The organism is Streptomyces sp. NPDC039480, assembly GCF_055597165.1.
Genome location: NZ_JBVITX010000012.1, coordinates 1 through 225,548 on the forward strand (window position 1 = coordinate 1; position 225,548 = coordinate 225,548).

Below are 225,548 nucleotides of genomic sequence, written 5' to 3' on the forward strand. Positions count from 1 at the left end.
CATGACCCGCCGCCTCACCGGCGAAAGCACCCTGAACTGGCGCGGAACCTAACCCGGGATCAAACACACCTCACAGGGCGAAACACTCAGTCAGGAGGCGGCGGCCACGACGCGGGTGATCTCCGCCGTCATCCGCCGGATGCCGGGCGACCGCACCGGGCACGGCCGGGACCTGGCCGTGGTCGGCGCCAGGCAGAAGTGCAGGAAGTCGTCGCCGCGGTGCATGGCCGCACGGCCGCTGCCCGGCTCCGTGCAGTACGCCGGGTGCCGCGTCTCGTACGCCGTGCAGGGCAGCTTCTCGACCCACGTGTAGCGACCGGAGGCCGGGCTGACCGTCCGCCCCGCGTCGGCGACGAGCCCGCCCGACGCCTTCGCCTGCGCCCGGTAGATGGCGTTGACGCGCCGCACGCGGTCGGGCGTCATCGCGTCGGGCCCCTGCAGCACCCACACGACGCGGGTCCGTCCGGCACCGGCGGCGGTGTCGATCTGCGCGGCGAGCCGGCGCGCGTCGGCGGCGTACCGGTCGAAGTACTTCGCGCGCTGTTTGTCGTACGTGATGCCGTCCATGCACGGCGTGTAGCCCCACGCGTTGCCCCAGAACTGGAGGACGACATAGTCCGGCCGCTCGGCCCGCACCAGCGCGGCCGCCTTGTCCTTGTCCGGTACGAGGGAGTCCTTGCCGGTCCCTTCGAGGTAGTCGCAGAGGGTGGTGCCGGAGTACGGGGCGCTGCGGTAGCGGGCGCGGAGGCCGTCGCGGAGCTGCGCGCCGAGGACGTCCTGGTTCTCCATGGCGAGGGAGTCACCCAGGTACAGGACTCTCGGGGCCTTCGGGGCCTCTGGCGCCTTCGACCGCGGCTTCTCCGCGGCACGCTGCCGCGTGGTGGAGGACGGCGAGGGCTCCCGGGGCGCCGCGGCGCCGGGTGGCGCGTCGGGCACATCGGCCGGTGCCGCGCCCCCGGAACCCGATCCGGGATCGCCGCACGCACCCAACAGCAGCACGCCGGCCAGCACCCCCGCGCTCCACAGCTTCCGCATGCGGCAACTCCCGCCCCAGTCGGCCGAAACGGCCACCAGGCAAGCACACACGGGAGGCGGAGGAAAGACATCCGCATGCCAACCACAGCCGTGGGGCCGGACGGGGCCGTTTCAGTAGCGGAGAGCCGTGGTGACGTCGGCCTTCACGCCGTCGCCGTCGAGTTTGTGAGTGCTGCGGGCCGTGGCGTCCTTGGACGTACCTGCGGGGACACCGGAAATCTTGGTCACGACCGTGTCCAGAAGCTTGCCGTCGGCATTCTTGAAGGTGACCTGGACGGCGAAGGACTTGGCGGAGTCGGCGGTGTTGTCGGCCGTGACCTTCACGGTGGTGCGGCCGTCCTTGTCGGTCGACGGATCGCCGAGCCGTACGTCGCCCTTGGCGTCGACGCCGCCCTTGATCTCGTGGATCTTCTCGCCCGCCCGCGCGGTCGCGGAGGCCACCGCCGATGCCGCCCGGCTGGCCGCGTCCGAGGCGGTGCCGCCGTCGTCGGAGCAGCCCGCCGTCAGGAGGGCGAGGGCCGCGGCGCACACCGCCGCGGCCGCCGGACCACGTGTCCTGCGCCCGGCCCTGAAACCGGGCCCGACCCCGGACGCGTATCTGTACTCGTACCTGGCCATGCCGCCTCCGTAGCTCGCTCCACCTGGTCCCCCCAGTGAAGATCAGCGAAGCGGAGGCCGCATGCCGGAAAGGTCCGAATCGCTCAGCGCGCGACGTACTGCGTCAGGATCGCCTGCACCTCATAGATGTCGACGCCCTTCGTGAACGTCTTCTGCATCGGCGCCGGGTTGCCGGAGATCCAGATCTTCAGCTCGGCGTCGAGGTCGAAGTGCCCCGCAGTCTCCACCGCGAAGTGCGTGATGCTGCGGTACGGCACCGAGTGGTACTCGACCTTCTTGCCGGTGATCCCCTGCTTGTCGACCATGATCAGCCGACGGTCGGTGAACAGCATGGTGTCGCGTATCAGCGTGTACGCGGCGTGCACCTGCTCGCCGTGCCCCAGCAGCCGCGCGTAATCGCTCTGCGCCTTCGCCGGGTCGACGGTGTGCGCGTTTCCGAACAGTGCCATGTCAGGCCCCCCACTCACTCAACTTCGATGAACCGTCACTGTATAGGTGACGCTTTTCTGCTCACCCGGCTCAGGTGCCGGTCAGTCAGTCTGGGGCGGTGAACCCCGTGCAGTCGATGCTGGAGTAGTCGTCGGGCGCCCGGACCACATGGAACTCGACCGCCCAGTCGCCCGGGTCGTTGGCCGTCGGGATCGCCTTCTTCGTGCCCACCTGAGGAATCCGGGTCGCGAAGTCGTCCGGGTAGGTGGCGGTCTTCCAGTCGTCGGGTTCCTTGCCGCCGTACAGGTCGACGGGCTTGCTCGCGTATCCCATGGCCCGGTTCTCGGTGGGGAGGCCCGCGACGGGGCGGCCGGTGTCGGGATCGATGTCGTGCGGGGGTTTGACGGTCACGGCGACGTAATACTTCTTGGCTTCTCCGGCCTTGTCGCGGGAGGAGCTGAAGGCGTACTTGTCGCGGAAAGCGATCTTCACGGTGCCGTCCCGTCCGGGCACGACGGAACGCTGGAAGCCGGAGGGGCCGCGCACTTCGGAGGGCACGTTGCAGGCGGCTTCTTCGGAGTTCCAGAAGACGCGGCTGATGCGGTCGGCGTTGATGTGGGAGGGGGCGCCGCCCTTGGACGCCTGATCGCCCGCCCCGGATCCGGACCCGGACCCGGAGTCGGACCCGGAGTCGGACCCGGAGCCGGAGCCGGAGCCGGTCCCGGATCCAGATCCCGACTCCCGCCCCGACTCCGGCTCTTTGCTCCCGCTCTCGGCTCGGCCTCCGTCGCCCGGCAGCAACTGGGTGACGACCAGTGTGAGTGCGACGGCCGTAGCGGCGGCGGCTGTCGTGATCGCGGCGAGCTTGAACCAGTGCGGCTTCCGGCGCGGGGGTGGGGGCGGGGACGCGGGCTGCGTAGGGAAGCGGGCGAACGCTTCCGGGGAGGGGGAGGGGGAGGGAGCTGGTGATGGCGAGGGAGAAGTGGAGGGGGCGTCGGCGAGGGCCGCGTACGCCGGGTCGTCCACGAGCGCGGACCGTACGGCACACCGCTCGATCACCTCGGCCGAAGTCGGCCGCTCGCCGGGCGACTTGGCGACGCACGCCTCGATCAGGGCCGCGAGACCCGGCTCGACGCCGGCCAGGTCGACCGGCTCGTGCACGGCCCGGTAGCTCACCCCGGCCGCCGCGCCCGCACCGAACGGCGGCCGCCCCGTGGCCGCGTACGCCAGCGTCGCGCCCAGCGCGAACACATCGGCAGCCGGGCCGACTTCATTGCGCATCAGCACTTCCGGCGCGGTGAACCCGGGTGTGCCCGGAGCGAGACCGGTGTCGGTCAGCGCCGTGTGTCCGTCCCCGCGCGCGATGCCGAAGTCGATGAGCTGCGGGCCCTGACCGCCGAGGATGACGTTCTGCGGTTTCAGGTCGCGGTGGGTGATGCCGTACGCGTGCACTGCGGCGAGCCCCTCGGCCAGCGCGGCGAACAGCTTGCGGCAGGTGTCGGCGGGCAACGGCCCGCGCTCGGCGACGGCGGAGCCGAGGGTCGGCCCCTTCACATACTCGGTGGCGAGCCAGTAAGGGGCCGCGTCGAGCGAGGCGTCGATCAACTGGGCGGTGTAGGCGCTGCGGACGACCCGTACGGTCTCGACCTCGCGCCGGAACCGCGCGAGGGCCTCGGGATGATCGGTGATCTCGTCCTTGATCACCTTGATGGCCACGAGCCGCCCACCGGGCGACCGCCCGAGGTAGACCTGCCCCATGCCGCCCGCGCCGAGGCGCGCGACAAGGGTGTGCCGACCGATCGACTGCGGGTCCTGAGGCCTGAGCGCATCCACGGCACAAGGGTGCCGTACGAGCCGGATGATCTCTACGGGCGGGCGGTCGGGCCCGAGTTGCCCGGGTCGACCGGCAACCGAGCCGGGTCGCGCTGAGCGCCGCGCGTGAACGCGACACCGAAGGCGGCCTCTCCCAGGGCAGCCTTCGCCGAGGCTGCGATCCGGTCGACATCGCCGCGTTCGGCGGGTGGGAGGGGTGCCCCCACGCTCCTGCGGGCCGCGTCCGCCGCACCCAGCAGCAGGGCGGCGCGCTCCGCCGCGCCGGATACGGCCGCCGCACCCGCAAGCCCCTCCAGGGAGAGGGCGATGGCGCGCGGCTCGGCGAGCAGACGGGCGGTGCGGAGGCCGCGCAGGTGGTGGGCCTCGGCGCCGGCCCCGTCCCCGCGCAGCTCGGCGATGAAGCCCAGCTCGGCGTGGTGCAGGTGATCGCCGGCCGGTGAGGATACGTCGGCGTGGCGGTCGCGGATGCGCTGCAGATACGTCTCGGCTGTGGCGAGGTCGCCGACGCGGCGCGCCCCGAGTGCGAGTCCCATCTCGGCGTGGATCTCCCCGTACCGGTAACCGTACTCGACGGCCAACAGCCGCGCCTCCTCGTGGAGTTCGCGCGCCCGCTCCCAGTCGCGCGTGAGCAGGGCCAGCCGGCCGAGCCCGGAGAGCCGCGCGGCGACCTCGGCCCGGAGCCCGAGCTCCCGGGCGATGCCGAGGCCCTCCTGCTGGCGGCGGGCGGCTTCGTCGTAGTCGCCCCGGATCTCGGCGAGGGTGGCGAGAGGTGTGACGGCCTGCAAGGCGCCCCACCGGTCGCCGAGCTCACCGAACAACTGGGCCGCACGGCCCCCGTCGCCGCCGACGGTGTCGAGCTCCCCCCGGATCAGCGCGTGCATCGCGCGCAGGGCGAGCGCGGCGGCCGTGCTCCACCGGTCGCCGGCGGCGTCGGCGAGGACGAGCACCCGAGCGTTGACCTCCTCGCTCGCGAGGGGCTCACCCGCGCTGAAGAGGCCGTAGGCGTAGAGCCAGAGGGTGCGGAGGTCGACGTTGGGGTGGTCGACGTCGGGGCGGTCGAGGTCGTGGTGGTCGACGCCGTGGAGGACGTGGTCTGGTGGAAGCCGGTGGCTGTTCGCCCGCTCCCCGGTCAACAGGGCGAACGCGTTCCGAAGAAGCCGAAGTGGACCCGTACCGTGGGTGCCGGGCACGGCCTCGAGCACCGCGGAAAGCGAACGCCGGGCCTCGGCCAGCCGCCCCCGCAACAACCACCACCAGCCGAGCGCGCCACCAAGCCGCACGGCTTCTCCCACGTGCCGCCCGGAATCCCGCCGTACCGCCTCCTCCAACGCCCCGCGAAGGTTCGCCGCCTCGGCGTCGAGGAGGTCGAGCCACACGCGCTGCTCGCCCCCGCGAAGGTGCGGCTCGGCGCGTTCGGCGAGGTCCAGGTAGTGGCGAAGATGGCGTTCACGTACGCCACCGAGATCCTCCATCTCGCGCAGCCGCTCCATGGCGTACGCGGAGACGGACTCCAGGAGCCGGTAGCGCGGACCGGTCCCGGCGGGTCCCGGCGCCATGACGACCAGCGAACGGTCGACGAGGCGGGTCACCAGATCCAGGACCTCGTCGCGAGTCACCCCGTCACCCGCGCACACCGCCTCCGCCGCGTCCAGCGTGCAGCCGTCGCGGTGGACGGCCAGGCGGCGCAGGACGATGCGTTCGGGCGCGCTGAGCAGCTCCCAGCTCCAGTCGATCATCGCCCGCAGGGTCTGCTGGCGGGCCGGGGCACCACGCTGCCCCGAGGTGAGCAGCCGGAAGCGGTCACCGAGCCGATCGGCCAACTCACGCACTCCAAGGGCACGTACGCGCGTCGCCGCAAGCTCGAGGGCGAGCGGGATGCCGTCGAGACGACGGCAGATCTCCGCGACGGCCGCCTCGTCGGCGCCACCGGGGGCGAGCGAGAAACCGGGCGCCGCAGCACGGGCACGTGCCACGAACAGGCTGACCGCGTCCGCGGCAGGCAGCGGCTCCACCAGGAACACGGCCTCACCGGTGAGCCCCAACGGCTCCTGACTGGTGACCAGCACGCGCACCCCCGGCGCGGCACGCAGCAAGGTGTCCGTGAGCTCGGCGGCCTCCTCGACGACCTGCTCACAGTTGTCGAGAACGAGCAGCATTCGGCGGTCGCGCAGCGCGGAGACGAGGCGTTGGGTGGGGGCGGGGGGTCGGGCTGGGAGGCCACCCCCGGTGGAGCCGGAGCCCGGCGGCCCCGACGGCATGTCGTCCCGGAGGCCGAGGACACCGGCCACGGCCTGAGCGAGGTCGGCGACGCCACTCCCGCCCCGCAGCCCGGCAAACTCGACGAGCCAGACGCCATCGGGGAAGGCGGTGCGCCCCTCGACCTCACCCGCCTGCCGCCCCGCGACCTCTACCGCGAGCCGCGTCTTACCGACACCCCCGGACCCGGTGAGCGTCACGAGCCGCCCGGCGGCGAGAAGCGATCCGGTCTCCGCCACGGCCCGCTCCCGCCCGACGAGCGCGGTGAGGGGGGCGGGGAGGTTGGTGCGGACGCCGACGGGTTCGACGGGAGGCTCGACTACGGGCGAGGGAGCTGGAGCGGTACCCAGGCTCGAACCGAGACCGGGGCCCGGGCCTGAGCCCGGGCCGGAACCGAGGCTGGAGCCCGCGCCGGAATCCAGACCGGACTCCAGACCGGACTCCAGACCGGAAGCCGAGCCCGAACCGATACTGAAACCCGGGCCGAAACCGGGGCCGGCACCCGATTCCGAACCGAGCCCGGAGCCGAGGCCCGAACCCGGCGCCCCACCGGGCCCCGCCCTCAACCAGCCAGCGCCGCCAGCAGCACCACTACCACCGCCACCACCCGCCCCCAACCCCGGCTCCTGGCGGAGTATCGCCTCGTGCAGGGACACCAACTCCGGGCCAGGGTCGAGACCAAGCTCCTCCGACAACTGCTGTCGTAGCGACGCGTACGAGGCGAGGGCCTCACTCTGGCGCCCCGCCAGGTACAGCGCACGCATCTGCACGCCCCGCAGCCGTTCCCGAAGCGGATGCCGCGTGACGAGGTCGGCCAACTCACCCGTGAGCAAGGTGTGCTCGCCCGCTGCGAGCCGTGCCTCCGCCTGTTCCTCCACCACGGCGAGGCGCTGCTCGGCGAGCCGGTCGGCTGTCGCCCGTACGAACGGCTCATCGGCGAGATCGGCGTACGCGGGCCCGCGCCACAACGCAAGCGCCCGAGTCAGCACATCAGCCCGCCCACGCGCATCCGCCACGCCACGCGCCTCCTCGACGAGAGAACGGAAACGGTCCGCGTCCACCTCGTCACCGGCCGCCACATCAACACGCAACCGATAACCGGGCGCCTGGTACTCCACACGATCACGGCCGAGGGCGCGGCGCAGCTGGGAGACCTTGGACTGCAAGGCGTTGGCGGGATTGCGCGGCGGCGCATCGCCCCACAGGTCGTCGATGAGCCGGTCGGCGGAGACCGGCCGCCCCTCGTGCACGAGAAGGTCGGCGAGCAGCGCCCTGACCTTCGCCTCGGGGACCTTGACCGGCTCCCCCTCGCCGTCCCACACCGCCAGTGCCCCCAGCACCCCGAACCGCATGTGGATCACCGTACACACCGGCGACCGCCCCACAACGCCCGTCAGCGGATCATCAGCGGCCCCGAAGCGCCCGCGAGCACAGTCGTCACATGAACGGCGCAGCACCGCCGCACGGCAGGAGAAGAAGGGGGACACATGCCCAAGTACGCAGGCAGGAAGGCGGTAGTCATCGGTGGCGCCACAGGCCTCGGCCTGGCCATCGCGAAGCGGCTGGTCGAGGGCGGCGCCGAGGTCCTGGTGACCGGCGGCCCCCAGGCGGACCTAGCCGCGGCCGCCGCAGAGGTGGGCTCCTGCGCCCACGTCATCCGCGCCGCGCCGACACCCTCGTCGTCCTCGGCGTTTTCCACAGCCCTCACCTCCACCATCCAGGAACGCCTGGGCGGCATCGACCTCCTCTTCATCCACGCCGACGACGGCCTCCCCGAACCGCCCGCCCCCGAACTGCTCCATCTCCTACGGGAAGGAGGCTCGGTCGTCCTCACCGGCGGCTCGACCGACGACCCGGCGGCCAACTCCCTGGCACCCCTGACCCGTTGTCGCGCCCCGGCCGACGAGACAGCAGGCCTAGCACTCCACCTGGCAACGAAACCCCACACCGCCACCCCCCACGGCTGAGCCCGACGCCCCCGAACTCATCCGCGTACGCGCACCGAACCCCACACACGCACTGAAAGGCCCCACACCCACCATGCGCACAACAGAAGCAACACCCACTCCGACCCCCGCATCCACCCCAACACACCCCCAGGAGGGGCAAAGAGAATTCCCCCTCCTGGCCCTCCTGGCCCTGGCCACCGCCGTCTTCATCACCAGCCTCACCGAGACGCTGCCGGCGGGCCTGTTGCCGGCGATGAGCGCCGATCTCGGCGTAAGCGAGTCGGCGACCGGCCAGACCGTCACCGTCTACGCGATCGGCACCGCACTCACCGCGATACCGCTGACCGCCGCCACCGCGGGCTGGCGCCGCAAGCGCCTGCTGCTGACCGCGATGGCGGGCTTCGCCGCCGCCAACACCGTCACCGCACTCTCGACGAACTACCCCCTCACGATGACGGCCCGTTTCGTCGCCGGTGTCGCCGCGGGGCTGGCCTGGGCGCTGCTCGCCGGTTACGCCCGCCGCATGGCGCCGCCCCACCTCCAGGGCAAGGCGATCGCCATCGCCATGGCGGGCATCCCGGTCGCGCTGTCACTGGGCGTGCCGGCCGGAACGTTCCTGGGCAAGGCGCTCAGCTGGCAGGTCGCGTTCCTCGCCATGACGGGCCTGACGGTGCTCTTGCTGGCCTGGATAGCGACACTCGTCCCCGACTACCCCGGGCAGCCGCAGCAGACGCACACTGGGCGAAAGACTCGCGGCGACATCACCAAGCCCTCAATGCTGCACACCTTGCGCGTGCCCGGCGTGACGCCGGTCCTCTTCGTCACCCTGGTCTTCGTCCTGGCGCACACGGTCCTCTACACGTACATCGCCGCGTTCCTGGACGAACTGGGCATGGCCGGTTCGACCGACGTCGTCCTTCTCGTCTTCGGCGCCGCGTCTCTCCTCAGCATCTGGATCGTGGGCGCACTGATCCACCGCAGGCTGCGCGCACTGACGCTGGCGAGCGTGGTCCTGGTCGGCGTAGCGGCGGCCGTACTGGCCGTCTTCTCCGACACCCCGGCACTCGTATACGTCGCCGTGACGCTGTGGGGCCTGGGCTGGGGCGGCGCCCCGACTCTGCTCCAGACCGCCGCGGGCGACGCGGCCGGCGACGCGGCGGACGCGGCCCAGGCCATGCTCGTCACCCTCTGGAACGTGGCCATGGCGGGCGGCGGCGTCTTCGGCGGCATCCTGCTCGGCCTGGTCGGCACCGCGTCCTTCCCCTGGACGATCCTGCTGCTCCTGGCCCCGGTCCTGCTGGTGGTGACGGCGGCCCGCAGGCACGGATTCCCCGGCAGGCCCTGATTCCGGCTGGGCGGCCCGCGGCGGCCCCCGCTGGGTCCACGGCGTGGCAAGGGCGACGACGGCCTCAGCGGAACTGGTCACCGCGGCGGTAAAGCGAAGCGCCCGAAGCAACAACACCGCGTCCGGCGCGACCAGCTCGTCCGACTAGAGAACACCCGGCGAGACAGACCTGGTGGGTCACATCTTCGGTGCGGGGGAAGGCACCGAAGAGGCGACTGTCCTCGCCCGCCTCGCCGGGAGACTGTAGGACCCGCGAGGGCCCGGACGACTCCCTCAGAAGTCGTCGGCGCCGTTGCGCAGCTCGTACGTCCAGAAGCCGGTCAGCGCCTTCGCCGGGTCGACGGCGATGCCCCCGCTGCCCGGCGCGGTGACGGCGGCCATGCCACCCCCGCCCTGCAGCGTCACGGAGAACCCGGAGACGGGCTCGTTGCTCTCGTCGACACCACCGTCCGACACCTTGACCAGGGCGTACGCGGGGGCGCCGGCCTTCAGGACCACGAGGCTGGCGGGCTTGCTCTTGGCAACGGCAGGCACGTTCTGCTTGTGACTCTCCAGGAACTGGATCTCAGGGAAGCCGGTCATCTTGCAGCTGTGCCCCGAGGTGTTCTTCGCGGTCAGCACGATGTGGGTGTAGGGAGGACCACCGTGACGGGCGGCGCTGATGCTGACGTCTTTGGTGGTGCAGACGGGTGCAGCACCGGCCCCTCCATCGCCACGACCGGCGGCGACGGTGGCCTTGGCCCCGACCCCACCCTTCGCGGCCTGCCCCGACTCTCCGTCGGAGTCAGCCGCCGCCCCATCCCCCTCGGACCCACCGACGGAGACGGTGCTTTCACTACCCGTCGACCCAGCGGACTTCGTGTCGGAGCCACCCCCGCCACAGGCGGTGAGGGAGAGAGCAAAGACGGCCGCACCGGCAGCGGCAAGAACGGTGGTGCTACGAAACGTACGCATGGGATGTCCCCCGAAATGAAACGCGAATGCTGACACGCCAACAGCCCGGCCAACGAAACCCACCGCCTGACCTGCTGACATCCCCCACTCTGCCGACCCCCGCTAACGTCCCACTGCCGCCCCACTGACGCCCGACTGCCGCACCCTCGTGGCGAACCAAGGGCATGCGTACGCAGCGCGTCAAGACGACGTCGTTGGACTCCGCCGCCAACTGCCCTAGCGTGAGGGCGCCCGGGGAAGGCTCAGAGGTGAGGCCGACGGAGGACAAAGCATGACCATTGCCGCTACCGATCCGTCCGGCATCCCTCCCATGCCGGATAGAACCCCCAAGGCACTTCGACAGGCAATCGCTCGGCACGCTCCGCAGCTGCTCGCTGACTTTGACGCGCATTGGAATCGGGCGATCGCTGCCACGTTCGACCTCGATCCCGTACCGGCGTTCATGGCTCGCTGGTGGGGCGAGTACGCCATCGCCCGCGACCCGTACCTCGACGCCCACCTGGCCGACCTCGAAGCGCGTGCCACCGAAACCACCGACCTCGCCGAAGCCAGAAAGCTCCTGGAGGAAGCGTCCAACATCCGGCACCTGGCTGCCCGCACGGCGCCCGCCCGCTGAGCGACGGCACGTCCATGGGCCAGCCTGGCAAGGCCTGCCCCGTCCAAGCCCAAGCCGTACGCGACGCCTTGCCCGAGCAAGCACCACAAGTTGCCGTGGCGCAGGTGGCGTCATCGCTGCCTGCCAACTCACGGTGGTACCGACAGCGACGATTGTGAACATCGCTCTCCCGCATTCATGCCACCCCAACCCACCCCTCTCCCCAACTCTCATCCCGGCCGCCGTCGACTCACACGGCTGTGGAGCGGGCACTATTCATGGCGTCCAGGTGGAGCGCGCCGCTTTACGAACGGCCTCGATGCCATGGGCCGCGTTGTCGGGTGCTCGCCTCATGTGCCCTGGGGCTATCCACAATGGGCGGGCGGCGGCGCAGCCAGGAGGCCCACCTGGCGGAGCGTCCAGGTGAGGTCCGGCCCGCCCCGGGCGCTTGCGGTTCGGCGGACCACAGCTGACTCTTGCGACCTCATGGGGCAGTCGGCGGGCTATTTGGTAACCATCGCGCCCCCAAAACCCGCAGTGCTCCGCCCCGTTGGGGCGCGGCGTACCTTGACTGCGTGGGAGACGATGACTTGGGGCGGAATTTGCGGCGGCTGCGGCGGTTGGCGTCGTTGACGCAGGAGGAGTTGGCTGAGCGTTCCGGCGTGTGTGTGGACGTGATTCGGCAGCTTGAGCAGCGGCGGAAGCATTCGGCACGGTTGCCCACGTTGCACGCGCTGGCGAACGGGCTCGGTGTGGAGCTGACGACGCTTCTCGGGGATCCCCCTGCCGTCTCCTCCACGGGGGAGAACGACGGGCCCCGCTTCGTGGCGGTGCGGCGCGCCATCATGCCGGCGCTCGGGGGGCCGGAGCCCGAGCCGCCTGGGCCCGGCTTCTCGCTCGACGTCCTGCGCGAGCAGATCGCGGAGGGGTGGACGCAGTACCACGCGGCCGAGTTCGACACCGTGATGAAGGCGCTGCCCGACATGATCGCGGATGCGCGGGCTGCCTGTTTATTGGGTGATGGGGGTGGGGTGGGGGGTGGCCGGAGCGGTGGGTTTGCGGCGTTGGGGAAGGTTCTTCAGCTTGCTGGGCACGTTGCCGTGCGGATGGGGAAGACCGACCTCGCGCTCATCAGTCTGGAGCGGGCCATCGACGCGGCGGACCGCTCCGCCGATCCCTTGCTGCGGCCCATAATCGTCAACTCCGTCGCGTGGACGTATCAGCGGCAAGGCCGACTCGGTGATGCCCTGAGCGTTGCCCTGCGGGCTGCGGACGCCATCACTGCTGGTGGTTATACGGAGACTGCCGATGGGTTGAAGGTCTGGGGCGCGTTGACCATGTCTGCGGCCACATCCGCCGCGCGCAGCAACGACTACCAGCGAGCGGCTGAGTTGATGGAGCACGCCGAGAAGGAGGCCAAGAGGGTGGCCAAGTTGCCGCCGGGCAGCGACAGCCGGATGGTCAGCGTGTTCAGTCCGTCGTCGGTTCGTATCGAGCGCGTGCGGCTGGCCGTTCAGTACGGCCATCCGCAAGAAGCCCTGGTGCTGGCCAAGGGCATGCGTCTTGGCAAGGACGTTCCCGCGTCCTGGCGGACGTGGCTGTTGTTGGATGTGGCCCGGGCCCACACCGACCTCGGCGATGCGGCCGGCGCGGTGAAGGCTCTGGAGTCGCTGCACCGCGTGGCGCCCTCTTGGATGCAGCACCACACTCTGGCCGTGGCCATCGTGCGTGATCTGTGGGCGCTCCCTCATCACCCGCCGGGTCTCCGGCAGTTGGCAGAGCTCCTGGGCGTCGCCGAATAGCGTTGCGAAAGTAGGGCGTCACGTCCCTGTCACGCTGTGTCGCGGGCCGATTCCATGAGTGGGTCAGCGCTCGGGCGGTCGCGTGAACGGTCCCCGGGCACGGCCGACCTGTAAGGAGTCGACGTGGCCGACAAGACCAGCCGAGCCCCGATCATCGAAAGCGCAGCCCCGGCCCCGGCCGCGACCCTGAGCGCATGGTTCGCGCACAGCCGGCTCGCCCCCGAGCGGGCCTGCCGGGAGTGGGCGGAATCCGGTGTGGCGCTGTTGCCGCTCGGCGGCCGGTTCGATGCGGTCCGCCTTCCCGAGGCGCTTGTGCAGGCGGCCGTCGGTGTCACCGCTCCGCAGGCGGTCGCCACTCGCCTCGCCTGGCTCATCGCAGGGCCTGTCGTCTACGACGGCCGCACGTTGGGCGGCAGCTACTACGCATTGATGAAGCCGTGCCGCGGCCGGGTGTGGAAGCACCAGGACTACGCACCGCGGCTGAGCCGCGGAACCTACCTCGGCGTGCCGAGGCTCGACCGCACGGAGCCGCCCGGCCCGTACTGGATCGTGCGACCGCGCTTCGAGGGCGACCTGTGCGAGCCCGCCACCGTGGCGGCCGTCATCGGCCTCGGGCAGAGCGCGGACGACGGAGACCCGGTGACGAGCGGGCCGCCCTCGGCCCCAACAGCTCGCCGCCGTGTGGAGCTCGTCTACCAGAGCTACCTGGCACATCTGGATCACTGTCCCGCATGCCAGACAGAGACAGGCGCATGCGCTGACGGGGAACGGATGAGGCGTGCACTGCGGGCCGTACGAAGGGCCGGCCCACCCGCGTAGACAACAAAGAACCCCCGGGTCCATGACCTGGGGGTTCGGCAGAGCGGGTGACGAGAATCGAACTCGCACTCTCAGCTTGGGAAGCTCGGGTTTTCTAGGGGGAGTTGGGCGTCTGACTGCGGGGGAGTGGCCTGACGACCCTCGACGCCGACGGTCCGTTGCCCCGCCGTTCCCCGCCCAACCTGGCACGGATCTGGCACGGTCTCGTGCAACCGGCTTCGACGGTACCTCTTCTTGCCCTGGGTCTTGCCGGGGATCTTGATGACCTGCGTTTTCTCTGCTCAGGGGCGGTGGGATCGTCCGCTTGGTGGTCGTCGTCGGTCGTCATTGGCTGCTGTTGAGCGACCTCGGACGGCCCACGGACGGCCCAGCATCCCCGCGCTCAGGTGACGGCCGACGGCCTCAACAAGCCTCGACTGGACGTCAGTCCACGACAGTTAGCACCGGCCATGCCTACAGCCCTATGGATCATGTCTGAGGGCATCGGTCACAGGGGCTCGGCGTTCGCCCAGCGCTTCAGGAATGCGGCGCCATCCTTCGTCAAGGCGAGTGCCACTGTTTCTGACTGCCTCAGCCCTGGCCACAGCTCTGTAGTCTCTATCAGCCCATCTTCAAGCAGGTTCGCAATCATCCACCACATGGCTTGGTGTATCTGAATGCCGCCGAATTGGGTAAATTGCGGTCTTATTCCCGCATGTGAAATGAATTCATGCTGCCGATTGCTCCCCTCGCCCGCCTCGGTCAACATCTGCCACTTTCGCAGGAATGTCTTCAAAAGTTGACGCTCGGTTTCGGTATACCGTTGATTCAGGATTTCCAGGTTTGCCTTATATTGCCGCATTGACAATCGGTCGATATCGCCACTGTCGTATCGCGTGTGACAAGTCGGGCAGAGTGGGATCAAGTTGCCGAATGTATGTTCCTTGACCTTTGCCCAGGGCGTGATGTGCGCTAGTTCAACGGGAGTCTGCCGACATGTGGGGATGGCGCATCGGTGGCCAGCCTCAACAAGCACGGCCCGCTTCAGAGCGGCTGGGATATCTGGTCGGTCCTGAGCCATGCCTGAGACCATACGCAAGTGCCGGTTCTGGAGCGCTTGCATGGGAGTCTGTGCAGATCTGGATCTGGGTTGAACCGCCACTTGAGGCGCAATTGTGGAGCGGTCGGTGAGGACCAGCGAGAGGGCATCACATGTCAGCCGACCACCGCATTAGGAGTTCGATCTTCCCTCGACGTGAGCGGGGCGTTCTTCGCGCTCCGGTGCCGCAAGAATCTGGTGCGTGTTGCCACTGTGCGGGGCCGTGGATGTCAACCGAACAGCTCCGGCACGGGGCAGACGGTGGCCGGCTCATCCGGCCTGGTCGGCCCAGCGCCACCAGACGTGGTCGCCAGCACACCTCCAGAGTGCCCGACAGACCCGCCGACCGTCATCCTCGCACCGCGAGAGCATCAGGCCGCAGGACTTCATCGTCTCGCCGCAGTTGGGGGAGGCTGGCGAGTCGTTGGCCATGCAGTGCACTTTAGTGGGCGACTGCTTCGTCCCGATGCGACTTGGGTGGCCGTCTGGCCTTGGGGTTGGTGTGCGTCTCACCTGTGTGGAGGGGACAAGCCCGTTCGAGCCGGGCCAGGTGAGCTGACACCTACCACGCGGTCCGGTGCGGGGTTCGTCAGGCACAGCCCTTCTTGATGGCCAGGATTGACTGAAAGCCTACCTTTGCGCCTTCCAGCCCGTACGGTTGGCTCATGGGAGAGGTTGATGACATCTTCGCAGGCACCCCGTACTTGATTTCCGCCGATGAGACTGCGATTTCTCGTTTCAGAATCGTCGAAGAAAAGGCAACCCGCTCACGGGAGAAGTCGATTGCCGTGCAGGAGCGCATCGCGCTCGAAGGGCAAGAGATGTTCGAGCCCTATGTCCGCGCAATCAGGACTCGAATCGTCGCGGAGAGTAATCGCATCGAAGGCTATGACTGGACTTACGGACAGGTCAACGAAGTAGCTCTCACGTACAGGGAACTTCTGCAGGGGCCTGTGGGTTCCTTGATGCAGGCGGTTAGGCAAGATCCGAAAGTCTACGAGGCGCTCGGGCTTTATAAGGCACACGAAATCGCAGATGAATGGGCGCGCGGCTCTGTGAGGCCGCGTGAGTTTGAGATGCGCTCGCTGCATGAGCTAATCGCTAGCGGGGAATCGTATGCCGGCCGGTATAAGGAGGTAGAAAATGAAATCGGCGGCACCAAACATCGCACCTCTGCTCCCTGGGAAGTTCCCATTCATATGCGTCAGCTCTCCGACTGGTGGCAGCAATGCGACGTGAATCCGGCCTTGGAGGCTACAGTTGTTCACGCCTGGCTCACACATATTCATCCATTCGAGGATGGAAACGGCCGAATGGCTCGCCTACTTGCGAATATGTCCTTGGCGCGGAACGGATTCCCGCCTCTTTTGGTGCGTTCGGGAGTAGACCGCGGACAGTATTATGACGCTCTGGCGCGAAGCGACGAGGGTGACATGTTGCCGCTCTACGACTTGTTTGTTCTCGTGCTGAATCGCACGGTTCGGCTCATGTCGCGCCCGGACTACGTCCGGGAAATCGTTAAGGACCGCCTGTTGTCCACCGTGAGAGACAGGTTTGATCTCTGGAAGATCCTTCCAGATCAGTTTTTCAAGGCGCTGTCGGATGCATTCAGGGCCCGAGGATGGTCCATACTGCTGCAAGGGAACCCGGACTTGAGCTCGTATGCCTTGCTGGAGGATCTTGACTCTGAGGGTAATTCTTGGTTTGGGAAGGTGCTAGATGGAGACCGGGCGCCAAAGTGGCTCCTTTGGTACGGATTTAAGAGCGAGGTCCTGCGTGACCTTGATGGTTCGGCGAAACGGTATCCGTCAATTTTTCTTTCTGTGCGAGACGACAATCCCGAGGCTGTTCACCCATATCGCCCGCTGCGATTTAATGAAGGGCCCGTGGAAGAGATTGTCTTGCGGCCTATGGAGGCTGATACAGTTTTGCTTCGTCGAGGCTACGACATAGAGGAAAAAAGCATTTCGGAAGCAGCGAGAATCTTGACAGGTGAGCTCGCGTCTTAAGATTCGCTTGGCGACCCAGGGAATCCATCACTTGACGGGTCGGCTACTCAGGCAGAGGTGCTGGGGTCATCAGTTTGGGAAGCTCGGGTGATCTAGCGGGAGATGGGCTGCCTGGACCTGGCCCGACGGCCCGTTGCCCTGCGGTTCCCCGCTCAACCTGGCACGGTTCTGGTACCGCCCTGCGCCGTTAGGCAACCGACCCTAAGGGGACGGAAGAGGCCGGAGCGCTCGGACTACTGTCACGGCGTGTTCTCTAGCGGCGGTTGCCTCTTGCAGGGTTGGTGTGTGGCCCGCGTGTGCCGCACGGTTCCTGACATTAGCGAGTTCCTGCGAGATCCTACTCTTGGAAACTCCTGGGTCTCCGCCAAGTTTGGTGCATAGCGCGTGCAAGTTCGTTACTCCGTTAACATCCTTGATCATTTCGTCAATGAAACCCTGCCCTAGGCCATTGGCGGAGAGGCTGTCAGCGATGTAGGAAGCCAGAGCCACTTCCGCTGCTGTTGCGGCATCGATAACCGCTCGGCGCAAATTCTTTCCGAGTTGCGCGTCGACGGCAGACAGTAGGAGTTGGTGCTCGGTGGGAAGACGGTCTCCGCGAGATGCGCGACGTAGAATGTTGGCCAACTGTGTTCGAGTGAGTGGATTTTTTTCGATAAAGACGGTTCTCATTAGTGTGCCGCCGCCCGTCAGGTAATTCTCACCCATGGCGATGTGAACCGCCGAGTTATGCGAGTCGTCGAAATTCCCTAGAGGAACCGCGCACCAGGCTGCCGCCCACTCTTGGACTGTCGTGAACCAGGCCCAAAAGGATTCATTGAGGGATTGAAACTCCTCTGAGTCGTGCATTTTCTCGTGCGGGTGCAGGAGAAGCGAAATAGAGACCGTCGAAATATGGCAAGATCGTCCAGAGGTTTTGTATCCCCATCGACCTTTGAATGCCCGCAAGAGTTGGGAGGGGGGCGGCCTTCCGTTGCCATCCGTCGTCGGGTGCAACATTCCATCGTCTCCAAGGACTGGGAACGTCATGGTCACCTTGTGACCGCCGATTGTTACGGGCACAATCAGGCCCAACGCATCCATAGCTACAGGCAAGGCCCAGGGGAAGGAAGCGGTCCCCCAGTATCTACGGCGTCGCGACATGTGCCCCATCATCCTCGCGGTTTGGCGTTCACGCGAGAACTTCCCCAGTGTCCAGAGGATCCGGACAGGGCTCCCTCAACCCACTGCTCTCCCCTGCTCCCATCCCGTCCGCCGTCGACCCACACACCGTGGAGCGACCATGACCCGGTGCGCGAGTGCGCTGACCATCCCCAGTCCCCACCCGTGTACGGCGTCGTCGTCCGTATGCTCGACCTTGCCTGCGCGGAGGTCTACCGCCGCGACACCTTCCACCTGATCACGTCCGGCCTGCGCGGCGGCAAGGGCGTCCCCGAACGCGTCGCCGCTCACCCCCGCGTGTTCGCCACCTTCACCGCCCCCGGCTTCGGCCCCGTCCACAACCGCCCCACCGGCCCGGCCCGCACGGTCCGCCCCTGCCGCTGCGGCATCCTCCACGGCCAGGACGACCCCGCCCTCGGCACACCCCTCGACCCCGACACCTACGACTACGAGGCAGCAGTCCTCTGGAACGCTCACGCGGGCCTGCTCTGGCGGCGCTTCTCGATCTACCTCCGCCGCGAGGTCGCCAAGCGCGCCGGCCTCACCCAACGCGCCCTCCGCGTCTACGCCCGCGTGTCCTTCGCCAAGGTCGCCGAGTACCAGAAACGCGGTGCGGTCCACTTCCACGCGGTCATCCGCATCGACGGCCCGGCGGCGGCGACACCCCGCCCCGGCCTGGGCAACCCCTGAGCTGCTGACCGACGCCATCGGAGCCGCCGCGACCGCCGCCCGCGTGGATGGCCCGGTCATCGACAACCGCGCGCACGCCTTTACCTTCGGCCGCCAACTCGACGTACGCACCATCCGATCCGCCGACTTCGAGGGCGGCCAGGAGCTCACTGAGCGGGCCGTCGCAGCGTACATCGCCAAGTACGCGACCAAGGGCGCGGAGACTGCCACGGGCGCGCTGGACCGGCCCCTCAAGTTTCTCGCCGAACTCGCCCAGCTCGACATCAGCGACCACGCCCGCCGCATGATCCGTACCGCGTGGACCCTAGGTGCACGCAAGGAACTGGAAGAACTCCGGCTCCGGTCCTGGGCCCACATGCTCGGCTTCCGCGGCCACTTCTCCACCAAGTCCCGCCGCTACTCCGTGACTCTTGGCGCACTCCGCGACGCCCGAGCCGAATGGCGCCGAGCCCAAGCCGTCACCGACGACCAGGCGGCCCCGGACTCGACCCTCGTCCTCGCCCACTGGGTCTACGCCGGAACCGGCCTCACCGACGCCGAAGCCTGGCTTGCCGAAACCCTCGAACCCGCCCCCGGAACCGAAGGGGAGCCCACCTATGGCTGAGCGTCATCTCTCCGTCGTCCAGGTCGCCGAGTTGCTCGGCACGACGGCTCGCTTCCCGCGTCGGCTCATCGAGGAGCGGTGCATCCAGTAGGTTAAGGTCGGCCGCCACGTGCGCATCCCGGAAAGCCTGGTCGAGGAGTTCATCACCTCCCACACCGTCGAGCCGATCAAGCGCTCCCGTGCTCGCTACGGGAGGGCTGCCTGATGGCGAACAGCAGGGGGAGGCGTCGCCGCTTCGGCGCGATTCGGCGGCTGCCGTCCGGCCGCTACCAGGCGCGGTACCCGGGGCCGGACGGCGTAATGCGCCCGGCGCCGTTCACCTTCGGGACGACCGCCGACGCTGACGACTGGCTGGCCGAGAAGCAGACCGAGATCCGCAGAGGTGACTGGCGGGACCCGGAGGCCGGAGCAGTCAATCTCCGCGCGTACGCCGACAAGTGAGGAACGCGAACTCAGCGTGCTCACACGCGACCTGTACCGGTACCTCTTGGACCACCACATCCTGCCGACCTTCGGTGATGACGACCTCGACGAGATCACCGCGCCCCGCGTCCGCACCTGGCGCACCGAGCGTCTCCGCACCGGCGCCAAGACGGCGACCGCCAAGGCGTACCGCCTCCTCAAGGCCATCATGGAGACCGCCGTCGGTGACGACCTGATCCGTCGCAACCCGTGCCGCATCAAGGGTGCGGGTGCCGAGAAGGCACAGGAACGGCCCACGGCCACCGTCGCGCAGGTCGATGCCCTCGCCGAAGCGGTCGGGATGCGGTGGCGTCTCATGGTCTACCTCGGGGCCTACGGCCCGACCCGGCCCGAAGAATGACCGGGCTCCGGTGCCGGGACGTCGACCTCGACGCTCTGCGCATCACGGTGCGGACCGCCGAGCCGGAGAGGACGAACGGGCGACGTGCTCCCGGCGACACCAAGTCGGACGCCGGTACCCGCACGATCTACCTGCCCACGTTCCTGGAGCGTGAGGTTCGCTGGCACATGGAGTCGTTCGCCGAGGAAGGACCGAACGGGCTCGTCGTCGTCGGTGATCGGGGAGCGCCCTTCCGCCGGAGCACCTTCGGCAAGTACTGGCGCAGGGTGCGCACGGTCGCCGGTCTGCCAGGCAACTTTCGGTTCTACGATCTCCGCCACACCGGGCACACCCTGTCCACCCGATCCGGTGCGACCCTGAAGGACACGATGGTCCGCGCCGGCCAGTCGTCCGAGAAGGCCGCGATGATCTACCAGCACTCCGAGGAGGAGCGTCAGCAAGAGGTCGCGGGCATGCTCGACCGGACCGTCCGGGAGGCCCGCCGCTCCATGGCACGGAAGTCGGATGATCAAGCATCTGGCACGGAAGTGGCACGCGACGAGTGAGAGAAGGCGGACAGCAGAAAGGCCCGGGTCTATGACCTGGGCCTTCTTCGTGGAGCGGGTGACGAGAATCGAACTCGCACTCTCAGCTTGGGAAGCTGATGTTCTACCACTAAACTACACCCGCGAAAGACGCCGTCCCGAAGATGCTTCGAAGCGGTGTCGTACCGTCGCACACTGTACCTCATCCCGGGCTCCCGGCGCTCTCGCCGTGGGGCCCGAGTGGTGTTCGGGAGGGGGATGCGCCGTGCGACGGGAGGGAGTTGGGGCGTACCGTGGAATGTGGTCGCGCCGCCTGGAGGGCCGTCCCTTTCATACCGTAATGTGGGCGTTCGTCGTCGGCTCGGAGGCGAGCGAGAGACGAGTGAGTACGGGTACGTACGAGCTCACCTACGACTGGGGAAGGGACTCTCAGACTTGATGGAGCGCACCGTCGTCCGATGTGCCGAAGGGCACGTGTTCAGCACCGCTTCGTTCCCGATGCAGCAGGCGGACCGGCTCGGTCCCGGCCGGCTCATCCGGTGCCCGCGCTGTGCCCGGCTCCGGCACGCCGTGCCGGTGACCCTGCAGAAGCAGTAGTGGGTAGTGGAGCGCGTGGGTCCTGTCCGATTGGGGAGGGCCCGCGCGCTCTGCGTATCCTCGGTGCGTGCTTCTCTCAGACAAGGACATCCGGGCCGAGATCGACTCCGGACGGGTACGGATCGACCCGTACGACGAATCCATGGTGCAGCCCTCGAGCATCGATGTGCGGCTGGACCGCTACTTCCGGGTGTTCGAGAATCACCGCTACCCCCACATCGACCCCTCCGTCGAGCAGGCCGATCTGACGCGGCTCGTGGAGCCCGAGGGCGACGAGCCGTTCATCCTGCACCCGGGTGAGTTCGTGCTCGCGTCGACGTATGAGGTCGTCAGCCTCCCTGATGATCTCGCCAGTCGTCTCGAGGGCAAGTCCAGCCTCGGGCGGCTCGGGCTCGTCACGCACTCCACCGCCGGGTTCATCGACCCCGGGTTCAGCGGGCACGTGACCCTGGAGCTGTCGAATCTGGCGACCCTGCCGATCAAGCTGTGGCCGGGGATGAAGATCGGGCAGCTCTGTCTTTTCCGGCTGACCTCGTCCGCCGAGGAGCCCTACGGCTCGGCGCGGTACGGGTCGCGTTATCAGGGGCAGCGCGGGCCCACCGCCTCCCGTTCCTTCCTCAACTTCCATCGGACCCAGGTGTGAGCAGCGGTATGAGTGACGTGCGTGACGAGCGCGAGAACCTTACGTACGACAAGTTCGGCGGTGCTGTGCGGGAGCTCGCGCAGACCATCGCCGACGACGGGTACCAGCCCGACATCATCATCTCCATCGCCCGCGGTGGCGTCTTCGTCGCGGGCGGGCTCGCGTACGCGCTCGACTGCAAGAACATCCACCTCGTGAACGTGGAGTTCTACACCGGGGTCGGGACGACCCTGGAAATGCCCGTCATGCTTGCGCCCGTTCCCAACGTCATCGACTTCACCGACAAGAAGGTGCTCATCGCCGATGACGTCGCCGACACCGGGAAGACGCTGAAGCTCGTCCACGACTTCTGCCTCGACCACGTGGCCGAGGTGCGGTCCGCCGTCATCTATGAGAAGTCGCACTCCCTCGTGAAGTGCGAGTACGTGTGGAAGCGGACCGACGAGTGGATCAACTTCCCGTGGAGCGTCGAGCCGCCCGTCGTGCAGCGCGCCGGGCAGGTTCTTGACGCCTGACGGGCGGCTCCTGCCTGGTGTGCATGGCGTTAGTGAGTGAGTAGGGCCCGGGGACTTGTCGTCCCCGGGCCCTTTTCGCTTACGTACGGCTCATACGGCACGTACGTACTAGAACGTGCCCAGCTTGATGATCGACAGGATCGCCAGCAGCTGGATCGTGGACGCGCCCAGCGCCTTCGGCCACGGCAGGTCGTGGGACTTGCTGACCATCGTCGTGAGCAGCGCGCCCGCCGCGAGCCAGGTCGCCCAGCCGAGCAGCTGGACGAAGGGCTGGCCGCCGCCGAGGAACATCGCCACGATCACGCGCGGCGCGTCCGTCAGCGACATGATCAGCATGGAGAGGCCGACCGTCGGCTGCCAAGCGCCGTCGCCGCCGAGCTGGCGGGCGAGCGTGTGCGTGACCACGCCCAGGATGAAGGCGCTGATGGTGATCGCGATGCCGGTGGTGAGGACGAAGGGCACCGCGGACGACAGCGTGGCGTTGATCGCGTCGTCGCGGGCGTCGTCGAAGCCGAAGATCGCGAGCAGGCCGTAGAGGAACGTGACGACGAGGGCGGGGCCCCACATCGCGTAGTCCCGCATGTGGAGGAAGGTGGGGCCGGGGCGCAGCACGATGCCGCGCAGCAGCTCCTTCCAGTGCAGGCGCGGGCCGAGGACCGGGGCGGGCGCCTGGCCGGCGCGGTAGGTGTCGCCCTGGGTGTAGGGGTCCTCGCCGATGGAGAAGGCCTGGGTGTGTCCGGGGTTGTTGGCCGCGTACGGGTCGTATCCACCCGGCTGAGCGCCGTGGCCGCCGCCCTGAGGGGCGTAACCGCCGGGCTGGGGGCCGCGGCCGTGGCCGGGTCCGTGTCCCTGGCCGTGGTCGTCGGGGCCACCGAAGTACTCCGGCTCGCCGTGGTTGCCGCTGCCGGCCCCGGCGTGGGGCCACTGCTGGCCGCCACCGCCGTACGGCCTGCCGCCCCCGCCGTACTGCTGCGGGGGTTGCGAGGGCTGCGGGCGCTGCGGGGTCGACGGCGCGGGTGGGTAGCCGTACGGCTGTTGGCCGCCCTGGGGGGCCTGCTGTCCGTACGGCTGCTGCCGCGGTTGTTGTTGCGGTCGCGCGGCGCGGTTGTCCCGGCCGCGTCCGATCCTGAATCCAGCCACGAATCGAACGTACCTGGTCTTCGGGGGTCGGGTCGTCCCTCCCCGGGAGGAGACGGGCTTTGCGGCCGACCTGTGACAACCCTTAGGGGAACCCTGAAGGGTCAGGGTTCCCCTAGGTCAGAGTTTCCCTACGGTCAGGGTCCGTCAGCGGCCGAGCACCGCTCCGTACGCGTAAGGGTGCGAAGACGCGGGCAGCCCGATGGAGTTGGGCGTGATGGCCCTGCTGCCCTCGGTGCCGCCGCCGGGCAGCTCCCAGACGCCGCCCGCGGAGGCGTTCTCGCCGGGGGCCGCCACGGACAGGTCGGGGCGGCCGTCGCCGTCGTGGTCGGCGGCGGCGAGGTTCGCGCCGAAGGTGTCGCCCTTCTCGGCCGCGCCCGGGATGCCGGGGGTGTTCTGCTGGTACGCGACCGCGCCGGCCGCCGAGCCGTCCGCGTTCAGGATGCCCTTCGCGCCGCCCTTCAGGACGGTGACGCTGCCCGCGCGGGCAGCGCTGCCGATGGCCTCGCCGGGGGCGCCCGCGATCAGGTCGTCCTTGCCGTCGCCGTCGAGGTCCGTGGCGACGAGGGCGTTGCCGAAGTCGTCACCCGTTTCGGCGACGCCGGGGACGCCGGGGGTGTCCTGGTTGAGGGTCTGGCCCTTCCAGACGAGGCCGGTGCCGTCCCCGTAGTGGATGTGGATGCCGCCGCCCTTGGCGATCTCCTCGGGGCCGCACGGGTCGTCGATGTTCTCGTCGGCGATCTCACGGCAGTTGCCGAGGGCGAGGTCGTCGCGGCCGTCGCCGTTGAAGTCCCCGGTGGCGAGGGCGTTCGCTGCGCTGTTGTCGCTGCTCCACGTCAGGAAGAACGCGTACTCGCCCGGGCTGTAGTCGTACAGCTGGACGTGGGACTGGGTGTGGGGCTGGTTCTGCGTGTAGTACGCGACGGCCAGCTCGGGGCGGCCGTCGGAGTTGAAGTCGCCGGTCGTCATGACGGGGGCGCGGCCGCCCATGGGCCTGGACATGAGGGGCTGGGTGTGGTCGGTGAGCGGGTGGGCGTTGTAGACCACCTGGTCCTTGCCGCCGATCGCCAGGTCGACGTCCGTGTCGCCGGTGAAGTCGGCGGTCGTCAGGGATTTCCCGTAGGCGTCGCCGGCTTTCGCGCCGCGGGCGGCGGTGTTGGCCTCGGAGAAGCCGTCGCCGGCGCCGTACAGGACGGTGGCGGAGCCCGCGTCCGATTTGGCGTCGATGTCCTCGCCGGGGGCGCCGATGACGAGGTCGGCGTACGGGTCGTCGTCTATGTACGCGGTGGTGACCGCGCCGCCGAAGCGGTCACCGGCCTCCGGGGTGCCGGGCACCTCGACGGTGGCCTGCGTGATGCGGCGTACGCCGTTCGTGCCCGGGCCGTCCTCGCCGCCGAAGACGACGCTCACGTAGCCGGCCTTCGCCTTGCCGCCGACGGTGCCGCTGGGCACGCCGACGGCGAGGTCGGCGAATCCGTCGCCGTTGAAGTCGCCGGCAAGGGGGGTGGGTTCGGCGTGCGCGGCCGTCGTGAGGGGGAGGGTGAGGCCGGTGGCGGCGAGGGCGGTGGCCGCGGCCAGGGCGAGGGTGCGTGTGCGCACGGGGGCTCCAACTGTTGGTTCGTCAGGGCGGCTTGGCCGCTATGGAGGGAGGGGTGGGGCCGGGCCCGCGGAGGGAGGTGGTGCGGGCCCGGCGAAGAGGAGATGGGCTGGTCCGTCAGTCGGCGAAGTTTGCGCCGAGGCGTGGCGTGCCGGTCGCCGAGATGCCGACCGTCGATGTGTAGACGCCCGCAGAGCCGGTGAGGGAGCCGTCGCTCTTGCTGGTCAGGGGGTAGAACGCGCCGTTCGCCCCGTTCTCGCCGTACGCGCCGACCATGACGTCGCCCCGTCCGTCGCCGTTCAGGTCGTCGACGTGGATGTCCGCGCCGAAGTAGTCCCTCTCCTCATTGGAGTTGGGGACGCCCGGCGTGTTCTGGTCGAGGAAGACCGCGCCCTCCGTGGAGAGGCCCGAGCCGTCCTTCTTGCCGTAGATGACGGTGGCCGAGCCCGCGTCCACGACGCCGTCGAGGTTCTCGCCCGGCGCTCCCACGACCAGGTCGAGGTTGCCGTCGCCGTTGATGTCGCCGAGGTCGAGCTCGCCGCCGAAGACGTCGCCCTTCTCGCCGGTGCCCGGTACGCCCGCCGTGTCCTGGGTGAAGATCTGAGTGTCGCCGTACGGGCCGTTGGCGGCGCCGTGCACCACGTACACCGAGCCACCCTTGTGCGAGCCGGCGATCTCGTCGTCCCACTCCAGGCCGATGACGATGTCGCCGTAGCCGTCGCCGTCCGTGTCGCCGACGTCGGTGATGATGCCGCCGGGCAGCCGCTGCTGGCCGGTGGTCTTGAGGCCGTCGGCGGTGCCGGGCACCCACAGGTTGGCGTTGTAGCCGTCGGCGGTGGAGTAGCCGTCGACGATGAGGTCTTCCCGGTCGTCGCCGTTCACGTCGCCGGAGTGCAGGTTGAAGGGGCCCGCGCCCTCGCCGCTGTGGATGGCGGGCTTGACCGTGTAGCGGCCGTCGCCGGTGCCGCTCCTGCGGGAGATGTCGCCGTTGATGACGTCGATGGTGGCGGCGCCCGACCGGGCGCCGATGGCGAGGTCGGTGGCGCCGTCGCCGTCGAAGTCACCGGCCTCGATGGGCCCGCCGAAGTAGTCGTGGCCGCCCGGGCGGGGGTCCTTCACCGTCGTACCGCCGGAGAGGCCGTGCGCGGAGCCCCACAGGATCTGTGCGGTGCCGCCGTCCTTGTCGCTGCCGACGTCCTCGCCGGGGGCGCCGACCGCGAGGTCGTCGTAGCCGTCGCGGTCGAAGTCGCCGTACGCGGTGTCGTAGCCGAAGGTGTCGCCCGTCTCGGCGGAGCCGGGGACGCCCGCGCTGTTCTGGCTGAAGGTCTTGTGGCGCAGCGTGCTTCCGCCGTACGTGACGGTGACCTGGCCGGCGCTGTTCTTCCCGCCGACGCTGGCGCCGGGCGCGGAGGTGGCGAGGTCCGCGACGCCGTCGCCGTTGAAGTCCGCCTCGTGCGAGGGCAGCGGGTCCGCGGGCGCGGCCGACGCGGTGGTGGCCGTGACGGCGAGCAGCCCGCCCGTCAGCGCGGCCGCGGTGGCCGTCGCTGCGGCGAGGCGCGTGCGTCTGGAATGGGCGGTGGTGGAGGTGCGCTTGTGCTTGGCCATGCGGTACTCCTGCGGCAGGCGGGGATGCCTGGCGGGCATCCGCGGTCGATGGGGGCCGGGGCGGGCGTGTTCACCGGGCGTTGGCCCTGGCGTCATGCCGTGATCGGCTAAGGGGAGACCTGCGGTGGGGCACAAGGGTTGTATGGGGGGCGGGAGTTGGGGGTGTATGGCGGGGTTCGGGGGAGTTGGGCCCGGGACGGGCTGGACCTCCGGGATCCAGCCCGTCCGCGTCCGGGTTACCGCCCGAGAACCATCCCGTACTCCCGCGCCCCCGCGAGCCCCAGCTTGCCCGGCGTCACCGACGTGACCGCCGGGTTCGGGCCGTCCTTGGGGGTCGGGGCGTACCAGACGCCGCCCTTCTGCCCGTCCTCGCCGGGCGCGCCGACCGCGACGTCCGGGTAGGAGTCGCCGTTGTAGTCGCCGGCCGCGACGGCCGCGCCGAGGTGGTCGTCGGCCTCCGCCGTGCCCGCCACGCCGGCGGAGTTCTGGCTGAAGGCGGGGCCGGAGAGGTCACCGCCGGTGCCGGCCGAGGCGAGGACCCAGTACGTACCGGCGTTCTTCGCCGTGCCGACGGCCTCTGCGTCGGCGCCGACGATCAGCTCGTCGATGCCGTCCCGGTCGAGGTTGCCGACCGCGAGCTGCGCGCCGAAGTTGTCGCCGGTCTCGGCGGTGCCGCCGACCTGCGGGCTGTTCTGGGAGGTGCAGGAGGAGCCGCCGTCGCCGAGCTTGCCGCCCTGCTTGCCGTAGATGACGGCTATGGAGCCGCCGAGGATGTCCTCGCAGTAGGTGCCCTCGGCCTCGGGGTTCGGCCGCATGTTGCCGACGGCGAGGTCCGCGGAGCCGTCCCCGTCGAAGTCGCCGGTGGCGAGTGCGGTGTCGGAGCTGTCGGCCGTGTGCCAGGTCTCCTTCCACTCGCCGGAGGCGCGGCTCTGCACGGTCGTGCCGCTGACCTCCATGCCGTGGTACGAGATGGCGAGGTCGTCGCCGCCGTCGCCGTCGAAGTCACCGGCGGCCAGGGCGGACGGGCCCGCGAAGTGCCAGCCCGTGACCCGGGAGACCTCGGCGGGCGAGCCCGTGGTGAAGGGGCCCGGCCGCGTCACGACGGCGTCGGACTCGTCGAAGTGCGAGTTGAGGGCGATGTCCTTGTCGCCGTCCTTGTCGAAGTCGCCGGTGGCGAGGATCGAGCCGTATCTGGCGCTGTCGATGCCGCCGTTGGCGGCGGTGAAGCCGCCCTTGAAGCCGCTCGCGGAGCCCCAGACGACCGCGACGGTGCCGGCGGCCGCGCCGGCGGTGGTCGCCTCTCCGGGCGCGCCGACGACCAGGTCGCTGTAGCCGTCGCCGTTCATGTCGTTCGAGTCGACGGCGTAGCCGAACTTGTCGCCGGCCTCGGCGGTGCCGGGCACACCGGTCGTGGCCTGGCTGACGGTGGCCGAGCCGTGCTTGCCGAGGCCGGAGGCGCCGCCCCAGACGACGTTGACGTACCCGGCCTTGGCCTGGCCGCCGACGGTCGCGCTCGGCACGCCGACGGCGAGGTCGACGTAGCCGTCGCCGTTGTAGTCGGCGCGGATCTTGGAGGGGGCGGTGGGCGCGGCGGGGGCGGCGGCGAGGGCGTTGCCCGCGGTCAGGCCGGTGACGCCGAGGGCGGTGGCGGCGCAGAGGGCGCCGGCCGCGAGGAGCTTGTTGCGCGTGTTCTTGCGCGCGGTCTTTCGCACGTACGAGGACATGGAGAGGTCTCTCATCAGTTGAGGGTGTGCATGAGTGGAGGCCGGGCGGGAGCCCAGGGGGTGGCCTGGCGGGAGGGGGGTCAGCGCACGGTGCGGCTGAGGCCGGCTCCGGTGCGGCCGACCCCGACCCCGACCCCGACCCCGAAGCCGGTGCCGATGTCCTCGCCGGTGGTGCCGGCCAGGCTTCTTACGCGCACGTGGGACTCCCGGAGCCTCTGGAAACCTTTGGGTATTGCTTGCGGGAGTGTGACTTCTGAGGGGTACGAAGGGTTGTGCGAAGGGAGTGGTGGGGTGGCTGTCGGATGACCTCCCGGCGGCTCGGCACCTTCGGTGGGCCGGTGACGTTGATACGCGCCGGGGCCGTCCGGTGTTTTCCGGAGTGTGGCGCCTCCGGGCCGGCAGTAAAGGGCGCTCCCTGCGGTCGCGTCGGCTACGCCGATTCCGCTCCGCTCCACCCTTGACTCCCGCCCCTCCACCGCACGTTGACCTTGACCCGGACGGCCAGGGGTGGGGCCGACGGAAACTCGGGGTGGGTTCATCGGCTTCGCTGCCGGGTGCAGACCGGCCCAGCGTATGTAGCCGTCACCGTCAGGGGGCGGCCATGCCCGGCTTCGCCGGCGGGGTCACCACCTTTCACCGCCGGGTGCGGACCGGCCCAACGTGGGCGCGGGCCACGGTCACACCTCGGCCGCCCGCACGGCCAGGCTGGTCGGGTCATCGACTTTCGCTGCCGGGTGCGGACCGGTCCAACGTGTGTGGCTGTCACTGGCGGAGCTCTGCCGGGCACGCGGCGGCCGGTCGGGGACCTACTTTGGAAAAGTTGTGAATGGGCGGGCCGCGCGCCCCCCTGCCGCACCCCGCGCGCCGTCGTGGAGGGTTGTTTAGTGCGGGGTGTGGAGGGTTCGGGAAGCGGCGGGACGGCCCAGCAGGGGCGCATTTGCCATTCGAGGGGGGCGTGCGGTGCACGCATTCGCAACTTGGCGAAAGTAGGTCCCCGGGTGGGGCCTCTCCCTCCCGGCTTGGGGGCGCATTGCTCGTCAAGGAGGGGGCGCGCGGTCTCCGTATTCACAACTTTGTGGAAGTAGGTCCCCAGGGAGCGGGTTGTCTCTCCCGGCCTGGGGGCGCGTTGCCTGGGTAGAGGGCGTGCGGCGCAGGCATTCGCAACTTGGCGAAAGTAGGTGCCGGGTGGGGGCCTCTCCTTCCCGGGGACGGGGCGCGTTGCCCGCGAAGGGGGGGGCGCGGCCTAACCATTCGCAACTTCGTGAGAGTAGGTCCCCGGGTCCTGTCCCTCCTCGTCTAAGGCGGCGCATTGCCTATGAAGGAGGGGCGCGCGGGCCCTCCATTCGCAACTTCTTGAAAGTAGGTGACCGGCTGCCCCGGCTGGCCGGGTGGCGGGCCCTGGGTCTCGGGGCTGGCAGTGCATCGACCGGGACGGGCGCCCACGATGAGCCGGTCCGCACCCGGCCGGGCGAGCCGATGATCCGAGCAGCGAGGCCGAGGTCGAGGCCGGGTGTGTGGGCGTTGAGGGCGGCGCGCGGGGTGTGGCAGGGGGCGCGCGGGCTGCCCATTCACAACTTTGCGAAAGTAGGTGCCCGACCGGGCGGCCCGTTCGTCCCGCGCGACGCTCCCACCATGACGAGCCCACCATGTTGGGCTGGTCCGCACTCGGTGGTGAGAGCCGATGACCCGAGCGGCGAAGCCGGGGGCAGGCAGCCGTGCTGCGACCGTGACGGCCACACGCGTTGGACCGGTCCGCACCCGGCAGCGAGAGTTGATGACCCGACCAGCCTGGCCGTGCGGGCGGCCGAGGTGTGACCGTGGCCCGCGCCCACGTTGGGCCGGTCCGCACCCGGCGGTGAAAGGTGGTGACCCCGCCGGCGAAGCCGGGCATGGCCGCCCCCTGACGGTGACGGCTACATACGCTGGGCCGGTCTGCACCCGGCAGCGAAGCCGATGAACCCACCCCGAGTTTCCGTCGGCCCCACCCCTGGCCGTCCGGGTCAAGGTCAACGTGCGGTGGAGGGGCGGGAGTCAAGGGTGGAGCGGAGCGGAATCGGCGTAGCCGACGCGACCGCAGGGAGCGCCCTTTACTGCCGGCCCGGAGGCGCCACACTCCGGAAAACACCGGGCGGCCCCGGTGACCGTCAACGTCACCGGCCCACCGAAGCCTCCGGCTTCGCAGAGAGAATCTCCCGCGCCTGCTCCGCCGCCCGGACGATGCTCTCGGAGACGAAGTCCACGAAACGGGCGACGTTTTCGAGGCGGGCGCCCGCCGGGGTGTCGGGGCCGAGGACGGTGACACCCTGCCGCGCCGTCTCGACGAGCTGGGCGTGGGCCCGCGCGCTGGCGATCATCGACTGGTACCAGACGTCGTTGTCGACGACATAGCGCTCGCGGCGGCGTTCGTCCCGCTCCCGGCGAATGAGGCCCTGGCTGTCGAGGAACGCCACCGCCTTCGAGATCGACGCCGGACTGACCTGCAGGTGCTGGACGAGTTCGGACGCGGTGAGGCTGCCCGCGTCGCTGACGGAGACGGCGACCAGTACCCGAGCCGTCATCTTCGGCAGGCCCGACTGCATGAAGACGGTGGCCAGCAACTCCTCGTACTCACGCACCGCCTCACCATCACGCCCATCGGCCTGCGGAGCGGCCTGCCGAGACGCCTGCGGCCCCCGGGGCGCGGCCTGCCTGCGCCGGTGGGCGCGGTGTTCGGTGGCGCGGTGGGCCAGGTCGGCGCGGTAGCCGGTGGGGCCGCCATTGCGCATGACCTCGCGCGTGATCGTCGACGTGGGGCGGTCCAGGCGCCTGGCGATCTCCGCGTAGGCGAGCTCGTCGGCCAGTCCCGACGCGATCTGGCGGCGTTCCTGCTGGGTGAGTCTGCCTCCCGGCATCACGGTCTCCTCGCGCTCGCACTCATCTCAGGTGTTGCCATCTTAGCGTTCAATTCCACCTCATTGCAACGAGTCGGTGTGCCTCCGTTGCCTTGAATTCCCGGCCGTTGCAACGAAATGGTGGTTGTGACCTGTGCAAAGAGGAGTCGAGTGCAATGAAAGTGTTGCTGCATCTCGAAACGCAACGTAGCTTTTCCCTCATCGGAAACACCGCGCCCCACCCACCAACCGGGGCCCAACCCCAGGAGCACACCATGCAGAAGTTCGCCACCCCCGCCCCCATCTCCGCCGTCCTCGACATCCCCGCCGGCCGCATCCAGTTCATCGCCGCCGACCGCGCCGACACCGCGGTCGAGGTCCGGCCCGCCGACGCCTCGAACGGCAAGGACGTCAAGGCGGCGGAGCGGATCGTCGTCGAGTACGGCGACGGCGACGGCGTCCTGCGGATCGCGGCCGCCGAGCCGAAGAACCGCCTCCTCGGCAACGGCTCCGGAGCCGTCGAGATCACCGTCAAGCTGCCCGCCGGGTCCAAGGTCGAGGCCAAGGCGGCCGCCGGTGAGCTGCGCGGTGTCGGGCGGCTCGGTGACGTCGTCTTCGAGGCCGCACAGGGCTCGGTCAAGCTCGACGAGGCCGCGGACGCCGTCCTCTCCCTGATGGCCGGGGACGTCTCGGTCGGCCGTCTCACCGGGTCCGCGAAGGTCGGCGTCCAGAAGGGCGCGATCCGCGTCGCCGAAGCGGTGCGCGGCACCGTCGACCTCCGTACCGAAGCCGGGGACATCTCGGTCGGCGTCGCCCGCGGCGTCTCCGCCTCCCTGGACGCCGGCACCACCTACGGCCGGATCCACAACGCGCTGATGAACGCCGAGGGCCCCGACGCCGGCCTGTCCATCCGCGCGACCACCTCCTACGGCGACATCACCGCCCGCAGCCTCTGAACAGCAACACGCGCCACCCAAAGCCGGCACCCAAAGCCCCTGAAGGAGCAGCCACCATGACGGACGACCTGGCCATCGCGGCGTACGGGTTGCGCAAGGCGTACGGGGACAAGACCGTCCTCGACGGCATCGACCTGACCGTGCCGACAGGCAGTGTCTTCTCCCTGCTCGGCCCCAACGGCGCCGGCAAGACCACCGCCGTCAAGATCCTGTCCACCCTCATCACCGCCGACAGCGGCCAGGTCCACATCGCCGGACACGACATCGCCACCGACCCCCAGGCCGTACGCGCCGCCATCGGCGTCACCGGGCAGTTCTCCGCCGTCGACGGCCTCATCACCGGCGAGGAGAACATGCTCCTCATGGCCGACCTGCACCACCTCCCCAAGCAGCAAGGGCGGCAGATTGCCGCCGAACTGCTGGAGCGCTTCGATCTCGTCGAAGCCGCCCGCAAGCCCGCCGCCAGCTACTCCGGCGGCATGAAGCGCCGCCTCGACATCGCCATGACCCTGGTCGGCAGCCCGCGCATCATCTTCCTCGACGAACCCACCACCGGCCTCGACCCGCGCTCCCGGCACACCATGTGGCAGATCATCCGCGGCCTCGTCGCCGACGGCGTCACCGTCTTCCTCACCACCCAGTACCTGGAAGAAGCCGACCAACTCGCCGACCGCATCGCCGTCCTGAACAACGGCACCCTCGCCGCCCAAGGCAGCGCCGAGGAACTCAAGCAGCTCGTCCCCGGCGGACACGTCCGGCTGCGCTTCAGCGACCCCGCCGCCCACCGAGCCGCCGCCCACACCCTGCACGACGCCACCCGCGACGACGAAGCACTCGCCCTGCACCTCCCCAGCGACGGCAGTCAACGCGCCCTGCGCACCCTCCTCGATCGCCTCGACTCCGCCGGCATCGAAGCCGATCACCTCACCATCCACACCCCCGACCTCGACGACGTCTTCTTCGCCCTCACCGGCAACCCCGCACTCGCCGACCAGAACCTGGAGGGCACACGATGACTTCCTTCTCCCTCGCCCTGCGCGACTCGTCCACGATGCTGCGCCGCAACCTCCTGCACGCCCGCCGCTACCCCTCCCTCACCCTGAACCTGCTCCTCACCCCGGTCATGCTGTTGCTGCTCTTCGTCTACATATTCGGCGACGCGATGAGTTCGGGCATCGCAGAGGGCGTCGGCGGCATCGGCGGCCCGGACCGCTCCGCGTACATCGCGTACGTCGTCCCCGGTCTGCTCCTGATGACCATCGGCAGCACCGTCATCGGAACGGCGGTCTCCGTCTGCAACGACATGACCGAGGGCATCATCGCCCGCTTCCGCACGATGGCCATCCACCGCCCGTCGGTGCTCATCGGGCATGTCGTCGGCAGCGTGCTGCAGGCGATCGCGAGCGTGGTCCTCGTCGGCGCCATCGGCGTGGCGATCGGCTTCCGGTCCACCGACGCGTCCGCTCTCGAATGGCTGGCCGCGTTCGGGCTGATCGTGCTCTTCGCGACCGCTCTCACCTGGATCGCGGTCGGCATGGGCCTGGTCAGCCCGAACGCCGAGGCCGCCGGCAACAACGCGATGCCGCTGATCCTGCTGCCGCTCCTCTCCAGCGCCTTCACCCCGGTCGACTCGATGCCCGGCTGGTTCCAGCCGATCGCCGAGTACCAGCCGTTCACCCCCGCCATCGAGACCCTGCGCGGCCTGCTGCTCGGCAGCGAGATCGGCCACAACGGATGGCTCGCCGTCGGCTGGTGCCTGGGGCTCGCGGTGCTCGGCTACTTCTGGTCGACGTCGAAGTTCAACCGTGACCCGAAGTAGGTCGTACGTAACGCGAACAGGCGCTAACGCGAACAGGCCGGTCCCGCCCGAAGGCGGAACCGGCCTGCACCACTTCCCCGTGGCCGTTACTTCACCGGCTCGGGCTCCGGCTCGTCCACCGACTCGGCGTCGCCCGCCGGGTCGACCGGCGTCTTCACGGAGTCGAGCAGCAGCTGCGCGACATCCACGACCTGGAGGGACTCCTTGGCCTGGCCGTCGTTCTTCTTGCCGTTCACGGAGTCCGTGAGCATGACGAGGCAGAACGGGCAGGCGGTGGAGACGATGTCGGGGTTGAGCGACAGCGCCTCGTCGACCCGCTCGGTGTTGATGCGCTTGCCGATGCGCTCCTCCATCCACATGCGCGCACCACCGGCGCCACAGCAGAAGCCGCGCTCCTTGTGGCGGTGCATCTCCTGCTGACGCAGGCCGGGGACGGACGACATGATCTCGCGCGGGGGCGTGTAGACCTTGTTGTGGCGGCCCAGGTAGCACGGGTCGTGGTACGTGATCAGACCCTCGACCGGTGTCACCGGGATCAGCTTGCCCTCGTCGATGAGGTGCTGGAGCAGCTGCGTGTGGTGGATGACCTCGTAGTCACCGCCGAGCTGCGGATACTCGTTGGCGATGGTGTTGAAGCAGTGCGGGCAGGTCGAGACGATCTTCTTGGCCGTCTTCGGCTTGCGCGACTCCTCGGTCACCTTGCCGTCGTCGTCGAACTCCTCGCCGAACGCCGCGTTCAGCGTCATGACGTTCTCCTGGCCGAGCTGCTGGAACAGCGGCTCGTTGCCCAGGCGCCGCGCCGAGTCACCGGTGCACTTCTCGTCGCCGCCCATGATGGCGAACTTGACGCCCGCGATGTGGAGCAGCTCCGCGAAGGCCTTCGTGGTCTTCTTCGCGCGGTCCTCCAGGGCGCCGGCGCAGCCGACCCAGTAGAGGTACTCGACCTCGGTGAGGTCCTCCACGTCCTTGCCGACGACCGGCACCTCGAAGTCGACTTCCTTCGTCCACTCCAGGCGCTGCTTCTTGGCGAGGCCCCAGGGGTTGCCCTTCTTCTCCAGGTTCTTGAGCATCGTGCCCGCCTCGGACGGGAACGCGGACTCGATCATTACCTGGTAGCGGCGCATGTCGACGATGTGGTCGATGTGCTCGATGTCGACCGGGCACTGCTCGACGCAGGCGCCGCAGGTGGTGCAGGACCACAGGACGTCCGGGTCGATGACGCCGTTCTCTTCGTGGGTGCCGATGAGGGGGCGCTCGGCCTCCGCGAGGGCGGCGGCGGGCACGTCCTTCAGCTGCTCCTCGGTCGCCTTCTCCTCGCCCTCCATCGTCTTGCCGCCGCCCGCGAGCAGGTACGGGGCCTTGGCGTGCGCGTGGTCGCGCAGCGACATGATGAGGAGCTTGGGGGAGAGCGGCTTGCCGGTGTTCCAGGCGGGGCACTGCGACTGGCAGCGGCCGCACTCGGTGCAGGTGGAGAAGTCGAGGATGCCCTTCCAGCTGAACTGCTCGACCTGGGAGACACCGAAGACGGCGTCCTCGGCCGGGTCCTCCCAGTCGATCGGCTTGCCGCCGGACGTCATGGGCTGCAGCTCGCCGAGCGTCGTGGCGCCGTTCGCCTCGCGCTTGAACCAGATGTTCGGGAAGGCGAGGAAGCGGTGCCAGGCCACACCCATGTTGGTGTTCAGGGAGACGACGATCATCCAGATGAAGGACGTCGCGATCTTCAGCCCGGCGAAGAAGTACGTGAGGTTCTGGAGGGTGGAGAGGTCCATCCCCGCGAACCACTGGACCACCGGGTACGAGATGAAGAACGACGCCTCGTAGCTGTCGACGTGGTGCTGGGCGCCCTCCAGGGCGTGCAGCGTGAAGATGCAGACGCCGACGATGAGGATGACGGACTCGACGAAGTACGCCTGGCCGGTCTTGGAGCCCGCGAAGCGGGACTTGCGGCCCGGCTTGCCGGGCTTGTTCAGCTGCCGGATGACGATCAGCGTGAGGATGCCGAGCACGGTCATCGTGCCGATGAACTCGACGAAGACGTTGTACGGCGCCCAGTCACCGATGATCGGCAGGATCCAGTCGGCCTGGAAGAGCTGGCCGAAGGCGTTGACGATCGTCAGCAGCAGCGAGAAGAAGCCCACCGCCACGAACCAGTGCGCGAAGCCGACGATGCCCCACCGGTTCATACGCGTGTGGCCGAGGAACTCCTTGACCACGGTGAGGGTGCGCTGGACCGGGTTGTCGGTCCTGAGGCCGGCGGGCACGGGCTGACCGAGTCGTACGAACTTGTAGATCTGCACGATGGCACGGCCGAACAGCGCGACGCCGACCGCGATTAGGACCAGCGACACGATGATCGCGGCGAGTTGCATTTGGGGGCTCCTCGGGCCTGCGAGGCGAACTATTACTAAGCGGTAACTTATGCAGTCCGTCTGAGACTACCCACTTACTCCGCCGCACTGTAGCCAGCAACCCGGTGATCTGCGTCGCTCAGGCAACCCTGAGCGAGTGACGTCGCCGGGTACTCATAGGGGCGCGGGGAACTGCGCGACCAGCCACGACGTGCCCGCAGTCAAGGCGCCACCCCCGGGAGGGGCCTCTACCTGCGCGTAAGTGCAGGATAAGAGTTGAGTGGCCCAGACTCACATCTGTTGACGCCAGCGCAGCGCTGATGCATGCTTGAGCCAGATCCACTCAAGAAGTACATCTGGAGGAACCGAAATGGCACGTGCGGTCGGCATCGACCTGGGCACGACTAACTCCGTCGTCAGCGTTCTCGAAGGCGGCGAGCCCACCGTCATCACCAACGCCGAAGGCGCCAGGACCACGCCGTCCGTCGTCGCCTTCGCGAAGAACGGCGAGGTGCTGGTCGGCGAGGTCGCCAAGCGCCAGGCGGTCACGAACGTCGACAGGACCATCCGGTCGGTCAAGCGCCACATGGGCACCGACTGGAAGGTGGACATCGACGACAAGGGGTTCAACCCCCAGCAGATCTCCGCGTTCATCCTGCAGAAGCTGAAGCGCGACGCCGAGTCGTACCTGGGCGAGAAGGTGGCCGACGCGGTCATCACCGTCCCGGCGTACTTCAACGACTCCGAGCGCCAGGCCACCAAGGAGGCCGGCGAGATCGCGGGCCTGAACGTCCTGCGCATCGTCAACGAGCCCACCGCCGCCGCCCTTGCCTACGGCCTCGACAAGGACGACCAGACCATCCTGGTCTTCGACCTCGGTGGCGGCACCTTCGACGTCTCGCTCCTCGAGATCGGCGACGGCGTCGTCGAGGTGAAGGCCACGAACGGCGACAACCACCTCGGTGGTGACGACTGGGACCAGCGCGTCGTCGACTACCTGGTCAAGCAGTTCAACAACGGCCACGGCGTGGACCTCTCCAAGGACAAGATGGCGCTCCAGCGCCTGCGCGAGGCGGCCGAGAAGGCCAAGATCGAGCTGTCCTCCTCCACGGAGACCACGATCAACCTGCCCTACATCACGGCCTCCGCCGAGGGCCCGCTGCACCTGGACGAGAAGCTCACGCGCGCCCAGTTCCAGCAGCTCACGTCCGACCTCCTGGAGCGCTGCAAGACCCCGTTCCACAACGTCATCAAGGACGCGGGCATCCAGCTCTCCGAGATCGACCACGTCGTTCTCGTCGGTGGCTCCACCCGCATGCCCGCCGTCGCCGAGCTCGTCAAGGAGCTCACCGGCGGCAAGGACGCCAACAAGGGTGTGAACCCGGACGAGGTCGTCGCCATCGGCGCCTCGCTCCAGGCCGGTGTCCTCAAGGGTGAGGTCAAGGACGTCCTGCTCCTCGACGTGACCCCGCTGTCCCTCGGCATCGAGACCAAGGGCGGCATCATGACGAAGCTCATCGAGCGGAACACGACCATCCCGACCAAGCGGTCGGAGATCTTCACGACGGCCGAGGACAACCAGCCGTCCGTGCAGATCCAGGTCTACCAGGGCGAGCGCGAGATCGCGGCGTACAACAAGAAGCTCGGCATGTTCGAGCTCACGGGCCTGCCGCCGGCCCCGCGCGGCGTCCCGCAGATCGAGGTCTCCTTCGACATCGACGCCAACGGCATCATGCACGTGACCGCGAAGGACCTCGGCACGGGCAAGGAGCAGAAGATGACCGTCACCGGTGGCTCCTCGCTGCCGAAGGACGAGGTCAACCGCATGCGCGAAGAGGCCGAGAAGTACGCGGACGAGGACCACGCCCGCCGCGAGGCCGCCGAGTCGCGCAACCAGGGCGAGCAGCTCGTCTACCAGACCGAGAAGTTCCTCAAGGACAACGAGGAAAAGGTCCCCGGTGACGTGAAGACCGAGGTCGAGGAAGCCGTCAATGAGCTGAAGGAGAAGCTCAAGGGCGAGGACACGGCCGAGATCCGCACCGCCACCGAGAAGGTCGCCGCCGTCTCGCAGAAGCTGGGCCAGGCGATGTACGCCGACGCCCAGGGCGCGCAGGCCGCGGGCGGCCCCGAGGGCGCTGCCCCGGGTGCCGACCAGGCCAAGGAGGACGACGGAGTCGTCGACGCCGAGATCGTCGACGACGAGAAGGACCAGAAGGGCGGCGCCGCCTGATGACCGAGGAGACCCCGGGCTTCGGCGAGGACGCCGAGAAGCCTGACGTCCCCTCCGGCGCCACCCCTGATGACGCGGCGCCGAAGGCCGCCGAGCCCTCCACCGAGGAGGGCCCGGCGGCCCCGGCCGGGGACGCAGCAGCGAGCAAGACGTCCGCTCAGGACGTCGGCCTGACCGCCCAGCTGGACCAGGTCCGCACCGCGCTCAACGAGCGCACCGGCGACCTCCAGCGGCTGCAGGCCGAGTATCAGAACTACCGCCGTCGGGTGGAGCGGGACAAGGTGACGGTGAAGGAGATCGCCTCGGCGAACCTCCTCTCCGAGCTCCTCCCCACCCTCGACGACATCGGCCGCGCCCGTGAGCACGGCGAACTGGTCGGCGGCTTCAAGTCGGTGGCCGAGTCTCTCGAGACCGTCGTCGCCAAGCTGGGCCTGCAGCAGTTCGGCAAGGAGGGCGAGCCCTTCGACCCGACGATCCACGAAGCCCTGATGCACAGCTACGCACCGGACGTCACCGAGACGACCTGCGTCGCGATCCTGCAGCCGGGGTACCGGATCGGTGAGCGCACCATCCGCCCCGCGCGGGTGGCGGTCGCCGAGCCGCAGCCCGGCGCGCAGACGGTCAAGGGCGAGGAATCCGATGGCTCCGCGGCCTCCGCCGACTCCGCATCCGCGGAGAAGTCGGACGAGAAGGAGACCGGTGGCCCGGACGAGGGCTGACGGCAGCGACATGAGTGAGGAGGGACGTCGGGGATGAGCACCAAGGACTTCATCGAGAAGGACTACTACAAGGTCCTCGGCGTCCCCAAGGACGCCACCGAAGCCGAGATCAAGAAGGCGTACCGGAAGCTCGCCCGCGAGAACCACCCGGACGCCAACAAGGGCAACACCAAGGCGGAGGAGCGCTTCAAGGAGATCTCCGAGGCGAACGACATCCTCGGGGACCCCAAGAAGCGCAAGGAGTACGACGAAGCGCGTGCCCTCTTCGGAAACGGTGGGTTCCGGCAGGGCCCCGGAGCCGGCGGCGGCTCGTTCAACTTCGACCTGGGCGACCTCTTCGGAGGTGGCGGCCCGGGTGGCGGTGGAGCGGCCGGCGGCTTCGGCGGCGGTCTCGGTGACGTCTTCGGGGGCCTGTTCAACCGCGGCGGCGCGGGTGCCGGAGCCGGCACGCGTACGCAGCCGAGGCGCGGCCAGGACATCGAGTCCGAGGTCACGCTCAGCTTCACGGAGGCGGTGGACGGTGCGACCGTGCCGCTCCGCATGTCCTCCCAGGCCGCCTGCAAGGCGTGTTCCGGCACCGGCGACAAGAACGGCACACCGCGCGTGTGCCCGACCTGCGTCGGCACGGGCCAGGTCTCGCGGGGCGGCGGCGGAGGGTTCTCCCTCACCGACCCGTGCGTGGACTGCAAGGGCCGCGGGCTGATCGCCCAGGACCCCTGCGAGGTCTGCGGCGGCAGCGGCCGCGCCAAGTCGTCGCGCACCATGCAGGTGCGCATCCCGGCCGGTGTCTCGGACGGGCAGCGCATCCGCCTGCGCGGCAAGGGCGCGCCCGGCGAGCGGGGCGGTCCGGCGGGCGACCTGTATGTGGTCGTGCACGTCGACAGTCACCCCGTCTTCGGCCGCAAGGGCGACAACCTCACGGTCACGGTTCCGGTGACGTACCCGGAGGCGACGCTGGGCGGCGAGGTGAAGGTGCCCACCCTGGGTGGGCCGCCCGTCACCCTGAAGCTCCCCGCCGGCACGCCGAACGGTCGTACGATGCGGGCCCGCGGAAAGGGCGCGGTCCGCAAGGACGGCACCCGGGGCGACCTGCTGGTGACGGTGGAGGTGTCGGTCCCGACATCCCTGTCGGACTCGGCGAAGGAAGCCCTGGAGTCCTACCGCAAGGCGACTGCGGGCGACGACCCGCGGGCAGAACTGTTCCAGGCCGCGAAGGGAGCGTGACCCCATGGATAGGGTCGGCCGTCGTCATAATCCGTACCAACTCACCGACGAGACACCCGTGTACGTCATCTCGGTGGCCGCCCAGCTGAGCGGTCTGCACCCGCAGACCCTGCGGCAGTACGACCGCCTGGGTCTGGTCTCCCCGGACCGTACGGCGGGCCGCGGCCGACGCTATTCCGCCCGCGACATCGAGCTGCTCCGTACGGTGCAGCAGCTGTCGCAGGAAGAGGGCATCAACCTCGCGGGCATCAAGCGCATCATCGAGCTGGAGAACCAGGTCGCGGCGCTCCAGTCGCGGGTCGCGGAGCTCTCCGCGGCCGTGGACGGCGCCGCGGCGGCGATGCAGCAGCGCGAAGCGGCGGTGCACGCCTCGTACCGCCGTGACCTGGTCCCGTACCAGGACGTGCAGCAGGCGAGCGCGCTGGTGGTGTGGCGCCCGAAACGGACAACGGAACAGTAGCCCTCACGGCCTTCCTATGGCCTGAGGACGTCTGAGTACCCTGAAGCGGGGCCGGGAGGTGGTGACCTCCCGGCCCCGCTTCGCTGTGTACGGGTACGGGGAGTTGAGCTGACGATGGCCATGGTGGGCCTGTTCTGGATCGCCGAGGGCGATGTGTACGTGGGGGCGAAGCCGGCCGGGCTCGCGCCCGGGGTGCGGCTGACGCCGGAGGGCGTACTGGCCCTCGGCGACCGGCAGACCGGCATGTGGCCGTGGGAGGACGTGCGCGCGCTGACCGTCGACGACGTCCCCGTGAAGTCCCTGAAGCGGCACGTGGGCGCGGTGGTCGACCTGGCGCTCACGGTCGGCCTCGGCGGCAGCGACGAGGCCCCGACGATGACGGTACGTGTCACTGACGCGGAGGGCGAGGAGACGGAGCTGACGGCGTACACGGCGGCGGCGGTCGGCTACTCCCGCACGGAGTACGACCTCTCCCGCGACCTCCTGACCCACCTCACCGAAGGCGCGGGCACCCTCCTCACCACCCTGACGGCGATGTCCGACTGGGGCCGCCGCCATGAGGGCGGGTCGCCGCGGGCGGCGGAGCGGGTGGAGCTGTTGCGGGAGTGGGCCAGCCCCTTGTCGTGACGTGAGAGCGCCCCGGTCGGCTACGGGGGAGCAGCTGGCCGGGGCGCTCGGGGGAAGCGGGAGAGGGCCGATCAGATGCCCCCACCGCTGTCCTCAGCTTGCCGGGCGGGGAGGGGCGGCGGTAGCGCCATCTTGTTGCGGTGCAGCGACCTGAGGAGGGAACAAGAGGCGCGAAGCCCCTGTACCGGGATGAGTCACCCCCGTTCGAGGATCCCTGACCGCGCGATCAGGAACCCGAGCTGGGCGCGGCTGTTGCTGCCGAGAGTGGCAGCCAGCTTGGCGATGTGAACGCGGGCGGTCCGGACGTTCATCCCCAGCCGGTCGGCGATCTCGGCGTCGGTGAGGCCTTCGACGAGGAGGCCGGCGATGGCGTGCTGGCGGGCGGTGATGCCGTTCTCGGACGGCTGGGGAGCCGCTTGCGGCCACATGGGGGTGGCCATGCGCCACAGCCGCCAGAAGGTGGTGGCGAAGTACTCGACGAGGGCGGGGTGGCGGAGTTCGAGGGCGACGCTGCGGTCCTTGCTGGCCGGGATGAAGGCGACGGTCCTGTCGAAGACGAAGAGCCGGTCGGTGACCTCGTCGAGCGTGCGTGCCTCGGTGTCGCCGTCGAGCTGTTCGAAGTAGGCGAGCACGGGCAGAGAATGGCGCGTTGTGTGCTGGTAGAGGGTCCGCATCCGGCATCCCCGGGTGAGGATCGCCTGGTCCCGCGGGAAGACTTCGGCCAAGGTCTCGGGGGGCCGCATACCACCGGGCTGGACGGCGAGGAACTCCTCGGTGACCTCGTTCATGGCCCGGTCGATGGCCGAGTTGATGCGGTCGAGCCCGTCGAGCACGGTGACGGTGGTGCTGGTGGGGTGCAGCCACTGCAGGTCGTCGAGGCCGGGCTGCAGGAGGCCGAGACGGACGAGGCACGGGGCCGGTTCGGCGGCACTGCGACGGATCCGGCCTTCACGCAGGGCACGGGCGTAGACGGACAGCCCCGCTTCGCAGATTTCCTCGAGCGGGTGCGGTAAGTGCTTCGTGGCCATGCGAGCCCCCTCCTGCCTGGTTGAAGCGTCGCGATTCTATGCAGGCGGGGCGAACAGGGGCCGGATGCCGTAGTTGAAGTGTCTGCTTCTGGACGGCTGTTTCCGGGTGTCCGGTTCTGGGCGTGCGGCATTGCTGACACCGGTGTCACCGACGTCACCGATCCTGCTGGAGGATCCCTGACTGCCCGATGAGATACCCGAGCTGTGCGCGGCTGTTGCTGCCGAGGGTGGCGGCGAGTTTGGCGATGTGGACGCGGGCGGTACGGATGTTCATGCCTAGGCGGGTGGCTATTTCGGCGTCGGTGAGGCCTTCTATGAGGAGGCCGGCGATGGCGTGCTGGCGGGTGGTGATGCCGTTCTCAGCGGGTTGGGGGGCGGTCTGGGGCCACATGGGGGTGGCCAGGCGCCACAGCCGCCAGAAGGTGGTGGCGAAGTAGTCGACGAGGGCGGGGTGGCGGAGCTCCAGGGCCAGGGTGCGGTCTTTGCTGGCCGGGATGAACGCCACGGTCCGGTCGAAGACGAAGAGCCGCTCGGTGACCTCGTCGAGGGTGCGCGCCTCGACGTCGCCGACGAGTTGTTCGTAGTGGGCGAGCACGGGGAGCGCGTGACGCGTCGTGTGCTGGTAAAGCGTCCGCATACGGGCGCCGCGGGACAGGATCCCCTGTTCGCGCGGACGAGTTCGCTCGAGGGATTCGGGGGGACGAACTCCGCCGGGCTGGACGATGAGTACTTCCTGGGTGGCGTCGCTGATGGCCCGATCCAATGCCGCGTCGATGCGTGACATTCCCTTGAGGGCGGTGATGGCGGGGGTCGTGCTGCCGGCCATGGGTGGAGCGTCGAGCTTGAGTAACGACTCGAACAACGTGGTGAGTTTGTCTTCGCGGTGGCGGTGGAGGGCCACCTGGTCCTCGATGGTGCGGAGGAGACGGGGCAGGGCGACGGCCGGTGCGGTGGGATGCAGCCACCGCATGTCATCGAGGGCCGGGTGGAGGAGGCCGAAGTCGACGAGACAAGGGGCCTGCGCGGCGACCTCATCGGGTACGCGCCCCTCACGCAAGGCGCGGGTGTAGACGCTGAGCCCTGCCTCACACAGCTCTTCGACGGGGTGCGGTACGTGGTTCGCGGCCATGTGTGCTCCCTACTGCTGGTTGAAGCGTCGCGATTCTATGCAGGGAGCTGCGACAGCGGCACGCATGGGCGGGAAGTGTCTGGGCGGCCGTGGAATGCGCTGGTCACTTCACACGGTCCTGGTCGAGGATCCCTGACTGCCCGATGAGATACCCGAGCTGTGCGCGGCTGTTGCTGCCGAGGGTGGCGGCGAGTTTGGCGATGTGGACGCGGGCGGTACGGATGTTCATGCCTAGGCGGGTGGCTATTTCGGCGTCGGTGAGGCCTTCTATGAGGAGGCCGGCGATGGCGTGCTGCCGAGCGGTGATGCCCTTGCCCGACGGGAGGGGCTCGGTTCGCGGGTGCATGGGGGCGGCCAGGGCCCAAAGGCGCTCGAATGCGGTGATCAGGTGGCTGACAACAGCGGGATGACGCACTTCCAACGCCGCGCTGCCGTCCGCGCCCGCCGGGATGAAGGCCAGGGCCCTGTCCAGGATGAACAGCCGTTGGGGCAGTTCGTCGAGTGTGCGGACTTCCGTGTCACCGACGAGCTTCTCGTAGTGGAGCAGAGTGGGCAGCGAGTGCCGGGTGGTGTGCTGGTAAAGCGTCCGCATCCGGACGCCACGGGAAAGAATGCTTTGGGTTCTCGGCAGCGCCTTGTCCAGTAGGTCGGGAGGGCGGGTGCCGCCCGGCTGGATGATGAGCAACTCATCGAGGACGCGGTCCAGCGCCTGATTGAGGACTTCGCGGATGTACGGCTTTCCCACCAGCTTCTTGATGGTTGGGGTCCCTGCGGGAGGGGCCGACTTGGCGGCGACCTTCATGAGCGGCCGGAAACGGGAGGCCAACTCGGCGCCGTGCCGCCGCTCCCGAGCGATGTTCTCCTGGATGGTGTGGAGGAGCTGGGGCAGGGCGATGGCAGGAGGCGTCGGCAGCAGCCACTGGGTGTCGTCGAGCTCAGGGGACAGCAGGCCGTGGTCTACCAGGCAAGGAGCCTGTTCGGCGTCCTGGGCCGGCACGCGTCCGTCGCTCAGGGCGCGGGAGTACAGGGCTGATCCCGCCGCGCACAGTTCTTCCGGGCCATGAGGGGGGCGGCACCCGACGGTCACTTCGGGCTGTCTTGGTTGAGGATTCCGGACTGGGCTATCAGGTAGCCGAGTTGGGCGCGGCTGCCGCTGCCGAGGGCGGCGGCGATCTTGGCTATGTGGGCGCGGCAGGTGCGGACGTTCATGCCGAGGCGGCGGGCGATCGCCTCGTCGACGTGGCCCTCGATGAGGAGTTTGGCGATGGCTCGCTGGACGCCGGTGATCCCGCCGTGCGCCGGGCTGTACGGGGCTTCCTCGCTCAGCGGGGTCGCCTGTTGCCAGAATTGCTCGAACACCGAGGCGAGGTACTCGACCAGTCCGGGATGGCGGAGTTCCAACGCCACTTGCCGGTCGCGGCGCGCGGGTATGACGGCGATCGATCTGTCGAAGATGATCATGCGCTCGATGAGCTCTTCCAGGGTGCGTACCTGTATCTGGCGGGGGTCGAGCTGTTCCAAGTAGGCGAAGACACCGGGGCCGTGGCGCACGGTGTGCTGGTAAAGGGTGCGCATGCGAACGCCGCGGTCGAGTGGTTCGCGTACTCGTGCCAGTGACTGGGAAAGCATGTCGCCGCCCCGGACGCCGCCCGGCTGGATGGTCAGAATCTCGTCGGTGCAGGCGGCCGTGGCCGCGTCCAGGGTGGCGTTGATGCTCTGGAGGCCCTCCAGGACGGTGATCGCGTGGGTGGCCACCGACGGCTGAGCGCTGATGTTCATGAACGGCTCAAACGCGTCCGTCAGCTCAACGGTGAGCTTTCTCCGGTCCCTGATCTCCCGCTCGATGGGGTGGAGACGCTGCGCGAGAATGGCGGACGGGGGAACGGGGCGAAGCCAATTCGCGTCATCCGGGTCGGTGTGCAACAGAGCGAATTCCACCAAGCATGGAGCGGATTCGATCTCGTCACGTGCGATGCGGCCCGTGCTGAGGGCGCTGGCGTACAACCTGGCTCCGTCATCGCACAGGGCGGTGATGGGGTGGGGATGTGTCGGTTTTGTGCCATTCATAAGCAATTATCCACCCCCCAGGGTCCTGTACGTACAGGAACATGATGCACCGACCCTGTGGCCTCGACGTGCTGGTTTGAGACATCGTCTTTGGAGCCGGGGGAGAGGAACCTATCGAGTGAGGACGAAGCTGACGATGTTCATGAAAATGCTTCGCTCGGCGCTGGTCGTTGCCTTCGGCGCTGCGGCGTTCGCTGTCGCAACGGCAGAAGATGTCTCATGGGGGTCCCCGGGGAGCCGGGCAGGGCAGGACGTCTCCGCAGCGGTCACGGCGGCCGATGTGTCCTGGAACTCCCAGCAGGCTACTGGGGTTGAGGCGTCATGAGTACTCCCCCCGACGACCGTACCTTCCGCCGAGAAATGGCCACCGCCTATCGCTCCGGGTGGCACTTCATCGATCTGGTGACCGCGATCCCCCACCGCGGTGACTCGTTGATGGTGACGCTGCTGGGTGAGCCGATCGTCGTCACGCGTGACGACGAGGAGGAGATCCGGGCCTACCGGTGCCTCCGGCGGCCCCGCGGGGCTCCGCAGCCCGTGCGGTGTGCCATCCGGTACGGGATGGTGTTCGTCAATCTCGACCGGCGCGACCACCAGATGGTCGGGCAGCAGGAGCAGCAGGACCCGGACGTCATGGGCGTCTCGGACAACATCACAGCCACCCCCCGCAGTGCCTGACGCGATTCCCCCGTCGTTGTAAATCGCGCAGGCGCTTCCCCCAGCAGCGGCGCCACCGTGGACCTGAACACGGTGGCGCCGCTGTGGTGTGCGGCAGAGGGGGAGCGCAGGGTGTTATGCCTTGCCCAGTGCTCGGGTCACCGTGATTTCGATCAGGACCCTGTCCGGGTTCGGGGACGGGCGGCGTTCGTAGCGTTCCTCGTAGCGGTCCTCCGCTTCCGTTATCGCCGCCTGTTCCGTACGGATGGCCGCATGGCCCTCCAAAGTCGCCCAGCGCCGGCCCGCGAACTGGCAGACCGCCACCCGTGCCCCGGGTCCCTCCACGCCCGTCGCCGCCAGGATGTGCGCGACCTTCCGGCTCGTCTTGCGGGCCAGGACCCGGGCGACCCCCGCCTCCGGGTCGTACGTCACCCCGACCGGCACCACGTGCGGAGTGCCGTCCGGGCGCAGCGTCGTCAGGGTGCAGAGGTGCCGTTCGCGCCAGAAGCTGAGGTAGGGCTCGGGCGGGTCGGACGGGTCGATGCGCGGGTTCGGGGCCATGACCAGGGAACATAGCCGCCCGGACTTCCCGGTCCCTCCTTGAGTGGAATAGACTCAAGTTTGTGTAGGTTGAGTAAGTCAGTGTGGGTGGGGGACCCGTTCGTGGAAGCCCCCGTCGTAGGACCCCGTAAGGAGGAGAAGCGCACGTGGACGCCGAGCTGACCAACAGGAGCCGGGACGCGATCAACGCGGCCAGCAGCCGCGCGGTCAAGGACGGTCACCCCGACCTGACCCCCGCGCACCTGCTGCTCGCGCTGCTGGAGGGCGAGGACAACGAGAACATCGTCGATCTGCTCGCCGCGGTCGACGCCGACCAGGCCGCCGTGCGCGCCGACACCGAGCGCGTCCTCGCCGGCCTGCCCAGCGTGACCGGGTCCACCGTCGCGCCGCCCCAGCCCGACCGTGAGCTGCTGGCCGTCGTCTCGGACGCCGGACAGCGCGCGAAGGAGCTCGGGGACGACTATCTGTCCACCGAGCACCTGCTCATCGGCATCGCGGCCAAGGGCGGCAAGGCCGGGGACGTACTCACTCGGCACGGGGCCGGCAGCAAGAAGCTGCTGGACGCTTTCGAGAAGACAAGGGGAGGGCGCCGGGTGACCACACCCGACCCCGAGGGTCAGTACAAGGCACTGGAGAAGTTCGGCACCGACTTCACCGCGGCGGCCCGCGAAGGACGGCTCGACCCGGTCATCGGGCGGGACCAGGAGATCCGGCGCGTCGTGCAGGTCCTTTCGCGGCGTACGAAGAACAATCCCGTCCTCATCGGTGAGCCCGGTGTCGGCAAGACCGCCGTCGTGGAAGGGCTCGCCCAGCGCATCGTGAAGGGCGACGTCCCCGAGTCGCTGAAGAACAAGCGGCTCGTCTCCCTGGACCTCGGCGCCATGGTCGCCGGCGCGAAGTACCGCGGTGAGTTCGAGGAGCGGCTCAAGACCGTCCTCTCCGAGATCAAGGAGAGCGACGGGCAGATCATCACCTTCATCGACGAGCTGCACACCGTCGTGGGCGCGGGCGCCGGCGGCGACTCCGCCATGGACGCGGGCAACATGCTCAAGCCCATGCTCGCCCGCGGTGAGCTGCGCATGGTGGGTGCGACGACGCTCGACGAGTACCGCGAGCGGATCGAGAAGGACCCCGCGCTGGAGCGCCGCTTCCAGCAGGTCCTCGTCGCCGAGCCGAGCGTCGAGGACTCCATCGCGATCCTGCGCGGGCTCAAGGGGCGGTACGAGGCGCACCACAAGGTGCAGATCGCCGACAGCGCCCTGGTGGCCGCGGCCACGCTCTCCGACCGGTACATCACCTCCCGCTTCCTGCCCGACAAGGCCATCGACCTCGTCGACGAGGCGGCGTCCCGGCTCCGGATGGAGATCGACTCCTCGCCCGTCGAGATCGACGAGCTCCAGCGCGCCGTCGACCGGCTGAAGATGGAGGAGCTGGCGCTCAGCAAGGAGACCGACCCGGCGAGCAAGCAGCGCCTGGAGAAGCTGCGGCGCGACCTCGCCGACAAGGAGGAGGAGCTGCGCGGCCTCACCGCCCGCTGGGAGAAGGAGAAGCAGTCCCTCAACCGCGTCGGTGAGCTGAAGGAGAAGCTCGACGAACTGCGCGGGCAGGCCGAGCGCGCTCAGCGCGACGGCGACTTCGACACCGCGAGCAAGCTGCTCTACGGAGAGATCCCCGCCCTGGAGCGCGACCTCGAAGCGGCCTCCGAGGCCGAGGAGGAGGCCGCCGCCCAGTCCGCCGCGCAGTCCAAGGACACCATGGTGAAGGAGGAGGTCGGTCCCGACGACATCGCCGATGTGGTCGGCGCCTGGACCGGTATCCCCGCCGGGCGGCTTCTTGAGGGCGAGACGCAGAAGCTGCTGCGCATGGAGGACGAGCTCGGCAAGCGGCTCATCGGGCAGGGCGAGGCCGTGCGCGCGGTGTCGGACGCGGTACGGCGTACGCGTGCCGGGATCGCCGACCCGGACCGGCCCACCGGGTCGTTCCTCTTCCTCGGTCCGACCGGTGTCGGCAAGACCGAGCTCGCCAAGGCCCTCGCGGACTTCCTCTTCGACGACGAGCGGGCCATGGTCCGCATCGACATGAGTGAGTACGGCGAGAAGCACAGCGTCGCCCGGCTGGTGGGCGCGCCTCCCGGGTACGTGGGGTACGAGGAGGGCGGCCAGCTCACCGAGGCGGTGCGCCGCCGCCCGTACAGCGTCGTCCTCCTCGACGAGGTCGAGAAGGCGCACCCTGAGGTCTTCGACGTCCTGCTCCAGGTGCTCGACGACGGACGGCTCACCGACGGGCAGGGGCGGACGGTCGACTTCCGCAACACGATTCTGGTCCTCACGTCGAACCTCGGCAGTCAGTACCTGGTGGAGCCGCTGACGAGCGAGGAGGAGAAGAAGCAGCAGGTTCTGGAGGTGGTGCGGGCCTCGTTCAAGCCGGAGTTCCTCAACCGGCTCGACGACCTCGTCGTCTTCTCGGCGCTCAGCAAGGACGAGCTCGCGCACATCGCCGGGCTGCAGATCGACCGCCTCGCCAAGCGGCTCGCCGACCGGCAGCTCACGCTGGAGGTCACGTCCGAGGCGCTGGCCTGGCTGGCGGACGAGGGCAACGATCCGGCGTACGGGGCGCGGCCCCTGCGGCGCCTCATCCAGACCTCCATCGGCGATCGGCTCGCCAAGGAGATCCTTGCGGGGGAGGTCAAGGACGGGGACGTGGTCCGCGTCGACCGCTTCGAGGACGGCCTGATCGTGGGCCCCGCGACAAGCTCTCCTACGGGGAAGTCTCTGTAGCGGCTTCTCGTCTGCCCCGCTCGGTTGACCGCCGGGTGCGCTCCGCGCCCCGTCAGGGGCGCGGGGAACTGCGCGGCCAGCCACACGCTGTCCGCAGACGGCGAACGGCGGAAACACGGCAGACGAGAAGCCGGGCTTGCCCCGGGGGCCCCATCCTGGGAGAGGATGGGCCCATCCATACGAAGGGACACAGCACGTGAGCATCGACCCGTCCTCGATTCCGAATTTCGGGGGACAGCCCGACCCGCAGCAGGGCTCAGGACCGGCGGGCCCCGTCGTCCCCGACCAGGACCTGGTCAAGCAGCTCCTGGACCAGATGGAGCTCAAGCACGTCGTCGACGACGAGGGTGACCTCGCGGCGCCGTGGGAGGAGTTCCGTACGTACTTCATGTTCCGCGGCGAGGACGACCAGCAGGTCTTCTCGGTGCGGACGTTCTACGACCGGCCGCACCAGATCGAGGAGAAGCAGCAGCTTCTCGAGTCGATCGACGACTGGAACCGCCGCACGCTGTGGCCGAAGGTCTACAGCCACACGCACGACGACGGCACGGTCCGCCTCATCGGCGAGGCCCAGATGCTGATCGGCACCGGTGTCTCGCTGGAGCACTTCGTGTCGTCGACGGTCAGCTGGGTGCGCGCCGCGATCGAGTTCGACCGCTGGCTCGTGGAGCAGCTGGGCCTGGAGGCCGAGGTCGACTCCGCCGAGGGCGAGGAGAAGCCGGGCGACGAGCAGGCCTGAGGGCCCGTGAGGCCTGTTGAGCCGTAAGCGCGTGAGAGCCCGGCGGGGTGGAGTCCACCCCGCCGGGCTCTCGGCGTTCCGCAGCCTCGCGACCCGCAGGCTCAGCCCGCCAGTGACTTGAGGCGCGTCACCGCTTCCTCCAGGACGGCCGTCCGCTTGCAGAAGGCGAAGCGGACGAAGGGCGCGCCCGCCTCCCGGTGGTCGTAGAAGACCGCGTTCGGGATGGCGACGACGCCGGCCCGCTCCGGGAGCGAGCGGCAGAAGGCGAAGCCGTCGGTCGTGCCGAGCGGGGTGATGTCGGTCGTGATGAAGTACGTGCCGGCCGGGCGGTAGACGTCGAAGCCCGCCGCTGTGAGGCCCTCGCCGAGGAGGTCCCGCTTGGCCAGCATGTCCGCGCGGAAGTCGTCGAAGTAGGACGACGGGAGGGCGAGCGCCTCCGCGATGGCGTACTGGAAGGGGCCGGAGGAGACGTACGTGAGGAACTGCTTCGCCGAGCGGACCGCCGCGACCAGCTCCGGCGACGCGGTGATCCAGCCGACCTTCCAGCCCGTGAACGAGAACGTCTTGCCCGCGGAGCCGATGCTGACCGTGCGCTCGCGCATGCCGGGGAACGTGGCGAGCGGGAGGTGTTCGGCGTCGTCGAAGACGAGGTGTTCGTAGACCTCGTCGGTGACGACCAGGAGGTTGCGCTCGACCGCCAGTTTGGCGATCTCGGTGAGCTCGGCGCGGGTGAGGACGGTGCCGGTCGGGTTGTGCGGGGTGTTGAGGAGGATCAGCCGGGTGCGGTCGGTGACCGCGTCGCGCAGCTCGTCCAGGTCGAGGACGAAGCGGCCGTCGCGGGGGCGCAGGGTGACGGGGACGCGCGTGCCGCCGGCCAGGGCGATCGAGGCGGCGTACGAGTCGTAGTACGGCTCGAGCGCGATGACCTCGTCGCCCGGCTCGACGAGGGCGAGCAGTGACGCGGCGATCGCCTCGGTCGCGCCCGCCGTCACCAGGACCTCGCGGTCGGGGTCGTACGAGAGGGCGTAGCGGGCGAGCTGGTGCTCGGCGATCGCCGTGCGGAGCTCGGGGACGCCGGGCCCTGGCGGGTACTGGTTGCCGCGGCCGTCGCGCAGCGCCCGCACCGCGGCCTCCCGCACGGCCTCGGGGCCGTCCGTGTCGGGGAAGCCCTGGCCCAGGTTGATCGCGCCCGTCCGGACGGCGAGCGCGGACATCTCTGCGAAGATCGTCGTGCCGAACTCGGCGAGGCGGCGGTTGAGCAGCGGGCGCCCGGAGGGGCCGGGCTCGCGCCCGGAGGGGCCGGAGGAGGACTTCATGGCCGCCATCCTGCGCCGAACCTCTGGACTTCCTCAACTCTGCTTTGCGTCGGCTTGGACAAGGGCATCTCCCTGTCACGCGAGAAGCCGGCCCACGGGGACCTGCTTCGGGGGGAACGGAAGGAGCGTGAGGGCCATGTTCGTGGCTTTCGTCTTCGTTGCGGTACTGATCTTCGCCTTGGTCGCGGCGATCAACTACGGGGGGAGCGGCCGGCGCCGCACCCGTTCGCGCTGGACCTCGGGCACGGCGTCGAGCTCGGCGGGCGGCGGCAGCTGGTGGGCCGGGGGCGGCGGCGCCGGCGGGCACCACGACGGCGGCGGCTCTTCGTGCGGCGGCGGTTCGTCGTGCGGCGGAGGCAGCTCCTCCTGCGGGGGCGGCGGGGGTGGATGCGGCGGAGGCAGCTGACACGGGGCAGCTGGTCCACCGAATCCACGAAGCGCCCGGCGGGGCCCGCAATTCCCGCCGGGCGCTTCGGTGTTGCGGCGCGGAGTCGGGCTTCGGTTCCGCTTCGACACCACGTCAGGGCCGTGTTCTGTGATGGCTGTACTGAACAGTTGAACTGCGTAGCCCTCATGGGGATGGAAACCACACGTACTTGGGTAAAAACGCAGTGGCAGCGTCGCCGACCATGATTCCCTCTGAGACGTCAGCACCGCCCTCGGACGTCTGGTCCAGATTTCCTGGTTCAGGTTTCACAGACCGGGAACTGGATACCCGAAAGACGTTCTTGTGGGCACGAGCCGGCATTCCGACCTCCCGGAGTCCGATCCGGGGGCGCCGGCCCCACCTCCATTGAGTGTTAGCGGAGCCGACCCATGCTCACGACCCTGAAGACCGTCTATACCGACACGCGCGCCGAGGACCTGGCCTGGGCCCTGGGCCGCGAGCCATTGCCCGCGCTGGCCACCCTCGAATTGGAACTGGCCGACGCGAAAATGCAGTTGAGACTGCTCGGGGCCTCGCACCAGGTACTCATGGAGGACGAACAGGGCAGTTGTTCGGAGACCGTGGCCTGCATCCCCGGCAGCAGTACGCCCCTTCCGCTCGGCGTATCGAAACGCGTGGGTGAATGGGAGTACGAATTCGCGGCCCGCGTGGAAACGCTGTCGCGCGGTCAGTTCGCCGGTCGGGCACAGGAGTTGCTCGCACTTGTGGCCGAACACCCGCACGGATTGGCGGGTGTGTTCCCCGGCAGCCCGCACGCATTCACCGCACTGCTCGCACAGCGGCACGAAGGCTCACTGATGTGGCGTACGTGGCACGCGTATCCCCAGGAAGGCCAGCTCGTGGCGACACGGACGCGTGTGGGCGCGCGCATGCCGCTGACCGCGTCGCTCTGACCGGGCGCGCGGGAAGCGCGCGCGGGAAGGGCGGCCCGAGCGGGGCGGACAGGTCGGCCCGGGCGGCGGGCAGGGGGATTTGCACCCATGTGGGGGACCCGGCACGAGCCGATGGTGACGTAGCGTTCCAGGGTGCTCCAGTCGTCGGTGCGGTTGCCGGTCTCGCCCCGTACAGGACGGTTCCTCGTCCTCGTGGGCGTCTTCGTCTGCGCTGCCTGCGGCCTCGTGTACGAACTGGAACTCGTCGCCCTCGCCGCGTACTTGATCGGTGATTCCGTCACCCAGGCCTCCGTCGTGCTCTCCGTGATGGTCTTCGCCATGGGTATCGGATCGCTGCTCGCCAAGCGGCTGAGGCGCCGCGCCGCCGCCTGGTTCGGCCTCGTCGAGGCCGCGCTCGCGCTGGTCGGCGGGTGCAGCGCCATGGCGTTGTACGCGGCGTTCGCGTGGTCCGGCGACAAGGGCGAGGTGTGGGCGAGCGGGTCGCGCGGTCTGCTGGTCGCGTTCTCCCTCGCCATCGGCATCCTCATCGGCGCCGAGGTGCCGCTCTTGATGGTGCTCATCCAGCGCATCCGGCGGCAGGACGCGGGCGGCGCCGTCGCCGACCTCTTCGCCGCCGACTATGTGGGCGCCCTGGTCGGCGGGCTCGCCTTCCCCTTTCTGCTGCTGCCGATGTTCGGACAGCTGACGGGCGCCCTGTTCACCGGCGCGGTCAACGCCGTCGCGGGCGGCGCGCTCGTCCTCGGCCTGTTCCGGCAGGACCTGAGCGCGCGCGCCCGATGGGTGCTCCTCACCGCCAACGTGGTGGTGCTCTCCCTGCTCGCCTCCGCCGCCGTGCTCGTCGACGACTTCGAGCGGGCCGCCCGGCGCGCGGTGTACGGCGGGGACATCCGGGTCGCCGTGCAGACCGAGGTGCAGGAGGTCGTCCTCACCGGCGGCCGGCGCAGCTCCCTCGACCTCTTCCTCGACGGCCGCCTGCGCATCAGCGGACGCGACGAGCAGCGCTACCACCGGGGCCTCGTCGCACCCGCGATGCGCGGGCCGCACGCGCGCGTGCTCGTCCTCGGCGGCGGCGACGGCCTCGCCGCGCGCGAGATCCTGCGCCACCCGGACGTGCGCCGCGTCGACATCGTCGAGCTGGACGCCGGCGTCGTCGACCTCGCGCGGCACGACCCCGCCCTGAGCGAGCTCAACGGCCGGGCGTACCGCGACCCCCGGGTGCGGGTGGTGCACACCGACGCGTTCCGCTGGCTGCGCCAGACCCGCGCGAAGTACGACGTGGTCGTCTCCGACCTGCCGGACCCCGGCATCACGGCCAGCGCGAAGCTGTACTCCCAGGAGTTCTACGGCCTCGCCACCCGGGCCCTCACCGACGGCGGCAGGCTCGCCGTGCACGCGGGGCCGCTGACCGCGAGGCCGCGCTGCTTCTGGACGGTGGAGGCCTCGCTGCGCGCGGCGGGCCTGCGGACCGTGGCGTACCGCGTCGGCGGGCGGCTCTCGGGGTTCGCCGCCGGGCCCGACCGCACGGCGCAGGGGGCCGGGGCGCCCCGCGACTGGGGCTTCGTGCTCGCCTCGCGGACCAGGCCCGTGCTGCTCCGCGCGGCCCGGTCGGAGGTGGTGCGGGCCGGGGCGCGGGCGGCCGAGCCGACCCGGCAGCGGGGCCTGCCGCCCTCCACCCTGGTCCATCCGCGTTACGCGAACTGACGTACCCGGCGCGGCGAACTGTCGTACAAGTGGTGGCCGCGTGGGTAGGCTCCCCTGCCATGGAGCATGAGGTGTTCGTTCCGGTATCGGCAGAGCGGCTCCGGCAGGTCCTGGCCGACCCCGAGCGGGTCGCAGGGGCGGTCCCCGGACTTCAGCGCGACGCGGAGGAGACGGCGGGGCCGCTCTCCGGCCGCCTCAAGGTGCGCGTCGGCGGACACACGATCACCTACCGCGGCGCGGCGCGGACGGCTGCCCGCACCGACGGGACGTACACCGTCGAGGGCGAGGGCACGGAGGTCCGCGGCTCCGGTTCCGTGCGGCTGACGCTGACCGTGCGCCTTGTGTCGGCCGTCGAGGGGGCGACCCTCGTGTTCGGCGGCAGCGCGACCGCGGACGGCCGGATCACGGAAGGTTCTCCACAGGCTGTGGAATCCGCTGTCCGGCGCCTCCTGGACCGGTTCGCCGAGGGCCTCGGCGCGGCGGCGCCCCCCGACACGGCACCGAGCGACGACGTGGACGACATCGCCGACGTGGATGTCATCGACGACATCGATGACGTGGACGACATCGACGACATCGACGACGCCGACGACGGCATCAACCTCGACGACACCAACGTCCTCGACGAGGTGGACGGCATCGAAGACCTCGAAGACCTCGCGGACCTCGACGACGTGGACGACATCGGGGACATCGACGTACCGCCCGCCGAGGCCGCGCACGCGCGCCGCACCATGATCGGGCGCAGCGCCGAGGAGGTCGACCACGCCCCGCCCCGCGGCCGGTACGCGCCGGCGCCCGCCCCGGAGTCCCTCACCGCCAACGCCACGCTCCGCTGGGCCGCGCCCGCCGCCGCGCTAGCGCTGGCGTCGGCCATCGTCGTCGGCCGGGCCCTGCGCCGCCGCCGCTGACCGCTCACGCCGCGCCGACCGCCCACGTCGTAGGGTCGGCCCTGTGAGTACCGAAGACGTGACCCTCACCGCGGGCGACGCGGAAGTGATGGTGCAGCCGGGCAACGGCTGCCGCATCGGAAGTCTGCGCATCGGCGGCGTCGAGCTGCTGCGCCAAGGGAAGAAGTACGGCTGCTTCCCGATGGTGCCGTGGTGCGGCCGGATCAGGGACGGCCGGTTCCGCGACGGCGCGGTGGTCCACCAGATGCCGCTGAACTCCCCGCCGCACGCCATCCACGGCTTCGCCCGCGACGCCGAATGGCGTACGGCGCGCACCTCGAAGACCGAGGCCGTCTTCACGTACGACCTGACCGACCCCTGGCCCCACCCGGGCCGCGTCACCCAGATCGTGGAACTCGGCGAGGACGCGTTGACGCTGCGCCTCGGCATCGAGACGTACGGCGACTCCTTCCCCGCGCAGGCCGGCTGGCACCCGTGGTTCAACCGGGTTCTCGACGGCGGCGGCGAGCCCGTCCGCCTCGACTTCGACCCCGCCTGGCAGGAGGAGCGCGGCGACGACCACCTCCCCACCGGCCACCGCATCGACCGGAAGCCGGGCCCCTGGGACGACTGCTTCGGCATGCCGGACGGCGTCGACGTGACGCTGACCTGGCCCGAGCGGTTCGAGGTGAACGTCAAGAGCCGCGAGCAGTGGGTCGTCGTCTACGACGAGCAGGAGGCCGCGGTCTGCGTCGAACCGCAGACCGGCCCGCCGAACGGTCTCAACACCGACCCGCGCCTGGTCACCCCCATCGAGCCCCTGGAGACGGCGACGACGTGGACGTGGCGACGCCTTTAAGCTTCTGGACATGACTGACGTACGCGGCGAGCTGCTGCAGCAGATCAAGGACAAGGCCGTCGTGCACGGCAAGGTGACGCTCTCCTCCGGCCTGGAGGCCGACTACTACATCGACCTCCGCCGGATCACCCTCGACGGCGAGGCCGCCCCGCTGGTCGGCCAGGTCCTGCTCGACCTCACCGCCGACCTCGACTTCGACGCCGTGGGCGGCCTGACCATGGGCGCCGACCCGGTCGCGGGCGCGATGCTGCACGCGTCCGCCGCGCGCGGCAAGCGCCTCGACGCCTTCGTGGTCCGCAAGGCCGCCAAGGCGCACGGCATGCAGCGCCGCGTCGAGGGCCCCGACATCAAGGGCCGCCGTGTCCTGGTCGTCGAGGACACCTCCACCACCGGCGGCTCGCCGCTGACCGCCGTCGAGGCGGTCCGCGAGGCGGGCGCCGAGGTCGTCGGCGTCGCCACGATCGTGGACCGGGCCACCGGCGCCGGCGAGAAGATCACCGAGGGTGCGGGTGTGCCGTACCTCTTCGCGTACTCGAAGGACGACCTCGGCCTGGACTGAGAGCCTGTGTCCGGACCGGCGGTCGCGTCCGTGCGGCCCGCCGCGTCTGGAAAGATGGGGGCGACAATGTCGTCGCCCCCAGGTCAGGGTCCAGGCAGCACAGCACCCACCCGCACATCACAAGGAGCGGACACATGCCCATCGCAACTCCCGAGGTCTACGCCGAGATGCTCGACCGGGCGAAGGCAGGCAAGTTCGCCTACCCGGCGATCAACGTGACGTCCTCGCAGACGCTGCACGCGGCGCTGCGCGGCTTCGCCGAGGCCGAGAGCGACGGCATCATCCAGATCTCCACCGGTGGTGCGGAGTTCCTGGGCGGTCAGCACAGCAAGGACATGGTGACCGGCGCGGTCGCGCTCGCCGAGTTCGCGCACATCGTCGCCAAGAAGTACGGCATCACGGTCGCGCTGCACACGGACCACTGCCCCAAGGACAAGCTGGACGGCTATGTCCGCCCGCTCCTCGACATCTCCGCCGAGCGCGTCAAGGCCGGTCAGAACCCGCTGTTCCAGTCCCACATGTGGGACGGCTCCGCCGAGACCCTCGCCGACAACCTGGCCATCGGCCAGGAGCTGCTCGCGAAGGCCGCCGCCGCGAAGATCATCCTTGAGGTCGAGATCACCCCGACCGGCGGTGAGGAGGACGGCGTCAGCCACGAGATCAACGACGAGCTGTACACGACCGTCGACGACGCGCTGCGCACCGCCGAGGCCCTCGGCCTGGGCGAGAAGGGCCGCTACCTCCTCGCCGCCTCGTTCGGCAACGTGCACGGCGTCTACAAGCCGGGCAACGTCGTCCTGCGCCCCGAGCTCCTCAAGGACCTCCAGGAGGGCGTCGGCGCGAAGTACGGCAAGGCCGCCGGATCGCAGCCGTTCGACTTCGTCTTCCACGGCGGCTCCGGCTCGACCGCCGAGGAGATCGCGACCGCGCTGGAGAACGGCGTCGTCAAGATGAACCTCGACACCGACACGCAGTACGCCTTCACGCGTCCCGTCGCGGACCACATGTTCAAGAACTACGACGGCGTCCTGAAGGTCGACGGCGAGGTCGGCTCGAAGAAGACGTACGACCCGCGCACCTGGGGCAAGCTCGCCGAGGCCGGCATGGCGCAGCGCGTCACCGAGGCCTGCGCGAACCTGCGCTCCACGGGCACGAAGCTGAAGTAGTACCTGTTGTTCCGCGTGTGAAGGCCCTGGGTCGGTGACCCGGGGCCTTCGCCGTACCGGCATGCCGCAGACTTGGTCCCATGGCCATTCACAAGGATCTGCTCGGGGGACCGCCCCCGACCCACCTGCCCGACGACCCGGAGCCGCGCGAGCTCCTCGCGAACGGTGCGGCACCCGCCGACGTCGCCGCGAAGTACCCCACGTCCTCGCTCGCCTGGGCCCAGCTCGCCGACGAGGCGTACGAGCGCGGCAGCGTCGTCGAGTCGTACGCTTACGCCCGTACGGGGTACCACCGCGGCCTGGACTCCCTGCGCCGCAGCGGCTGGAAGGGCCACGGCCCGGTGCCGTGGGAGCACGAGCCGAACCGCGGCTTCCTGCGCGCCCTGCACGCCCTCGCGCGGGCGGCGCAGGCGATCGGCGAGCAGGAGGAGTACGAGCGCTGCGCGGGCTTCTTGCGGGAATCTTCCGAGACCGCGGCGAAGACGCTCGGCTGACGTGAGCGGGGTCCGGGGGCACCGCCACGGGGGCGCTGCCCCCGGACCCCCAGCTTCGGGGGCGCTGCCCCCGGACCCCCTTTTCGGCCTGAACGGCCTCGTCCTCAAACGCCGGACGGGCTGATATCGCCCGCCGCCGGGGAGGGATGGCAGCGGCGCCGGGGGAGTTTTTCAGGGGCGCGGGGAACTGCGCGACCAGCCACAGCGGACCCGCACCCGAAGAATCAACGCAAGGTCCCCAAAAGCTTCGCGTCGAACGGCGTCGCCTCCGCGAGGCGGCCCGTCATCGCCTTGTTCGCCCACTCCGCGTCAGCGATCAGCGCTCGGCCCACCGCGATCACGTCGAACTCGTCCCGCTCCATGCGGTCGAGGAGCAGGTCGATACCCGTCGTGGCGGTCTCGTTCGTCCAGCCGGGGCTGAGGAACTCCTTGTCGAGGCCCACCGAGCCGACCGACAGCGTGGCCTTTCCGGCGAGCTTCTTGACCCAGCCCGCGAGGTTCAGGTCGTCCCCGTCGAACTCGGGGAGCCAGTAGCGGCGCGTGGACGCGTGGAAGGCGTCGACGCCCGCGGCCGCCAAGGGGGCGAGCAGGGCGTCCAGTTCGGCGGGGTCGGCGGCGATCTTCTCGTCGTACGCGTTCGCCTTCCACTGCGAGAAGCGGAAGATCACGGGGAACGTCGGCGAGACCGCCGCGCGCACCGCCTCGACGATCTCGCGCGCGAAGCGGGTGCGGGAGGCGAGGTCGCCGCCGTAGCCGTCGGTGCGGCGGTTGGTGTTGCCCCAGAGGAACTGGTCGATCAAGTAGCCGTGGGCGCCGTGCAGTTCGACGCCGTCGAAGCCGATCCGCTCGGCGGCGGCCGCGCTGTCGGCGAAGGCCCCGATGACCGCGTCGATGTCGGCGCCGGTCATCGCGTGGCCCTTGGCGGTGCCGTCGAGGGCGAGGCCGGAGGGGCCCGCCGGCGGGGCGGAGGGGATCGGGCCCTGGCCCTCGTCGCGGGTCGCGCCGACGTGCCACAGCTGCGGGACGATCTTGCCGCCCGCCGCGTGCACGGCCTCGGCGACCCGCTGCCAGCCCGCCAGGGCGGCCTCTCCGTGGAAGCGGGGGACGCGGTGGCTGCTGCCGGCCGACGGGTGGTCGATGTACGTGCCCTCGGTGACGATCAGGCCGACGCCGCCCGCGGCGCGGCGCGCGTAGTACTCCGCCACGTCCTCGCCCGGCACGCCGTCCGGCGAGAACTCGCGGGTCATGGGAGCCATGGCGATGCGGTTGCGCAGGCTGAGGCCGTTGATGTCGAAGGGGCGGCCGAGGAGCTGGGCGGCTCGTGCGGCGGTCGTGTCCGTGGTGTCCGTCGTGGCCGGGGTGGCCGCGGGGTCCGTGCTCTTTGTGGTTTCCATGACAGCACTGTACGTACTTTGGGCATGTCTTGAGCAAGGCGGGTACCGTGAACCTCATGAACTGGCCCGCGACCGAGCGCCTCAGCCTGACCCCCGCGCCCGGCGGCCTCGCCCTCGTTCAGGAGCTTCTGAACACCGCGTCCGCCGGCCACTCCGACTCCGCCGACCTGCTCGCCGACGGTGAGCTCGGCCGTGCCCAGGAGTGGGCCGACCGGGCCGTGGGCGCCTGGGCGGGGGAGACCGGCCGGGGTGACGTGCGCCTGGTCCTCGCGGCCGAGGATCTGCTGAAGCTGCGCTGCCTGCGGGACCAGCTGCGGCGCGCGCTGGCCTCCACCGACCGGGATGGGGGTGCGGTCCGCTTCACCTCCGCGCCCGTGGTGGTCGCGCTGTCGGGCGACGGCGCGCTGACCGTGGAGCCGGAGGGTGCCGGTGCCCGCTGGCTGGCCTCCGCCGTGCTGGCCGAGGCGCTGGTGGCCCAGGCCTCGAACCTCTGGCGGCGGCTGAAGATCTGCCGCAACGAACTCTGTGCCGCCGCCTTCTACGACCGCTCCCGCAACAACAGCGGCGTCTGGCACTCGGTGCGCGGCTGTGGGAACGCCGCGCATCTGCGGGCCTGCCGGGAGCGCCGCCGGGCACAGCCTGAAAGCAGCGTAAAGCTTTAGGGGCTGTCCTCCCCCAAGGGTGTGCCTTGCCGATTGCGGGAAAGTTGCGGAAGATGCCGGTGGGGACCGGGGCCCCCGTGCCGGTAACGGCAGGGGCGGACCGCTACCCGGAGTACGTATCGAGGAGACAGCGATGTCCCCAGAGACGCATGAGGCATCCCCCGAGGAGCGCGCGGCGTCCACCGAGGTCCACGAGGCGGAGAGCCCGAACCTCGACTTCGCAGGCACCACCCCTTACGAGGACTACGTCCAGGCGGACGTCCTCACCCATCTGCAGCACCTGCGCTCGGACGACCCCGGCGAGATGGTCTTCCTGGTCACCACCCAGGTCATGGAGCTGTGGTTCACGGTGATCGTCCACGAGTGGGAGACCGCGGCGCACGCCCTGCGGCGCGACGACATCCCCACCGCGCAGAACGCGCTCAAGCGCAGCCTGCGCGAGCTGGAGGCCCTGAACGCCTCCTGGCGCCCGCTGGCCCAGCTCACGCCCGCCCAGTTCAACTCCTACCGCAGCTCGCTCGGCGAGGGCTCGGGATTCCAGTCCGCGATGTACCGCCGCATGGAGTTCCTGCTCGGCGACAAGTCCGCGTCCATGCTCGTCCCGCACCGGGGCGCGCCCCGCGTCCACGCGGAGCTGGAGAAGGCGCTGCACGAGCCGAGCCTCTACGACGAGGTGCTCAGCCTGCTCGCGCGGCGCGGGTACGCCGTCCCCGCGGCCGTCCTGGAGCGCGACCTGTCCAAGAAGTACGAGCCGTCGCCGGAGGTCGAGGCCGTCTGGACCGAGCTCTACTCCGGTGACGAGCACGCCGACCTGGCCCGCCTCGGCGAGACGCTGACGGACGTCGCCGAGCTGGTCTGGCGCTGGCGCAACGACCATCTGGTCGCCACCCGCCGTGCCATGGGCGCCAAGACGGGCACGGGCGGCTCGGCCGGTGTGGCCTGGCTGGAGAAGCGCGCGTCGAAGAACGTGTTCCCCGAGCTGTGGACTGCGAGGAGCCATGTCTGACCTGCGGAGCGAGGCCGAGGCGCTGGACTCCCGCGACGAACTCGCCGCCAAGCGCAAGGAGTTCGTCCTCGACGACACGGTCTACCTGGACGGCAACTCGCTGGGCGCCCTGCCCGCGCACGTGCCGGGACGGCTCGCCGAGGTCATGACCCACGAGTGGGGCAGGCTCCGCATCCGCTCGTGGGAGGAGAGCGGCTGGTGGACCGCGCCCGAGCGCATCGGTGACCGCATCGCCCCGCTGGTCGGCGCCGCGCCGGGCCAGATCGTCGTCGGCGACTCGACCAGCGTCAACGTCTTCAAGGCGCTGGTGGCGGCGGTCCGCATGGCGAGGGAAGGTCACGAGGGGCGTGCGGGGCGTGACGAGATCGTCGTCGACGCCACGACCTTCCCCACGGACGGATACATCGCCGAGTCGGCGGCCCGCCTCACCGGCTGCCGGCTGATACCGGTGGCCCCGGGCGACGTCCCCGGCGTACTCGGCGAGCGCACCGCCGCCGTCCTGCTCAACCACGCCGACTACCGCACAGGCCGCCTGCACGACCTGCCGGGCCTGACGGCGGCGGTCCACGCGGCGGGCGCCCGCGTCGTCTGGGACCTGTGCCACACGGCGGGCGCGCTGCCCGTCGGCCTGGACGCGCACGGCGTGGACCTCGCGGTGGGCTGCACCTACAAGTACCTGAACGGCGGCCCGGGTTCGCCCGCCTACCTCTACGTACGCGAAGGCCTCCAGCCCCGCTTCGACTCGCCGCTGCCCGGCTGGAACTCGCACGCCGAGCCCTTCGGGATGCGGCCCGCGTTCGAGGCGGCGGACGGGGCGCTGCGCGGGCGCGTCGGCACGCCCGACATCCTGTCGATGCTCGCCCTGGAAGCGGCGCTCGACGTCTGGGACGGCGTGTCCGTCGACGACGTGCGCGCCAAGTCCCTCGCCCTGACGGACTTCTTCCTGCGGTGCGTCGGCGCGTACGTGCCGCAGGGCAGGGTCGAGTCCCTCACCCCGGCCGCGCACGCCGAGCGCGGCAGCCAGGTCGCGCTGCGCTGCGAGGACGCGGGAGACGTGATGCGGCGCCTCGTCGAGCGGGGCGTCGTCGGGGACTTCCGCGCCCCTGACGTGCTGCGGTTCGGATTCACACCGCTGTACGTGTCCTTCGCGGACGCCGAGCGGGCGGCTCGTGTCCTCGCGGAGACCCTGGGCTGATAACGTCCGGCGGATCTTGCTCCCGCCGCTCCGTGTCCCGGAGCGGCGGGGGCGAGCCCGCCAGCCGTACCGCTGTTGAGAGGTTGCCGCATGCCGGACGACGCCGCCGTGGCCCGCGATGCCGCCGAGGCCGAAGCCGCCTTCTCGCATCCCGCCGTGGAGCCGGACGCCACCGCCGCGTACGGCGAACACCCCGACCAGATCGTCGACTTCTACGCGCCGAGGGGCGACGTGGGCATCCCCGCGCCCCTCGTCGTCCTGCTGCACGGCGGCGCGTGGCGCGCGCCCTACGACCGGCGGCACGTCACGCCGTTCGCCGACTTCCTCGCCCGCCGGGGCTTCGCGGTGGCCAACGCCGAGTACCGCAGGGGCAGTCCGATCCCCGCGCAGGGCGGCACGCGCCCGGTGGCCGGGCGCTGGCCCGAGACCTTCGACGACGTGGCCGCCCTCTTCGACGCGCTGCCCTCGCTCGTACGGGAGGCGCTGCCGTCGGCCGACCCGCGCCGCACCGTGGTGACCGGGCACTCGGCGGGCGGCCACCTCGCGCTGTGGGCCGCCGCCCGGCACGTCCTGCCCGCCGACGCGCCGTGGCGCACCGACCGCCCGGCCCCGCTGCGCGGCGTCGTCGCGCTCGCGCCGATCGCGGACTTCCGCGCCGCCGAGGAGCTGGCGGTCTGCGACGGCGCGTCGGCGCAACTCCTGGGCGGCGGCGACCGGTTCGAGGAGCGGCTGCCGTACGCCGACCCGGCCGCGCTGCTCCCGACGGGCATCGCCACGACCGTGGTGCAGGGCCGCACCGACATCGTCGTACCGCAGGCGGTGGCCGAGGCGTACGCCGACGCGGCCGCGAAGGCGGGCGAGGTCGTGGGGCTCACGCTCCTCGAGGACGTGGGCCACTTCCCGCTGATCGACCCGGCGGCGGACGCGTGTGCGGTGGTCGCGGAGGAGATCGCCCAACTGGCGTTCTGACGCGCCTGCGGCCGGTGCTCCGACGCGCCTGCGGGCGATGCTCTACGCGCCTGCGGGCGACGTTTCGATCATCCCTGGGGATACCCGTAGTACCTGAGAGCTACCCCGCCGCTGTATACCCCAGCGTGATGTGGGCGACAGCGCCCGATCCATAACTTCCTTTCCGTGAGAGCGAGTCGGAGCACCGGCCCGCACGGAAGCGGAAGGTATGGACGCGATGAGGATCCGGGCCGGGCGGCTGCGCCGCACCCTGTTGGCCTTCGGTGTCGCCGCCGCCGTGGTGGTCCCGGTGTCGGGCGCCGCTCGCCCGGAGATCCCGGCCCCGGCGCCCGCCGCGCTGGGCCGCGTCACGGCGGCGACGCTCCCCGAGGCGTACGCGGCGAACCGGGCGAACGCCACCGAGGCGGCTTCCCTCGCCGAGGGCTACGGCGCGGCCGACCGGGCCGCCGCGCTGCGCGCCATGGCCTCGCCCGGCCGGCAGTTCCTCGCCTTCGACGGGCGGGGCACCGGCCGCACCGCCGAGGTCGTCGGCGACCTGGCGGGCGCGGACCGCGTCGCCGTCCTGGTGCCGGGCTCCGATACGTCCCTCGACTCGTACGGCAGGCTGCGGTCCGGCGCCCTCGCCCTGCACGCGGAGCTCGGCCCGCGCACGGCCGTCGTGGCGTGGCTCGGCTACGAGACGCCGGGCACGGTCAGCCCCGCCGTCCTGACCACCGGCCGCGCGGACGACGCGGCGCCCGCACTGCGCTCCTTCGTCGACGGCCTGCGCGGCATCAACGCCCACGCGCGCGTGTCCCTGCTCTGCCACTCGTACGGCTCGGTGGTGTGCGGCAGTGCCGCCTCGGGGCCGCGCGGCCTGGACGTCGCCGACATCGCGCTATACGGCAGTCCCGGCACCGGCGTCGACGACGCGCAGGAGCTGCACACGCGGGCCCGGATCTGGGCGGGCCGGGGCGCCGCCGACTGGATCGCCGACGTGCCGCACACCAGCGCCGACGTCTTCGGCACGACCGTCGGCTTCGGCACCGACCCGGTCTCCGCCGGCTTCGGCGCCCGCGTCTTCGCGGCGGGCGACGGCGGCCACAGCGACTACCTCAGGCCGGGCTCGGTCGCGCTCGGCAACCTCGCACGGATCGTGCGCGGCGATCACCCGGAGGTCACTCATGCGTGAGCGTCGGCTGCCAGGTCTCAAGCTGCCCTTTCCCGATCTGTCCCGACTCGCCGAGCGGGTCGACGCCGCCACGCCTCCCGGCCGTGACCGTGCCGTCGACGCCCTGCGGGCCTTCGCCATCCTCGGGGTGGTGGGCGGCCACTGGCTGGTCACCGCCCTCGTGTCGGACGGCGGCACGCTGCGCGCCGCCAGCCCGCTGAAGGACATGCCGTGGCTCGCGCCGGTCTCCTGGGTCCTCCAGACGCTCGCCGTGTTCTTCCTGGTGGGCGGGCACGTGGCGGCGAAGAGCTACGCGTCGGCGCGGGCGCGCGGCACCGGGTACCTCCCGTGGCTGACGGCCCGCATCGGCCGCCTCTTCCGGCCGGTCGCCGCGGTGCTCGCGCTGTGGACCGCCGTCGGCGCGGGCCTTGTCCTGTCGGGCGCGGCCCCGGACACGGTGCACACGCTGGTGAAGCTGGCGCTGTCACCCCTGTGGTTCCTGCTGGCCTTCGCCGGTCTCACCGCGGCGACCCCGCTGGTGCGGCGGCTCAACCCGCTGTGGCCGCTGGCCGTCGTTCTCCACGTGGATCTCGTACGGTTCGGTTTCGGCGGCCCCGCCTGGCTCGGCTGGGTCAACCTGGCGGCGGGCTGGCTCGTGCCGTACACGCTGGGCGCGGCCTGGGCGCGCGGTGAGCTGACGCGGCACTCGGGCCGGGTGCTGCTGGTGGGCGGCGCGGCGGCCACCGCCGGTCTCGTCCTGTGGGCCGGCTATCCCGCCTCGATGGTCGGCGTCCCGGGCGAGCCGATGTCGAACCTGAACCCGCCCACGCTGGCGGCCGTCACCTTCGGTCTCGCCCAGTGCGGCCTGGCCCTGCTGCTGCGGGAGCCGCTGGCGCGGTGGCTGCGGCGGCCCGCGGCCTGGGCCGCGGTGGCCCTCGTGAACCTCTCCGCGATGACGATATTCCTCTGGCACCAGACGGCACTGATGGCGGTCACCGCGCTCGGCCTGCTCCCCGGGAGCCTCTTCGGCGGGGGCCCGCTGCCCGGCCTGCACACGGTGCCGGACGGGCCGGGCTGGGTGCTCGCCCGGCTCGGCTGGCTGCCGGTGTTCGCGCTGGGGCTCGCGGTGTGCTGGGCGGCGTTCCGGACGTACGAGGGAGGGGGCCGCCGGGTGCGGCACGGCACCGGAGGCGGGGGAGCGGAGGCGGTGCCGCGTGCCTAGGGTTGATCTTGTGGAGGGTGACGGCCGCGGGCGCGGCGACAGCGAGCGGTTCGACGGGGCCGTCGCGGCCGGAGTGCGGGCCCTGTGCAAGGAGCTGTGGACGGCCGCGCCGATGCCGCTGCCGCCGCTCTGGCGGCCGCGGCTGCTCCGCTGGCTGCCGCACTTCGTGATCGTGTGGATCGCCGTCGGCACGCTGCTCGGCAACCTCGACCAGCTGTCCGCCCGCTACCGGCTCGGCTACACGGTCGGCTCGTTCCTGTCCCTGGGCCAGACCGCGGCGCTCCTGCTCGCACTGGTGCGCCCGGTCCCCGCGTGGTGGCTGTCGCTCGGGGCGAACGTCTCGGCCGCCGCCCTGACGGCGATGCCGGCCGACCAGGAGCACGAACCCTGGCCCTGGGGCCCGCCCTCGCTCGTCGCGCACGCCACGGTGCTGCTGCTCCTCACCCTGCGGCTGCCGCCCCGGGCCGCCTGGGCCGCCTGCGCCCTCAGCGTCGGCGTGCCCGGACTGCTGCAACAGACGATGAACCCCGGCGCGTACGACACCACGGTGCCGCTCTCGGCGGTCGTCTTCGGCGCCGTCACCCTCATCGGCACGCTGCTGCGCGGCCGCCGCGAGGCCCGCAGCCGGCTCGTCGAGCAGGAGACGCTCACCGCCGAGGAGCGGGCCCGCCGCACGCTCCTGGAGGAGCGCAGCCGCATCGCCCGCGAGCTGCACGACGTGGTCGCCCATCACATGTCCGTGATCTCCATCCAGGCGCAGGTCGCCCCGCACCTGGTGAAGGACCCGCCCGACGAGCTCAGGGAGAACCTCGCGGGCATCCGGGCGAACGCCCTGGAGGCCCTCACCGAACTCCGCCGCGTCCTCGGTGTCCTGCGCTCGGAGCACCCCGACGACCCGGAGGCCGCGCCGCAGTCCCCGCTGCCCACCCTGGAGCGCCTCGACGGCCTCGTCGACAACGCGCGCGCGGCCGGACTGACCGTCCACCGCGAGAGCGCGGGCGAGCCGCGCCCGCTGCCGCCCGGCGTGGACCTGTCGGCGTACCGCATCGTGCAGGAGGCGCTCAGCAACGCGATCCGGCACGCGCCGGGCTCGACGGTACGGATCGGTCTCGCGTACACACGGGCCGGGCTGAGCGTCCGCGTCACCGACTCCGGCGCGCGCGGCGCGGCGCCGCCCTCGCCCGGCGCGGGCCACGGGCTGCTCGGCATGCGGGAGCGGGCGGCCATGCTGGGGGGCGACCTCGTCACAGGCCCCACCCCGGACGGCGGCTACGAGGTCGCCGCCTTCCTGCCGACCGACGCCCCACCGACCGACGCCCTGCCGACCGACACCCCGCCCACCACCGCTCGGCCGACCCACGGAGAGACCGCACCATGACCATCAAGGTCCTGATCGCCGACGACCAGATCATGGTCAGGCAGGGCTTCTCCGTCCTGCTGAACGCGGAGCCGGACATCGAGGTGACCGGCCAGGCCGTCGACGGCGTGGACGCGGTCGCCCAGGTTGCCGAGCTCGTGCCGGACGTGGTCCTCATGGACATCCGCATGCCCGAGCTGAGCGGCATCGAGGCGACCCGCCGCATCACGGCCGCCCGGCCCGAGGTGCGGGTGCTCGTCCTGACCACCTTCGACCTCGACGAGTACGTGTACGAGGCGCTGCGCGCTGGCGCCTCCGGTTTCCTGCTGAAGGACGCGTCGGCGGACCAGCTCGCCGAGGCGGTCCGCGTGGTGGCGGCGGGCGACGCGCTGCTCGCGCCGGGGATCACACGGCGCCTCATCGCCGAGTTCTCCCGGCTGGACGGCGGCCCGCGCGGCCCGCTCAGGTCCCGCGTCGGCGACCTCACCGAGCGCGAGACGGAGGTGCTCGCGCTGATCGCGCAGGGCCTGTCGAACGCGGAGATAGCGGCGCGGCTCGTCGTCGCCGAACAGACCGTGAAGACGCACGTCGGCCGCATCCTGGTGAAACTGGGCCTGCGCGACCGCACGCAGGCGGCGGTGTTCGCGTACGAGTCGGGGGTGGTCCGTCCGTCGGGAGGCCTCTGAGGTCTCTGAGGCCTCCGACAAGGGCCCCGAGTAGTACTTGCGACGGACCTTCCCGAACCCGTCCTGGTGCGGACGACCGCCCGGCCGCGCCCCCGTACCTTCGTAGACGTGACCGATACGACTGAGCAGCTCAAGGCCAGAGGCCGGCAGAGCCCCGAGTTCCACTTCGTGCGGGAGGCCTTCGGCGGCCTGCGCGAGGCGCTGTTCCGCGACGCCTTCGCCTACCGGATGCTGCCGCCGAGGACGACGGAGGGGCTGACGGCCCGCCTCCTGCCGAAGCGGATACGCGGGCACGCGGTCTGGGCCCCGCACGTCCTGGTGGTCGTGGCGGCCCTGATCACGATGTCCATCGCCTACCAGGTGGGCCTGGGCGGCAACGAGCTCTCCCACCTCCTCACCGGCTTCATCCCGGCGGCCGCCGTCCTGATGACCCTGGTCAGGCCGGTCGGCGCCTTCTGGGTCTCGCTGGCCTCCACCCCGTTCACCGCGGTGCTCGGCAACACCTGGGACGGCTGGCCGTGGACGCCCTCCGCGTTCTTCGCGCACATCGTGGTGATGGTCGTCGTCGCGGCCAGGAACGGCCCGCGCACCGCCGCGTGGATGTGGCTCGCCACAGCGGCGTTCGGAGTGGTCATGGAGGTGGGTCTCGGCTCGCCCGGCTCCTCCGACGCCCCGATGATGCTGTTCTTCTCCGCGCTCGCCCTGCTCGTCACCACCGTGATCCACGTGCGCCGCGAGGCGCAGCGCGAGGTCACCGTGCAGCGCACCGTCACCGCCATCGAGCGCGACAAGCGGACCCTCCTGGAGGAGCGCACCACCATCGCCCGCGAGCTGCACGACGTCGTCGCGCACCACATGTCGGTGGTCGCCATCCAGGCGGAGGCCGCGCCCTACCGCGTGGAGAACCCGCCGCCCGAGCTGGAGCAGGCCTTCGTGACGATCCGCGAGAACGCGGTGTCGGCGCTCACCGAGCTGCGCCGCGTCCTCGGTGTCGTACGGGCGGAGGACTACGAGGCGCCGGACGCCCCGCAGCCCACCCTCGCCGACCTCGACCGGCTCCTCGCCAACGTCCGCGAGGCCGGCCTGACCGTCGACAAGGTCGTCACCGGAGCGGTCCGCGAGCTGCCGCAGGGCGTGGAGCTGTCGGCGTACCGCATCGTGCAGGAGGCGCTGAGCAACAGCCTGCGCCACGCGCCGGGCGCCGCCGCCCGCGTCGAGGTCGGCTACGTCCTCGGCGGCCTGGGCCTGCGCATCGTGAACGGTCCGGCGACCGGCCTGGTCAAGCCGTCCCCGGGGGCGGGCCACGGCATCACGGGGATGCGTGAGCGCGTCACGATGCTGAACGGCGAGATGACGGCGGAGCCGACGGCCGAGGGCGGTTACGAGGTGACGGTGTTCCTGCCGGTGCCGCTCGCGGACCGCCTCGACCCGGCGGGAGAGGACGCATGACGATCAAGGTCCTGATCGCCGACGACCAGATGATGGTCCGCGAGGGCTTCTCCGTCCTCCTGAACGCCATGCCCGACATCGAGGTGATCGGCGAGGCCGTGAACGGCAGGGAGGCGGTCACCAAGGTCGCCGAGCTCGCGCCCGACGTGGTCCTGATGGACATCCGCATGCCGGAGCTGAACGGCATCGAGGCGACCCGCGAGATCGTCGCGTCCGAGGGCGGCACGGACGGGTGCAAGGTGCTCGTCCTGACCACCTTCGACCTCGACGAGTACGTGTACCAGGCGTTGCGCGCCGGGGCCTCCGGCTTCCTCCTCAAGGACGCGTCGGCCCGCCAGCTGGCGGACGGCGTACGCGTGGTGGCGTCCGGCGAGGCGCTGCTCGCACCGACCGTCACCCGCCGTCTGATCACGGAGTTCTCGAAGCTGGCCGAGGCGCCGCGGCTCTCGTCGGCCGTCCAGGCACAGCAGTACGGCGAGCTCACCGAGCGCGAGACGGAGGTGCTCGTCCTCATCGCGCAGGGCCTGTCGAACGCGGAGATCGCCTCCCGTCTCGTGGTCGCCGAGTCCACCATCAAGACGCACGTCAGCCGGGTCCTGGTGAAGCTGGGCCTGCGGGACCGCACGCAGGCCGCGGTGTTCGCGTACGAGGCGAGGCTGGTCACGCCGGGGTAGTGCCACGAGGGGGTGCGAGCACCTAGCGTCCCTGCATGGACGCAGCCGATGCAGCCGACGCCCCCGACGAAGCGGACGCCCCCTTCGACCCCTCGTCACCCGCCTTCCTGGCCGACCCGTACCCGGCGTACGCGGCCCTGCGGGAGAGCGGCCGGGTCCACCACTACGCGCCCACCGGCCAGTGGCTGGTCCCGCACCACGCGGACGTCGCCGCCCTCCTGCGCGACCGCCGCCTGGGCCGCACCCACCTGCACCGTTTCTCGTACGAGGAGTTCGGCCGCGAGGCCCCGCCCCCGGAGCACGAGCCGTTCCACGTCCTCAACGACAACGGCATGCTCGACCTGGAGGCACCCGCCCACACCCGCATCCGCCGCCTGGTCTCCCAGGCGTTCACGCCCCGCACCGTCGAGCAACTGAGGCCATACGTCCACGGGTTGGCGGACCGGCTGGCGCGCGGCCTGGCGGCGGACGGCGGCGGGGCCCTGGCGGCCCGCGTCGCCGAGCCGCTGCCCGTGGCGGTCATCGCACAGCTGCTGGGCATCCCGGAGAGCGACCGGCCCCTCCTCCGCCCCTGGTCGGCGGCGATCTGCGGCATGTACGAGCTGCACCCGTCCGAGGAGACGGCGGCGCGGGCGGTACGGGCGTCCCTCGAATTCACCGCGTACCTCACGGAGCTGATCGCGGGACGCCGCAGGAAGCCGGGCGACGACCTGCTCTCCGCGCTGATCGCGGCCCACGACGAGGGCGATGCGCTCACCGAGCAGGAGATGATCTCGACCTGTGTGCTCCTGCTCAACGCGGGCCACGAGGCGACGGTGAACGCCACGGTCAACGGCTGGTACGCGCTGTTCCGCAACCCCGCCCAGCTGGCGGCCCTGCGCGCGGACCCGGACGGACTGACCCCCACGGCCGTCGAGGAGCTGCTGCGCCACGACACGCCCCTGCAACTCTTCGAGCGCTGGGTCCTCGACGACATCGAGATCGGCGGAGTGACGGTCCCACGCGGTTCGGAGCTCGCGCTCCTCTTCGGCTCGGCCAACCACGACCCGGCCGTCTTCGACGCCCCCGCCACCCTCGACCTGGCCCGCCGCGACAACCCGCACATCTCCTTCAGCGCGGGCATCCACTACTGCATCGGCGCACCCCTGGCCCGCATGGAGCTGACGGCGTCCCTCGGTGCGCTGCTGCGCCGGGCCCCGGGCCTGCGCCTCGCCGCGGAGCCCGAACGCAGGCCGAACTTCGTGATCCGGGGGTTCAAGGAACTCCTGGTCGAGGTGTGAGCCGGGCCAGCGCAAGCCCCACGCCTCATCGGGCCAGCGCAAGCCCCACACCTCACCGCGGCAGCGTCAGCCGCCACGCCTTCGGATGGACCGTCCAGGTCCGCGTCCGCACCGGGCCCGCCACCACCGCGTCCGCCCGGTACCGGAAGTCCGCCCCCGACACCGTCACCGTCCGCGCCCGCACCCGCACCGGCGCCGCCTCCGCGCCCACCGAGGTCGGCCTGACCTCCACCTGGGCGAGGCCGCCGGGCCCCGCGGTGACGTGCACGGTCTCGACCGGCTGGTCCAGGTCGACCAGCGTGACGCCGTCCGCCTCGACCCGCAGCCGGGCCGGGGAGCGCCCGTCGGCCGCCGCGGGCCGCGCGGGGCGGGCGGCGAGGGTCCGCACGATGGACTGGCAGGTCCGCAGCCAGGCGTGCCCCTCCGCGGCGGCCCCGGCGGGCACGCGGGTCGCGGCGCCGACAGCGGAACCCCGGGCGACGGCCGACGCCCCCACGGGCGGGATGCGCAGATCGCCGAGGACGACCCCGTCGCTGTCGTCGACGAGCAGATCGAGCCGCCGCTCGGCCCCCTCCAGCACGGCCCGCGCCGCGGCGACCGCCCCGGCGGGCACTCCCAGCCCCCGCGCGAGCGTCTGCGAGGCGCCCACAGGCACGACGGAAAGCACACATCCGGCGAGGTCGCGCTCCCGGTGGAGCACCCCCACCGCCCGCAGCAGCGCCCGGTCGTCCCCGATCACCACGAGACGCCGGGCACCCCGTCTGGCCAGGGCTTTCGCGAAGTCCTCGGGGCCTTCGGGCAGACAGAAACGGACCGCGGCACCCGCACTGAGTACGTCCTTCGCGATCCGTACCGACTCACCGTCCGTGCGCCGGGCGACCGGGTCGATGACGACTAGAAGCTGGTCGCGAGCCGACAACGTGCGCCCTTTCTTTTAGCCGTTCTTTGAGACCTCGGGTAGCATCTTTGTGCAAGAGCCCCTTGCGCTATTGCGCCAGGGGCTTCGTCTATTCCGGGGCAGCATCCAAGGCACACCCATACGGCGGCTACGGCCCCTGACCTTGGACATGCCCCGCCCGGAAGGGGTGTACGCCTGTGCCCGCACTTGTGCTGCTCGGTGCTCAGTGGGGTGACGAAGGCAAGGGAAAGGCCACTGACCTGCTCGGTGGCTCGGTGGACTATGTAGTGCGCTACCAGGGCGGCAACAACGCCGGCCACACGGTTGTCGTAGGCGACCAGAAGTACGCGCTGCACCTCCTCCCTTCCGGGATTCTCTCCCCGGACTGTGTGCCTGTCATCGGCAATGGAGTCGTCGTCGACCCGTCGGTCCTGCTCTCCGAGCTGAGCGGTCTGAACGAGCGCGGCGTCGACACGTCGAAGCTCCTGATCAGCGGAAACGCCCACATCATCACGCCGTACAACGTGACGGTCGACAAGGTGGGCGAGCGCTTCCTCGGCAAGCGGAAGATCGGCACGACCGGCCGCGGCATCGGCCCGACGTACGCCGACAAGATCAACCGCACCGGCATCCGCGTGCAGGACCTCTACGACGAGTCGATCCTGCAGCAGAAGGTCGAAGCGGCCCTGGAGCAGAAGAACCAGCTCCTGACCAAGGTGTTCAACCGCCGCGCGATCGAGGCGGAGCAGATCGTCGAGCAGCTCCTGGAGCACGGCGAGAACATCAAGCAGTACGTCGCCGACACCACGCTGATCCTCAACAACGCGCTCGACGACGACAAGGTCGTCCTGTTCGAGGGCGGCCAGGGCACGCTCCTGGACGTGGACCACGGCACGTACCCCTTCGTCACCTCGTCGAACCCGACCGCCGGCGGCGCCTGCACCGGCACCGGCGTCGGACCGACGAAGATCAGCCGCGTCATCGGCATCCTGAAGGCGTACACGACCCGCGTCGGCGCGGGCCCGTTCCCGACGGAGCTGTTCGACGCGGACGGCGAGGCGCTGCGCACCATCGGCGGCGAGCGCGGTGTGACGACGGGCCGTGACCGTCGCTGCGGCTGGTTCGACGCCCCGATCGCCCGCTACGCGACCCGCGTGAACGGCCTGACGGACTTCTTCCTCACCAAGCTCGACGTCCTCACCGGCTGGGAGCAGATCCCGGTCTGTGTGGCGTACGAGATCGACGGCAAGCGGGTGGAGGAGCTCCCCTACTCGCAGACCGACTTCCACCACGCGAAGCCGATCTACGAAATGCTGCCGGGCTGGTCCGAGGACATCACCAAGGCCCAGACCTTCTCCGACCTGCCGAAGAACGCGCAGGGTTACGTGAAGGCCCTGGAGGAGATGTCCGGCGCCCCGATCTCCGCGATCGGCGTGGGCCCGGGCCGCACGGAGACGATCGAGATCAACTCGTTCGTCTGATCGGCCCACCGGTCGCACGAGTCGCATGAGGGGTGGGGCGCGCTGGAGTGCGCCCCACCCCTTCGGCATGCCTCAGCCGGACGCGTCGTCGCCGCAGACGCGCAGGCCCTCCGGGGTGGCGCACGGCAGGTGTCCGTGGGTGCGGATGACGTCGAGGCCGGTGCCGCGGGCGTAGGCGAGGAATCCGGCGGCCAGGGAGTCGGCGGGCGGGAGGCCGTAGGTGTAGGCGTACTCGATCTCGCGGTAGGGGTAGCCGGTCTTCAGGAGCTGGTCGGTCGAGGGGGCGTGGCCCTCCAGGTTGAGGCGGTGCAGGCCTTTCAGGCCGGACGCGGCGCGGAGTTCGCTGTAGCCGATGGCGCCCGGGATGCGGCCGACGGCGTCGAGTACCTGGTCGGTCGAGTCGAGTTCGCAGCGGGTGACGGGGACGGACCGGTCGTCCTTGCCGAGGCAGTCGTTGGACGACGCCTTGATCTCGAAGTTCCCGGCCAGGACGCGGCGTTGAAGTGTGTCGCGGGTGCCGGAGCTCGACCCCCGGCTGACGAGGACGACGGGCAGGTCGGGGCCGCCGAGCTCCTCCCAGTTGCGTACGTCGCCGCGGTAGAGGCGGCGGACCTGCGGCAGCGTCAGGTTCCGCAGCGGCACGCGGTCGTTGAGGACGAGCGTGAAGACGGAGATCGCCACCCGCGTCTCGGCGAGCTGCGGGAAGCCGTCGGACTTGGGTCCGTCGGAGAAGGCGAGGAGGGGCGGCGCCCCGTCGTCCTCGGCCCGGCCGGACTTGCGGCCCGCGTCGTCCAGTTCGCGTATGCCCGCCGCGCTGCCGTGCGCGCTGACCGTGATGTCGGAGCCGGGACAGTCCTCCTCGTACTTGTTCGCGAGCTCCTCGGCGATCGGGGCGAACGCCGTCGAGCCGAGCACCGTCAGCTCGCCCGTCGCGCACTCGATCGGCGGCGGGTCGGCGTCCCGCAGCACGATGATCGAGGCCAGCGTGATCACGGACACGGTGAGGAGCACGGTCAGGAGCTGCGCGGGCCGGGACAGCAGGGGCGGCTTGCCGTCGAGGGTGGTGGAGCGGTTGGGCCGCACCGCACCGGCCTGGATGCCGCCGGAGAGGGTGACCTCGCCGCCGACCGGGCCGCCGGTGAGCAGGACCAGGAGCTTGTAGTGCTGTCCCCGGTTCAGCGGGACGCGCGGGATGTGCAGCGTGCTGCCCTCGTAGCGCAGGCCCGTGCCCGGCGTGAAGTGCTCCATCAGGTGGTCGTCGCCGGACGGCGCGGTGACGGCGAGGCCGCGGACGGTGCGGCCCGTGAAGACGGCGGTGAGCCCGTGCAGCGCGCGGCCGCTGTAGTCGGCGTCGGTCACGGCCTGCGAACCGTCGTTCTCGACGCGCAGCAGGACGAGCGTGGCGTCGGACATCTCGGGGGTCTCGTCGAAGAGCCCGAGCCGCGTGTTGGCGCCGCCCGTACGGACGTTGTCGCCTATGGCCGTGTCCAGCTGGACGCGGTAGCCGATCAGTTTGCGGCGCGGCACCCGGCGCTCGTACCAGAGCGCGCCGACGGTGGCGACCAGGCCGAGGGCGGCCGTGAGCACGGCGATGGTGTTCTCGGCGCTCAACCAGTCCATGGGCGGTGACGGTAGGCGGCGCGGTGCCGCCCGGCGGCGGCTTCCCCGTTCCGTCGCCCGCTGTTCGCCACCGGTTCAGCCAACCGCGCCCGTACGCCGGTCAGTTGCCCCTGTCGTACGTCAGCTCGCCGCTGCCGTCCGTGTTCGCGCGCCGCAGCTTGCCGTTGCCGAGGATCGTGATGACGCTCGGCTCGCCCGGCGAGCAGGACGACATGGGTTCGCCGACGGTGACCACGGTCGGGCCGATGCGCAGCCGGTCACCGGACGCGGACTCCAGCTTCCCCTGGAAGACACAGTGGTACGTCCCGCCGTCCTCGGTCGGCCCGTCCGCCGTCACCGAGAGCACCGTGTCGCCCACCTCGCCCTGCTGGAGGGTGAGTTCGCGGGTGCTGCGGCCGCTGCCGGTGGTGATCCCGCCGCTCCAGCTGCCCAGGTACTTGTCGGGAATGGTGCCCTTGTCCGGTGCCGGGGTCGTGGGCCCCGGCGTGGTCGGTCCCGGCGTCGGCGAGGTGGGCCCGGGCGTCTTCGGCGAACTGCTCGCGCTGTTCTTGGCGCCGCCGCGCTTGTCCTCGGTGCTGTCCCCGTTCATGACGGCGTAGACCGTGCCGCCCGCTCCGACGGCCACTATCAACGCCACGACGACCAGCGCCACGGTCGACCGGGCGCTGCGGCGCGGGGGCTCGGGGAGGGGGACGGGGCCGTACGGGGGCGTCGGGGCGTAGCCCGGAGCCGGCTGCTGCGGGTAGCCGTACGGGGTGGGCTGGGGGTGCGGCGGCTGGTGCGGGTAGCCGTACACCGGGGCGCCGGGTGGTGGCGTGGGCGGCGGGGCCTGGCCGGACACCATGGTGGGCAGGTGGTCGAGGGGCGCGGCGCCGGGCGTGCCGGGGGGCGGGGGAGTGGCGGGCGCGCCGTTCACCACGTCCGGTACGGCGGGCGGGGTTTGGGAGGGCGCGCTGTCCGGGGCCGGCTTCTCCGGGGCGGCGGGGGCGACCGGACCGGCCTGGTCCTCCGGGCTCTCGGGGCCCTCCGCGCTGTCAGAGTTCTCCGGACTCGCCGGGCTCACCGGGCTCTCGGGGCTCTCCGGATCCTCCGCGTCCAGCAGCTGCACCGCGTGCCGCCCGAGCTGGGCGACCAGCGCGGCCGGCAGCCACGGGTCGATGGTGCGGCCGTCGCCGAGGGCGGCCGCCGCGCCCGTGCGTTCCAGGACCTCGTCGAGGGAGGGCCGGGCCGCCGGGTCCTTCCGGAGGCAGGCGGCGATCAGCTCGGAGAGGCTCTCGGGGAGCCCTTCCAGATCCGGTTCCTCCTGCGCGATGCGGAACATCAGCGCGTGCACACCGCTGTTGGCCGTGCCGAAGGGCAGCGCCCCCGACGCCGCGTACGCGAGGACGGAGCCGAGGCAGAACACGTCGCACGCCGGGGTGATGCGGTCGCCGCGCACCTGCTCCGGTGCCATGAAGCCGGGCGAGCCGACCAGCGCGCCGGTGCGCGTGAGCCCGCCGTCGGTGACCGTCTCCAGCGCGCGGGCGATGCCGAAGTCGATGACGCGGGGGCCGTCGATGGTGACCAGGACGTTGGACGGCTTGAGGTCGCGGTGGACGATGCCGGCCGCGTGGATGTCCTTGAGCGCACCCGCGAGCCCGGCCGCGAGGATGGTCACGGACCGCTCGGGCAGCGGGCCGTGGTCGTGCGAGACGACGCTCTGCAGCGAGGGCCCCGCGACGTACCCGGTCGCGACCCACGGGATCGCCGCCTCCGTGTCCGCGTCGAGGACCGGCGCCGTCCACGCCCCGCCCACCCGCCGCGCGGCCTGGACCTCCTGCCGGAACCGGTTCCTGAACTCGTCCTGCTCGGCGAGCTCCTGGCGGACCAGCTTGACCGCGACCGTACGGCCCCGGTCGGACCGCGCGAGGTACACCTGCCCCATGCCGCCGGCGCCGAGCCGCGCCAGCAGGCGGTACGCGCCGATGCGCTGCGGATCTCCGGGTACGAGCTTCTCCATCGCCGCACCGACCTCCCCCATTGGTGTGCAACAGAGTGAGGATAGTGCGGCCGTGGGACGGGGTGGAGCGGGCTTGCCTCTACGGTTCCGTAACGGGTTCCGTAACGGGTTCCGTTACGCGTTCCGCGACAGGCCCCGTGCCGCCCGCGGAACCGGCTTCCCGATCACCGGCGGTGGCCGTGTCCAGCGCGGCGGACAACCGCTCCAGCACCCGTACCGTCTCCGCGAAACCGTCCGTGCCGAGCGCCGCCGCCAGGCGCTCCGCCAGCGCCGCGTGGCCCGGGTCGATCTTCGCGACCGCGGCAAGCCCCGCGTCCGTGGGGCGGAGCAGCTTGGCGCGGCGGTGGGCCGGGTTCGGGGCGTACTCGGCGAGGCCCTTGCGCACCAGGAGGTCCGCGACGCGCTGCACGCTCTGCCGTGTGATGCCCATCGCGCGGGCGATCCCGGAGACCGGCAGCGGTTCGCGCAGGACGGCGCCGAGCACCTGCCAGTGGGCGGCGGTCAGGCCCGCGGGCCCGGCCAGCTCCTCGGACACGGCGAGGAACTGGCCGTTGAGCCGGAAGACGGTCAGCGCGGTGCGGCTGAGCAGGCCCTGCGGTTCGTGTTTCATCTGTCCTGCCCCGCTCATGAGTTGAGCGTTTCGTACGCGGCCGGGTCCGAGTCGTGGAAGAGGCGGTACCACGCGTCGAGCTTCTCGTCGTCGAGTACGTCGCCGAGCCTGCCGAAGATCTCCCGGGCGAACGCGACCGGTTCGGTCGGGCCCGCCGTGATCAGGTCGCCGTCGGTGACCGCGTCCGCCTCGACATACCGCTCGCCGCCCTTGTAGCCGGAGGCCGCCAGATACATCGGCGCGGCGCTGGTGTGCGTGCGGTCGTCGAGCAGCCCCTCGCGGGCGAGGCCCGCCGTGGCCCCGCAGATGGCGCCGACCGGCACGCCCGCGGCCAGGAACGCGCGGGCCGTGCGCGCGAACGGCGCGAGGTCGTCGCTCGTGTCCCACAGGTCGGCGCCCGGCAGGACCAGCAGCGAGCTGTCCTCGGGGCGCAGCTCGCCGAGCGCCAGATCGGGCTGGACGCGGAGACCGCCGATGGAGGTGACCGGGGCGGTGGTCGGGCCGACCGTGCGGATCTCGTGACCGAAGCGGGCGAGCCAGGCCGTGGTGTGGCCGGTCTCCCAGTCGGCGAAGGTGTCGTAGACGGCGAGGTATACGGGCTTGCGGGACATCAGGGCCTCCAGGTGCGAGCCGTATCGATTGACAGCATGCTGGCAAAAGGACAGCATGCTGTCAATAGGGGAACGGTTCCGTGTACGGCCCCGCGCTTCCTTAACGTCCACGAGGGGCGCCCTTAACCCGCGCCTCCCTAGCGTCCTCGTCATGGACAGCACACTGACCCTCAGCGCCCACCTGGGCCTCGACCTGGCCGCCGTCGCCCTGCTGACCTTCGGGGTCTTCTATCCGCGGCACCACAGGCGTGAGCTCGTCCCCGCGTATCTGGCCCTGAACGTCGCGCTGTTCGCGGTGGTCGCCGGGCTCGGCACCGTCGGCGGCGACGGCGGGCTCGCCCTCGGCTTCGGCCTCTTCGGCGTGCTCTCGATCGTGCGGCTGCGCTCCGACGCCCTCCAGCACCAGGAGGTCGCGTACTACTTCATCACCCTGGTCCTCGGCCTGCTCTGCGGCCTGCCCGCGCTCAGCCTGCCGGTGGCCGCGCTGCTCGCCGGCGTCCTGCTCGTGGTGATGTACGGCGCCGATCACCCCCGCCTCTTCGCACGGGACCGGCGCGCGATCGTCACGCTGGACGCCGTCTACCGCGAGGAGGGCCCGCTCAGGGCCGAGCTGGAGCGGCGCCTCGGACGGCCGCTGGGCTGGACGGTGCAGGAGGTGGATTACGTACGCGACCTCATGGTGCTGGAAGTCCGATTCCGTCAGCCGGAACCTTCCGAGCCGCGTGGGGAGTTGACCGTACGACGACGCACGACCCGGTCCCGCACGTTCACCCCCGGCCACCAGAAGGAGACCGTGTGAACCCCGCCGTACGCGCCATCGGCCGCGCCGCGCTCGCCGCGCACCCCATCTCGCTCGACGAGGTGAACGTGCGGGCGGAGCTGCTCGCCCGCTTCGACAACAGCTATCTCGTGCCCGTCGAGATCTTCGAGGATCTCGCGGCCCTGCTGACCGACCCCCGGCGGCGCGGCGGCCCCTTCCGGGCGCTCAGCATCGGCGGAAAACGCTGGTTCCGCTACCACTCGACGTACTACGACACCCCCGAGCTGCTCACCTTCCACGACCACCGGCAGGGGCGGCGGCTCCGCTACCGCATCCGGGAGCGGGTCTATCAGGACAGCGGGGAGCGGCAGTTCGAGATCAAGCTGAAGAGCGGGCGCGGCGAGACCGTCAAGCACCGGCAGCGCCTGGAGGGCACGGACCATGTCCTGGACGCGGTCCGGCTCGGGTTCCTCGCCGGAGTGCTGCGCGGGTCGTACGGCATCGAGGCGCCCGGCGGGCTCACGCCCTCGCTCGTCACCGACTACCAGCGCGCGACCTTCGTCGCCGACGGGCAGCGCATCACGTGTGACGCGGGGCTCGTCGTGCGGGACACGGCGACGGGGCGCAGCGCGGCCGCCGACAGCGGTCTCGTGCTGGTGGAGACCAAGACCAAGGGGCATCTGACGGACGCCGACCGGGTGCTGCACCGGTTCGGGGTGCGTGCCGCGGAGTTCACGAAGTACTGCGGGGGGTATGCCGCGGTCCGGCCCGAGCTGGGCATCAACAAGTGGGCCCGGGCGGTGCGGACGGCGTTCCCGCGGGCGGCGGCCCCTGCGGGAGCGGCCGCGGGAACGTGAGGGTGACCTCGGCGCCGTCGGCCGTGCTCACCGCCGCGAAGCGGCCGTCCGCCTCCTCGGCCGTACGGCGCGCGATGTCCAGGCCGAGACCCGTGGAGCCCGCGCCGCTCGTGCCCCGGTCCGGCGCGGTTCCGTCGGGGAACCCCGGGCCCTCGTCGGCGACGGTGAGCTGCGCCTCGCCGCCGGGCAGGACGCGGACCGTCACGCGGTAGGCGGTGCCCTGCGGCGTGTGGTCCAGGACGTTGCCGATCAGGGCGTCCAGGGCCGCGGCGAGCTCGTCGGCGGGGACGGTGACGGGGACCGGCGCCTTGTCGCCGGGAGTGACCGTTTCCGCCCGCCGCCCCTGGTCCTCCGCCAACGGCGCCCAGAACGCGGCGCGTTCGCGGGCGACCGCCGCCAGGTCCGCGCTCGGTGCCTCGCGCAGCGGCCGCCTCGCCTTGCGGATGACGTCGTCGACGCTGCGCTCCAGCGCGGCGACGTCCGCCGCGATGCGGTGGGCCTCGTCCGTGTCGCGGAGGGTTTCCGCGTCCAGGCGCAGGGCGGCCACCGGGGTGCGCAGGCGGTGGGCGAGGTCGGCGGCGTTCTCCCTTTCGGCGGTGAGGAGTTCGTCGATGCGGGCGGCGAGGCGGTTCAGCTCGCCCGCCACCAGGCGGAGCTCCGGCGGGCCCTCGGGGGTGGCCCGCGCCGTGAGGTCGCCCGCCGCGAGGCGGTCGGCGGTGCGGGCGAGCCTGCGGGTGGCGCCGACGAGACGGGCGCCGAGCCGGTCGGCGAGGAGCAGACCGAGGAGGACGAGCCCCACGCCGATCCCGGCCAGCACGAGCCACGAGGCGAGCGTACCGGCGTACAACTGCCGCTCGGTGAGCGTGACTTGGACTACCGCCGTGCCGCCCTTCGCGCCCTGCACGGGGACCAGGACGAGACGGCTGCCGGAGTCCGTCTCGTAGGTGAAGGCGCGGCCTGTGCGCGCAAGGCGTACCGGATCCGTCAGAGGAGAACCGCTTCCCGCGCGCGGACCGATGACCGAACCGTCCGCGAGGATGAGAGAAGTGGCGGGCAGGCCCTTGCCGTTGACGCTCTCGACCGTCTGCTCGGCGGTCTCGCGCTCGTCGGCGGTCGCCAGGGCCGGGCCCAGGGCGTGGGCCACCCACTGGGCGCGGGCGGTGGCCTCGGCGGTGGCGCGGTCGGCGGCGTGGCTGCGGGTCAGGAGGGTGAGGGGGACGAGGAGGGCGGTCAGGACCAGGGCGGTGGTGGCCGCGGTCAGGAGGAGGAGGCTGCGGCGCATGGGTCAGTCCGTGTCCGTGGCGGTGGCGGAGCTTTCGGGGGCCGCGAGCTTCACGCCGACGGTGCGGACCGTGTGCAGATAGCGGGGCTGCTGCGCGGTCTCACCCAACTTCCGTCGCAACCAGGACAAATGGACGTCGACGGTCTTGTCCGCGCCGCCCAGCGGCTGCTGCCAGACCTCGGCGAGGAGCTCGCGGCGCGAGACGACCTGGCCGGGCCGGCGCGCCAGATAGGCGAGCAGGTCGAACTCCCGCGGGGTGAGGTCGAGGGCCGTGCCGTCGAGGGTGACCTCGCGGGCCATCGGGTCGACGGAGAGGGCGCCCACGCGGAGGGGTTCCTCCGTCTCCGCCACCCCGAGGCGGCGCAGCACCGCCTTGATCCTGGCGTCCAGCTGGGCCGCGCCGAAGGGTTTGACGATGTAGTCGTCGGCGCCGGCCTCGAGGACCGTGACCATCTCCGGCTCGTCGTCGCGGGCCGTCGCCACGATGACGGGGACGTCGCTGACCGCGCGCAGCATTCGCAGCACCTGGGCGCCGTCGACGTCCGGCAGCCCCAGATCGAGGACGACCAGATCGGGCCCGCTGGTCACCGCCGCGTCCAACCCGGCCATGCCGCTGGGCGCGGTCGCCACCGCGTGGCCCTTGTCGCGCAGGGCCCGCACCAGCGCGCCGCGGAGCTGGGGGTCGTCCTCGACGACGAGAAGATGCGCCATACAACCACCGTAGTGAGGGGCGGGTCCTGGGGTTGGGCAGGGTCCTTGTCGGGCTCTTAACCGGACGTTAGGAAACGATGCGGCACAGTGGCGGGATGAGGAAGTGGCGGAACGCCGTCGTCACGGCGGCGTGGGTGGCCGTGGGGACGGCGGCGGGGGCGCTGGGCGCGTGGCAGCTGGCTAGCGCGGACGGTGGGGGCGATGCGGCGCACAGTCGTCCGCTGGACGAGGCTGCGGTGCGCAGGGCGCTGGCCAAGGCCGCGGACTCTCCTCCGGTACGCCCGGAGACGCCCACTTCTCCGCCGGCCTCGGCTCGCCCTTCCCCCTCCGCGGAGCGGTCGACGGTCCGATTCACTGGCGGCTCCGCCACGGTGGAGTGCCGTTCCGACGGCACCGTCCGGCTCATCTCCTGGAGCCCTGCGGACGGCTTCCACATAGACGACGACGTCGAGCGCGGCCCGGCCCCTGTCGTACGCCTGGAGGCCGAACCCGCCGACGACGACGAACAGGAGGACCTCCCGTACGAGGTCCGCTGCGCGGAGGCAGGCCCGAGGGCCAAGGTCGTCCCGGACACGGACGAAGACTGACCCGCGCGGGCCCGCTGTGGCCGGCCGCGCAGTTCCCCGCGCCCCTAAGGAACCCAACTCCGCGCCACACGTCCCGCAAGGCAAAACGGGGGCGGCCACACCGGCTCCCCAGGGGCGCGGGGAACTGCGCGCTCAGCCCCCACCGGCGGTGAGCCGCGAAAGAACCCCCGCCCGGCAGGGCAAGCCCCGGATAGCCCGGCCGGGGCGGGAGGCAGATGCCCGGACCACCCAGGGGCGCGGGGAACTGCGCGGCCAGCCCCCACCCGCCCGCACCCGGGAAAGCAGAGCAAGCCCCCACCCCGGAGGGGAGCGAAGAGGTACGCCACCCGACACTCTGTCGGGTTCCTCCCCCCACGCCCGACAGGACGCCCATACCGTGTCCACTCCGTGGACATTTACCCTCGGCCCCATGACCCCTCAGCCGAATCCCCAGGTCGGCGCCGCCGTGAAGGCCGCGGACCGCGCACACGTCTTCCACTCCTGGTCCGCACAGGAGCTCATAGACCCGCCGGCGATCGCCGGCGCCGAAGGCTCGTACTTCTGGGACTACGACGGAAACCGCTACCTCGACTTCACCAGCGGCCTCGTCTACACCAACATCGGCTACCAGCACCCGAAGGTCGTCGCCGCGATCCAGGAGCAGGCGGCGACGATGACGACCTTCGCGCCCGCCTTCGCCGTGGAGGCCCGCTCCGAGGCCGCACGCCTCATCGCCGAGCGGACCCCCGGCGACCTGGACAAGATCTTCTTCACGAACGGCGGCGCCGACGCCGTTGAGCACGCCACCCGCATGGCCCGCCTGCACACGGGCCGCCCCAAGGTCCTCACCGCGTACCGCTCGTACCACGGCGGCACCCAGCAGGCCATCAACCTCACCGGCGACCCGCGCCGCTGGGCCTCCGACACCGGCACGGCGGGCGTCGTCCGCTTCTGGGCGCCGTTCCTCTACCGCTCCCGCTTCTACGCGGAGACGGAGGCGCAGGAGTGCGAGCGCGCCCTCCAGCACCTCGAGGACACCATCACCTTCGAGGGCCCGCAGACGATCGCGGCGATCATATTGGAGACCGTCCCTGGCACCGCGGGCATCATGCTGCCGCCGCCCGGCTACCTCGCGGGCGTGCGCGCGCTCTGCGACAAGTACGGCATCGTCTTCGTCCTCGACGAGGTCATGGCGGGCTTCGGCCGCACCGGCGAGTGGTTCGCCGCCGACCTCTACGACGTCACGCCGGACCTGATGACCTTCGCCAAGGGCGTGAACTCCGGCTACGTACCGCTCGGCGGCGTCGCCATCTCCGCGAAGGTCGCCGAAACCTTCGCCAAGCGGCCCTACCCGGGCGGCCTCACCTACTCCGGCCATCCCCTGGCCTGCGCCGCCGCCGTCGCCACGATCAACGTCATGGCGGAGGAGCGCGTCGTCGAGCAGGCGGCGGCCCTCGGCGCCCAGGTCATCGAGCCGGGCCTGCGCGCGCTCGCCGAGCGCCACCCGTCGGTCGGCGAGGTGCGCGGCGTCGGCATGTTCTGGGCCCTGGAGCTGGTGAAGAACAGGGAGACCCGCGAGCCGCTCGTGCCCTACAACGCCACCGGCGAGGCGAACGCCCCCATGGCCGCGTTCGGCGCCGCCGCCAAGAAGCACGGCCTGTGGCCCTTCATCAACATGAACCGCACCCACGTCGTGCCCCCCTGCACCATCACGGAAGCCGAGGCGAAGGAGGGCCTCGCCGCCCTGGACGCGGCGCTCTCGGCGGCCGACGAACACACCGTGTAGCACCGTCTCACCTGGGGTGACGGCCGGGCGGGGGCCACCTTCGGGCCCCTGCCCCGAAACCCCGACCGCGTAGTCTGGCGTGCCCGTAAGGGAACACACACGCGACCACGCACCCAGACTCCGCGGGGGAAAACAGATGCCCGGCACCGACGGCCCCGCCGTCATCCGCAGCACTCTGCGCCAGCAGATCGCCGACGCCCTCCGCGACGAGGTCCTGGCCGGCAGGCTCGAGCCGGGCCAGGAGTTCACGGTCAAGGAGATCGCCGACCAGTACGGCGTCTCCGCGACCCCCGTCCGCGAAGCCCTGGTCGACCTCACCGCGCAAGGGCTCCTCGACGCCGACCAGCACCGCGGCTTCCGCGTCCACGAGCACACCCTGGACGACTACCGCGGCATGCTGGAGGCCCGCGGCCTCGTCGCCGACGGCATCTTCCGCGACCTCACGGAGCACGGCGCCCGCCGGGACGTCGGCGACGCCCTCCTCTCCGTGCGCCGCCGCGGCGAGGAGGCGGCCCGCGCGGCCTGCGCCGGCGACCTCACCGTCCTGATCGGCTACGACCTGCGCTTCTGGCGCGAGCTCAGCACCCTCTTCGGCAACCCCTACCTCTCCGAGTTCCTGCACCGCCTGCGCGTGAAGTCCTGGGTCTGCGCCGTCACCCACCTGCGGCGCTGGAGCGACATCAACGGCGGCGACCTGCGCGGCCTGCTCTGGTCCCGGCACACCGAGCTCGTCGACGCGCTGGTGCGCCGCGACCCGGCGGCCGCCCACGGCATCGTCGTCGAGTACAACGCGCACTCCCTGTCCCTCATCGAGCGGCTGGCCGCTGCATGAGCGTGGACCTGACCGTCGTCGTCCCCGCGTACAACGAGGAGCGGCGCCTCGGCCCCACGCTGGCCGCGCTCCGCGACCACCTCGACCAGACGTACCGGGGCGCGTGGGAGCTGATCGTCGTCGACGACGGCTCGACCGACCGCACCGCGGAGATCGCCGCGGACGCGGCCGCCGACGACCCCCGCGTCCAGCTCGTCCGCGGCGGCCGCAACCGCGGCAAGGGCCACGCGCTGCGCCTCGGCGTCCTCGCCTCCTACGGCCGCCGCGTCCTGGTAACCGACGCCGACCTCGCCGCGCCCATCGAGGAGCTCGACCACCTCGACAAGGCGCTCACCGACGGCAACGCGGCCGCGATCGGCTCCCGCGCCCGCCCCGGCGCGACCATCGGCGCCCACCAGCACCGGCTGCGCGAGCTCCTCGGCCGGACCGGCAACTTCCTCATACGCACGGTCGCCGTCCCCGGAATCCGCGACACCCAGTGCGGCTTCAAGCTCTTCGACGGCGACCGGGCCCGCGAGGCGTTCGCCGCGTCCAGGCTGCACGGCTGGGGCATCGACGTCGAGATACTGCAGTACTTCCGGCGGGCCGGCTGGCCCGTCGCCGAGGTGCCCGTGCGCTGGTCCCACCAGGAGGGCTCGAAGGTCCGGCCGCTCGACTACGTCAAGGTCCTCGCCGAGCTGACCCTCCTCAAGGCCCGCGCGGTCCGCCGGGCGGACGTCCTGATCCCCCTCCTCTTCCTGGCCCTGTCCTTCACCCTCTTCTCGGGACGCTGGCCGGCCCCGGCCGACCGCTACTTCCCCGACTCCATGCAGGACCAGAACCAGTGGGAGTGGTTCTTCGCGGTGACGGCGGACAACATCCGCCACCTCGACAACCCCCTCTTCACCACCCTCCAGAACGTCCCGGACGGCGTGAACCTCATGGCCAACACGGTCATGCTCGGCCTCTCCGTCCCGCTCGCCCCCGTGACCTGGCTCCTCGGCCCTGCGGTCGCCCTGAACGTGGCGATGACCGGCGGCCTCGCCGCCACCGCCCTCACCTGGTACCGGCTGATCCGCAAGCGTCTCGTGCCGCACCGGGGCGCCGCCGCCACCGGCGCCGTCCTCGCCGCCTTCGCGCCCCCGATGGTCAGCCACGCCAACGCCCACCCGAACTTCATCGTCCTGTTCATGATCCCGCTGATCATCGAGCGGGCGCTGCGGCTCTGCGAGGGCACCCGGGTCGTACGCGACGGAGTCGTCCTCGGCCTCTTCACGACGTACCAGATCTTCCTCGGCGAGGAACCGCTCCTCCTGGCCGCGCTCGGCATGCTGCTCTTCGCCCTCGCGTACGCGGCCGTACGCAGGGACGTGGCGAGGGAGTCCTGGCGCCCGCTCGCGCGCGGCCTCGGGATCGCCCTCGCGGTGACGATCCCGCTGGTCGCCTTCCCCCTGTACTGGCAGTTCTTCGGGCCGCAGAGCTACAAGAGCGTGCTGCACGGCGACAACGCGGGCAACAGCCCGCTCGCGTTCCTCTCCTTCGCCGAGCGCTCCCTCGCGGGCAGCGACGCGACCGCCGACCACCTCGCCATGAACCCCACCGAGGAGAACGCCTTCTTCGGCTGGCCGCTCGCCGCCCTGGCCTTCGCGATCGTCGTACGCCTCTGGGAGCGCACGGTGGTCAAGGCGCTCGCGTTCACCGTGGTCGGCGCCGCGCTGCTCTCGCTGGGACCGAAGTTCCGCATTCCGCTGACGGACACCGTCCTGCCCGGCCCGTGGGCGGCACTCTCCGACCTGCCCCTCTTCGAATCCGTCATCGAGTCGCGCGTGGCGATGGTGTGCGCCCCGGCGCTCGGCATGCTGCTCGCGCTGGCGCTCGCCCGCCTCCTGTCCGCTCCCCGGCCCATGCACCGGTACGCGGGCCTCGCGGCCGTCGCCGTCGCGCTGCTGCCGATCGTGCCCGCGCCGCTGAAGGCCGTGGACCGCACCGACGTGCCGCCGTTCATCGCGCAGGGCACCTGGCGCACGTACCTGGGCGACGGCGAGACCCTCGTCCCGGTGCCGGTCCCCGACGCGGGCAACGCGGAGGGCCTGCACTGGCAGACCACCGCCGACCTGGGCTTCCGCATCCCGGGCGGCTACTTCAACGGCCCCTGGGGCCCCGACCGCGTCGGCATCTACGGCCCCCCGCCCACGAACACGTCGAACCTCCTGGGCCACGTCCGCTCCACGGGCCGCGTCCCCAAGATCACGTCCGCCTGGCGGGAGGCGGTCCGCAGGGACCTGACGTTCTGGAACGCGGGCGTCCTGGTCCTGGCGCCGCAGGACAACGACACGGAACTGCGCGCGACCGTGGACGCGCTCGTCGGCCGTCACGGAAAGTGGGTGGGCGGCGTATGGATATGGGACCTGCACCAGGGCAGCTAGAGGACCACAGGCCCGACTACGCTGCCTGCACGCGAAGCAACACTCCGCGACTGCCTGCACGCGGAGCACCGATCCGCAACTGCCTGCACGCGGAGCGACAATCCGCAACGAAAGCTCACTCGTACCGTCCGTCGCCCGACCTGACCCGAGGAGTCCTTCTTGGCCTGCGACCTGTGGCTGGTCCCGCTCGTCGACGTGCTGTGCCACAGCGCCGACAACCCCTTCGCGGAAGAGCTCGCCGTCTACGACAAGGCGCTGAACGAGGCGGGGCTCCCGCCGGTCCCCGTCTTCGCCTACATGCCCGGCCTGTCCGGCGACGTGGCCCCGGTCGCGGGCTTCGACTACGACGCACTGCATTTCCTGCGCCGCGCGTACCTCCTCCAGATCTGCGGCCTGGAGGTCACGCCGGTGGACGCGCTCGGCGGTGACTACGAACAGCTCCTGGAGATGTTCGACGCCACGGCCCAGCAGTCGCACCTGGTCTGGCACTACGACCACGCGGGCGCGTACGTCCCCGTGGACTTCCCCGCCCCGCTCTCCAACGACGAGCTGCTCGCGGGCGGCGGGCCCCTCGGCTCCTCCCAGGCGCTCCTGCGCGAACTGGAGTACGTGGCCCCCTCGATCGGCATAGACCCCGCCAACCCGCCCCTGCCCCCGGCCCCGCCCGCGGCCCCCACCTCCCTGGAGGAACCGGCGGCCCCGCCGCCACCGGACGCGAGCCCCTTCGCGAGGGAACGCCACGTCTGGCTGGGCCTGCACGCGGCGGCGACCCGCAGCCTGGCGCAGGGCTCAATGATCATCTACAGCTAGCGATGACTTTCCGCGTCTCGCCCGGTCTACCGATCTGACTGTCGTACACGAAAAACTGCCAGAGGCAGCAACAGGAGGAGCCACGTGAGTCAGCCGAGTCAGCCGAGCCAGCCGAGCCAGCCGAGTCAGCTACTGAAGGTGCAGAACTTCACTGTTTCGCAGGACGGGTTCGGTGCCGGTGAGGGCCAGAGCCTGGAGCGGCCCTTCGGCCACGCGGACCCCCGGGAGCTGATGACCTGGGCGAGCGCGACGGCGAGCTGGCCGAACCGCAAGGACGCGGGCGGGAGCCGCGGTCTCGACGACTACTTCACGCGGGACTTCTCCCACAACATCGGCGCCGAGATCATGGGCCGCAACAAGTTCGGGCCGCAGCGCGGGCCCTGGCAGGACCACGAGTGGCGCGGCTGGTGGGGCGAGGAGCCGCCGTTCCACACGCCGGTCTTCGTGATGACGCACCACGAGCGCCCTTCGTTCACGCTCTCCGACACGACGTTCCACTTCGTCGGCGGCGACCCCGCCGACGTCCTGGAGCGGGCCCGGGAGGCGGCCGATGGCAAGGACGTGCGACTCGGCGGCGGCACCACCGTCATCCGCCAGTTCCTGGCGGCGGGCCTGATCGACACCCTGCACGTGGTGGTCACCCCGGTAAAGCTGGGCTCCGGCGTCCGCCTCTGGAATTCCCCCGACGACCTGCTCGACCGCTACCACCTGGAAGTCATCCCAAGCCCGAGCGGCGTAACCCACCACGTGTTCTGGCGCAGGTGACCTGACCGGCGTACGTCCTGCCCTGCCGGTCAGCGGGGCTCCGGTGGGCGTTGGCGGGGCATGTTTGGGCGGGCGCCGGGTGGCAGTGGGAAACGGCCGGGGTAGGCGGGGGCCTCCCGGGGCGGGCCGCCGGGGGTCATCGCCTGCATGGCCAGCGGCACGGGCCCGGCCCGGAACTCCACCATCCAGTCCGAGGTCTCCGCCCGCACCAGCTCCGTCACGTCGTCGGAGAACCTGCGCAGCACCCCGAGGCACCGCTCGGCCGCTTCCCCGGCGGTGCCCTCGGTGGGCCCGAGCACCTCCCGCACGCTCTCCGACGCCCAGTCGAACTGCAGCACCTGCAGCCGCCGCTGCACGGCCTGCGCGGTCGCCACGTCCCGCATCCACCCGGACGTGAGCCCGAAGAACCGGTCGCACCCCACGCACGCCACCCCGGCGAGCAGCGACACGAACCCCCAGGAGGCCTCGGGACCGGCCACCGCGGCCAGATCGAGCAGCGGCAGCACACCGGCGCCCACGGCGCCCAGCGCGGCGCCCACCCGCAGCAGCCGCGCCGCGCGCCGCTTCCGGCCCCGGTCGACGAGATACCACTCGGCCGTGTCGAGGGCGCCCCGCTCCACCCAGCGGTACAGCTCGTCGAGGCGCGCGGCAGGCTCGCCCCAGTCGCCGAGGGGAAAGGCCCGCCCGGTCAGATCCCCGAACCGCGCCCCCGCACCCGCCCCTGGCCTCGCACCAGGCCCCGCCCCCGGCCCCGGAGAGGCGCCCGCCCCCGAACCCTGCCCCTCGGGGGGCACCCCCTCAGGGGGCATCCCCTCGGGCTGCATCTCCGGCTGGCTCACCCGGCACTCCTCTACGAGATCGCGCGTATCGACACTAAGTCCTACCGCCCAATGGGTGGCCATGAGCCCGGATTCACGGCTTTTCCGCCCGGAAGAGCTGCTTGATCAGGTATAGGAAGACCGCTGATCTCACTCGAAAGAGTGCTGGAGCGACGCGCCCGCCGACCACGTAGGCTCGTTCTAGGCGGAAACCCCGCCAGATGGACCCGTACCCATGGACCGTACGAAACGGAGCTGATCGTGATCCCCGGTGGTGGCCAGCCCAACATGCAGCAGCTGCTCCAGCAGGCCCAGAAGATGCAGCAGGACCTCGCGGCGGCGCAGGAGGAACTGGCACGCACAGAGGTGGACGGCCAGGCGGGCGGTGGCCTCGTCAAGGCGACGGTGACCGGCTCCGGCGAGCTGCGCGGCCTGGTGATCGACCCGAAGGCGGTCGACCCCGAGGACACGGAGACCCTGGCGGACCTGGTCGTCGCGGCGGTCCAGGCGGCCAACGAGAACGCGCAGGCGCTCCAGCAGGAGAAGCTCGGCCCGCTGGCCCAGGGCCTGGGCGGCGGCGGCATCCCGGGCCTTCCCTTCTAAGAAACCCCCCGGCCAACTACCGTACGTAGAAGGCAGACACCCTCGGCAGGACTACAGGAAAGGCGTTCCGTGTACGAAGGCGTGGTTCAGGACCTCATCGACGAGTTGGGCAGGCTGCCCGGCGTCGGTCCCAAGAGCGCGCAGCGGATCGCCTTCCACATCCTCCAGACGGAGCCCACGGACGTGCGCCGCCTGGCGCACGCGCTCCTGGAGGTCAAGGACAAGGTCCGCTTCTGCGCGACCTGTGGGAACGTCGCGCAGGAAGAGCTCTGCAACATCTGCAGAGACCCCCGCCGAGACCCCTCCGTCATCTGCGTGGTCGAGGAACCGAAGGACGTGGTCGCGATCGAGCGGACGCGGGAATTCCGTGGTCGCTACCACGTCCTGGGCGGCGCGATCAGCCCGATCGAGGGCGTGGGCCCGGACGACCTGCGTATACGGGAACTCCTCGCGCGCCTGGCCGACGGCACGGTCACGGAGCTGATCCTGGCGACGGACCCGAACCTGGAGGGCGAGGCGACGGCGACGTACCTCGCGCGCATGATCAAGCCCATGGGCCTGAAGGTCACCCGCCTGGCCAGCGGACTCCCTGTCGGGGGAGATCTGGAATACGCGGACGAGGTCACCCTGGGCCGCGCCTTCGAGGGGAGACGACTCCTAGATGTCTGACGCCACGCTGCACGCGACAGCCCAGAACCGGAACCCGGACGACTTCGCGGTTCAGATCTCCGACCAGATCGAGAGCTTCATCGTCTCGGTCCGCGAGGTGGCGAAGGGCGCCGAGCCGGACTCGGCCGTGCCCTTCCTCCTCCTGGAGGTCTCCCAGCTCCTCCTGGCCGGCGGCCGCCTGGGCGCCCACGAGGACATCGTCCCCGAGGAGCGGTACGAACCGGACCTCGGCCCGGAACAGGACGTCGACGACCTCCGCGAACGCCTGGCCGTCCTCCTGGACCCGATCGACGTCTACTCCGAGGTCTTCGACCCGTACGAGCCCCGCAAGGCCCCGGTCCCCTGCCGCATCTCGGACGACCTGGCCGACGTCGTCGCGGACCTCTCCCACGGCCTGGCCCACTACCGCGCGGGCCGCACCACAGAGGCCCTGTGGTGGTGGCAGTTCTCCTACTTCTCGAACTGGGGCTCCACAGCCTCCGGCGCCCTCCGGGCCCTCCAGTCCCTGGTGGCCCACGTCCGCCTGAACCAGCCCCTGGAAGACCTCGACGGCCTGGACACGGACGAGGACCTGGCAGCGGAGGGCCTGGAGGAGGAAGCGGGCAAGGTAATGGCAGAGGAGATCGCGGGTCCACTGGGCCTCAGGACGGTCAAGTAACCCCTGCCGCAAGGCGACCGAGCGCTACGCTGAGTCACAAACTGCGCTAGGGGGCGGGGACCATGGCGGACGACGCGTGGGTCGGGCTGGCTGAGGCGATTGGGGCGGTGCGGGCGGAGTTGGAGCGGGCGGCCGAGGAAGGCCGCGGGCAGGAGCTCCAATTCCGTACGGGCCCGGTCGAGTTGGAGTTCACCGTCGACGTGCGCAAGGACGGTGAGGCCCGCGCGAAGGTTTTCGTCCTCCCCTTCGGGGCCGAGGCGAAGGCGGCGCGGTCGAGGGGGGCGGTGAGCCGGCTCAAGGTGACGTTGCAGCCGGTCGACGCGGCGACGGGTGAGGACGCGCGGGTCGGGGACCACGTGGGGGAGCGGCCCCGGTAGGGCGGCGGCCACGTCATGGACGTACGACGGGTCGTGGAGATCTGGAACCCGGGCGAAGGCAGGGCGGGCACGGGTTACCTGGTCGCGGACCGGATCGTCCTCACGGCGCTGCACAACGTCCGGGGTGCCGGGGTGCTGGAGGTCCGCCGACTCGACCCGGACGGGCACGAGCAGTGGACCGAAGCCGAGCTGCTCTGGCCTGAGCCCGCGCCGGACCCGCAGCCGGACGCGGCACTGATCCGCGTGATGGGCGCATCCTGGGCGCCGCTGCCGCCCGGTACCGCCCCCCTGCGATGGGGCCGCATCGATCCGGCCGTCACCGAAAGCCGACTCGGCTGCCTGGCCGTCGGCTTCCCGTGCTCCGAAGTGCGGGACGGCGTCCGGGACACGAAGGAGATCCGGGGCCACGTCGAGACCCTGACCGGCCTGAAGTCGGGCGGCGACGTGATCACCGCGCACGTCGACCGGGTCGCCACCCCCAGCAAGCCGGAACCGGACGAGAAGTCACGCTGGTCGGGAGCCTCCGGCGCGGCCCTGTTCGCACGCGGCCGGCTCGTCGGCGTCGTCACGACCGACCGTGCACGGGACTACGAGGGGGACCAGCTCACGGCGGTCTCCGTGGCATCGCTCGCCGCGCGGCCCGGCTTCGCGATGGCCGTGAAGGCGGCAGGCGGTGACCTGGTCCTGGAGGACGTCACGGCGACGGACGCCGACGCGCACGTGCCGCGCACGGCGTACGACGTCGAGGTGCCCCGGGGGATGCACAACCTTCCCGACCTGCCGTCACGGTTCTTCGTCGGCCGCGAGGAGGCACTCGCCGCCCTCGGCCGCGCCCTGTCCGAGGGCTCCCAGACGATCACCCAGACCCTGCACGGCCTCGGCGGCGTCGGAAAGACGACGCTGGCGCTGCACTACGCCCACGCCAACCGGCACGCGTACCGCCTGGTGTGGTGGCTCCGCGCGGACACGCCCGACCTGATCGACGAGGGCCTGGCGGCGCTGGCCGTGCGACTCAGGGGAGACCGCGCCCCCGCCCTCCCGACCGCGCAGGCCGCCTCGTGGTCCATCGGCTGGCTGCAGACACACCCGGGCTGGCTGCTCGTCTTCGACAACGTGGAGAGACCGGAGGACGTCCGGACGGTCACGGGACAACTACGGGAATCCGGGCGCCAGTTGATCACATCCCGGTGCAGGGGAGGCTGGTCGGGCGAGCCGATCCCGCTCCCCGTTCTCGAAGCCGACGCGTCGCTGGACCTGCTGGCACGCCTGACGGACGGCGGAGACGAGACCGAGGCCCGCGCGCTGGCCGAAGACCTCGGCCATCTGCCTCTCGCCCTGGAGCAGGCGGGCGCGTTCATGGCACAGACCCTGATGACGGCGGGCGAGTACCGGGCGATGCTCGGCCGGTATCCGGGAGAAGCCACCGACGCCGCGCCGGAGGGCGCGGACCCGACACGCACGATGGCCCGGATCTGGCGCATCACCCTGGACGTCCTCCACGAACGCGACCCGCGCGCGGTCGACCTGCTGCGCATCGCGTCCTGGTACGCCCCCACGGGCATCCCCCGGGAGCTGTTCGCCCCGCTCGCCGAGAATCCCGTGGACCTCGCCCGGCTCCTGGCCCTCCTGGCGAACTACAACATGATCAGCCTCGACCGCTCGACGCTGGGCGTCCACCGCCTCGTCCAAACGGTGGCCCGCACGCCGTCGGAGGACGACCCGCACCGCACCGGGCCCCTGATCACCGAGGCCCGGGACCAGGCCGCGGCCCGGATGTGCGGCATGCTGCCGGACGACCCCCAGGACAACGTCGCCGGCTGGCCGACGTGGCGCAGACTCCTGCCGCACGCCGAGGCCCTCCTTGCGGCATGGGCGCCCGCCGAGGACACGGACAGCACACACCTCGTCCTCAACCAGGTCGCGCTGTACCTCGAAGGCCAAGGAGAGGTGCACAAGGCCATCGGCTACTTCCGCCGCGGTGTGGAGGCGGCCACCCGAGTGTTCGGCGAGGTCGGCCCGGACACGCTGACGGCGCGGAACAACCTGGCGGGCGCGTACGAGCTGGTCGGCGACCCGGCTCGGGCGATCCCCCTCTTCGAGCGGACACTGACCGACCGGCTGGGGGTCCTTGGCAGGGACCACCCGGACACGCTGTTGTCGCGGAACAACCTGGCGGGCGCGTACGAGTCGGTCGGTGACGTGAGCCGTGCGATCGCCTTGTTCGAGGAGGCGTTGGCGGACCGGACGCGGGTGCTGGGCGCGGACCACCCGGACACCATGATGACGCGGAACAACCTGGCCTATTCGTACAAGGCGTCAGGTGACGCGGCCCGTGCGATGGCTCTGTACGAGGAGACGTTGTCGGCCCGGCTGCGGGTGCTGGGCAGGGACCACCCGGACACCATGATGTCGCGGAACAACATCGCGAGCGCGTACGTGGAGACGGGTGAGGTGGCGCGTGCGATCCCGCTGTACGAGGAGACGCTGGCCGATCAGCTTCGAGTGCTGGGGCCGGACCACCCGAACACTCTGATGTCCCGTCACAACCTGGCTGCGGCGACTGAGTCGGCGGGTGAGGTGGGGCGTGCGATCGCCCTGTACGAGGAGACGCTGGCCGATCAGCTGCGGGTCCTGGGGCCGGACCACCCGAGCACACTGAGATTGCGGCACAACCTGGCCCACGGGTATGCGGTGTCGGGCGAAGTCACCCGCTCGGTCACCCTGTACGAGCAGGTGCTGGCCGACCAGCTGCGGGTGCTGGGCGGAAATCACCCCGACACGCTGAAGACGCGGAACAACCTGGCCCATGCGTATGGCACCGGGGGTGACCTGGGCCGCGCGGTGGATCTGTACGAGCAGGTGCTGGCCGACTCCACCAGGATCCTGGGCGAGGACCACCCGACGACCGCACTGGTACGCGACAACCTGGGCGCCGTACGGCGGCGCCTGGCCGTGAAAGGGGTGAGGAGCTGGAAGCCGAGGAAGCCCACGGACTGATCAGGTCGTGATCAGGTCCCCAACGCGGACAGCATCTGCTCCGGGGCCACGTACGGCGCCGTCGGCGTGGGCTCCGAGTACCAGAGCAAGGGCCACGTGTTGCCGTTCAGGGCCGGTACGCCGATGTACGTCACCGTGCGCGGGGTGCCGAAGCGCTGTACGCCGAGCGGCCATGTGTGGTCCTTGGCGGTGCCTGGCGGGACCAGGAAGTACATCCACCGGAACCCCGTCGCCTCGCAGATGACGGGGCCGGCGTCCCCGTCCGCCTCGGCGACCAGTCGTGCGGCGACCTGTTCCCCTCGTACGCCCTGAATGCGCAGCGTGTCGAAGTGCACGCCCGAGACCCGGAGTTGGTGGCCCGCCACCGGGACCCACTCGGGCCAGTGAATTGCGTTCGTCATGGTCACAGGGTGCGGAGCGCGAGGCTACGCTCGGTAGTGACTGAGGGGATACGCGCGTCGGTGTATCCGTCGGAGGTGGTCACTGTGTCCGTTCAGTACAACCCGACCTGGCGGTACAGCGGGAACCAGCTGAAGCGGTGGCGGATGAAGGCGAACGTCACGCGCGAGGAGCTGGGCGCCGCCGCGAATTACGCACCGGACACGATCAAGGCGATGGAGCAGGGTGTCCGGATGCCGACGGCGCGCGTTCTGGACGCGGCGGATGTCCTGTGCGGGGCGGAGGGGTTGCTGTGCGCGGCCAAGGATTACGTCAAGCCGGAGAAGTTTCCGGCTCGGGCACTGGACTTCATGGAGTATGAGAAGCAAGCGATCAGCCTGTGGTCGTACGAAGTCGCATGGATCCCCGGGCTGTTGCAGACGGAGGCGTGTGCGAGGCGACTGATCGGCAACCATTGCCCGCCGCTTGATGGCGCGACGGTGGAGGAACGAGTCGCGGGACGTATGGAGCGACAGGCGCTCCTCACGTGTACACCGCCGGTGGCGCTCAGCTTTGTGCTGTACGAAGCGACGCTGCGGACTCCTCAGGTGGACAAAGAGCAACTGGTGCGTTTGCTTGAGGTGGGGCGCTGCAACAACGTCTCGGTCCAGGTGCTGCCGTTCGCTCGGGCGATTCCCGCAGCACTCCTGGGTCCGATGGTCGTGCTGGAGACACAGGACCGAGAGCGTTTCGCCTTCACCGAAGGGCCGTCGGCGAGCGAGCTGACGTCCGATTCAGCGGTGGTGAGTTCCCATACCGAGCGACTTAGCATGATCCGCATGGAGGCCCTCGGCACCGAGGAGTCGGCCCTCTTCATCGAGCGGATGGCGGAAGAGCTATGAGTGAGCAGCTGACCTGGGTCAAGTCCAGCTACAGCGACTCCGAGGGCGGCAACTGCCTCGAAGTCGCCCTGCACCGGCACGAGTCCGCCCCTACTGCCCTCCACATCCGCGACTCAAAGCTCCCCGCGAGCCCCGAGGTCACCGTCTCCGCCCCCGCCTGGGCCACCTTCATCGCCGCAGTTCAGCCCGGAGCTTGAGCCCCGGGACCCGAGCTCTTTCCTGGGTTTGGTTCACCGATGAAATGAACCCAACCAACCGTCCCGGAAGCGGAGTTGGGGGCTCCGTCACTCTCAAGGGTGACGTTCCGTAGTCAGTTTGCGCCGGAACGTAAAGCCGCTCTAGGTTCGCGGCAATAGAACGGCCCCGGTCGGTGCGCCAACACCGGCTCCGAGGCCTAGTCCTACGATCGATCGAAGGTCGACCGTGGCTTACGCCAAGCCTAATGCTGCCCTCCCCTCCCCGTCCCACCCGATGGCCAAATCGGGGTACGGGAAACGCCTCGCGGGTGACGCGGAACCGGACACCGAGCCCGACTTCGCACACTTGGGCCCCCGCGACGCCGAGTTCGCGACGTTCGTCGATCACCTGCCCGACGGGGCGGCGATGGGGCACAAGGTCCTCGCCGCCGAACACCCCCGCTACGGCCAGCAGGCCACCCGCACCTCCCTCAGGCGTCTCACCGAGGCCGGCCATCTGCGCTGGGTCAAGGAACACATCACCGTCGAGGACAACTCGATGCGGTGGGTGACCAGGACGTACTGGTCACGGGAGCCCAAGACCCGTAAGTGGTGGGCCGAGTTCGTGCGCTCCCGGCACGGGCGGGACGTCACCGATGCCTACCAGCCGGGCCTGGCGAGGGTGTCCGAGCCGGTGCCGGAGCCGGAGGTGGCCAAGAATCCCGCCCCCGAGCCCAGCGCAGCGCACCGCACCCTCGCCCAACTCCGCACCGCCGACCGCCGCATGGCCCTCTCCGAGGCGGAGTGCACGCAGCTCGCGCCCCGCGCAGCGGAGTGGCTGGAACGAGGCGCCACCCCCTCCGACATCACACGCGCCCTCACCGAAGGGCTGCCGCCCACCGTCACCAACCCGGGCGGTCTCGCCCGCACCCGACTGGAGAACAAGATGCCCCCCAAGCGTCAGGCCCCCGCCAAGGCCCGCGCCCGCGTCACCCGTGCCGTCATGATCTGCCCGTTCTGCGAGGAGCCCGAGACCTCTGTCGAGCTGGTCGACGGGATCTGCACGGACTGCTGCCCCCAGGAGGAGCGGTCCGGGTACATCCCGGACACGTTCCTCGCACGGCCGTCGAGCCCGTCGAGCCCGTCGAGCCCGCGTCCGGCCGGATACGACGACGTGGTGGACGTGACCGAGAGAGTCGACGCGCTGCGTCGTGCGGCGGGGCTCAAAGGGATGACGCCATGACCTCCGACGCCGCGGCGCGGGCACAGATGTCCGCCGAGGACTTCGAGGACCTCGCCCACGGGGCGCCCGAGACGGTCACGCTCGAACTCATCGACGGAAAGCTGGAGGTCAAGCCCGTGCCGGACGGCAACCACGGAGAGATCGTCATGTGGCTGCTGCGGCAGTGCATGCAGCAGCGCCCCGAGCTCGGCCTGTACTCCGGGCGGGGAATGGCGATCGCGGGCCGCCTGGGGGACCGGGCCAGGCCGGACGGGGCGCTCGCGCCGATCGGCACCTTCGCGGGGCAGGGGGACTGGGCGGAGCCGAGCGGTGTTCTCATGACCGTCGAGGTCACCTCGCGCGACCAGGACATCGACCGGCACGAGAAGCGTCGTGGATACGCCCGCGCCGGCATCCCGGTCCACCTTCTCGTCGACCGGGACAGTGGCACCCTGACCGCATTCAGCGACCCGCACGACGGCGACTACCGGCGGAGCCCCGCATACGCGTACGGCGCCGCCGTCGCGCTCCCCGCCCCCGTCGGCATCACCCTGCACACGGAGCAGCTCAAGAACTACACCGCCTGAGGCCCCCGGCCAGACCCTGTGACGCGCCCCACTTTCCGGAGTGCAGTGCTCCGAACCGGGCATGTGCCAAGCCGAGCGGTCGGAACGTACGCCCCGAAGAGCGGGAACGTACGCCTGCGGTGATCAACTTGTGAGCGGGACATCTCACGATGTGATATCAGCGAGGCGAATTTCGGCCGCTCGTTAGACTGAGCCGACCGCAGTAGTGCGGTGACAGACGGACTGAGCGAGGAGCGCACGTGGGCCTTGTCGTGCAGAAGTACGGAGGCTCCTCCGTAGCCGATGCCGAGGGCATCAAGCGGGTCGCCAAGAGGATCGTCGACGCCAAGAAGAACGGCCACCAGGTCGTTGTCGTGGTGTCGGCGATGGGTGACACGACGGATGAGTTGATCGATCTCGCCGGACAGGTATCCCCGATCCCTGCCGGACGCGAATTCGACATGCTGCTGACCGCCGGTGAGCGGATCTCCATGGCCCTGCTGGCCATGGCGATCAAAAACCTGGGCCACGAGGCCCAGTCGTTCACGGGCAGCCAGGCCGGCGTCATCACCGACTCCGTCCACAACAAAGCGCGGATCATCGATGTGACCCCGGGCCGCATCCGGACCTCGATCGACGAGGGCAACATCGCCATCGTCGCCGGGTTCCAGGGCGTCAGCCAGGAGGGGAAGAACATCACGACCCTCGGGCGCGGCGGGTCGGACACGACCGCGGTCGCCCTCGCCGCCGCCCTCGACGCCGAGGTCTGCGAGATCTACACGGACGTGGACGGCGTCTTCACCGCCGACCCGCGTGTGGTCAAGAAGGCGCGGAAGATCGACTGGATCTCGTTCGAGGACATGCTGGAGCTCGCGAGCTCCGGCTCCAAGGTGCTCCTCCACCGCTGTGTGGAGTACGCACGCCGTTACAACATCCCGATCCACGTGCGGAGCTCGTTCTCCGGGCTGCAGGGCACATGGGTCAGCAATGAGTCGAGTCAGCAAGGGGACCGCACGGTGGAGCAGGCCATCATCTCCGGTGTCGCGCACGACACCTCCGAGGCCAAGATCACGGTCGTCGGCGTGCCCGACAAGCCGGGCGAGGCCGCCTCGATCTTCCGCGCCATCGCGGACGCCGAGGTCAACATCGACATGGTCGTGCAGAACGTGTCGGCCGCCTCGACGGGCCTGACCGACATCTCCTTCACCCTTCCCAAGGCCGAGGGCCGCAAGGCCATCGACGCCCTGGAGAAGACCCGGTCGGCCATCGGCTTCGACTCTCTTCGGTACGACGACCAGATCGCGAAGATCTCGCTCGTCGGTGCCGGGATGAAGACGAACCCGGGCGTCACCGCGACCTTCTTCGAGGCGCTCAGCGACGCCGGCGTGAACATCGAGCTCATCTCGACCTCCGAGATCCGCATCTCGGTCGTCACCCGCGCCGACGACGTGAACGAAGCCGTGCGTGCCGTGCACACCGCCTTCGGGCTCGACTCCGACACGGACGAGGCCGTCGTCTATGGAGGCACCGGCCGATGAGCCGTAAGCCGACGCTCGCGGTCGTCGGAGCGACCGGGGCCGTCGGCACCGTCATGCTCCAGATCCTGTCGCAGCACGCCGACATCTGGGGCGAGATCAGACTCGTCGCCTCCCCGCGCTCGGCCGGCCGCAAGCTGGCCGTGCGCGGGGCGGAGACCGAGGTCCTCGCCCTGTCCGAGGACGTCTTCGACGGGGTCGACGTCGCCATGTTCGACGTACCCGACGAGGTGTCCGCGCAGTGGGCGCCCGTCGCCGCCGCCAAGGGCGTCGTCGTGGTCGACAACTCCGCCGCCTTCCGGATGGACCCGGACGTTCCGCTGGTCGTCCCGGAGGTCAACCCGCACGCCGCGCGCGTGCGGCCGCGCGGCATCGTCGCCAACCCGAACTGCACGACGCTCTCGATGATCGTGGCCGTCGGCGCGCTGCACGCCGAGTTCGGCCTGCGCGAGCTGATCGTCTCCTCGTACCAGGCGGTCAGCGGGGCGGGCCGCGACGGCATCGACACGTTGCGTCGCCAGCTGAACCTCGTCGCGGGCAGCGAACTGGGCACCAGCCCCGGTGACGTACGCCGTGCCGTGGGAGACGACACCGGCCCCTTCCCCGAGCCCGTGGCGCTGAACGTCGTGCCGTGGGCCGGATCTCTGAAGGACGACGGCTGGTCGTCCGAGGAGATGAAGGTCAGGGACGAGTCGCGGAAGATCCTCGGCCTGCCCGGGCTCCGCGTCGCCGCCACCTGCGTGCGCGTGCCCGTCGTCACCACCCACTCCCTGACCGTCCACGCGCGCTTCGAGGACGAGGTCACCGTCGACCGGGCACGCGAGATCCTCGCCACCGCGCCCGGCGTCGTCCTGTTCGACAATCCGGCAGCGGGGGAGTTCCCCACCCCCGCCGACGTGGTCGGGACCGATCCGACCTGGGTCGGCCGGGTGCGGCGCGCCCTGGACGACCCCACCGCGCTGGAGCTCTTCGTCTGCGGGGACAACCTGCGCAAGGGCGCCGCGCTGAACACGGCGCAGATCGCCGAGCTGGTGGCCGGGGAGTTCACGGCCGGCTGAGTCGAACAACCGCCTAGAGCGCGCGGATTGGTACATACCACCCCACGGGCGAGCCCTTTGTGGGATCTGTGTAAGTTCTGTGTCCAACTCGGTGGTCGTGGACGCTTGAACTGGATCATCTCCGCGTTCGAAGATTCGCGTCTGATCACTGCAACCGGCGGCGAGGCGGGGGGCGTCTTTAGCGGTTGCCCTCAGGGGCGGCCCGAGCGCCGGGAAAAATTGGGGCATAGGGGAAGAGCTGGTACGCATGGGGGCTTTTGATGCATCGTCACAAGCGGTGCCCGCGCGACATGCCGCAAACGCGATGCCGGATGCGTACAACCCTGATGGGGGGAAGCGTGTCCAACAAGCGTGGCAGAGGTACTCGACTTCACAGCGGTTCAGGCGAGAGGCGCGGCAGCGCTGCGTCCTGCTCGTCGTCCCCGCGCGACCGGCGGCATGCCGGTGATCGCACCCATGCCCGCGGCGCGGCCGGCCCGTCTGCCGGCGCAGCGCGAGGGCGTTGACGACGCCATGACGATGACCGCGGGCACCACAGTCGATCACCTCACCGAGACCTATCGCGCCCACTACCGGTCGCTGCTCGGCCTCGCCGCGCTGCTTCTCGACGACACGGCGTCCTGCGAGGACGTGGTGCAGGAGGCGTTCATCCGGGTGCACTCGGCCCGCAAGCGGGTGCGTGACCCGGAGAAGACGCTCGCCTATCTGCGTCAGACCGTGGTCAACCTGTCGCGGTCCGCGCTGCGCCGGCGCATCCTCGGGCTCAAGCTGCTCTCCAAGCCGATGCCCGACATGGCGAGCGCGGAGGAGGGGGCGTACGACCAGCTGGAGCGCGACGAGCTGATCAAGGCGATGCGCGGCCTCCAGCGGCGCCAGCGCGAGGTCCTCGTGCTGCGCTACTTCGCCGACATGACCGAGGCGCAGGTCGCCGAGACCCTGGGCATATCCCTGGGCTCGGTGAAGGCGTACGGCTCGCGTGGCATCGCGGCCCTGCGGGTCGCCATGGAGGCCCCGGCATGAGTGAGCGCAAGCGTGATGAGCAGGGCGGATTTGAGCACCATGGCAGGAACGGAAACGTGAACCACGGTCCCGACGACGGCCCCGGGCCGGACAGCGGACCCGAAGGGTCCGGTGCTGAGGACGGTCTCGGCTCGGAGGACGCCTCCCCGGAGGACGGCCCCTCTCCGGAGGGTGAGCTCGGCTCTGCGGACGGGCGGGGCCCCGCAGCTGGGCTTCGGGCCGTCGGCGGCCTCGGCTCCGCGGGTGAGCCCGGCCGGGAGGACACGCTCGGCGCCGACGAGCTCGCGCTGCGGCGGCTGATGCGCCAGGCCGTGCAGGAGATCGAGCCGGGTGAGCGCGCCCTCGACCACCTGCGGCAGGCGGTCCCCGCCCGCCGGGCCCGCAAGCGCCAGGCCGTGGTCGGCATCGCGGCCGCCGCGCTCTTCATCGGCACCGCGGTCCCCGCCCTGGTGCACGTCACCAACTCCAAGGGCGATTCGAACGACCGCCCCTCGATCGCGGGCAACAGCCAGGACGCGCAGGGCGGTTCGACCCAGGGCAAGGACCGGGACCGGGACTCGAAGGGATCCGAGAAGAAGCCCGACAAGTCCAAGAGCAAGGACAAGAAGGGCAAGAAGGACAAGAAGGACGGCAAGGCGAAGGGCGGCACGGGCGGCGGCGGTACGGGAGCCCCCGACCCTTCCACCTCCGAGGCCGCCAGCTCGCCGGTCTGCGACGCGGCCCAGCTCGGCGCCACGGGCAGCACGAACCCCGCGGACACCGGCGGCTCGGTCTACGGCTCCTTCCGCGTCTCGAACGTCTCCGACAGCAGTTGTACGGTCGAGGCCGCGGGCGCCGTCAGCGCGGTGGCGCAGGGCGCGGCCGACCCCACGAAGATCGTCGTGGTCGACCACACGGCGGGGGACGCGGCGCTCGGCCTGCCGGACCCCTCCCAGGAGGCCAGCCCGCTCGTGCTCCAGCCCGGCGCGGCGTACGAGGTGCGGTTCGCCTGGCTGCCCTCGGACAAGTGCCCCTCGGACGGCGGCGAGCCGACGCCCAACCCGTCGCCCTCGGAGGGCGGCGGCAGCGGGACCCCGGGCGGCGGAACGCCCGAGGGCATGGAGACCCAGCTGGGCCGGGCGGACGGCGGTGTGGCCGACGGCAGCGTCCTGGTCTCCCTGACCGCCGAGGCGGGAGCCCCGTCGGCGGCGGCCACGATCCCGAACGCGTGCGCGGGAACGGTGTACCGGACGGGCGTACTGCCCGCTTCCTAGCCCTGCCTTCTCAGCCCTGCGGCCCGGCGGTCTGGGGCTCTGCGGCCTGCGGTTCCGCAACCTGGGGCTCGGCGTGCAGGCCCAGCCGGGCGTCGCGGGCGAACTCCGCCTCGCGGCGGAACAGCCGGAACCACATGAAGACGACGAACCCGGCGAAGACGAACCACTCACCGGTGTAGCCGAGGTTCTGGAAGGCCTTCAGGTCGAGACCCGTGTTGTTGGGCGCGGACGCCGGCACCGCCTTCATCCCGGAGTCCCCCTTGTCGAGGGTGATCCACGCGTCGTACAGGTCGTCGCGTACGAGGTTGACCAGTGACGCCGAGCTGATCGCACCCAGCTGGCCCTTGGGCAGGCCCCCCGCGGCGCTCACGCCGTTCGACCCCGGGCTCTCCGACGCCTGAAGCGCCCCGGTCACCGTGACCTCGCCCTTGGGGGCGGCCGGCGCCTTGGCGGCGCTCGCGTCACCGGGAAGCCAGCCGCGGACCACGGGCAGCGACTTGCCGTCGTCCGTGCGGAGCAGGGTCAGGACGTAGAAGCCGCGCTTGTCGTCGAGCTCCCGGTCCGGCACGAGGAGCTGTGTGCCGTAGCGACCGGTGGCCGTGGCCTGCTCGCCGGAGGTTTCCTTGTCGACGGGCAGCAGGGAGGCGAGGGGACGCCCCTCGGCGTCACCGCGGGCCTCCGCGGCCTGATCCTCGACCTGCTCCTTGGCGGACTCGTGGTCCTGTACGCGGTCCTCGAAGCGGCCGAGCTGCCAGGACCCCATGAATATGCAGAAGGGGATGGCCAGCACGACGAAGACGTTGATCCCCCACCAGCGGGGCGTCAGCAGAAACCGGTACACACCCCCAAGGTACGGTGCCGCCACGCCCCGCCGACCCGTGGGGTCCACCCCACCTCACTCCCGGACGCACGCGGCACAGCCGCAGGACATATCGGTCACGCCCCCATGGGGCATACCGATCACGCCCCCAGATGCCGCTCCGCGAAGTCCAGCTCCAGGGCCACCTGCTTGATGCGCTCGTCCACGACCAGCGACCCGTGGCCCGCGTCGTACCGGTACACCTCGTGGGTGGCGCCCCGGGCGGCGAGGCGGTCCACGTAGTTGTCGATCTGGCGGATCGGGCAGCGCGGGTCGTTGACACCCGCCGAGATGTAGACCGGGGCCTTCACGTCGTCGACGTACGTCAAAGGGGACGACGCGGCGAAGCGCTCGGGGACCTCCTCCGGTGTGCCGCCGAAGAGCGTGCGGTCCATCGCCTTCAGGGCCTCCATCTCGTCGTGGTACGCCGTCACGTAGTCCGCGACGGGGACCGCCGAGAGACCGACAGCCCACGAGTCGGGCTGGGTGCCGAGGCCGAGGAGGGTGAGATAGCCGCCCCAGGAGCCGCCCGACAGGACCAGGCGGTCGGGGTCGGCGAGCCCCGACGACACCGCCCACTCCCGCACCGCTGCGATGTCCTCCAGCTCGATGAGGCCGACGCGGTGCTTGAGGGCGTCCGTCCACTCTCTGCCGTAGCCGGTGGAGCCGCGGTAGTTGACCCGCACGACCGCGTACCCGTGGTCGACCCAGGCCGCCGGGCCGGCCGCGAAGGAGTCGCTGTCGTGCCAGGTGGGGCCGCCGTGCACCTCAAAGACGGTGGGGAGCGGGCCGGAGGAGCCCGCGGGCCGCTGCACCAGCGCGTGGATGCGGCCGCCGGGCCCGTCCACCCACACGTCCTCCACCGGCACGGACTTCGGCGCCTTCATGCCGGGCGGGTCAAGGACCACGCCGCCCGCCGTGGAGCGGACCACCGGCGGCTCGGCCGCCGACGACCACATGTACTCCACGCTGCCGTCGGGGCGTGCCGTCGCGCCCGAGACGGAGCCCGCGGGCGTCTCGATCCGCACCAGCTCACCGGAGGCGAAGTCGTACCGGAAGAGCTCGCCGCGAGCCTCGAAGCCGTGCGCGATGAGCAGCGCGGAGCCGTCCGGATACCACTCGGCGCTCACGTCACCCGGCAGGCCCAGCGCGAGGTCGTCCTCCTCGCCGGACGCGACGTCCCACACCATCGGCTCCCAGCGGCCGCGCCGCTGGTGCCCGACGAGGAGGCGCGTGTCGCCGTCGACCGGCGCGAAGCCGAGGACCTCAAGGCCCAGCTCGACCGTGCCGCCCTTGGTGTCGTCGAGCTCGGCGACCGTCGAACCGTCCGGCCGGATCACGCGGAGCGCGGAGTGCATCGCGTCACCGTGCTCCGTGTGCTCTACGGCGATCAGCGATCCGTCGTACGAGAGGTCGCCCACGCCCGCCGACTCCCGGTGGCGGTACACCTCGACCGGGCCGGTGTCGCCAGGGCGTACGACATGGATCGTCGAACCGTCCTCGTCCGTCGAGCGGCCGACGACCACCGTCCCGCCGTCCCTGCCGAGGGCGAGACCCGCGGGATACGAGGCGGCCAGGCCCGGCACCGCCGGCTCGTCGGCGCCGCCGCCGAAGGGCTGGCGCAGCCAGACGCCGAACTCGTCGCCGTCCTTGTCGTCGAACCACCAGATCCACTCGCCGTCGGGCGACAGCGCGCCGTCCGTCGTGCCGTTCGCCCGGTCGGTCACCTGGCGCTGGGTGCCGGTCGCCCTGTCCCAGGCGTACAACTCATATGTCCCCGTCGCGTTCGACACGAACAGGGAGCGCTCGGGGGCGTCCTCCGCCCAGTCGGGCAGGGAGACGCGCGGCGCCCTGAACCGCTTCTCCCAGTCCGGCATGGCGCCCGCCACGCCCGCGGTCTTCTCCGCACCCGTCGCACCCGCACCCGCAGCGTCCGCACCTGTCGCGCTCGTCGCACCCGTCTCGCTCATGCCCTCCATACTGCCTGGCCCCGCCGACAATCCGCTGGCGGGATTCCCCAGCCTGTGGATAACTTTCCGGCCATGTACTCCCCGACGCCCGCCGACTGGCGCGAGACCAACCGGAAACGCTGGGACGAGCGCGTTCCTCTGCACCTCGCCAGCGACTACTACGACCTCGACGCGTTCCGCGCCGGCAAGGACCCCCTGCGCGACCACGAGCTCGCGGAAGTGGGCGACGTACGGGGCAAGTCCCTGCTGCACCTCCAGTGCCACATCGGCCTGGACACCCTGTCCTGGGCGCGCCACGGAGCGTCCCGCGTGGTCGGGCTCGACTTCTCCGAGCCCGCCGTCGAGGCGGCCCGGGAGCTCGCCGCCGAGCTCGGTCTCACTCCGGAACAGGCCACCTTCGTCACCGCCGACGTGTACGACGCGGCCGAGGCGGTGCCCGACTCCTCGTACGACATCGTCTACACCGGAGTGGGCGCGCTCGGCTGGCTCCCCGACATCCGGCGCTGGGCCGAGACCGCCGCCTCGCTGGTCGCCCCCGGCGGCTTCCTCTACCTCAACGAGTTCCATCCGCTCACCGACGTCCTGGACGACGCCACGGGCTCCCGCGTCGAGCACGACTACTTCGCGCGCGACGCCTGGGTCGACGAGACGCCCGGCGGTTACGCGGACACCGTCACCCCCACCGTCCACAACCGCACCGTCGAGTGGCAGCACCCGATCGGCGACGTGGTCTCGGCGCTCGCCGCCGCGGGGCTGCGCGTCGAGTTCCTGCGCGAGCGCGACCAGACACTCTTCGCGCGGTTCGGCGCGCTGGAACTCCGCGACGGCACCTACCGATTCCCGTCGGACCGGCCCCGCATCCCGCTCATGTACTCCCTGCGGGCGAGCAGGGCACGGGACGAGTGAGCGTCAGGGCAGGGGAGAGGGCGGCCGCAGCCAGCCTTCCTGGTCGGGCGCGAACTCGCCCAGCTTCGTCCAGTCCCACGCCTGGAGCACCTCCCGGTTCCGGTCGTCGTCCGGCTTGAGGACGGCGACGACGACATCGGACGTGTGCCGGGTGAGGAGCAGCGTCCGAAGACGGGAGGCGAGATCCGAGCCACGCTCGGCGGGCGCCACCATCAGCTCGCTCAGCAGGAACACCCGCCCAGAAGCGGTCTGTTCCGAGACCGTCGGGGGCAGGACGCCGCTGAACCTCTCCCACCACGTCCCGCTCCGCTCGGCGCGGTATCCGTAGAGACAGCCGACCAGACCCGCCGAGTCGGCCACGACCATGTCGAAGTCCGTCTGCTGCACGTCCTGTTCGAAGCGGTGCAGAAACGTACGCCGGTCCCCGAACCCGGCGCCGGCCATGCCGCGACAGGACTCTACGTAGAGATCGGCCAAGGCCTCGCGCTGCATCTCCGCCTGCCAACGGCTCAGTCGCCGCAAGAACACCTCTGGCATGTACGCCTCCCGCCCCGCCCTGCTGAGGGCAACTCCCCCCGCACCCTGGACTCCGCATCGTGTCAGCACGGAACGGCGAGGGGAACGGGTCGACAGGCAGGACCAATATGCTTAACCGGCGGACCGCTGGGCAGGTGGTCTGGTGACGTACCCCCGCCGCCCCCCACCGAGCGAAGGTGAACTAGTGAGGACCCCCACACAGTTGACTGCAGCACCGACGCTTGAGGAAGCGCGGGCTGCGGCCCCCTGGGAAGAGACGCCCAGCAGTGAACTGCCGTGGGTCGAGGACGCGGGGAGCGTCGCCCCCAAGGACGCGCGGGCCCTGTCGAAGATCTTCTTCGACCGGCTCCAGCACCTCGAAGAGGGCACGCACGAGTACCAGTACGCACGCAACACCCTGATCGAGATGAACCTGTCGCTGGTGCAGTTCGCGGCCTCCCGCTTCCGCGGCGGCAGCACGGACATCGACGACATCGTGCAGGTCGGCACCATCGGCCTGATCAAGGCCATCGACCGCTTCGAGCTGTCCCGCGAGGTCGCGTTCAGCACCTTCGCGCTGCCCTACATCACCGGTGAGATCAAGCGGTTCTTCCGCGACACCACCTGGGCGGTCCACGTGCCGCGCCGCCTCCAGGAGCTCCGCGTCGACCTCGTGAAGGCCAAGGAGGCGCTCGGCGCCGAGCTGGACCGCGAGCCCACCGTCCGGGAGCTCGCCGACCACCTCGGACTCACCGAGCACGAGGTCAACGACGGCCTCGTCGCCTCGAACGGCTACACCGCCGGGTCCATCGACGTCCCCCTCAGCCAGGACGACGGCTCGAAGGGCCGTGACTACGCCGACATCCTCGGCGAGGAGGACCCCGCACTCGACCTCTTCGAGGACCTGCACGCCCTGGCGCCCCTCGTCGAGCAACTGGACGAGCGCGAGCGGCACATCATCGAGATGCGCTTCGGCCAGGAGATGACGCAGGGGCAGATCGGAGAGGTGCTCGGGGTCTCCCAGATGCACGTCTCGCGACTCCTGACCCGCACCCTCGCCAAGCTGCGCTCCGGACTGCTCACCGAACACTGAGCCGACGGTCCCTCAGCGCAGGCGACGGGACTTGTGCGACTCCACCCTGAGGCGTACGTCGGCGTCCAGGGCGCGGGGTGCCGTCGCCGCCCGCGCCTCCGCCACCGTGTGCCGGGCGAGCAGTCGAAGGACCGTCTCCGGAGAGCTGTCCGGCAGCAAAACCAGGGTGATGCGGGCGCGCAGCCGCCGTGAGTTCCCCCGCAGGCGTACGCGCGCGTCGGCCACGCCGTCGATGGCGCGGGCCCGCTCCGCCATCGCCGCCGCCAGCGCGGTCCCGGAGAGCGTCACATCGGGCTGCCCAAGGGACAGTTCTCGTACGCGCCCGCTGCGCAGCTGCGCCACGGCCCACCCCAGGAACAGGAGTACGCCGACGGAGAGCCCGGCGATCACCAGCGGCGTCCACCAGCCCTGATCGCGCCACCTGCCGAGGTCCCGCCCGTCGAGCCACACCCTGTCGGCGCCGAGCCGCGGCCAGCCCGACGGCAGCCGCTCGCGGACGCCGTCGGTGGCCGACGCAAGGGCGGCTCCGGCGCCGAGGAGCGCCACGGCCACACAGAGCAGGGCCGTGCGGTTGGTGCCGCTACGGAGTCGGCTCATCGGACACCGCTTTCCGGAGTCGAGTCGCCGTCTGCCGGCAGCACCGGCACTTCCTCCTGCGCGGGAGCACGCCAGGCCGGCTCGGGGCGCAGCCGGACGCGGAGACGTGGCGGCCTGGCCACCCCGCACGCCGTCAGGGCCCGCTCCGCCGCCTCCGTCAACGCCCGGCGCGCGTCCTCCTCCCGGCCGAAGGCGAGCCCGGCACGCACGCGTGCCCTGCGGCGGCCGACATCGACCCGCACCCGGGTGATGCCGGGCAGCTCCGACACGGCGTCCCGCAGCAGCGACGCCATCGCACGCCGGTCGAGGACCGCGTGGACGCCCGGCAGCGGTGGCCGCATGGGGAGCCGCCCGCGACGCCCCGGCGTGACGGCGAGGACCAGCAGCCACACACCGAGGCAGAACACGGCGAACGCCATCGCCGCACCCGGCCAGACGCCGCTGTCCGGGCCGTGCGAGGTGAGCCACCCCATGAGGTCGGCCCGCCACCGGGCGGTCGGGCGGTCGGCCGTGCGGACGGCCAGCACGTCGTACAGGAAGACGCCGCACACCACGGCGGCGGCGAATGAGATGACGGCGACGGGCACCCGCCGCGAGGACCACGGCCGCCGAGCCCGACCCGTCGCGCCTGCCTCGGCCGAAGCGCCCTCCTCCGGAGCGCCCGTCTCCCGTAGGCACAGCTCCCGTACCCGCACCCGTGCCGACGGCACGGCGAGCCCGGTGAGCCGCGCCGTACGGTCGGCGACATGGGCCCGGACGCGTTCGCCCGCGTCGTCGAGGACCGCGGGATAGGGCAGCGCCACGGTGACGTCGACCCGGGCCCGACGGCCGCGTACGGACGCCGAGCTCCGGGTCGTCCGCACCTCGCCGGGCGCGAGCGCCTCCGTGGCGGCCTGCCCGGCGATGCGGCGCACCGCGCGGTCCGCGACGGTCGTCGAGCCGCGGTCCGCCGCCGGCGTGCTCATCGGCGCCCCCGGTCACGGCCGCTGAGGAAGCCCCGTATGTCCGTGCCGTCGTCGACGAGGCGCCCCGCGACGAAGCCCACCGCGCCGAGGGCGGCGACCAGGAGGAAGGCGCCGAAGCCGCCGAACCACCCGGCGAACCCCAGCGCCATCCCGGCGATCAGGCCTACCAGAGCTGTGCTCACCACTCACCTACTCCACACGCGTCTCGCCGGCGGAGTCCGAACCGTCGTCGTCGGGCAGTCGTACGTCGTTGACCGCGACGTTGACCTCGACGACCTCCAGTCCGGTGATGCGCTCCACGGCCGCGATGACGTTCTCGCGCACGTCGTGGGCGACGTCGGTGATGGGCACGCCGTACTCGACGACGATGTCCAGGTCGATCGCCGTCTGCCGCTCGCCGACCTCGACCTTCACCCCGCGCCCGACATTGGGCCTGCCACCGGGGACCCGGTCGCGGACGGCGCCGATGGTGCGGGAGAGCCCGCCGCCCATGTCGTACACACCGGGGATCTCACGCGCTGCCGTACCGGCGATCTTCACCACCACCACGTCGGCGATGGAGGTCTTCCCGCGGGTCGCGGCCGGCTCGGTCGCCCCCGTCCTGCCCACTACGGTGGTGCTGCCCGGCACGGCCTGGTGCGGGGCACCGGTGAGGCCCTGCTCGCCGCCACCGGAGGCGGCGGTCTTCGAAGTGATCTCCTGAGTCGCCATGGAGCCATCTCCTCGTCGTCAGTGACTGCGGGCCGAGTGCCCGGCCCCGCGCCTTTCTGACACCGGAGCGGAGGATTCGTTACGCGTCCCGGTGGAATTTCTTCTCCCGGCGGCCCCCGCACCCGCGTCGCGTAACGCGGGCGCTCGCCATGTGTCGTAGGAGTACGACCTGAGTGAGAGGAGCCGCGTGTGCCGGGCGACCCGGACAGAGCGCCGGCCGAGGCGGACGACTCCGCGCGGTCCGACGACGGACTGCTGGCGGTGCGGGCCGCGGAGGGCGACGAGGAGGCCTTCGAGGTACTCGTGCGCCGCCACGCGCCGGGCCTGCTGCGGCTCGCGACACGGCTGCTCGGCAGCCGCACGGAGGCCGAGGACGCGGTCCAGGAGTCCTTCGTGAGCGCCTGGCGCAAGGTGCCGGAGTTCCGCAGGGACGCCCAGTTCGGCACGTGGATGCACCGCATCGTCACGAACCGGTGCCTGAACGTCCTGCGGGCCCGCCGCCCCGCCGTCGACCTGGGCGACGTGCCCGAGCCGCAGGCACCCGAGCACGAGGCCTCCCCGGCGCGGGTCGCCGAGGCGCACGCCGCCGTGGCGGAGCTCGGCCGGGCGATGGAGGGGCTCTCTCCGGAACAGCGCGTGTGCTGGGTGCTGCGCGAGCTCAACGGCCTCGCCTACGAAACCATCGCCGAGACGGTCGGCATCAGTCCGGAGGCGGTACGGGGCCGCGTCTTCCGGGCGCGGCGCTATCTCACGGAGGCGATGGCCGCATGGCGTTGAACGAGGAGAACGAACTGCTGCCCTGCGGCCGCGACGTGTGGAGCGTGTGGGAGCGCGCGGAGAACGGCGAGGCCGACCCGCACGCCGCCGCCTGCCCGCACTGCGCCGACGCGCGGAACACGCTGCGGCGCCTGGAGGACGTCGTCGCCGCGGCCCGCGAAACGGACCCGCGGGAGCCCGAGCCCGACGCCTCCGCGCTGGTGGGGCGCGTCATGGACGTGGTGCGCCTCGAACTGCGCCCCGGCCGCACGCTGCCGCTGGGCGAGGAGGACGAGGACGCGTGGATCGTGGAGGCCGCGGCCGCGAGGACCGTCCGGGCCGCCGCCGAGTCCCTGCCGGGCGTGCGGGCGGGCAGCTGCCGCATCGAGGCGCTCCCCGAGGAGGGCCGCACCGACGCGGCGGGACGCCATCCACGCGGACCCGTGCGGATCCGCACGGAGGTGGCGGTGGCCCTCACCTGGCATCTCCCGGAGGTCGCCGAGCGGGTCCGCCAGCGGGTCCTCGACGCGGTGGACGCCGAGCTCGGCATGAGGGTCGCGACCGTCGACGTGACGGTCGCCGACATCATCGACGACGCCAGCGACGCCGACGGCACTGACGACGCCGTCGACGACAGCGCGGAGAGGCGGCACCCGTGACGGACCGACGTACTGCCAATGAGCTGGCCGAGGCCGTCCAGGAAGCGGTGCTCGGCACGGCCGGCGTCGCCTTCCTGCGCCCCGGCATCGCCGAACTCCTCCGCGTCACCACCCCGCTGACCAGGCGTTCCTCTGCGGTCCGCGTCACCCGGGACAAGGGTGCCGCGGCGTGGCACGCCGAGATCTACGTCGTTCTGCGCCGCGGGTACCGGTCCGTGGACGTCACCCGGGAGGTGCGCGCCGCCGTGACCGGGACGCTGCAGCGGATGACCGGCGAACCGGAACCTCCGCGGGTCACGGTGACGGTGACCGGACGCGTATGAGAGTCACACGCGGATTCAAGCGGATCGCGCGTATTCATGCGGTCAGCGGCACCCGCGCGACGATGCGCTTCCCGCCGCCGGGGAGGTGCGTCACGCTGACGTCCTCGGCAAGCCGGCACACCGTGGGCCAGCCGTGTCCGCCGCTCACGAGGAGGGCCGTGCGGGCTCGGGTGACCGGGACCGTGTCGCTGCCGTCCTCGACGGTGATCTCTACGGAGTCGGACCGCACGCGGCATTGGAATCCGCGCAGGCCGCCGCCGTGCCTGAGCGCGTTGGTGACCAGTTCCGAGGTGACCAGAACCGCGTCCGCCACCGCCATCTCGCCGAAGTGCCCGTGCCCCTGGCGCAACGCTGCGCGCACGGCCTCCCGGGCGGCTGCCGGGCTGCGGGGGCGGGTGAGGATGCGGGCTTCCTGAGTGCTGTCGGTTGTCACAGCGCATCACTCCCACCGATGTTGTGGGGACTGTTCCTCTTCGGCTGCCCCGCGAGTCCGCCCCCACACACCGCGTTCGGGTGGTTCGCCCGGTGAGCACCGAAATGCCCGGTGGCCGCACACGGAGATCCGTGGCAGCCACCGGGCATGGTGTCCGGAGGTCAGAACAGGAAGTCCAGGCCCGGTCCGGCGTGCCAGTGGTGGTGATGGCCGTGCCCGTGGCCGTGGCCGTGACCGTGGTGGCCGTGGTGCCAGTCGTCCCCGTCCCGGCCGTCGGCCTGCTGCGCGGCCGGGACGGCCAGTGCGGCGGCGACGGACAGGGCGCGGGATATGCGCTTCATACGAGGGTCCTGCGGGGGCCTGCTCGCCGAGAGCGGCTGGCGGAGTGACGCCGCCCGGGAGCGGGGGGGGGGGGGAAGGCACCGGCAGCGAGGTGCGGGCCTTCCCCGGCAGCGCCCCCGGGTGGAGCGGCGCCCCTGGATCAGTGGTTGGCGGTGCCGTTGCCCGAGAGCACCGGGATGTCCTCCAGGATGTGCGACAGCGGCTCGTCACCCTTGGCCTGCGTCGAGTTCTCGACACACTGCTGCATCTGCGGCGCGGAGAGGATCGGGATGTCCTGAACGCCGATGTTGACGAGGGCGACGATGTTCTGGATGTTGGCCTTGACCGGGAGGCCGACACAGAGCTTGTTCAGCGAGCCCTGGACCAGGGTCATCTGCGGGCTCATGTTGCCCTTCGTCGCGGAGTTGCCGAACGCCTGCCCGGCGCCGTTGCCGCTGACGGACTGGGTGCCCGTGTCATCGCCGATGGCCATGGCCTGCGGAGCCGCGGTGACGGCCATTCCCGCTGCGGACAGGGTGAGGGCGGTCGTTGCGAGCAGCTTCTTCATGGTGAGGAGTTCCCTTCGAGTGAGGCTCCACTCCGGAGCCGCATGGTGATCAACTGAGCGACAGAGCGGGAGTTGCGGCGATTCGGCCATTCGATGGATAAATGTGCTGAACGTCAGCTTTTGTCTCAACGGCACCGTTTCGTCGCGCACTTCGACAGGAACGACAGGAACGACGGAAACGAAGACGGAGACGCCCCACTCTGAACGAGGAAATATGGCTGACCGCACAGGACCATGGCAGCGGCTAGGTGTCATTCCGACGAGCAGGCAGTCCCCGGAGTGCCGCACCGACCCCATCTACGACTCCTTGCTCAGGAGTTGGTACGCGCAGGGGAAAACCGTTCCGGGACGGCCCGACCCCGAGTGGAGACGACTGGTCGAGCGCGACCCCTGGCCCCGGCAGTGAACGAATGCGGCGGGCCGCCGAGGAGGAGGACGGCGGCCCGCCGGGAGGCGTTCGGTGTCAGCGGTTGGCGGTGCCGTTGCCGGACAGGATCGGGATGTCCTCCAGGATGTGCGAGAGCGGCTCGTCGCCCTTCGCCTGCGTCGAGTTCTCGGTGCACTGCTGGGTCTGCGGCGCCGAGAGGATCGGGATGTCCTGGATGCCGATGTTGACCAGGCCGACGATGTTCTGAATGTTGGCCTTGGCGGGCAGGGCGATGCAGGGCTTGTTGAACGAGCCCTGGATGAGCGCCATCTGCGGGCTCATGTTGCCGTGCGTCGCCGAGTTGCCGAACGACTGCATGGCGTTGTTGCCGCTCATGGTCTCGGTGCCGCCGTCGTTGCCGATGGCGAGGGCCGTGGGTGCCGCGGACGCCGACATGCCGACGACGGAAGCCGTGACCGCAGCTGCGGTCATAACCTTCTTGATCACAGGTGTTCCTCTCTGAGTTAGCCCCGTCCTCGGAGCACCCTGAGCAACTGCCCGGAACGGGAGGGGTTGCTGAAATTCACTCCGATGGCCCAATAAGCGGCCACCCGCGGGTATGAGTGATTTCGTCGTCGTGCCGACCGCCGACGATCCGATGGAGTGAATGCGCGGAACTAAACGTGGAGCGGGGAGTTGAGCAGGCCGCAGTAACGTGAGCGTCTGCCCCAGAAAAGGAACCACAAATGCTTAAGAAGGCAATGGCAATGGCAGCGGCTGCGGTGGCCGTAGCCGGTATCGCTTCCCCCGCGATGGCCGTCGGTGACGACACCGGCACCCAGTCGATGAGCGGCAACGGTGCCCAGCAGTCGTTCGGTAACTCCGCCACCAAGGGCGACATGAGCCCGCAGCTCTCCCTGATCCAGGGCACGCTGAACAAGCCTTGCATCGGCCTCCCGGTCAAGGCCAACATCCAGAACATCGTCGCCCTGGTCAACATCGGCATCCAGGACATCCCGATCCTCTCGGCGCCGCAGACCCAGCAGTGCACCGAGAACTCGACGCAGGCGAAGGGCGACGAGCCGCTGTCGCACATCCTCAGCGACATCCCGGTGCTGTCCGCCAACGGCGAGCACAACGGCTGATCCGTCACGCCGTAGAGACTGCTCGGGCCGCCCGCCTTTTTCCTCCTCGGGTGGCCCGGGCTTTCTCATGTCGCGGGCCAACTCCCTTATGTCATAGGCGGTTCACGGTCGAGTCGCATTCGAGTGAACTTCCGGGGCGTGTCAACCCGGCGGTTTCTTCGGCCGGTACCGCTCGTTAAGTAGGGCTCAGGTCGCGGTGCGGGAACAGGGATTGCCCGCCCGGCTCCGGCCGCCGTTTAGGCGTGGCCCGAAAGAAGGGAAAAGCTGTGAAGCTCAAGAAGAGCGCAACGATCATCGCTGGTGCGGTCATGGCGCTGGGCGGGGGCGCTCCGGCCTTCGCCGACGCCGGTGCCTCGGGTGCGGCCTCCAATTCCCCGGGTGTCATCTCCGGCAACGTCATCCAGGTGCCCGTCCACGTGCCGGTCAACGTGTGCGGCAACACCATCAACGTCGTCGGTCTCCTGAACCCGGCGTTCGGCAACACCTGCGTCAACGACTGACGTAGTAGCGGCTCAGCTGTTCCTGCTGTGTCCCAGCCGGCCTTGGCAGCCATCCCGGCGCCAGGGCCGGCTTCCCATCGGACAGAGAAAGACCACTAGATTGCGACAGGCCCTCAGCAAAGGAATGCTCTCCGCCGCGGCCGCCACGAGCATCCTGTCCCTGTCCGGCACCCACGCGTTCGCCGCTTCCGGAGCGAACGGGCAGGCGCTGGACTCGCCCGGCTTCTTGTCGGGCAACAACGTCCAGGCCCCGGTGGAAGTGCCGGTGAACGTGTGCGGCAACTCGGCGAACGCCGCCGCGGCAGGCAATCCGGCCTTCGGCAACACCTGCGGCTCCTCCTCCCACACCTCCCACTCCGGCTCCCACTCGGCGCCCCGCTCCGGGCCCCCACGCTCGACGGAGAGCGCTCCGAAGGCGGCGCCGCGCGGCAACTCCGCAAGCTCCAACAGGCCTACCGCGCCCACCCGTTCCCCCCGCTCGGACGCCCCGGCCCGCTCGGACGCCCCCGCCCGCTCGGCCTCCGGCTCCGCGGCCCAGGGCAACACCACCCGGTCGCCCGGCGTGGGCGCGGGCAACAACGCGAAGGCCCCGGTCGACGCGCCGGTGAAGGCCTGCGGCAACACCGTGGGCATCGTGGCCGCCCTCTCGCCCGTCACCGGCAACCGCTGCGGCGACGGCCACCCCCACCGGGACCCGCACACCGCCGAGCCCCCGGCCGCCGGAAAGCCGCCCGTCACCCCACCGGGCAGCCCCGTCCCGCGCCCCCGGGGAGCGACCCCCGAGGACCCGGCACACCCCGGCGGCCCCGCGGCTCCCGCGGACCCGCGTGCCCCGAAGGTGTCGTCGGCCTCCGCACCGCACGACGCGCCGCAGGGCAGGCACGCCCGGCGCCCGGTCGCCATGGAGACGCCCCACGACCTGCTCGCCGCCACGGGAACGGACGCCGCGCTGCTCGGCGCGGCGGGCGCGAGCGCGGGGCTGCTGCTCGGCGGGGCGATCCTGTACCGGAGGGGGCGCGCGTCGTCCCGGCGCTGAGTCCGGACATGGCAGTACGCCGGCAGGGAAGCGGAGACGGAATCGCTTCCCTGCCGGCGTTCAGGGAGGTAGAGACCTGACCTGCCCATCGGGGGGTGTCGCTCACCCACGGCATAGGAGCCGACGGCTGGCGGGAAGCGACCCGGCCTGTCCCAGTGAAGCCCGTCCAGTGCATCACCGGACGGCCCGCGCGGGAAGCGGAGTTCACCCGTTCGCCCGCTGTGTCACTCATAAGAGCGCCGGGCTCCCAGGACCAGCAGGTCATGCGTCGGTGACGGCTCGTTCCCGGTTCGCCTGGGCGGGCAGGACGGCGGGCGGGTGCTCCACCGGCCCGGCCGACAGGGACGTCAGGGCCCGGCGCGACCGATGGCCCATGCCGTCGCGCAGCCTCCGCACCACATGGCGGCGCCACATCTGGCGCATCGCGGCCCCGGGGGCGGGATCGTCCGCGGCGTGCCAGGCGAGTTCCCCGTACGGCGAGGAGACGCCCTGCCCCGGCCCGACCCTGGTCAGCGAGCGCAGCGCCGCCAGCGGGGCGTAGTTCTCCACCACGAACGTGCGGCCCGGCAGCGGCTGCGGGTCGGGCACCGGCCGATGGGTCAGATCGAGGTGCAGGGCGCGCACCACGTCCGTGCCCGCGCCGTCGGCGAAGAGGCGGAACTGGGCGCCGGGGCGCGGGTTGAAGTCGATGAGGTGGAAGTCGCCGGTCGTGGCGTCCCTGCGGAAGTCGAGATCGAAGATCCCGCGGTACTCCAGGGCCGACACGACCTGCGCGGCCGCCGACCAGAGCGCGGGGTTCACGGTCCAGTCGCCGCTCACCGTCAGGCCCGCGGAGCGCGGCCACGACAGGTGCTTGCGGCCCGTACCACCACCGCGTACGACACCGTCACGGCCCGCGCAGCCGTGCACGAACCAGTCCGCGTCGCGGGCCCCGGGCACGAAGGCCTGGAGGAGGAGGCGGCTGCCGGCCTCGGCACGGCGCTCGAAGAGGGCGGCGGCCTCGTGCGGGGAGCCGAGCACGGTGGTGCTGCGCAGGCCGGTGTCGCGGGGCAGCAGCCAGGGGCGGCTCCACTTCGCCACGGCAGGGACCCCGAGGCGCTCCACGGCGTCGGCGGCCTCGGCGGCGGACTCCGGCGCCAGGGTCGTCGGGTGTGCCACGCCCGCCCGGGCGCAGAGCCGGGCGAGAGCCGCCTTGTCCGCCACGCGCTCGGCCACGTCGCCGGGCAGCCGGGGCACCAGGAAGCGGTCGGTGAGCTGCTCGTACAGGGCGCTGACCGCGAGGGCGCCGGCGTCGTCGAGGGGGATCAGGACGGCCGGTCCGGTGAGCCGGTGCGCGACCCGTCGCAGCACGGCGGCCACCTCGGTGAGCGACGCTCCCGGGGCGGGCGGCGCGTGCATCCGGTGCAGATAACGGGACCGCTGGACGGGACTCCCGAAGTCGTCGGCCACCAGATGGACCTCGATTCCGGCGCGGCCCAGTGAGCGCACGGCACCCAGCGTCCCGTGATGGAAGGGATTCCTGTCGATCCGCAACAGGACCGCAGGAATGCGTGTATCCAGAGGCTGCAACGTCACCCTCGCTTGTCGATCGCCCATGCGGGCGATGTGGCGGAATACGGGATTAGAAACACGATTGGCGCAATAGAAATACATATGACGGGGTGTCAGTGAAGTGAGGTCGGAAACGAGGAGCAGGTATGGGCGCACATGCCCCACAAAGCCTTCGAGGCGGAAAACGCCTTCGCCGGAGTAAACGTCTTCGGGGCCGTAAACGTCTCGCCTTCATCGCCGCCGGAATCGTCTCGTCGATGGCCCTGGCCGCCGTGCCGGGACACTCCGTGGGTGACGTACGCGACGGTGAGCCGCCGGAAGCGGTCTCCCCTGCCCCCGCCTTCGGCGCGTATCTCGACTACGGCCCGCGCGGGGTCGAGCGCATCGGTGAGCTCAGCGAGTGGCTCGGCGGCGCCGAGCTGCGGGTCGGGCACACGTACCTTCCGGGTGATCGCTGGAGCAACATCGAGGGAGCTCCGAACTTCCTGGAGAGCTGGGCGGAGTGGCGCAAGGGGAAGGACGACAGGCTCTTCGTCCTCAACGTCCCGATGCTCGAACGCAACGAGGAGGGCGTCGACGACCGCGAGGTGGCCCGGCTGCTCGAACAGGGCGCCGCGGGCGACTTCGACGGCCACTACAGAGTGCTCGCCGAGCGCCTGGTCGACCTGGGCGTGCCCGACACGGTGGTCGTGCTCGGCTGGGAGATGAACGGCACGACGTACACCCATCGCTGTGGTCCCGACCCGGAGTCCTGGAAGAAGTACTGGAACAGGATCGTCACCACGATGCGTTCTGTTCCGGGGCAGAAATTCACGTTCGACTTCACCCCGAGCAGAGGGCGGGACGCCGTTCCCTGGACGGAGTGCTATCCCGGTGACGACGTCGTCGACATCATCGGCATGGACTCGTACGACCAGCCGCGCGGAATGTCGTTCGACGAGCAGATCACCGAGCCCTATGGGCTCCAGCAGCACGTGGACTTCGCGGCGGAGCACAAGAAGCCCATCTCGTACCCGGAATGGGGGCTTTTCCGCAACGGCGACAACGAAGAATACATGCGCCGCATGCTGAAATGGATGGACGAGAAGAAGCCGCTGTACAACACGGTCACCGACTACTGCCCGCACGGTGTCTGGCAGTGCAAGGACAACCCCGGCGCCGCGCGGGTCTACCGCGAGCTGCTCTCCGGCCGCGACGGGAACCCGACGGGACCGACCGGACCGACCGAACCAGGCAAGCTCCCGGACTGCTCGCCGGTGGAGCTCGGCGACTGGGTCGAGTCCTGGCTGGGCGCCAGGCTGTGTCTGCGCTTCGACTGGTTGAAGGACGAGAAGGTGCAGAGCCAGAAGCAGCCCTGACGCCCCACCAGGCCGCGGTGGCGTGAGCCGTCACGACGAGGCTCCGCCACCGGAGCGCGCGCCTCCGCCGCCGGAGCGCGTGCCTCCGCCACCGCGGCGCCCGTCCCCCTCGCGCTCGCGCAGCCTCCGCTTCGCCCACTGGCGGCCCGACGCGCCCCAGGCCACCGCGTGCACCAGCGGTGCGGTGCGCCTGCGGGCCAGCAGGAAGCGCCGGTTGGTGACCGGCTCGGGCCGCCAGTGGTGCTTGTACGGTTCGTTGCCGCGCAGCAGGCTCAGCGCGCGCGGGTGCTCGCCGCCGGTGTGCCGGGTGGACGCCTCCAGGAGCATCGTCGCCACATCCACCTTGCGCTCCCTGAGCCGCGGATGCGCGCCGTACAGATAGCCGCCGGCCAGTGTGCCCGAAAGGAGCGTCAGGTCCGCGGCCAGCACCTCGCCGTCCAGGCTGAACTCGGTCAGCACGGCCTCTCCCGCCGCGACCATCGGGCGCATGGAGCGCAGCAGGTGTTCGTGGAACCGCGGCTGGAGGTGCTCGGCGGTCACCTTGCGGCCCTGCCACTGCAGTTGGTGCAGGTGCAGCAGCGTCCGCACCGAGGACTCCACCTCCTCGACGGGCACGACCCGGCTCTCCAGGCCCAGCGCCGCCAGCTTGCGGATCTTGGCGCGGGCGCGCTGGGCCCGTGGCGCGGGCAGCCGTTTGAGCAGCCCGTCCATCGGCAGCGCGGGCAGTTCGAGGCAGTCGGATGCGGCCAGCGTGCGCCGCGGCCCCGGCCAGCGCTCATACAGGCTCTCCACACAGGCGCCCGGCCTGACCTCCCCGAAATCGATCAGCGCGGTCCGGGCCAGCGCGTACAGACCGGAGAGGAGCGCCTCCGTCCCCTCCTCGCGACACGCGTCGTCCAGCAGCACGTCGGTGAAGTCGGAGATCGCGCCGCCCAGCGGCTTCAGCGCCGGGAGCGGACGGTCCACCCGCATCAGCGGCGCCGCGGCGATCAGCCGCCCGCCGCTGTGGACGAGCAGCACCCGCAGCCGGCCGGGGCTGCCGTACGACCGCCACCACGACGACAGCCACGCGTGGCTCTGGAACGGCGTGGCCACCGCACACGCCCGGTGCAGCCGCCCCCACGGTTCGGCGAGCGCCTCGAACTCGTCCTCGTCCACACAGAGTTGGGCCGTGGGAAGGCTGCTCGGTGCGGTGCTCGCCGGTGCCGTGCTCATGGGGCGCTCCGGACCAGGCCGGACGCGGGCCCGGGGACGGAGGCCCCCGCCGCCGTCTCCTCCGTACGCGCGCGCGGGCGGACCAGGAGCGCGAGGCCGCCGAGCAGCCCGCCGGCGCTCGCGCCGACCAGGGCCGTCACCCCGGTGGAGAGCGACGAGGGCGCGTCGGGCGCCAGGGCACGCGAGAACGGCAGCAGCTTGACCTGGGTGCTGCCCTTGGAGTGGTTGGCGCTCGCGGCGAGCGACCGCGCCACCGCGTCGGCGGCGGTGACGGCGGAGTCCGGCTGCTCCGTGGTCGCCGAGACCGCGATCATCGGCGCGTCGGGGGACGTGGCCACCCGCACCCTGTCCCGCAGCTCCGTGGCCGACATGCCCGCCGCCACCTGCGCGTCGCCCAGCACGGCGAGCTGCGTCGCCACCCGGCCGTACGCCTGGGCGAAACCCAGCGCCGTGGCCGGGTCCGCCTTCGCCTGCGGGACGGCGACGACGTAACTCGTGGCCGTGTACTCCGGCGTCTGCAGGGCGCCGTACCCGGTGCCGATCAGGGCGCCGAGGACCGCGCAGGCGGGCAGGGCCGACCAGCGGGGCAGCCGGGCGAGGCGGGCTCGCAGGGGTCCGGTGCGCGAGTGCGCGTGCGCGGAGTCGCTCATCGAGGGGTCACCTCCAGGGTCGGGCCGGGGACAACTGACGCGTAGACGTCCATCAGTTGGCCGGCGCTTCGGGTGATGCTGTAGTGGCGCACCGCCGCCGGTGCCTCGCGGTGCGGCGGCACGTCACCGCGCAGGCCGTGCAGGGCCCGCGCGAAGGAGTCCGGGTCGCTCGGGCAGTAGGCGGCGCCGGTCCGTTCGCCGGCGCCGAGGCCTTCGACGGCGGGGCAGGACGCGTAGAGCACGGGGAGCCCGGCGGCGAGACCCTCGACGAGCGCCAGGCCGAAGGCCTCCTCGGGGGAGGGGGAGGCCAGGACGTCCATGGCGGAGAGCAGCGCGGGCAGGCCGCCCGCGTCGTGGGTGGACTCACCGGTGAACCGCACCCGCCCGGCGAGGCCGAGCCGGTGCGCGAGCCGCCGGAGCCCCTCCTCCTGAGGGCCGCTCCCCACCAGTACGACGACGACGTCCTCGGGCAGCCGGGCGGCGGCCTCGAGGAGGACGTCGAAGCGTTTGCCGGTGGCCAGCCGCCCCACGCCGCCGACGACGAACGCGCCCTCCGGCAGGCGCAGCCGGGCGCGGGTGCGGGCACGGGCCGCCGGGTCGAACCGGAAGCGCTCGACCTCGATGCCGTTCGGCACGACGCGGATGCGCTGCCGGGGCACGCCCCACCGGTGCAACCGCGCCCCGACCGCGGGCGAGACCGCGACCGTCACCCGGCCGAGCCGCTCCCCGGCCAGATACAGCGCCCGCACGCCCGGTGTCAGCGGCCGGCCCTCCATCTGCGAGTCGCCCAGGGAGTGTTCGGTGGCCACCACCGCGCGCACGCCCGCCATCCGGGCCGCGACGCGCCCGTACAGGCAGGCGCGGTAGAGGTGGGTGTGCACCAGGTCGTACCGGCCCACGCGGATCAGCCGGGTCAGCCGCGGCAGCGCCGCCACATCGCGGTTGCCGGCCATGCCCAGGTCGGTCACGCGGGTGCCGTCGGCCTCGATGCCCTGCGCGACGGTGCCCGCGTTGGTCAGCGTGACCACGTCGCTCGACGTGGGCAAGTGGCGCAGCAGCAGGCGCAGTTGCTGCTCGGCACCGCCCACCCCGAGCCCGGTGATGACGTGCAGGACCCTCATTCCGCCACCGCCGGGCCGTCCAGCACGCGGCGCCTGAGCCGGTTCGTGCGCAGTTTCAGGCGCAGGCGCCAGGCCGTGTCGCCCTGGCCGACGTGGACGCGCGGCAGGGCGTACGGCCCGGTGAGCGCTCCCGGTGCGATCGCGCACCCGTACGCGTATCCGGCCTCCCGGACCGCCGCCATGACGCGCTCGTCGACGTGGCCGTAGGGGTAGCAGAAGCCCCGCACCTCGCCGCCGGTCAACTCCCGCAGCGCGGCGCGGCTGTCGCTCACCTCGCGGCGCAGCAGCCCGTCGTCGGCGGCGGTCAGGTCGACGTGGGTCAGCCCGTGCGAGCCGATCTCCATGCCGCACTCGGCCGCGTGCCGGATGCCCTCGGCGCCGAGGAGCGGTTTGCGCGGGCCGAGCGGGTCCCAGGCGTTGTCGCCGTCGAGCCGGCCCGGCAGGACGAACAGGGTCGCGGTGCAGTCGTACCGCCGCAGCAGGGGCAGCGCGTCCTCGACGAAGTCGCGGTAGCCGTCGTCGAAGGTGAGGCCCACGAGGTTGTGCTCCAGGCCCCGCGCACACGCCTCCAGCAGGTGCGTCATCGACACGCCGCGCAGCCCCTGGCGCCGCATCCACCGCAGCTGCTCGGCCAGCCGGTCGGGCGCGACGGTGATCTCGTACGGGTCGTCGGACGGATCCGCGACGGAGTGGTACATCGCCACCCACGCCGGATTGCGCGGCGGCCGCAGCCGCAGGAAGGGCTCCGTACCGGACGGCGCGGGCGGAGTGAGGTCAACGGACATGACGCAGCTTTCTGCCGACGGAGCGAAGGACGGTGGTCCAGGGCCGCACCCCCAGGAGCAGGCCGAGGAGCACGAAGGAGACGGTCACCGCGGTGAAGCTCGCGAGGACGGCCGCGGCGGGCCACGGCACGGCCCGCGCGACCACCGCGCCGAGCAGCGCGGCGCCCCCCGCGGCGAGCGCGAGCCGGCCGAGCTGTCCGACGACGGCCCGCGTCCTGACCGGCACGGTGTGCGGGCCCAGGCCGCGCAGCAGGAGCAGGGCGCTGACGCAGATGCCCGTCGCGTTGGCCCCGGCGATCCCGTGGACGCCCCACGTGCCGACGGTCAGGAAGCCGATCCCCGCGGTGGTGACGACGCCGATGAACATGGCGAAGAGCGGGATCCAGGTGGTCCGTGCCACGGAGAAGTGCGCCCGGGCCAGCGCGCCCACCAGCGTGTGGCCGAGCAGGCCCAGGGCGTAGACACGCATGACCGAGGCGGTGGTGGCGGTGTCCCTGGCGGTGAAGGCGCCGCGCTGGAAGAGCAGTTCGATGAGCGGCGGCGCGGCGGCGATGACGGCTGCCGCACCCACCAGGACCACGCACCCGGCCAGGACGACATCGCGCTCGACGCGGTCGCGGGCCCGCTCCTTCTCGCCCATGGCCAGGGCCCGCGCGACCACGGGGAAGGTGACCGTGCAGATCATGAGGGAGAGGGCCATCGGCATCTGCGCGACCTTCTGCGCGTAGTTCAGATGCGAGATGGCCCCGGCGGGCAGCGACGAGGCCAGGAACCGCTCGATGAGGACCTGCGACTGACGGCACAGGGCGAACAGCAGGACGGTCCAGATGATGGCGGTCTGGAGGGCCTTGGCGGATTCGGGCTCGCTCGCGGTCGTACTCGTGGTTGTGGCCGTACTCGTGGTCGCGGACTCGGGACGGTACGGGCGTCGCAGCTGCCGCCACAGCGAGGGTGCCTGTACGACGACCATGAGGACGCCCCCCACGGCGACGCCCACGGCCGCGGCCCGCACCCCCAGCGGCACCGCGAGCGCGAACAGGGCGGCGATGATGGCCGCGTTGTAGGCGACGTAGACCGTCGCGGGCGCGACGAACCGCTGGTGCGCCCGCAGCGCCGCGCTGCAGTAGCCGGTGAGCCCGAAGGTCAGGGCGCAGGTGGCGGTCAGCCGGGTGCAGTCGACGGCCAGTTGCGGGTCGGGCAGCCCGGGGGCGAGCACGGCGACCAGGTACGGGGCCGCCGCGATCAGCAGCGCGGTGGCCCCCGTGAACCACAGGACCATTCGCGGCAGCGACGCCCGGACGAGCTCCCGGACCGGGTCGGTGGCCGGGCCGTCCGCCCGGCGCGCGAGGGCCAGGCTGAACGCGGGCACGAGGAAGAAGGCGAGGCCGTCCTCGATGAGCAGCGTCGCGGCCACCTCGGGGACCGTCCACGCCACCAGGAAGGCGTCGGTGTCGGTCCCGGCGCCGAAGAAGTGCGCCAGCGCCTGGTCGCGTACGAGGCCGAGGAGCGAACCGGCGACGGACAGCGCGGCCGTGACGAGCGCGGCCTTGGCGAGGAACGAGCCACCGGTCTTCCCGCCCGCCTCCCGGCCGACGTCGGTGATCCCTGCCCCAGGGGCCGGGTCCGGTGCCGGGACCGGATCTGTGTCCGCGGCCACCGGCGACGGCACCGCCGTCATCGCACACCCCCCGTTCCGGTCCGCCCGTGCGAGCCGACCGCCCACCAGGCCGCGAGGCCGAAGGCGACGCCGGTCAGGACGGTGGAGGGGCCGCCGATGTCGGCGTACACGAAGTCGGTCAGCTGCCAGATCAGCAGCCCGCAGGCCACCAGCGCGCAGTCGAGGTCCGGGCCGCCGGGACCGTTGCGCCCGGCCCGCTGCCGCCGCCACCGGCGCACCGCGCACACCACGAGCGCCGCCCAGCCGCCGGCCAGCGTGGTGAGGCCGAGCAGTCCCTGTTCGCCGAGCACCAGCAGGTACATGTTGTGCGGGGACAGCAGCGGCTGGCGGACGAAGCCGCTGCCGGCGCCCGCGGTGTCGCTGCCGGCGGACAGGGCCAGCGAGGCGTGGCTGTCGCGGTGGTCGGGGAACCCCTTCAGGCCGACGCCGGTCACCGGCCGCTCCCGCCACATGTCGACCGAGGCGGCCCACATCGTGTAGCGGTCGGTGACCGACTGGTCGGGTGTGTCGGTGACCTGGGTGATGCTGCTGAGGCGTTCCTGGAGCATCTGTGAGCCGACTCCGAGGCCCGCGACCAGGACCACGGCGGCGGCACCGGCGGCGAGCAGGGCCCGGCCCGCCCGGCGCACCCCGGCGAGCAGCAGCACCCCGACGCAGGCCACCGCGGCGGCGATCCACGCGCCGCGGCTGAAGGACAGGGCGAGCGGCACGAGCAGGAGGGCGGCGCAGACCACCGCCGCGGAGCGCTGGCGCGGCGAGTGGGGACGGAACGCGAGCGCGAGCGCGCAGACGAGTCCGTACGAGACGACGGTGGCCATTCCCATGACGTCCGTGGAGCCGAACGTGCCCACCGCGCGAATGTCCTCGCCCATGTACGAGGCGCCGGTGCCGGTCAGGTTCTGGTGTACGCCGATGACGCCCTGCCACAGCCCGAGCGCCACGAACGACCAGGCGAGGAGGCGGAAGTGGTGGGCGTCGCGGATCAGCAGCAGCACGGCGGCCGGCACCAGGACGAAGATCTGGAGGTAGCGTGCGGCCCCGGCGACACCGGTCGCGGCGGACGAGGCGCCGAACGCGGCCACGGTGATGCCGACGACCGGCAGCCCGAGGAGCACGGCGGCGGTGCGGGTCAGCGGGCGCCGCCCGGCCCGCACGGCGCGTACGACGCAGAAGCCGACGACGAGGGCGGACGCCGCGTCGGCGAGGGTGCCGGTGCCGCTCCCGCCGTCTCCGGAGGCGCCGCCCCCGGCGGGCACGGGCAGTGCGAGCAGGGCGACCAGGAGCACCACCGGCAGGACCGGCGCGTTCCGCCTCAGCCAGGAGAGCACCGCGTCCTGCGGGCGGGGCGCGTACGGCAGGGCGGTCGACAGGTGGTTCACCGCGCTCAGCTCCCCGTGCGGCGTACGAGGCAGCCGACGGTCCGCAGCAGGATGCACAGGTCCTGCCAGAACGACCAGCTGTCGATGTAGGCGTTGTCGAAGCGGCACCGGTCCTCGATGGAGGTGTCGCCGCGCAGGCCGTGGATCTGGGCCAGGCCTGTGATGCCGGTCGGCATGCGGTGCCGGTGGGCGTAGTCGGGGTAGGTCTGGCTGAACTGCGCGACGAAGAACGGCCGTTCGGGGCGCGGCCCGACGAGACTCATGTCACCCCTGAGCACGTTCCACAGCTGGGGCAGCTCGTCCAGCGAGGTGCCGCGCAGGAACCGGCAGAACGCGCTCATGCGGTGCTCGTCGGCGACGCTCCACCGGGTCGCCGCCTCCTGCTGGTCGGCGGGGCGGTGGGTGCGGAACTTCAACAGGGTGAACAGCCGCCCGTCCTTGCCGACGCGCTCCTGCCGGAAGATCACGCCGGGGCCCTCCACGGCCCGCAGCACCAGGGCGCAGACCGCGAGGACCGGCGCGGCCGCGAGCAGCAGGACGCCCGAGACCGCGATGTCCAGCAGCCGCTTGCCGATGCCGACCCCCGGCGACCCGGCGGACGTCAGGGGGCGGCAGGCGAACCCGGCCACGTACTGCCGGGGCCCGTCCGGCCCGTGCCCGGCGCCCGAGCAGTGCGGGTCGAGCTCCCACAGGTCGCAGCCCAGGTGGTGCAGTGTCGGCAGCCGGCCGGTGAGCCCGGTGCCCTGGCCGGCGAGGAGGAACACGGCCCGGACGTCGTTCTGGATCACCGCCCGGTGGAGTTCGTCCTCCGTGCAGAGCACCGGCAGCTCGGGCCCGGGATCCGCCGCCGTATCGGCACCGCCGTCGTCGTCCTGCGGTGGCGGGTCCGCCGCCTCGCTCACGATGCCGACGGGCCGCACACCGCAGCCGGGGCGCCGCAGCAGCGCCGCGGCCACCCCGCGCGCCTGGTCGCCGGGCCCGACCACCAGGGCCGGGCTCGGCCTGCGCAGGGTGGCGGTCCGCCGGTGCCGGTGGGCGAGCGCGCGCCCGCAGCAGCTCAGCAGGGCCTGCGCCGCCGCCATGCCGAGCAGCGTGCGGAGGGGGAGCGGCTGCGACCAGGGCAGCGCGGGGGCGAGGACCGCGGTGAGGGACCAGGCGAGGGCGATCCGCCCGGTGAGCGACGGCACCTGGCCGAGCGTGTCGGGGAGCGCGGCGTACTCGTACAGGCGCCCCCGCGCGTTCAGGACCAGCACACCCGCCAGGAGCAGGGGGGCCAGTACGGCCTGGTGCCGCGGGTCGTCGAGCAGCAGCAGGCCGAGGAGGGCCGCCACGCAGTCGGCGGCCACCAGGGCGGCGGCCGAGCGCCGGGTGCGGGCCGGCCGCCGTGCCCACGCCCCGGCGCGGCGGGCCGTCGCCTCGCGTGGCGCGACGACGAAGGTGCCGGGCGGGGCCTGGGTGTCCTGCCGTGGCTGAGCCGATGAGGAGGCAACGGTCCGTTCGGCACTCACGTGGTGGTGCACTCCCTGCGTTCGGTGGGCGCCGTGCCCAGAAGCTCGCCGTACACCGCGTCGATCGCGGCCGCGGCACGCCGTGCGTCGTGGTGGTCCAGTACGTGCAGGCGGCCCCGCCGCCCCAGCGCGTCACGCAGTTCTCCGTCCCGCAGCAGCGCGATCAGCGCGCGTGCCAGTGCCTCGGGGTCCTCCGGCGGTACGAGGGCGTGCGGGCGGTGGTCGCGCGGCAGGCTCTCCCTGGCCCCGTCCACGTCGGTGACCACGACAGGACGGCCGCAGGCCATGGCTTCGAGCGGGGCCAGCGCCATGCCTTCCCAGCGGGACGGCAGGACGACGACATCGGCCGCCCGGTACCAGGGCGCCGCGTCGGCCGCCGCCCCGACGAACGCCACCCGCGGCCCGGCCCGCTCCCGCAGCCGCGCCGCGTCCGGCCCGTCCCCGACCAGGACGAGCCGGGCCTCGGGCACCCGCGCGGCCACCGCGGGCCAGGCCCGCAGCAGCACGTCCTGCCCCTTCTGCAGGCAGAGCCGCCCGACGCACACCACGAGGGGGACGCGCGCGGGACCCTGTCCGTCGGGCGCGAACCGGGTGGTGTCCACGCCGTTGGGAATCACCGAGCAGACCCCGCCGACACCGGCCCGGCGGCCGGTGGCCCGCTCGGCCTCGCTGACGCAGACGGTGCGCGTCGTCCAGCGGGCCGCGTGGCGTTCCCAGAGCCGGGCAAGCAGTGCGGTGGGGCCGCCGACCGCCTCGAAGGACCAGGCGTGCGGCTGGAACACCGTGGGGACGCTGCCGCGCAGCGCGAGACGCGCGGCGAGTCCGGCCTTGGCGCTGTGCGCGTGGACGAGCGAGGGAGCCGCCGTGTCGATGACGCGCTTGAGGTCCCGCGTCTCGGCGCGGAGGCGGGGGCCGGGGGAGCGGGTCGCCTCCCAGGGGTGGACGCGGATGCCGGCGGCGCTCAACGCCCGGGGCAGGAAACCCTCCTGGGGACAGGCCACGTGGACGTCCGTACCGGCCGCGGCCTGCGCGGTGGCCAGGTCGACGACGACCCGTGCCACGCCGCCGTCCACCGGCTGGCTGATGTGCAGGACCGTTGCGGCTTCCCTCAGCACTCCTGAGTGACGCATGACGGCGTTGGCCTTCCGAGTGTGAGAACTCTGAACCACAGCGGACATGGGGTGAGGCGCGGTGAATGTACGAATCTGAACGCGTATGGGTGGAATGCCCCAAAGAGAAGCGCAACTCTAGCCGCTGAAGCGATCCGCTCCGTCAACCTCGGTACGTGTGTCGGATTCGTGAAGAGAGGCGCGGAGGCAATGAATCGCGCCGCGTATCACCCGTCTGGGCGCACAACTCGGCGTCGAGGTCGGCAGTTGATCCCTCCAGACGGGCATCCCGCCCGTACGTCGCATCATCACCAAGGAGCAGCACCCCATGTCGCGTACCACCAAGGCATTCGCCCTGTCCGCCGTCGCCGCCGCAGCCGTGGCCGGATCCGCGGGTGTCGCTGCCGCCGACAGCGGCGCGCAGGGCGCCGCCACCAACTCCCCCGGCGTCATCTCGGGCAACACCGCGCAGGTGCCGGTCCACGTTCCCGTCAACGTCTGCGGCAACAGCATCAACGTCATCGGTCTGCTGAACCCGGCGTTCGGCAACCAGTGCGCCAACGACTGACGCACCGTCTGATCTGAGCGGCCGTCCCCACGGAAGCGGGGGGCGGCCGTTCCGCATGTCCGCCCGGTCTCCACCGCCCGCCGCGCGGTGGTGACGGCCGTGCCCCGAATGGAGTGTGCGCCCGCCCGCCGCCGACCGGCCGTCGCTTCCGCCCCCCACCTGCGGGGATGCCCGCACGCACCGGGAAAGGCCAGGTCGTCGCGCAGTCGCTCGGTTGCGGGCGGCGCGCCGCGCTCCCACGGTGATCACAAGATCCGACGCATCACCGGAAGGGAAAAACCTATGCGCGCTCTGCCCGTACGGCGCCTCGCGACCACCACCCTGTGCGTGACGCTGCTTCTCGGCACGGCCGGTCCGGCCTTCGCCTCCCAGGGCGACGCCGCCGGCGAACCGCTGAAGGCCGCCTCGGTCGAGGACCCGAAGGGCGTGCTCGGCATCTCGGCCGAGGAACCGCCGAAGGACCCGCTCGGGTCGCTCCCGCAGCTTCTCACCGGCCTGATCGGCAGCCTCACCTCCCTGCTGGGCGGCGCCCAGCCCAAGGCGCCCGCCGACCCCCTCACGCAGACCCCGTCGCTCACGCAGACCCCGTCGCTCCCGCAGACCTCGTCGCTCCCGCAGACCCCGGCGCTCCCTGCGGTCTGAGCAGTCCTTTCTTTCCGGCGTTTCCGTACCGTCCCGCGCTCGTTAGTCCTGGCGAAAAGAGACGACAGGCAACGATGCCTGAATGGTGCTCGCCAAAGGCGACACGCGTCGCCAAAGAAAGGAACATGATGAAGGCCCTGAAGGCTGCCGCTGTCCTTGCCGGTTCGCTCGCCGCCGCCGGCTCCGCCGCGCCCGCGGTCGCCGACAGCCTGACGCCCACCAGCCTGAACGGCGGGCTCGAAGCCATCACCAGCCAGAACCTGCTCGACACCAAGCCGGTGGGCACGAACATCCTCGACACCGAGAACAAGGGCTCCGTCATCAACACGGTCAAGGACACCGCGGAAGGCCTGAACTCCGCCGGTGGCCCCACGGAACTCCTCGGCGGACTTCCGCTCGGCAAGTAAGCGCCCGTGATTACCGCGCCGGGCAGCGGAATTGGCTCCACAGGGTGAAGTAATTCCCCCGGACGGCGCGCTCGCCGTCCGAGGCCGCGCAAGGGCCGGTCACCTCTTCCACGGACCGGCCCTTCGGCGCGTCACCGGAGCCGACCGGGTGACCCCATCGTGTGATGGCCGGCCCCGGTTGGGCCACATGGGTGACAACCGGACCGGTCCCGTCCGGCCGCGTCTATACGGTTCCCCCCATGACCTCAACATCCAGCGAACAGCGCCCCTTTAAAGAGACTGACCTGGGAACCCTGGCTGTTCTCGCCTGGAGCGGCGCGCACCCCGAGGAAGAGAAGGACATGCCCTTCCTGCTGGCCTACTCCCTCGGTGACACGGAGGGCGGCCCGGAGGCCACCGCCGAAGCGATGCGCACCGTCCTCGACGAGGCGGGCCTGCCCATCGGCGGCCCTCTCCTCGACGGGGCGCGCAACCCCTCCCTGCCGGTGAGCCTGCTCGTCGAGGGCGACCAGGCCGTCGTCAACATGCCCCACCTGAACGCGCAGTGCGCGGTGCCGCCGGAGTGGCTCGCCGCCGTCAAACAGCGTGGCCACGCCTACTTCCTCGCCACCACGCGCGCGTGGCCGGAGGCCAAGCCCGGCGAGCCCGTCCCGGAAGACCGCCTCCGCGAGTTCGCCGGCGCCGAGGAGACCCTGATCAACGCCACGCACTGCCTGCTGCCCGCGCGCAGCCTGCGCTGATGCGCCACACCACCGAACTGCCGCCCCGGGTACCGCCGCAGGCCGTCGGCGGACCCGGTACGGGCCCCACCACCACGCCCGCACCGGACGGCGCCCCCGAGCAGCGGGGCGGCCGACGGCTCGGCCTGCTCCTGGTGATCACCGGCGCGGCGGGGCTCCTGGCGGCGTGGGTCATCACCCTCGACAAGCTCAGGCTCCTCGCGGACCCGGACTTCGTCCCCGGGTGCAGCCTCAACCCCGTGGTCGCCTGCGGCAACATCATGAAGAGCGAGCAGGCGGCGGCCTTCGGCTTCCCCAACCCGCTGCTCGGCCTCGTCGCGTACGCCGTCGTGATCTGTGTCGGCGCCGGTCTGATCGGCGGCGCCCGCCACCCCCGCTGGTACTGGCTGACCTGCCACGCGGGCACCGCGTTCGGCGTCGCGTTCTGCGGCTGGCTGCAATTCCAGTCCCTCTACCGCATCAATTCCCTCTGCCTGTGGTGCTGCCTCGCCTGGGCCGCCACCATCGTCATGTTCTGGTACGTGACAGCGCACAACGTACGCTCCGGATTCCTCCCCGCCCCCCGCGCTCTGCGCGCCTTTCTGGAGGAATTCACCTGGGTGCTTCCCGCCGCGCACATGGGCGTCGTCGGAATGCTGATCCTGACGCGCTGGTGGGATTTCTGGACCAGCTGAAAATCCGGTGGGACCGCACGGCGAAAGGACGGACCGAGCCCGATGGAGAAGAACCCGGCCGACCGGGTGACCCGCCGTCACCTCATCGGAGCCGCTGCCGCGGCGCTCCTCGGCGCCGCGGGCGTCGTCCGGGCCCTGCCGGACGAACCCGTACTGGACCCGCCCGTACCGGACCCGCCCGCCCTGGACCCGCCCGCACCGGGTCCGGCCGCCGCGCCCGCGGACCCGCCGTTCGACGAGACGTACCAGGGCCGTCGCATCCAGGGGGAACCGATGGCGCAGCAGGCCGGGCACGGCTCCGCGGGCTGGCACGTCACCGTCGACGGACGGCGGCTCGCGCTGATGCGCCGCGCGGACGGCAGCTATCTGAGCATGGTCGACCACTACGGGTCGTACGCGACGCCGCTGGCCGCGGCCCGAGGAGCCGTCGACGAACTCGGCCCCCTCCAGGCCCTGAGCGGCCGCGGCCACTGACCCGGCCACGCGGCCCCCGAACGCCGAAGGGACGGGCATGGCCCCCACGCGCAAGAACCAGCGGAGCCTCAGCCGGCCGGAGCGGCGCCGCTTCGTCGACGCGGTGCTGAAGCTCAAACGCCGGGGCGAGTACGACGAATTCGTCCGCACGCACATCGACTTCTATGTGTCGGACGGCGAGCAGCGACTCCGCGTCGCCCACATGACCCCCTCGTTCTTCCCCTGGCACCGCCGCTTCCTGCTCGACTTCGAGCGGGCCCTGCAGCGCGTCGACTCCGGCGTCACCGTGCCCTACTGGGACTGGACGAAGGACCGCGGCCCGGCCGCGTCGCTCTGGGGCGCGGAGCTGATGGGCGGGAACGGACGGCGCGGCGACCGGCAGGTCATGACAGGCCCGTTCGCGTACCGGCACGGGGCCTGGACCATCAAGGAAGGGGTCACCGACGGGGATTTCCTCACGCGTGACCTCGGGCGCCCCAAGGACCCGATCGACCTGCCCACGGCGCGGGACGTGGCGCGCGCCCTGGCCGACCCCCGCTACGACGTGCCGCCGTGGAACTCCACGTCACCGGAGGGCTTCCGCAACAAACTGGAGGGCTGGACGTCCGCGAGCGGCGCGGAGCGGTGGCAGAACCACAACCGTGTTCACCGCTGGGTCGGCGGCCACATGCTGGGCGGGGCATCGGTCAACGACCCGGTCTTCTGGCTCAACCACGCCTTCGTGGACCTGCTCTGGGACCGGTGGCGGCGCCGGCACCCGGACTCCGCCCCCTACCTGCCGGAGCGGCCGCCGGGCCCCGGCTCGTCCCAGCACGAGCGCATCGTCGCCCGCGACGAGCCGATGCCGCCCTGGGACGTCACACCGGGCGAACTGCTCGGGCACAAGGGGCTTTACACGTACGCCTAAGGAAGCATCGGGGAGCAGCGAGGGAGCATGGGGAAGCCCCCGGCGGAACGCGCGGCGGGGGCTTCGTCGGGGTGGGGTCAGCCGCCGTAGCCGGAGTGGCCGCCGCCGTTGTGACCGCCACCATTGTGACCGCCGCCGTTGTGGTGACCGCCGTTGTGGTGACCGCCGTTGTGGTGGCCGCCCTTGTGGCCGCCGTTGTTCACGCAGGGGTTGCCGAAGGCGGGGTTCAGCAGGCCGATGACGTCGACGGTGTTGCCGCACACGTTCACCGGGATGTTGACCGGGACCTGCAGCAGATTGCCCGAGAGCACACCGGGGGAACCGACGGCGGCACCCGACGCGCCGGCGTCCGCCAGAGCCATACCGGCGCCGCCGACGACGACCGCTCCGGTGGTGAGGGTGACAGCGGCTGCCTTCGCGATGCGAGACATCACGTTCTCCTTTGATTTGGATAGAGCGGCTGCCCACACGCAACCGCCTATTGTCCAACTGCTTTCGTCAAGGCGAGGTCACGGTGCGAGAGCACGGCATGACCATGCGGGATGAATGCATCGTTTTAGCGAAATTCCGTGGCGATAAGTGGGACAAGTAGGCCGGCCGGGTGGCGACGGTACGCGGCCGGGCGCGCCCCGCGTACACAGGGCCGCGAATGCGCTTCCTGAGTGAGGCCTCGGCCGGACCCGTGACTTTCGGGAGCCCGAGGCGGTTCTGAAAACATGACTTCAGCACGACGACTCATCACCGCCGTCTCGCTGGCCGCCGGCGCAGTGGCCCTGGCCACCCCGGCAGCCCAGGCGTCCGCCCCCACGCAGGACACGGGAAGGATGGAGGTGCTCGACACCATCGACGGCCTCGGCAAGACCGGCATGCCCGCGGACCAGGCGGCCCGGATGCCGCACCTCAAGGACCAGCTGGTCGGCCTCAACAACCTGAACGAGCTGAACCAGCTGCGCCAGATCACCGACCTGGTGGCCCCCCTGACGAACCTCGTTCCCGGCATCCAGTAGGCCTCCGGTGCTCGCCGGTTGGAGAAGCCGCCGGTCAGAGGAGTCGCAGGTCAGAGAAGCCGCACTCCGCGCTCGGCCAGATAACTGACCGGATCGATGTCCGAACCGTATTCACGGCGGGCCCGTATCTCCAGGTGGAGGTGCGGGCCCGTGGCACGTCCGGTGGCCCCGCTCAGGCCGAGGAGGGCCCCGGCCTCGACGCTCTGTTCCTCGCGGACCGAGATGCTCGACAGGTGGGCGACGAGGGCGTAGTGGCCGTCCGGCATCCGCACCGTCACGGCGTTGCCGTACGCACCGGACCACCGGGCGACGAGGACCGCGCCCGCGCCCACGGCGTAGACCGGCGTCCCCTCCGGCACGGCGAGGTCGATGCCCGTGTGGTGGCCGGCGAGCCAGTCGCCGCGGATTCCGTAGGCCGCGGAGACCCGGAAGCCGGTGCGCAGCGGCATCGCGTACTGCCCGGGTGGCCCGTCCGGGATCCTGAGCGTCTCGCCCGCGCCGAGCCGGTCGTCCGCCTCGGCCAGAGCCGCCTCGAACTCGGCGTCGTAGGCACCGGTACAGACGTGGTCCGGCAGGGAGTGATCTGACAGGGAGTGATCTGACGGGGAGGGGTCTGACGGCGAGGGGTCCGACGGGGAGCGGTCCGACCGGGCGGCTGCGCGGGACGCTGTCAGCGGCAGCGCGCCGCCGGCCAGCAGCGCCGCGGCGACCCCCAGAGCGCGACGCCGCGTGGTGACCCCTTTTGCCGCACTGGCTATGTCCTGTTCCATGTCCGACAGCTCACCGGTGCCCGGCCCGCCCCGCATCTCGGGTGAGCCGCCCGGCGTATGCCGCCCTGTTCTAGGCCGTCGGAGGGAAGACCTCTTCGTCCGCGCCGTGTTCCGCGGGCGGCGGCCAGTGGGGGCGGGCGGGCTCCGGGAGGGAGCGCAGGGCCTGGCCGACCGAGGTGTGGGACGAGAACAGGGCGGTGCTCCCGCTGTGTTCGAGCAGCGTGGCGAGGCGGCGGCCCACGCCCGCCAGCATCAGGTCACCGGCCCGCCGCCGCAGGAGCCAGTGCAGGGCGAGCAGGCAGTTCAGGCCGCGGGAGTCGCAGAACGTCAGCGCCGTCACATCGAGGACGATGTGACGCCGGCCCGCGTCGACCGCACCGGCCAGGGTGTCCATGAAGAACTTCTCGGACGCCTGGTCGAGTTCGCCGCTGAGCCGCAGCACGGCGCAGAGGTCGGAGTGGGCGAGGCCCGCGATGGACAAACGGTGGGACGCCATGCCCATCACACCTCCAGGTTCGTCGACGATCCGGGATCGACGTGTACAGGATCGACGTATACAGGATCGGCAGAGAGACGTCAGCCCACCGGGGCCAAGTCACAGCTGACCCCGGCGCCGAAAGCCGACCACTCGAATCGGACAATTCACCCGTCCGTCCGGCGCTGGGTCCCGCCCTGAACGTATGACCGCCGCTTACGTTGGTGCCCCTCGGCCCTCCTCCCGACGACTCCAGGCCGACGACATCAGGAGCGCGCGTGAAGATCGATTGCGTCGGTGGCGGGCCCGCCTCCCTGTACCTGGCCATCCTCGCCAAACTCCAGGACCCGGCCCACGAGATCACGGTCCACGAGCGGCACCCGGCCGGTGCCCGTTTCGGCTGGGGTGTCACCTACTGGCCGGATCTCCTGGCGGACCTGTACGCCCACGACCCCGAGTCCGCCCGGCTCATCGAGGAGCAGTCGGTGCGCTGGCAGGGTGGGTTCGCCTATGTGGGCGACCGGACCACGGCCCACGACGGCGACCCCGGGCACGCCATCGCCCGGCACCGGCTGCGGACCGTCCTCGCCGACCGGGCCGAGTCACTGGGCGTACGTCTGGAGTACGGCCGTGAGATCGGCGGCCGCGCGGACCTCCCCGACGCGCACCTCGTCGTCGCGGGCGACGGGGCGCGCAGCAGACTCCGCGCGGCCCACGCGGACCGGCTCGGCATGCGCGTGACCACGGGCGCCAACCGCTTCATCTGGCTCGGCACGACCCGCGTCTTCACCGCGTTCACCTTCGCGTTCGTCGAGACCGACCACGGCTGGATCTGGTGTTACGCGTACGGGTTCAGCGCCGGGCACAGCACCTGTGTCGTCGAGTGCTCCGCCACGACCTGGGCGGGCCTCGGATTCGACCGGCTCGGTCACGACGAGGCCCTGCGCCTGCTGGAGAAGCTCTTCGCCGACCTGCTCGAAGGCCATGAACTGCTCGGCCGCAGGGACATCGAGAGCCCCGCACAGTGGCAGGCCTTCCCCACCGTCACCAACGCGTCCTGGTCGCACGACGGCCTCGTGCTGATCGGCGACGCCGCCCACACGACGCACTACTCCATCGGGGCAGGCACCACCCTCGCGCTCCGCGACGCGATGGGCCTCGCCCGTGCCCTGCGGACCGTCACCGCGCCTGCGGAGCTCCCGGCCGCACTCGCCGCGTACGAAAGGGAACGCAAGCAGGCCCTGCTCTCGGTGCAGAGCGCCGCGCGGCACAGCGCCCAGTGGTACGAGAACCTGCCCCGCTACATGGGTCTGGAGCCGCACCAGATGTTCGCGCTGCTCGGCCAGCGCCACTCGCCGCTCCTGCCCCATGTGCCGCCGCAGCTCTACTTCCACCTGGACCAGGCCGTCGGCCGCCTCCACGCCCTGCGCTGGCTCAAGCAGCGCCTCGGTCCGCGCCTCGCCCGTACGCTGCAGAGCCGCCGCGGCCGGGAGGGGAACGGCTCCTAGGAGGCGTGCTGCCTGCGGGCCAGGCGGGTGAGCGTACGGACCAGGCCGCCCGGGCCGCTCTCGTGCGCGGGGAGCGTGTCGCCGTCGGGGGAGTCGTCGTCGGGGGAGACGACGCCGACGACCGCGTCCGCCCCGTGCACGACCAGCTCGCTGGGCAGGCCGAGACCGCGCGCCCGGTGGACGACCGCGGCTGCGTCCCCGGGGAGGCAGGCGCCGAGGTCGATGACCAGCACGTCCGGGAGCAGCACCCGGGCCCGGGCGAGGGCCAGCGAGCTGTCATCGGTGTGGGACAGGACGCACACCTCGGGGATGCTCTCGATCCGGGCGATCAGAGCCTTCTCGTTCTCCCGCCCGACCAGCACCAGCACGGTAAGCACGTCCCCATCCTCCTCCGGACGCCCGCCGGTGTCCTGAGCGGGCCGCCGAAGGAGGGGGTGGGGTCAGTGTCCGGTGGTGGCGGCTTCCGTGCTCGTCCGCACGGACTTCAGGCCGGTGTCGACCACGGACAGGGCGATCTTGCCCGCGTCCATCACCTGCTGGCCCTTCTCGACGGGGTCCATCAGGGTCTCGCCGACGGCCCGGCCGATATTGCCCTGGCCCTCTTCGGGCGCGGACGCGGCGGCGTGGGCGTGGGCGGGGGCGGCCGCGGCGACGGCGGCGGCGGCCAGGGTCAGAGCGGTGAGCATGCGCTTCGGGTTGTTCATGGTCTTTCAAACGGCGAAGAGCGCGGGAAGGGTGCGCCGACACCGCCGGTAATCCGGGCAATTCCACCGTCCGAGCGATGCGGACAGAGCAATGCACGGGGAGCAACGCACGGAGCAGTGCATGCGTCAGAAGTGCAGCATCGACATCAGCTCGGGGCTGCGCAGGCCGGTCGACATCTCCGGGAGGTGTTGGCCCGGCCGTATCCAGCCCGCGTGCTCGGCGGCGGTGACGGCGGCCGCCTCCGCCCGGTCCGCCGCGGCGTTCAGCGCCTCGTCCGCGCCGAGGGCGTCCCGGCCCGCCGCGGCCGCCGCGGCCTGCGACGCCTCGAGCGCGGCACGGTACGCGGCGACGGCGGGCCCGCTCTCAGCGTCGTGCGCCTGCCCCAGCTGGGCGGCCTGCGCGGCGGCGGCCGCGGCGTTGCGCGCGCAGCGGGAGTCCGCCGCCGGGTCGGGGGCGGACTCGGCGAGCACGGCGAGGGCCTGGACACAGACGCGGGCCGCGTGGGCGGCCTTCCAGGAGGTGTTCTGCTCGGCGCCGTGCCGCTCGATGTGGTGGCAGACCGCCGCGGCGCGGACGGCGGCGCTCTTGGCGCGGGCGGCGTGACCTGCGCGGAGGGCCGCGTCGGGGTCCGGCTCGGGGCGTGCCTCGGGGGTCGCTTTCGCGTCGTGGGCGCGGTCGCTCATGGTCATCTCCTCGTCCGCGGGACGTGCCGGTGCCGGTACCCGTGCCGTGCCCGGCAGGGTGACAGCTGCGGCTTCAACAGGCCAGGGGCTCGGACAGGTCAGACGAGGATTCCCAGGGCCGCGTCCAGCGACCACGTCTGCCAGCTCCACGTGAAGAAGGCGACCAGCGAGGCCAGCGCCATCATGAGGTTCTGACCCTGCTCGGCCCAGTCGTGGATCATCAGGACGAGGTAGACGAGGTTGAGGACGAGGCCGCAGATGAGGGCGACCGGGGTGAGGAATCCGAGGATCAGACCGAGTCCGAGGGCCAGTTCGGCGTAGGCGACGACGTACGCCATCACGCGCGGCCGGGGCTTCACCACGACGTCGAATCCCCGGCGCACGGCGGGCCAGCGGTGTTTCTCGGCGATGCCCGCGGCCCACTCGATGCCGCCGCCGCCGAACCACTGCTTCTTGTCCTTGTGGCGCCAGCTCTCCAGCCACCACAGGCCGATGCCGATCCGGAGTACGGCCACCCACTCGGCTCCACCGAGCCAGATCGTCTGCATCGCGCGTCCTCCCCAAGCCAACCTGACGGGGCGTCAGTTCAGCGGATCGGGCCGTGCCGCGCAAGGGGTCGAGTTGCGGGCGGGCGCTTGCCGTCGCCCGGGTGAGGCCATAACCTCGATCCGATGGAATCTGATGGATCGTCAGATATGGGTCGGTGAAACCGGCAGGCAGCGGCAGCGGTAGGGGGCACAACAGTGGTCAGCAGCGAGGTCGGCACCAAGGAACTCCCTCGGGTCATCAGCGTGGACGACCACGTGATCGAGCCCGCGCACCTCTTCGAGAAGTGGCTCCCGGCCAAGTACCGCGACCGGGGCCCGAAGCCCTTCACCGCGGGCATCGGCGAACTGGAGTACATCGGCGGCAAGTACAGGTTCACGACCGACCCGGCGGGCCAGATCACCGACTGGTGGGAGTACGAGGGCAACATCTTCCCGTACAAGCGCATCATCGCCGCCGTCGGCTTCTCGCGCGACGAGATGACGCTCGACGGCATCACCCGCGAGCAGATGCGCCGCGGCTGCTGGGATCCGAAGGCCCGCCTGGCCGACATGGACGTCAACCACGTCGAGGCGTCCCTCTGCTTCCCGACCTTCCCCCGCTTCTGCGGGCAGACCTTCTCGGAGGCCAAGGACAAGGAGGTCGGCCTCGCCTGCGTCCGGGCGTACAACGACTGGATGGTGGAGGAGTGGTGCGGCGACAGCGGCGGCCGGCTGATCCCGCTCTGTCTGATCCCGCTCTGGGACGTGAACCTCGCCGTCGCCGAGATCCGGCGCAACGCCGCCCGCGGGGTGCGGGCCGTCACCTTCAGCGAGATCCCGACGTACCTGGGGCTGCCGTCGATCCACTCCGGGTACTGGGACCCGTTCTTCGCGGCGTGCGAGGAGACGGGGACCGTCGTGAACATGCACATCGGCTCGTCGTCGCAGATGCCGGCCGCGTCCCCGGACGCGCCGCCCGCGGTCCAGGCGTCGCTCTCCTTCAACAACGCGATGGCGTCGATGATGGACTTCCTCTTCAGCGGTGTCCTGGTGAAGTTCCCGCGGCTGAAACTCGCGTACAGCGAGGGGCAGATGGGCTGGATTCCGTACGCCCTGGAGCGCGCCGACGACGTGTGGGAGGAGCACCGGGCCTGGGGCGGCGTGAAGGACCTGATCCCGGAGCCGCCCTCCACGTACTACTACCGGCAGATCTTCTGCTGCTTCTTCCGCGACAAGCACGGCATCGAGGCGATCGAGACCGTCGGCGTCGACAACGCCACCTTCGAGACCGACTACCCGCACGTCGACTCGACCTGGCCGCACACCAAGGAGGTCGCGGCCGACCACGTCGGGCACCTGCCGGCGGAGATCCAGTACAAGCTGCTGCGCGGGAACGCGATCCGCATGCTGGACCTGCCGTTCGACAGGACCGGCCGGTAGGCGGCCGGCGGCGGGCCGATACGGTTCATCCGACCCCCGACGGAGAGGCGATCGGATGAGCACCCCCCGGATCAGCACCAGCGGGATCGGCAGCCCCGGGACCAGCACCACCCTTTCGGAGACGCTGGTCACGCTCGGCCGCCGGTACGTGCGTGACGCCCCCGGCACCCTCGGCAAGGCGGCGCTGGCCGCCCGCTTCCTGAATCCGCGCCTGCGGGAGAGCCCTCGCCGCCGGGTCGTCGCCGACCGGTACGGCCACCGGTTCGCCGTCGACACCCAGGACCTCATCCAGCGTTACGTGTACCTCTTCGGGGCCTGGGAGCCGCACATGACGCGGTGGCTGCGCGGGCGCCTCGGCGCCGGGGACGTGTTCGTCGACGTCGGGGCGAACGTGGGTTACTTCGCCGTCCTCGGCTCGGGGCTCGTCGGACCCGAGGGGCGGGTCGTGGCGATCGAGGCCTCGCCCGAGTTCCATCGGCGCGTCCTGCGGAACGCCGAACTGAACGGATGCTCCAACATCCGTGCGGTCAACGCGGCCGTGTCGGACGAGCACAAGCGGCTCACGTTCATCCTCGCCAGCTCGAACAACATGGGCGCGAACAGCATCGTCCCGTACGACGGGCCCGCCGAGTCCACCTTCGACGCGGACGCGACGCCGCTGCCCGAGCTCCTGGAGCCCGACGAGCTCGCCCGCGCGCGCGTGATCAAGATCGATGTGGAGGGGGCGGAAGGCGGCGTCATCAGGGGCCTCGCCCCGGCCCTCGGCCGTCTCCGGCCCGACGTGGAGATCGCCGTGGAGGTGACCCCCGACCGCATGACGCAACTCGGGGACGACGTCGACGAATTGCTGGACACCCTGCGGAAGGCGGGGTTCCACTCCTACCGGCTGGTCAACGAGTACGCGCCCGAGAGCTACCCCGGCGCGATCCGGCGCCCCGCGCCACCGGTGCGGTGGCGCGGGCCGGTGGTCGGCGAGACCGAGCTGGTCTTCTCACGGGTCGACGCGGAGACACTGGAGTGAGCAGGGAGGGCTGAGGACCGAGGAGTGAGCAGGGACGGCTGAGGGCCGAGGGTGGTCCGGGCTTTCAGCCGGTGCCCGGCCGGAAGTGCCAGCCCAGGTCCGCGAGCGCCCTCGCCCTGGCCTCCACCACCGCCATCCGCGCCGCCCGCTCACCCGTGTCGACGTGCGCGCTCTGGCCGGTCGCCTGGCCCTCCCACTTGCGGTAGAGCAGGCCCACCTCCGACGAGAACCAGCCGCGTGCCACGGAGTCGAGCGCCAGCAGGAGCCCCGTGTCCTCGGACGCGGGCAGCGCCATCCAGCCGCCCAGGGCGAGGAGCAGGTCACGGCGGACGAAGAGCGTCGCCGGGTGGACCGGCGCGCGGTAGTCGTGGCGCGCCCAGTGGTCGAGGACCGTCCCGCGCTCGACGGGCCCGTGCTCCGGATCGCCGGGAAAACCGGCCGTGGAGCCGTCGGGCAGCAGGTCGAGCGCCCGTGAGGTGGCCCACCCGATGGTCGGGTCGCCTTCGAGCGCCGCGAGATCGCGGGCCAGCGCACCGGGAGTGAGCTGGTCGTCGGCGTCCAGGATCTTCACGTACGCGCCGTCGGCGCGCGCGAGCGCCATGGTGCGCGCGACCCCCGGGCCGCCGGGCCGTCCCTGGCGGAACGACACCCGCTCGTCGGCCGGGACGTGCGGCGCGACCCGGTCGCTCGTGCCGTCCTCCTGGATGAGCCAGCGCCACTCCCAGCCCTGCGGGAGCTCCTGCCGGCGGAGCGACTCGTACGCGTCCGCGAGGAAGGGCGCCGAGGGCGCGTGGACTGCTGTGACGACGATGATCCGCCTGCGCACGGCACTCACCACCTTTCCTGGGCCCACACCCTATGACTCCGAAAGAGGAGTTGACGAGAACACCAGGAAGTTTCGGTACGAAACGATCTCGCGGCTAAAAACCTGAACGGGCGACGGCGCATCGCCCGGGGCGCCGAATAGCGCCGGACAATGGAAGGGCCCGACCGCTGGCGACGGGGGATGCACCAGCGATCGGGCTCTGCTTACAACAGTAACAAGGCTTAATGCGCGACGGGAGTCAACTCTGCCTTTTGACCATGGAGTTGTGATCGGGATCACGTGGCGGCGGCCGGCTGTTACTCGTCGCACGGCGGGTCGTACGAGAGGCGGGGAAGATACTCATCCCATTTATCCCGCGTCAGAACACCCCGTGTGGTCGAGCAAATACGGCTGACGGCTTCGTCGGTGTCCAGGTCCCACAGCCGGACCGTATCCGTACCGCTCGACACCCCGAGCATGTGGCTCTGCGGGCTGAACGCCAGGAAGGTGCCGGTCTTGGCGTTGGGGCTCATCGACTGGCCGATGGGGGAGACGTCCGCCGGATCGCCGACGTCCCAGAGCCGGACCGTGTTGTCGTTGCTGCCGGTCGCCAGGGTGTGGCCGTCCTTGCTGAACGTCAGGGACACGATCGCGTCGGTGTGTCCCGTCAGGGTCGCGTCGAGGCGGGGCTTCGCGCGGCGGTCCGCGACGTTCCAGAGCCGGACCGTTCCGTCGTCGCTGCCCGCGGCCAGCGTGCGGCCGTCCGGGCTGTAGGCGATCTCGTTGACCGGCCCCAGATGCCCCTTCAGGGGCGCGCCGAGCTGCTTGACGTGGCGCGGGTCGGTCACGTTCCAGAGCCGGACGGTGGCGTCCGCGCTGCCGCTGACGAGCGTGCGGCCGTCGTTGCTGAAGTCGAGGGAGTTGACGTACCCCTGATGGCCGGTGAGCGGCGGACCGAGCCTGCGCAGCCGGTCCGGCGAGCTGACGTCCCACAGCTGGATGGTGCGGTCCGTGTCCGCGCTCGCGAGGACGCGCCCGTCCGGGCTGAAGGCGAGCGCGGCGGCGAACCGGGTCCGCAGCTTGACGGGCGGGCCGTACGCGACGGCCTTCCCGGGATCGGAGACGTTCCACAGCTGCACCGCGCGATTGCCCGTGAGCACCGCGAGCGTACGGCCGTCGGGCGAGAACATCGGCGAACGGACGAGCCCCTCCGCGGGCCGGAACGGCTTGCCCAGCGCCACCGGCCGCTCGGGACGCCGCACGTTCCACAGCCGGACCTTCTCGTCCCCCGCCGCCGTCGCGAGCACCTGCCCGTCCGGCCGGAACGACCCGATACGGCCGAGCATGTCCGCCGTCGAGATCGACCAGAGGCGCACCTTGTTGTCGCCCGTGCCGGTGGCGAGGGTCCGCCCGTCGGGGCTGAACCCGAGGGCGTACATCTCCCCGCTGCTGCCCGCGAGGGGCTCGCCGACCTGCGACGGATGCGCCGGATCGCGGACGTTCCACAGGCTCGCCGTGCTGTCCGCGCTGGCGGCCGCGAGCATCGTGCCCGCCGGGTTGAACGCCACGGACCACAGCGGGCCGGTGTGGCCGGTCAGCGGCGTGCCGAGCGGCTTTCCGCGGCGGGGGTTCCTGACGTCCCAGAGGCGGATCGTGTTGTCCGAGCCGCCGCTGGCGAGCGTGGCGCCGTCGGGGCTGAAGGCGACGGAGTGCGTCGTGCTGGTGTGCCCGCGCAGCACCTTGCCGATCGGCTCGGGGCGGCGCCGGTCGGCGGTGTCCCACAGCCTGATCGGGCCGTTGTCGCCACCGGCCGCCAGCGTCCGCCCGTCGGGGCTGAACGCCACGGACCGCACGGCCGCGGTGTGACCGGTCAGCTTGGCGAGCGCCTTCGGCCTGGCCGGCCGCGCCACGTCCCACAGGCGTACGGCATGGTCCTCGTTGGCGGAGGCCAGCGTGCGCCCGTCCGGGCTGAAGGCGAGCAGATAGATCGTGCCGCCGTGCCCGGTCAACGGCGCGCCCAGCGGCCGCGGCCGGCTCGGGTCCCGCACGTCCCACAGCCTGATCGTGCCGTCGTCCGAAGCGCTGGCGAGAGTCTTGCCGTCCGGGCTGAAGACCGCGGTGCTCACCCAGCTCTTGTGACCGGTGAGGGGCTTGCCCAGCGGCTCGGCGTGCGTCGGGTCCGACACGTCCCACAGGCGTACGGTCCGGTCGTAGCTGGCGGTGGCCAGAACGTGCCCGTTCGGGCTGAACGAGGTGAGGTACACGGCACCCTTGTGACCCAGGAGCGGCGTGGCCAGCGGCGCGTTCACGATCGAGATCAGCCGGTTCCGTACGCCCTCGTCGCCGGGCCGCAGCCGGTGCGCCACCAGGTCGAGCTGCGCGGACAGCGACGGATCCGTGTGCTGGGCCCGGTCGGCCTCGGCGACGACCTGCTGGAACACCGCGTCGTCCCGCTGCTGCCGCGCGACCACCGCCGACACGACGGCCACCATCGCCAGCACGACGAGGACCGCCACCGCGCCACGGCTCAGCCAGACGAAGCGCCTGCGCAGCCGGCCCGAAGCGGCCAGGAACTCCACCGCGCCCCGGGTCAGATACGTGTCACCCGCGCTCTTCGCCCAGGCGCTCGCCTGTTCGAGCCGGGAGCCCCGGTAGAGCAGCGACGAGTCGCGCCCGGAGTCCTCCCAGGCCTTCCCGTCCTCCTCCAGGCGCTGGCGCAGCAGATGGTCGCTGCGGTCCTCGTCGATCCAGTCCCGCAGCCGCGGCCAGGCGTGCAGCAGCGCCTCGTGCGTGATCTCCACGGTCTCCGCGTCGAGGGTCACCAGACGGGCTTGGACCAGCGCTTCGAGCGATTCCTCCGTCTTGTGGGGATCCGTCGACTCCTCCGCCAACTGCCGGCGCGTCCCTCTTCTCCGGGTCGCCTGGGTGTCCTCGCCGAGCCGGACGAGGCGGAGCAGCAACAATCGCGCGGCCGTACGGGCGGCCGGGTCGAGGCCGGACCAGGCCCGCTCGGCGGTCGCCGCCACCGCGCCCTGGATGCCGCCCGCCGCGCGGTAGCCGGCCAGGGTGAGCCGCCCCGTCTTCCGCCGCTGCCAGGTGGCGAGCAGCGCGTGGGAGAGCAGCGGCAGCACTCCCGCGTCGTGCGCCCCGCGCGGCCCGTCCGTACTCACCTCACGAATGATCAGCTCCGCGAGCCCGGGTTCGAGTTCCAGCCCGACGGCCTTGGCCGGCCCGGTCACCGCCTTGCGCAGCTCACCGGTGGTCAGCGGCCCGAGCACCATGTGCCGGTGCTGGAGGGCGTCGGCCAGCTCGGGGTAGCCGAGGCACTCCTCGTAGAAGTCGGCGCGTATGCCGAGGACGACGAGGGCGGGGGCGGGGCCGGGGCCGCCTTCGCCGCCTTCGCCGCTCTTGTCCGGACTACAGGCGGCATGCAGCAGCTGGATGAAGGCGCGCCGCTCCGACTCGTCGGGGCAGAGGGTGAAGGTCTCTTCGAACTGGTCGACGATGATGATGGGGCGGGTGGTCGGTGGGGGGAGGTCAGGGCCGGCCGGATCCACCGGATCCACCGGGTCCGCTTGCCCCTCAGGGGCTGTGCGTTCCCCCGGGGCGGCGACGGACTCCCGTACAGACTCCTGTACGGAATCCCGTACGGACTCACGTACGGACTCACGTACAGACTCCTGTACGGATCGCACGAATTCGGGCGAAACGACCTCGTCGGCCGCGCCCTCCTCCGGGACGGCGCGCGCGAGCTCGGGTATCTGGCGGAGCAACTCGGCGAGAGGCTCGCTGCCCGGTACGAGCTGGAGGACGGGACCGGTGACGCGGCCGCCCTCCTCGTCGAGCGCGCCGTTGCGCAGGGTGGGCACCAGGCCGGCGTTCAAGAGGGAGGACTTCCCCGCGCCGGACGCGCCCACGAGCATGACCAGGCCGCCGGTCGCCTCCGCCGCGCGGAGCTGGGAGACGAGGGCCTCCGTGCTCCGCTCCCGGCCGAAGAACCACTGGGCGTCCTGCTGACGGTACGAAGCGAGTCCCCGGTACGGGCAGACGCTGGGGGCGGCAGGGTCCTCGGCGGCGCCCGGCGGCTCCGCGCCCTCCTCGGCCCCGGGGGCCCGGTCGCCGACGGGGTCGGCCACCGCGCGCTCCCACAGCCGGTGCCACTGGGCCATGTCGTACAGACCGGCGGAGACGGGCGCGGGCCGTTCGCGACGGGCCTCGGGGATCAGGACATGCAGTACGGCCGCGAGTGCGGCGAACTGGGCCGGCACGTTCTTCGCCCGCCGCCAGTCGCTGATCCGCTGGGCGGACACCCGTACGGGCCGCCCCCGCTCGTCGACGCGCTGGAGCCTGACGACCGCTTCGGCCACACGCTTGAGGGGCGGGTTACCGGCTTCCTTGTACAGCAGCGCGAGACGTTCCGCGAAGCTTGTGCGTGCCCCTGAGTCGGAACTCAAGGCCTCCACCCCTTACTTCCGCCGCGCCTGGACATCCGGACCGGAAAACTCACTTTATACGGCTGACCTGCGCGGAAGGCGTCCGGACGAGGGTGCGCCCTCCTCCCGGAGACCGGTAACTGGCAGGATTTCGTCGCAGTAGCGAACCAACCACGCAGCGTCCTGGCAGGTCACCGGCGCAGTGCTCGCGGAGGCGGCTCACGCCACCGATGGTTCTGAGCCTGGCTTGCGTCACAGTGACGACAGGCTCGTCGCGTGGCCCGAGAGATCAGTGCAGTCGGTCATATACGGACCGCGTTCACATTGAAGGCGTTTCCGGACTTTCCCTGATCCGCGCCGATACGGAGTTCCATCACGGTCGGCGTTGTACGCGTCGATCGGTGCCGGTCCCCACGAGGGGAGGGACCGGCGCCGGTCCGACGCACTGCTGCTCATAGAAGACTCCACAGCGAAGCCCGTCATGCCACCCACGGCGTGACGGGCTTACACGCATTGGCCGCGGCGGCACCCGCTCCCCCCCCTGAACCTCCCCACCGCACACCCAAAAATCTATGTCGGCTGGAGTAGACATTGGGTGCTGGTGTGGTTATGGTTTCTCTCGTACCCCAGAGAGACCGCAGGGCCCGGCAGAGACGAACTGCCGGGCAGCAGTACCCCGCAGTACCCGCAGTAGCAGTACGCAGGACGGTGCGGTGGTGGAGTTTCGAAGCCAGGGTTGTTGCAGGACGGCGACGGGACTGACGACCGGACCGGGTGGCTCGCAGTGATCAGGGGCCGCCATGAGCAGAACAGCAGTACCGCAGTAGCAGTACCCGCAAGAAAAACAAGAAGTACAAGCACTACAAGCAGTAATTGATCACCGAGGAAATACGGAGGAACAAGACGCCATCAGGATCGCCCAGGCAGAAGTCCTGAGCCTGGGTACCGCAGGACATCGATAGTGAGGTGGTCTCCGGTCAAGCAACCGCGATCCCCGCACCCCCGACAGCATTCAGGTCGGGCCTGCGGACGCATAAGGCCGACGCGGTATCAAGGTCGGCAGATGGTGTAGCAATTCCTTCGGGGCCCTGGTGCCGCACGGCACCAGGGCCCCTCCACGTATTAGTGCTCTATTCACTCATCAGGCAGCCGGGGCAGGGCGCGGGCTGCCGTGGAAGACCTGGCTGGTGTGCCAGGAGCGGTGGACCGTGGCGACTGGGCGGGCGCCCGGCTGAGGTCCGAGGAGCGGTCGGCCGGCGAGGGCGATGACCTGCTCGCGGGCGGCGGGGCTGTGCCCGACGAAGCGCTGGGAGACCAGGACGCGGTGGCCGTCGCCGACACCGAGGACGCCCTTGTCGAAGAGTTTGTGGTGCAGCGAGCACAGGCACAGTCCGTTGTCGACGTCGTCCGGACCGTCGAACGCCCACCACCGCACATGCGCCGCCTCCAACCCGACCGGAACCGCGCCGATCCTGCCGTCGTACCCGCAGAAGGCGCACCGGTACTCGTACGCAGTCAGCACCCGCTCCCGCATCCGCGGATCCCGCCGCCTGCGTACGACGGCCGAGATCTCCCCGGTCTCCACCGGCTCCAGCTCCAGGCCGGCGGACTCGCACAGGTCGCCGTGGAGCGAAGGCGGGAAGTGCAGGTCGAGCAGGACCCGCGCCATCCGGCCGAGCAGCGCCGGTTCACGCCGCAGCGCCGCCCGCAGCTCCGGCGCCAGCCGCCCCGCGGCCCCCGCGGCCCGCAACTCCCGCACACCGCTGCCGGGGCTGCCCGGCCCCCGATCGGTCCGCACCTCCCACACACCGTCGCTCACCAGGTGATGGAACGGATAGGCCGGAGTAGTCCGGTTCGGCGGACCGTACTCGGCCAACAGCCGCTGCAGATCCTCCTCCACAGCGCTGTACCGCAGCTCGCCGCCGGCATCCTGCTGAAACCGACCAAGGGCATACAGCAACAACAACGGCTTGTGCGGAGCACGAACCCCACTCCTACTCCACTGCCTCAACTCCGCGACCCGCTCCAGCCAGTCCATGACCGGCGATCGTAACCGCGCCTCGCCGAACAGCGATCTGTGCATGTGGGGGAGCCTGATACGAGCGGTCATCTCGCTGGTTCGGAGGCTGAGGTGTGACGCAAATCCCGCCCCTCCGACAGCTGAAACACTAAGTCAGGGGCCTGATCTGCAATCCGGGACGGCCCCCTGAGTGGTTACCGGGGGATCGCTCTGGACGCTGTCGGCGGGGTCTGGGTTGGCCGCTGGAGGTAGGCCATCTCCCAGATTTCTCCCAGCGTTGGGGGCCGAGTCCGGGGAAGGCACCTGAGACGCGTTGCGGAAGCAGGTTCCCGTGACCCGCTGTAGCGATCAGGCTTGCGTCATGGTGCGGTCGGGTCGGTCCTTGACGCACTGACCGACCATGGCTGGATCCGTGACGTTGACCAACGGCCAGGCTCCACCGTCACGGACCCTGCCTTCACCTGCAGCGTCTCGCTGGAGCTGCTGCCGCCGCTCGTCCAGGATGCCGACCCGCGCCCAGGCTTGATGGGCTGATGCGGCAGCTTCAGTACCAGCGTCCCTCCACGAGCTGGTCGCTGCGTTCTCCTCCTCGATCGCATCACCGGCCCTGATTCCCCGCCCGTGAGGATGAAGGAGTGATCACGGACTGCGCGATCGAGTGGGACATCTCGGTCATCGAGCCGAGACACAGAAGGATCGGTTTCGGCTGGTAGCCGACAGCGCGAGGCGTGACTCCGAGCCGTTTGGTGATTTCGGCACCACTCCCAATACAGCGCTGGTGCGGGTAGCCCGAGCACGATGGGCCATAGCCGACCTCAGTATACATCGGGAATTTTTTCACGCATCCCTGTCGAACCTTTTCCAGCGCTTACCGGGAGCATCCCTTCTTGTGATTTTTCGTCATAGATGAAGCGGAGAAATTTCAATTTTTCGCCCCTGGCGTGAGCATTCCATGATTTGACTGTAGTGCCATAGAGAACTGTCTTATCCCTGAAGGACAGAGAGCGGTCCATTCGGGCGATTGCCCGGTTGCGCAGAAGGAGAACAGGATCCCCCTTAGACATGTCCTCGCCGAGGATCAATTTTTCGGAAAACGATTCGATGGCCTTCGGGTTGTTTCCGCGAGAGGCCTGCGCGAGAACGGCCAACATATTTGTCGATGACGACCCGCAAGCCCGATAGATGCGTGAAGCGGTGGCGGAATATTCTTGTAGCTCTGGCCACTGGTCTACGGTTTCGAAGATCACGTCGTTGTCGAAGGTGCCGCGGTGCATGAGCGCTACCTCCCCGCCATTTTCTTTGCACTGCTCGGCAAACAGGATGATCCTTGCTGCACCCTTGATGATGTTCGCGTTGGTCACACGCATGAATTGTGAGGCAACTCGACCGTATCCGGTATCAATTACGGAGAATGTGGACGGGTCGGCGCCGACGTGAACTCTCATGGGGACCACGGTCTTGGAATGAATCACAGCCAATAGTCGATGCTGTCCATCAATCAGCCTCCCCTTTTCGTCAAAGGCGATCGACTGGTGTGTCAGCTTCCAGCGGCCCTCTGTCATCGCCTTCGCGTAACGCCTGACGCGCACCACAGAGGATTTCCTGTTCCCCTCCAGGTTTCTTTCAAGCCACTTCTCAGCTAGATCTACTCCAACCCAGTAGTCCCCCGAGCGCACAGGAATCCCGTATTCGTTCAGGGTCGGAACGCGGAACGCGTAGCCATCCCCCGGCGTTTCAATGTTGGTCACGTCCAGGAGTGCATCACGCGAGCGCGCTGGGGCCATTACTTTTATACCGATTTGTCTGTATTTTTTAGCTCGCTCGAGTGAACTAAGTTCATCCATTAAGGTGATGGGCTCTGTGTGTACCTCTAGCGCTGAGGCGGTCTACAAATCGCAAAAGCAACGAGCGTCCACATTTTCATCGTTGTGTGAGCAAACGCTGCGGAGCCACGTCGCGGTTGGGTGAGCAGCCAGAGCTTGATGGCTGAGCGTTTGTCCCGGCCGCCTTCGCCCAGGAGTCGTCCGAAGCGGTTGGTCTCCTGAGTCGCAATCGGTGTCCCGCGGCGTCTTAGTGACGTGGGTGGTTGGAGGAGCGATGCATCGGGCCGTGGCAGTGTCAGGTGATCTGGTCGCCGAGAGCGGGGGCGAGCGGCGTTCGCGTAGCCATTTGCTGAAGGGCGCGGGTAAGTCCGGTGCGGCTCGGAGGCGATCGAGTTCACATGGCGAGTGTGGCGTGCATGAAGCCGGTGATGTCCCAGGCGCCGCGAGGACCTCATTGAGGCCGGTGGCTCTGGCCTTCCTCTACACCGCTTGGCGCCAGTCCGGTGCCTCGCCTGCGCAGGTGGCGGCCGGGTCGGACTTTGCCGGGGGAGAGGCGCAAGGCCGGTGCGCAGGGTGTGTGACGAGACGCCGAGTTTGGTCGAAATCAGCTCGCGTACGTCCAAGGCCAGGTGCCGATGAATGAGCGGGCTCGTGCCCGGCCGGTGACCATCCTGGAGAAGACCTAGGCCAATACCTTCTCCAGGATTTCTCACAAACGGTCACTGGACACACAAGAAGGGCCTGATCCGCGATGAAGATCAGGCCCTGACCTGGTACGTCACTGTCGGGGTGGGGGGATTCGAACCCACGACCCCTTCGTCCCGAATGAGGTTCGGGCGTGATCGACACCGGCTTGTTTGCTGTTTTGCCTGGTCAGGGCGTTGGGGTGCGGTGGTCTCGGGTGGTCTTGAAGAGGCTCGGGGAGCGGGGTGGCTCCCAGCGGGGCATCAGCCAACGGCCGCCGAGTCCGTCTGACCCGCCGTATCAGCTCACACGAATCCTTGGCGCGATGGCACTCGACCAGCGGGCTCAGATCGCCATTGAGGGCGCCGTTCTGGCCGGCTCACAAAGCTGCCATGGTCGCTCGGCCACAGGGCATCCGGGCCGGCGGGATGGTCGTGTCCCGCGCCGTGGTGTAGGGGATCGAGCGTTACGCGTTCCGGTACGAGGCCGCTGTCGATCTCCGCAGAGGTGGCAGTCCAAGAGGCCCCCTGCTGAGGCGAGTTGCACACCCGGTGCGGCGGGGCCACTGTCCCCGACCTGCGGATTCCGGTGCCTTGATCGGCTACACCACGAGAAGGGACACGATCGGCGGGATCCGCAAGACCGCACCATCGGTAGGACCTCGCTGTCGGCATGAGCCGCGGCAAAGAAGCCCTGTTCCCGCGAAAACCGCCTACCACAATTGTGCGCCCAACGGATGTGGAATCAAGGGATTCTGAAGGGGCGTCGCCCCTGCTGCTAGCGTTTTTCGGGCAGTCACATCAGTGGACTCAAGCTCCTCACCTTCGCCATGTTGGCGGTGGGCGGCAACGCCGGCAGTCGAAGCCGGTACGTCTCGGAAGTGCGGTCGAGCGTGCTGATGCCGTCTCGGACACATCGGGTCTTGCCCGGGCGAGCTGAGGGGGAGAACGGGAAACAGCGTGACCGATCTCCTTGGACGACCACGGCGTCCAGGTGCGTGCCTGGATGGACCCCGGGACGAAGATCGGAGAACACCTGATGGAGCCATCATCCGGCGCGGGCGAGACCGTACTGCCCCGCCCTGTCGAAGCGCTGCCCCTGCCTGCATTGGCGACCGCAGCACGGAAGCTTGCCGACAAACTCATCGAGCACTTCACTATGGGCGAGCCCGCCGCATTGGCGCTCGCGCAGGCTGTCGTTGATCCCTCTGCTGCCCGCCGAGCGGCAGAGTCCCCAGAGCGGCTGCGGGTGCCCGGCGGCGTGATCCTCGCCATCCGGGCTGACGTATGGGCGCGGTATATCATCCCAGACCCGCGAAACCCGCGGATCGGTCCGTCGCGCCGGCACCCGGCCTCGAACCTGATCGGCACTGGCGAGAGCACGCGCTTCCGTCCGTTGGCCGAGCCCATCGCGGCGTCAGGGAGTCGCCCGGAACTCGTGCAGAGGCTCGCGAACCAGGAACACCTCGCGTGGGCGGCGCAATTGTCCAAGGAGTATGTGCTCGACCACAACGACTGGCGCGAGTCCCTCCGCCACCAGGGAGTGATGACAGAGGTGTGGCTGGCCGCGACGGCCTTCCAGCACGAGGACAGCACACCCGGGGTAACGGTTCCGGTCACCGTCGAGGGGTCGAGCCGCGTAACGTGCGCCCACGACCTGCTCGCCCTCAGGTCTGCCGACGTTCCCTACATCCGGGACACAGCGAAGCTGCGGTCCCACATTCGCAAGCTCAATGAGGCGATCACGACCGCGGGCGACCCGGCGCAGGTCGACCCCGAAGTGGCGGTCACCGTGCGCTGCGAACGGCTTCCGGCGCTGCTGCTCGTCGGTTTCGAGCCGCACGACGGCACCACCGCTGACTTTGGCGTCGCCGTGAAGTCGTTGGTTGCGCTCCGGCACGTCGATTCTCCCAAGCCGTGGGGTGAAGCCGCGGAGAACGAGGCCCTCGCCGACGCCGTGGTGGACGAGATCGAGCGGCGGACACTGATCACTCCCACTAAGGCTGACTGGCTACGTGGTGCCCTCACTCCCGACCAGGCAAAGGCCGCCGGCTTCAACGACGACCCGTCCGTCCGGGCGGCTGCGATCGTCCGGCTCTTCGCCGAACGCGATCAGTCGATCCACGCCGCTGTGCGGGTCGCCATCACCGGACAGAGCACCCGCAAGAACATCACCACCAAGCTGCTGCTCGACGTAGCTTCCTCTCTGGTCATGCGTTCGGTTTCGGAAGAGGACTCCCGCAGGCGCGAGCGGATTCGGAAGTACCTGAAGTCGGCATTCCCGGGCGAACTGGCCAAGGACTGGGAGGCCACGTTCCGCGGAACGGAGGAGCTTGCCCAAGCCGCACTTGCGGAGGTGACAAAGGGGGAGCCAGGCGTGGCGACCCGGGAACTTGCGGCCCGCAGCGCCTATCCCCTGGTGATCACCGGCCAGCTCACGGGTGACCGTGGCACGAAAAACAACGATCAGCCCGACCGTCGGCACCCAGGCGAGGTCATCGACCGCATGCGCAGTACCCCGCACGGCGTGCACCAGCTGAAACAGACACTCCTCGACTCTGCGGCGGGCCGCAGGACCCGCAAGGTTGACGAGACGGGCCAGGTCACTCAGAACGAAGACGGCCGCGACATTCTCGTCACCGACGCAGACCTCCGTCGCACCTTCCCACCCGCTGGCGAAGGCCCATCACCGACACCGGCTCCCCGAAACGCGGCTGAGATTCTCGGGAACGCCCTGCACGACTTGGCCACTTCGATCCAGGCGGTCGAGGGGGCGGTCAAGGTCGTGGAGGCGGTCAGGGCCGATGACGGGACCCGTGCTATCGATTCGCTGGGCGCCGACCGAGCCGACTGCGAGGCGTGGCGGAACATCCTGCAGGACGTGCTATTCAAGTTGCCCGTCTGGCAACAGCGGAGCGTCCAGCGACACGGGATCATCGCCGAGGACCCGTATGACCTCGACGCGGACCGTGACGACGAGGAAGGCGAGGAACCGGACGACGAGTTCGACGGTCAGCCGACTGACGAAGACACCCCACCTCAGGACGAGGTCACCTGAATCGCTCGTGCCGCCCGAGTTCTCCGGACAGGCATAACAACCCGGCCGCGGGCCGGGAACGCGACGCGGATAAACGGTGAGGCCCACCCACCCGACCAGGGCGAGGGCGGCAACGTCGGCCTTCCGGGCTTGAGCCCGGGAAGCCGGTACACCTCGGGGCCGAACCGCGATCCGCTGCCGCTTGCCGTCACACCGGGCGTGCCCCCGGAAGACATCAAGTGGGCGCACCGGGCAGTTCCCAGCTCACCCTAGTTATTCATTGTGGACCGGATATGGCCACGAGCTGGAGCACCCGATGGACAGCCTGCACTTTCTCGTCGGCCGCGAACAGGGGCTTCGCGACCTGATCCAGTCGTCTCAGCGGGACTCAGTCCGTGCGGCTTGCAGGTGCGTGGACGTGAATCTCTACCGTCCCGAGGACGGGGAGCGGCCCGCCGAGGGTCCCTTGGCCGTATGCGCCGGCTGCGAGGGCCGCTTGGAGTGCCTAGCCCTGGTGCTGCGGGCGGAGGGCCCGGAAGCCCGTCACGGTTGCTGTCGTGCCTAGCAGAGCTCACTCTCACGGCGGCCGGACGCTGGCGGCCTTCAGGAGGACGGGAGACCTTTACGCACGGTTCTGCGGGAGCCCGGGCGTGAGATCCCCGAGCCACCTGACAGGGGTTGCCCCCAACACGCTTTCCGCATGTTCGTCTGGAGGTTCGGCGAGGGCCGTGGGTGTTCTGACCTGCGGCGGAGCGTTCGGGATGGCCCCGTCCGAACGGGACCGGACAGGGCTGAATAGCCAGGCTTGAGAACAGCACGGCTGCCTTCCCCTGCGGAATGAGCTCGGAGAGTTGTTCCCAGCAGCCCGTTCACCTTTGGTTCTGAGGTGGACGCTTGTTCCTCCATAGCCGCTACGAGCGGCCTTGCCCTGCCGTCAAGCCGGCAGCCTTCGGGTCGACCTGAACACCCTTTGTGGGTACGGCAGATGGTGTTTACTGCCTGTCAGATGGGCTGACCACGCGGCGTGAGAATGAGCGGGAGGCAGCAGTGGAGCAAGTAGGGGGCGGAGAGGGCGCCTCCCCGGAACCGTCTGACGTCAGAAACGACCTCTCTGGACAGGTGGCTGGCCCGGCCATCCAAGCAGGGGCGATCCATGGCGACGTGAATATCACAATGACGGGCCCGCTGTCGGTAGCCGAGGATACCGACGAGGTCCTCGCCGAGGAATTGCGCAGGTCGTCACAGATCTGGCGAGCCCGGTTCTCCAGTGTCGACTTGGTCAACCTGCCACGGGTGGCGATGCTCACGCAGGGCAACGCGGTGGCGGCTGCGGCGAGGAGAGCCGGACTCGACAGCACGAAACCGTTTGGCGGGCAGGGGATGGCGCCAGGGGAGTTCGTCCGGATCGTTCGCCCCTTGTTCGAGACATGGGATGCGGAGGCGGTTGCGCTCTGCGAGCGCACGGCAGAGAAGGTGCATCGTGGTCTTCTGGTCTCCTTCGAAAGCCCTATACGCTGCAACAACCCGCCCGAGGTTCCGCTGAAGGAGCCGACTGGAGTCCTGACCAAGGATCCCCACCTCGTCTTCCATGTCGGGGCAAGGAAGGTGGTCATCACCTTCGACCCGCGTTGGCTGACGACGGCGACGGCGAATACAACGCTCCATGAAGCTGCTCGGGAGCCGCTGGTTTTCTCAGGTATAGGAACTGTGGCGTCGGTATCGAAAGAGGGGGCCATTCGAATCTCCGCGCTCGTGTTCGGGCAGCCGGAAACCCTGGCGCAGGCTCAGTTTGATTATATAAAGAGATCTGTTCTGCCGGAGCCGCCCGGTTTGACGTTGGCGGACTTCCGTAACGAACTGGCAAGGTCGGAGCTATCACAGCTCTATGGGGATCAACTGCAGGGAAGGGAAACCGTGAGTCGAAAGAGTATCGCTCTGCTATTTGATGAAGATGAGGTGCTGCCCGGGCAGATCGACCGAGATGTGCTGACCCAGGTCTCGCGGGTCGTCCCCGAGTATCGGCGTGATTTGGGTATGGCCGTCGCGAGTCTACTCTTCGGCGGTAACGGTTTGGCGGTCGCTGACCTCGCTGCTCATTTCCTTGCTCGGGAACCCGCACTCTGGAAGTCCCTCACGGTACCTGGGCTTACCACTCTGATCCGTTCCTGCAACCTAGCCGTGGCTACCGTTTCTGGGCTCAGTGAGGAGCAGGCGGCGGACCTGCACGAGGCGATGCATGAAGTGGTTACCAGTTACCTCGGATACGTCGAGGTAGACAGGAACTTGCCTCTGCATAAGCGGCTTCTTCCGATACATAATGACTACCATGTCGTCGGTGCTGAATTGCGGTTGGTCTACAGTGCGGCAAGGCGCGCCCTCGACGAGGCCAATGGTGAGGACCTCGAAGCGCCGTTGGATGAATGGCGGAAAAGAGGGCTGTTTAGCTGCGTGGCATGGGAAGAAGATCTAGAACAGTCTGCGGCCGAGCAAAAGGAGGCATCGATGATTATGGGGGCTTGGCTGAACGCGCAGTCTGAGTGATTCCCCCCGGTAGATCGATCAGGAACCCCCTGCTATGGCGCTCGGATTCCGGGATCTGAGGGGAGCCGACACCGACATCGACACCGGCTTCAAGAGGGGCACCCTCGTGCTTCCGGCGACATCTGTGCAGCAAGTCGAGCGTGTGATCGGCCGCCGTGGCAGCCACCCGGACAAGGAAGCGGCCGAGTTTCAGGCAGCAGCTGGCCGACACGCTCATGGAGTTCCGGGCGGCGTGCGTCGGCTGACTCGCCCAGGCCGCCCGACCTGGTGACGCGCCGCTGAGAGCTTTGCCCAGCCTCCTTCCGATCAGTCCCCTTCGGAGGAGGCTGTGGTGCGCGTCATGTTGAAGGTGAGGCTTGAGAAGTCCCGGCCTTGAAGCACTGGGCCATTCTGGGTGCCGCCGCTGATGCTGTTGTGCACGTCGCCGCCCGAGGAGCTGGCCTGTGCCCGCTGCCACCACTCATCGAGCAGTACGCGGAACTCTCCATCCAGGGCCGCTCGTACACCGAGGGCGGTGGCCAGTGCCTGGGCATGCATCGGGTCGGCAGGGTCGCCCGCCAGCGCGGCGACTTCCAGTTCGCCGGAGCTGATTTGGGGTGTCCCGTCGTCTTGTGTTCCATGTGTCGCTCGCCCGAACGGGCGCCGCACCAGCGCGGTGAGTCCTTGCCATGCCTGACGTCCGGCTTCGCCGCCGAGACCGCCGGCCAGCTCGGCGAGGGCCGCTGCGGTGATCGGGTCCATGCTGGAACTCCCTCGTTCGGCGACTGATCCCACCTTAGCTTCCTCAATGTCATCGCGCCGTTGACGTGTTCGCGGCCTCAATGGTCGGCCCGTTCCGGGCGGTGCGTGAACCCTCCCTCATTCTTTGATCATCTTCTGCGGCATCTCGGTTGTCAGTGCCGGGTGACAGAAACACCGGGCGCGTTGCCCCCGGCGAGCCTCCTGAAGACGTCAAGCGACGCAAGGCTCCACTCCTGGACGACCTTCGCCCAGGGCTCGACGAGGTACGGCCCTCACATCGCGCCGACCGCGAGCGACGTGCGCGTGGAAATTTCCTCGGCCACCAGCCGCGGGGAGAGCCCGGCTTCTATCAGCGCCATACCGGTCGTGAGGCCCGAGGCGCCTGCGCCCACGACGACTGTCGTGACTCTCTCCTCACCTCTCTGCTCAGCCCCGACGCTCACCGATTGCCCCGCTGGCGATCTCGCTGACCAGCGCGCGCATCACCGGCCTCGAGAAGAGCAACGGCTTGCGGCTGATGTCCTTGGAATCGCGCACCGCGGAGTGGTCGCCCAGTGCAGCAACTTCCACGCAGTCGTTTGCACCGCCGCTGTACGAGCTCTTGCGCCACCGCGCGTGCGTGAGATCGACGTCGTGTGGTGCTGCCGTGACGTCGTGCGGCGCGGCCATGTTGGGTGTGCTCACGCTTCGAGCTCCTTGCTGATGCGTGCGATACGGGTGCGAGTCTCCAACGGGTCCAGGGTGGTGTCCCTCAACTGGTCGAAGCTCTGCGTGTAGTTGTCCACGTCCTCCGGGGACTCGAGATACACGGAGTTCTTGGGATTCTCCAGCCACACCAGGTCCGGCCTGGGGTGCGGGAACGTCAGGATGACGAACGGGCCGTACAGCCCGGGATGTGAGCCGAGCGAGAACGGCAGCATCTGCACGGTGACGTTCGGTCGCTCGCTCGCCTCGACCAGCTTCCGCATTTGGTCACGCATGACTTCGACGGAGCCGACCGTCCTGCGCAGCACGGCTTCGTCGAGGATCGCCCAGAGTCTGGCGGGGGCCTCACTACCAGAGCGGCTGTTCTGCCGCTCTATGCGGACCCTGACGGCTCCCGCGGCGCGGTCCGGCTGTCCCTCGGCCCCTGGGAACCCCTGCTCCGGCTGCACCACGCGCTGGCCAAGGCAAGGAGCAGCGTCGGTCTGGCCCCGAAGAAGCCGCCGTCCGCATTCCGGCCGCACCTGAGCCTTGCGTACAACAACCGCCAGCGCCCCGCCGCGCCCGTTGTGGAGACGGTCTCAGGGCTTTGCGCTCTACCGGCTGTCCAACTCCCCGTGTCCGCCGTCCAGTTGGTGGAACTCCGCCGTGAGGGGCGGACGTACCGCTGGGATGTGCGGAGGAACGTCGCGCTCGGGTAGCCCGCTGGCGTCCAAGGCGAAAATTACGACCACTTCCTTGCCGATCGCGATCGGCCGGACGGACCACGCGGAGGCCAACTCGCCGACGAACGCCAGTCCGAGACCACTGCCCTTCAACTCGTCCACCGACTCCCCGGCAGAGCGTGCCCGGACTCTGGAGACATCCCGTCCCGCGTCATGGACGCGCAGTACCGCCACGTCCCGGTAGACCTCCACATACATGCAGTCCGGTCCGCCGGCTGTGTGCCTGAGCGCGTTGCCCACGAGCTCCGAGGCGATCAGAACGGCGTCGTCGACCCGCTCCGGCGCGGCACGTCCATCGAGGAACTCTCGTACGTGTCTGCGCGCGAGGCCCGAAGGCTCGGTGCAATTGGCCAGCTTCACCCAATGACGTCGCACTGGCGTCCGCCAGCAGAGGCACTCTTCGTCCACCGCGTCCATCGCCGCTTCTCGTTTCCGCTTGGCACTGGACCGATCAGCCTCGCTACGCCTGAGCCGCGGCGGTACGCCGGGCGGCGGACGAACGGCGTGCTGACGGCGTACCGCCGCCGACTGCCCCCGACGAGGCTCTTCGTCGAGGCGCCGGACCCTTGGCGTCTCGACTCACCTGGCTGGAGGTAACGCGGAATGAGCGGCAGTGCGAGGCAGACCGCACCACACGAGGTGCCCCCGGGCACACGCCTGGTGTTGTACGCCTGCCTGCCTGCGTCACTCGGTGAGGCCGCCGACCACAGCGTGGCCAGCACACGGCGGTACGTGGCCGATGCCGGTTGGGAGGCGGTTGAGACGTACGTCGACCGGGCGGCGCCGTTCGGAAGCCGCGCCCATTCGACTACGACCCCATGCTCCGGTCCTACGAGACCCACGCTGCCCGTATGGGCAGTGCCACCAACCATCGGATGGGTGCCACAGGAGTGCTCTCCGCGTCCGTGACCCGCAAGCGGGAGCACACCTTCCATGGTCAGCGTTTCTCCCCGCGCGACTAACCTCGGCCTGCAATTAGCCTCGATCCGCACTGTCCTGCCCGAGGCGCAGGGGACCGTGCGTGGCAGAGAGCTCGCCTACACGGTCCCCTTACGACCCACTCCTGCCAGTAAGCGCTATACGGTGCGGATCACATACCGGCACCGGCACCGCCGTCCGTAGTCGTTACTGGCCCCCCTTTGCCTCTGCATCCACGCGCCACGGCGCTGCCGCACGTCTACCAATACGGCGCCCTCTGCCTGCACCTGCCCGGGGAAGTGGAAGGAGCACATGTTCCTGTCGCACACGATCCTGCCGTGGGCTTCAGAGTGGCTTCTGCACTACGAACTGTGGCGGGTCACGGGGCGCTGGGCCGGCAGCGGAAACGACTACGCGGTGCCGTCAGCCTAATCGGGAGCGATGGCGGGGGGATGACCGTCCACTCAGGCGGTGAGCGCTGACAGCGCACGTGATTTTGTGGGGCTGCCATCGGGAGCGGGATTTCGAGCTCGGCTCCCGAATAGCTCCCAAGATGGCCTGCGGAACCACTCAGGGGCCTGATCCGCGATGCGGATCAGGCCCCTGAACTGGTGTTTCAGCTGTCGGGGTGGCGGGATTTGAACCCACGACCTCTTCGTCCCGAACGAAGCGCGCTGCCAAGCTGCGCTACACCCCGATGTCGTTGGCCCACTGCCTGCGGTGCAGGTCGTGGCGACATCGATTACTTTAGCGGACCGGCGGCCGGAGACGAAATCCGGTTTCCTCGGGGTGGGGCTGGGTGGGGCCGGCCAGGGCTCGCGGGGCGGGAGGGGGAGTGGTCTCAGGCTTGCGGTGCCAGCGTCAGCAGTGTCGCCTCCGGAGGGCAAGCGAAGCGCATCGGGGTGTAGCGGCTCGCGCCGCAGCCCGCGGAGACGTGGAGGAAGGACTTCCGGCCCTCCGCCTCGTGGCGGGAGAGGCCCTTCACGCGGTCCGTGTCCAGGTCGCAGTTGGTGACCAGGGCGCCGTAGAAGGGGATGCAGAGCTGGCCGCCGTGGGTGTGGCCGGCGAGGATCAAGGGGTAGCCGTCCGCCGTGAACGCGTCCAGGGAGCGCAGGTACGGGGCGTGCACGATGCCCATTGAGAAGTCCGCGCCGGCGTCCGGACCGCCCGCCACGTGCGCGTACCGGTCGCGCTTGATGTGCGGGTCGTCCAGGCCGGTGAGGCCGATCTCGTAGCCGTCGATCTTCAGCGAGCCGCGGGTGTTCGTGAGGTTGACCCAGCCCGCCTCGTCGAAGCCGTCGCGCAGGCCCTCCCACGGGTTGTGGATGACACCGACCGCGGGGGCGTTGCCGTTCAGGCCGTGCTTGCCCTGTGCCTTCTCGAGCAGATAGCGGGCGGGGTTGCGCAGCCTCGGGCCGTAGTAGTCGTTCGAGCCGAAGACGTACGCCCCGGGGAACTCCATCAGCGGACCCAGTGCGTCCAGCGCCTCCGGGACGCCCTCAGGGTCGGACAGGTTGTCGCCCGTGTTGATCACGAAGTCGGGCCGCAGCCCCGCCAGCGAGCGCAGCCACCGCTGCTTCTTGCGCTGTCCGGACACCATGTGGATGTCGGAGACCTGGAGGACCCGCAGGGGACGCATCCCCGACGGCAGTACGGGCACCGTGACCCGCCTCAACCGGAAAGCACGGGGCTCGATGCCGAACGAGTAGGCGAGACCGGCCGCGGCCGTCGCCGTGATGCCCAGAGGTACTGCGTATCGCGCGCGCATCCCCCCATCGTGTCAGACCCCGCCGGCCCTCGATCCGGAGGGCGTTCAGGGTCAACCCCCGCCCGGTTAAGGGCGAACCCCCGTCCCGTTAAGGGCCAACCCCCGCCTCGTTCAGGGCCAATGCCCGCCCCCGGCACGCCGACCGGGCGGAAATCGAGGGGCAGGCGACTCCCCGCACCTGCCACAATCAACCCATGACCACCCTCAAGGCCAAGCTGCACGAAGACCTCACCGCCGCGATCCGGGGGCGCGACGAGCTGCGCTCCTCGACGCTCCGGCTGACCCTCACCGCGATCACGAAGGAGGAGGTCGCGGGCAAGGAGGCGCGCGAGCTCTCCGACGACGAGGTGCAGAAGGTGATCGCCCGCGAGGCGAAGAAGCGCCGCGAGGCCGCCGAGGCCTTCGCCGACGGCGGCCGCGCCGAGCAGGCCGCGAAGGAGAAGGCGGAGGGCGAGATCCTCGCCGAGTACCTGCCGAAGCAGCTCTCCGACGACGAGCTCCAGGAGATCGTCGCCCAGGCCGTGGCGGAGGCCAAGGCCGCCGGTGCGGAGGGGCCGCGCGCCATGGGCCAGGTCATGAAGATCGTCAATCCGAAGGTCGCGGGCCTGGCCGAGGGCGGCCGCGTCGCAGCCACGGTCAAGAAGCTTCTCGCGGGCTGAGAGCCGATCCCTCGCCCTTTCATAGAGCGAAGGGTCCGTACGGCGATGAGGGCGCCCCCTGCCTCAGGGGGCGCCCTCATCCACGTACAAGAGAGATCACAGCGCGGGGAGCGGGGAAGCTACCGCGGCCAGCCCCCGCCGATCCCGCCCCCGATCCCGTTCCCGCCGCCGCCGTGACCGCCACCGTTCCCGTTCCCACCGAGCACGTCCGGCGGGATCGAGAAGCCGGGCCAGGGCTCCCCGCCACCCCCGCCGCCGATCCCGCCACCGCCACCGCCAGCGTCACTGCCACCGGTACCGCCATTGCCCCCGCCACCGGTAGCGCCGCCGTCACCGCCCGGCTTGCCGTCGTCGTGGCCGCCGCCGTGGTCCCGGTCCTTGCTCTTGCCGCCGGGGATGTGGACGGTGTTGAAGCCCGGCGCCGGCTTGCCCGCGAGGGCGCCGCTCATCGCGTCGCGCCAGATCGGGCCCGGCACCTCGCCACCGTAGACCTTGTCGTACGGGATGCCGCCGATGGTGATGTTGGTCATCGGCCGCTTGTGCATCGGGTCGCCGACCCAGACCGCGCCCGACATGTTCGGGGTGTAGCCCACGAACCAGGCGGCGTAGCGGTAGTCGGTCGTACCCGTCTTGCCCGCGCTCGGGCGGGAGCCGAGGCCCGCCTTCTTGCCCGTGCCGTCCTCGACCACGCCCTGGAGCAGCGTGTTGATGGTGTCGGCCGTCTTCTCCGACATGGCGCGCGAGCACGTCGACTTCGGCACCGGCAGCGACTTGCCGCCGAGCGTCGTGATCGTCTCGATGGCGATCGGCGTGCAGTACGTGCCGCGCGAGGCGAAGGCCGCGTACGCGCCCGCCATCGTCAGCGGTGACATCTCCTGGGTGCCGAGGGCGATCGACGGCGCCTGCACGATCTCCTTGCCGTCCGCCCGCTTCATGCCCATCTTGTCGGCCAGCTTCGTCACCGGGCAGATGCCGATGTCGCCGATGAGCTGCACGTAGTAGGTGTTGACCGACTTCGCGGTCGCTTCCTCCATGCCGTAAGGGCCGACCTCGGACTCGTTCTCGTTGGTCAGCTTCGCGCCGCCCGAGTTCCGCCACTCCTTGCCGCCACAGGTGGCCACCCGCTCCGGATACGGCATCTCGTACGGGGACGAGTAGCTCTGCCCCGCCGACTTGCCGCCCTCCAGGGCCGCCGCCGCGACGATCGGCTTGAACGTCGAACCGGGCTGATAGCCCGCGCCGCCGCCCATGGAGTCGTCCACGGAGAGGTTGATCGTGGTCTCGTCCTTCTTGAAGCCGTAGGGACGGGACTGGCCCATGCCGAGGATCTTGCCCGTGCCCGGCTCGACGATGGTGGCGGCGGTCGCCACGTCGTCGGTCTTGTTCACGTGATCCTTTATCGAGGCCTGCACCGAGTCCTGGGCCTGCGGGTCCAGCGTCGTGCGGACCTTCAGACCGCCCCGGTTCCAGACCTTGGCCCGCTCTTCCTTCGTCTTGCCGAAGACCGGGTCGTTGAGGAACACCTCGCGCACGTAGTCGCAGAAGAAGCCGGCGCCGCTGACCGAGGTGATGCAGCCGTTCTTCGGCCGGCTCACCTTCAGGCCGAGGTCGGTCTTCTTCGCCGCGTCGGCCTCGGCCTGCGAGATGTCGTGCGTGTCGGCCATCCGCTGCAGCACCACATTGCGCCGCTTGGTGGCCTCGGCCGCGTCGTTCACCGGGTCGTACCTGCTGGGCGACTGCACGATGCCGGCGAGGAGCGCGGCCTCCTGGACCTTCAGGTCCTTGGCGTGCTTGGAGAAGTACCGCTGGGCCGCGGCCTCGATGCCGTACGCCTGCTGACCGAAGTAGGTGATGTTCAGGTAGTTCTTGAGGATGCGCTTCTTGCCGAGCTTGTCCTCGACCTGGATCGCGTACTTCAGCTCGCGGATCTTGCGGCCGAGGGTCTGCTGCGTGGCCTCGGCGACCTTCGTCGGGTCGTCGCCGGCCTCCTCCACGAAGACGTTCTTCACGTACTGCTGCGTGAGCGTGGACGCGCCCTGCGAGACGCCGCCGCTCTGCGCGTTCTGGTTGAGGGCGCGCAGGATGCCCTTGAGGTCGACCGCGCCGTGTTCGTAGAAGCGGGCGTCCTCGATCGCGACGATCGCCTTCTGCATGTACGGCGAGATGTCCTTGAGCGGCACGACCGTGCGGTCACGTGAGTAGACCGTCGCGATCTGACCACCCTTGTTGTCCAGGATCGTGGTGCGCTGACTGAGCGGCGGCTGCTTGAGGTTGGCGGGGATCTCGTCGAACCCCTCGACCGAGCCCTTGGCCGCGAGGCCCAGTGCCCCGACCGCGGGCAGGGCGATCCCGGCCAGCACCGCACCCGCCAGGACGCTGACTCCTAGGAACTTCGCGGCCTGCTGAGTTGGTGACAGACCACCGCCCGAGCGCTTCTTTCCCATGAGGGCAGCCTACGTTCTGATTCGCCGGACAGGCCTTAATGCCTTGGCCTAAGCTGCTCCCAACTGTCACAGCGGTGCGGTTCGGCAACAAGCCCTGCATCGCTACCGGATCCGACGAATTCCTGTCCGAATTCGCCTCATGTGGCGCCCGGCGTCCGTTGTGACTCAACTGAACTGTCCCGGAATGCCGGGTTACTCACGGATGTCGTCCGCTCACTCCGTCGGGTGATCTGCCGCTTACGCATAGTCCGTTCGGGCCATCCAAGATTGGGCCCGAAGGGGGTGTTGCGCTGTGCCCACCTTCCGTAACGTCCTCAACTGGCGGCGGTGCATATGCCGCTGCCGCCGTGGGGGAGCCTCGATTCGGGAGAGGACGGCGCCGGTATGGGCTGGGTAACCGACTGGAGTGCGCAGGCGGCCTGCCGCACTACCGATCCGGATGAACTGTTCGTTCAAGGAGCAGCGCAGAACAGGGCCAAGGCGGTGTGCACCGGATGTCCGGTGCGGACCGAGTGCCTGGCCGACGCGCTGGACAATCGCGTCGAGTTCGGCGTGTGGGGTGGCATGACGGAGCGGGAGCGCCGCGCCTTGCTGCGCAGGCGTCCCACCGTCACCTCATGGCGCAGGCTCCTGGAGACAGCGCGCTCCGAGTACGAGCGTGGCGCGGGCCTGCTGCCCGTGGACTTGGAGGACGAGGAGACGTACGAGAGCTACGCGGCGGTGGGGTAGGCCGTCAGGGCGATGAAACCTGATCCGGGGTGTCCGGGCCGATGAACCCCACGTTCCGTCAGCCCGCCAGCCGGTCCCCTACGGCCCGGAGCCCCGCGAGGTCGTGCACATCCCCGGGCAGCGCGGCCACTTCGGCGACCGCCACCTCGGGGTGGCGCGCGGTGAAGCGATCGCGCGTGCGCTGCTCCCGCGTGAGCAGCTGCATGCGCTCCGCGTGCAGCCGCAGCAGAGCCGCGGTCAACTGCTCGACGGACGGGTCGGGTGTCACCGTGGTCGGGTCGGACGCCGCAGGGTCCTCCGTGACGGCAGGGCTTTCCGTGACGGCAGGATTCTCCGTGGCGGCAGGGTCCTCCGTGGCCGCGGGGGGCTCGCTGGTCGCGGAGTCTGCGGTGGTTGTCGCGGTGGTCACTGCGGTGGTCGCGGGGTCTTCTGAAGTCGCCTGATTATCGTGGGAGTTACGAACTCCTACCTTCCCCGCCCCCTGATCCACAATGCCGCTCTCCTCAAGATTTTCCGCGGCGGCGAGCGCCCGCTCGGCCGACAGCTGAGCGGCACCGCTGCCGTGCACCCGGTTCAGCACGAGACCGGCCAGCGGCATGTCGTCCGCGGCGAGGCGCTCCACGAAGTACGCGGCCTCCCGCAGCGCGTCCCGCTCCGGCGAGGCCACCACCAGGAACGCCGTGCCGGGCGCCTGCAGCAGCCGGTACGTCGCGTCCGCCCGCGTACGGAAACCGCCGAACATGCTGTCCATGGCGGTCACGAACATCTGTACGTCACGCAGCAGCTGCCCACCGAGCAGCTTGCCGAGGGCCCCCGTCATCATCGACATGCCGACGTTCAGGAACTTCATACCGGCCCGGCCGCCCACCTTCGCCGGCGCCATCAGGAGTCGGATCAGCTTTCCGTCGAGGAAGGACCCGAGGCGCTTCGGGGCGTCGAGGAAGTCCAGCGCCGAGCGCGAGGGCGGCGTGTCCACGACGATCAGATCCCACTCGTCCCGGGACCGCAGCTGCCCCAGCTTCTCCATCGCCATGTACTCCTGCGTGCCCGCGAAGCCCGCCGAAAGCGACTGGTAGAAGGGGTTGTTGAGGATCGCCTTGGCGCGCTCCTTGTCCGTGTGCGCCTCGACGATCTCGTCGAACGTGCGCTTCATGTCGAGCATCATGGCGTGCAGCTCACCGGCGCCGTCGATCGCCTTGACCTGCCGCGGGACGTTGTCGAGCGAGTCGATGCCCATGGACTGGGCGAGCCTGCGCGCCGGGTCGATGGTGAGGACGACGACCTTGCGGCCCCGCTCCGCCGCGCGCAGCCCGATGGCGGCCGCCGTGGTCGTCTTGCCGACGCCTCCGGAGCCGCAGCACACCACGATGCGGGTCTTCGGGTCGTCGATCAGGGCGTCCACGTCCAGCACGCGCCCGGGGGCCAGCGTCCGCGCCGCTTCCTGGCTGCTCGTCATGCGATCCCTTGCTTCCGCAGTTCCGTGGCGAGTTCGTAGAGCCCCGCCAGGTCCATCCCGCCCGCGAGCAGCGGGAGTTCGTGCAGAGGCTGGCCGAATCCGGTCAGCTGGGCGCGCTGGTCGCGCTCCAGGGCGTACCGCTCGGCGTACTCCGCGGCCTGCTCCAGGAGCGGATCGACCAGCCGCTCGGCGCCTCCGCCGCGGCGCGCACCGCCGAGCCCGGCGGCCGACAGCGACTTGGCGATGGCCGTACGGGGCGTCCGGTCGAGGCCGAGCTCCAGCGAGGAGTCGCCGAGCAGGGCCGGGCGCACCATGTTGACGACGACGCGCCCCACGGGCAGCTGTGCGGCCCGCAGCTCGGCGATGCCGTCGGCGGTCTCCTGGACCGGCATCTCCTCCAGCAGGGTCACCAGGTGCACGGCCGTCTCGGGGGACTTCAGGACCCGCATCACGGCCTGCGCCTGATTGTGTATCGGCCCGATCTTCGCGAGCCCGGCGACCTCGTCGTTCACGTTCAGGAAGCGGGTGATGCGGCCGGTCGGCGGGGCGTCCATCACCACGCAGTCGTACGCGTACCGCCCGCTCTTGTCCTTCCGGCGCACGGCCTCGCAGGCCTTGCCGGTCAGCAGCACGTCACGGAGGCCCGGCGCGATGGTGGTGGCGAAGTCGATGGCGCCGAGCTTCTTCAGGGCCCGGCCCGCGCCCCCCAGTTTGTAGAACATCTGGAGGTAGTCGAGCAGCGCGAGCTCGGGATCGATGGCGAGGGCATACACCTCCCCGCCCCCGGGAGCGACGGCGATCTTCCGCTCCTCATAGGGCAGCGCTTCGGTTTCGAAGAGCTGCGCGATGCCCTGCCTGCCCTCGACCTCGACGAGGAGGGTGCGTTTGCCCTCCGTCGCCAGGGCGAGCGCGAGGGCCGCGGCCACCGTGGTCTTGCCGGTACCGCCCTTGCCACTGACGACCTGGAGCCTGCTCACCCTTCCGAGCCTAACCAGTCGCCGCCCGGACCATGCAGGAGCCCACCCTGAGCAGCCCCCCACACCGACTACAGTCGGCCATATGACCAAGTGGGAATACGCAACCGTGCCTCTGCTCGTCCACGCCACGAAGCAGATTCTGGACACCTGGGGCGAGGACGGCTGGGAGCTGGTCCAGGTCGTGCCCGGGCCGAACAACCCCGAGCAGCTCGTCGCCTACCTGAAGCGGGAGAAGCAGGCATGAGCGGCGCAGTCGAGGCCCGCCTCGCCGAGCTCGGCCTGACGCTGCCGGAGGTCGTGCCGCCGCTGGCGTCGTACCAGCCGGCCGTCCAGTCCGGCGTGTACGTCTACACCGCGGGCCAGCTCCCGATGGTGGACGGCAAGCTCGCCGTGACCGGCAAGGTCGGCGGCGAGGTCACTCCGGAGGAGGCCAAGGACCTGGCCCGCACTTGCGCGCTGAACGCGCTGGCCGCGGTCAAGTCGGTCGCCGGTGACCTGGACCGCGTCGCGCGTGTCGTGAAGGTCGTCGGCTTCGTCGCGTCGGCCCCGGACTTCACCGGCCAGCCTGGCGTGATCAACGGCGCCAGCGAACTCCTCGGAGAGGTCTTCGGCGACAAGGGCGTGCACGCCCGCAGCGCCGTGGGTGTCGCCGTGCTGCCGCTGGACGCCCCGGTCGAGGTCGAGTTCCAGGTGGAGCTCACAGAGGCGTAAAACAGTCCCTCCGGAGAAACACTCCCTCCGGGAAACAGCCCCTCCGGAGTGGCCGTTCACACCGAGCGGCGCTCCGTAGGGCCCGATTGTTGCCTCTCGAACATCAGCCCACTAGGGGATAGCCTCCGCCCATGGCAAATGGGCAGTGGTACCCCCCGGAGTGGCCCGACCGCATCCGCGCCCTCGCGAGCGGCGAGCTGACTCCGGCCACCCCGCGCCGCGCCGCGACCGTCATGCTGCTCAGGGACGGCGCGGAGAACGGCGCCCCTGAAGTACACATGCTGCGCAGACGCGCCTCCATGGCATTCGCCGGAGGCGCGTACGCGTATCCGGGCGGCGGTGTCGACCCGCGCGACGACGACCATCTGGTGCGCTGGGCGGGTCCCGCGCGGGCGTCCTGGGCGGCCAGGCTCGGCGTCGAGGACGAGGCCGCCGCCCAGGCGATCGTCTGCGCCGCGGTCCGCGAGACGTACGAGGAGGCGGGCGTCCTGCTCGCGGGCCCGACTCCGGAGACGGTGGTCGGCGACACCACGGGCGACGACTGGGAGGCGGACCGCGAGGCCCTGGTGGCCCGTGACCTGTCCTTCGCGGAGTTCCTGGACCGCCGCGGCCTCCACCTGCGCAGCGACCTCCTCGCCGCGTGGGCCCGCTGGATCACCCCCGAATTCGAGCCCAGGCGCTACGACACGTTCTTCTTCGTGGCCGCGCTCCCCGAGGGCCAGCGCACCCGCAACGCCTCCACGGAGGCCGACCGCACGGTCTGGATCCGCCCCGCGGAGGCGGCCGCGGGCTACGACGAGGGCGAGCTCCTGATGATGCCGCCCACCATCGCGACCCTGCGCGCCCTGAGCGCCCACCCGACGCCCCGGGCGGCCCTCGCCGCCGCCCCCTCCCAGGACATGACACCGGTCCTCGCCCAAGCCCACCTGGAGAACGGCACCTTGGTCCTCTCCTGGCCGGGCCACGACGAGTTCACCAAGCACATCGCCGCGGGCAGCGAGCGGTGACATCACCCTGCCACCCCCGCCCAGACAGGAGTCACCCCGCATGACCGATGCCGCCGCCCTCCCCGGCCAGCCCCGCGGCGGAGTCCTCACCGGCCCCGCCACCACCCGCGCGGTCAACGTCCTCGCGCCCAACCCCTCCGCGATGACCCTGGACGGCACGAACACCTGGATCGTCTCCGAGCCGGACTCCCCGCTCGCGGTGGTCATAGACCCGGGCCCGCAGGACGACACGCACCTGAGCCGCGTCATCGAGACGGCCGAGAAGATGGGCAAGCGCGTCGCCCTGACCCTGCTCACCCACGGCCACCCCGACCACGCGGAGGGCGCCTCCCGCTTCGCGGAGCTGACGCGCACCCACGTACGCGCCCTGGACCCCGCCCTGCGCCTCGGCGACGAGGGCCTGGCGGCCGGCGACGTCATCACCACGGGAGGCCTGGAGCTGCGCGTCGTCGCCACCCCCGGCCACACGGCGGACTCGCTCTGCTTCCACCTGCCCGCCGACCGGGCGGTCCTGACGGGCGACACGATCCTCGGACGCGGCACGACGGTCGTGGCGCACCCCGACGGCCGCCTCGGCGACTATCTGGACTCCCTGCGGCGGCTGCGCTCCCTGGCGGTCGACGACGGCGTCCACACGGTCCTGCCGGGGCACGGGCCGGTCCTCGAGGACGCCCAGGGGGCCGTCGAGTTCTATCTGGCGCACCGCGCCCACCGGCTGGCGCAGGTCGAGACGGCCGTGGAGAACGGCCACACGGAGGCCGCGGACGTCGTCGCACACGTGTACGCCGACGTGGACCGCTCCCTGTGGCCGGCCGCGGAGCTCTCGGTCCGGGCGCAGCTGGACTACCTGCGGGAACACGGGCTGATCTGACGGCGGGAAAACGCGATGGGTCCCGCCTCCGAAGAGGCGGGACCCATCCACGTACAGCACACGTACACAGCACGCACGGACCGCGTGCGGCCCACGTGCAGAGAAAGCGTCAGCGCGACCGCTTGGCCAGCCGCTCCACGTCCAGCAGGATCACGGCGCGGGCCTCGAGCCGCAGCCAGCCGCGACCGGCGAAGTCGGCGAGCGCCTTGTTGACCGTCTCGCGGGAGGCGCCGACCAGCTGGGCGAGCTCTTCCTGCGTGAGGTCGTGCACGACGTGGATGCCCTCCTCGGACTGCACGCCGAAGCGGCGCGACAGGTCGAGCAGCGCGCGGGCCACGCGGCCGGGCACGTCCGAGAAGACGAGGTCGGACATCTGGTCGTTGGTCTTGCGCAGGCGCCGGGCGACGGCGCGCAGCAGGGCGGCGGCCACCTCGGGCCGCGCGTTCAGCCAGGGCTGGAGGTCGCCGTGGCCGAGGCCGAGCAGCTTCACCTCGGTGAGGGCGGAGGCCGTGGCGGTCCGCGGGCCGGGGTCGAAGAGCGAGAGCTCACCGATCAGCTCGCCGGGGCCGAGCACCGCGAGCATGTTCTCGCGACCGTCGGGCGAGGTGCGGTGGAGCTTCACCTTGCCCTCGGTGACCACGTACAGCCGGTCTCCGGGGTCGCCCTCATGGAAGAGAGCATCCCCGCGCGCGAGCGTCACCTCACTCATGGAGGCGCGGAGCTCCGCGGCCTGCTCGTCATCGAGCGCCGCGAAGAGCGGGGCGCGCCGCAGAACGTCGTCCACGAGTTCTCTCCTTGTCGACCTGCTCAGGGGATCTTGGTTCCCCGCATATCAGGGGTCCGTGTTCCCCATTTTGCCGGACGGTCCAAACAGTGTGATCAGTCACAAGTCTGCCGCACCGGCGCCGCGAGCTGTGCGGGAGGGGGCCAATTGGGGGCCGATCCATGGGGTCAGGGACGGATGTCAGTGTCGGGCTCTAGGCTGACCGGGTGTCCAAAAAGCCGGTGAGAGCACAGGCCGAGGGGGCTGGGCCGGTGGCCGCCCTCCGAGATTCCGCTGTGGGCGAACACGCGTCCAATGCTTCCAATAAAGCGACAAAACGGACACCTTCCCTGATGTCCCCGGCGAAGAGGTCGGCCCTGTGAGCGCGAAGAAGACGACGCCTGAGAAGACGGCGATGCCGGAGAAGAAGGTGACGCCCGCGAAGAAGAGGGCGGCGCCCGTGAAGAAGGCGACGACCGCGAAGAAGGTGACGACGGCCGAGAAGCCGTCGACCGCCCTCGTCCGCCGCGCCCGGCGGATCAACCGCGAGCTCGCGGACGTGTATCCGTACGCCCACCCGGAGCTGGACTTCGAGAACCCCTTCGAGCTCCTCGTCGCCACGGTCCTCTCCGCCCAGACGACCGACCTGCGGGTGAATCAGACGACCCCGCGTCTCTTCGCCAAGTACCCGACTCCGGAGGACCTGGCCGCGGCTGTCCCCGAGGAGGTCGAGGAGCTGATCAGGCCCACCGGCTTCTTCCGGGCCAAGACCAAGTCGATCATGGGCCTGGCGAAGGCCCTGCGGGACGACTTCGGCGGTGAGGTCCCCGACCGCGTGGAGGACCTCGTCAAGCTGCCCGGAGTGGGCCGCAAGACCGCGTTCGTCGTCCTGGGCAACGCGTACGGCGTCCCCGGCATCACCGTCGACACCCACTTCGGCCGCCTTGTCCGCCGCTGGAAGTGGACCGAGGAGACCGACCCGGAGAAGGTCGAGGCGGCCGTCGCCGCGCTCTTCCCGAAGAGCGAGTGGACGATGCTCTCGCACCGGGTGATCTTCCACGGCCGCCGCATCTGCCACTCCCGCAAGCCCGCCTGCGGCGCCTGCCCGATCGCCCCGCTCTGTCCGGCGTACGGGGAAGGCGAGACGGACCCGGAGAAGGCACAGAAGCTGTTGAAGTACGAGAAGGGCGGCTTCCCGGGCCAGCGCCTCAAGCCGCCGCCGGACTACCCGGGCAAGCCGGCCCCGCCGCTCGCCGCGGAGTGAGGCGCCACGGACGGGTACGACAGCTACGGGTGGAACGAACCACAGGGCCAAGAGCGTTGTCCAGAGACGGACGGGGGTGCCGATGACGCACGCGAGCGACATGACGGACAGCACGACCAGCAACAGCCATCTGAGCAACACTCACCCGAGCAGCACCCATGCGAGCTCGAGTGACGGCAGCCCCCTGCTCAGCACCGCGGGCCTGCCCACATGGCTGGACCCGGTCGTCCACGCCGCGCGGACCGTCGAGCCGCTCCAGCTGAGCCGCTTCCTGCCCCCGGAGAGCGGCGCCGGACGCCAGTCCGCCGTACTCGTCCTCTTCGGAGAGGGCGAAAAGGGACCCGAGCTGCTCCTGATGGAGCGCGCCGGCTCCCTCCGTTCGCATGCGGGCCAGCCCTCCTTCCCCGGCGGCGCCCTCGACCCCGTGGACGGCGACCCGCAGGGCGAAGGACCGCTGCGCGCCGCCCTGCGCGAGGCCGAGGAGGAGACCGGGCTCGACCCCAGGGGCGTCCAGCTCTTCGCCGTGCTGCCCCGCCTCTTCATCCCGGTGAGCGACTTCGTCGTGACCCCCGTGCTCGGCTGGTGGCGCACCCCGACGCCGGTGGGAGTCGTCGATCCGAACGAGACAGCGCGGGTCTTCACGGTCCCCGTGTCCGATCTCACGGACCCGGCGAACCGGGCGACGGCGGTCCACCCCCGCGGCCACGACGGCCCGGCGTTCCTCGTCGAGTCCGCTCTGGTCTGGGGTTTCACCGCAGGGGTGATCGATAGAATCCTGCACTTCGCGGGCTGGGAGCGCCCCTGGGACCGCGGCAGGCGGGTCCCGCTCGACTGGCACGCATGACAAGGTTGCGTGGAATGGGCGACCGCGATGCGAGGCGAGGATTGAATCGGTGAACGTGCTGGACGTCCTGCTGCTGCTCGCCGCCGTGTGGTTCGCGGTCGTGGGGTACCGCCAGGGCTTCGTGGTCGGCATCCTCTCGGTGATCGGATTTCTGGGCGGCGGCCTCGTCGCCGTCTATCTGCTGCCGGTCATCTGGGACGCGGTCAAGGAAGACGACGCGGCCACGGTGAGTACGACCGCGGCGGTGGTGGCCGTCGTCATCGTGATCGTCTGTGCCTCGATCGGCCAGGCCTTCACCACCCACCTGGGCAACAAGCTGCGCAGATACATCACTTGGCAGCCCGCCCGCGCCCTGGACGCGACGGGCGGCGCCCTGGTGAACGTGGTGGCGATGCTCCTCGTCGCCTGGCTGATCGGCTCCGCCCTCGCGGGCACGACGCTGCCGACGCTCGGCAAGGAGGTGCGCAGCTCCAAGGTCCTCCTCGGGGTCTCCCGCGCGCTGCCCGGCCAGGCCGACACATGGTTCAACGACTTCTCCTCGGTCCTCGCGCAGAACGGCTTCCCGCAGGTCTTCAGCCCGTTCTCGAACGAGCCCATCAAGGACGTCAGGCCCCCGGACCCCAAGCTCGCCAAGAGCAAGGTCGCCACGGAGGCCAAGCGCTCCATCGTGAAGGTCCGCGGTGAGGCCCGCAGCTGCGGCAAGGTCCTCGAAGGCACCGGATTCGTCTTCGCCGACCGCCGCGTGATGACCAACGCGCACGTGGTCGGCGGCGTGGACGAGCCGACGGTCCAGATAGGCGATCAGAGCCAGGTGTACGACGCGAAGGTCGTCCTCTACGACTGGGAGCGGGACATCGCCGTACTGGACGTGCCCACGCTGAAGGCACCCGCGCTGCGGTTCACGTCGCAGGACGCGCCCAGCGGCGCCGGCGCCATCGTCGCGGGCTTCCCCGAGGACGGTCCGTACGACGTCCGCCCCGCGCGCGTGCGCGGCCGCATCCAGGCCAAGGGCCCGGACATCTACCACCGCGGCACCGTGCGCCGTGATGTGTACTCGCTCTACGCGACGGTCCGCCAGGGCAACTCCGGCGGCCCGCTGCTCACGCCCGACGGCAAGGTCTACGGCGTGGTCTTCGCGAAGTCCCTCGACGACCCCGACACCGGGTACGTGCTGACGACGGACGAGGTGCGCGAGGACATCGAGCGTGGCCGCACCGCCAACCAAGAGGTCGACAGCCAGGGCTGCGCGCTCTAGAGCGGCGGTGGGAGGGCCCGGCGGGCGGGGTCAGTCGCGCGTGTGGCGAAGCCGCGCGGAGACCCAGCGGGCCCTCCGGCGGAGGATGCGGGGAATGCCCATCGCCTGAGCGGGGCCGTGATGGCCCGGATTCTGCTGCGGCCCGCCCCTCTCATGGCTGTTCAGCGCTGCGGCCGAGCGGCGATTGCGTGCTACGTCACTGTAGTCGTGCGTCCAGCCCATACCCCGACGTCTGCCCGCGCCCCATGGTCGGTAACCGCGCGCAGGGGCCCCAATTGGCCTATGCGCCGGGCAATTGGCGTTCGTAGGACAAGTGTTCGCCGCGAACACCCGCACCGTTTCACCGATCGGGCTCGGGGTCCTTCAACCAGTTCACCAACTCGGTGGAGAACGCCACCGGATCCTCCTCGTGCGGGAAGTGTCCGAGGCCGTCGAACAGGCGCCAGCGGTACGGGGCTTCGACGTACTCGCCGGAGCCGGCCGCGCTCCTCGTCCGCATCACGGGGTCGAGCGAACCGTGCAGATGCAGCGTCGGCACCCGCACCGGACGCTTCATGCGCCGGTTGAACTGGATTCCGTCCGGCCGCGCCATCGACCGCACCATCCAGCGGTACGGCTCGATCGAACAGTGCGCCGTCGAGGGGATGCACACGGCGCGCCGATACGTCTCGACCGCGTCGTCGTCCGGCAGCCGCGGCCCCGACCAGTCCCGCACCAGACGGCCCACCAGGGCCCCGTCGTCGGCGACGAGCTGACGCTCCGGCGCCCACGGCCGCTGGAAACCCCACACGTACGAGGCGGCGGCGGTCTGCTTGCGGTCCGACAGCATCGCCGAACGCCAGCGCCGCGGATGCGGCATCGAGGAGACGGCGAGGCGGCGCACCAGCTTGGGCCGCATCACGGCCGCCGTCCACGCCAGATAGCCGCCGAGGTCGTGCCCGACGAGCGCCGCGTCCGGCTCGCCGAGGGAGCGCACGACGCCGGTGATGTCGAGCGCGAGGTTCGCCGGGTCGTAGCCGCGGGGGGTGCGGTCGCTGCCGCCCACCCCCCGCAGGTCCATCGCGACGGCCCGGAAGCCCGCGTCGGCGAGCGCCACCATCTGGTGCCGCCACGTCCACCAGAACTGCGGAAAGCCGTGCAGCAGCAGGACCAGCGGCCCGTCGCCCAGCTCGGCGATGTGGAAGCGCGCGCCGTTGGCGGCCACGTCCCGGTGGGTCCAGGGGCCCTCGACGCGGACGACCGAGGCGGAGGATTGGGCCGATGGGGTGGCAGGGTCCGTCATGAGGACGAGCGTGCCACAGTGGCCCCCGTCTCACCGACTCGGACGTCGACCGTACCCGCGGGGCTCACCGCACGGGGGTGCGGCTTGACGTTCCCCAGTACGGCAGCCGTCTCTTTGGCCGAAGCGGCGACCTTCTGCGGGCCCTTGCCCTTCTTGGCCTTCTTCGCGAAGACGACACCGATCAGCGCGAGCAGCCCGGCCACCAGCACATTGGCGGCGAAGGACAGCAGGAAGCAGACGGCGAGGTTCCAGCCGCTCCAGGTATGGATGCCGTACGCGAGTGCGAAACTCAGCATCGGCAGCGAGAAGATGAGGACCGTGCCGGCCGCGGCGAACGCGCCGCCGCCGATCGCGCCGCGCTTGACGTCCTGACGCAGCTGGGCCTTGGCCAGTGCGATCTCGTCGTGCACCAGCGCGGACATCTCACCGGTCGCCGTGGCGACCAGCTGGCCGAGGCTGCGCTCGGCGCCGACAGGACCGTCGGGTGAGCTCATCGCGTTCTCCCCTTTTTCTCTTCTGATCTCTTCTGAGATATGTCTGCTCAGATCATGCCGGACCGTTGCCATCCTCGCGTTCCCCACCCGAGACTTCGGCAAGCCTTCGGTGTTCCGCGGCCTTCTTCTCGTAGATGGCGGCCATCCGAAGGTGGTACTCCGGATCGTCCATCTCGTAGATGTCGGGCACACCGCTCAGGTCCTCGTCGCGCTCCTCGTCCTCCCACAGCTTGCGGTACTTGGCGTTGCGGACCTTCAGGAGGATCCCGGAGAGCACGGCCGCGATGAGGGAGCCGCTCAGGACGGCCGCCTTGATCTCGTCGGTGAGCAGCGGGTCCGCGGTGAAGGCGAGTTCGCCGATCAGCAGCGAGACGGTGAAGCCGATGCCGGCCAGCGAGGCGACCGCGAAGACGTCGGGCCAGGCCAGGTCGTCGTTCAGCTCGGCCCTGGTGAAGCGCGCCGCGAGCCAGGTGCCGCCGAAGATTCCGACCGCCTTGCCGATGACCAGGCCGAGCACCACACCGAGCGTCTCCGGCTTGGTGAACACGTCGCCGAGCGCGCCGCCCGAGACGACCACTCCGGCGCTGAACAGGGCGAACAGCGGCACGGCCAGGCCCGCGGAGAGGGGGCGTACGAGATGTTCGATGTGCTCGCCGGGGGAGTGCTCCTCGCTCGCGTCCTCCTTGTGGCAGCGCAGCATCAGGCCCATGGCGACGCCCGCGATGGTGGCGTGGATGCCGCTGTTGTACATCAGGCCCCAGATGGCGAGCGCCAGCGGAACGTAGATGTACCAGCCGCGCACCCGCTTCCTGAGCAGCAGCCAGAAGACGGCGAGGCCGAGGACGGCGCCGCCGAGCGCCGCGAAGTTGAGGTCGCTGGTGAAGAAGACCGCGATGATCAGGATCGCGAAGAGGTCGTCGACGACGGCGAGGGTGAGCAGGAAGGCGCGCAGCGCGGACGGCAGCGAGGTGCCGATGACCGCGAGGACCGCGAGCGCGAAGGCGATGTCGGTCGCCGTCGGGACGGCCCAGCCGTCCAGGGAGCCGCCGCCGACGGTGTTGGTCAGGACATAGACGAGCGCGGGCACGGCCATGCCGCAGAGCGCCGCGACGACGGGCAGCGCCGCCGCCCTGGGGTCGCGCAGGTCGCCCGCGACCAGCTCGCGCTTGAGTTCGATGCCGGCCACGAAGAAGAAGACGGCGAGCAGGCCGTCGGCCGCCCAGTGCTGGATGGAGAGGTCGAGCCCGAGCGAGGCGGGGCCGAGGTGGAAGCCGCGTACCGCGTCGTAGGAACCGCCGGCGGTGTTGGCCCAGATCAAGGCGGTGACGGCCGCCACGAGCAGCAGTACGCCGCCGACGGTCTCGGCGCGCAGGGCGTTCGCGACGAAGTTCCGCTCGGGGAGCGAGAGGCGTCCGAGGACCTTGCGCGGGTTGTCGGTGCTGCGTATGGGCGCGGACACGTGAGTCGACCTCCGTCGGGTGGGCAGGGCTGAGCACATGCCGACCAGACTTCCCGGCGCACCTTGGTACTTCTCGTCACGTCATCTTGTCGCGATGTTGACGCGATCCTTAGCTTACCTAACGTACGCCCGGACGAATCCAGTGATCTTCACCCTAAGTGCAAAAAGGGCACCCGGCGCGCCTGGCGCCGGGTGCCCTTCTCGTCGTACGGCTACGGCCTAGTCCTCGCTGGGCGCGGCCGGCAGCTTCGTCTGGATCAGGTCCATCACGGACGAGTCGGTGAGCGTCGTCACGTCACCGAGCTCGCGGTTCTCCGCGACGTCCCGAAGGAGACGCCGCATGATCTTGCCGGACCGGGTCTTCGGCAGCTCGGCCACCGGCAGGACCCGCTTCGGCTTGGCGATCGGGCCGAGCGTGGCACCCACGTGGTTGCGCAGGTCCGCCACGAGCCCCTCGTCCTCGGCGCTCGCCGTGCCCCGCAGGATCACGAACGCCACGATGGCCTGGCCCGTCGTCTCGTCCGCCGCGCCCACGACCGCCGCCTCGGCGACCGCCGGGTGCGAGACGAGCGCCGACTCGACCTCGGTGGTGGAGATGTTGTGCCCGGAGACGAGCATCACGTCGTCCACCCGGCCGAGCAGCCAGATGTCGCCGTCGTCGTCCTTCTTGGCACCGTCACCGGCGAAGTACCTGCCCTCGAAACGCGACCAGTACGTGTCGATGAACCGCTGGTCGTCGCCCCAGATGGTGCGCAGCATCGACGGCCACGGCTCGGTCAGGACGAGATAGCCACCGCCGCCGTCCGGCACCTCGCGCGCCTCGTCGTCGACGACGGTGGCGGAGATGCCCGGCAGGGCGCGCTGGGCGCTGCCCGGCTTGGTCTCGGTCACGCCCGGCAGCGGCGAGATCATCATCGCGCCGGTCTCGGTCTGCCACCAGGTGTCCACGATGGGGCACTTGTCGGCGCCGATGTTCTTCCGGTACCACATCCACGCTTCGGGGTTGATCGGCTCGCCGACCGACCCGAGCACCCGCAGGCTGCTGAGGTCGAACTTCGCGGGGATGTCGTCGCCCCACTTCATGAACGTGCGGATCGCCGTGGGCGCCGTGTACAGGATGGTGACCTTGTACTTCTGGACGATCTCCCAGAAGCGGCCCTGGTGCGGGGTGTCGGGGGTGCCTTCGTACATCACCTGGGTCGCGCCGTTCGCCAGCGGGCCGTATGTGATGTACGAGTGGCCGGTGACCCAGCCGATGTCGGCCGTGCACCAGTAGACGTCGGTCTCCGGCTTGAGGTCGAAGACGGCGTGGTGGGTGTAGGCCGCCTGGGTGAGATAGCCGCCGGAGGTGTGCAGGATGCCCTTCGGCTTCCCGGTGGTGCCCGAGGTGTAGAGGATGAAGAGCGGGTGCTCCGCGTCGAAGGCCTCGGGGGTGTGCTCGGTGGACTGCCGCTCCGTGATCTCGTGCCACCACACGTCGCGGCCCTCGGTCCAGGTGCTGCCCGCCTCTTCGAGGGACTGGCCGGTGCGGCGCACCACCAGGACGTGGCGCACGCCGTCGACGCGGCTGACGGCCTCGTCCACGGCGGGCTTCAGCGCGGAGGGCTTGCCCCGGCGGTACCCGCCGTCGGCGGTGATGACGACCTTGGCGTCGGCGTCCTCGATGCGCTTGGCGATCGCGTCCGAGGAGAAGCCGCCGAACACCACCGAGTGGGCGGCGCCGATGCGGGCGCAGGCCAGCATCGCGACGACCGCCTCGGGGATCATCGGCAGATAGACGGCGACGCGGTCGCCCTTCCGGACGCCCAGCTCGGTCAGGGCGTGGGCCGCGCGGCTGACCTCGTCCTTGAGCTCGGCGTAGGTGATGGCCCGGCTGTCGCCGGGCTCACCCTCGAAGTGGATCGCGACACGGTCGCCGTTGCCCGCTTCGACGTGGCGGTCCACGCAGTTGTACGCGACGTTGAGCTGTCCGTCGGCGAACCACTTGGCGAACGGGGGGTTCGACCAGTCGAGCGTCTCGGTCGGCTCCGTGGCCCAGGTCAGCCGGCGGGCCTGCTCGGCCCAGAAGCCGAGCCGGTCAGCCTTGGCCTGCTCGTACGCCTCCGCCGTGACGTTCGCGGAGGCTGCCAGCTCCGTCGGCGGCGCGAAGCGACGCTCCTCCTTCAAGAGGTTGGCCAGGCTTTCATTGCTCACGACATCTCCCTTGCGCTGCTTTGCCGGGGGCGACCGTTGTGTCCGAAGCCACAGCTCATCAGACGCAACCCGTGGTGACAAGGGCCTGCCGAAAATTGGTTTAGACCTTTACCCGGTTTGCTCGGCATCCCCCTCCCGCTACCCGGAAGGGGTCCGCTCGGCCTCGTCCTGTCCCGTGGGGGACACCTGGTCGAAGACCTCGTCGGGGAGCGGCTCCAGACCGGTGCCCTCCGTCAGCAGATAGGCCTGCGCCTCACCGACGTGGAAGTACATACCGTGCAGCTCAAGATCACCTTCGGCAAGCCGGCGCGCCACCGATTCATGCGCCTTCAAGTGCTCCAACTGCTGCACCACATTGGTGAGACAGAGCTGCTCCACCGCGTCGGCGGGCGCCCTTCCGGCAAGGCGCGCCCACGCCCTGTCCTGCGCGCCCATCCGCTCCACGCTCGGCAGGCCGTGCCGCAGCCACCGCTTCAGCGGCGTCTGCGCGCCACCGGGCGGGGCGCTGAGCAGCGCCTGCATGGCACCGCAACCGGAGTGCCCGCACACGGTGATGGACCGCACCTGGAGCACATCGACCGCGTACTCGATGGCGGCGCCCACCGAGTCGTCTCCGCTCTCGGCGCCCGGCAGCGGCACCAGATTGCCCACATTGCGGACGACGAAGAGGTCGCCGGGGCCGCTCGACGTGATCATCGAGGTGACCACCCGGGAGTCCGCGCAGGTCAGGAAGAGCTGTGCGGGCTGCTGCCCCTCGCGCGCGAGCCTGGCGAGCTCGCCGCGCACATGAGGCGCGGTGTTCCGCTGGAAGGCACTGATGCCGCTGGCCAGTTGGTGCCCGCTGGGCCGTCGCACCGCCCGTCCGTCCTTCCGCTCCTCCTGCGGCCGGTCGCAGTGGTGGTTGCGCCACGGGGCCCAGGGCCTGCAGCAGGAGTGGGAGGAGGAGCTGGCGGGCTCGGCGATACGGGCTCCGGAGCGACCGGTGATCTCGACGCTGCCGCCATGCGCGGTGTGCGAGTCCTGCCAGCACTGGAGCGATTCGTACGCGGCGTGGTCCATGAAGGAGCCGTCCAACTCCACGATGACATCCGAGCCCTGCGGCACGAGGTGCAGCGCCTTGCTGAGGCGCGGCACCGCGAGGAACGTCAACTGCCCGCGCACCCGCAGGCGGTGGACGCCGGTCTCGTCCTCGCAGTGGGTGATCCGGGTGCGGGCGAGCCGGTGCAGCGAGACGGCCACGGCGACGGCGACACCGAGAGCCACGCCTTCGAGGACACCGAGGAACACCACGCCGAGGGTGGTCACCGCGTAGACCACGATTTCGCGGTGGCGGGTGATGGTCCGGATGTGGTTCAGGCTGACCATCTGGATGCCGACGGCCATGACGAGGGCGGCGAGGGCGGCGAGGGGGATCAGCTCCAGGACGGGCACCAGGAGAAGCGAGGCCACTACTACCCAAACGCCGTGCAGCATCGTGGAGTTCCTGCTGACGGCGCCCGCGCGCACATTGGCCATGCTGCGCACCGCGACTCCGGCGACGGGGAGCCCGCCGAGCGCTCCGGACACGATGTTCGCCGAGCCCTGGCCGAGCAGTTCGCGGTCGAGGTCGGAGCGGCGCACGCCCGGGTGCAGCTCGGACTGGCTCGCGACGACCTTGTCGACGGCGACGGCGCCGAGCAGGGACTGCACGCTGCACACCAGCGTGATGGTGAGCACGGCGGCGACCAGCCCCAGGGCGGGCCCTTCCGGCAGCCCGACGAGCGCGTGACTGCGCCAGGACGGTAGGTCCACCTTGTCGACGTGGAGCCGGGCGAGCGAGGAGACGGCGGTCGCGGCGGCCACGGCGACGAGGGCGGCGGGCATGACGCGGGCCATGCGCCCCGCCCGCCCGGGGATCCGCGGCCAGAGCAGCAGGATCGCCAGCGTCAGGACACTGATCGTCAGGGCGGCCGGATGCAGGTCGGCGAGCTGCGCGGGCAGCGCCCGGAGGTTGTCTAGGACGACGCTCTGCGGAGTGCCGCCGAGCACGATGTGCAGCTGGGCGACGGCGATGGTGACGCCGATGCCGGCCAGCATGCCGTGGACGACGGCGGGGCTGACGGCGAGGGCCGTGCGGGCCACGCGCAGGCAGCCGAGGCCGAGTTGGGCGAAGCCGGCGAGCACGGTGATCGCGCAGGTGGTCCGCCAGCCGTACTGGTGGATGAGGTCGGCGGTGACCACGGTGAGCCCGGCGGCGGGGCCGCTGACCTGGAGCGGTGACCCGCCGAACGCCCCGACGAAGAGGCCGCCGACGGCTGCGGCGACGAGGCCCGCCTGGAGCGGCGCTCCGGTGGCGAGGGCGATGCCGAGGGACAGCGGCAGCGCGATCAGGAAGACGGCGACCGACGCGGAGAGGTCGGCCCCCTCGATGCGGAATCGCTTGCCGGGCGGCGGGGCGTGGGGCTCGTGGTCGCGTGGCGTGTGAGCCGAGTCGGTGGTGCGAGTGGGGACGCAGGCAGACATGTTTCCCGTCTCCTCCGGGGCAGCGCGGTCGCGGACAAGGGGTCCTCCGGAGGTGTCCGGAGGGCGGATCGCGGCCGTGGGTCACGGCGTGACAGCGGCGGGATTTCTCAACTCTCGGTAAACGAACCGTAATCCAGAGTAAAGGATCTGGGCGGACTTTCGGGGCAAATGGGGTAATAGCTCACCCTGATGAGTGAATAAAAAATGTAATCGGCTTGTCGTAACATCACTTTTCGAACTCCGTGCGAACTTCGGTGTGCTATGACCCGACTTGTACGGAAAGTAGGTGGGCGGAACATGGCCGCCACCCGGAGGATCACCGCGAGCCTCACCGCCCTGGCGGCGTGTGGAGCCGCACTGGCCGGCTGTGCCGACGGAAACACCGGCGCGAAGGAGGGCGCTCACGGCGCGAAGAAGGCGGCCGGTGCCCCGGCGCCCAAGAGCGCCGTCCGCATGATCGGCGACGGCTCCACCGCGTTCACCGGCAAACAGCCGAACCTGCCGAGACCCGCCCGCCTCAAGTCGGGCCAGAAGCCGCCGCAGTTCGTGGTCTTCTCCTGGGACGGGGCAGGCGAGGACAGCCAGAAGCTGTTCTCCCACTTCCGCAAGGTGGCCAAGCGGAACAACGCGACGATGACCTACTTCCTCAGCGGCGTGTACATGCTCCCCGAGGAGAAGCGCAGGCTCTACAAACCGCCGCAGCACATGGCCGGCAGTTCGGACATCGGCTTCAATGACCGCGCCGGGATCAAGGACACCGTGGAGCAGCTCCGCGGCGCCTGGCTCGAGGGCAACGAGATCGGCACGCACTTCAACGGCCACTTCTGCGGCAGCGGCCGCGGGGTGGGCGAGTGGTCCGTCGAGGACTGGAAGAGCGAGATCAGGCAGGCCAAGTCCTTCGTGAAGGCCTGGAAGACCAACACGGGCATGAAGAAGGCGCCGCCCCTGCCCTTCGACTACGACAAGGAGCTGATCGGCGCTCGCACCCCCTGCCTCGAAGGCCGCAAGAACTTCATGCGGGCCGCCGGGGAGCTGGGGTTCCGCTACGACACGAGCGGCGTGAACGACCAGGTCTGGCCCAAGAAGAAGGAGGGGCTGTGGGACCTGTCGATGCAGCTCGTCCCGGTCCCCGGCCGCAAGTTCGAGACGCTCACCATGGACTACAACTTCATGGTGAACCAGTCCGGTTCGACCTCACAGGGGGACCCGGACAAGCACGAGTACTGGGGCGACCAGATGCGTGACGGCCTGCTTCAGGGCTTCGACCGCGCCTACCGCGGCAACCGCGCGCCCCTGATCATCGGCAACCACTTCGAGTCCTGGAACGGCGGCACGTACATGCGCGCCATCGAGGAGACCATCGAGGCGGTCTGCACCAAGCGCGACGTGCGCTGTGTCTCCTTCCGCCAGCTCGCGGACTGGCTCGACGCGCAGGACCCGAAGACGCTGAAGAGGCTGACGGGGCTGCGGGTCGGCAAGGAGCCGAAGGAAGGCTGGGCGGCGTTCCTCTCCGCCCAGCCCGCGCCGGCCCCCAAGGGGGTCCCGGGCGCTCCGGCGATCAAGCGGTAGTTCCCGCCGACCCGGTCAGGCGGTGTCAGCCGGGTCAGCCGGGTCAGGCTGTGCCGGCCCGGTCAGGCTGTGCCGGCCCGGTCAGGCCGTCGCGGTCATGCGCTCACGCAGCACGAAGTCGGGGTCGACCTGGGCAGCCAGGTCGGCCCCGGTGCGCTCGTTGCCCCAACTCTGGGCGTTCTTCAGGTGGAAGTGGACCATCTGGCTGGTGTACCGCTCCCAGTCCCGTCGGTCGTACGAGGCGTCGACGGCGTCCTGGAGCGCCTGCAGGGAACGGCGGTTGTCCTCCTCCAGGAGCTCGAAGCGCGGCGGGTGGCCCTTCTCCATGGCGCGCACCCAGTCCGAGTGCCCGACGGTCACCAGGAGGTCGTCACCGACCTGCTCGCGCAGGAAGTCCACGTCGTCCTGGCCCTGCACCTTGTTGCCGACGACGGCGAGGCTGACGCCGAAGTCCCGTGCGTATTCCTTGTACTGGCGATAGACGGAGACTCCCTTCCTCGTCGGCTCCGCCACCAGGAACGTCATGTCGAAGCGCGTGAACATGCCGGAGGCGAAGGAGTCCGAACCCGCGGTCATGTCCACGACCGCGTACTCGTCGCGGCCGTCCACCAGGTGGTTCAGGCAGAGCTCCACCGCTCCCGTCTTGGAGTGGTAGCAGGCGACACCGAGGTCGGCTTCGGTGAACGGCCCGGTGACCATCAAACGCACGGTGGCGTCGTCCAGTTCCACGGGCCGCGCGCACGCGTCGTAGACGGGGTTGTCCTCGCGCACCCGAAGGAGCCGGGAGCCCTCGCCGGGAGGCGTCGTCTTGATCATGGTGTCCGCCGAGGCGATCCGCGGGTTGGAGCCCCGCAGATAGTCCTTGATCAGGGGCAGGCGTGCGCCCAGGGCGGGCAGCTCGGCGGCCACTGTCTCGTCGAGACCCAGCGCGGGGCCCAGGTGCTGGTTGATGTCGGCGTCCACCGCGATGACGGGCGCGCCGGTGCTGGCCAGGTGGCGGATGAAGAGCGAGGACAGCGTGGTCTTGCCGCTGCCGCCCTTCCCTACGAAAGCGATTTTCATAACCACGAAGCGTAGCGGCTCGCATACTGCGGGTGCTCGATCCGCGTGAAGAAGACCACTCCTTCGTGGAGCGGGGCCCGGAAGTACGTAGGGTCGTACTCATGAGTACGACAGCCGATCCGATTGCGGCCCTGGGCGCACTGCCCGGCGTAGCCGACTCCGTGGACTCCGTGCGCAAGGCCGTGGACCGGGTCTACGGGCACCGGATCATGCGGCGCCGCAGCAACGAGATCACCTCCGAGGCGGCACTGCGCGGCGCCCGTGGCTCCGCCGCGCTCTCCGGCGCCGAGTGGGCGCTCGAGGAGGTGCGGCGGCGGACCGACTTCAGCGGCGACGGCGAGGCGCGCACGGTGGGCGCGGCCCTGCGGCTGACCGCCGAATCCGGTCAACTCCTGTCCATCTGGCGGCAGTCGCCGCTGCGGGTCCTAGCGCGCCTGCACCTGGTTGCCGCCGCGGACTCCGCCGAGGGCGCGGGGCGGCCGAGGCTGGCGGGCGAGCCCGTGGACGAGCCGCTGGTCGAGCTTCCCCTGCCGGACGCGGACGAGGTGGCGGGCCGCCTCGAAGGCCTCTCCCAGCTGATCATCGCGGGCAGCGCGGCGCCGGCTCTCGTGACGGCCGCCGTGGTCCACGGCGAACTCCTCAGCCTGCGGCCGTTCGGCTCGCACAACGGTCTGGTGGCGCGGGCCGCCGAACGCATCGTCCTGGTGGGCAGCGGCCTCGACCCGAAGGCGATCTGCCCGGCCGAGGCGGGGGGCGCGGAACTGGGCAGGGCGGCCTATCTGGGGGCCCTCGACGGCTACGCTTCCGGTACGCCGGAGGGCATGGCGGCCTGGATCGCCCACTGCGGCAAGGCAGTCGAGCTCGGCGTCAGGGAATCGGCGGCGGTGTGCGAGGCGCTGCAGCGCGGCGCCGCATAGGAGCGGCGCGGCACAAAGGGTTGCGGCGGTACGGAATCCGTACCGCCGCTGGCATGTCCACCGGGTTACCAAGCGTCCTCGAAGTGTTGCCCATCAGGTCGGGAACATTGCCCGTCACCTGGTGCGGCTGGCCCGTAATCGACGGGTCGACGTCGCGTGGGTGCCCGGTGTTCATGCTTCGGTCCGTGGGGCCTTTGCTGCGTTTAAAGGTGATCCTCTCGGATGTCCTTGGTCTCGCGGGCCGTTGACTCCTTTGTACTCCAGTCCTGGGGTGAGCGGAAGTGGTGGCCGCACTTCTTTACTTTTAGGTTCAAACAGGAGCGAACCAGGCATATGCGTTCGGCCTGTTTCCGCGGCGTGCGGCTCGCGCCGTCCGGCGTTCAGCTCGCGGCCGGGCGACGCCGGCTGGCGAACCAGACGAGGCCCGCCGTGGCCGCGGCGGCGCCGACCGCTGCCGCTGCGACGAGGGCGGGGCGCGGCGGCGCGGGCAGGCGCTGCTTCAGACGCACGGGCCGGTGGAAGTCGAGGATCGGCCACGCGCGCGTGAGGGCCTCCCGGCGCAGGGCGCGGTCCGGATTGACCGCGAAGGGATGCCCGACGGCCTGCAGCATCGGCAGATCGGTCGCCGAGTCGCTGTAGGCGTAGCAGCGGTCGAGGTCGTACCCCTCCGACTGGGCGAGCTCCTTGATCGCCTCTGCCTTGGTGGGGCCGTACGCGTAGTACTCCACCTCACCCGTGAAGCAGCCGTCGTCCCCGACCACCATGCGGGTCGCCACCACCCGGTCCGCGCCCAGGAGCTCACCGATCGGCTCGACGACCTCCGCGCCCGACGTGGAGACGATGACGACGTCGCGGCCGGCGGCGTGGTGCTCCTCGATGAGGGACGCGGCCTCGTCGTAGATGATCGGGTCGATCAGGTCGTGCAGGGTCTCGGCGACGATCTCCTTGACCTGCTGCACGTTCCAGCCGCGGCACAGCGCGGACAGGTATTCGCGCATCCGCTCCATCTGGTCGTGGTCGGCGCCGCCGGCCAGGAAGACGAACTGCGCGTACGCGGTGCGAAGCACCGCTCTGCGGTTGATCAGACCGCCTTGGTAGAAGGACTTGCTGAACGTGAGCGTGCTCGACTTCGCAATGACCGTCTTGTCCAGGTCAAAGAACGCGGCGGTGCGAGGCAAGGAGTGGTTTTCCACGAGGCCGAGCATAGGCGCCCACCATTCGGCGTAAGCTGAGGCGCGTGGGTTTGCCTGAGAAGGCTCTCGGGTACACCATGGAAGTCACGGATCGTTCGCGACCGTGCTAACCCGGTCTGGCTCCTCCCCCCCCGAGTCGGACCGTGGGGACGACCCCCGCTCTCCCCCCCGGCGGGGGTCGTCGCATGTCCGGATGGGTTTTTGAACCCTCCGTTGATCCTCTTTCGGCCCTTGAGCCGTTCTCTTCGCCGCCTCGACCGTCTTTCGTGGCCCGCAAGATCCGTCACGCAGGGTAGTCGTAGCGATGCGCTGCGGAAGTCTCGTGAAGGCCGCGTGATGTCACTGGTATGGGTGACCGGGATATTCACAGCCATCGCCTTGTCCACAGTTATTGACCAAGATCCACACCATTTCCCGCCGGGCCGCACGCTGATTCCACTCGTTCCGCTCGCGAAGTTCATGGCCGGATTGCCTGCCGGGTTCTTCGTGATCGCGGGGCGCTGCATTCACAGGCTTGCGGCGAAGGGGGATGGGGATCGTGGGTGGAGTCAGTGCGCGGGACGGATCCGCGCCGGCCGACGGACGGCAGGGCGGACCGCTGATCGTCACGGAGGACGTGGAGCTGCTGGACGACCTGCTGCGGCTGTGCGCCGCTGCGGGAGCGCTGCCCGAGGTGCATCACGGCGGCCCCGGCTGCGGAGAGGGCTGGGACGCGGCCCCGCTCGTCCTGGTCGGGGACGACGCTGCGGACCGGGTGCGGGGAGCTCCGCGACGGCGGGGCGTGGTGCTGGTCGGGCGGGATCAGGACGACCCGGACGTCTGGCGGCGGGCGGTGGAGATCGGCGCCGACCGGGTGCTGGTCCTGCCCGACGGCGAGCAGTGGCTCGTGGACCGCATCGCCGACGTGGCCGAGGGCGTGGGGCGGTCCGCCCTCACCATCGGGGTCATCGGCGGCCGCGGTGGCGCCGGGGCGTCCACGCTGGCCTGCGCCCTCGCGGTCACGGCGGCGCGTGCGGGGCGGCGCACGATGCTCGTCGACGCGGACCCGCTGGGCGGCGGACTCGACGTGCTCCTCGGCGGGGAGAGCGCCGAAGGGCTCCGGTGGCCGGCTTTCGCCGCCTCGCGGGGCAGGGTCGGCGGCGGCGCGCTGGAGGAGTCGCTTCCAGAGCTGCACGCGCTGAGGGTCCTGAGCTGGGACCGGGGCGATGCGGTCACGATCGCCCCGGAGGCCGTGCGAGCGGTCGTCGCGGCCTCCCGCAGGCGCGGCGGGACAGTGGTCGTGGACCTGCCCCGCAGAGTCGACGAGACGGCCGCGGAGGCGCTGGCGCAGGTGGATCTCGGGCTCCTGGTGGTGCCGCCCGAACTGCGCGCGGTGGCGGGGGCGCGCCGGGTGGCGTCGGCTGCGGGAGCGGTGCTGCGGGATCTGCGGGTGGTGGTCGCGCGGGGCGCGGGCCTCGGAGTGGCCGGTGGGCTCGACTCCGAGGAGGTCGCGCGGCTGCTCGGGCTGCCACTGGCCGGGGAAGTGCCCTGGGAGGCCGGGCTCGCGGCGTCGCTGGCCGCGGGGTCGCCGCCCGGGGGAGCCACGCGCGGGCCGCTGGCGCGGTTCTGCACGGCCTTCTGGGACCGGCTGCCGGCCGACGCCGCCGGAGGGGGCGTATGAGCGCGGTGGTCGGGGCCCGGATGCTGGACGGGGTGCGGCAGTGGCTCGCGGAGAGCGGCACGGAGCCGACCCCGGCCAGGGTCGCCGAAGCGCTGCGGGCCCAGGGCCGGGTCCTCGGTGACATGGAGATCCTTGGCGCCGCGGATCAGCTGCGGTCGGAGCTGGTCGGCGCCGGCCCCCTGGAACCGCTGCTCGCGGATGCCTCGGTGACCGATGTGCTGGTCTCCGCGCCCGACCGGGTCTGGGTGGACCGGGGTGGTGGCCTGGAGCTCACGGGCGTCACGTTCCGGGACGCGGCCGCGGTGCGTCGGCTCGCCCAGCGCCTCGCGGCCGTGGCGGGGCGACGCCTCGACGACGCGCGGCCCTGGGTGGACGCACGCCTGCCGGACGGCACCCGGCTGCACGCCGTCCTGCCTCCGGTGGCGGTCGGCTCGACCTGCCTCTCCCTGCGGGTCGTGCGCCCCAAGGCCTTCACCCTCACGGAACTGGTCACCGCGGGGACGGTCCCGCCCGGCGGCGACCGGATCCTGCGGGCCTTGCTCGAAGCCCGGCTGTCCTTCCTGATCAGCGGCGGCACCGGGACCGGCAAGACGACCCTGCTGAGCGCGCTGCTCGGCCTGGTGGGCGCCAAGGAGCGGATCGTGCTCGCGGAGGACTCCGCCGAGTTGAAGCCGGAGCACCCGCACGTGGTCCGCCTGGAGTCCCGGCCGGCGAACCAGGAAGGAGCGGGCCTCGTCGGCCTCGACGACCTGGTGCGGCAGGCGCTGCGAATGCGTCCGGACCGGCTGGTCGTCGGCGAGGTGCGGGGCCCGGAGGTGGTGCATTTGCTGGCCGCGCTGAACACGGGACACGAGGGCGGCTGCGGCACGGTCCACGCCAACGCCGCGTCGGATGTCCCGGCTCGCCTGGAGGCCCTAGGGACGGCGGCGGGGCTTGACAGGGCGGCCCTGCACAGCCAGTTGGCGGCCGCGCTGTCGGTGGTGATCCATCTTGTACGGGACCGGGCAGGGCGGCGCCGGATCGCCGAGGTGCATGTGCTGGAGCGGGCGGACTCCGGCCTGGTGGAAACCGTGCCGGCACTGCGCTGGGGCGAGACGGCCTTCACCCGCGAGCGGGGTTGGAAACGACTGGACACCCTGCTCACGACGGCAACATGGCAGGAGGCCCGATGAACATCTCGATGTGGGCCTCCACCCTCTGCGTGGGAGCCGCGGTCTGGCTGATCGGCCGACGGAACCACGAGCTCCGACGCTCACGATCGATGTTCGGGAGCGAGGCATCACCCCCGCCCCGAGCCAGGCCCTGGCACCGCATGCTCGCGGCAGGGCGCGGCCGGGTGGGCCACGAGTGGTGGTGCCTGGCAGCCGGGGCGCTGGTCTCACTGCTGGGGGAGTCCGTGGTGCCGCTGGTCGTGGGCGCGGCGGGGGTGCCGGTCGCGGCGCGCGTGCGGCGCGCCCGGGACACCGGTCGGGAGCGGGAGCGCCGAGCCGCCTCGGTGATCGCGCTGTGCGGGGAACTCGCGGGCGAGGTGCGGGCAGGACGGCAGCCAGGGGAGTCACTGCGACTGGCCCTGGACGCATCTGACGCAGGCATGGGGTCCGGCGCCGCCCGGAGTGCGGTGCTGGCGGCGGCGCGGTTCGGCGGAGATGTACCGGGGGCCCTGCGGCAGGCAGCCCAAGAGCCGGGCGCCGAAGGCCTGCTGGGGCTCGCGGCGTGCTGGCGGGTGGCGGTGGACCGGGGCGCGGGCCTCGCCGCCGGACTGGAGCGCCTGGAGGGCGCACTACGCGCCGAGCGCGACCAGAAATCGGATCTTCGGGCCCAGTTGGCGGGCGCCCGATCGACAGCCGTGATGCTCGCCGGTCTGCCGGTGCTGGGCCTGCTGATGGGCAGCGCACTCGGCGCGGAGCCGCTGCGGGTGCTGCTCCACACGGCGCCGGGGCTGGCGTGCCTGGCGGCGGGCGCAGTGCTGGAGGGCGCCGGGGTGTGGTGGGCGCTGCGCATCGTGCGAGGGGCGGAGGGCCGATGAACGTTTTCCACAGCCTGGGGGTGACGGTGTGGGAAATCGCGGCCGCGCTCTGGCTCGCACTGACAGCGCTGGCCGCGCGACGCGAGAGGACACTGCGGCGCCGAGCGGCAAAGGCCTTGAACATACAGAAACGACCCACGCCCCGCCGGACGCCACGATCACCCGGGACCCGGGATTGGCTCCTCGCGGCAGGCACGGCGAGCGCTGCCTACGCCCTGCTGGGCGGCTGGCCGGGCCTCCTGACCGGAGCAGCCGTCGGCTACGTAGTCCGGCGACACACGCAACGAAAACGAGCACTCACACAAACTCCGGACGGAACCCCCTCCCCACCACCGGAATCAACCCAACAACTCCCTCTGGCAGCCGACCTTCTGGCGGCCTGCGTCGCGGCGGGTGCGAGCCCGGTAGCGGCCGCCCAAGCGGTCGGTGAATCCCTGCAGGGCCCGGTCGGCACGCGCCTGGCCCGCGGAGCGGCGGAGGTACGGCTGGGCGGCGAACCAGCGGACGCCTGGCAGCACTTGGGCGCCATCCCCGGCGCCGCGCCACTGGCCCGGCTCCTGGAGCGTGCGGGCGAGTCCGGAGCACCGGCGGCGGACCCGGTGGCCCGCCTGGCAGCGGACGCCAGGGCGGACAGGGCCCGGACGGCGACAGCCGCAGCACGACGAGCAGCGGTCCTGATGACGGCCCCGGTGGGCCTGTGCTTCTTGCCGGCCTTTGTGGCGATCGGAGTGCTGCCGGTGGTGATCGGGCTGGCGGAGGGGTTGCTGGGCGGGGGGTGAGGGCTTGAGGCGAGGTGCAGGGCGGCTGGCGTACGAGGTCCGCTCACTGACAAACAGGCGCCCGTCCAGTGCGAGCAAACAGGCGCCCGCCCACTGCCAACAACAGGCGGTCGCCCACTGAGAACAACAGACGCTCGACGCTCGCCCACTGAGAACAAACGACTGATGACCGACAACTGGCGCGATAGGCAAGGGGCTTGGAGATGTGGGGACGACTGATGCAAGGGCCAGCACCGACACGTCGGCGGGGGCGACGCCGTCGACGGATGGGTGCGGACGCAGGGATGGTCACGTCCGAGTACGCGATGGGGCTGATCGCGGCGGTGGGCTTCGCCGGTTTGCTCTACAAGGTGGTGACGAGCGGGCAGGTCAAGGCGGCGTTGCAGGCGGTCGTGGAGAAGGCGCTCGATGTTCCGTTCTGATGCAGGGCAGGCCAGGTGGAGCGGGCGTTTCCTCCGCCGAGGGCGCTTCGGGGACCGGGGGTTCGTGACGGCGGAGGCGGCCGTGGTGCTGCCGACGCTGGTGCTGTTCACCATGGCGCTGATCTGGACTCTGCTGGCCGCGTCCGCGCAGATCCAGTGTGTGGACGCCGCCCGGGCCGGAGCCCGCGCCGCAGCTCGGCAGGACCCCGACGGTGCCGTCATAGCGGCGGCACGGCAGGCGGCGCCGCGTGGGGCCAGCGTGTCGGTGCGGCGCGAGGGTGACCTGGTGCGGGTCGAGGTGGTGGCGGACGCGCCGGGCCCGCAGGTGCTGGGTCTGGGGCTGCGTCTGCGCTCCGAGGCGGCGGCGTTGGCGGAGGAGACGGTGGGGGTGGGCGCATGAGGTTCGGAAGGTGGCGCGGCGCGGGGCAGGACCGTGGGGCTGCCACCGTGTGGGTGGTCGTCGTGATGGCCGTCCTCGGCGTGATCTGCGGTGCGGTGCTCGCCATGGCGCAGGCCGTCGCGGTCCGGCACCGGGCGGGCGGTGCGGCGGATCTGGCGGCGCTCGCTGCGGCGGAGCGGTGGGCGGTGGGCTCCGAGGGGGCGTGTGCGGGGGCTGTGCGGGTGGCTGAGGCGCAGGGGGCGCGGGTTGTGCGGTGCGTGCTGCGGGGCGAGACCTCCGAGGTCACGGCCTCTTCTTCGGCCGGGCCCTTCTCCGCCACGGTCAGGTCCCGGGCGGGCCCGGTCCCAACACTCCCTGTCCCGTACCTCCACGGGTCCGGCTCCGCTCCGCCGGGGTAGGGGCATCAAGCCCGCCGCTTCGCGGCGGATGTTTCCCACCCACCCACCCGTTTGCCCCGCGACGTCCAGCGGGAGTAGGGGCGGGTGGGCGGGTGTTCACCCCGCGACGTTCCGCGGGAGTAGGGGCGGGCGGGTGGCAGTTCACCCCGCGACGTTCCGCAGGGGTGGGTGGGGTGGGTGTACCCCGTGACGTCCTGCGGGGAAGGGGCGGGCGGGTGGGGGACTGCCCCGCCCCGTCCTGCGGGGGTAGGGGTGGGTGGGATTGCCCCGCGACGGCCCGCAGGGGAAGGGGCAATGCCCCCGCCGGGCCGCAGGCGCGAGTGCGCCCGCAGGGGAAGGCGCAAGGCCCCCACCGGGCCACAGCCGCCAGCGCGCCCGAGGGGACGTGGGGGTATGTGCGAACGGAGCACCGAGCACACCATGGCGCCTTTGTCCGGGCAGCGCGGCGCAGGGATGGCGAGTACGCACATACCCCCGCGGCCCCGCCCCACGGGCGGGCAGAAGGCGCCAACCCGCACCTGAGCACAGACCCCCGCCCCACGAGCGGACGGAAGGCGCAGACGCCCGCCCAGGGCACCCCCGCCCCTACCCCACCCCCGCATCCCGCAACAAAACCGAAAGCAGTCGTACCGCGCCCCGCTTATGCAGAGGGTCGTTGCCGTTGCCGCACTTGGGGGACTGGATGCACGAAGGGCAGCCCGCCTCGCACTCGCAGGAGGCGATCGCCTGCCGCGTGGCCGTCAGCCACTCCCGCGCCGTGTGGAAGGCCCGCTCGGCGAAGCCCGCGCCACCGGGGTGGCCGTCGTACACGAACACCGTGGGAAGGAGCGTGTCCGGGTGCAGCGGGACGGAGACGCCACCGATGTCCCATCGGTCACACGTGGCGAACAGCGGCAGCATTCCGATGGACGCGTGCTCGGCGGCGTGCAGGGCGCCGCCGAGGATCTCGGGATTGACGCGGGCGGCGTCCAGTTGGTCCTCGGTGACGGTCCACCAGACCGCCCGCGTACGGAGCGTACGAGGAGGGAGTTCCAGTTTGGTCTCGCCGAGCACCTCGCCGGTGAGGACTCTGCGACGCAGGAAGGAGACGACTTGGTTGGTGACTTCGACGGAGCCGTAGCAGAGCCGCCCTGCGCCCCAGGGGACCTCGGTGTCCGTCTCCAGGATGGAGATCGCCGTCGTGTCGCGGGCGGTCGTGGAGTAGGGCGGCGAGGCCTCCTCGACCAGGGCCACCGAGTCCTCAAGGTCGAGGTGGCGGACGAGATACGTACGCCCTTGGTGGAGGTGGACGGCGCCCTCGTGCACGGTGGTGTGGGAGGCGGACGCGTCGACGGTGCCGAGGAGCCGGCCCGTGCCCTCCTCGACGATCTGGACGGGCTTGCCGCCCTCGCCGCGGATGTCGGTGAGGTCGGCGGCCCGCTCGCGGCGGGTCCAGTGCCAGGCCTTGGTCCGGCGCCGGAGCAGCTTCGCGGCTTCCAGCTGGGGGAGCAGTTCCTCGGCGGCGGGGCCGAAGAGGGCCAAGTCGTCGTCGACGAGCGGAAGTTCGGAGGCGGCGGCGCAGAGGTGGGGCGCGAGGACGTACGGGTTGTCGGGGTCGAGGACCGTGGACTCCACGGGCTGCTGGAACAACGCCTCGGGGTGGTGGACGAGATACGTGTCCAGCGGATCGTCCCGGGCGACGAGCACGGCCAGCGCGCCCTGCCCGGACCGTCCGGCGCGCCCGGCCTGCTGCCAGAGGGAGGCCCGGGTGCCCGGGTAGCCGGCGATGACGACGGCGTCAAGGCCGGAGACGTCGACGCCGAGTTCGAGCGCGGTGGTGGCGGCGAGGCCGAGGAGTTCGCCGGAGTGCAGGGCGCGCTCCAGGGCGCGGCGCTCCTCGGGGAGGTAGCCGCCGCGATAGGCGGCGACGCGGCGGACGAGGGAGCGGTCGACCTCGGCGAGGCGTTCCTGGGCGATGACCGAGATGAGTTCGGCGCCGCGCCGGGAGCGTACGAAGGCGACGGAGCGGACGCCCTGGACGGTGAGGTCGGTGAGGAGGTCGGCCGTCTCGGCGGTGGCGGTGCGGCGCACGGGGGCGCCCTTCTCGCCGTGCAGCTCGGTGAGCGGCGGCTCCCAGAGGGCGAAGACGAGGTCGCCCCGGGGTGAGGCGTCGTCGGCGACCTCCTTCACGGGCAGGCCGGTGAGGCGCTCCGCGGACACCGCGGGGTCGGCGGAGGTGGCGGAGGCGAGGAGGAAGACGGGCTCGGAGCCGTAGCGGGCGCAGAGGCGGCGGAGGCGGCGCAGGACCTGGGCGACGTGGGAGCCGAAGACGCCGCGGTAGGTGTGGCACTCGTCGATGACGACGTAGCGCAGCGAGCGCAGGAAGGAGGACCAGCGGGGGTGGGAGGGGAGGATCCCGCGGTGCAGCATGTCGGGGTTGGTCAGGACGTAATTGGCGTACTGGCGCACCCATTCGCGTTCTTCGAAGGGCGTGTCACCGTCGTACACGGCGGGGCGCACCGCGTTGCCGAGCGGGGCGGCCAGCTCGCGGACGGCGCGGCGCTGGTCGGCGGCGAGGGCCTTCGTGGGGGCCAGGTACAGGGCGGTGGTGCCGCGGCCGTTGGGCGCCTCGGAGCCGTCGAGGAGGGCGGAGAGCACGGGTGTGAGGTAGGCCAGGGACTTGCCGGACGCGGTGCCGGTGGCGACGACCACGGACTCGCCGTCCAGGGCGTGCTCGGCGGCCTGTGCCTGGTGGGCCCAGGGGTGCTCGATGCCCGCGGCCCGGACCGCGGATATGACCTCGGGCCGGATGCGGTCGGGCCAGACTGCATACCGGGCCTCACGTGGGGGCAGGTGCTCCGTATGAGTGACGCGCGATGCACGGCTCGGCCCCGCGGTGAGCCGGTCGAGAACGGTCCGCGGGGACGTGCGTGCCGGGGCGCCCGCAGCGGGTCCTCCGGGCGGAGAAATTTTGGCCATCGGCATCGAGTGTGTCACTGGCGGGATGGACAATGGTCCGAAGGCGTCGTGCATGCGTGCCTGTAAGTGATTGAATGCCATCGCGGCTGGCGATCCGTCCTGGGGGCTCTGCCGAGGTGTCCCGAGGGATGACCGCTCGATAGCAAGGTGCTGGAGGATCCGTGGACCTGTCCCTGTCGACCCGTACCGTCGGCGATCGTACGGTCGTCGAGGTCGGTGGCGAAATCGATGTATATACCGCGCCCAAGCTGCGCGAGCAGTTGGTCGAGCTGGTGAACGACGGCAGTTTCCATCTTGTCGTCGACATGGAGGGCGTGGACTTCCTCGACTCCACCGGGCTCGGCGTGCTGGTCGGCGGCCTGAAGCGGGTGCGTGCCCATGAGGGCTCGCTGCGCCTGGTCTGCAACCAGGAGCGCATTTTGAAGATCTTCCGCATCACCGGCCTCACCAAGGTGTTCCCGATTCACACCTCGGTCGAGGAAGCGGTCCAGGCGACCGACTGATCGGTGGCCTCGGCCGAGTGGCTTCGGCCGACCGGAAGCGAGACGTCCCGGGCCCTCGGGTCCGGGACGGCAGTACAGCAGGGGACCGGGCCTGCGGGCCCGGCCCTCTGACAGCACGCGCGTCTGTCGAGGGGGATGCATGGCCACCGTTGAACTCCGCTTCAGCGCGCTGCCCGAACACGTCAGGACCGCCCGCCTCGTGGCGGCCGCGGTGGCGCGCAGAGCCGGGGTGGACGAGGCCGTCCTCGACGAGGTCAGGCTCGCCGTCGGCGAGGCCTGCACGCGCGCCGTCGGGCTCCATCAGAGCAGCGGGGTGGACGCGCCGGTGCGGGTGGCGCTGATCGAGGACGAGAAGCAGTTCTCCATCGAGGTCGGGGACGAGGCGCCTCGTGCGACTCCCGGCGGCCGGGCGCCCGGCGCGGGCCTCGGCGACGGTGACGACACAGACCCCGAGGGCGAGGACGAGATGGGACTCGCGGTCATCAGCGGCCTCGTGGACGACGTGGAGGTCACCTCCGGCGAGTCCGGCGGCCTCATCCGCATGCGGTGGCCCACCGCGCCGGCGACGCTTCTGCCCTGACCTTCCCCTCCGCCCAGCGGACCTGTAGGCCCTGTCACCACCACGGTGAACAGGGCCTTTTATTTTGATCATTTAATTTCGCAAGATCTAATGTCGCAAGATCGGCGACCCGCAACTCCGGTGTCAACGGTTTTGAGGCATTACCGCTTTCGGGGCCAATCTTCGCGCCCGATCATTTGCTGAGAAGCAATATCAGGTCAATTCCGTTTGTGGCGCTCTGTTTTGATCAGGTTCCGCTCCCTACAATCCGTCCACATCTTGAGCTCAGCCCAAGCGTCAAGGAGGACGAATGGCGGGGCTTTCTACCCCTCATCAGTTTGACCACCCCTCAACCTTCGCAGCCGCAGTCCTGACCGACGACAACCGCCTCATCGTGATGGTCATCGCGGCCGTCGCGGTCGCGGCTCTCGTCGTCGCGGGTGTGCTCGTACGACAAGTACTCGCGGCAGGCGAGGGCACCGACAGCATGAAGAAGATCGCGAAGGCGATCCAGGTGGGCGCGAATGCCTATCTGGGACGCCAGCTGCGCACTCTCGGCGTATTCGCCGTCGTGGTGTTCTTCCTGCTCATGCTGCTGCCCGCGGACGACTGGAATCAGCGCGCGGGCCGATCGATCTTCTTCTTGGTCGGAGCGGCGTTCTCTGCCACCACCGGCTATATCGGTATGTGGCTCGCCGTGCGCAGCAATGTTCGTGTGGCAGCCGCCGCCCGAGAGGCCACTCCGGCAGAAGGCGAGCCCGAAAAGGATCTCACCGCCGTATCGCACAAGGCCATGAAGATCGCTTTCCGCACGGGCGGCGTAGTCGGCATGTTCACGGTGGGGCTCGGTCTGCTGGGCGCCTCCTGTGTGGTGCTCGTCTACGCGGCCGACGCGCCGAAGGTGCTCGAAGGTTTCGGCCTCGGCGCCGCCCTGATCGCGATGTTCATGCGAGTCGGCGGCGGCATCTTCACCAAGGCCGCCGACGTCGGCGCCGACCTGGTCGGCAAGGTCGAGCAGGGCATTCCGGAGGACGATCCGCGCAATGCCGCGACCATCGCCGACAACGTGGGCGACAACGTCGGCGACTGCGCCGGTATGGCCGCCGACCTCTTCGAGTCCTACGCCGTGACGCTCGTCGCCGCGCTGATCCTCGGCAAGGTGGCGTTCGGCGACTCCGGGCTCGCCTTCCCGCTGCTCGTCCCGGCCATCGGTGTCGTGACGGCGATGATCGGCATCTTCGCGGTGGCGCCCCGGCGCTCCGACCGCAGCGGAATGAGCGCCATCAACCGCGGCTTCTTCATCTCCGCCGTCATCTCGCTCGTGCTCGTGGCCGCGGCCGTCTTCGTCTACCTGCCGTCCACGTACGCGGACCTGGACGGCGTCACGGACGCGGCGATCAAGGCCCACGACGGCGATCCACGCGTCCTCGCGCTCATCGCCGTCGCCATCGGCATCGTGATGGCCGCACTGATCCAGCAGCTCACCGGCTACTTCACCGAGACCACCCGACGGCCCGTGCAGGACATCGGCAAGACCTCGCTCACCGGTCCTGCCACCGTCGTCCTCGCCGGTATCTCCATCGGTCTGGAATCGGCCGTCTACACCGCGCTGCTGATCGGGCTCGGCGTGTACGGGGCGTTCCTGCTCGGCGGCACGTCGATCATGCTCGCCCTGTTCGCGGTCGCGCTCGCCGGTACCGGACTGCTCACCACGGTCGGCGTCATCGTCGCCATGGACACCTTCGGTCCCGTCTCCGACAACGCGCAGGGCATCGCCGAGATGTCCGGCGACGTCGAGGGCGCGGGCGCCCAGGTCCTCACCGACCTGGACGCCGTCGGCAACACCACCAAGGCCATCACCAAGGGCATCGCCATCGCGACCGCGGTCCTCGCGGCCTCGGCGCTCTTCGGCTCGTACCGCGACGCCATCGCGGAAGCGGCCAAGGACGTCGGCGAGAAACTCGGTGACGGCGCTCCGATGAACCTCGTGATGGACATCTCACAGCCCAACAACCTGGTGGGCCTGATCCTCGGCGCCGCGGTCGTCTTCCTCTTCTCGGGGCTCGCGATCAACGCGGTGTCGCGGTCGGCGGGAGCCGTGGTCTACGAGGTGCGGCGGCAGTTCCGCGAGCACCCCGGGATCATGGACTACACGGAGGAACCCGAGTACGGGCGCGTCGTCGACATCTGCACCAAGGACGCGCTGCGCGAGCTGGCCACGCCGGGTCTGCTCGCCGTGCTCACCCCGATCGCGGTCGGCTTCTCACTCGGTGTCGGCGCGCTCGGCTCCTTCCTGGCGGGCGCGATCGGCACGGGCACCCTGATGGCGGTCTTCCTCGCCAACTCCGGCGGTGCCTGGGACAACGCGAAGAAGCTCGTCGAGGACGGCCATCACGGCGGCAAGGGCAGTGAGGCCCACGCCGCGGTCGTCATCGGCGACACCGTGGGCGACCCGTTCAAGGACACCGCGGGCCCGGCGATCAACCCCCTGCTGAAGGTGATGAACCTCGTGGCGCTGCTCATCGCGCCCGCGGTCGTCAAGTTCAGCTACGGGGACGACGCCAGTGTCGGGATGCGGGTGCTGATCGCGGCGCTCTCCATCGCGGTCATCATCGGCGCGGTCTACGTCTCCAAGCGGCGCGGTATCGCCGTCGGGGACGAGGGCAACTCGGGACGCGTGGCCAAGTCGGCCGACCCGGCCGTGGTCTCGTAACCCACTCGGCAACAAGCGGGCGGACGGCGCTTTCTGATGCGCCGTCCGCCCGTCGCCATGTGCGGGGGCGACCCGTGAGGCTTCTCTCGTACCCCGTACGTTCCCCCGCTTGGTGCAAATGGCTGCAATAGCGGTAGGACCGGGCCCCCGACATGCGGATGTCGCCCAGTTGGCGTGTAAGTTCCGGGGCCGAGAGCCACGGAAGGGACCAATCCGGTGAACAAGAAGCTTGCAGCCGCACTGTCCGGCGGTGCGGTACTGGTACTCGCTTTGTCAGGGTGCAGCAGCGACGACGGCAACAAGGAGCTGGACGACTGGGCCAAGAAGGTCTGCGACTCCGTGCAGCCGGAGTCGAAGAAGATCGCGGACGCCAACGCCGCGATCCAGAAGGAGACCTCCGACAACAGCTCGCCGTCCGACGTACAGAAGACCGACTCCAAGGCGTTCAAGGACATGTCCGACGCCTACAAGTCGATGGGCGACGCCGTGAAGGACGCGGGCGCGCCGCCGGTCGACGACGGCAAGAAGAAGACGGACGACGCCGTCAAGGAGCTCAACGCCATCTCCAAGTCGTACGGAGACCTGAAGAAGCAGGTCGACGGCCTGGACACCAAGAACCAGGCGGACTTCGCGGACGGCCTCAAGGACGTCGCGGGAGAGCTGGACAAGCTGAGCAAGAGCGGCAACGAAGCGCTGGAGAAGCTGCAGGAGGGGGAGGTCGGCAAGGCCATGGGCAAGCAGGACAGCTGCAAGAGCGCGTCCGCCACGCCCTCCGCCAAGAACTGACCCCTTCCGGCCGTACCTTCCCGATGCCCTCGACGCCCAGGCGGCGCCGGGGGCGTCGGCGTACCGGGCGGGCCACAATGGAGGGGTGAGTAACGCCAGCCGCCACGCCGGCCTCCCCCTGCCCGCCTCCGACCGTGCCGACGCAGCCGCCGCCCTGCGGGACGCGCTGCTCGCCGCCGACTTCACCGCCGACGGGCTGCTCGAACTGCTCGGCGCCCCCGCCTACACGGCGCTCGCCCGCAGCGAGACCGTGCCGGCGCTGCGGGCCACGCGAGGAGACGGTGCCCTCGCGGCGCTCGTACGTCTCTTCCTGCTCCAGGAATCCGTGCCCCACGCGCGCGTGGCGGACGTTCTGCCCGTCGGCGTACTCCTGGAGAGCGACTGGCTGACCGAGCGGGACGGCGAGCTGTGGGCGACGGTGGACGTGCGGCCGTACGGCGGGCCGGGCGGTGAGGACTGGTTCATCGTCTCCGACCTGGGCTGCGCCGTCGGCGGCGCGGGCGGCATCGGCAGCCACGACGAGGGCGTCGTCCTCGGGGTCGGCGGCGCGTCCACCACACTGGCCGGCATCACGGTGCGTACGCCCGTCGCGAACGCCCTCGACCTCGGCACCGGCTCCGGCATCCAGGCGCTGCACGCCGCCCAGCACGCCACGCGCGTGACGGCCACCGACCTCAACCCCAGGGCGCTGCGGTTCACCCGGCTCACGCTGGCCCTCTCCGGGGCCCCCGATGCGGACCTGCGCGAGGGCTCGCTCTTCGAGCCGGTGGGGGACGAGACGTACGACCTGATCGTGTCGAATCCGCCCTTCGTGATCTCGCCGGGGGCGCGGCTCACCTACCGGGACGGCGGGATGGGCGGGGACGATCTGTGCCGGTCGCTCGTTCAGGAGGCGGGGGAGCGGTTGACCGAAGGGGGGTACGCGCACTTCCTGGCCAACTGGCAGCACGTCGAGGGCGAGGAGTGGCAGGACCGGCTGCGCTCCTGGGTGCCGCGCGGCTGCGACGCCTGGATCGTGCAGCGCGAGGTGCAGGACATCACGCAGTACGCCGAGCTGTGGCTGCGGGACGCGGGGGACCACCGCACGGACCCCGCGCAGTACGCGGCGCGCTACGACGCGTGGCTGGACGAGTTCGAGGCGCGGGGCACGCGCGCCGTCGGGTTCGGCTGGATCACGCTCAGGAAGTCCGGCTCCGATGAGCCGTCCATCACTCTCGAGGAGTGGCCGCACCCCGTCGAGCAGCCGCTCGGCGACACGGTTCGGGAGTTCTTCGAGCGCCAGGAGTACCTGCGTACGCACGACGACGCCGCGCTGCTCGCCGGACACTTCAAGCTCGCCGACGAGGTCGTGCAGGAACAGGTCGGGCTGCCGGGCGCCGAGGACCCCGAGCACGTCGTGCTGCGCCAGAACCGCGGGATGCGGCGGGCCACCAAGGTGGACACGGTGGGCGCCGGGTTCGCGGGCGTCTGCGACGGCTCGCTGAGCGCCGGGCGGATCCTGGACGCCATCGCCCAACTGGTGGGGGAGGATCCGGTGTTGCTGCGGGACCGGACGCCCGCGCAGATCAGGCTCCTCGTGGAGCAGGGCTTCCTGCTGCCGGTCGGGGCGTAGCGACTGCGCGTACCGCACCCGCGTGGTGGGAGGAAACCGGCCAACATCCCGCTCGTACGGGGCATTTCGGAGCTCGTACGGGACGTTTCGGAGCTCGTACGGGGCATTTCGGATGGGGTGTACGGCCGGGCCGCTCGCCGTTCACTCCGATTTCGTCCGCTCGATTCCCGTGCGTGCCAGCCTCCCGGCAGGGGAACTCGGCACGGGGAGGCACGACCATGGAGAGCGGACCAGCGATCTTCGCCGGGACGGTGTTCGCACTGTTCGGAGCCGGACTGATGCTGTGGACCGGTGCGCGTGTCGCCCACCGCGCTCCCGTCGCCCAGGGTGTGAACCCCGTCGCATCGGCGACGTTCGCCATGCTCGCGGGAACGGGTGCGCTGCTGCTCGGGGTGTGGTGCTTCACGCGGCTGTGACGTGGTGCCGACGACGCGGCGGACCCTCTCCTTCCAGTCGTCGTGCGGGCTCCGGCCGCACGGGGTGCCGGAAGAGTGGTGGCTACGCCGGGCGGCAGGAATGGCGGTAGTCGGGTTACCGTTCGAGTGGCCGTTGCGGGCTTTTCCCGTTTGACACGGGGGCGGGATGTACCGTCACACTCCGCAGCGACAGCGCAACGCAAGCCATGCGGGCACTGCCACCGCACTGCCAGAGCCCTGCCACCGCGCAGCGCCACCGGGCGGTGCGGCCGAGCGGTGCCGCCGCGCACTGCCACCGAGCGTCGACCGGAGAGAAGAGCGAAGTTGTCCCCGACCAGCGAGACCGCACAGGGCGGCCGCCGACTCGTCATCGTCGAGTCGCCTGCCAAGGCGAAGACGATCAAGAGCTACCTCGGCCCCGGCTACGTAGTCGAGGCCAGCGTCGGGCACATCCGCGACCTCCCCAACGGCGCCGCGGAGGTGCCGGAGAAGTACACCGGTGAGGTGCGCCGCCTCGGCGTGGACGTCGAGCACGACTTCCAGCCCATCTATGTCGTCAACGCCGACAAGAAGGCGCAGGTCAAGAAGCTCAAGGACCTCCTGAAGGAGTCCGACGAACTCTTCCTCGCCACCGATGAGGACCGCGAGGGCGAAGCCATCGCGTGGCACCTCCTCGAGGTCCTGAAGCCCAAGGTCCCCGTCCACCGGATGGTCTTCCACGAGATCACCAAGGACGCGATCCGCAGCGCCGTCGCCAACCCGCGCGAACTCAACAAGCGCATGGTCGACGCCCAGGAGACCCGCCGTATCCTCGACCGCCTCTACGGCTACGAGGTCTCGCCGGTCCTGTGGAAGAAGGTCATGCCGCGTCTGTCGGCGGGCCGCGTCCAGTCCGTGGCCACCCGCCTCGTCGTCGAACGGGAGCGCGAGCGCATCGCCTTCCGCTCCGCCGAGTACTGGGACCTGACCGGCACCTTCGGCACGGGCCGCGCCGGTGACGCCTCCGACCCGTCGCAGCTGGTCGCCCGCCTCACCACGGTCGACGGCAAGCGTGTCGCGCAGGGCCGCGACTTCAACTCCGTCGGGCAGCTCAAGGCGGGCAGCGCGGGCACCCTGCACCTGGACGAGGCGAACGCCCGAGCGCTGGCCGCCGCCCTCCAGGACACGAACTTCGCCGTACGCTCGGTCGAGTCCAAGCCGTACCGCCGCTCGCCGTACGCGCCCTTCCGTACGACGACGCTGCAGCAGGAGGCGAGCCGCAAGCTCGGCTTCGGCGCCAAGGCGACCATGCAGGTGGCCCAGAAGCTGTACGAGAACGGCTTCATCACCTACATGCGTACGGACTCCACGACCCTCTCCGAGACGGCCGTCACCGCCGCCCGCGCGCAGGTCACGCAGCTCTACGGCAGCGACTACCTGCCGGACAAGCCCCGCACGTACGCCGGGAAGGTCAAGAACGCGCAGGAGGCGCACGAGGCGATCCGCCCCTCGGGTGATCGTTTCCGCACGCCCGCAGAGACCGGCCTGAACGGCGACCAGTTCCGGCTCTACGAACTGATCTGGAAGCGGACCGTCGCCTCCCAGATGAAGGACGCGACCGGCAACTCCGTCACGGTCAAGATCGGCGGCCGCGCCTCCGACGGCCGCGACGCCGAGTTCAGCGCGTCCGGCAAGACCATCACCTTCCACGGCTTCCTCAAGGCCTACGTAGAGGGCGCCGACGACCCGAACGCCGAGCTGGACGACCGCGAGCGCAGGCTTCCGCAGGTCAACGAAGGCGACGCGCTCTCCGCCGACGAGATCTCGGTCGACGGCCACGCGACGAAGCCCCCGGCCCGCTACACCGAGGCCTCGCTGGTCAAGGAGCTGGAAGAGCGCGAGATCGGCCGCCCGTCGACGTACGCGTCGATCATCGGCACGATCCTCGACCGCGGCTACGTCTTCAAGAAGGGCACGGCCCTCGTGCCGTCCTTCCTGAGCTTCGCCGTGGTCAACCTCCTGGAGAAGCACTTCGGCCGGCTCGTCGACTACAGCTTCACCGCCAAGATGGAGGACGACCTCGACCGCATCGCCCGCGGTGAGGCGCAGGCCGTGCCGTGGCTGCGGCGCTTCTACTTCGGCGAGGGCGAGGCCGCGGGCGGCGCGGCCGACGCGGGCAATGGCGACGGCGACCATCTCGGCGGCCTCAAGGAACTCGTCACCGACCTCGGCGCCATCGACGCCCGCGAGGTGTCGTCCTTCCCCGTCGGCAACGACATCGTGCTGCGCGTCGGCCGGTACGGCCCCTACGTGGAGCGCGGCGAGCGCGACTCCGAGAACCACCAGCGCGCGGACGTCCCCGACGACCTGGCGCCCGACGAGCTGACCGTCGACTACGCGGAAGAGCTGCTCGCCAAGCCGAGCGGCGACTTCGAGCTGGGCGCAGACCCGGTCTCCGGCAACCAGATCGTCGCCAAGGACGGCCGCTACGGCCCGTACGTGACGGAGATCCTGCCCGAGGGCACCCCGAAGACCGGCAAGAACGCGGTGAAGCCGCGGACGGCCTCCCTCTTCAAGTCCATGTCGCTCGACACGGTCACCCTTGAGGACGCCCTCAAGCTGATGTCCCTGCCCCGCGTGGTCGGTGTCGACGCCGAGGGCGTCGAGATCACCGCGCAGAACGGCCGGTACGGCCCGTATCTGAAGAAGGGCACGGACTCGCGGTCCATCGAGACCGAGGAGCAGCTCTTCACCATCACGCTGGAAGAGGCCCTGGAGATCTACTCCAAGCCGAAGCAGCGTGGCCGCGCCGCCGCGAAGCCGCCGCTGAAGGAGCTCGGCGAGGACCCGGTCAGCGGAAAGCCGGTCGTCGTCAAGGACGGCCGCTTCGGGGCGTACGTCACGGACGGCGAGACGAACGCGACGCTGCGGGCGGCGGACTCCGTCGAGGACATCACTCCGGAGAGGGGCTACGAGCTCCTCGCGGAGAAGCGGGCGAAGGGTCCTGCCAAGAAGACGGCGAAGAAGGCCGTGAAGAAGACCGCCGCCAAGAAGGCACCCGCAAAGAAGACCGCTGCCAAGAAGACGGCGGCCAAGAAGACCACCGCGGCGAAGAAGACCACCGCCAAGAAGACGGCTGCCTCCAGCAAGGCCGCCGCTTCGGAGGGCTGACGTCTTCGGAGGACTGACGTTCTCGGAGGACTGATGTCCTCGGAGGGCTGATGTCCGGCGTCTTCCTCCACGTCTTCTTCACTGGACGCCACCCGAACCAGACGGTCGTTTGTTCGGGTGGCTCCTCGGGGAGTCGGTCCGTCCAGATAGGCTGGACGGATGACGCGTGCCGAGCAGCCAACGGCCGGAATTCCGGCCCCCGACGACGCCCTGGTCGCAGATTCCCGAGAGCGCGCCGTCCGCGCCTTGCTGCGCGTACCGCAGCTGAAGCGGTTGTGGAGCGCCCATCTCGTCGACAGTGTGGGCGACGCGCTCGCACTGCTCGTCCTGGTGATTCTCGCCCTCCAGTCGTCCATCGCCGAAGGTGCCTTCGGAGGCGGCTATCGGGGAGCGGCCTTCGCCGTGACCGCTGTCTTCGGAGCGCGCGTTCTCTCGACGCTGCTCTTCGGAGCGGTGCTTCTCGGCCCGCTCACCTCGCTCACCTCTCCGGACGGGCCGCTCGACCGCCGCTGGACCATGATCGGGGCCGACGGGGTGCGGGCCGCCCTGCTGGTCGTCGCGCCGCTGTGGATCGACTGGACTCCGGACGACGCCCTCGCGGTGATCCTCGTGACGTCCTTCGTCGTCGGCGTCGCCGAGCGCTTCTGGACGGTCGCCAAGGAGAGCGCGGCCCCCGCGCTGCTGCCCGCGCCGCCCCTGGAGGGCGCGACGATACGGCCGCTGCCGGACCACATGGACGCCCTGCGGCGCCTGTCGCTGCGTACGGGATTCCTGGCGCTGCCCGTCGCGGCCGCGATCCTCGTCGCCATCACCCTCATCGGGAACGTCCTCGGCGCCGGCATCGACTGGTTCGACCTGCACCAGGCCGGCCTCGCCTCCTTCGTGGCGGCCGGGCTCTTCGCCGCGTCGCTCTCGATCGTCTACTTCCTCGAACTTCCCCGTACGCAGACGCCACGCGCGCGTAGCCCGCTGGAGGGGCTGCGCAGGCCGCGCACCGGCACCGGCACCGACAAGGGCCGCACCGGCGCGATCCCGCTCTTCGTAGCGGCCTGCGCCGCCGTCGCAGGAGCCGTCGCGGCGGCCGTCGCCGTCGCCGTGCTGCACGCCAAGGACCTGGGCGGCGGACCCGTCACGTACGGCCTGATCGTCCTCGCCCTGACCGGCGGAACCGCCGTCGGCATCCGCGTCGCGCCGTCCCTGCTGCCCTCTCTTTCGCGCCGCCGACTGCTCGCGCTCGCCATCGCCCTCACCGGCGTCGCGCTGCTCGCCGCGGGCCTCGTGCCCGACGTGACCACCGTGCTGCTGCTCCTGGCCCTCACCGGGGTCTGCGCGGGCGTCGCGGCGAACATCGGGCACGCGCTGCTCGATCAGGAGGTCGAGGACTACCGCAGGGCCCGCACCACGGAGCACCTCCACGCGGTCGTACGTCTCGTCCTCGCGCTCGGCGCGCTGGTGGCCCCCGTGGTCGCCGCCGCGATCGGGCCGCATCGCATGGTCAACGGCAAGTTCGTCTTCGACCACGGCGGCGCCTCCTTCACGCTGATGCTGGTCGGCGCGCTGCTGCTGCCGGTGGCCGCGCTGGTTCTCGCCAAGGCCGACGACCGCCAGGGCATACCGCTCCGGCGCGACCTGCTGGACGCGCTGCGCGGCGGCGACGACCCGGCACAGGTGCCGTGCGGCACCGGCTTCTTCATCGCCCTGGAAGGCGGCGACGGCGCGGGCAAGTCGACGCAGGCCGAGGCGCTCGCCGAGTGGATCCGCGCCAAGGGGCACGAGGTCGTCGTCACCCGCGAGCCGGGCGCGACGCCCGTCGGCAAGCGGCTGCGGTCGATCCTCCTCGACGTGTCGTCGGCCGGTCTCTCGCACCGCTCCGAAGCGCTCCTGTACGCCGCCGACCGCGCGGAGCACGTCGACACCGTCGTACGACCCGCCCTCGAACGCGGCGCCGTGGTCATCTCCGACCGCTACATCGACTCGTCCGTCGCCTACCAGGGCGCCGGCCGCGACCTGTCGCCGACCGAGATCGCCCGCATCAACCGCTGGGCGACCGGTGGCCTCGTACCGAACCTGACGTGCCTGCTCGACGTGTCGCCCGAGGCCGCCCGCGAGCGGTTCACGGAGGCGCCCGACCGCCTCGAGTCGGAGCCCGCCGAGTTCCACGCGCGCGTGCGCTCCGGTTTCCTCACCCTCGCCGCCGCCGACCCGGGGCGGTACCTGATCGTCGACGCGGCCCAGGAGCCGGAGGCGGTCACGACCGTCATCCGGCACCGGCTCGACCTGGTGCTCCCGCTCTCCGAGGCCGAGGTGAAGGCGCGGGAGGAGGCCCGCAGGGCCGCCGAGGAGGAGGCCCGGCGCAAGGCCGAGGAAGAGGCCGCGCGCAAGGCCGAGGAGGAGCGGCTCGAACGCGAGCGCCAGGAGCAGCTCGCCAAGCTCCGTGCCGAGGAGGAGGAGCGCAAGCGCCGCGAGCTGGAGGAGGCCCAGCGCCGCGAGGCGGAGCGGCAGGCCGAGGAGGCCAGGAAGCGCGCAGAGGAGGCCCGCCGCAAGGCCGAGGAGGAGCAGGCCAGGCTCCTCGCCGAGGAGAAGGCGCGGGCGGCCGAGGAGGAGCGGCGCCGCAAGGAAGCCGAGGAAGAGGCGCGGCTGCGCGCCGAGGCGGAGGAACGGCGCCTGGAGAAGCAGCGGAAGGCGGAGGCCGCGCTGCTTCGGGCCGAGGAGGCGCGGCGGCTCGCCGCGGCTTCGGCGGCTGCGGCTACGGCTGCTTCGGCGGCGGCGCCTGCTCCGAAGGCGCCTGCTCCGAAGGCGGCGACCCCGAAGACGGCGGCTCCCAAGGATGCGGCTCCGAAGGGTCCCGCTTCGGCTTCGGCTCCGGTTTCGACGCGGAAGGCGTCGGATTCTGGTCGGGAGGCTCCGGCCGCGTCGTCCGTGCCGGACGCCGAGACCACCGAGACCGCTGTGCCCGACAACGAGACCACCGTGCCCACGCCCGTGGTGAAGCCGCCCTCCGGGGCTGCCGACGAGACGGCCGTCCTGCCGGCGATCGGCGCCGAGGGTCCTGCCACGGAAGGTCCTGCCACGGCGGATTCCGGCGCGGAGGACACCGCGGTGCTGCCGCAGCCGCCCGCACCTGCGGGGGCTGTCGATGAGACGGCCGTGCTGCCCGCCGTCCAGGCGGACAAGGTGCCGCCGGGGTACTTCCGGGACGAGCGGCCCGCGAGTGCGCCCTCGCCCGACGGGTCCGACGACCGGACCCGTGAGCTGCCCCAGATCGAGGTCGACGAGCACGGCGTGCCCCGGCGGCCGTCCTCCGACTGGGCCGAGGAGACTCCGCTGGACGATCGGCCGTCGCTGGCGGACGAACTGCTCGGGTCGCACGAGGACGAGGACGCGGCGGACGACGACGGTGACGGCCGGGCGCGGCGCGGCCGTCGAGGGCGCTGAACACCGCGGTGGACGAGGCCGCTGAACACCGCGGCCGGGCCGGATTGTCAGAGGCGTCCTCCACAATGGGCAGTCCGGGCAGGCGATGGGCGGTCCGGGCAGGAGCAGAGCGCAGCGTAAGGCGGTGACCCCATGAGCGTGTGGGACGACCTGGTGGGGCAGGAGCGGGTGAGCGAGCAGCTGGGCGCCGCCGCCCGGGACGCCGACGCGCTGGTGACGGCGGCCGCCGCGGACACCCCGCCGCCGGAGTCGTCGAAGATGACGCACGCCTGGCTGTTCACGGGCCCGCCCGGCTCCGGCCGTGCCACCGCCGCGCGCGCCTTCGCCGCCGCCCTGCAGTGCACCAGCCCGGACCGGGCGCTCGGCGGCGCCCCCGGCTGCGGTTTCTGCGACGGCTGCCACACCAGCCTGATCGGCACTCACGCCGACGTGGAAATGGTGCGCACCGACCTGCTCTCCATCGGTGTGAAGGAGACCCGCGAGCTCGTCCGCCGGGCACAGCTCTCGCCCGCCGTCGGACGCTGGCAGGTCATCGTCCTGGAGGATGCCGACCGCCTCACCGAGGGCGCGGGGAATGTCCTGCTGAAGGCCGTCGAGGAGCCCGCCCCGCGCACGGTGTGGCTGCTCTGCGCGCCCTCTCTGGAGGACGTGCTGCCGACCATCCGCTCCCGCTGCCGCCACCTGACGCTGAGCACGCCGCGCGTGGACGCGGTCGCCGACGTGCTCGTACGGAGAGACGGCATCGAGCCGGACGTGGCGGCGGCCGCGGCGCGCGCCACGCAGGGCCACATCGGCCGCGCCCGGCGCCTCGCGACCGACCCGCGCGCGCGTGAGCGCAGGGCCGCCGTCCTGAAGCTGCCGATGCGGGTGTCGGAGATCGGCGGCTGCCTCAAGGCCGCGCAGGAGCTGATCGACACGGCGACCGAGGACGCGAAGCAGGTCGCCGATGAGGTCGACGGCAAGGAGACCGAGGAGCTGAAGGCGGCGCTCGGCGGCGGGCAGGGCGGCCGGATGCCGCGCGGCACGGCCGGCGTGATGAAGGAGCTGGAGGACAGACAGAAGCGGCGCAAGACCCGCACGCAGCGCGACAGCCTCGACCTCGCGCTCACCGAGCTGACCGGGGTCTACAGGGACGTTCTCGCCCTGCAGCTGGGCTCGCGGGTGGCCATCGCCAACACCGAGGTGCAGGACATGCTGGAGCGCCTGGCCCTGGGGACCTCGCCCGAATCCACGCTGCGCCGCATCGAGGCCATCGGCGCCTGCCGCACCGCCCTCGACCGGAACGTGGCACCGCTGCTCGCCGTCGAGGCCATGACGGTGGCGCTGCGAGCGGGCTGAACGCCCCCGTTCGGGGCGCGGGTTGGCCGGTCTCCCGGTTTCACTCGTACGAGCGCGTTGAGTGACCGTACGTACGCGGACAGTTACTCTCACATGATGGACCTCAGCCGTCACGGCCGTCACAGCCGTCGCAGCCATCACCTCCCGTTCCGTACGTGCGGCACTCTGTTCGTGACCGCCGGGCTGCTCATGTCCGGCTGTTCGTCGGGGAGTTCGACGGCGGACGCCTCTATGGCGTCGCTGTCCCGCTCGACGCCCGCGGAGCTCGCGCCGTACTACGAACAGAAGCTGAGCTGGCGGGAGTGCGGCGCCCCCGGGTTCGAGTGCGCCTCCATGAAGGCCCCGCTCGACTACGCCGAGCCGGCGGCGGGGGACATCGAACTGGCGGTCGCCCGCAAACAGGCCACCAAGAAGAAGGGCCGGCTCGGCTCGCTCCTGGTCAATCCGGGCGGCCCCGGCGGCTCGGCGATCGGCTACCTCCAGTCGTACGCGGCACTCGGCTACCCCGCGGAGGTCCGGGCCCGGTACGACATGGTCGCCGTCGACCCGCGCGGGGTGGCCCGCAGCGAGCCCGTCACCTGCCTCGACGGCAAGCGCATGGACACGTACACGCAGACCGACGTCACCCCCGACGACCAGCGCGAGACGGACGGCCTGCGCGCCGCCTTCGAGACGTTCGCGGACGGGTGCGAGGCGCGGTCGGCCAAGGTCCTTCCGCATGTCTCCACGGTCGAGGCGGCCCGTGACATGGACGTCCTGCGGGCGGCGCTCGGCGACGACAAACTGACGTACGTCGGCGCCTCGTACGGGACCTTCCTCGGCGCGACGTACGCGGAGCTCTTCCCGCGCCGCGTGGGCCGCCTGGTCCTGGACGGCGCGATGGACCCGTCGCTGCCCGCCCGGCGCATGAACCGCGACCAGACGGCCGGCTTCGAGACGGCGTTCCGCTCCTTCGCGAAGGACTGCGTGGCGCGCGGCGCGGAGTGTCCGCTGGGCACCGAGAGCCCCGAGGACGCGGGCAGGCGCCTCAAGGCCTTCTTCCGCGGTCTCGACCGTGAGCCGCTGACGGTGCAGGGCGAGGGCGGCATCGGCGCCGGTCGGGTCGGCGAGGTCGGCGGCAGGAAGCTCGGCGAGGCGCTCGCCACGACGGGCGTGATCGCCGCGATGTACGACGAGGCGGGCTGGCCCCAGCTGCGCGACGCGCTGACCTCGGCGATGAAGAACAAGGACGGGGCGGGCCTGCTCGCCCTCTCCGACGGCTACTACGAGCGGGACGGCGAAGGAAAGTACGCGAACCTGATGTTCGCCAACGCCGCCGTGAACTGTCTGGACCTGCCGCCGTCCTTCGGCTCCCCGGCCGAGGTCCGCAAGGCGCTGCCCTCCTTCCGTGAGGCCTCCCCGGTCTTCGGCGAAGGCCTCGCCTGGTCCTCGCTGAACTGCGCGTACTGGCCGGTGCGGGCCACGGGTGAGCCGCACCGCATCGAGGCGAAGGGCGCGGCCCCGATCCTCGTCGCCGGCACGACCCGCGACCCGGCCACCCCCTACCGCTGGGCGCAGGCCCTCGCCTCCCAGCTCTCCTCCGGCCACCTCCTCACCTACGAGGGCGACGGCCACACGGCGTACGGCCGCGGCAGCGAGTGCGTCGACGCGACGGTCAACGCCTACCTCCTGAAGGGAACCGTCCCCAAGGACGGAAAGCGCTGCTCATAGCTCTCCGGAGGGGGTGTGCGGAGCGCTCTGAAAAACTGTGTAGACTTGGCCGCGTTGCTGATCGCACGATGGTGCGGACGGCGCGCCGCCTTAGCTCAGATGGCCAGAGCAACGCACTCGTAATGCGTAGGTCTCGGGTTCGAATCCCGAAGGCGGCTCTGTGGAAGCCCCAGGACTCACTCGCCGTGACCTGGGGCTTTTGCTTTTGATGCGGCCCTTCGCGTCCTTCGCGTCCTTCGCGTCCTTCTGGGTGTGATTACTGGGCGGACAGGGTGGGCTCCGGGATCGCGGTCGTCTGGGGTGCGTTGGTCGGGGGGAGCGCCGGGGTCGGGCGGGTGAAGGCGTGGCGGGAGTGGTGGATCAGTTGGCGTAGGGCCGGGTTTTCTGTTGTGGTCCAGGCCAGGGAGAGGACCGGTTCCGTGTGGATGTCCACGATGCGGCGGGTCGTCAGTCGGGGTCGGTGTTGGGCGACGAGGGACTCGGAGAGGATTGCGACGCCCAGGCCGCGGATCGCGAGGTCGGCGATCGCGCTGGGGGCGCCGGCCTGGAACGCGATCTCCATGTTGACGCCCGCCGCCGCGCACGCGTCGTCGAAGACCTTGCGTACACCGGTTCCGGTCGGCAGGCTCACCACCGAATAGCCGGCCAGGTCCGCCAGGGTCACCTCAGGTTTCTCGCAGAGCGGGTGGCCGACCGGCATGGCGGCGACCAGGGGCTCGCGGATGATCTCGTACGCCTCCAGGCCCTGCGGAGTGGAGCCGGAGGTGCTGACCAGGGCTATGTCGGCGCTCCCCGCGCGCAGTCGCTCGATGAGCCGGTCGGAGGTGTCCTCCAGGAGGACGATCTCCACGCCGGGGTGCCGGTGGTGGAAGGCGGACAGGGCGTCGAAGAGCGGTGTGACCGTGCACGCGGTGACCATGCCGACGACGAGCCTGCCGCGGATGAGGCCGTTCACCTCGTCCACCGCCTGGCGGACGGCGTCGGTGGCGGCCAGTGCGGACCGGGCGTGGCGGAGGGCGGCCACCCCGGCGGGGGTGAGTCTGACGCTGCGGCCCGAGCGGTCGAACAGGGATGTCCCCAGGTCGTGCTCCAGCTGTCTGATCTGGGCGCTCACTCCGGACTGGCTGATGTGCACGCGCTCGGCGGCCCGAGTGAAGTTCTCCTCCTCGGCCACGGCGACGAAGTATTCGAGCTGCCTCAGTTCCATGCCTCGGGATTCTAGTAATGGGTAAAGGTATATGTAGGACTTCTGGTCAATTCTTGCTTGAGTCCTGGTGGAGAAATGCGACCTTTAGGCTTTGGTGCTCGCGTGTGTCAAGCGTTCTGCGAAGTTTGACGAGAAATCGCGCACGCGGGCCGAGCGTGACACCTGGTGCGGTGGCTCGCGGGGGTACGTTGGCGGTAATTTAAGTAAACAACTATTTTTACGCTTGCGCGAACTCTGACAGGGGGCGACGGGTTCATGCACACGAGCAAGTCGGTAGAAGTTGCGGAATATGGGACGGGTGGAGATGGGATAGGCGAGGAAAGGAGGTGGGTGAATGAACAGCGGCCTTGGGAAATAAAGGCGCATTCTCTGCCTATTGAGCGTATTGCCGTGGATCAGCTCTGGTCGGCCGATTCACCACGCCTGGTCGGCGAGAACGTCGACCACATCCGGGTCCTCGCCGAATCCGGCGCGGATCTGCCGCCCATCCTCGTCCACCGGTCCACGATGCGGGTCATCGACGGAATGCACCGGCTGCGGGCGACGGTGCTGCGCGGTGAGCGGGAGATCGCCGTCCGCTTCCTCGACGGGCATGAGTCGGACGTCTTCATCGTCGCCGTTCAGGCCAACACCACACACGGTCTGCCGCTCAGCCGGGCCGACCGCAACGCCGCGGCGACGCGGATCATCCACTCGCATCCGCAGTGGTCGGACCGCATGATCGCCTCGTTCGCCGGGCTCTCGCCCAAGACGGTCGGAAGCATCCGGCGTCGGCTCGGCGACGACCTGCCGCCCGCGCCGGTGCGGATCGGGCGTGACGGCCGGACGCGGCCGGTCGACAGCAGCGGGGTGCGGGCCGCCACGGGTGAGTTCATCCGGAGCCATCCCGATGCGACGCTGCGGCAGATCGCCGGTGCCGCCGGAGTCTCCCGCGCCACCGCCCGCGATGTGCGCAGGAGGCTGGAGCAGGACGAGGTGGTTTTCCCGAAGCCGCGGTCGCTTCATGAAGTTCATGAACTTCATGAACTTCATGAACTTCATGAAGGGGCGCCCGACCTGCCTGGCCTGCCCGGGCCGCCCGATGTGCCTGGGCTGGCTGATGTGCCTGGGGCGGCCGTTGCGGTCGGCGGTGCGGTGGGGGGTGGCACGGTTGCGGCTGCCCCGGCGCGCGTCGCGCCCGCTCGGGTCGCTGCCGACCCCGGCGCCGTATCGGCCGTGTCGGCCGTATCTGCACGAGTGGCACCGGTCGAGAGTGCGGAGGCCGTCGCCGCGTCGGCACCTGTGGCGTCGGGTGTCTCCGTGCCGGCGGCCGCCGCCGAGCTGATTCCGATCCTGAAGCGCGATCCCTCGATCCGCTTCACCGACTCCGGGCGCCTCCTGCTGCGGCTGCTGGACGCGGCCACCCTGCCGCCGGACGAGTGGAGCCGGCTCATCGAGAGCGTTCCCGCCCACTGCGTCGACATGGTGGCCGGCGTGGCGCGGGCCTGCGGTGAGGTCTGGTTCAACGTCGCGCAGGAAGTGGACCGCCGCGCCTCGGCCCAGTGAGGCGCGGCTCGATGGCCCCTGGCGTACGTCGGATCAGTGGCGTACGTCAGTCTCGTACGACCGTCTTCGTGCGCATCAGGAAGTCGGAGAGGTAACCGTCGTGCGGCAGCCCGGGGCGCATCCAGTGGGTCGGGTGGTCGCCGGCGTACAGGTTGGCGATGGTCGGTTCCGCCAGGAGCCGGTCGAGCAGCTCTTCCTGTCGCGTCAGCGCGGTGAGCACCAGGCTGTCGCGCAGCGGGTCGATCCCGTCCGCGGGGCGCCACGGTGCCACCCATACGCATGGGAAGGGCAGTTCAGCACCTAGCTGAGGGGCGTCGGCGCGGTCGACCTGGTGGACGGCGGGCCGCAGGACCGCGCTGCCGTCGCCCAGTTCGTCGGCGACCGTGTCGGCGCCGAGCCAGGGCCGGGCGTCACCGGCGCGGCGCCCCACGTACTCGGCGATCGCCCGGGCGCCCGCCGCCGGCTGCACCGGAAGCACGGCCTTCGGATGGTCCGGCGGGAGGCTGGGCAGCGCCGCGAACCGCTCGGCGAGGGCCTCGCACAGCGGCGTCGGATCGCCCTCCACCAGTACGGCCGTCGCGTTGACGCAGCCCGTGCCGCCGCGCCCGGCGACCGAGTCGACAATGGTGTCGAGGTGGTCGCGCCAGTCGACGTCGGCCGTCAGGAGGAGCTTGGAGCGGCCGGGGCCCTGGAGCAGGACCGTGGGGTCGGCGCCGTATTTGCGTACGACGTCCTCGCCGCCGTAGACCATGCCGAGGTCGGCGCCGCGCAGCACGGCGTCCGCGCCGGTGTGGTCGGTGGGCAGCAGCGTGATCTGGTCGTTCCCGAAGCCCGCGAGGCGCAGCGCGGTGACCAGCCGGTGCGGGGTGAACGGCTCGCGCCGGGAGGGCCGGACCGCGACGCGGTAGCCCAGCGCGAGCGCCTCGGGCCACAGGCTGTGGGTGCCGGGGTGGTTGCCGGCCGCGTGGACGGCGAACACGTGGCCGCGCCGGGTGTGGGCGGCCCGGCCGGCCCTCGTCAGGGGGTCGCGCCAGTCGGTGACCGCGCCGGCGGGCCGCGCCTGTGCGATGCCGGTGCCGATGTCGCGGAGCCGTTCGGCGATGCGGTCGACCGCCGAGGTGACCTCCGTGATCGGGACTCCGCCGACGCGGCTGACCAGGAGGCAGTACTCCGCCACGCTCTGCCCGGCGACGGTTCCGGTGGCGAAGAGGTCGGCGGCGGCCGCGATCCGCCGTACCCGCTCGTCGGCCGGCGCGGGCTCGGCGCGGCGCAGCGCCGACAGGGTGCGGCTGACGAACGGTGGGGGTACGAGGCTCAGTTCGGCGGCGGGGTTTCCGGTGACGTCGGTGACTAGCTGGCGGTTCCTGGCGCGGAACTCGCCGCGCGGGCCGAGCGCGTCCAGGAGGACTGGTTCGGGCGTGTTCTGGAGGACTGGTTCCGGCGCGTCCGGCAGGGCCGGTTCGGGCGTGTCCAAGGGGACTGCTTCGGGTGCGTCCGGCAGGGCTGGTCCGGGGGTGCCCAGGGGGGCCGGTTCGGGGGTCATCAGTACACCCCCTCCACCACGTCCTCGTTCTCGAATCTGCTGACGGGCGCGATGTCGGCCACCGAGTCGCCGGGGCCGCCGTCGAGCGGCTCGACGCGGGTGGCAATGTCGCGTTCGAGGTTGTTGGGCAGCAGGAACGACTTGCTGACGTGGCTGGCCACGACCCGGCCGCGCGACCCGTAGGGGACCGGCCGGAGCGTCTCGGGGTCGACGACCGAGAAGGTGACGTACGGGCTCAGGGTGTCGAAGACGCAGGGGTCGTCGTCGCCGAGTCCCGGCCGCTCCCCGGCGAAGCCCAGGATCATCGTGCTGCCGTAGTTCCCGGAGAAGACGGTGTCGGGGAAGATCTCCGTCCGGTACACCTGGCGTGAGTCGGGGTCGAGCTGCGTGCCGCCCCAACGGATCGCCCGTACCTTCTCGTTGATCAGTTCCACGAGTTCGTCGCGGCGGGCGATGCGGTCCAGGATCGGCGGGGTGACGGTGAGGACGCCGATGTTCTGGGAGCGCAGCACCTCGGCGGCCTGGTCGACGACGTGCTCGGCGTAGTCGTCGGCCTCGCTGCCGCGGCCCGTGGATATCAACCGCTTCACCCAGCGCGGGTCGAGGTCGAGCGTGAATCCGTGCGTGCCGTGCGTGGTTGCCGAACCCCGGAAGAACTCGCCGACGATGTGCGGGCCGCTGGGAACGATTCCCAGCCAGTTTGCGCCCCGTGGGAAGCCGTGTGCGTCGAGTTGTTCGGCGGTCCAGTGGAGCAGCCGCTTCCGCCAGTCCCCGAGGAGGACGACCCGCTTGGGGGCGCCCGTGGTGCCGCCGCTCTCGAACACACCCCTTACGTCGGGGTTGTCGCCGTAACCGCGCGGGATCAGGTCCTCGGCGGGGACGGTACGCAGCTCGGAGGCGACGTTGGGGAAGCGGGTGAGGTCGGCCACCGAGGAGATGTCGGTGCGCGGGTCGAAGTCCAGGGACTTCGCGCGTTCCAGCCAGTAGGGAGAGCCGGTTTCGGGGCCGAAGTGCCACTCCATCGCGGCTTTGATGTATTCGTCCGGGTCGGGTCGTTCGCCGGGCGGCAGGTCGAGTATGTCCCAGGTGTTCGACGCGCTCGACGTGTTCGTCGTATTCGACGTGTTCGACGCCATGTTGTCGTTATCCTCCCGGCCTTGTCGTCCATCTGTTGCCTGGATTGTTGCTCGAATGGTTGCCCGACGATTTTTCCCGTGAAAGAACCAGGGAATTGGAACCGGGACCAATCAGGAATGTCAACATCGTTCCGCCTCCAGGCTCTTACCTGCGAAAGCGGGGCCGAGGGCCTGGAGCGTGGCCAGTTCGTACAGGCCCTCGACGGTGCCCTCCGCCTCGAAAGTGGCGCGGATGTCCGGTGGCCGGCCGATCAGTGCGAGCGCGGCGTTCGGCGGCATCTGGTCGAGCGGGGGCCGCTCGCTCTCCCAGAGCATCATCGCGCCCCACCGGTTCTGCTCGCGGTCCGCGAAGTAGACCTTCAGGCGGAGGCCGGGCACCTTCGTCCACCGGTCCAGCGTGTTCTCGCGCAGGTGCTCGCGCATGGACTCGATGGTCTGGGGCGTCCCTTCGAGGTGCCACCAGGCGACGTCGACCCTCATCGGGGCACTCGCATGGTGTGACTGGGCATGCGCAGGGCGCAACTGGTCATGGGTGCCTCCGTCTTCGGCGGGAGGGGATGTGACCTCAGTGGGGATGTGAAGCCAGTGAGCGTACGACTCACTCGGCGCGGGCGCGTGGGGGGCGACTGAGGAATTCCTCAGTCGCCCGGTCACCCACCGGACGTGCGGTCGCGAACCAGATCCATTGCTTCTGGCAGCCAGAAGTAAGGGGAGTTGGACGTGCCCGTTCCGCGCGACGAAGCTTGTTGGTGCTGGAAATCAGCTCTGAACGAGAGGCCCCCCTGTGTCCGAATATGAGAAGGCCTACAAGCCGGAAGACATCACGCGTCTGTTCGTCGAGCGCGCCAACAAGGGCGACGCGGCCGGCGTCGCGGAGCTCTACGCGGAGGACGCGGTCGTCGCCTTCCCGCCCGGGCAGATCACCCAGGGGCGCGAGGCCATCCGCAAGCTGTGGGAGATGGCGATGACGCGGAACCCCAAGTTCGAGCCGGAGGAGCCCCTTCCGACTCTGATCAACGGTGACATCGCGCTCACGTCCACCCCGCCGAAGGACGGCACGGGCGCCCGCGCCCAGGTGGTGCGCCGCCAGCCCGACGGCTCGTGGCTGCGGATCCTCGACCAGCCCGAGTTCATCCAGCCCAAGTAAGCCATCGGCCGACAGCCGGCCCGGCCGACGCGCAGTCGCCGTAAGAAGTGTGGGGGAGATCAGTCATGGCCAAGCGATGGTGGACGTTGGTGGTCGTCTCCGCGTCGACCTTCATGATCCTGCTGGACGCCACCATCGTCACCGTCGTGCTGCCGCAGATCCAGAGCGGACTCGACACCAGCTTCGCCGATGTGCAATGGGTGGTCGACGCCTACTCGTTGACGCTCGCCGCGATGCTGCTGGTCGGTGGCTCGCTGGCGGACCGCTTCGGCTACCGCAAGCTGTTCCTGGTGGGGCTCGGTGTCTTCACCGTCAGCTCGCTGCTCTGCGGTGTCTCCTCCACACCTCTCATGCTGATCCTGTCGCGCGCCGCACAGGGCATCGGCGGCTCGGTCATGTACGCCACGTCGCTGGCGCTGCTCGCCCGGAACTTCACCGGTAAGGAGCGGGGTGTCGCGTTCGGTATCTGGGGTGCGGTGACGGGCATCGCGACCGGACTCGGGCCCGTCTTCGGCGGGTTGATCGCCAGCAACATCAGCTGGCGCGGCATCTTCCTCGTCAACGTACCCATCGGCCTCCTCGCCATCGCGGTGACGCTGTGGCAGGTCGACGAGTCGCCGATGCGGCGCAAGCTGCGGCTCGACTGGCCGGGCTTCGTCCTCTTCACCAGCGGTCTGGTCGCGCTGATCTACGGTCTGATCCGGGCCGGCGAGACCGAGTGGGGCAACACCGACGTCGTGCTGTGGCTCGGCGCGGCGGCCGTCCTGCTCGTCACTTTCCTGATCGTGGAACTCCGCTCCGAGCAGCCGCTGTTCGACCTGTCGCTGTTCCGTACGCCGACGTTCGTCGGCGGGTCGATCGCCGCGTTCACCATGAACGGCTCGCTGTTCGCGATGCTCCTCTACTTGGTGCTCTATCTGCAGAACGGGCTCGGCTACTCCGTCCTGGAGTCCAGCGTGCGGCTGCTCGTGATCAGTGTCTGCGCCCTGGTCGCGTCGACCGTCGCCGGCCGGCTGAGCGCGAAGGTGCCGGTGAAGTGGCTCATCGGCCCCGGCCTCTTCCTCGTCGGCGCCGGCCTGCTCCTGATGTCGGGCAACGACGCGTCGAGCAGTTGGACGCACCTCATCCCGGGCTTCGTCGTCGCCGGTATCGGCAGCGGCGTCGTCAACCCGCCGCTCGCGTCGACCGCCGTCGGCGTCGTCACACCGGACCGGTCGGGCACGGCATCGGGCATCAACATCACGTTCCGCCAGGTCGGCATGGCCGCCAGCATCCCGGTGCTCGGCTCCATCTTCACGGCGTCGCTGCACGAGGGCGTCCTGCGGAACCTGTCGGGCATCCCCGGACTCGCGGACAGCGCCCCGGGCATCGCCACGGCCGTCGAACACGGTGACGTGTCCGGCCTCGCCGAGAAGGTGCCGGCGCCGCTGCGGGACCAGGTGGCCACGGCCCTGCACTCCGGATACGCCGAAGCGCTGAACGACCTGCTGATCATCACCGGCGCCCTGGCCCTGGTCGGAGCGGTCTTCTCCTTCTTCCTGATCCGCGCCAAGGACTTCCTGGCCGCCAAGCCGCCGCCGCAGGAGACCGGGGTCGAAGCCGGTGAGCCGCAGCCGGTGAAGTGAGATCAGGCCGAACAGGAAGCTCGTCAGACCGAGCCGTCCCGCTCCTGAATACGGTCGAGCGCATGCTGGATGACCGCCTGCGCCGCCGGATCGATCGTCCGGTCGTCCGGCCACGCCAGATACAGCCGCCCGTGCATGTCCGGGTCGCGGAACGGGACGAGCCGCAGATCGTCGCCGGCTGACCGGACCGCCCCCCGCGGCAGGATCGCCACACCGAAACCGCGGGCCGCCATGTCCACCAGGACCTGGGGGTCGCTGGCCGAGAAGGCGATGGGCGCGTCGATCCCGGCCGTGGCCAGGGAGATGTCGAGCTGCCGCCGGGTGCCGCTGTCGCCGGGCAGCGAGATCAGCTGCCGGGACGCGAGCTCCTTGAGCAGCAGGGAGTCCCGGTCCGCGTACTCGTCGTCCGCGCGCAGCACCGCGACGAGCGGGTCGGCGAGGACGACCTCGGTCCGCAGGAAGGCCGGGGGCTCGACGGCCATGCCGAGGAAGGCCATGTCGAGTTCGCCGTCCTTGAGCGCGTCGACGAGGTCGTCGGTGCTGCCCTGGCGCAGCGCGATCTCCACCGTCGGATGGCTCGCCTGGAACTCCGCGAGCATCCCGGGCACGTCCAGCGACGCCACCACCGTCACCATGCCCACGCTCACCCGGCCCCGCAGCAGCCCGGCCACCTGGTCGACGGCGAGTCTGGCGTTGCGTACCGCCGCCAGCGCGGCCTTGGCATGGGGGAGCAGCGCCTCGCCCGCGGCGGTGGGGCGGACCGTGCGCCCGGACCGGTCGAGCAGTTCGTACCCGAGTTCCCGTTCGAGGCGGCGGATCTGTGCGCTCACTCCCGGCTGGGTCACATGGACGCGGGCCGCGGCTCTGGTGAAGTTGCCGTCCTCCACGACAGCGACGAAGTACTCGAGTTGGCGTATCTCCATAACTGACCGATCTAGGCTTCAGTACGAACAGATATTGGACGCCCGGTAAACGCCGGGACAATACTGACGGGGTCGCTCGGAAATCAATGAAAAGAGCGGCCATTCAACGGCCAGTCAGCGGCCTTTTCCACGGGGATACTCGGAATTTTCTGAGTAATGCATGCGGAATGCGCATGCCCAAAATTTTCTGAGGAACTTTACAGCAGTGCGGTCGGGCTGTGAAGAGTTCATCCGCGGCGAGCGGGCCGGCGTACGTCCACTGAGGGGAGTCATCCATGGGAACCACGGGAATTGGAGGCGCCGATTCCGGCGGCGCGGTCATCTGGGTGACCGGGCTTGCCGAGGCCGGCAAGACGACGGTCGCCCGTGAGCTGGTCCGTCAGCTGGTCCAGCGCGGCCGGCAGCCGATCCTCCTTGACGGCAACGAGGTGCGGACCGCCCTGGGCATGATGACCCACGGTTTCGACCGGGAAAGCCGCATAAAGACATCCATGACCTATGCGCGCCTTTCCCAGCTCCTCGCCGAACAGGGGCATCTCGTCGTGGTCGCGACCATCTCGCTGTTCCACGAGGTGCAGCGGCACAATCGCGAGAACCAGCCCGACTACTTCGAGGTGCTGCTCGACGTGCCCGTCGAAGAACTCAAGCGGCGGGACAGCAAGGGCGTCTACAGCGGGAACGACGCCAAGGACGTGGTCGGCATCGGGCAGTCCGCCGAGTTCCCCACCCACCCCGATCTGGTCGTCACCAACTACGGCGACGTCGACCCGAAGGCGGCGGCCACCATGATTCGACTCGCGCACGAGGAGCGTGTGCCTTCGGCGGCGGCGTGACGCGCGTATTTCATAAACCCAGTAAACCCCGTTTTTAGCGTTCAGATATAAGGAGCTGTGCCTCGCATGACGACGTCGACCAAGCTCAAGCACGGAGATTTCACCGACCTGGCGAAGGACTACTCGAAGTACCGTGAGGGTTACGCGACTTCGGTGCGGGACGCCCTGATCGGCCTGGTGGGCCGGCCGGCCGCCGAGCTCGACGCCGTCGACGTCGGCGCCGGCACGGGCCTGTGGACCCGCATCGTGGCGGACGGCGGATTCCGCTCGGTCACCGCCGTCGAGCCGAACGACAACATGCGCGCCGAGGGCATCTCCGACTCGGCGGGCTACTCGATCTCCTGGCGGGCCGGCAAGGGCGAGGAGACCGGACTCCCGGACGCGTCGGCCGACCTCATCAGCATGGCGTCCTCGTTCCACTGGGTGGACTTCGAGGTGGGCACCGCCGAGTTCTGCCGCGTCCTGCGGCCCGGCGGCTGGTTCGTCGCGCTCTACAACCCGCGGCTGATCGAGGTCAACCCGGTGCTCGTGGACATCGAGAACGAGCTCAAGCGCCTGATGGGCGAGCGCAAGCGGATCACCTCGGCGCACCCGCAGATGATCAAGGAGCTGTCGGACAAGTTCAACGCGAGCCCGCGGTTCGACGACGTCGTCGTGCTGGAGGGCCGCCACTCCGTCGAGCAGACCATCGACCACTACATCGGCCTGTGGCAGTCCGTGAACGACGTGCGGGTGCAGCTCGGCGACGCCAAGTTCGAGCAGTTCCTCGACTACATCCGCGAGCGCCTGGCGGACGCGCAGAAGCTCGAGGTCACCTACCTGACCAGGGCGGTCGCGGCGCGCGCCAAGAAGTAGGCCGAGAGACGGAGTTCTGACACGACCGACACGACCTGAGCCGAGAGACAGGATTTCTGACATGACCGAGGACTCCGTCCGGGAACTCCGCCCCGACGAACTGGCCCGCCGCAGTGCGCGCCTGCTGGGCGAGAACGACATCGTCGTGGCCGGCGACCCCGGGTCCGGCCAGGCGCTCGTGGCCAACATCGTGTTCGAGCTCGGCTTCGACTATCTCGACCCGTACGTCGAGTCGCCCGACGAGGCGGACGGCGCGGCGCAGTCGGTGGAGAGCCGTCTCGACTACTACCGGCAGCGCCTCGCGGCCACCTCCGAGAAGAGCCAGGCCGCGCTGGACAGGGCGGCGAGCGGGGCCGTGCCCAAGAGGTTCATCAAGACCCACTTCTACCCCGAGGTGTTCGCCGAGTCCGCGGTGAACAGCGCGATCCTGGTGGTGCGCGACCCGCGCGACACCATCTACTCGTCGTACAAGTGGTTCTCGTCCTTCGGCGGTTCCTGGATACCGGACGCCGCGGACATGATCGGGAAGCTGACGTACCCGGACTTCCTTGACCGCGTCAGGCTCGGGGACGGAGAGCCCTCGATCCCCGGCTGGGCCCGCTTCTACCGGAGCTGGCTGGAGGCGGCGCCGGACTTCTCGAAGTTCGCGGTCGTACGGTTCGAGGATCTCAAGTCGCATCCCGTGGGCGCCATCACCGCGATGCTCGCGGCGCTGGGGCTCGCGGTGCCGCCGGAGGTCGTCGAGCAGGCGGCCGAGCGCAGCTCCTTCAAGGCGATGCGCGCCCGTGAGGACGCGGCGTCCGCCGGTGAGGGCGACACCACGAAGAACGCCCGCATCATGCGGCGCGGGCAGGTGGGCGAGTGGCGCGAGTGGATCGGCGAGGGCGACCTGGCCGAACGCTTCGCCCATCCGGGCCTGGTCGCGACGGCGGCCCGTTTCGGGTACGACGCGACGCCGACGCAGTAGGTCTCATCCCCCGGTCTGGGTCCTCCGGAGGGCCCGGCATCATGGAAAGCCAGGTCACATGATCCGTGACCTGGCTTTCCGCGTCGGTGGATCACCTCGCCCAGCGCTGTGACGCCTTGCCGGACTGGCACGTCGACGCGGCCACGCCGCCCCCGTACGCCAGGTCGAGGCAGCCGCCGTTGCTGGTGCTCTTCAGCGTGCCGCCCGAGCCCCAGCGCCAGAGGCGCGCGCTGCCCTGCGTGCAGTCGCCGACGAAGACGGCCTGGCCGAGCATGTTCGCGAC

Annotated in this window: 202 protein-coding genes, 3 tRNA genes and 3 pseudogenes (1 of these 208 running past the window's edge); 122 read left to right on the forward strand and 86 right to left on the reverse strand. The window is 70.6% G+C overall.

The genetic code is table 11. From position 1 onward, the window contains the following. Positions 1 to 90 precede the first annotated feature (90 nt). The 5 genes from ACZ56E_RS31510 to ACZ56E_RS31530 all read right to left on the reverse strand — a co-directional run bounded on the left by ACZ56E_RS31510 (position 91) and on the right by ACZ56E_RS31530 (position 7,523). Complete coding sequence (locus ACZ56E_RS31510) at positions 91 to 1,035, reverse strand: SGNH/GDSL hydrolase family protein (RefSeq protein ID WP_471219359.1); 945 nt, start codon at positions 1,033 to 1,035, stop codon at positions 91 to 93. 111 nt (positions 1,036 to 1,146) lie between these two features. Next, on the reverse strand, positions 1,147 to 1,653 hold the full coding sequence (locus ACZ56E_RS31515) for a hypothetical protein (RefSeq protein WP_471219361.1): 507 nt from the start codon (positions 1,651 to 1,653) through the stop codon (positions 1,147 to 1,149). An 83-nt stretch (positions 1,654 to 1,736) separates the two neighbouring features. Further along, positions 1,737 to 2,102: a PH domain-containing protein gene (locus ACZ56E_RS31520; RefSeq protein WP_398302040.1), complete on the reverse strand. Its 366-nt coding sequence runs from the start codon at positions 2,100 to 2,102 to the stop codon at positions 1,737 to 1,739. Positions 2,103 to 2,187: 85 nt separating this feature from the next. Then, positions 2,188 to 3,915, reverse strand: coding sequence for a serine/threonine-protein kinase (locus tag ACZ56E_RS31525; protein WP_471219363.1), 1,728 nt, complete (start codon positions 3,913 to 3,915; stop codon positions 2,188 to 2,190). A gap of 32 nt (positions 3,916 to 3,947) precedes the next feature. Further along, a complete protein-coding gene (locus ACZ56E_RS31530; protein ID WP_471219365.1) occupies positions 3,948 to 7,523 on the reverse strand; it encodes an AfsR/SARP family transcriptional regulator in 3,576 nt (1,191 codons plus the stop codon). A gap of 135 nt (positions 7,524 to 7,658) precedes the next feature. Here ACZ56E_RS31530 and ACZ56E_RS31535 point away from each other — a divergent pair, with 135 nt between their 5' ends. Together ACZ56E_RS31535 and ACZ56E_RS31540 are read left to right on the forward strand one after the other, a co-directional pair. After that, a complete protein-coding gene (locus ACZ56E_RS31535; RefSeq protein ID WP_471219367.1) occupies positions 7,659 to 8,138 on the forward strand; it encodes an SDR family NAD(P)-dependent oxidoreductase in 480 nt (159 codons plus the stop codon). Positions 8,139 to 8,211: 73 nt separating this feature from the next. Then, positions 8,212 to 9,465, forward strand: coding sequence for an MFS transporter (locus tag ACZ56E_RS31540; RefSeq protein WP_471219369.1), 1,254 nt, complete (start codon positions 8,212 to 8,214; stop codon positions 9,463 to 9,465). A gap of 273 nt (positions 9,466 to 9,738) precedes the next feature. Here the strand turns inward: ACZ56E_RS31540 and ACZ56E_RS31545 are convergent, their stop codons facing one another. Beyond that, a complete protein-coding gene (locus ACZ56E_RS31545) occupies positions 9,739 to 10,500 on the reverse strand; it encodes a DUF4232 domain-containing protein (RefSeq protein ID WP_471219371.1) in 762 nt (253 codons plus the stop codon). Between the two features lie 190 nt (positions 10,501 to 10,690). Here ACZ56E_RS31545 and ACZ56E_RS31550 point away from each other — a divergent pair, with 190 nt between their 5' ends. The 3 genes from ACZ56E_RS31550 (at position 10,691) to ACZ56E_RS31560 (ending at position 13,635) form a co-directional block, all read left to right on the forward strand. After that, positions 10,691 to 11,035: a DUF6247 family protein gene (locus ACZ56E_RS31550; RefSeq protein WP_471219373.1), complete on the forward strand. Its 345-nt coding sequence runs from the start codon at positions 10,691 to 10,693 to the stop codon at positions 11,033 to 11,035. A 554-nt stretch (positions 11,036 to 11,589) separates the two neighbouring features. Beyond that, a complete protein-coding gene (locus ACZ56E_RS31555) occupies positions 11,590 to 12,816 on the forward strand; it encodes a helix-turn-helix domain-containing protein (protein ID WP_471219375.1) in 1,227 nt (408 codons plus the stop codon). Positions 12,817 to 12,939: 123 nt separating this feature from the next. Continuing rightward, positions 12,940 to 13,635, forward strand: coding sequence for a hypothetical protein (locus tag ACZ56E_RS31560; RefSeq protein ID WP_471219377.1), 696 nt, complete (start codon positions 12,940 to 12,942; stop codon positions 13,633 to 13,635). Between the two features lie 487 nt (positions 13,636 to 14,122). Here the strand turns inward: ACZ56E_RS31560 and ACZ56E_RS31565 are convergent, their stop codons facing one another. After that, positions 14,123 to 14,695 carry an HNH endonuclease gene (locus tag ACZ56E_RS31565; RefSeq protein ID WP_471219379.1) on the reverse strand — a complete coding sequence of 191 codons (573 nt, stop codon included), beginning with the start codon at positions 14,693 to 14,695 and terminating at the stop codon, positions 14,123 to 14,125. A gap of 683 nt (positions 14,696 to 15,378) precedes the next feature. Here ACZ56E_RS31565 and ACZ56E_RS31570 point away from each other — a divergent pair. From ACZ56E_RS31570 to ACZ56E_RS31585, 4 genes and pseudogenes are all read left to right on the forward strand, one after another. Continuing rightward, entirely contained in the window at positions 15,379 to 16,722 is a 1,344-nt protein-coding gene (locus ACZ56E_RS31570) for a Fic family protein (protein WP_471219380.1), read from the forward strand. A gap of 1,344 nt (positions 16,723 to 18,066) precedes the next feature. Further along, positions 18,067 to 19,174: pseudogene (locus ACZ56E_RS31575) on the forward strand (replication initiator). Then, positions 19,167 to 19,379 (forward strand): annotated as a pseudogene (locus ACZ56E_RS31580) (excisionase family DNA-binding protein). The pseudogenes ACZ56E_RS31575 and ACZ56E_RS31580 overlap by 8 nt, the downstream one beginning before the upstream one ends. Beyond that, a pseudogene (locus ACZ56E_RS31585) lies at positions 19,379 to 20,542 on the forward strand (tyrosine-type recombinase/integrase). The pseudogenes ACZ56E_RS31580 and ACZ56E_RS31585 overlap by 1 nt, the downstream one beginning before the upstream one ends. Positions 20,543 to 20,592: 50 nt before the next feature. Here ACZ56E_RS31585 and ACZ56E_RS31590 read toward each other — a convergent pair. Then, positions 20,593 to 20,666, reverse strand: a tRNA-Gly gene (locus ACZ56E_RS31590). Positions 20,667 to 21,185: 519 nt separating this feature from the next. Between ACZ56E_RS31590 and dcd the strand changes: the two genes are divergently transcribed. Together dcd and ACZ56E_RS31600 are read left to right on the forward strand one after the other, a co-directional pair. Next, positions 21,186 to 21,761, forward strand: coding sequence for a dCTP deaminase (dcd, locus tag ACZ56E_RS31595; RefSeq protein ID WP_030788950.1), 576 nt, complete (start codon positions 21,186 to 21,188; stop codon positions 21,759 to 21,761). 8 nt (positions 21,762 to 21,769) lie between these two features. Next, a complete protein-coding gene (locus ACZ56E_RS31600; protein ID WP_471219382.1) occupies positions 21,770 to 22,276 on the forward strand; it encodes a phosphoribosyltransferase in 507 nt (168 codons plus the stop codon). 108 nt (positions 22,277 to 22,384) lie between these two features. Here ACZ56E_RS31600 and ACZ56E_RS31605 read toward each other — a convergent pair whose 3' ends face one another. From ACZ56E_RS31605 to ACZ56E_RS31625, 5 genes are all read right to left on the reverse strand, one after another. Then, on the reverse strand, positions 22,385 to 23,416 hold the full coding sequence (locus ACZ56E_RS31605; RefSeq protein ID WP_471219384.1) for a Yip1 family protein: 1,032 nt from the start codon (positions 23,414 to 23,416) through the stop codon (positions 22,385 to 22,387). A 144-nt stretch (positions 23,417 to 23,560) separates the two neighbouring features. Beyond that, a complete protein-coding gene (locus tag ACZ56E_RS31610) occupies positions 23,561 to 25,012 on the reverse strand; it encodes an FG-GAP-like repeat-containing protein (protein WP_471219386.1) in 1,452 nt (483 codons plus the stop codon). Positions 25,013 to 25,127: 115 nt separating this feature from the next. Then, complete coding sequence (locus tag ACZ56E_RS31615; protein ID WP_471219388.1) at positions 25,128 to 26,615, reverse strand: VCBS repeat-containing protein; 1,488 nt, start codon at positions 26,613 to 26,615, stop codon at positions 25,128 to 25,130. 236 nt (positions 26,616 to 26,851) lie between these two features. After that, complete coding sequence (locus tag ACZ56E_RS31620; RefSeq protein ID WP_471219390.1) at positions 26,852 to 28,354, reverse strand: FG-GAP repeat protein; 1,503 nt, start codon at positions 28,352 to 28,354, stop codon at positions 26,852 to 26,854. 2,135 nt (positions 28,355 to 30,489) lie between these two features. Continuing rightward, positions 30,490 to 31,230, reverse strand: a complete 741-nt coding sequence (locus ACZ56E_RS31625; RefSeq protein ID WP_471219392.1) for a helix-turn-helix domain-containing protein — start codon at positions 31,228 to 31,230, stop codon at positions 30,490 to 30,492. A gap of 254 nt (positions 31,231 to 31,484) precedes the next feature. On the opposite strand from ACZ56E_RS31625, the gene ACZ56E_RS31630 reads away from it, so the two are divergent. Genes ACZ56E_RS31630 through ACZ56E_RS31640 form a run of 3 tightly spaced genes read left to right on the forward strand, consistent with a single transcriptional unit; the run spans position 31,485 to position 33,984 of the window. Continuing rightward, entirely contained in the window at positions 31,485 to 32,165 is a 681-nt protein-coding gene (locus tag ACZ56E_RS31630) for a DUF4097 family beta strand repeat-containing protein (protein ID WP_471219394.1), read from the forward strand. Positions 32,166 to 32,221: 56 nt separating this feature from the next. After that, positions 32,222 to 33,181 (forward strand): ATP-binding cassette domain-containing protein, encoded by a 960-nt coding sequence (locus ACZ56E_RS31635; RefSeq protein ID WP_471219396.1) that lies wholly within the window; start codon positions 32,222 to 32,224, stop codon positions 33,179 to 33,181. Then, the gene (locus ACZ56E_RS31640) at positions 33,178 to 33,984 is read left to right on the forward strand and encodes an ABC transporter permease (protein WP_471219400.1); all 807 of its coding nucleotides are present in this window, start codon (positions 33,178 to 33,180) and stop codon (positions 33,982 to 33,984) included. The genes ACZ56E_RS31635 and ACZ56E_RS31640 overlap by 4 nt, the downstream gene beginning before the upstream one ends. A gap of 86 nt (positions 33,985 to 34,070) precedes the next feature. Here the strand turns inward: ACZ56E_RS31640 and ACZ56E_RS31645 are convergent, their stop codons facing one another. Further along, positions 34,071 to 36,353 (reverse strand): (Fe-S)-binding protein, encoded by a 2,283-nt coding sequence (locus ACZ56E_RS31645; protein ID WP_471219403.1) that lies wholly within the window; start codon positions 36,351 to 36,353, stop codon positions 34,071 to 34,073. A gap of 349 nt (positions 36,354 to 36,702) precedes the next feature. Here ACZ56E_RS31645 and dnaK point away from each other — a divergent pair, with 349 nt between their 5' ends. The 5 genes from dnaK to ACZ56E_RS31670 all read left to right on the forward strand — a co-directional run bounded on the left by dnaK (position 36,703) and on the right by ACZ56E_RS31670 (position 41,592). After that, positions 36,703 to 38,562 (forward strand): molecular chaperone DnaK, encoded by a 1,860-nt coding sequence (gene dnaK, locus ACZ56E_RS31650; RefSeq protein WP_404750971.1) that lies wholly within the window; start codon positions 36,703 to 36,705, stop codon positions 38,560 to 38,562. Further along, positions 38,562 to 39,281: a nucleotide exchange factor GrpE gene (grpE, locus tag ACZ56E_RS31655; protein ID WP_471219405.1), complete on the forward strand. Its 720-nt coding sequence runs from the start codon at positions 38,562 to 38,564 to the stop codon at positions 39,279 to 39,281. Before dnaK ends, grpE begins: the two co-directional genes overlap by 1 nt. Before the next feature lie 33 nt (positions 39,282 to 39,314). Next, positions 39,315 to 40,505, forward strand: coding sequence for a molecular chaperone DnaJ (gene dnaJ / locus ACZ56E_RS31660; protein ID WP_471219408.1), 1,191 nt, complete (start codon positions 39,315 to 39,317; stop codon positions 40,503 to 40,505). Between the two features lie 4 nt (positions 40,506 to 40,509). Then, a complete protein-coding gene (locus ACZ56E_RS31665; protein WP_362988010.1) occupies positions 40,510 to 40,965 on the forward strand; it encodes a heat shock protein transcriptional repressor HspR in 456 nt (151 codons plus the stop codon). Between the two features lie 114 nt (positions 40,966 to 41,079). Beyond that, the gene (locus ACZ56E_RS31670) at positions 41,080 to 41,592 is read left to right on the forward strand and encodes a hypothetical protein (RefSeq protein WP_471219410.1); all 513 of its coding nucleotides are present in this window, start codon (positions 41,080 to 41,082) and stop codon (positions 41,590 to 41,592) included. A 194-nt stretch (positions 41,593 to 41,786) separates the two neighbouring features. Here ACZ56E_RS31670 and ACZ56E_RS31675 read toward each other — a convergent pair whose 3' ends face one another. The 4 genes from ACZ56E_RS31675 to ACZ56E_RS31690 form a co-directional block, all read right to left on the reverse strand. Next, complete coding sequence (locus ACZ56E_RS31675; protein ID WP_471219413.1) at positions 41,787 to 42,620, reverse strand: helix-turn-helix transcriptional regulator; 834 nt, start codon at positions 42,618 to 42,620, stop codon at positions 41,787 to 41,789. Between the two features lie 154 nt (positions 42,621 to 42,774). Then, positions 42,775 to 43,749: a helix-turn-helix transcriptional regulator gene (locus ACZ56E_RS31680; RefSeq protein WP_471219416.1), complete on the reverse strand. Its 975-nt coding sequence runs from the start codon at positions 43,747 to 43,749 to the stop codon at positions 42,775 to 42,777. Between the two features lie 103 nt (positions 43,750 to 43,852). After that, entirely contained in the window at positions 43,853 to 44,836 is a 984-nt protein-coding gene (locus ACZ56E_RS31685) for a helix-turn-helix transcriptional regulator (protein ID WP_471219419.1), read from the reverse strand. Beyond that, positions 44,833 to 45,528, reverse strand: coding sequence for a helix-turn-helix transcriptional regulator (locus ACZ56E_RS31690; RefSeq protein WP_471219422.1), 696 nt, complete (start codon positions 45,526 to 45,528; stop codon positions 44,833 to 44,835). Before ACZ56E_RS31690 ends, ACZ56E_RS31685 begins: the two co-directional genes overlap by 4 nt. A gap of 609 nt (positions 45,529 to 46,137) precedes the next feature. On the opposite strand from ACZ56E_RS31690, the gene ACZ56E_RS31695 reads away from it, so the two are divergent. After that, entirely contained in the window at positions 46,138 to 46,494 is a 357-nt protein-coding gene (locus ACZ56E_RS31695; RefSeq protein ID WP_468607520.1) for a hypothetical protein, read from the forward strand. A gap of 114 nt (positions 46,495 to 46,608) precedes the next feature. Here the strand turns inward: ACZ56E_RS31695 and ACZ56E_RS31700 are convergent, their stop codons facing one another. Beyond that, positions 46,609 to 47,034, reverse strand: a complete 426-nt coding sequence (locus ACZ56E_RS31700; protein ID WP_471219425.1) for a pyridoxamine 5'-phosphate oxidase family protein — start codon at positions 47,032 to 47,034, stop codon at positions 46,609 to 46,611. A gap of 146 nt (positions 47,035 to 47,180) precedes the next feature. Between ACZ56E_RS31700 and clpB the strand changes: the two genes are divergently transcribed. Together clpB and ACZ56E_RS31710 are read left to right on the forward strand one after the other, a co-directional pair. Further along, positions 47,181 to 49,811 carry an ATP-dependent chaperone ClpB gene (gene clpB / locus ACZ56E_RS31705; RefSeq protein WP_471219428.1) on the forward strand — a complete coding sequence of 877 codons (2,631 nt, stop codon included), beginning with the start codon at positions 47,181 to 47,183 and terminating at the stop codon, positions 49,809 to 49,811. A 196-nt stretch (positions 49,812 to 50,007) separates the two neighbouring features. Then, a complete protein-coding gene (locus ACZ56E_RS31710) occupies positions 50,008 to 50,550 on the forward strand; it encodes a YbjN domain-containing protein (protein WP_398302105.1) in 543 nt (180 codons plus the stop codon). 101 nt (positions 50,551 to 50,651) lie between these two features. Here ACZ56E_RS31710 and ACZ56E_RS31715 read toward each other — a convergent pair whose 3' ends face one another. Continuing rightward, positions 50,652 to 51,875, reverse strand: a complete 1,224-nt coding sequence (locus tag ACZ56E_RS31715; RefSeq protein ID WP_471219432.1) for a pyridoxal phosphate-dependent aminotransferase — start codon at positions 51,873 to 51,875, stop codon at positions 50,652 to 50,654. A 127-nt stretch (positions 51,876 to 52,002) separates the two neighbouring features. Here ACZ56E_RS31715 and ACZ56E_RS31720 point away from each other — a divergent pair, with 127 nt between their 5' ends. The 8 genes from ACZ56E_RS31720 (at position 52,003) to ACZ56E_RS31755 (ending at position 58,876) form a co-directional block, all read left to right on the forward strand. Next, positions 52,003 to 52,272 (forward strand): hypothetical protein, encoded by a 270-nt coding sequence (locus tag ACZ56E_RS31720; protein ID WP_471219434.1) that lies wholly within the window; start codon positions 52,003 to 52,005, stop codon positions 52,270 to 52,272. Between the two features lie 410 nt (positions 52,273 to 52,682). Further along, a complete protein-coding gene (locus tag ACZ56E_RS31725) occupies positions 52,683 to 53,207 on the forward strand; it encodes a DUF2617 family protein (RefSeq protein WP_471219437.1) in 525 nt (174 codons plus the stop codon). A 132-nt stretch (positions 53,208 to 53,339) separates the two neighbouring features. Beyond that, positions 53,340 to 54,908: a polyamine aminopropyltransferase gene (locus ACZ56E_RS31730; protein ID WP_471219439.1), complete on the forward strand. Its 1,569-nt coding sequence runs from the start codon at positions 53,340 to 53,342 to the stop codon at positions 54,906 to 54,908. 59 nt (positions 54,909 to 54,967) lie between these two features. Beyond that, a complete protein-coding gene (locus tag ACZ56E_RS31735; RefSeq protein ID WP_471219441.1) occupies positions 54,968 to 55,819 on the forward strand; it encodes an SRPBCC domain-containing protein in 852 nt (283 codons plus the stop codon). Between the two features lie 43 nt (positions 55,820 to 55,862). Continuing rightward, positions 55,863 to 56,657 (forward strand): aldose epimerase family protein, encoded by a 795-nt coding sequence (locus ACZ56E_RS31740; RefSeq protein WP_471219443.1) that lies wholly within the window; start codon positions 55,863 to 55,865, stop codon positions 56,655 to 56,657. A gap of 10 nt (positions 56,658 to 56,667) precedes the next feature. Then, the gene (gene pyrE / locus ACZ56E_RS31745; protein ID WP_062774598.1) at positions 56,668 to 57,216 is read left to right on the forward strand and encodes an orotate phosphoribosyltransferase; all 549 of its coding nucleotides are present in this window, start codon (positions 56,668 to 56,670) and stop codon (positions 57,214 to 57,216) included. 134 nt (positions 57,217 to 57,350) lie between these two features. Next, complete coding sequence (gene fbaA, locus ACZ56E_RS31750; protein ID WP_468608123.1) at positions 57,351 to 58,382, forward strand: class II fructose-bisphosphate aldolase; 1,032 nt, start codon at positions 57,351 to 57,353, stop codon at positions 58,380 to 58,382. Between the two features lie 80 nt (positions 58,383 to 58,462). Beyond that, positions 58,463 to 58,876, forward strand: a complete 414-nt coding sequence (locus tag ACZ56E_RS31755) for a DUF3151 domain-containing protein (RefSeq protein ID WP_471219446.1) — start codon at positions 58,463 to 58,465, stop codon at positions 58,874 to 58,876. Positions 58,877 to 59,100: 224 nt separating this feature from the next. On the opposite strand, the gene ACZ56E_RS31760 is transcribed toward ACZ56E_RS31755, so the two are convergent. Beyond that, complete coding sequence (locus ACZ56E_RS31760; protein WP_471219449.1) at positions 59,101 to 60,270, reverse strand: NADH:flavin oxidoreductase; 1,170 nt, start codon at positions 60,268 to 60,270, stop codon at positions 59,101 to 59,103. 56 nt (positions 60,271 to 60,326) lie between these two features. Between ACZ56E_RS31760 and ACZ56E_RS31765 the strand changes: the two genes are divergently transcribed. The 11 genes from ACZ56E_RS31765 to ACZ56E_RS31815 all read left to right on the forward strand — a co-directional run bounded on the left by ACZ56E_RS31765 (position 60,327) and on the right by ACZ56E_RS31815 (position 71,920). Continuing rightward, complete coding sequence (locus tag ACZ56E_RS31765; protein ID WP_471219450.1) at positions 60,327 to 60,932, forward strand: CGNR zinc finger domain-containing protein; 606 nt, start codon at positions 60,327 to 60,329, stop codon at positions 60,930 to 60,932. Between the two features lie 133 nt (positions 60,933 to 61,065). Then, on the forward strand, positions 61,066 to 61,938 hold the full coding sequence (locus ACZ56E_RS31770) for a tryptophan 2,3-dioxygenase family protein (RefSeq protein WP_468090668.1): 873 nt from the start codon (positions 61,066 to 61,068) through the stop codon (positions 61,936 to 61,938). Beyond that, complete coding sequence (kynU, locus tag ACZ56E_RS31775; protein WP_471219452.1) at positions 61,931 to 63,133, forward strand: kynureninase; 1,203 nt, start codon at positions 61,931 to 61,933, stop codon at positions 63,131 to 63,133. Before ACZ56E_RS31770 ends, kynU begins: the two co-directional genes overlap by 8 nt. A 90-nt stretch (positions 63,134 to 63,223) precedes the next feature. Beyond that, on the forward strand, positions 63,224 to 64,102 hold the full coding sequence (locus ACZ56E_RS31780) for an alpha/beta hydrolase (RefSeq protein WP_471219454.1): 879 nt from the start codon (positions 63,224 to 63,226) through the stop codon (positions 64,100 to 64,102). A 217-nt stretch (positions 64,103 to 64,319) separates the two neighbouring features. After that, entirely contained in the window at positions 64,320 to 65,273 is a 954-nt protein-coding gene (locus tag ACZ56E_RS31785; RefSeq protein ID WP_471219829.1) for an alpha/beta hydrolase, read from the forward strand. Further along, entirely contained in the window at positions 65,266 to 66,474 is a 1,209-nt protein-coding gene (locus ACZ56E_RS31790) for an acyltransferase family protein (protein WP_471219456.1), read from the forward strand. The genes ACZ56E_RS31785 and ACZ56E_RS31790 overlap by 8 nt, the downstream gene beginning before the upstream one ends. A gap of 10 nt (positions 66,475 to 66,484) precedes the next feature. Further along, positions 66,485 to 67,852, forward strand: a complete 1,368-nt coding sequence (locus ACZ56E_RS31795; RefSeq protein ID WP_471219458.1) for a sensor histidine kinase — start codon at positions 66,485 to 66,487, stop codon at positions 67,850 to 67,852. Beyond that, positions 67,849 to 68,517, forward strand: a complete 669-nt coding sequence (locus ACZ56E_RS31800) for a response regulator (RefSeq protein WP_471219460.1) — start codon at positions 67,849 to 67,851, stop codon at positions 68,515 to 68,517. Before ACZ56E_RS31795 ends, ACZ56E_RS31800 begins: the two co-directional genes overlap by 4 nt. Before the next feature lie 108 nt (positions 68,518 to 68,625). Continuing rightward, on the forward strand, positions 68,626 to 69,966 hold the full coding sequence (locus ACZ56E_RS31805) for a sensor histidine kinase (protein ID WP_471219462.1): 1,341 nt from the start codon (positions 68,626 to 68,628) through the stop codon (positions 69,964 to 69,966). Next, entirely contained in the window at positions 69,963 to 70,640 is a 678-nt protein-coding gene (locus ACZ56E_RS31810; protein WP_468608143.1) for a response regulator, read from the forward strand. The genes ACZ56E_RS31805 and ACZ56E_RS31810 overlap by 4 nt, the downstream gene beginning before the upstream one ends. Positions 70,641 to 70,675: 35 nt before the next feature. Further along, a complete protein-coding gene (locus tag ACZ56E_RS31815) occupies positions 70,676 to 71,920 on the forward strand; it encodes a cytochrome P450 (protein ID WP_471219464.1) in 1,245 nt (414 codons plus the stop codon). 52 nt (positions 71,921 to 71,972) lie between these two features. Here ACZ56E_RS31815 and ACZ56E_RS31820 read toward each other — a convergent pair whose 3' ends face one another. Next, positions 71,973 to 72,839: a diacylglycerol kinase family protein gene (locus ACZ56E_RS31820; RefSeq protein ID WP_471219466.1), complete on the reverse strand. Its 867-nt coding sequence runs from the start codon at positions 72,837 to 72,839 to the stop codon at positions 71,973 to 71,975. Between the two features lie 176 nt (positions 72,840 to 73,015). Here ACZ56E_RS31820 and ACZ56E_RS31825 point away from each other — a divergent pair, with 176 nt between their 5' ends. Then, positions 73,016 to 74,299: an adenylosuccinate synthase gene (locus tag ACZ56E_RS31825; protein WP_362987947.1), complete on the forward strand. Its 1,284-nt coding sequence runs from the start codon at positions 73,016 to 73,018 to the stop codon at positions 74,297 to 74,299. A 72-nt stretch (positions 74,300 to 74,371) separates the two neighbouring features. Here the strand turns inward: ACZ56E_RS31825 and ACZ56E_RS31830 are convergent, their stop codons facing one another. The 4 genes from ACZ56E_RS31830 to ACZ56E_RS31845 all read right to left on the reverse strand — a co-directional run bounded on the left by ACZ56E_RS31830 (position 74,372) and on the right by ACZ56E_RS31845 (position 79,139). Continuing rightward, positions 74,372 to 75,919, reverse strand: a complete 1,548-nt coding sequence (locus tag ACZ56E_RS31830; protein ID WP_471219468.1) for a substrate-binding domain-containing protein — start codon at positions 75,917 to 75,919, stop codon at positions 74,372 to 74,374. Between the two features lie 100 nt (positions 75,920 to 76,019). Then, positions 76,020 to 77,918 carry a serine/threonine-protein kinase gene (locus ACZ56E_RS31835; RefSeq protein WP_471219470.1) on the reverse strand — a complete coding sequence of 633 codons (1,899 nt, stop codon included), beginning with the start codon at positions 77,916 to 77,918 and terminating at the stop codon, positions 76,020 to 76,022. Between the two features lie 79 nt (positions 77,919 to 77,997). Next, entirely contained in the window at positions 77,998 to 78,528 is a 531-nt protein-coding gene (locus ACZ56E_RS31840; protein ID WP_471219831.1) for a MarR family winged helix-turn-helix transcriptional regulator, read from the reverse strand. 14 nt (positions 78,529 to 78,542) lie between these two features. Next, positions 78,543 to 79,139: a type 1 glutamine amidotransferase family protein gene (locus ACZ56E_RS31845; RefSeq protein ID WP_471219472.1), complete on the reverse strand. Its 597-nt coding sequence runs from the start codon at positions 79,137 to 79,139 to the stop codon at positions 78,543 to 78,545. Between the two features lie 151 nt (positions 79,140 to 79,290). On the opposite strand from ACZ56E_RS31845, the gene ACZ56E_RS31850 reads away from it, so the two are divergent. Both ACZ56E_RS31850 and ACZ56E_RS31855 read left to right on the forward strand, forming a co-directional pair. Further along, positions 79,291 to 79,938 carry a DUF4956 domain-containing protein gene (locus ACZ56E_RS31850; protein ID WP_468608159.1) on the forward strand — a complete coding sequence of 216 codons (648 nt, stop codon included), beginning with the start codon at positions 79,291 to 79,293 and terminating at the stop codon, positions 79,936 to 79,938. Further along, positions 79,935 to 80,756 carry a VTC domain-containing protein gene (locus tag ACZ56E_RS31855; RefSeq protein WP_471219474.1) on the forward strand — a complete coding sequence of 274 codons (822 nt, stop codon included), beginning with the start codon at positions 79,935 to 79,937 and terminating at the stop codon, positions 80,754 to 80,756. Before ACZ56E_RS31850 ends, ACZ56E_RS31855 begins: the two co-directional genes overlap by 4 nt. Here the strand turns inward: ACZ56E_RS31855 and ACZ56E_RS31860 are convergent. Both ACZ56E_RS31860 and ACZ56E_RS31865 read right to left on the reverse strand, forming a co-directional pair. Continuing rightward, complete coding sequence (locus tag ACZ56E_RS31860) at positions 80,680 to 82,038, reverse strand: sensor histidine kinase (protein ID WP_471219476.1); 1,359 nt, start codon at positions 82,036 to 82,038, stop codon at positions 80,680 to 80,682. The two genes, ACZ56E_RS31855 and ACZ56E_RS31860, sit on opposite strands and share 77 nt — an antisense overlap. Before the next feature lie 3 nt (positions 82,039 to 82,041). Beyond that, positions 82,042 to 82,749, reverse strand: a complete 708-nt coding sequence (locus tag ACZ56E_RS31865; protein ID WP_468608165.1) for a response regulator transcription factor — start codon at positions 82,747 to 82,749, stop codon at positions 82,042 to 82,044. Between the two features lie 95 nt (positions 82,750 to 82,844). Here ACZ56E_RS31865 and ACZ56E_RS31870 point away from each other — a divergent pair, with 95 nt between their 5' ends. From ACZ56E_RS31870 to ACZ56E_RS31895, 6 genes are all read left to right on the forward strand, one after another. Then, entirely contained in the window at positions 82,845 to 83,336 is a 492-nt protein-coding gene (locus tag ACZ56E_RS31870) for a hypothetical protein (RefSeq protein ID WP_471219479.1), read from the forward strand. A 409-nt stretch (positions 83,337 to 83,745) separates the two neighbouring features. Next, a complete protein-coding gene (locus tag ACZ56E_RS31875; RefSeq protein WP_471219480.1) occupies positions 83,746 to 85,101 on the forward strand; it encodes an aminotransferase class III-fold pyridoxal phosphate-dependent enzyme in 1,356 nt (451 codons plus the stop codon). A gap of 136 nt (positions 85,102 to 85,237) precedes the next feature. Then, entirely contained in the window at positions 85,238 to 85,933 is a 696-nt protein-coding gene (locus ACZ56E_RS31880; protein ID WP_471219481.1) for a GntR family transcriptional regulator, read from the forward strand. Then, positions 85,930 to 88,338 carry a dolichyl-phosphate beta-glucosyltransferase gene (locus tag ACZ56E_RS31885; RefSeq protein ID WP_471219483.1) on the forward strand — a complete coding sequence of 803 codons (2,409 nt, stop codon included), beginning with the start codon at positions 85,930 to 85,932 and terminating at the stop codon, positions 88,336 to 88,338. Before ACZ56E_RS31880 ends, ACZ56E_RS31885 begins: the two co-directional genes overlap by 4 nt. Positions 88,339 to 88,497: 159 nt before the next feature. Further along, positions 88,498 to 89,148, forward strand: coding sequence for a hypothetical protein (locus tag ACZ56E_RS31890; RefSeq protein WP_362987921.1), 651 nt, complete (start codon positions 88,498 to 88,500; stop codon positions 89,146 to 89,148). 84 nt (positions 89,149 to 89,232) lie between these two features. Next, positions 89,233 to 89,913: a dihydrofolate reductase family protein gene (locus ACZ56E_RS31895; RefSeq protein ID WP_471219486.1), complete on the forward strand. Its 681-nt coding sequence runs from the start codon at positions 89,233 to 89,235 to the stop codon at positions 89,911 to 89,913. A gap of 29 nt (positions 89,914 to 89,942) precedes the next feature. Here the strand turns inward: ACZ56E_RS31895 and ACZ56E_RS31900 are convergent, their stop codons facing one another. Continuing rightward, positions 89,943 to 90,752 (reverse strand): SLATT domain-containing protein, encoded by an 810-nt coding sequence (locus ACZ56E_RS31900; protein ID WP_471219488.1) that lies wholly within the window; start codon positions 90,750 to 90,752, stop codon positions 89,943 to 89,945. 240 nt (positions 90,753 to 90,992) lie between these two features. Here ACZ56E_RS31900 and ACZ56E_RS31905 point away from each other — a divergent pair, with 240 nt between their 5' ends. From ACZ56E_RS31905 to ACZ56E_RS31925, 5 genes are all read left to right on the forward strand, one after another. Further along, positions 90,993 to 91,334 carry a YbaB/EbfC family nucleoid-associated protein gene (locus tag ACZ56E_RS31905; protein WP_398302177.1) on the forward strand — a complete coding sequence of 114 codons (342 nt, stop codon included), beginning with the start codon at positions 90,993 to 90,995 and terminating at the stop codon, positions 91,332 to 91,334. A gap of 69 nt (positions 91,335 to 91,403) precedes the next feature. Beyond that, positions 91,404 to 92,003 (forward strand): recombination mediator RecR, encoded by a 600-nt coding sequence (gene recR / locus ACZ56E_RS31910; protein WP_164322503.1) that lies wholly within the window; start codon positions 91,404 to 91,406, stop codon positions 92,001 to 92,003. Beyond that, the gene (locus tag ACZ56E_RS31915; protein ID WP_468608181.1) at positions 91,996 to 92,661 is read left to right on the forward strand and encodes a DUF5063 domain-containing protein; all 666 of its coding nucleotides are present in this window, start codon (positions 91,996 to 91,998) and stop codon (positions 92,659 to 92,661) included. Before recR ends, ACZ56E_RS31915 begins: the two co-directional genes overlap by 8 nt. 62 nt (positions 92,662 to 92,723) lie before the next feature. Then, the gene (locus tag ACZ56E_RS31920) at positions 92,724 to 93,038 is read left to right on the forward strand and encodes a trypco2 family protein (protein WP_471219490.1); all 315 of its coding nucleotides are present in this window, start codon (positions 92,724 to 92,726) and stop codon (positions 93,036 to 93,038) included. Positions 93,039 to 93,053: 15 nt separating this feature from the next. Further along, complete coding sequence (locus tag ACZ56E_RS31925) at positions 93,054 to 96,035, forward strand: tetratricopeptide repeat protein (protein ID WP_471219492.1); 2,982 nt, start codon at positions 93,054 to 93,056, stop codon at positions 96,033 to 96,035. Between the two features lie 11 nt (positions 96,036 to 96,046). Here the strand turns inward: ACZ56E_RS31925 and ACZ56E_RS31930 are convergent, their stop codons facing one another. After that, the gene (locus ACZ56E_RS31930; RefSeq protein ID WP_471219494.1) at positions 96,047 to 96,436 is read right to left on the reverse strand and encodes a hypothetical protein; all 390 of its coding nucleotides are present in this window, start codon (positions 96,434 to 96,436) and stop codon (positions 96,047 to 96,049) included. An 84-nt stretch (positions 96,437 to 96,520) separates the two neighbouring features. Between ACZ56E_RS31930 and ACZ56E_RS31935 the strand changes: the two genes are divergently transcribed. The 8 genes from ACZ56E_RS31935 (at position 96,521) to ACZ56E_RS31970 (ending at position 104,145) form a co-directional block, all read left to right on the forward strand. Then, positions 96,521 to 97,315, forward strand: coding sequence for a helix-turn-helix domain-containing protein (locus ACZ56E_RS31935; protein ID WP_471219496.1), 795 nt, complete (start codon positions 96,521 to 96,523; stop codon positions 97,313 to 97,315). Then, complete coding sequence (locus tag ACZ56E_RS31940) at positions 97,312 to 97,512, forward strand: DUF397 domain-containing protein (protein ID WP_471219498.1); 201 nt, start codon at positions 97,312 to 97,314, stop codon at positions 97,510 to 97,512. The genes ACZ56E_RS31935 and ACZ56E_RS31940 overlap by 4 nt, the downstream gene beginning before the upstream one ends. A gap of 274 nt (positions 97,513 to 97,786) precedes the next feature. Then, positions 97,787 to 98,734, forward strand: coding sequence for a hypothetical protein (locus tag ACZ56E_RS31945; RefSeq protein WP_471219500.1), 948 nt, complete (start codon positions 97,787 to 97,789; stop codon positions 98,732 to 98,734). Continuing rightward, positions 98,731 to 99,300 (forward strand): Uma2 family endonuclease, encoded by a 570-nt coding sequence (locus ACZ56E_RS31950; RefSeq protein ID WP_471219502.1) that lies wholly within the window; start codon positions 98,731 to 98,733, stop codon positions 99,298 to 99,300. The genes ACZ56E_RS31945 and ACZ56E_RS31950 overlap by 4 nt, the downstream gene beginning before the upstream one ends. A 239-nt stretch (positions 99,301 to 99,539) precedes the next feature. Beyond that, positions 99,540 to 100,817 (forward strand): aspartate kinase, encoded by a 1,278-nt coding sequence (locus tag ACZ56E_RS31955; protein ID WP_468608197.1) that lies wholly within the window; start codon positions 99,540 to 99,542, stop codon positions 100,815 to 100,817. Next, positions 100,814 to 101,872: an aspartate-semialdehyde dehydrogenase gene (locus ACZ56E_RS31960; protein WP_398302198.1), complete on the forward strand. Its 1,059-nt coding sequence runs from the start codon at positions 100,814 to 100,816 to the stop codon at positions 101,870 to 101,872. The genes ACZ56E_RS31955 and ACZ56E_RS31960 overlap by 4 nt, the downstream gene beginning before the upstream one ends. A gap of 351 nt (positions 101,873 to 102,223) precedes the next feature. Then, on the forward strand, positions 102,224 to 102,892 hold the full coding sequence (locus tag ACZ56E_RS31965; RefSeq protein WP_471219505.1) for a SigE family RNA polymerase sigma factor: 669 nt from the start codon (positions 102,224 to 102,226) through the stop codon (positions 102,890 to 102,892). Continuing rightward, the gene (locus tag ACZ56E_RS31970; protein WP_471219507.1) at positions 102,889 to 104,145 is read left to right on the forward strand and encodes a hypothetical protein; all 1,257 of its coding nucleotides are present in this window, start codon (positions 102,889 to 102,891) and stop codon (positions 104,143 to 104,145) included. The genes ACZ56E_RS31965 and ACZ56E_RS31970 overlap by 4 nt, the downstream gene beginning before the upstream one ends. Positions 104,146 to 104,155: 10 nt before the next feature. Here the strand turns inward: ACZ56E_RS31970 and ACZ56E_RS31975 are convergent, their stop codons facing one another. Together ACZ56E_RS31975 and ACZ56E_RS31980 are read right to left on the reverse strand one after the other, a co-directional pair. Continuing rightward, complete coding sequence (locus ACZ56E_RS31975) at positions 104,156 to 104,986, reverse strand: SURF1 family protein (protein WP_471219509.1); 831 nt, start codon at positions 104,984 to 104,986, stop codon at positions 104,156 to 104,158. A gap of 119 nt (positions 104,987 to 105,105) precedes the next feature. Further along, a complete protein-coding gene (locus ACZ56E_RS31980) occupies positions 105,106 to 106,974 on the reverse strand; it encodes a S9 family peptidase (RefSeq protein ID WP_471219511.1) in 1,869 nt (622 codons plus the stop codon). Between the two features lie 72 nt (positions 106,975 to 107,046). Between ACZ56E_RS31980 and ACZ56E_RS31985 the strand changes: the two genes are divergently transcribed. Beyond that, positions 107,047 to 107,880, forward strand: coding sequence for a class I SAM-dependent methyltransferase (locus ACZ56E_RS31985; RefSeq protein WP_468608207.1), 834 nt, complete (start codon positions 107,047 to 107,049; stop codon positions 107,878 to 107,880). A 3-nt stretch (positions 107,881 to 107,883) separates the two neighbouring features. Here the strand turns inward: ACZ56E_RS31985 and ACZ56E_RS31990 are convergent, their stop codons facing one another. Next, positions 107,884 to 108,417, reverse strand: coding sequence for a GNAT family N-acetyltransferase (locus ACZ56E_RS31990; RefSeq protein ID WP_471219513.1), 534 nt, complete (start codon positions 108,415 to 108,417; stop codon positions 107,884 to 107,886). Between the two features lie 202 nt (positions 108,418 to 108,619). On the opposite strand from ACZ56E_RS31990, the gene ACZ56E_RS31995 reads away from it, so the two are divergent. Further along, a complete protein-coding gene (locus ACZ56E_RS31995) occupies positions 108,620 to 109,489 on the forward strand; it encodes an RNA polymerase sigma factor SigF (protein WP_471219514.1) in 870 nt (289 codons plus the stop codon). Positions 109,490 to 109,501: 12 nt separating this feature from the next. Here ACZ56E_RS31995 and ACZ56E_RS32000 read toward each other — a convergent pair whose 3' ends face one another. From ACZ56E_RS32000 to ACZ56E_RS32015, 4 genes are read right to left on the reverse strand one after another with little or no spacing between them, the layout of a single operon-like run. Continuing rightward, the gene (locus tag ACZ56E_RS32000; protein WP_471219516.1) at positions 109,502 to 110,086 is read right to left on the reverse strand and encodes an Asp23/Gls24 family envelope stress response protein; all 585 of its coding nucleotides are present in this window, start codon (positions 110,084 to 110,086) and stop codon (positions 109,502 to 109,504) included. Next, on the reverse strand, positions 110,083 to 111,051 hold the full coding sequence (locus ACZ56E_RS32005) for a DUF6286 domain-containing Asp23/Gls24 family envelope stress response protein (RefSeq protein ID WP_471219517.1): 969 nt from the start codon (positions 111,049 to 111,051) through the stop codon (positions 110,083 to 110,085). Before ACZ56E_RS32005 ends, ACZ56E_RS32000 begins: the two co-directional genes overlap by 4 nt. Continuing rightward, positions 111,048 to 111,233, reverse strand: coding sequence for a hypothetical protein (locus ACZ56E_RS32010; RefSeq protein ID WP_468328887.1), 186 nt, complete (start codon positions 111,231 to 111,233; stop codon positions 111,048 to 111,050). Before ACZ56E_RS32010 ends, ACZ56E_RS32005 begins: the two co-directional genes overlap by 4 nt. 7 nt (positions 111,234 to 111,240) lie before the next feature. After that, positions 111,241 to 111,762 carry an Asp23/Gls24 family envelope stress response protein gene (locus ACZ56E_RS32015; protein WP_471219519.1) on the reverse strand — a complete coding sequence of 174 codons (522 nt, stop codon included), beginning with the start codon at positions 111,760 to 111,762 and terminating at the stop codon, positions 111,241 to 111,243. A 189-nt stretch (positions 111,763 to 111,951) separates the two neighbouring features. Here ACZ56E_RS32015 and ACZ56E_RS32020 point away from each other — a divergent pair, with 189 nt between their 5' ends. From ACZ56E_RS32020 to ACZ56E_RS32030, 3 genes are read left to right on the forward strand one after another with little or no spacing between them, the layout of a single operon-like run. Beyond that, entirely contained in the window at positions 111,952 to 112,539 is a 588-nt protein-coding gene (locus tag ACZ56E_RS32020) for an RNA polymerase sigma factor (RefSeq protein WP_468608217.1), read from the forward strand. Continuing rightward, a complete protein-coding gene (locus ACZ56E_RS32025; protein WP_471219524.1) occupies positions 112,530 to 113,177 on the forward strand; it encodes a hypothetical protein in 648 nt (215 codons plus the stop codon). Before ACZ56E_RS32020 ends, ACZ56E_RS32025 begins: the two co-directional genes overlap by 10 nt. Next, a complete protein-coding gene (locus tag ACZ56E_RS32030; protein WP_471219527.1) occupies positions 113,174 to 113,500 on the forward strand; it encodes an Asp23/Gls24 family envelope stress response protein in 327 nt (108 codons plus the stop codon). Before ACZ56E_RS32025 ends, ACZ56E_RS32030 begins: the two co-directional genes overlap by 4 nt. Positions 113,501 to 113,534: 34 nt before the next feature. On the opposite strand, the gene ACZ56E_RS32035 is transcribed toward ACZ56E_RS32030, so the two are convergent. The 4 genes from ACZ56E_RS32035 to ACZ56E_RS32050 form a co-directional block, all read right to left on the reverse strand. Beyond that, a complete protein-coding gene (locus tag ACZ56E_RS32035) occupies positions 113,535 to 113,933 on the reverse strand; it encodes an ATP-binding protein (protein WP_471219529.1) in 399 nt (132 codons plus the stop codon). 161 nt (positions 113,934 to 114,094) lie between these two features. Next, the gene (locus ACZ56E_RS32040) at positions 114,095 to 114,274 is read right to left on the reverse strand and encodes a hypothetical protein (RefSeq protein WP_471219532.1); all 180 of its coding nucleotides are present in this window, start codon (positions 114,272 to 114,274) and stop codon (positions 114,095 to 114,097) included. Positions 114,275 to 114,414: 140 nt separating this feature from the next. After that, positions 114,415 to 114,822 (reverse strand): rodlin, encoded by a 408-nt coding sequence (locus tag ACZ56E_RS32045; protein ID WP_471219534.1) that lies wholly within the window; start codon positions 114,820 to 114,822, stop codon positions 114,415 to 114,417. A 463-nt stretch (positions 114,823 to 115,285) separates the two neighbouring features. After that, positions 115,286 to 115,696, reverse strand: a complete 411-nt coding sequence (locus tag ACZ56E_RS32050) for a rodlin (protein ID WP_471219537.1) — start codon at positions 115,694 to 115,696, stop codon at positions 115,286 to 115,288. Positions 115,697 to 115,935: 239 nt separating this feature from the next. On the opposite strand from ACZ56E_RS32050, the gene ACZ56E_RS32055 reads away from it, so the two are divergent. From ACZ56E_RS32055 to ACZ56E_RS32065, 3 genes are all read left to right on the forward strand, one after another. Next, positions 115,936 to 116,334: a rodlin gene (locus tag ACZ56E_RS32055; RefSeq protein ID WP_471219539.1), complete on the forward strand. Its 399-nt coding sequence runs from the start codon at positions 115,936 to 115,938 to the stop codon at positions 116,332 to 116,334. 308 nt (positions 116,335 to 116,642) lie between these two features. Beyond that, positions 116,643 to 116,834 carry a chaplin gene (locus tag ACZ56E_RS32060; protein WP_468608597.1) on the forward strand — a complete coding sequence of 64 codons (192 nt, stop codon included), beginning with the start codon at positions 116,643 to 116,645 and terminating at the stop codon, positions 116,832 to 116,834. Between the two features lie 124 nt (positions 116,835 to 116,958). Further along, entirely contained in the window at positions 116,959 to 117,870 is a 912-nt protein-coding gene (locus ACZ56E_RS32065) for a chaplin (RefSeq protein WP_471219542.1), read from the forward strand. Positions 117,871 to 118,131: 261 nt separating this feature from the next. Here ACZ56E_RS32065 and ACZ56E_RS32070 read toward each other — a convergent pair whose 3' ends face one another. Continuing rightward, a complete protein-coding gene (locus tag ACZ56E_RS32070) occupies positions 118,132 to 119,439 on the reverse strand; it encodes a carboxylate--amine ligase (protein WP_471219832.1) in 1,308 nt (435 codons plus the stop codon). A 239-nt stretch (positions 119,440 to 119,678) separates the two neighbouring features. Here ACZ56E_RS32070 and ACZ56E_RS32075 point away from each other — a divergent pair, with 239 nt between their 5' ends. Beyond that, positions 119,679 to 120,779 carry a glycoside hydrolase family 26 protein gene (locus ACZ56E_RS32075; RefSeq protein ID WP_471219544.1) on the forward strand — a complete coding sequence of 367 codons (1,101 nt, stop codon included), beginning with the start codon at positions 119,679 to 119,681 and terminating at the stop codon, positions 120,777 to 120,779. 30 nt (positions 120,780 to 120,809) lie between these two features. Here the strand turns inward: ACZ56E_RS32075 and ACZ56E_RS32080 are convergent, their stop codons facing one another. The 8 genes from ACZ56E_RS32080 to ACZ56E_RS32115 form a co-directional block, all read right to left on the reverse strand. Beyond that, positions 120,810 to 121,994: a GNAT family N-acetyltransferase gene (locus ACZ56E_RS32080; RefSeq protein ID WP_471219546.1), complete on the reverse strand. Its 1,185-nt coding sequence runs from the start codon at positions 121,992 to 121,994 to the stop codon at positions 120,810 to 120,812. After that, positions 121,991 to 122,644 carry a YveK family protein gene (locus ACZ56E_RS32085; RefSeq protein ID WP_471219548.1) on the reverse strand — a complete coding sequence of 218 codons (654 nt, stop codon included), beginning with the start codon at positions 122,642 to 122,644 and terminating at the stop codon, positions 121,991 to 121,993. Before ACZ56E_RS32085 ends, ACZ56E_RS32080 begins: the two co-directional genes overlap by 4 nt. Continuing rightward, positions 122,641 to 123,765 carry a glycosyltransferase gene (locus tag ACZ56E_RS32090; protein ID WP_471219551.1) on the reverse strand — a complete coding sequence of 375 codons (1,125 nt, stop codon included), beginning with the start codon at positions 123,763 to 123,765 and terminating at the stop codon, positions 122,641 to 122,643. The genes ACZ56E_RS32085 and ACZ56E_RS32090 overlap by 4 nt, the downstream gene beginning before the upstream one ends. Further along, positions 123,762 to 124,463 (reverse strand): polysaccharide deacetylase family protein, encoded by a 702-nt coding sequence (locus tag ACZ56E_RS32095; protein WP_471219835.1) that lies wholly within the window; start codon positions 124,461 to 124,463, stop codon positions 123,762 to 123,764. The genes ACZ56E_RS32090 and ACZ56E_RS32095 overlap by 4 nt, the downstream gene beginning before the upstream one ends. 76 nt (positions 124,464 to 124,539) lie before the next feature. After that, positions 124,540 to 126,228 carry a lipid II flippase MurJ gene (locus ACZ56E_RS32100; RefSeq protein ID WP_471219554.1) on the reverse strand — a complete coding sequence of 563 codons (1,689 nt, stop codon included), beginning with the start codon at positions 126,226 to 126,228 and terminating at the stop codon, positions 124,540 to 124,542. Beyond that, on the reverse strand, positions 126,225 to 127,598 hold the full coding sequence (locus ACZ56E_RS32105) for an O-antigen ligase family protein (protein WP_471219837.1): 1,374 nt from the start codon (positions 127,596 to 127,598) through the stop codon (positions 126,225 to 126,227). Before ACZ56E_RS32105 ends, ACZ56E_RS32100 begins: the two co-directional genes overlap by 4 nt. Before the next feature lie 14 nt (positions 127,599 to 127,612). Next, entirely contained in the window at positions 127,613 to 129,115 is a 1,503-nt protein-coding gene (locus ACZ56E_RS32110) for an exopolysaccharide biosynthesis polyprenyl glycosylphosphotransferase (RefSeq protein ID WP_471219556.1), read from the reverse strand. Next, a complete protein-coding gene (locus tag ACZ56E_RS32115; protein ID WP_471219558.1) occupies positions 129,112 to 130,245 on the reverse strand; it encodes a glycosyltransferase in 1,134 nt (377 codons plus the stop codon). The genes ACZ56E_RS32110 and ACZ56E_RS32115 overlap by 4 nt, the downstream gene beginning before the upstream one ends. A gap of 307 nt (positions 130,246 to 130,552) precedes the next feature. Here ACZ56E_RS32115 and ACZ56E_RS32120 point away from each other — a divergent pair, with 307 nt between their 5' ends. From ACZ56E_RS32120 to ACZ56E_RS32150, 7 genes are all read left to right on the forward strand, one after another. Further along, entirely contained in the window at positions 130,553 to 130,792 is a 240-nt protein-coding gene (locus ACZ56E_RS32120; protein WP_471219560.1) for a chaplin, read from the forward strand. Positions 130,793 to 131,074: 282 nt separating this feature from the next. Further along, complete coding sequence (locus ACZ56E_RS32125; RefSeq protein WP_471219564.1) at positions 131,075 to 131,434, forward strand: hypothetical protein; 360 nt, start codon at positions 131,075 to 131,077, stop codon at positions 131,432 to 131,434. A gap of 128 nt (positions 131,435 to 131,562) precedes the next feature. Beyond that, the gene (locus ACZ56E_RS32130; RefSeq protein WP_471219838.1) at positions 131,563 to 131,841 is read left to right on the forward strand and encodes a hypothetical protein; all 279 of its coding nucleotides are present in this window, start codon (positions 131,563 to 131,565) and stop codon (positions 131,839 to 131,841) included. Between the two features lie 239 nt (positions 131,842 to 132,080). Beyond that, a complete protein-coding gene (locus tag ACZ56E_RS32135) occupies positions 132,081 to 132,581 on the forward strand; it encodes a DUF5949 family protein (protein WP_471219567.1) in 501 nt (166 codons plus the stop codon). Next, a complete protein-coding gene (locus tag ACZ56E_RS32140) occupies positions 132,581 to 133,255 on the forward strand; it encodes a vitamin K epoxide reductase family protein (protein ID WP_471219569.1) in 675 nt (224 codons plus the stop codon). Before ACZ56E_RS32135 ends, ACZ56E_RS32140 begins: the two co-directional genes overlap by 1 nt. A 42-nt stretch (positions 133,256 to 133,297) precedes the next feature. Next, positions 133,298 to 133,729, forward strand: a complete 432-nt coding sequence (locus tag ACZ56E_RS32145; protein ID WP_468608253.1) for a tyrosinase cofactor — start codon at positions 133,298 to 133,300, stop codon at positions 133,727 to 133,729. 37 nt (positions 133,730 to 133,766) lie between these two features. Beyond that, positions 133,767 to 134,636, forward strand: a complete 870-nt coding sequence (locus tag ACZ56E_RS32150) for a tyrosinase family protein (RefSeq protein WP_471219572.1) — start codon at positions 133,767 to 133,769, stop codon at positions 134,634 to 134,636. Positions 134,637 to 134,713: 77 nt separating this feature from the next. Here the strand turns inward: ACZ56E_RS32150 and ACZ56E_RS32155 are convergent, their stop codons facing one another. Beyond that, on the reverse strand, positions 134,714 to 135,067 hold the full coding sequence (locus ACZ56E_RS32155) for a chaplin (protein ID WP_471219574.1): 354 nt from the start codon (positions 135,065 to 135,067) through the stop codon (positions 134,714 to 134,716). A 285-nt stretch (positions 135,068 to 135,352) separates the two neighbouring features. Between ACZ56E_RS32155 and ACZ56E_RS32160 the strand changes: the two genes are divergently transcribed. Continuing rightward, on the forward strand, positions 135,353 to 135,643 hold the full coding sequence (locus tag ACZ56E_RS32160; protein ID WP_468608259.1) for a hypothetical protein: 291 nt from the start codon (positions 135,353 to 135,355) through the stop codon (positions 135,641 to 135,643). Between the two features lie 50 nt (positions 135,644 to 135,693). Here the strand turns inward: ACZ56E_RS32160 and ACZ56E_RS32165 are convergent, their stop codons facing one another. Next, on the reverse strand, positions 135,694 to 136,413 hold the full coding sequence (locus ACZ56E_RS32165) for a M23 family metallopeptidase (protein ID WP_471219577.1): 720 nt from the start codon (positions 136,411 to 136,413) through the stop codon (positions 135,694 to 135,696). 70 nt (positions 136,414 to 136,483) lie between these two features. Continuing rightward, a complete protein-coding gene (locus tag ACZ56E_RS32170) occupies positions 136,484 to 136,909 on the reverse strand; it encodes an STAS domain-containing protein (protein ID WP_471219579.1) in 426 nt (141 codons plus the stop codon). Between the two features lie 257 nt (positions 136,910 to 137,166). Here ACZ56E_RS32170 and ACZ56E_RS32175 point away from each other — a divergent pair, with 257 nt between their 5' ends. Continuing rightward, on the forward strand, positions 137,167 to 138,396 hold the full coding sequence (locus tag ACZ56E_RS32175; protein ID WP_471219582.1) for an FAD-dependent monooxygenase: 1,230 nt from the start codon (positions 137,167 to 137,169) through the stop codon (positions 138,394 to 138,396). Here ACZ56E_RS32175 and ACZ56E_RS32180 read toward each other — a convergent pair. From ACZ56E_RS32180 to ACZ56E_RS32195, 4 genes are all read right to left on the reverse strand, one after another. Continuing rightward, positions 138,393 to 138,773 carry a hypothetical protein gene (locus ACZ56E_RS32180; RefSeq protein ID WP_471219584.1) on the reverse strand — a complete coding sequence of 127 codons (381 nt, stop codon included), beginning with the start codon at positions 138,771 to 138,773 and terminating at the stop codon, positions 138,393 to 138,395. The two genes, ACZ56E_RS32175 and ACZ56E_RS32180, sit on opposite strands and share 4 nt — an antisense overlap. A gap of 63 nt (positions 138,774 to 138,836) precedes the next feature. Beyond that, positions 138,837 to 139,100, reverse strand: coding sequence for a hypothetical protein (locus ACZ56E_RS32185; RefSeq protein ID WP_471219586.1), 264 nt, complete (start codon positions 139,098 to 139,100; stop codon positions 138,837 to 138,839). 126 nt (positions 139,101 to 139,226) lie between these two features. Then, a complete protein-coding gene (locus tag ACZ56E_RS32190; protein WP_471219588.1) occupies positions 139,227 to 139,784 on the reverse strand; it encodes a hypothetical protein in 558 nt (185 codons plus the stop codon). Between the two features lie 98 nt (positions 139,785 to 139,882). Beyond that, positions 139,883 to 140,332, reverse strand: coding sequence for a DoxX family membrane protein (locus tag ACZ56E_RS32195; protein ID WP_468608272.1), 450 nt, complete (start codon positions 140,330 to 140,332; stop codon positions 139,883 to 139,885). 195 nt (positions 140,333 to 140,527) lie between these two features. Here ACZ56E_RS32195 and ACZ56E_RS32200 point away from each other — a divergent pair, with 195 nt between their 5' ends. Continuing rightward, complete coding sequence (locus tag ACZ56E_RS32200; protein WP_471219590.1) at positions 140,528 to 141,751, forward strand: amidohydrolase family protein; 1,224 nt, start codon at positions 140,528 to 140,530, stop codon at positions 141,749 to 141,751. Between the two features lie 55 nt (positions 141,752 to 141,806). Further along, positions 141,807 to 142,772 (forward strand): FkbM family methyltransferase, encoded by a 966-nt coding sequence (locus ACZ56E_RS32205; RefSeq protein WP_471219592.1) that lies wholly within the window; start codon positions 141,807 to 141,809, stop codon positions 142,770 to 142,772. 64 nt (positions 142,773 to 142,836) lie between these two features. Here the strand turns inward: ACZ56E_RS32205 and ACZ56E_RS32210 are convergent, their stop codons facing one another. From ACZ56E_RS32210 to ACZ56E_RS32225, 4 genes are all read right to left on the reverse strand, one after another. Further along, the gene (locus ACZ56E_RS32210; RefSeq protein WP_471219594.1) at positions 142,837 to 143,598 is read right to left on the reverse strand and encodes a glycosyltransferase family 2 protein; all 762 of its coding nucleotides are present in this window, start codon (positions 143,596 to 143,598) and stop codon (positions 142,837 to 142,839) included. 296 nt (positions 143,599 to 143,894) lie between these two features. Further along, on the reverse strand, positions 143,895 to 148,040 hold the full coding sequence (locus tag ACZ56E_RS32215) for an NACHT and WD repeat domain-containing protein (RefSeq protein ID WP_471219596.1): 4,146 nt from the start codon (positions 148,038 to 148,040) through the stop codon (positions 143,895 to 143,897). Positions 148,041 to 149,151: 1,111 nt separating this feature from the next. Then, entirely contained in the window at positions 149,152 to 150,048 is an 897-nt protein-coding gene (locus ACZ56E_RS32220; protein ID WP_471219598.1) for a phosphorothioated DNA-binding restriction endonuclease, read from the reverse strand. A 797-nt stretch (positions 150,049 to 150,845) separates the two neighbouring features. Next, on the reverse strand, positions 150,846 to 151,778 hold the full coding sequence (locus ACZ56E_RS32225) for a hypothetical protein (protein WP_471219600.1): 933 nt from the start codon (positions 151,776 to 151,778) through the stop codon (positions 150,846 to 150,848). 1,764 nt (positions 151,779 to 153,542) lie between these two features. Between ACZ56E_RS32225 and ACZ56E_RS32230 the strand changes: the two genes are divergently transcribed. Then, positions 153,543 to 155,594, forward strand: coding sequence for a hypothetical protein (locus tag ACZ56E_RS32230; protein ID WP_471219601.1), 2,052 nt, complete (start codon positions 153,543 to 153,545; stop codon positions 155,592 to 155,594). A 1,098-nt stretch (positions 155,595 to 156,692) separates the two neighbouring features. Beyond that, positions 156,693 to 158,114 carry a hypothetical protein gene (locus tag ACZ56E_RS32235; protein WP_471219603.1) on the forward strand — a complete coding sequence of 474 codons (1,422 nt, stop codon included), beginning with the start codon at positions 156,693 to 156,695 and terminating at the stop codon, positions 158,112 to 158,114. A gap of 306 nt (positions 158,115 to 158,420) precedes the next feature. Here the strand turns inward: ACZ56E_RS32235 and ACZ56E_RS32240 are convergent, their stop codons facing one another. The 3 genes from ACZ56E_RS32240 to ACZ56E_RS32250 all read right to left on the reverse strand — a co-directional run bounded on the left by ACZ56E_RS32240 (position 158,421) and on the right by ACZ56E_RS32250 (position 160,012). Beyond that, complete coding sequence (locus ACZ56E_RS32240) at positions 158,421 to 158,855, reverse strand: hypothetical protein (protein ID WP_471219604.1); 435 nt, start codon at positions 158,853 to 158,855, stop codon at positions 158,421 to 158,423. Positions 158,856 to 159,281: 426 nt separating this feature from the next. Further along, entirely contained in the window at positions 159,282 to 159,539 is a 258-nt protein-coding gene (locus ACZ56E_RS32245; protein ID WP_471219606.1) for a DUF397 domain-containing protein, read from the reverse strand. Further along, positions 159,536 to 160,012, reverse strand: coding sequence for a DUF5753 domain-containing protein (locus ACZ56E_RS32250; protein WP_471219608.1), 477 nt, complete (start codon positions 160,010 to 160,012; stop codon positions 159,536 to 159,538). Before ACZ56E_RS32250 ends, ACZ56E_RS32245 begins: the two co-directional genes overlap by 4 nt. On the opposite strand from ACZ56E_RS32250, the gene ACZ56E_RS32255 reads away from it, so the two are divergent. Then, on the forward strand, positions 160,004 to 160,258 hold the full coding sequence (locus ACZ56E_RS32255) for a 2'-5' RNA ligase family protein (protein ID WP_471219840.1): 255 nt from the start codon (positions 160,004 to 160,006) through the stop codon (positions 160,256 to 160,258). The genes ACZ56E_RS32250 and ACZ56E_RS32255 overlap by 9 nt on opposite strands. Here the strand turns inward: ACZ56E_RS32255 and ACZ56E_RS32260 are convergent. Beyond that, the gene (locus ACZ56E_RS32260; protein ID WP_471219610.1) at positions 160,154 to 160,642 is read right to left on the reverse strand and encodes an ATP-binding protein; all 489 of its coding nucleotides are present in this window, start codon (positions 160,640 to 160,642) and stop codon (positions 160,154 to 160,156) included. The genes ACZ56E_RS32255 and ACZ56E_RS32260 overlap by 105 nt on opposite strands. Positions 160,643 to 161,431: 789 nt before the next feature. On the opposite strand from ACZ56E_RS32260, the gene ACZ56E_RS32265 reads away from it, so the two are divergent. Then, positions 161,432 to 161,632, forward strand: a complete 201-nt coding sequence (locus ACZ56E_RS32265; protein WP_471219842.1) for a type II CBASS E2 protein — start codon at positions 161,432 to 161,434, stop codon at positions 161,630 to 161,632. 191 nt (positions 161,633 to 161,823) lie between these two features. Here ACZ56E_RS32265 and ACZ56E_RS32270 read toward each other — a convergent pair. Both ACZ56E_RS32270 and ACZ56E_RS32275 read right to left on the reverse strand, forming a co-directional pair. Continuing rightward, positions 161,824 to 161,897, reverse strand: a tRNA-Pro gene (locus ACZ56E_RS32270). A gap of 144 nt (positions 161,898 to 162,041) precedes the next feature. Further along, positions 162,042 to 162,968, reverse strand: coding sequence for a metallophosphoesterase (locus ACZ56E_RS32275; protein ID WP_471219612.1), 927 nt, complete (start codon positions 162,966 to 162,968; stop codon positions 162,042 to 162,044). Positions 162,969 to 163,162: 194 nt separating this feature from the next. Here ACZ56E_RS32275 and ACZ56E_RS32280 point away from each other — a divergent pair, with 194 nt between their 5' ends. Continuing rightward, the gene (locus ACZ56E_RS32280; RefSeq protein WP_468608339.1) at positions 163,163 to 163,627 is read left to right on the forward strand and encodes a GatB/YqeY domain-containing protein; all 465 of its coding nucleotides are present in this window, start codon (positions 163,163 to 163,165) and stop codon (positions 163,625 to 163,627) included. A gap of 119 nt (positions 163,628 to 163,746) precedes the next feature. On the opposite strand, the gene ACZ56E_RS32285 is transcribed toward ACZ56E_RS32280, so the two are convergent. Then, entirely contained in the window at positions 163,747 to 166,071 is a 2,325-nt protein-coding gene (locus ACZ56E_RS32285) for a transglycosylase domain-containing protein (RefSeq protein WP_471219615.1), read from the reverse strand. A 384-nt stretch (positions 166,072 to 166,455) separates the two neighbouring features. On the opposite strand from ACZ56E_RS32285, the gene ACZ56E_RS32290 reads away from it, so the two are divergent. Then, positions 166,456 to 166,800, forward strand: coding sequence for a WhiB family transcriptional regulator (locus ACZ56E_RS32290; RefSeq protein ID WP_030782081.1), 345 nt, complete (start codon positions 166,456 to 166,458; stop codon positions 166,798 to 166,800). 58 nt (positions 166,801 to 166,858) lie between these two features. On the opposite strand, the gene bagB is transcribed toward ACZ56E_RS32290, so the two are convergent. Together bagB and bagA are read right to left on the reverse strand one after the other, a co-directional pair. Continuing rightward, positions 166,859 to 168,256 (reverse strand): ATPase BagB, encoded by a 1,398-nt coding sequence (bagB, locus tag ACZ56E_RS32295; RefSeq protein ID WP_471219616.1) that lies wholly within the window; start codon positions 168,254 to 168,256, stop codon positions 166,859 to 166,861. Continuing rightward, positions 168,253 to 169,233 carry an ATPase BagA gene (gene bagA, locus ACZ56E_RS32300; protein WP_471219618.1) on the reverse strand — a complete coding sequence of 327 codons (981 nt, stop codon included), beginning with the start codon at positions 169,231 to 169,233 and terminating at the stop codon, positions 168,253 to 168,255. The genes bagB and bagA overlap by 4 nt, the downstream gene beginning before the upstream one ends. Positions 169,234 to 169,315: 82 nt before the next feature. On the opposite strand from bagA, the gene ACZ56E_RS32305 reads away from it, so the two are divergent. The 4 genes from ACZ56E_RS32305 to ACZ56E_RS32320 all read left to right on the forward strand — a co-directional run bounded on the left by ACZ56E_RS32305 (position 169,316) and on the right by ACZ56E_RS32320 (position 171,822). Beyond that, positions 169,316 to 169,477, forward strand: coding sequence for a DUF4177 domain-containing protein (locus tag ACZ56E_RS32305; RefSeq protein WP_003975360.1), 162 nt, complete (start codon positions 169,316 to 169,318; stop codon positions 169,475 to 169,477). After that, the gene (locus ACZ56E_RS32310) at positions 169,474 to 169,944 is read left to right on the forward strand and encodes a RidA family protein (protein WP_362987746.1); all 471 of its coding nucleotides are present in this window, start codon (positions 169,474 to 169,476) and stop codon (positions 169,942 to 169,944) included. The genes ACZ56E_RS32305 and ACZ56E_RS32310 overlap by 4 nt, the downstream gene beginning before the upstream one ends. Before the next feature lie 131 nt (positions 169,945 to 170,075). After that, entirely contained in the window at positions 170,076 to 170,951 is an 876-nt protein-coding gene (locus ACZ56E_RS32315; protein WP_468608348.1) for an NUDIX hydrolase, read from the forward strand. 40 nt (positions 170,952 to 170,991) lie between these two features. Then, a complete protein-coding gene (locus tag ACZ56E_RS32320; RefSeq protein WP_471219621.1) occupies positions 170,992 to 171,822 on the forward strand; it encodes an MBL fold metallo-hydrolase in 831 nt (276 codons plus the stop codon). A gap of 109 nt (positions 171,823 to 171,931) precedes the next feature. Here the strand turns inward: ACZ56E_RS32320 and ACZ56E_RS32325 are convergent, their stop codons facing one another. Beyond that, positions 171,932 to 172,606, reverse strand: a complete 675-nt coding sequence (locus tag ACZ56E_RS32325; RefSeq protein WP_016642758.1) for a Crp/Fnr family transcriptional regulator — start codon at positions 172,604 to 172,606, stop codon at positions 171,932 to 171,934. 358 nt (positions 172,607 to 172,964) lie between these two features. On the opposite strand from ACZ56E_RS32325, the gene nth reads away from it, so the two are divergent. The 3 genes from nth (at position 172,965) to ACZ56E_RS32340 (ending at position 175,948) form a co-directional block, all read left to right on the forward strand. After that, positions 172,965 to 173,849 (forward strand): endonuclease III, encoded by an 885-nt coding sequence (nth, locus tag ACZ56E_RS32330; RefSeq protein ID WP_471219622.1) that lies wholly within the window; start codon positions 172,965 to 172,967, stop codon positions 173,847 to 173,849. A gap of 82 nt (positions 173,850 to 173,931) precedes the next feature. Further along, complete coding sequence (locus tag ACZ56E_RS32335) at positions 173,932 to 174,693, forward strand: NUDIX hydrolase (RefSeq protein ID WP_471219624.1); 762 nt, start codon at positions 173,932 to 173,934, stop codon at positions 174,691 to 174,693. 49 nt (positions 174,694 to 174,742) lie between these two features. Then, a complete protein-coding gene (locus ACZ56E_RS32340; protein WP_468608354.1) occupies positions 174,743 to 175,948 on the forward strand; it encodes a MarP family serine protease in 1,206 nt (401 codons plus the stop codon). Between the two features lie 30 nt (positions 175,949 to 175,978). Here ACZ56E_RS32340 and ACZ56E_RS32345 read toward each other — a convergent pair whose 3' ends face one another. The 6 genes from ACZ56E_RS32345 to ACZ56E_RS32370 form a co-directional block, all read right to left on the reverse strand. Next, complete coding sequence (locus ACZ56E_RS32345; RefSeq protein ID WP_468608356.1) at positions 175,979 to 176,170, reverse strand: hypothetical protein; 192 nt, start codon at positions 176,168 to 176,170, stop codon at positions 175,979 to 175,981. 118 nt (positions 176,171 to 176,288) lie between these two features. Continuing rightward, positions 176,289 to 177,230, reverse strand: coding sequence for an alpha/beta fold hydrolase (locus ACZ56E_RS32350; protein ID WP_471219626.1), 942 nt, complete (start codon positions 177,228 to 177,230; stop codon positions 176,289 to 176,291). Further along, positions 177,227 to 177,724 carry a phage holin family protein gene (locus tag ACZ56E_RS32355; protein WP_468608360.1) on the reverse strand — a complete coding sequence of 166 codons (498 nt, stop codon included), beginning with the start codon at positions 177,722 to 177,724 and terminating at the stop codon, positions 177,227 to 177,229. The genes ACZ56E_RS32350 and ACZ56E_RS32355 overlap by 4 nt, the downstream gene beginning before the upstream one ends. Before the next feature lie 52 nt (positions 177,725 to 177,776). Beyond that, entirely contained in the window at positions 177,777 to 179,222 is a 1,446-nt protein-coding gene (gene nhaA / locus ACZ56E_RS32360; protein WP_471219629.1) for a Na+/H+ antiporter NhaA, read from the reverse strand. Positions 179,223 to 179,402: 180 nt separating this feature from the next. Then, positions 179,403 to 181,376 (reverse strand): acetate--CoA ligase, encoded by a 1,974-nt coding sequence (gene acs / locus ACZ56E_RS32365; protein WP_471219631.1) that lies wholly within the window; start codon positions 181,374 to 181,376, stop codon positions 179,403 to 179,405. 138 nt (positions 181,377 to 181,514) lie between these two features. Continuing rightward, positions 181,515 to 183,878, reverse strand: a complete 2,364-nt coding sequence (locus ACZ56E_RS32370; protein WP_471219632.1) for a bifunctional SulP family inorganic anion transporter/carbonic anhydrase — start codon at positions 183,876 to 183,878, stop codon at positions 181,515 to 181,517. 297 nt (positions 183,879 to 184,175) lie between these two features. Here ACZ56E_RS32370 and ACZ56E_RS32375 point away from each other — a divergent pair, with 297 nt between their 5' ends. After that, the gene (locus ACZ56E_RS32375; RefSeq protein WP_471219634.1) at positions 184,176 to 185,447 is read left to right on the forward strand and encodes a polysaccharide deacetylase family protein; all 1,272 of its coding nucleotides are present in this window, start codon (positions 184,176 to 184,178) and stop codon (positions 185,445 to 185,447) included. Positions 185,448 to 185,528: 81 nt separating this feature from the next. Here the strand turns inward: ACZ56E_RS32375 and ACZ56E_RS32380 are convergent, their stop codons facing one another. Then, positions 185,529 to 186,509, reverse strand: a complete 981-nt coding sequence (locus tag ACZ56E_RS32380; protein WP_471219636.1) for an ATP-binding protein — start codon at positions 186,507 to 186,509, stop codon at positions 185,529 to 185,531. A gap of 101 nt (positions 186,510 to 186,610) precedes the next feature. Between ACZ56E_RS32380 and ACZ56E_RS32385 the strand changes: the two genes are divergently transcribed. Further along, positions 186,611 to 187,426 (forward strand): Fic family protein, encoded by an 816-nt coding sequence (locus ACZ56E_RS32385; protein WP_471219638.1) that lies wholly within the window; start codon positions 186,611 to 186,613, stop codon positions 187,424 to 187,426. Positions 187,427 to 187,806: 380 nt separating this feature from the next. On the opposite strand, the gene ACZ56E_RS32390 is transcribed toward ACZ56E_RS32385, so the two are convergent. Then, complete coding sequence (locus ACZ56E_RS32390) at positions 187,807 to 188,631, reverse strand: HAD family hydrolase (RefSeq protein WP_468608374.1); 825 nt, start codon at positions 188,629 to 188,631, stop codon at positions 187,807 to 187,809. 517 nt (positions 188,632 to 189,148) lie between these two features. Here ACZ56E_RS32390 and ssd point away from each other — a divergent pair. The 7 genes from ssd to ACZ56E_RS32425 all read left to right on the forward strand — a co-directional run bounded on the left by ssd (position 189,149) and on the right by ACZ56E_RS32425 (position 194,304). Further along, positions 189,149 to 190,279: a septum site-determining protein Ssd gene (gene ssd / locus ACZ56E_RS32395; protein ID WP_471219641.1), complete on the forward strand. Its 1,131-nt coding sequence runs from the start codon at positions 189,149 to 189,151 to the stop codon at positions 190,277 to 190,279. Next, positions 190,276 to 191,451 (forward strand): TadA family conjugal transfer-associated ATPase, encoded by a 1,176-nt coding sequence (locus ACZ56E_RS32400; RefSeq protein ID WP_471219643.1) that lies wholly within the window; start codon positions 190,276 to 190,278, stop codon positions 191,449 to 191,451. The genes ssd and ACZ56E_RS32400 overlap by 4 nt, the downstream gene beginning before the upstream one ends. Further along, the gene (locus tag ACZ56E_RS32405) at positions 191,448 to 192,305 is read left to right on the forward strand and encodes a type II secretion system F family protein (RefSeq protein WP_471219645.1); all 858 of its coding nucleotides are present in this window, start codon (positions 191,448 to 191,450) and stop codon (positions 192,303 to 192,305) included. Before ACZ56E_RS32400 ends, ACZ56E_RS32405 begins: the two co-directional genes overlap by 4 nt. Continuing rightward, the gene (locus ACZ56E_RS32410; protein WP_471219646.1) at positions 192,302 to 193,084 is read left to right on the forward strand and encodes a type II secretion system F family protein; all 783 of its coding nucleotides are present in this window, start codon (positions 192,302 to 192,304) and stop codon (positions 193,082 to 193,084) included. The genes ACZ56E_RS32405 and ACZ56E_RS32410 overlap by 4 nt, the downstream gene beginning before the upstream one ends. 284 nt (positions 193,085 to 193,368) lie before the next feature. Then, positions 193,369 to 193,506 (forward strand): DUF4244 domain-containing protein, encoded by a 138-nt coding sequence (locus ACZ56E_RS32415; protein WP_355810965.1) that lies wholly within the window; start codon positions 193,369 to 193,371, stop codon positions 193,504 to 193,506. Beyond that, positions 193,493 to 193,906 (forward strand): TadE family type IV pilus minor pilin, encoded by a 414-nt coding sequence (locus ACZ56E_RS32420; protein ID WP_471219648.1) that lies wholly within the window; start codon positions 193,493 to 193,495, stop codon positions 193,904 to 193,906. Before ACZ56E_RS32415 ends, ACZ56E_RS32420 begins: the two co-directional genes overlap by 14 nt. Beyond that, on the forward strand, positions 193,903 to 194,304 hold the full coding sequence (locus ACZ56E_RS32425; RefSeq protein WP_471219650.1) for an Rv3654c family TadE-like protein: 402 nt from the start codon (positions 193,903 to 193,905) through the stop codon (positions 194,302 to 194,304). The genes ACZ56E_RS32420 and ACZ56E_RS32425 overlap by 4 nt, the downstream gene beginning before the upstream one ends. A 585-nt stretch (positions 194,305 to 194,889) precedes the next feature. Here ACZ56E_RS32425 and ACZ56E_RS32430 read toward each other — a convergent pair. Beyond that, a complete protein-coding gene (locus ACZ56E_RS32430; protein WP_471219652.1) occupies positions 194,890 to 197,343 on the reverse strand; it encodes a DEAD/DEAH box helicase in 2,454 nt (817 codons plus the stop codon). Between the two features lie 80 nt (positions 197,344 to 197,423). On the opposite strand from ACZ56E_RS32430, the gene bldG reads away from it, so the two are divergent. The 11 genes from bldG to ACZ56E_RS32485 all read left to right on the forward strand — a co-directional run bounded on the left by bldG (position 197,424) and on the right by ACZ56E_RS32485 (position 213,642). After that, entirely contained in the window at positions 197,424 to 197,765 is a 342-nt protein-coding gene (gene bldG, locus ACZ56E_RS32435; protein WP_362999272.1) for an anti-sigma factor antagonist BldG, read from the forward strand. A 139-nt stretch (positions 197,766 to 197,904) separates the two neighbouring features. Next, positions 197,905 to 198,345, forward strand: a complete 441-nt coding sequence (locus ACZ56E_RS32440; RefSeq protein WP_468608390.1) for an ATP-binding protein — start codon at positions 197,905 to 197,907, stop codon at positions 198,343 to 198,345. A gap of 289 nt (positions 198,346 to 198,634) precedes the next feature. Then, complete coding sequence (locus tag ACZ56E_RS32445) at positions 198,635 to 201,037, forward strand: sodium-translocating pyrophosphatase (RefSeq protein WP_471219654.1); 2,403 nt, start codon at positions 198,635 to 198,637, stop codon at positions 201,035 to 201,037. 216 nt (positions 201,038 to 201,253) lie between these two features. Continuing rightward, entirely contained in the window at positions 201,254 to 201,823 is a 570-nt protein-coding gene (locus ACZ56E_RS32450; protein WP_468608394.1) for a small secreted protein, read from the forward strand. Between the two features lie 85 nt (positions 201,824 to 201,908). Beyond that, positions 201,909 to 203,435 carry a DUF7059 domain-containing protein gene (locus ACZ56E_RS32455; RefSeq protein ID WP_471219657.1) on the forward strand — a complete coding sequence of 509 codons (1,527 nt, stop codon included), beginning with the start codon at positions 201,909 to 201,911 and terminating at the stop codon, positions 203,433 to 203,435. A gap of 218 nt (positions 203,436 to 203,653) precedes the next feature. Continuing rightward, complete coding sequence (locus ACZ56E_RS32460) at positions 203,654 to 203,851, forward strand: hypothetical protein (RefSeq protein WP_398302362.1); 198 nt, start codon at positions 203,654 to 203,656, stop codon at positions 203,849 to 203,851. A gap of 324 nt (positions 203,852 to 204,175) precedes the next feature. Beyond that, complete coding sequence (topA, locus tag ACZ56E_RS32465; RefSeq protein WP_471219659.1) at positions 204,176 to 207,001, forward strand: type I DNA topoisomerase; 2,826 nt, start codon at positions 204,176 to 204,178, stop codon at positions 206,999 to 207,001. 159 nt (positions 207,002 to 207,160) lie between these two features. Further along, complete coding sequence (tmk, locus tag ACZ56E_RS32470; protein ID WP_471219661.1) at positions 207,161 to 210,436, forward strand: dTMP kinase; 3,276 nt, start codon at positions 207,161 to 207,163, stop codon at positions 210,434 to 210,436. A gap of 132 nt (positions 210,437 to 210,568) precedes the next feature. Then, entirely contained in the window at positions 210,569 to 211,774 is a 1,206-nt protein-coding gene (locus ACZ56E_RS32475) for a DNA polymerase III subunit delta' (RefSeq protein WP_468608402.1), read from the forward strand. Between the two features lie 96 nt (positions 211,775 to 211,870). Continuing rightward, entirely contained in the window at positions 211,871 to 213,484 is a 1,614-nt protein-coding gene (locus ACZ56E_RS32480) for an alpha/beta hydrolase (RefSeq protein ID WP_471219844.1), read from the forward strand. A gap of 84 nt (positions 213,485 to 213,568) precedes the next feature. Further along, positions 213,569 to 213,642, forward strand: a tRNA-Thr gene (locus ACZ56E_RS32485). Between the two features lie 98 nt (positions 213,643 to 213,740). Here ACZ56E_RS32485 and ACZ56E_RS32490 read toward each other — a convergent pair. Further along, positions 213,741 to 214,691, reverse strand: a complete 951-nt coding sequence (locus ACZ56E_RS32490) for a LysR family transcriptional regulator (protein ID WP_471219663.1) — start codon at positions 214,689 to 214,691, stop codon at positions 213,741 to 213,743. A gap of 255 nt (positions 214,692 to 214,946) precedes the next feature. Between ACZ56E_RS32490 and ACZ56E_RS32495 the strand changes: the two genes are divergently transcribed. Then, positions 214,947 to 216,236: a ParB/RepB/Spo0J family partition protein gene (locus ACZ56E_RS32495; protein ID WP_471219666.1), complete on the forward strand. Its 1,290-nt coding sequence runs from the start codon at positions 214,947 to 214,949 to the stop codon at positions 216,234 to 216,236. A 46-nt stretch (positions 216,237 to 216,282) separates the two neighbouring features. Here ACZ56E_RS32495 and ACZ56E_RS32500 read toward each other — a convergent pair whose 3' ends face one another. The 3 genes from ACZ56E_RS32500 to ACZ56E_RS32510 all read right to left on the reverse strand — a co-directional run bounded on the left by ACZ56E_RS32500 (position 216,283) and on the right by ACZ56E_RS32510 (position 219,395). Then, positions 216,283 to 217,782, reverse strand: a complete 1,500-nt coding sequence (locus ACZ56E_RS32500) for an aldehyde dehydrogenase family protein (RefSeq protein ID WP_471219846.1) — start codon at positions 217,780 to 217,782, stop codon at positions 216,283 to 216,285. Further along, positions 217,779 to 218,915, reverse strand: coding sequence for a phenazine antibiotic biosynthesis protein (locus tag ACZ56E_RS32505; RefSeq protein WP_471219667.1), 1,137 nt, complete (start codon positions 218,913 to 218,915; stop codon positions 217,779 to 217,781). Before ACZ56E_RS32505 ends, ACZ56E_RS32500 begins: the two co-directional genes overlap by 4 nt. A 120-nt stretch (positions 218,916 to 219,035) precedes the next feature. Further along, positions 219,036 to 219,395 carry a hypothetical protein gene (locus ACZ56E_RS32510; RefSeq protein ID WP_471219669.1) on the reverse strand — a complete coding sequence of 120 codons (360 nt, stop codon included), beginning with the start codon at positions 219,393 to 219,395 and terminating at the stop codon, positions 219,036 to 219,038. Positions 219,396 to 219,699: 304 nt separating this feature from the next. On the opposite strand from ACZ56E_RS32510, the gene ACZ56E_RS32515 reads away from it, so the two are divergent. Both ACZ56E_RS32515 and ACZ56E_RS32520 read left to right on the forward strand, forming a co-directional pair. Next, entirely contained in the window at positions 219,700 to 220,062 is a 363-nt protein-coding gene (locus ACZ56E_RS32515) for a YybH family protein (RefSeq protein ID WP_398302381.1), read from the forward strand. A 65-nt stretch (positions 220,063 to 220,127) separates the two neighbouring features. After that, the gene (locus ACZ56E_RS32520) at positions 220,128 to 221,687 is read left to right on the forward strand and encodes an MFS transporter (protein ID WP_471219672.1); all 1,560 of its coding nucleotides are present in this window, start codon (positions 220,128 to 220,130) and stop codon (positions 221,685 to 221,687) included. A gap of 23 nt (positions 221,688 to 221,710) precedes the next feature. Here the strand turns inward: ACZ56E_RS32520 and ACZ56E_RS32525 are convergent, their stop codons facing one another. Then, positions 221,711 to 222,610 carry a LysR family transcriptional regulator gene (locus tag ACZ56E_RS32525; protein ID WP_471219675.1) on the reverse strand — a complete coding sequence of 300 codons (900 nt, stop codon included), beginning with the start codon at positions 222,608 to 222,610 and terminating at the stop codon, positions 221,711 to 221,713. A gap of 275 nt (positions 222,611 to 222,885) precedes the next feature. Between ACZ56E_RS32525 and ACZ56E_RS32530 the strand changes: the two genes are divergently transcribed. The 3 genes from ACZ56E_RS32530 to ACZ56E_RS32540 all read left to right on the forward strand — a co-directional run bounded on the left by ACZ56E_RS32530 (position 222,886) and on the right by ACZ56E_RS32540 (position 225,265). After that, a complete protein-coding gene (locus ACZ56E_RS32530) occupies positions 222,886 to 223,443 on the forward strand; it encodes an adenylyl-sulfate kinase (RefSeq protein WP_468328694.1) in 558 nt (185 codons plus the stop codon). A gap of 66 nt (positions 223,444 to 223,509) precedes the next feature. Continuing rightward, a complete protein-coding gene (locus tag ACZ56E_RS32535) occupies positions 223,510 to 224,298 on the forward strand; it encodes a class I SAM-dependent methyltransferase (RefSeq protein WP_471219677.1) in 789 nt (262 codons plus the stop codon). 61 nt (positions 224,299 to 224,359) lie between these two features. Further along, complete coding sequence (locus ACZ56E_RS32540) at positions 224,360 to 225,265, forward strand: sulfotransferase domain-containing protein (RefSeq protein ID WP_471219679.1); 906 nt, start codon at positions 224,360 to 224,362, stop codon at positions 225,263 to 225,265. Between the two features lie 91 nt (positions 225,266 to 225,356). Here the strand turns inward: ACZ56E_RS32540 and ACZ56E_RS32545 are convergent, their stop codons facing one another. Next, positions 225,357 to 225,548 carry the 3' portion of a protein kinase domain-containing protein gene (locus ACZ56E_RS32545; RefSeq protein ID WP_471219848.1) on the reverse strand. It continues 1,698 nt past the right edge of the window, so only the last 192 of its 1,890 coding nucleotides appear in the window; its start codon lies beyond the right edge, outside the window — the gene reads right to left on this strand; the stop codon is at positions 225,357 to 225,359.

What these genes read in the sequence shown, in the direction of transcription:
- ACZ56E_RS32060 (WP_468608597.1), top strand. Translation starts at nt 116,643, where the DNA reads ATGGCGCTGGGCGGGGGCGCTCCGGCCTTCGCCGACGCCGGTGCCTCG.
- ACZ56E_RS32115 (WP_471219558.1), bottom strand. Translation starts at nt 130,245, where the DNA reads ATGCGTCACTCAGGAGTGCTGAGGGAAGCCGCAACGGTCCTGCACATC.
- ACZ56E_RS31695 (WP_468607520.1), top strand. Translation starts at nt 46,138, where the DNA reads ATGAGTACTCCCCCCGACGACCGTACCTTCCGCCGAGAAATGGCCACC.
- ACZ56E_RS32405 (WP_471219645.1), top strand. Translation starts at nt 191,448, where the DNA reads ATGAACATCTCGATGTGGGCCTCCACCCTCTGCGTGGGAGCCGCGGTC.
- ACZ56E_RS32540 (WP_471219679.1), top strand. Translation starts at nt 224,360, where the DNA reads ATGACCGAGGACTCCGTCCGGGAACTCCGCCCCGACGAACTGGCCCGC.
- ACZ56E_RS32155 (WP_471219574.1), bottom strand. Translation starts at nt 135,067, where the DNA reads ATGTCTCGCATCGCGAAGGCAGCCGCTGTCACCCTCACCACCGGAGCG.
- kynU (WP_471219452.1), top strand. Translation starts at nt 61,931, where the DNA reads ATGTCTGACCTGCGGAGCGAGGCCGAGGCGCTGGACTCCCGCGACGAA.
- ACZ56E_RS32310 (WP_362987746.1), top strand. Translation starts at nt 169,474, where the DNA reads ATGAGCGGCGCAGTCGAGGCCCGCCTCGCCGAGCTCGGCCTGACGCTG.
- bagB (WP_471219616.1), bottom strand. Translation starts at nt 168,256, where the DNA reads ATGACGAGCAGCCAGGAAGCGGCGCGGACGCTGGCCCCCGGGCGCGTG.
- ACZ56E_RS32350 (WP_471219626.1), bottom strand. Translation starts at nt 177,230, where the DNA reads ATGACGGACCCTGCCACCCCATCGGCCCAATCCTCCGCCTCGGTCGTC.
- ACZ56E_RS31870 (WP_471219479.1), top strand. Translation starts at nt 82,845, where the DNA reads ATGAGGAAGTGGCGGAACGCCGTCGTCACGGCGGCGTGGGTGGCCGTG.
- ACZ56E_RS32370 (WP_471219632.1), bottom strand. Translation starts at nt 183,878, where the DNA reads ATGTCTGCCTGCGTCCCCACTCGCACCACCGACTCGGCTCACACGCCA.
- ACZ56E_RS31940 (WP_471219498.1), top strand. Translation starts at nt 97,312, where the DNA reads ATGAGTGAGCAGCTGACCTGGGTCAAGTCCAGCTACAGCGACTCCGAG.
- ACZ56E_RS32090 (WP_471219551.1), bottom strand. Translation starts at nt 123,765, where the DNA reads ATGAGGGTCCTGCACGTCATCACCGGGCTCGGGGTGGGCGGTGCCGAG.
- ACZ56E_RS32285 (WP_471219615.1), bottom strand. Translation starts at nt 166,071, where the DNA reads ATGGGAAAGAAGCGCTCGGGCGGTGGTCTGTCACCAACTCAGCAGGCC.
- ACZ56E_RS31620 (WP_471219390.1), bottom strand. Translation starts at nt 28,354, where the DNA reads ATGAGAGACCTCTCCATGTCCTCGTACGTGCGAAAGACCGCGCGCAAG.
- ACZ56E_RS31800 (WP_471219460.1), top strand. Translation starts at nt 67,849, where the DNA reads ATGACCATCAAGGTCCTGATCGCCGACGACCAGATCATGGTCAGGCAG.
- pyrE (WP_062774598.1), top strand. Translation starts at nt 56,668, where the DNA reads ATGACTGACGTACGCGGCGAGCTGCTGCAGCAGATCAAGGACAAGGCC.
- ACZ56E_RS32075 (WP_471219544.1), top strand. Translation starts at nt 119,679, where the DNA reads ATGGCCCTGGCCGCCGTGCCGGGACACTCCGTGGGTGACGTACGCGAC.
- ACZ56E_RS32475 (WP_468608402.1), top strand. Translation starts at nt 210,569, where the DNA reads ATGAGCGTGTGGGACGACCTGGTGGGGCAGGAGCGGGTGAGCGAGCAG.
- ACZ56E_RS32525 (WP_471219675.1), bottom strand. Translation starts at nt 222,610, where the DNA reads ATGGAGATACGCCAACTCGAGTACTTCGTCGCTGTCGTGGAGGACGGC.
- ACZ56E_RS32505 (WP_471219667.1), bottom strand. Translation starts at nt 218,915, where the DNA reads ATGGCGTCGAACACGTCGAATACGACGAACACGTCGAGCGCGTCGAAC.
- ACZ56E_RS32130 (WP_471219838.1), top strand. Translation starts at nt 131,563, where the DNA reads ATGAAGGCCCTGAAGGCTGCCGCTGTCCTTGCCGGTTCGCTCGCCGCC.
- ACZ56E_RS32085 (WP_471219548.1), bottom strand. Translation starts at nt 122,644, where the DNA reads ATGAGCGACTCCGCGCACGCGCACTCGCGCACCGGACCCCTGCGAGCC.
- ACZ56E_RS32480 (WP_471219844.1), top strand. Translation starts at nt 211,871, where the DNA reads ATGGACCTCAGCCGTCACGGCCGTCACAGCCGTCGCAGCCATCACCTC.
- ACZ56E_RS31615 (WP_471219388.1), bottom strand. Translation starts at nt 26,615, where the DNA reads ATGGCCAAGCACAAGCGCACCTCCACCACCGCCCATTCCAGACGCACG.
- ACZ56E_RS32355 (WP_468608360.1), bottom strand. Translation starts at nt 177,724, where the DNA reads ATGAGCTCACCCGACGGTCCTGTCGGCGCCGAGCGCAGCCTCGGCCAG.
- ACZ56E_RS31680 (WP_471219416.1), bottom strand. Translation starts at nt 43,749, where the DNA reads ATGGCCGCGAACCACGTACCGCACCCCGTCGAAGAGCTGTGTGAGGCA.
- ACZ56E_RS32490 (WP_471219663.1), bottom strand. Translation starts at nt 214,691, where the DNA reads ATGGAACTGAGGCAGCTCGAATACTTCGTCGCCGTGGCCGAGGAGGAG.
- ACZ56E_RS32415 (WP_355810965.1), top strand. Translation starts at nt 193,369, where the DNA reads ATGGTCACGTCCGAGTACGCGATGGGGCTGATCGCGGCGGTGGGCTTC.
- ACZ56E_RS32320 (WP_471219621.1), top strand. Translation starts at nt 170,992, where the DNA reads ATGACCGATGCCGCCGCCCTCCCCGGCCAGCCCCGCGGCGGAGTCCTC.
- ACZ56E_RS32220 (WP_471219598.1), bottom strand. Translation starts at nt 150,048, where the DNA reads ATGGACTGGCTGGAGCGGGTCGCGGAGTTGAGGCAGTGGAGTAGGAGT.
- ACZ56E_RS31980 (WP_471219511.1), bottom strand. Translation starts at nt 106,974, where the DNA reads ATGAGCGAGACGGGTGCGACGAGCGCGACAGGTGCGGACGCTGCGGGT.
- ACZ56E_RS32045 (WP_471219534.1), bottom strand. Translation starts at nt 114,822, where the DNA reads ATGAAGAAGCTGCTCGCAACGACCGCCCTCACCCTGTCCGCAGCGGGA.
- ACZ56E_RS31565 (WP_471219379.1), bottom strand. Translation starts at nt 14,695, where the DNA reads ATGGCTCAGGACCGACCAGATATCCCAGCCGCTCTGAAGCGGGCCGTG.
- ACZ56E_RS32385 (WP_471219638.1), top strand. Translation starts at nt 186,611, where the DNA reads ATGAGTACGACAGCCGATCCGATTGCGGCCCTGGGCGCACTGCCCGGC.
- ACZ56E_RS31930 (WP_471219494.1), bottom strand. Translation starts at nt 96,436, where the DNA reads ATGACGAACGCAATTCACTGGCCCGAGTGGGTCCCGGTGGCGGGCCAC.
- ACZ56E_RS32100 (WP_471219554.1), bottom strand. Translation starts at nt 126,228, where the DNA reads ATGACGGCGGTGCCGTCGCCGGTGGCCGCGGACACAGATCCGGTCCCG.
- ACZ56E_RS32140 (WP_471219569.1), top strand. Translation starts at nt 132,581, where the DNA reads ATGCGCCACACCACCGAACTGCCGCCCCGGGTACCGCCGCAGGCCGTC.
- ACZ56E_RS31515 (WP_471219361.1), bottom strand. Translation starts at nt 1,653, where the DNA reads ATGGCCAGGTACGAGTACAGATACGCGTCCGGGGTCGGGCCCGGTTTC.
- ACZ56E_RS31765 (WP_471219450.1), top strand. Translation starts at nt 60,327, where the DNA reads ATGAACTGGCCCGCGACCGAGCGCCTCAGCCTGACCCCCGCGCCCGGC.
- ACZ56E_RS31690 (WP_471219422.1), bottom strand. Translation starts at nt 45,528, where the DNA reads ATGAACATCAGCGCTCAGCCGTCGGTGGCCACCCACGCGATCACCGTC.
- ACZ56E_RS31865 (WP_468608165.1), bottom strand. Translation starts at nt 82,749, where the DNA reads ATGGCGCATCTTCTCGTCGTCGAGGACGACCCCCAGCTCCGCGGCGCG.
- ACZ56E_RS31925 (WP_471219492.1), top strand. Translation starts at nt 93,054, where the DNA reads ATGGACGTACGACGGGTCGTGGAGATCTGGAACCCGGGCGAAGGCAGG.
- ACZ56E_RS32135 (WP_471219567.1), top strand. Translation starts at nt 132,081, where the DNA reads ATGACCTCAACATCCAGCGAACAGCGCCCCTTTAAAGAGACTGACCTG.
- dnaK (WP_404750971.1), top strand. Translation starts at nt 36,703, where the DNA reads ATGGCACGTGCGGTCGGCATCGACCTGGGCACGACTAACTCCGTCGTC.
- ACZ56E_RS31530 (WP_471219365.1), bottom strand. Translation starts at nt 7,523, where the DNA reads ATGCGGTTCGGGGTGCTGGGGGCACTGGCGGTGTGGGACGGCGAGGGG.
- ACZ56E_RS31990 (WP_471219513.1), bottom strand. Translation starts at nt 108,417, where the DNA reads ATGCCAGAGGTGTTCTTGCGGCGACTGAGCCGTTGGCAGGCGGAGATG.
- ACZ56E_RS31550 (WP_471219373.1), top strand. Translation starts at nt 10,691, where the DNA reads ATGACCATTGCCGCTACCGATCCGTCCGGCATCCCTCCCATGCCGGAT.
- ACZ56E_RS31700 (WP_471219425.1), bottom strand. Translation starts at nt 47,034, where the DNA reads ATGGCCCCGAACCCGCGCATCGACCCGTCCGACCCGCCCGAGCCCTAC.
- ACZ56E_RS32535 (WP_471219677.1), top strand. Translation starts at nt 223,510, where the DNA reads ATGACGACGTCGACCAAGCTCAAGCACGGAGATTTCACCGACCTGGCG.
- ACZ56E_RS31625 (WP_471219392.1), bottom strand. Translation starts at nt 31,230, where the DNA reads ATGCCGGGAGGCAGACTCACCCAGCAGGAACGCCGCCAGATCGCGTCG.
- ACZ56E_RS31810 (WP_468608143.1), top strand. Translation starts at nt 69,963, where the DNA reads ATGACGATCAAGGTCCTGATCGCCGACGACCAGATGATGGTCCGCGAG.
- ACZ56E_RS31675 (WP_471219413.1), bottom strand. Translation starts at nt 42,620, where the DNA reads ATGGCCACGAAGCACTTACCGCACCCGCTCGAGGAAATCTGCGAAGCG.
- ACZ56E_RS32290 (WP_030782081.1), top strand. Translation starts at nt 166,456, where the DNA reads ATGGGCTGGGTAACCGACTGGAGTGCGCAGGCGGCCTGCCGCACTACC.
- ACZ56E_RS31760 (WP_471219449.1), bottom strand. Translation starts at nt 60,270, where the DNA reads ATGGAAACCACAAAGAGCACGGACCCCGCGGCCACCCCGGCCACGACG.
- ACZ56E_RS32000 (WP_471219516.1), bottom strand. Translation starts at nt 110,086, where the DNA reads ATGAGCCGACTCCGTAGCGGCACCAACCGCACGGCCCTGCTCTGTGTG.
- ACZ56E_RS31545 (WP_471219371.1), bottom strand. Translation starts at nt 10,500, where the DNA reads ATGTCAGCAGGTCAGGCGGTGGGTTTCGTTGGCCGGGCTGTTGGCGTG.
- ACZ56E_RS32125 (WP_471219564.1), top strand. Translation starts at nt 131,075, where the DNA reads ATGCGCGCTCTGCCCGTACGGCGCCTCGCGACCACCACCCTGTGCGTG.
- ACZ56E_RS31860 (WP_471219476.1), bottom strand. Translation starts at nt 82,038, where the DNA reads ATGCGCCGCAGCCTCCTCCTCCTGACCGCGGCCACCACCGCCCTGGTC.
- ACZ56E_RS32160 (WP_468608259.1), top strand. Translation starts at nt 135,353, where the DNA reads ATGACTTCAGCACGACGACTCATCACCGCCGTCTCGCTGGCCGCCGGC.
- ACZ56E_RS32120 (WP_471219560.1), top strand. Translation starts at nt 130,553, where the DNA reads ATGTCGCGTACCACCAAGGCATTCGCCCTGTCCGCCGTCGCCGCCGCA.
- ACZ56E_RS31885 (WP_471219483.1), top strand. Translation starts at nt 85,930, where the DNA reads ATGAGCGTGGACCTGACCGTCGTCGTCCCCGCGTACAACGAGGAGCGG.
- ACZ56E_RS32150 (WP_471219572.1), top strand. Translation starts at nt 133,767, where the DNA reads ATGGCCCCCACGCGCAAGAACCAGCGGAGCCTCAGCCGGCCGGAGCGG.
- ACZ56E_RS31510 (WP_471219359.1), bottom strand. Translation starts at nt 1,035, where the DNA reads ATGCGGAAGCTGTGGAGCGCGGGGGTGCTGGCCGGCGTGCTGCTGTTG.
- ACZ56E_RS32205 (WP_471219592.1), top strand. Translation starts at nt 141,807, where the DNA reads ATGAGCACCCCCCGGATCAGCACCAGCGGGATCGGCAGCCCCGGGACC.
- ACZ56E_RS32430 (WP_471219652.1), bottom strand. Translation starts at nt 197,343, where the DNA reads ATGGCATTCAATCACTTACAGGCACGCATGCACGACGCCTTCGGACCA.
- ACZ56E_RS31535 (WP_471219367.1), top strand. Translation starts at nt 7,659, where the DNA reads ATGCCCAAGTACGCAGGCAGGAAGGCGGTAGTCATCGGTGGCGCCACA.
- ACZ56E_RS32530 (WP_468328694.1), top strand. Translation starts at nt 222,886, where the DNA reads ATGGGAACCACGGGAATTGGAGGCGCCGATTCCGGCGGCGCGGTCATC.
- ACZ56E_RS32055 (WP_471219539.1), top strand. Translation starts at nt 115,936, where the DNA reads ATGCTTAAGAAGGCAATGGCAATGGCAGCGGCTGCGGTGGCCGTAGCC.
- tmk (WP_471219661.1), top strand. Translation starts at nt 207,161, where the DNA reads ATGACGCGTGCCGAGCAGCCAACGGCCGGAATTCCGGCCCCCGACGAC.
- ACZ56E_RS32400 (WP_471219643.1), top strand. Translation starts at nt 190,276, where the DNA reads ATGAGCGCGGTGGTCGGGGCCCGGATGCTGGACGGGGTGCGGCAGTGG.
- ACZ56E_RS31835 (WP_471219470.1), bottom strand. Translation starts at nt 77,918, where the DNA reads ATGGAGAAGCTCGTACCCGGAGATCCGCAGCGCATCGGCGCGTACCGC.
- ACZ56E_RS31850 (WP_468608159.1), top strand. Translation starts at nt 79,291, where the DNA reads ATGGACAGCACACTGACCCTCAGCGCCCACCTGGGCCTCGACCTGGCC.
- ACZ56E_RS31665 (WP_362988010.1), top strand. Translation starts at nt 40,510, where the DNA reads ATGGATAGGGTCGGCCGTCGTCATAATCCGTACCAACTCACCGACGAG.
- ACZ56E_RS32315 (WP_468608348.1), top strand. Translation starts at nt 170,076, where the DNA reads ATGGCAAATGGGCAGTGGTACCCCCCGGAGTGGCCCGACCGCATCCGC.
- ACZ56E_RS32145 (WP_468608253.1), top strand. Translation starts at nt 133,298, where the DNA reads ATGGAGAAGAACCCGGCCGACCGGGTGACCCGCCGTCACCTCATCGGA.
- ACZ56E_RS32080 (WP_471219546.1), bottom strand. Translation starts at nt 121,994, where the DNA reads ATGAGCACGGCACCGGCGAGCACCGCACCGAGCAGCCTTCCCACGGCC.
- ACZ56E_RS32440 (WP_468608390.1), top strand. Translation starts at nt 197,905, where the DNA reads ATGGCCACCGTTGAACTCCGCTTCAGCGCGCTGCCCGAACACGTCAGG.
- ACZ56E_RS31785 (WP_471219829.1), top strand. Translation starts at nt 64,320, where the DNA reads ATGAGGATCCGGGCCGGGCGGCTGCGCCGCACCCTGTTGGCCTTCGGT.
- ACZ56E_RS31960 (WP_398302198.1), top strand. Translation starts at nt 100,814, where the DNA reads ATGAGCCGTAAGCCGACGCTCGCGGTCGTCGGAGCGACCGGGGCCGTC.
- ACZ56E_RS31735 (WP_471219441.1), top strand. Translation starts at nt 54,968, where the DNA reads ATGGAGCATGAGGTGTTCGTTCCGGTATCGGCAGAGCGGCTCCGGCAG.
- ACZ56E_RS31755 (WP_471219446.1), top strand. Translation starts at nt 58,463, where the DNA reads ATGGCCATTCACAAGGATCTGCTCGGGGGACCGCCCCCGACCCACCTG.
- ACZ56E_RS31815 (WP_471219464.1), top strand. Translation starts at nt 70,676, where the DNA reads ATGGACGCAGCCGATGCAGCCGACGCCCCCGACGAAGCGGACGCCCCC.
- ssd (WP_471219641.1), top strand. Translation starts at nt 189,149, where the DNA reads ATGGGGATCGTGGGTGGAGTCAGTGCGCGGGACGGATCCGCGCCGGCC.
- ACZ56E_RS32040 (WP_471219532.1), bottom strand. Translation starts at nt 114,274, where the DNA reads ATGAAGCGCATATCCCGCGCCCTGTCCGTCGCCGCCGCACTGGCCGTC.
- ACZ56E_RS31720 (WP_471219434.1), top strand. Translation starts at nt 52,003, where the DNA reads ATGTTCGTGGCTTTCGTCTTCGTTGCGGTACTGATCTTCGCCTTGGTC.
- dnaJ (WP_471219408.1), top strand. Translation starts at nt 39,315, where the DNA reads ATGAGCACCAAGGACTTCATCGAGAAGGACTACTACAAGGTCCTCGGC.
- ACZ56E_RS32520 (WP_471219672.1), top strand. Translation starts at nt 220,128, where the DNA reads ATGGCCAAGCGATGGTGGACGTTGGTGGTCGTCTCCGCGTCGACCTTC.
- grpE (WP_471219405.1), top strand. Translation starts at nt 38,562, where the DNA reads ATGACCGAGGAGACCCCGGGCTTCGGCGAGGACGCCGAGAAGCCTGAC.
- ACZ56E_RS31725 (WP_471219437.1), top strand. Translation starts at nt 52,683, where the DNA reads ATGCTCACGACCCTGAAGACCGTCTATACCGACACGCGCGCCGAGGAC.
- ACZ56E_RS32495 (WP_471219666.1), top strand. Translation starts at nt 214,947, where the DNA reads ATGCACACGAGCAAGTCGGTAGAAGTTGCGGAATATGGGACGGGTGGA.
- ACZ56E_RS32305 (WP_003975360.1), top strand. Translation starts at nt 169,316, where the DNA reads ATGACCAAGTGGGAATACGCAACCGTGCCTCTGCTCGTCCACGCCACG.
- ACZ56E_RS32445 (WP_471219654.1), top strand. Translation starts at nt 198,635, where the DNA reads ATGGCGGGGCTTTCTACCCCTCATCAGTTTGACCACCCCTCAACCTTC.
- ACZ56E_RS32280 (WP_468608339.1), top strand. Translation starts at nt 163,163, where the DNA reads ATGACCACCCTCAAGGCCAAGCTGCACGAAGACCTCACCGCCGCGATC.
- ACZ56E_RS31915 (WP_468608181.1), top strand. Translation starts at nt 91,996, where the DNA reads ATGTCTGACGCCACGCTGCACGCGACAGCCCAGAACCGGAACCCGGAC.
- ACZ56E_RS31630 (WP_471219394.1), top strand. Translation starts at nt 31,485, where the DNA reads ATGCAGAAGTTCGCCACCCCCGCCCCCATCTCCGCCGTCCTCGACATC.
- ACZ56E_RS32335 (WP_471219624.1), top strand. Translation starts at nt 173,932, where the DNA reads ATGACGCACGCGAGCGACATGACGGACAGCACGACCAGCAACAGCCAT.
- ACZ56E_RS32065 (WP_471219542.1), top strand. Translation starts at nt 116,959, where the DNA reads ATGCTCTCCGCCGCGGCCGCCACGAGCATCCTGTCCCTGTCCGGCACC.
- ACZ56E_RS31945 (WP_471219500.1), top strand. Translation starts at nt 97,787, where the DNA reads ATGGCCAAATCGGGGTACGGGAAACGCCTCGCGGGTGACGCGGAACCG.
- ACZ56E_RS31770 (WP_468090668.1), top strand. Translation starts at nt 61,066, where the DNA reads ATGTCCCCAGAGACGCATGAGGCATCCCCCGAGGAGCGCGCGGCGTCC.
- ACZ56E_RS31970 (WP_471219507.1), top strand. Translation starts at nt 102,889, where the DNA reads ATGAGTGAGCGCAAGCGTGATGAGCAGGGCGGATTTGAGCACCATGGC.
- nhaA (WP_471219629.1), bottom strand. Translation starts at nt 179,222, where the DNA reads ATGTGCTCAGCCCTGCCCACCCGACGGAGGTCGACTCACGTGTCCGCG.
- ACZ56E_RS32410 (WP_471219646.1), top strand. Translation starts at nt 192,302, where the DNA reads ATGAACGTTTTCCACAGCCTGGGGGTGACGGTGTGGGAAATCGCGGCC.
- ACZ56E_RS31570 (WP_471219380.1), top strand. Translation starts at nt 15,379, where the DNA reads ATGGGAGAGGTTGATGACATCTTCGCAGGCACCCCGTACTTGATTTCC.
- ACZ56E_RS32165 (WP_471219577.1), bottom strand. Translation starts at nt 136,413, where the DNA reads ATGGAACAGGACATAGCCAGTGCGGCAAAAGGGGTCACCACGCGGCGT.
- ACZ56E_RS31875 (WP_471219480.1), top strand. Translation starts at nt 83,746, where the DNA reads ATGACCCCTCAGCCGAATCCCCAGGTCGGCGCCGCCGTGAAGGCCGCG.
- ACZ56E_RS31985 (WP_468608207.1), top strand. Translation starts at nt 107,047, where the DNA reads ATGTACTCCCCGACGCCCGCCGACTGGCGCGAGACCAACCGGAAACGC.
- ACZ56E_RS32025 (WP_471219524.1), top strand. Translation starts at nt 112,530, where the DNA reads ATGGCGTTGAACGAGGAGAACGAACTGCTGCCCTGCGGCCGCGACGTG.
- ACZ56E_RS32095 (WP_471219835.1), bottom strand. Translation starts at nt 124,463, where the DNA reads ATGTACCACTCCGTCGCGGATCCGTCCGACGACCCGTACGAGATCACC.
- ACZ56E_RS31880 (WP_471219481.1), top strand. Translation starts at nt 85,238, where the DNA reads ATGCCCGGCACCGACGGCCCCGCCGTCATCCGCAGCACTCTGCGCCAG.
- ACZ56E_RS32345 (WP_468608356.1), bottom strand. Translation starts at nt 176,170, where the DNA reads ATGGGCTGGACGCACGACTACAGTGACGTAGCACGCAATCGCCGCTCG.
- ACZ56E_RS31540 (WP_471219369.1), top strand. Translation starts at nt 8,212, where the DNA reads ATGCGCACAACAGAAGCAACACCCACTCCGACCCCCGCATCCACCCCA.
- ACZ56E_RS32005 (WP_471219517.1), bottom strand. Translation starts at nt 111,051, where the DNA reads ATGAGCACGCCGGCGGCGGACCGCGGCTCGACGACCGTCGCGGACCGC.
- ACZ56E_RS31640 (WP_471219400.1), top strand. Translation starts at nt 33,178, where the DNA reads ATGACTTCCTTCTCCCTCGCCCTGCGCGACTCGTCCACGATGCTGCGC.
- ACZ56E_RS32240 (WP_471219604.1), bottom strand. Translation starts at nt 158,855, where the DNA reads ATGGACCCGATCACCGCAGCGGCCCTCGCCGAGCTGGCCGGCGGTCTC.
- ACZ56E_RS31600 (WP_471219382.1), top strand. Translation starts at nt 21,770, where the DNA reads ATGAGTGACGTGCGTGACGAGCGCGAGAACCTTACGTACGACAAGTTC.
- ACZ56E_RS32015 (WP_471219519.1), bottom strand. Translation starts at nt 111,762, where the DNA reads ATGGCGACTCAGGAGATCACTTCGAAGACCGCCGCCTCCGGTGGCGGC.
- ACZ56E_RS32185 (WP_471219586.1), bottom strand. Translation starts at nt 139,100, where the DNA reads ATGAACAACCCGAAGCGCATGCTCACCGCTCTGACCCTGGCCGCCGCC.
- ACZ56E_RS32425 (WP_471219650.1), top strand. Translation starts at nt 193,903, where the DNA reads ATGAGGTTCGGAAGGTGGCGCGGCGCGGGGCAGGACCGTGGGGCTGCC.
- ACZ56E_RS31670 (WP_471219410.1), top strand. Translation starts at nt 41,080, where the DNA reads ATGGCCATGGTGGGCCTGTTCTGGATCGCCGAGGGCGATGTGTACGTG.
- ACZ56E_RS31520 (WP_398302040.1), bottom strand. Translation starts at nt 2,102, where the DNA reads ATGGCACTGTTCGGAAACGCGCACACCGTCGACCCGGCGAAGGCGCAG.
- ACZ56E_RS32390 (WP_468608374.1), bottom strand. Translation starts at nt 188,631, where the DNA reads ATGCTCGGCCTCGTGGAAAACCACTCCTTGCCTCGCACCGCCGCGTTC.
- ACZ56E_RS31635 (WP_471219396.1), top strand. Translation starts at nt 32,222, where the DNA reads ATGACGGACGACCTGGCCATCGCGGCGTACGGGTTGCGCAAGGCGTAC.
- ACZ56E_RS31780 (WP_471219454.1), top strand. Translation starts at nt 63,224, where the DNA reads ATGCCGGACGACGCCGCCGTGGCCCGCGATGCCGCCGAGGCCGAAGCC.
- ACZ56E_RS32230 (WP_471219601.1), top strand. Translation starts at nt 153,543, where the DNA reads ATGGACCCCGGGACGAAGATCGGAGAACACCTGATGGAGCCATCATCC.
- ACZ56E_RS31645 (WP_471219403.1), bottom strand. Translation starts at nt 36,353, where the DNA reads ATGCAACTCGCCGCGATCATCGTGTCGCTGGTCCTAATCGCGGTCGGC.
- ACZ56E_RS31840 (WP_471219831.1), bottom strand. Translation starts at nt 78,528, where the DNA reads ATGAAACACGAACCGCAGGGCCTGCTCAGCCGCACCGCGCTGACCGTC.
- ACZ56E_RS31950 (WP_471219502.1), top strand. Translation starts at nt 98,731, where the DNA reads ATGACCTCCGACGCCGCGGCGCGGGCACAGATGTCCGCCGAGGACTTC.
- ACZ56E_RS31845 (WP_471219472.1), bottom strand. Translation starts at nt 79,139, where the DNA reads ATGTCCCGCAAGCCCGTATACCTCGCCGTCTACGACACCTTCGCCGAC.
- ACZ56E_RS32195 (WP_468608272.1), bottom strand. Translation starts at nt 140,332, where the DNA reads ATGCAGACGATCTGGCTCGGTGGAGCCGAGTGGGTGGCCGTACTCCGG.
- ACZ56E_RS31830 (WP_471219468.1), bottom strand. Translation starts at nt 75,919, where the DNA reads ATGGACTGGTTGAGCGCCGAGAACACCATCGCCGTGCTCACGGCCGCC.
- ACZ56E_RS32170 (WP_471219579.1), bottom strand. Translation starts at nt 136,909, where the DNA reads ATGGCGTCCCACCGTTTGTCCATCGCGGGCCTCGCCCACTCCGACCTC.
- ACZ56E_RS32275 (WP_471219612.1), bottom strand. Translation starts at nt 162,968, where the DNA reads ATGCGCGCGCGATACGCAGTACCTCTGGGCATCACGGCGACGGCCGCG.
- fbaA (WP_468608123.1), top strand. Translation starts at nt 57,351, where the DNA reads ATGCCCATCGCAACTCCCGAGGTCTACGCCGAGATGCTCGACCGGGCG.
- ACZ56E_RS31715 (WP_471219432.1), bottom strand. Translation starts at nt 51,875, where the DNA reads ATGGCGGCCATGAAGTCCTCCTCCGGCCCCTCCGGGCGCGAGCCCGGC.
- ACZ56E_RS32375 (WP_471219634.1), top strand. Translation starts at nt 184,176, where the DNA reads ATGGCCGCCACCCGGAGGATCACCGCGAGCCTCACCGCCCTGGCGGCG.
- ACZ56E_RS32190 (WP_471219588.1), bottom strand. Translation starts at nt 139,784, where the DNA reads ATGAGCGACCGCGCCCACGACGCGAAAGCGACCCCCGAGGCACGCCCC.
- ACZ56E_RS32380 (WP_471219636.1), bottom strand. Translation starts at nt 186,509, where the DNA reads ATGAAAATCGCTTTCGTAGGGAAGGGCGGCAGCGGCAAGACCACGCTG.
- ACZ56E_RS31920 (WP_471219490.1), top strand. Translation starts at nt 92,724, where the DNA reads ATGGCGGACGACGCGTGGGTCGGGCTGGCTGAGGCGATTGGGGCGGTG.
- ACZ56E_RS31790 (WP_471219456.1), top strand. Translation starts at nt 65,266, where the DNA reads ATGCGTGAGCGTCGGCTGCCAGGTCTCAAGCTGCCCTTTCCCGATCTG.
- ACZ56E_RS32460 (WP_398302362.1), top strand. Translation starts at nt 203,654, where the DNA reads ATGGAGAGCGGACCAGCGATCTTCGCCGGGACGGTGTTCGCACTGTTC.
- ACZ56E_RS32510 (WP_471219669.1), bottom strand. Translation starts at nt 219,395, where the DNA reads ATGAGGGTCGACGTCGCCTGGTGGCACCTCGAAGGGACGCCCCAGACC.
- ACZ56E_RS32420 (WP_471219648.1), top strand. Translation starts at nt 193,493, where the DNA reads ATGTTCCGTTCTGATGCAGGGCAGGCCAGGTGGAGCGGGCGTTTCCTC.